Annotated in this window: 208 protein-coding genes, 2 tRNA genes, 3 pseudogenes and 1 riboswitch (1 of these 214 only partly in view); of the genes and pseudogenes, 108 read left to right on the forward strand and 105 right to left on the reverse strand. The window is 74.1% G+C overall.

From position 1 onward, the window contains the following. Positions 1 to 5268, forward strand: a pseudogene (locus ACIRBX_RS14205) (hypothetical protein); the annotation flags it as partial. 151 nt (positions 5269 to 5419) lie between these two features. After that, a complete protein-coding gene (locus ACIRBX_RS14210; protein WP_402296493.1) occupies positions 5420 to 7720 on the forward strand; it encodes a BTAD domain-containing putative transcriptional regulator in 2301 nt (766 codons plus the stop codon). Positions 7721 to 7795: 75 nt separating this feature from the next. On the opposite strand, the gene ACIRBX_RS14215 is transcribed toward ACIRBX_RS14210, so the two are convergent. The 6 genes from ACIRBX_RS14215 to ACIRBX_RS14240 all read right to left on the reverse strand — a co-directional run bounded on the left by ACIRBX_RS14215 (position 7796) and on the right by ACIRBX_RS14240 (position 13973). Next, on the reverse strand, positions 7796 to 8740 hold the full coding sequence (locus ACIRBX_RS14215; protein WP_402296495.1) for a hypothetical protein: 945 nt from the start codon (positions 8738 to 8740) through the stop codon (positions 7796 to 7798). A gap of 136 nt (positions 8741 to 8876) precedes the next feature. Next, the gene (locus tag ACIRBX_RS14220; protein ID WP_402296496.1) at positions 8877 to 9227 is read right to left on the reverse strand and encodes a peptidase inhibitor family I36 protein; all 351 of its coding nucleotides are present in this window, start codon (positions 9225 to 9227) and stop codon (positions 8877 to 8879) included. A gap of 231 nt (positions 9228 to 9458) precedes the next feature. After that, on the reverse strand, positions 9459 to 10493 hold the full coding sequence (locus ACIRBX_RS14225) for an NlpC/P60 family protein (protein ID WP_402296498.1): 1035 nt from the start codon (positions 10491 to 10493) through the stop codon (positions 9459 to 9461). A 163-nt stretch (positions 10494 to 10656) separates the two neighbouring features. Further along, positions 10657 to 11457, reverse strand: coding sequence for an alpha/beta fold hydrolase (locus ACIRBX_RS14230; RefSeq protein WP_402296500.1), 801 nt, complete (start codon positions 11455 to 11457; stop codon positions 10657 to 10659). 208 nt (positions 11458 to 11665) lie between these two features. Next, a complete protein-coding gene (locus tag ACIRBX_RS14235; RefSeq protein ID WP_402296502.1) occupies positions 11666 to 12946 on the reverse strand; it encodes a cytochrome P450 in 1281 nt (426 codons plus the stop codon). Between the two features lie 430 nt (positions 12947 to 13376). Then, a complete protein-coding gene (locus ACIRBX_RS14240) occupies positions 13377 to 13973 on the reverse strand; it encodes an O-methyltransferase (RefSeq protein ID WP_402296504.1) in 597 nt (198 codons plus the stop codon). Positions 13974 to 14493: 520 nt separating this feature from the next. Here ACIRBX_RS14240 and ACIRBX_RS14245 point away from each other — a divergent pair. Together ACIRBX_RS14245 and ACIRBX_RS14250 are read left to right on the forward strand one after the other, a co-directional pair. Further along, positions 14494 to 16119 (forward strand): phospholipase, encoded by a 1626-nt coding sequence (locus ACIRBX_RS14245; RefSeq protein WP_402296506.1) that lies wholly within the window; start codon positions 14494 to 14496, stop codon positions 16117 to 16119. 229 nt (positions 16120 to 16348) lie between these two features. Next, positions 16349 to 17095 (forward strand): alpha/beta fold hydrolase, encoded by a 747-nt coding sequence (locus ACIRBX_RS14250; protein ID WP_402296508.1) that lies wholly within the window; start codon positions 16349 to 16351, stop codon positions 17093 to 17095. 93 nt (positions 17096 to 17188) lie between these two features. Here ACIRBX_RS14250 and ACIRBX_RS14255 read toward each other — a convergent pair whose 3' ends face one another. Further along, positions 17189 to 18193, reverse strand: a complete 1005-nt coding sequence (locus ACIRBX_RS14255; RefSeq protein ID WP_402296510.1) for a LuxR C-terminal-related transcriptional regulator — start codon at positions 18191 to 18193, stop codon at positions 17189 to 17191. A 578-nt stretch (positions 18194 to 18771) separates the two neighbouring features. Here ACIRBX_RS14255 and ACIRBX_RS14260 point away from each other — a divergent pair. From ACIRBX_RS14260 to ACIRBX_RS14275, 4 genes are all read left to right on the forward strand, one after another. After that, positions 18772 to 19041, forward strand: a complete 270-nt coding sequence (locus ACIRBX_RS14260; RefSeq protein WP_402296512.1) for a hypothetical protein — start codon at positions 18772 to 18774, stop codon at positions 19039 to 19041. 406 nt (positions 19042 to 19447) lie between these two features. Then, complete coding sequence (locus ACIRBX_RS14265) at positions 19448 to 19876, forward strand: hypothetical protein (protein ID WP_402296514.1); 429 nt, start codon at positions 19448 to 19450, stop codon at positions 19874 to 19876. 356 nt (positions 19877 to 20232) lie between these two features. Next, positions 20233 to 21123 carry a peptidoglycan-binding protein gene (locus ACIRBX_RS14270; protein ID WP_402296516.1) on the forward strand — a complete coding sequence of 297 codons (891 nt, stop codon included), beginning with the start codon at positions 20233 to 20235 and terminating at the stop codon, positions 21121 to 21123. Between the two features lie 107 nt (positions 21124 to 21230). Then, positions 21231 to 22055, forward strand: a complete 825-nt coding sequence (locus ACIRBX_RS14275) for a CHAP domain-containing protein (protein ID WP_402296517.1) — start codon at positions 21231 to 21233, stop codon at positions 22053 to 22055. A 191-nt stretch (positions 22056 to 22246) separates the two neighbouring features. On the opposite strand, the gene ACIRBX_RS14280 is transcribed toward ACIRBX_RS14275, so the two are convergent. Genes ACIRBX_RS14280 through ACIRBX_RS14290 form a run of 3 tightly spaced genes read right to left on the reverse strand, consistent with a single transcriptional unit; the run spans position 22247 to position 25165 of the window. Beyond that, positions 22247 to 22834 carry a histidine phosphatase family protein gene (locus ACIRBX_RS14280; protein ID WP_402296518.1) on the reverse strand — a complete coding sequence of 196 codons (588 nt, stop codon included), beginning with the start codon at positions 22832 to 22834 and terminating at the stop codon, positions 22247 to 22249. 55 nt (positions 22835 to 22889) lie between these two features. Then, on the reverse strand, positions 22890 to 24536 hold the full coding sequence (locus ACIRBX_RS14285; RefSeq protein WP_402296520.1) for a pyruvate, phosphate dikinase: 1647 nt from the start codon (positions 24534 to 24536) through the stop codon (positions 22890 to 22892). Continuing rightward, entirely contained in the window at positions 24533 to 25165 is a 633-nt protein-coding gene (locus ACIRBX_RS14290) for a transcriptional regulator (protein WP_402296522.1), read from the reverse strand. The genes ACIRBX_RS14285 and ACIRBX_RS14290 overlap by 4 nt, the downstream gene beginning before the upstream one ends. Before the next feature lie 165 nt (positions 25166 to 25330). Here ACIRBX_RS14290 and ACIRBX_RS14295 point away from each other — a divergent pair, with 165 nt between their 5' ends. Then, the gene (locus ACIRBX_RS14295) at positions 25331 to 26473 is read left to right on the forward strand and encodes a TetR family transcriptional regulator (RefSeq protein WP_402296524.1); all 1143 of its coding nucleotides are present in this window, start codon (positions 25331 to 25333) and stop codon (positions 26471 to 26473) included. Between the two features lie 112 nt (positions 26474 to 26585). Here the strand turns inward: ACIRBX_RS14295 and ACIRBX_RS14300 are convergent, their stop codons facing one another. From ACIRBX_RS14300 to ACIRBX_RS14320, 5 genes are read right to left on the reverse strand one after another with little or no spacing between them, the layout of a single operon-like run. Beyond that, a complete protein-coding gene (locus ACIRBX_RS14300; RefSeq protein ID WP_402296525.1) occupies positions 26586 to 27503 on the reverse strand; it encodes a M56 family metallopeptidase in 918 nt (305 codons plus the stop codon). Further along, positions 27500 to 27883, reverse strand: a complete 384-nt coding sequence (locus ACIRBX_RS14305) for a BlaI/MecI/CopY family transcriptional regulator (protein ID WP_402296527.1) — start codon at positions 27881 to 27883, stop codon at positions 27500 to 27502. The genes ACIRBX_RS14300 and ACIRBX_RS14305 overlap by 4 nt, the downstream gene beginning before the upstream one ends. Continuing rightward, positions 27880 to 28845 (reverse strand): phosphatase PAP2 family protein, encoded by a 966-nt coding sequence (locus ACIRBX_RS14310; RefSeq protein WP_402296529.1) that lies wholly within the window; start codon positions 28843 to 28845, stop codon positions 27880 to 27882. The genes ACIRBX_RS14305 and ACIRBX_RS14310 overlap by 4 nt, the downstream gene beginning before the upstream one ends. Then, a complete protein-coding gene (locus ACIRBX_RS14315) occupies positions 28842 to 29453 on the reverse strand; it encodes a phosphatase PAP2 family protein (protein WP_402296530.1) in 612 nt (203 codons plus the stop codon). The genes ACIRBX_RS14310 and ACIRBX_RS14315 overlap by 4 nt, the downstream gene beginning before the upstream one ends. Continuing rightward, a complete protein-coding gene (locus tag ACIRBX_RS14320; protein WP_402296532.1) occupies positions 29450 to 30103 on the reverse strand; it encodes a DedA family protein in 654 nt (217 codons plus the stop codon). The genes ACIRBX_RS14315 and ACIRBX_RS14320 overlap by 4 nt, the downstream gene beginning before the upstream one ends. Before the next feature lie 227 nt (positions 30104 to 30330). Between ACIRBX_RS14320 and ACIRBX_RS14325 the strand changes: the two genes are divergently transcribed. From ACIRBX_RS14325 to ACIRBX_RS14335, 3 genes are all read left to right on the forward strand, one after another. Then, on the forward strand, positions 30331 to 30723 hold the full coding sequence (locus tag ACIRBX_RS14325) for a BlaI/MecI/CopY family transcriptional regulator (protein ID WP_402296533.1): 393 nt from the start codon (positions 30331 to 30333) through the stop codon (positions 30721 to 30723). Further along, entirely contained in the window at positions 30720 to 31658 is a 939-nt protein-coding gene (locus tag ACIRBX_RS14330) for a M56 family metallopeptidase (RefSeq protein ID WP_402296534.1), read from the forward strand. The genes ACIRBX_RS14325 and ACIRBX_RS14330 overlap by 4 nt, the downstream gene beginning before the upstream one ends. Positions 31659 to 31867: 209 nt before the next feature. After that, a complete protein-coding gene (locus ACIRBX_RS14335; protein ID WP_402296536.1) occupies positions 31868 to 32347 on the forward strand; it encodes a hypothetical protein in 480 nt (159 codons plus the stop codon). 129 nt (positions 32348 to 32476) lie between these two features. Here ACIRBX_RS14335 and ACIRBX_RS14340 read toward each other — a convergent pair whose 3' ends face one another. From ACIRBX_RS14340 to ACIRBX_RS14355, 4 genes are read right to left on the reverse strand one after another with little or no spacing between them, the layout of a single operon-like run. Next, a complete protein-coding gene (locus tag ACIRBX_RS14340) occupies positions 32477 to 33901 on the reverse strand; it encodes an ABC transporter ATP-binding protein (RefSeq protein WP_402296537.1) in 1425 nt (474 codons plus the stop codon). Further along, the gene (locus tag ACIRBX_RS14345; RefSeq protein ID WP_402296539.1) at positions 33898 to 34674 is read right to left on the reverse strand and encodes an ABC transporter permease; all 777 of its coding nucleotides are present in this window, start codon (positions 34672 to 34674) and stop codon (positions 33898 to 33900) included. The genes ACIRBX_RS14340 and ACIRBX_RS14345 overlap by 4 nt, the downstream gene beginning before the upstream one ends. 56 nt (positions 34675 to 34730) lie before the next feature. Then, the gene (locus tag ACIRBX_RS14350) at positions 34731 to 35732 is read right to left on the reverse strand and encodes an ABC transporter permease (RefSeq protein ID WP_402296541.1); all 1002 of its coding nucleotides are present in this window, start codon (positions 35730 to 35732) and stop codon (positions 34731 to 34733) included. Further along, positions 35729 to 37288, reverse strand: a complete 1560-nt coding sequence (locus tag ACIRBX_RS14355; RefSeq protein ID WP_402296542.1) for an ABC transporter substrate-binding protein — start codon at positions 37286 to 37288, stop codon at positions 35729 to 35731. The genes ACIRBX_RS14350 and ACIRBX_RS14355 overlap by 4 nt, the downstream gene beginning before the upstream one ends. 382 nt (positions 37289 to 37670) lie before the next feature. Between ACIRBX_RS14355 and ACIRBX_RS14360 the strand changes: the two genes are divergently transcribed. The 8 genes from ACIRBX_RS14360 to ACIRBX_RS14395 all read left to right on the forward strand — a co-directional run bounded on the left by ACIRBX_RS14360 (position 37671) and on the right by ACIRBX_RS14395 (position 45190). Beyond that, entirely contained in the window at positions 37671 to 38669 is a 999-nt protein-coding gene (locus ACIRBX_RS14360; RefSeq protein ID WP_402296543.1) for a TauD/TfdA family dioxygenase, read from the forward strand. 51 nt (positions 38670 to 38720) lie between these two features. After that, a complete protein-coding gene (locus ACIRBX_RS14365) occupies positions 38721 to 39725 on the forward strand; it encodes an ornithine cyclodeaminase family protein (protein ID WP_402296544.1) in 1005 nt (334 codons plus the stop codon). Further along, on the forward strand, positions 39716 to 41059 hold the full coding sequence (locus ACIRBX_RS14370; RefSeq protein WP_402296545.1) for a Y4yA family PLP-dependent enzyme: 1344 nt from the start codon (positions 39716 to 39718) through the stop codon (positions 41057 to 41059). The genes ACIRBX_RS14365 and ACIRBX_RS14370 overlap by 10 nt, the downstream gene beginning before the upstream one ends. Positions 41060 to 41134: 75 nt before the next feature. After that, on the forward strand, positions 41135 to 42166 hold the full coding sequence (locus ACIRBX_RS14375; protein ID WP_402296547.1) for a cysteine synthase family protein: 1032 nt from the start codon (positions 41135 to 41137) through the stop codon (positions 42164 to 42166). Positions 42167 to 42175: 9 nt separating this feature from the next. After that, positions 42176 to 43684 (forward strand): MATE family efflux transporter, encoded by a 1509-nt coding sequence (locus ACIRBX_RS14380; protein ID WP_402296549.1) that lies wholly within the window; start codon positions 42176 to 42178, stop codon positions 43682 to 43684. A gap of 82 nt (positions 43685 to 43766) precedes the next feature. After that, positions 43767 to 44141: a helix-turn-helix transcriptional regulator gene (locus tag ACIRBX_RS14385; protein WP_402296550.1), complete on the forward strand. Its 375-nt coding sequence runs from the start codon at positions 43767 to 43769 to the stop codon at positions 44139 to 44141. Between the two features lie 114 nt (positions 44142 to 44255). Next, on the forward strand, positions 44256 to 44654 hold the full coding sequence (locus ACIRBX_RS14390) for an STAS domain-containing protein (protein ID WP_402296551.1): 399 nt from the start codon (positions 44256 to 44258) through the stop codon (positions 44652 to 44654). A 308-nt stretch (positions 44655 to 44962) separates the two neighbouring features. Then, positions 44963 to 45190 carry a hypothetical protein gene (locus ACIRBX_RS14395; protein WP_402296552.1) on the forward strand — a complete coding sequence of 76 codons (228 nt, stop codon included), beginning with the start codon at positions 44963 to 44965 and terminating at the stop codon, positions 45188 to 45190. Positions 45191 to 45411: 221 nt separating this feature from the next. Here ACIRBX_RS14395 and ACIRBX_RS14400 read toward each other — a convergent pair whose 3' ends face one another. The 3 genes and pseudogenes from ACIRBX_RS14400 to ACIRBX_RS14410 form a co-directional block, all read right to left on the reverse strand. After that, positions 45412 to 45735: a plasmid stabilization protein gene (locus ACIRBX_RS14400; RefSeq protein ID WP_402296553.1), complete on the reverse strand. Its 324-nt coding sequence runs from the start codon at positions 45733 to 45735 to the stop codon at positions 45412 to 45414. Positions 45736 to 45792: 57 nt separating this feature from the next. Beyond that, positions 45793 to 46251: an SRPBCC family protein gene (locus ACIRBX_RS14405; protein ID WP_402296554.1), complete on the reverse strand. Its 459-nt coding sequence runs from the start codon at positions 46249 to 46251 to the stop codon at positions 45793 to 45795. Between the two features lie 179 nt (positions 46252 to 46430). Beyond that, positions 46431 to 47326, reverse strand: a pseudogene (locus ACIRBX_RS14410) (SDR family oxidoreductase). A 100-nt stretch (positions 47327 to 47426) separates the two neighbouring features. Between ACIRBX_RS14410 and ACIRBX_RS14415 the strand changes: the two are divergent. Further along, complete coding sequence (locus tag ACIRBX_RS14415; RefSeq protein WP_402296556.1) at positions 47427 to 47705, forward strand: hypothetical protein; 279 nt, start codon at positions 47427 to 47429, stop codon at positions 47703 to 47705. A 102-nt stretch (positions 47706 to 47807) separates the two neighbouring features. Here the strand turns inward: ACIRBX_RS14415 and ACIRBX_RS14420 are convergent, their stop codons facing one another. From ACIRBX_RS14420 to ACIRBX_RS14435, 4 genes are all read right to left on the reverse strand, one after another. Further along, positions 47808 to 47963 (reverse strand): DUF6131 family protein, encoded by a 156-nt coding sequence (locus ACIRBX_RS14420; RefSeq protein ID WP_402296558.1) that lies wholly within the window; start codon positions 47961 to 47963, stop codon positions 47808 to 47810. A 61-nt stretch (positions 47964 to 48024) separates the two neighbouring features. Beyond that, positions 48025 to 48252 carry a DUF6296 family protein gene (locus tag ACIRBX_RS14425; protein WP_402296560.1) on the reverse strand — a complete coding sequence of 76 codons (228 nt, stop codon included), beginning with the start codon at positions 48250 to 48252 and terminating at the stop codon, positions 48025 to 48027. 446 nt (positions 48253 to 48698) lie between these two features. Further along, a complete protein-coding gene (locus ACIRBX_RS14430; RefSeq protein ID WP_402296562.1) occupies positions 48699 to 49187 on the reverse strand; it encodes a DUF6328 family protein in 489 nt (162 codons plus the stop codon). Continuing rightward, on the reverse strand, positions 49162 to 49674 hold the full coding sequence (locus tag ACIRBX_RS14435; protein WP_402296564.1) for an ATP-binding protein: 513 nt from the start codon (positions 49672 to 49674) through the stop codon (positions 49162 to 49164). Before ACIRBX_RS14435 ends, ACIRBX_RS14430 begins: the two co-directional genes overlap by 26 nt. Before the next feature lie 213 nt (positions 49675 to 49887). On the opposite strand from ACIRBX_RS14435, the gene ACIRBX_RS14440 reads away from it, so the two are divergent. Continuing rightward, positions 49888 to 50751 carry a SigB/SigF/SigG family RNA polymerase sigma factor gene (locus tag ACIRBX_RS14440; protein WP_402296566.1) on the forward strand — a complete coding sequence of 288 codons (864 nt, stop codon included), beginning with the start codon at positions 49888 to 49890 and terminating at the stop codon, positions 50749 to 50751. Positions 50752 to 50898: 147 nt separating this feature from the next. Here ACIRBX_RS14440 and ACIRBX_RS14445 read toward each other — a convergent pair whose 3' ends face one another. Beyond that, positions 50899 to 51651 (reverse strand): DUF2231 domain-containing protein, encoded by a 753-nt coding sequence (locus ACIRBX_RS14445; protein ID WP_402296567.1) that lies wholly within the window; start codon positions 51649 to 51651, stop codon positions 50899 to 50901. A gap of 410 nt (positions 51652 to 52061) precedes the next feature. Here ACIRBX_RS14445 and ACIRBX_RS14450 point away from each other — a divergent pair, with 410 nt between their 5' ends. From ACIRBX_RS14450 to ACIRBX_RS14465, 4 genes are all read left to right on the forward strand, one after another. Beyond that, positions 52062 to 53240 carry a YbdK family carboxylate-amine ligase gene (locus ACIRBX_RS14450; RefSeq protein WP_402296569.1) on the forward strand — a complete coding sequence of 393 codons (1179 nt, stop codon included), beginning with the start codon at positions 52062 to 52064 and terminating at the stop codon, positions 53238 to 53240. Between the two features lie 1430 nt (positions 53241 to 54670). Further along, positions 54671 to 55189, forward strand: a complete 519-nt coding sequence (locus ACIRBX_RS14455; RefSeq protein ID WP_402296571.1) for a GNAT family N-acetyltransferase — start codon at positions 54671 to 54673, stop codon at positions 55187 to 55189. Then, entirely contained in the window at positions 55186 to 57237 is a 2052-nt protein-coding gene (locus tag ACIRBX_RS14460; RefSeq protein ID WP_402296572.1) for an ATP-binding cassette domain-containing protein, read from the forward strand. The genes ACIRBX_RS14455 and ACIRBX_RS14460 overlap by 4 nt, the downstream gene beginning before the upstream one ends. 322 nt (positions 57238 to 57559) lie before the next feature. Then, positions 57560 to 57636, forward strand: a tRNA-Met gene (locus ACIRBX_RS14465). Between the two features lie 504 nt (positions 57637 to 58140). Here the strand turns inward: ACIRBX_RS14465 and ACIRBX_RS14470 are convergent. The 7 genes from ACIRBX_RS14470 to ACIRBX_RS14500 form a co-directional block, all read right to left on the reverse strand. Next, positions 58141 to 58214, reverse strand: a tRNA-Pro gene (locus ACIRBX_RS14470). Positions 58215 to 58352: 138 nt separating this feature from the next. After that, on the reverse strand, positions 58353 to 59711 hold the full coding sequence (locus tag ACIRBX_RS14475; RefSeq protein ID WP_402297603.1) for an MFS transporter: 1359 nt from the start codon (positions 59709 to 59711) through the stop codon (positions 58353 to 58355). A gap of 169 nt (positions 59712 to 59880) precedes the next feature. Then, the gene (locus ACIRBX_RS14480; RefSeq protein ID WP_402296574.1) at positions 59881 to 60684 is read right to left on the reverse strand and encodes a DUF1684 domain-containing protein; all 804 of its coding nucleotides are present in this window, start codon (positions 60682 to 60684) and stop codon (positions 59881 to 59883) included. Between the two features lie 190 nt (positions 60685 to 60874). After that, the gene (locus ACIRBX_RS14485) at positions 60875 to 61744 is read right to left on the reverse strand and encodes an acyl-CoA thioesterase (protein WP_402296575.1); all 870 of its coding nucleotides are present in this window, start codon (positions 61742 to 61744) and stop codon (positions 60875 to 60877) included. A gap of 242 nt (positions 61745 to 61986) precedes the next feature. Continuing rightward, positions 61987 to 63336, reverse strand: coding sequence for a nitrate/sulfonate/bicarbonate ABC transporter ATP-binding protein (locus ACIRBX_RS14490; protein WP_402296577.1), 1350 nt, complete (start codon positions 63334 to 63336; stop codon positions 61987 to 61989). Positions 63337 to 63355: 19 nt separating this feature from the next. Beyond that, positions 63356 to 65077 (reverse strand): ABC transporter permease, encoded by a 1722-nt coding sequence (locus ACIRBX_RS14495; RefSeq protein ID WP_402296579.1) that lies wholly within the window; start codon positions 65075 to 65077, stop codon positions 63356 to 63358. A 400-nt stretch (positions 65078 to 65477) separates the two neighbouring features. Then, positions 65478 to 66263, reverse strand: coding sequence for an IclR family transcriptional regulator (locus ACIRBX_RS14500; protein WP_402296581.1), 786 nt, complete (start codon positions 66261 to 66263; stop codon positions 65478 to 65480). Between the two features lie 221 nt (positions 66264 to 66484). Between ACIRBX_RS14500 and ACIRBX_RS14505 the strand changes: the two genes are divergently transcribed. The 3 genes from ACIRBX_RS14505 to ACIRBX_RS14515 are packed head-to-tail and all read left to right on the forward strand — an operon-like array spanning position 66485 to position 69562. Then, positions 66485 to 67777 (forward strand): extracellular solute-binding protein, encoded by a 1293-nt coding sequence (locus ACIRBX_RS14505; RefSeq protein WP_402296583.1) that lies wholly within the window; start codon positions 66485 to 66487, stop codon positions 67775 to 67777. Beyond that, positions 67767 to 68711: a carbohydrate ABC transporter permease gene (locus ACIRBX_RS14510; protein WP_402296585.1), complete on the forward strand. Its 945-nt coding sequence runs from the start codon at positions 67767 to 67769 to the stop codon at positions 68709 to 68711. The genes ACIRBX_RS14505 and ACIRBX_RS14510 overlap by 11 nt, the downstream gene beginning before the upstream one ends. Then, positions 68708 to 69562: a carbohydrate ABC transporter permease gene (locus ACIRBX_RS14515; protein ID WP_402296587.1), complete on the forward strand. Its 855-nt coding sequence runs from the start codon at positions 68708 to 68710 to the stop codon at positions 69560 to 69562. The genes ACIRBX_RS14510 and ACIRBX_RS14515 overlap by 4 nt, the downstream gene beginning before the upstream one ends. A 7-nt stretch (positions 69563 to 69569) precedes the next feature. Here ACIRBX_RS14515 and ACIRBX_RS14520 read toward each other — a convergent pair whose 3' ends face one another. Together ACIRBX_RS14520 and ACIRBX_RS14525 are read right to left on the reverse strand one after the other, a co-directional pair. Continuing rightward, on the reverse strand, positions 69570 to 70190 hold the full coding sequence (locus tag ACIRBX_RS14520) for an alpha-ketoglutarate-dependent dioxygenase AlkB (RefSeq protein ID WP_402296588.1): 621 nt from the start codon (positions 70188 to 70190) through the stop codon (positions 69570 to 69572). Positions 70191 to 70224: 34 nt separating this feature from the next. Beyond that, positions 70225 to 72672 carry a hypothetical protein gene (locus tag ACIRBX_RS14525; protein ID WP_402296590.1) on the reverse strand — a complete coding sequence of 816 codons (2448 nt, stop codon included), beginning with the start codon at positions 72670 to 72672 and terminating at the stop codon, positions 70225 to 70227. Positions 72673 to 72826: 154 nt separating this feature from the next. Between ACIRBX_RS14525 and ACIRBX_RS14530 the strand changes: the two genes are divergently transcribed. Further along, positions 72827 to 73363: a GNAT family N-acetyltransferase gene (locus ACIRBX_RS14530; protein ID WP_402296592.1), complete on the forward strand. Its 537-nt coding sequence runs from the start codon at positions 72827 to 72829 to the stop codon at positions 73361 to 73363. Between the two features lie 444 nt (positions 73364 to 73807). Here ACIRBX_RS14530 and ACIRBX_RS14535 read toward each other — a convergent pair whose 3' ends face one another. Both ACIRBX_RS14535 and ACIRBX_RS14540 read right to left on the reverse strand, forming a co-directional pair. Then, the gene (locus tag ACIRBX_RS14535) at positions 73808 to 74188 is read right to left on the reverse strand and encodes a MerR family transcriptional regulator (protein ID WP_402297605.1); all 381 of its coding nucleotides are present in this window, start codon (positions 74186 to 74188) and stop codon (positions 73808 to 73810) included. Positions 74189 to 74226: 38 nt separating this feature from the next. Further along, positions 74227 to 75252, reverse strand: coding sequence for an MDR family NADP-dependent oxidoreductase (locus tag ACIRBX_RS14540; RefSeq protein WP_402296594.1), 1026 nt, complete (start codon positions 75250 to 75252; stop codon positions 74227 to 74229). A gap of 227 nt (positions 75253 to 75479) precedes the next feature. Between ACIRBX_RS14540 and ACIRBX_RS14545 the strand changes: the two genes are divergently transcribed. Then, on the forward strand, positions 75480 to 75782 hold the full coding sequence (locus ACIRBX_RS14545; protein WP_402296597.1) for a putative quinol monooxygenase: 303 nt from the start codon (positions 75480 to 75482) through the stop codon (positions 75780 to 75782). Positions 75783 to 75792: 10 nt separating this feature from the next. Here the strand turns inward: ACIRBX_RS14545 and ACIRBX_RS14550 are convergent, their stop codons facing one another. From ACIRBX_RS14550 to ACIRBX_RS14560, 3 genes are all read right to left on the reverse strand, one after another. Then, the gene (locus tag ACIRBX_RS14550) at positions 75793 to 76596 is read right to left on the reverse strand and encodes a TIGR03943 family putative permease subunit (protein ID WP_402296599.1); all 804 of its coding nucleotides are present in this window, start codon (positions 76594 to 76596) and stop codon (positions 75793 to 75795) included. Further along, positions 76593 to 77600, reverse strand: coding sequence for a permease (locus ACIRBX_RS14555; RefSeq protein WP_402296601.1), 1008 nt, complete (start codon positions 77598 to 77600; stop codon positions 76593 to 76595). Before ACIRBX_RS14555 ends, ACIRBX_RS14550 begins: the two co-directional genes overlap by 4 nt. A 105-nt stretch (positions 77601 to 77705) precedes the next feature. Next, positions 77706 to 78293: a GNAT family N-acetyltransferase gene (locus ACIRBX_RS14560; protein ID WP_402296602.1), complete on the reverse strand. Its 588-nt coding sequence runs from the start codon at positions 78291 to 78293 to the stop codon at positions 77706 to 77708. 146 nt (positions 78294 to 78439) lie between these two features. Between ACIRBX_RS14560 and ACIRBX_RS14565 the strand changes: the two genes are divergently transcribed. The 10 genes from ACIRBX_RS14565 (at position 78440) to ACIRBX_RS14610 (ending at position 90364) form a co-directional block, all read left to right on the forward strand. Next, positions 78440 to 79708 (forward strand): ATP-grasp domain-containing protein, encoded by a 1269-nt coding sequence (locus ACIRBX_RS14565; protein ID WP_402296603.1) that lies wholly within the window; start codon positions 78440 to 78442, stop codon positions 79706 to 79708. Positions 79709 to 80070: 362 nt separating this feature from the next. Then, positions 80071 to 80898, forward strand: a complete 828-nt coding sequence (locus ACIRBX_RS14570) for a Rossmann-like domain-containing protein (protein ID WP_402297607.1) — start codon at positions 80071 to 80073, stop codon at positions 80896 to 80898. Further along, on the forward strand, positions 80895 to 81962 hold the full coding sequence (locus ACIRBX_RS14575; RefSeq protein ID WP_402296605.1) for a pyridoxal-phosphate dependent enzyme: 1068 nt from the start codon (positions 80895 to 80897) through the stop codon (positions 81960 to 81962). Before ACIRBX_RS14570 ends, ACIRBX_RS14575 begins: the two co-directional genes overlap by 4 nt. Beyond that, positions 81959 to 83020, forward strand: coding sequence for a mandelate racemase/muconate lactonizing enzyme family protein (locus ACIRBX_RS14580; protein ID WP_402296607.1), 1062 nt, complete (start codon positions 81959 to 81961; stop codon positions 83018 to 83020). Before ACIRBX_RS14575 ends, ACIRBX_RS14580 begins: the two co-directional genes overlap by 4 nt. Beyond that, on the forward strand, positions 83017 to 84213 hold the full coding sequence (locus ACIRBX_RS14585) for an MFS transporter (protein WP_402296609.1): 1197 nt from the start codon (positions 83017 to 83019) through the stop codon (positions 84211 to 84213). Before ACIRBX_RS14580 ends, ACIRBX_RS14585 begins: the two co-directional genes overlap by 4 nt. Further along, entirely contained in the window at positions 84210 to 85100 is an 891-nt protein-coding gene (locus ACIRBX_RS14590; protein WP_402296611.1) for a class I SAM-dependent methyltransferase, read from the forward strand. The genes ACIRBX_RS14585 and ACIRBX_RS14590 overlap by 4 nt, the downstream gene beginning before the upstream one ends. Next, positions 85097 to 86653, forward strand: coding sequence for an ABC transporter substrate-binding protein (locus tag ACIRBX_RS14595; protein ID WP_402296614.1), 1557 nt, complete (start codon positions 85097 to 85099; stop codon positions 86651 to 86653). The genes ACIRBX_RS14590 and ACIRBX_RS14595 overlap by 4 nt, the downstream gene beginning before the upstream one ends. Then, positions 86641 to 87600 carry an ABC transporter permease gene (locus ACIRBX_RS14600; protein ID WP_402297609.1) on the forward strand — a complete coding sequence of 320 codons (960 nt, stop codon included), beginning with the start codon at positions 86641 to 86643 and terminating at the stop codon, positions 87598 to 87600. The genes ACIRBX_RS14595 and ACIRBX_RS14600 overlap by 13 nt, the downstream gene beginning before the upstream one ends. Positions 87601 to 88163: 563 nt before the next feature. Next, the gene (locus ACIRBX_RS14605; protein ID WP_402297610.1) at positions 88164 to 88991 is read left to right on the forward strand and encodes an ABC transporter permease; all 828 of its coding nucleotides are present in this window, start codon (positions 88164 to 88166) and stop codon (positions 88989 to 88991) included. Next, positions 88988 to 90364 carry an ABC transporter ATP-binding protein gene (locus tag ACIRBX_RS14610; RefSeq protein WP_402296615.1) on the forward strand — a complete coding sequence of 459 codons (1377 nt, stop codon included), beginning with the start codon at positions 88988 to 88990 and terminating at the stop codon, positions 90362 to 90364. The genes ACIRBX_RS14605 and ACIRBX_RS14610 overlap by 4 nt, the downstream gene beginning before the upstream one ends. Here ACIRBX_RS14610 and ACIRBX_RS14615 read toward each other — a convergent pair. Further along, positions 90350 to 91042: a leucyl/phenylalanyl-tRNA--protein transferase gene (locus tag ACIRBX_RS14615; RefSeq protein ID WP_402296617.1), complete on the reverse strand. Its 693-nt coding sequence runs from the start codon at positions 91040 to 91042 to the stop codon at positions 90350 to 90352. The genes ACIRBX_RS14610 and ACIRBX_RS14615 overlap by 15 nt on opposite strands. A 4-nt stretch (positions 91043 to 91046) precedes the next feature. Beyond that, positions 91047 to 94286 carry an amino acid adenylation domain-containing protein gene (locus tag ACIRBX_RS14620; RefSeq protein ID WP_402297611.1) on the reverse strand — a complete coding sequence of 1080 codons (3240 nt, stop codon included), beginning with the start codon at positions 94284 to 94286 and terminating at the stop codon, positions 91047 to 91049. A gap of 182 nt (positions 94287 to 94468) precedes the next feature. Between ACIRBX_RS14620 and ACIRBX_RS14625 the strand changes: the two genes are divergently transcribed. The 5 genes from ACIRBX_RS14625 (at position 94469) to ACIRBX_RS14645 (ending at position 99838) form a co-directional block, all read left to right on the forward strand. Next, positions 94469 to 97612, forward strand: coding sequence for a putative bifunctional diguanylate cyclase/phosphodiesterase (locus ACIRBX_RS14625; RefSeq protein WP_402296619.1), 3144 nt, complete (start codon positions 94469 to 94471; stop codon positions 97610 to 97612). A gap of 89 nt (positions 97613 to 97701) precedes the next feature. After that, positions 97702 to 98247 (forward strand): DUF4396 domain-containing protein, encoded by a 546-nt coding sequence (locus tag ACIRBX_RS14630; protein WP_402296621.1) that lies wholly within the window; start codon positions 97702 to 97704, stop codon positions 98245 to 98247. A gap of 58 nt (positions 98248 to 98305) precedes the next feature. Then, positions 98306 to 98680 (forward strand): DUF6153 family protein, encoded by a 375-nt coding sequence (locus tag ACIRBX_RS14635; protein WP_402296623.1) that lies wholly within the window; start codon positions 98306 to 98308, stop codon positions 98678 to 98680. A gap of 52 nt (positions 98681 to 98732) precedes the next feature. After that, positions 98733 to 99368: a DUF305 domain-containing protein gene (locus tag ACIRBX_RS14640; RefSeq protein ID WP_402296625.1), complete on the forward strand. Its 636-nt coding sequence runs from the start codon at positions 98733 to 98735 to the stop codon at positions 99366 to 99368. A gap of 257 nt (positions 99369 to 99625) precedes the next feature. Next, the gene (locus tag ACIRBX_RS14645) at positions 99626 to 99838 is read left to right on the forward strand and encodes a DUF4287 domain-containing protein (protein ID WP_402296627.1); all 213 of its coding nucleotides are present in this window, start codon (positions 99626 to 99628) and stop codon (positions 99836 to 99838) included. A 31-nt stretch (positions 99839 to 99869) separates the two neighbouring features. Here the strand turns inward: ACIRBX_RS14645 and ACIRBX_RS14650 are convergent, their stop codons facing one another. Further along, the gene (locus ACIRBX_RS14650; RefSeq protein ID WP_402296629.1) at positions 99870 to 100427 is read right to left on the reverse strand and encodes a histidine phosphatase family protein; all 558 of its coding nucleotides are present in this window, start codon (positions 100425 to 100427) and stop codon (positions 99870 to 99872) included. Positions 100428 to 100577: 150 nt separating this feature from the next. Then, positions 100578 to 100662, forward strand: a riboswitch (cobalamin riboswitch). A 60-nt stretch (positions 100663 to 100722) separates the two neighbouring features. Between ACIRBX_RS14650 and ACIRBX_RS14655 the strand changes: the two genes are divergently transcribed. Both ACIRBX_RS14655 and ACIRBX_RS14660 read left to right on the forward strand, forming a co-directional pair. Continuing rightward, positions 100723 to 100935 carry a CbtB-domain containing protein gene (locus ACIRBX_RS14655; protein ID WP_402296631.1) on the forward strand — a complete coding sequence of 71 codons (213 nt, stop codon included), beginning with the start codon at positions 100723 to 100725 and terminating at the stop codon, positions 100933 to 100935. Between the two features lie 16 nt (positions 100936 to 100951). Continuing rightward, the gene (locus tag ACIRBX_RS14660; protein ID WP_402296633.1) at positions 100952 to 101761 is read left to right on the forward strand and encodes a CbtA family protein; all 810 of its coding nucleotides are present in this window, start codon (positions 100952 to 100954) and stop codon (positions 101759 to 101761) included. A gap of 120 nt (positions 101762 to 101881) precedes the next feature. Here ACIRBX_RS14660 and cutA read toward each other — a convergent pair whose 3' ends face one another. Together cutA and ACIRBX_RS14670 are read right to left on the reverse strand one after the other, a co-directional pair. Next, the gene (cutA, locus tag ACIRBX_RS14665; RefSeq protein ID WP_402296634.1) at positions 101882 to 102196 is read right to left on the reverse strand and encodes a divalent-cation tolerance protein CutA; all 315 of its coding nucleotides are present in this window, start codon (positions 102194 to 102196) and stop codon (positions 101882 to 101884) included. 38 nt (positions 102197 to 102234) lie between these two features. Then, entirely contained in the window at positions 102235 to 103575 is a 1341-nt protein-coding gene (locus ACIRBX_RS14670) for an Ig-like domain-containing protein (protein ID WP_402296636.1), read from the reverse strand. Positions 103576 to 103866: 291 nt separating this feature from the next. On the opposite strand from ACIRBX_RS14670, the gene efeO reads away from it, so the two are divergent. The 6 genes from efeO to ACIRBX_RS14700 all read left to right on the forward strand — a co-directional run bounded on the left by efeO (position 103867) and on the right by ACIRBX_RS14700 (position 110912). Beyond that, a complete protein-coding gene (efeO, locus tag ACIRBX_RS14675; RefSeq protein ID WP_402296638.1) occupies positions 103867 to 105006 on the forward strand; it encodes an iron uptake system protein EfeO in 1140 nt (379 codons plus the stop codon). 21 nt (positions 105007 to 105027) lie between these two features. Beyond that, positions 105028 to 106305, forward strand: a complete 1278-nt coding sequence (gene efeB / locus ACIRBX_RS14680) for an iron uptake transporter deferrochelatase/peroxidase subunit (protein ID WP_402296639.1) — start codon at positions 105028 to 105030, stop codon at positions 106303 to 106305. Between the two features lie 45 nt (positions 106306 to 106350). Continuing rightward, a complete protein-coding gene (efeU, locus tag ACIRBX_RS14685; protein ID WP_402296640.1) occupies positions 106351 to 107184 on the forward strand; it encodes an iron uptake transporter permease EfeU in 834 nt (277 codons plus the stop codon). 115 nt (positions 107185 to 107299) lie between these two features. Beyond that, a complete protein-coding gene (locus ACIRBX_RS14690; protein WP_402296642.1) occupies positions 107300 to 108463 on the forward strand; it encodes a magnesium and cobalt transport protein CorA in 1164 nt (387 codons plus the stop codon). Between the two features lie 20 nt (positions 108464 to 108483). Then, the gene (locus ACIRBX_RS14695; RefSeq protein WP_402296644.1) at positions 108484 to 109236 is read left to right on the forward strand and encodes a GntR family transcriptional regulator; all 753 of its coding nucleotides are present in this window, start codon (positions 108484 to 108486) and stop codon (positions 109234 to 109236) included. A gap of 182 nt (positions 109237 to 109418) precedes the next feature. Beyond that, the gene (locus tag ACIRBX_RS14700; RefSeq protein ID WP_402296646.1) at positions 109419 to 110912 is read left to right on the forward strand and encodes an alkaline phosphatase family protein; all 1494 of its coding nucleotides are present in this window, start codon (positions 109419 to 109421) and stop codon (positions 110910 to 110912) included. On the opposite strand, the gene ACIRBX_RS14705 is transcribed toward ACIRBX_RS14700, so the two are convergent. Continuing rightward, positions 110900 to 111430, reverse strand: coding sequence for a GNAT family N-acetyltransferase (locus ACIRBX_RS14705; RefSeq protein ID WP_402296647.1), 531 nt, complete (start codon positions 111428 to 111430; stop codon positions 110900 to 110902). The genes ACIRBX_RS14700 and ACIRBX_RS14705 overlap by 13 nt on opposite strands. Before the next feature lie 251 nt (positions 111431 to 111681). On the opposite strand from ACIRBX_RS14705, the gene ACIRBX_RS14710 reads away from it, so the two are divergent. Further along, entirely contained in the window at positions 111682 to 112719 is a 1038-nt protein-coding gene (locus tag ACIRBX_RS14710) for an aminoglycoside phosphotransferase family protein (RefSeq protein ID WP_402296649.1), read from the forward strand. 149 nt (positions 112720 to 112868) lie between these two features. Here ACIRBX_RS14710 and ACIRBX_RS14715 read toward each other — a convergent pair whose 3' ends face one another. Continuing rightward, positions 112869 to 114266 (reverse strand): PLP-dependent aminotransferase family protein, encoded by a 1398-nt coding sequence (locus ACIRBX_RS14715; RefSeq protein WP_402296650.1) that lies wholly within the window; start codon positions 114264 to 114266, stop codon positions 112869 to 112871. Between the two features lie 198 nt (positions 114267 to 114464). Between ACIRBX_RS14715 and ACIRBX_RS14720 the strand changes: the two genes are divergently transcribed. Both ACIRBX_RS14720 and ACIRBX_RS14725 read left to right on the forward strand, forming a co-directional pair. Then, positions 114465 to 115244, forward strand: a complete 780-nt coding sequence (locus ACIRBX_RS14720; RefSeq protein ID WP_402296652.1) for a metallophosphoesterase — start codon at positions 114465 to 114467, stop codon at positions 115242 to 115244. Between the two features lie 218 nt (positions 115245 to 115462). Beyond that, complete coding sequence (locus ACIRBX_RS14725) at positions 115463 to 118003, forward strand: collagenase (RefSeq protein WP_402296654.1); 2541 nt, start codon at positions 115463 to 115465, stop codon at positions 118001 to 118003. A gap of 78 nt (positions 118004 to 118081) precedes the next feature. On the opposite strand, the gene ACIRBX_RS14730 is transcribed toward ACIRBX_RS14725, so the two are convergent. Further along, positions 118082 to 119272: a PLP-dependent aminotransferase family protein gene (locus ACIRBX_RS14730; RefSeq protein ID WP_402296655.1), complete on the reverse strand. Its 1191-nt coding sequence runs from the start codon at positions 119270 to 119272 to the stop codon at positions 118082 to 118084. Positions 119273 to 119496: 224 nt separating this feature from the next. After that, positions 119497 to 120531: a phosphatidylinositol-specific phospholipase C domain-containing protein gene (locus ACIRBX_RS14735; RefSeq protein WP_402296657.1), complete on the reverse strand. Its 1035-nt coding sequence runs from the start codon at positions 120529 to 120531 to the stop codon at positions 119497 to 119499. A 203-nt stretch (positions 120532 to 120734) separates the two neighbouring features. Between ACIRBX_RS14735 and ACIRBX_RS14740 the strand changes: the two genes are divergently transcribed. Continuing rightward, a complete protein-coding gene (locus ACIRBX_RS14740; protein ID WP_402296658.1) occupies positions 120735 to 122084 on the forward strand; it encodes a M14 family metallopeptidase in 1350 nt (449 codons plus the stop codon). Positions 122085 to 122150: 66 nt separating this feature from the next. Here ACIRBX_RS14740 and ACIRBX_RS14745 read toward each other — a convergent pair whose 3' ends face one another. Next, positions 122151 to 122987 (reverse strand): helix-turn-helix transcriptional regulator, encoded by an 837-nt coding sequence (locus ACIRBX_RS14745; protein ID WP_402296660.1) that lies wholly within the window; start codon positions 122985 to 122987, stop codon positions 122151 to 122153. Positions 122988 to 123143: 156 nt separating this feature from the next. Between ACIRBX_RS14745 and ACIRBX_RS14750 the strand changes: the two genes are divergently transcribed. Together ACIRBX_RS14750 and ACIRBX_RS14755 are read left to right on the forward strand one after the other, a co-directional pair. Continuing rightward, positions 123144 to 124187, forward strand: coding sequence for an NAD(P)-dependent alcohol dehydrogenase (locus ACIRBX_RS14750; protein ID WP_402296662.1), 1044 nt, complete (start codon positions 123144 to 123146; stop codon positions 124185 to 124187). A 6-nt stretch (positions 124188 to 124193) separates the two neighbouring features. Next, entirely contained in the window at positions 124194 to 124481 is a 288-nt protein-coding gene (locus ACIRBX_RS14755; RefSeq protein ID WP_402296663.1) for a putative quinol monooxygenase, read from the forward strand. Here the strand turns inward: ACIRBX_RS14755 and ACIRBX_RS14760 are convergent. Continuing rightward, the gene (locus ACIRBX_RS14760) at positions 124474 to 125346 is read right to left on the reverse strand and encodes an Fpg/Nei family DNA glycosylase (RefSeq protein WP_402296665.1); all 873 of its coding nucleotides are present in this window, start codon (positions 125344 to 125346) and stop codon (positions 124474 to 124476) included. The two genes, ACIRBX_RS14755 and ACIRBX_RS14760, sit on opposite strands and share 8 nt — an antisense overlap. A 223-nt stretch (positions 125347 to 125569) precedes the next feature. Beyond that, positions 125570 to 127009 (reverse strand): PLP-dependent aminotransferase family protein, encoded by a 1440-nt coding sequence (locus ACIRBX_RS14765; RefSeq protein ID WP_402296667.1) that lies wholly within the window; start codon positions 127007 to 127009, stop codon positions 125570 to 125572. Between ACIRBX_RS14765 and ACIRBX_RS14770 the strand changes: the two genes are divergently transcribed. Then, the gene (locus ACIRBX_RS14770) at positions 127008 to 128000 is read left to right on the forward strand and encodes a DMT family transporter (RefSeq protein ID WP_402296669.1); all 993 of its coding nucleotides are present in this window, start codon (positions 127008 to 127010) and stop codon (positions 127998 to 128000) included. The two genes, ACIRBX_RS14765 and ACIRBX_RS14770, sit on opposite strands and share 2 nt — an antisense overlap. 61 nt (positions 128001 to 128061) lie before the next feature. Continuing rightward, positions 128062 to 128247, forward strand: a complete 186-nt coding sequence (locus ACIRBX_RS14775) for a hypothetical protein (protein ID WP_402296670.1) — start codon at positions 128062 to 128064, stop codon at positions 128245 to 128247. 138 nt (positions 128248 to 128385) lie between these two features. Here ACIRBX_RS14775 and ACIRBX_RS14780 read toward each other — a convergent pair whose 3' ends face one another. The 3 genes from ACIRBX_RS14780 to ACIRBX_RS14790 all read right to left on the reverse strand — a co-directional run bounded on the left by ACIRBX_RS14780 (position 128386) and on the right by ACIRBX_RS14790 (position 131769). After that, positions 128386 to 129285 carry a virginiamycin B lyase gene (locus ACIRBX_RS14780; RefSeq protein WP_402296672.1) on the reverse strand — a complete coding sequence of 300 codons (900 nt, stop codon included), beginning with the start codon at positions 129283 to 129285 and terminating at the stop codon, positions 128386 to 128388. 212 nt (positions 129286 to 129497) lie between these two features. Next, on the reverse strand, positions 129498 to 130580 hold the full coding sequence (locus ACIRBX_RS14785; protein ID WP_402296674.1) for a sugar ABC transporter substrate-binding protein: 1083 nt from the start codon (positions 130578 to 130580) through the stop codon (positions 129498 to 129500). A 217-nt stretch (positions 130581 to 130797) separates the two neighbouring features. Further along, the gene (locus tag ACIRBX_RS14790; RefSeq protein ID WP_402296676.1) at positions 130798 to 131769 is read right to left on the reverse strand and encodes an EamA family transporter; all 972 of its coding nucleotides are present in this window, start codon (positions 131767 to 131769) and stop codon (positions 130798 to 130800) included. A gap of 349 nt (positions 131770 to 132118) precedes the next feature. Between ACIRBX_RS14790 and ACIRBX_RS14795 the strand changes: the two genes are divergently transcribed. Next, positions 132119 to 133543: a lipase maturation factor family protein gene (locus ACIRBX_RS14795; protein ID WP_402296677.1), complete on the forward strand. Its 1425-nt coding sequence runs from the start codon at positions 132119 to 132121 to the stop codon at positions 133541 to 133543. A 193-nt stretch (positions 133544 to 133736) separates the two neighbouring features. Next, a complete protein-coding gene (locus ACIRBX_RS14800) occupies positions 133737 to 135545 on the forward strand; it encodes a hypothetical protein (RefSeq protein WP_402296679.1) in 1809 nt (602 codons plus the stop codon). 58 nt (positions 135546 to 135603) lie between these two features. Here ACIRBX_RS14800 and ACIRBX_RS14805 read toward each other — a convergent pair whose 3' ends face one another. The 5 genes from ACIRBX_RS14805 to ACIRBX_RS14825 all read right to left on the reverse strand — a co-directional run bounded on the left by ACIRBX_RS14805 (position 135604) and on the right by ACIRBX_RS14825 (position 140946). After that, positions 135604 to 136092: a cupin domain-containing protein gene (locus tag ACIRBX_RS14805; protein ID WP_402296681.1), complete on the reverse strand. Its 489-nt coding sequence runs from the start codon at positions 136090 to 136092 to the stop codon at positions 135604 to 135606. Between the two features lie 143 nt (positions 136093 to 136235). Further along, positions 136236 to 136949 (reverse strand): GNAT family N-acetyltransferase, encoded by a 714-nt coding sequence (locus tag ACIRBX_RS14810; protein ID WP_402296683.1) that lies wholly within the window; start codon positions 136947 to 136949, stop codon positions 136236 to 136238. Between the two features lie 124 nt (positions 136950 to 137073). Then, positions 137074 to 139293: an NADP-dependent isocitrate dehydrogenase gene (locus ACIRBX_RS14815; protein ID WP_402296684.1), complete on the reverse strand. Its 2220-nt coding sequence runs from the start codon at positions 139291 to 139293 to the stop codon at positions 137074 to 137076. Between the two features lie 163 nt (positions 139294 to 139456). Then, positions 139457 to 140182, reverse strand: a complete 726-nt coding sequence (locus ACIRBX_RS14820; protein ID WP_402296685.1) for a maleylpyruvate isomerase family mycothiol-dependent enzyme — start codon at positions 140180 to 140182, stop codon at positions 139457 to 139459. 203 nt (positions 140183 to 140385) lie between these two features. Further along, on the reverse strand, positions 140386 to 140946 hold the full coding sequence (locus ACIRBX_RS14825) for a hypothetical protein (protein WP_402296687.1): 561 nt from the start codon (positions 140944 to 140946) through the stop codon (positions 140386 to 140388). A gap of 109 nt (positions 140947 to 141055) precedes the next feature. Here ACIRBX_RS14825 and ACIRBX_RS14830 point away from each other — a divergent pair, with 109 nt between their 5' ends. The 4 genes from ACIRBX_RS14830 (at position 141056) to ACIRBX_RS14845 (ending at position 144854) form a co-directional block, all read left to right on the forward strand. Continuing rightward, positions 141056 to 141322, forward strand: coding sequence for a Uma2 family endonuclease (locus tag ACIRBX_RS14830; RefSeq protein ID WP_402296689.1), 267 nt, complete (start codon positions 141056 to 141058; stop codon positions 141320 to 141322). Positions 141323 to 141355: 33 nt separating this feature from the next. Next, entirely contained in the window at positions 141356 to 142171 is an 816-nt protein-coding gene (locus ACIRBX_RS14835) for an EI24 domain-containing protein (protein ID WP_402296691.1), read from the forward strand. A 62-nt stretch (positions 142172 to 142233) separates the two neighbouring features. Next, positions 142234 to 143481 (forward strand): cytochrome P450, encoded by a 1248-nt coding sequence (locus ACIRBX_RS14840; protein ID WP_402296692.1) that lies wholly within the window; start codon positions 142234 to 142236, stop codon positions 143479 to 143481. 98 nt (positions 143482 to 143579) lie between these two features. Beyond that, positions 143580 to 144854 (forward strand): ATP-binding protein, encoded by a 1275-nt coding sequence (locus ACIRBX_RS14845; protein WP_402296694.1) that lies wholly within the window; start codon positions 143580 to 143582, stop codon positions 144852 to 144854. 20 nt (positions 144855 to 144874) lie between these two features. On the opposite strand, the gene ACIRBX_RS14850 is transcribed toward ACIRBX_RS14845, so the two are convergent. After that, positions 144875 to 145132, reverse strand: a complete 258-nt coding sequence (locus ACIRBX_RS14850; RefSeq protein WP_402296695.1) for a Prokaryotic metallothionein — start codon at positions 145130 to 145132, stop codon at positions 144875 to 144877. Between the two features lie 132 nt (positions 145133 to 145264). On the opposite strand from ACIRBX_RS14850, the gene ACIRBX_RS14855 reads away from it, so the two are divergent. Then, positions 145265 to 145594 (forward strand): antibiotic biosynthesis monooxygenase family protein, encoded by a 330-nt coding sequence (locus ACIRBX_RS14855; protein ID WP_402296696.1) that lies wholly within the window; start codon positions 145265 to 145267, stop codon positions 145592 to 145594. Between the two features lie 60 nt (positions 145595 to 145654). On the opposite strand, the gene ACIRBX_RS14860 is transcribed toward ACIRBX_RS14855, so the two are convergent. Then, positions 145655 to 146863 (reverse strand): MFS transporter, encoded by a 1209-nt coding sequence (locus tag ACIRBX_RS14860; RefSeq protein ID WP_402296698.1) that lies wholly within the window; start codon positions 146861 to 146863, stop codon positions 145655 to 145657. 253 nt (positions 146864 to 147116) lie between these two features. On the opposite strand from ACIRBX_RS14860, the gene ACIRBX_RS14865 reads away from it, so the two are divergent. Then, the gene (locus ACIRBX_RS14865; RefSeq protein ID WP_402296700.1) at positions 147117 to 150692 is read left to right on the forward strand and encodes an ACP S-malonyltransferase; all 3576 of its coding nucleotides are present in this window, start codon (positions 147117 to 147119) and stop codon (positions 150690 to 150692) included. A 43-nt stretch (positions 150693 to 150735) separates the two neighbouring features. Continuing rightward, positions 150736 to 152220: a hypothetical protein gene (locus tag ACIRBX_RS14870; protein WP_402296702.1), complete on the forward strand. Its 1485-nt coding sequence runs from the start codon at positions 150736 to 150738 to the stop codon at positions 152218 to 152220. Here ACIRBX_RS14870 and ACIRBX_RS14875 read toward each other — a convergent pair. Next, positions 152177 to 154054, reverse strand: a complete 1878-nt coding sequence (locus ACIRBX_RS14875) for an NAD-binding protein (RefSeq protein ID WP_402296704.1) — start codon at positions 154052 to 154054, stop codon at positions 152177 to 152179. The two genes, ACIRBX_RS14870 and ACIRBX_RS14875, sit on opposite strands and share 44 nt — an antisense overlap. A 246-nt stretch (positions 154055 to 154300) precedes the next feature. Here ACIRBX_RS14875 and ACIRBX_RS14880 point away from each other — a divergent pair, with 246 nt between their 5' ends. Then, complete coding sequence (locus ACIRBX_RS14880; protein WP_402296705.1) at positions 154301 to 154915, forward strand: HdeD family acid-resistance protein; 615 nt, start codon at positions 154301 to 154303, stop codon at positions 154913 to 154915. A gap of 22 nt (positions 154916 to 154937) precedes the next feature. Here the strand turns inward: ACIRBX_RS14880 and ACIRBX_RS14885 are convergent, their stop codons facing one another. The 9 genes and pseudogenes from ACIRBX_RS14885 to ACIRBX_RS14925 form a co-directional block, all read right to left on the reverse strand. Next, positions 154938 to 155714, reverse strand: coding sequence for an enoyl-CoA hydratase (locus tag ACIRBX_RS14885; protein WP_402296707.1), 777 nt, complete (start codon positions 155712 to 155714; stop codon positions 154938 to 154940). Between the two features lie 126 nt (positions 155715 to 155840). Beyond that, the gene (locus ACIRBX_RS14890; RefSeq protein WP_402296709.1) at positions 155841 to 156671 is read right to left on the reverse strand and encodes a hypothetical protein; all 831 of its coding nucleotides are present in this window, start codon (positions 156669 to 156671) and stop codon (positions 155841 to 155843) included. A 108-nt stretch (positions 156672 to 156779) separates the two neighbouring features. Further along, a complete protein-coding gene (locus ACIRBX_RS14895) occupies positions 156780 to 157565 on the reverse strand; it encodes a YqjF family protein (protein ID WP_402296711.1) in 786 nt (261 codons plus the stop codon). 44 nt (positions 157566 to 157609) lie between these two features. Next, positions 157610 to 158668, reverse strand: a complete 1059-nt coding sequence (locus ACIRBX_RS14900; RefSeq protein WP_402296712.1) for an enoyl-CoA hydratase/isomerase family protein — start codon at positions 158666 to 158668, stop codon at positions 157610 to 157612. 106 nt (positions 158669 to 158774) lie between these two features. Next, positions 158775 to 159986, reverse strand: a complete 1212-nt coding sequence (fahA, locus tag ACIRBX_RS14905; RefSeq protein WP_402296714.1) for a fumarylacetoacetase — start codon at positions 159984 to 159986, stop codon at positions 158775 to 158777. Continuing rightward, entirely contained in the window at positions 159983 to 160747 is a 765-nt protein-coding gene (locus ACIRBX_RS14910) for a hypothetical protein (RefSeq protein ID WP_402296716.1), read from the reverse strand. Before ACIRBX_RS14910 ends, fahA begins: the two co-directional genes overlap by 4 nt. Then, entirely contained in the window at positions 160744 to 161940 is a 1197-nt protein-coding gene (locus tag ACIRBX_RS14915; RefSeq protein WP_402296718.1) for a homogentisate 1,2-dioxygenase, read from the reverse strand. Before ACIRBX_RS14915 ends, ACIRBX_RS14910 begins: the two co-directional genes overlap by 4 nt. A 24-nt stretch (positions 161941 to 161964) precedes the next feature. Next, a complete protein-coding gene (hppD, locus tag ACIRBX_RS14920) occupies positions 161965 to 163101 on the reverse strand; it encodes a 4-hydroxyphenylpyruvate dioxygenase (protein ID WP_402297613.1) in 1137 nt (378 codons plus the stop codon). Positions 163102 to 163332: 231 nt separating this feature from the next. After that, positions 163333 to 163950 (reverse strand): annotated as a pseudogene (locus tag ACIRBX_RS14925) (phosphoribosyltransferase); the annotation flags it as partial. A 166-nt stretch (positions 163951 to 164116) separates the two neighbouring features. On the opposite strand from ACIRBX_RS14925, the gene ACIRBX_RS14930 reads away from it, so the two are divergent. From ACIRBX_RS14930 to ACIRBX_RS14975, 10 genes are all read left to right on the forward strand, one after another. Next, positions 164117 to 165289 (forward strand): sedoheptulose 7-phosphate cyclase, encoded by a 1173-nt coding sequence (locus ACIRBX_RS14930; protein WP_402296720.1) that lies wholly within the window; start codon positions 164117 to 164119, stop codon positions 165287 to 165289. Then, positions 165274 to 166038 (forward strand): cupin domain-containing protein, encoded by a 765-nt coding sequence (locus tag ACIRBX_RS14935; protein ID WP_402296722.1) that lies wholly within the window; start codon positions 165274 to 165276, stop codon positions 166036 to 166038. The genes ACIRBX_RS14930 and ACIRBX_RS14935 overlap by 16 nt, the downstream gene beginning before the upstream one ends. Beyond that, on the forward strand, positions 166035 to 166433 hold the full coding sequence (locus ACIRBX_RS14940) for a hypothetical protein (RefSeq protein WP_402296724.1): 399 nt from the start codon (positions 166035 to 166037) through the stop codon (positions 166431 to 166433). The genes ACIRBX_RS14935 and ACIRBX_RS14940 overlap by 4 nt, the downstream gene beginning before the upstream one ends. 102 nt (positions 166434 to 166535) lie before the next feature. Beyond that, positions 166536 to 166874 (forward strand): hypothetical protein, encoded by a 339-nt coding sequence (locus tag ACIRBX_RS14945; RefSeq protein ID WP_402296726.1) that lies wholly within the window; start codon positions 166536 to 166538, stop codon positions 166872 to 166874. Continuing rightward, positions 166871 to 167263 carry a hypothetical protein gene (locus tag ACIRBX_RS14950; RefSeq protein WP_402296728.1) on the forward strand — a complete coding sequence of 131 codons (393 nt, stop codon included), beginning with the start codon at positions 166871 to 166873 and terminating at the stop codon, positions 167261 to 167263. The genes ACIRBX_RS14945 and ACIRBX_RS14950 overlap by 4 nt, the downstream gene beginning before the upstream one ends. Next, a complete protein-coding gene (locus tag ACIRBX_RS14955) occupies positions 167260 to 167793 on the forward strand; it encodes a VOC family protein (RefSeq protein WP_402296730.1) in 534 nt (177 codons plus the stop codon). Before ACIRBX_RS14950 ends, ACIRBX_RS14955 begins: the two co-directional genes overlap by 4 nt. Positions 167794 to 167796: 3 nt before the next feature. Further along, positions 167797 to 168909: an NAD(P)-dependent alcohol dehydrogenase gene (locus ACIRBX_RS14960; protein ID WP_402296732.1), complete on the forward strand. Its 1113-nt coding sequence runs from the start codon at positions 167797 to 167799 to the stop codon at positions 168907 to 168909. 74 nt (positions 168910 to 168983) lie between these two features. After that, complete coding sequence (locus ACIRBX_RS14965) at positions 168984 to 169655, forward strand: response regulator (protein ID WP_402296734.1); 672 nt, start codon at positions 168984 to 168986, stop codon at positions 169653 to 169655. Between the two features lie 114 nt (positions 169656 to 169769). Next, complete coding sequence (locus ACIRBX_RS14970; protein ID WP_402296736.1) at positions 169770 to 171782, forward strand: GAF domain-containing sensor histidine kinase; 2013 nt, start codon at positions 169770 to 169772, stop codon at positions 171780 to 171782. Between the two features lie 224 nt (positions 171783 to 172006). Beyond that, positions 172007 to 172213: a hypothetical protein gene (locus tag ACIRBX_RS14975; protein WP_402296738.1), complete on the forward strand. Its 207-nt coding sequence runs from the start codon at positions 172007 to 172009 to the stop codon at positions 172211 to 172213. A 76-nt stretch (positions 172214 to 172289) separates the two neighbouring features. Here ACIRBX_RS14975 and ACIRBX_RS14980 read toward each other — a convergent pair whose 3' ends face one another. Further along, positions 172290 to 173096, reverse strand: a complete 807-nt coding sequence (locus ACIRBX_RS14980; protein WP_402296740.1) for an alpha/beta fold hydrolase — start codon at positions 173094 to 173096, stop codon at positions 172290 to 172292. 141 nt (positions 173097 to 173237) lie between these two features. Further along, positions 173238 to 175040: a multicopper oxidase domain-containing protein gene (locus ACIRBX_RS14985; RefSeq protein WP_402296742.1), complete on the reverse strand. Its 1803-nt coding sequence runs from the start codon at positions 175038 to 175040 to the stop codon at positions 173238 to 173240. A gap of 316 nt (positions 175041 to 175356) precedes the next feature. Between ACIRBX_RS14985 and ACIRBX_RS14990 the strand changes: the two genes are divergently transcribed. Then, positions 175357 to 176712, forward strand: a complete 1356-nt coding sequence (locus ACIRBX_RS14990; protein WP_402296744.1) for a M28 family metallopeptidase — start codon at positions 175357 to 175359, stop codon at positions 176710 to 176712. A 110-nt stretch (positions 176713 to 176822) separates the two neighbouring features. Here the strand turns inward: ACIRBX_RS14990 and ACIRBX_RS14995 are convergent, their stop codons facing one another. The 4 genes from ACIRBX_RS14995 to ACIRBX_RS15010 form a co-directional block, all read right to left on the reverse strand. Then, complete coding sequence (locus ACIRBX_RS14995) at positions 176823 to 178523, reverse strand: acyl-CoA dehydrogenase family protein (RefSeq protein WP_402296745.1); 1701 nt, start codon at positions 178521 to 178523, stop codon at positions 176823 to 176825. A 4-nt stretch (positions 178524 to 178527) separates the two neighbouring features. Next, positions 178528 to 179094 (reverse strand): PadR family transcriptional regulator, encoded by a 567-nt coding sequence (locus ACIRBX_RS15000; protein WP_402296747.1) that lies wholly within the window; start codon positions 179092 to 179094, stop codon positions 178528 to 178530. A gap of 354 nt (positions 179095 to 179448) precedes the next feature. Continuing rightward, positions 179449 to 180819, reverse strand: coding sequence for a cytochrome P450 (locus ACIRBX_RS15005; protein ID WP_402296749.1), 1371 nt, complete (start codon positions 180817 to 180819; stop codon positions 179449 to 179451). Positions 180820 to 180878: 59 nt separating this feature from the next. Continuing rightward, positions 180879 to 182225 (reverse strand): ALF repeat-containing protein, encoded by a 1347-nt coding sequence (locus tag ACIRBX_RS15010; RefSeq protein ID WP_402296750.1) that lies wholly within the window; start codon positions 182223 to 182225, stop codon positions 180879 to 180881. A 127-nt stretch (positions 182226 to 182352) separates the two neighbouring features. On the opposite strand from ACIRBX_RS15010, the gene ACIRBX_RS15015 reads away from it, so the two are divergent. Together ACIRBX_RS15015 and ACIRBX_RS15020 are read left to right on the forward strand one after the other, a co-directional pair. Further along, positions 182353 to 183342: a DNA glycosylase AlkZ-like family protein gene (locus ACIRBX_RS15015; RefSeq protein ID WP_402296752.1), complete on the forward strand. Its 990-nt coding sequence runs from the start codon at positions 182353 to 182355 to the stop codon at positions 183340 to 183342. An 82-nt stretch (positions 183343 to 183424) separates the two neighbouring features. Beyond that, complete coding sequence (locus ACIRBX_RS15020) at positions 183425 to 183886, forward strand: SPW repeat protein (RefSeq protein WP_402296753.1); 462 nt, start codon at positions 183425 to 183427, stop codon at positions 183884 to 183886. A gap of 63 nt (positions 183887 to 183949) precedes the next feature. Here the strand turns inward: ACIRBX_RS15020 and ACIRBX_RS15025 are convergent, their stop codons facing one another. Both ACIRBX_RS15025 and ACIRBX_RS15030 read right to left on the reverse strand, forming a co-directional pair. Then, on the reverse strand, positions 183950 to 185335 hold the full coding sequence (locus ACIRBX_RS15025) for a class II fumarate hydratase (protein ID WP_402296756.1): 1386 nt from the start codon (positions 185333 to 185335) through the stop codon (positions 183950 to 183952). A 62-nt stretch (positions 185336 to 185397) separates the two neighbouring features. Then, entirely contained in the window at positions 185398 to 185577 is a 180-nt protein-coding gene (locus tag ACIRBX_RS15030; protein WP_345279251.1) for a hypothetical protein, read from the reverse strand. Between the two features lie 121 nt (positions 185578 to 185698). Between ACIRBX_RS15030 and ACIRBX_RS15035 the strand changes: the two genes are divergently transcribed. Genes ACIRBX_RS15035 through ACIRBX_RS15045 form a run of 3 tightly spaced genes read left to right on the forward strand, consistent with a single transcriptional unit; the run spans position 185699 to position 187322 of the window. Continuing rightward, positions 185699 to 186127, forward strand: coding sequence for a hypothetical protein (locus ACIRBX_RS15035; protein WP_402296759.1), 429 nt, complete (start codon positions 185699 to 185701; stop codon positions 186125 to 186127). Then, positions 186028 to 186354 carry a helix-turn-helix transcriptional regulator gene (locus ACIRBX_RS15040; RefSeq protein WP_402297615.1) on the forward strand — a complete coding sequence of 109 codons (327 nt, stop codon included), beginning with the start codon at positions 186028 to 186030 and terminating at the stop codon, positions 186352 to 186354. The genes ACIRBX_RS15035 and ACIRBX_RS15040 overlap by 100 nt, the downstream gene beginning before the upstream one ends. Beyond that, positions 186351 to 187322 (forward strand): NAD(P)-dependent alcohol dehydrogenase, encoded by a 972-nt coding sequence (locus ACIRBX_RS15045; protein ID WP_402296761.1) that lies wholly within the window; start codon positions 186351 to 186353, stop codon positions 187320 to 187322. Before ACIRBX_RS15040 ends, ACIRBX_RS15045 begins: the two co-directional genes overlap by 4 nt. A gap of 18 nt (positions 187323 to 187340) precedes the next feature. On the opposite strand, the gene ACIRBX_RS15050 is transcribed toward ACIRBX_RS15045, so the two are convergent. Together ACIRBX_RS15050 and ACIRBX_RS15055 are read right to left on the reverse strand one after the other, a co-directional pair. Continuing rightward, a complete protein-coding gene (locus ACIRBX_RS15050; protein WP_402296762.1) occupies positions 187341 to 187727 on the reverse strand; it encodes a DUF2809 domain-containing protein in 387 nt (128 codons plus the stop codon). A gap of 80 nt (positions 187728 to 187807) precedes the next feature. After that, the gene (locus ACIRBX_RS15055; RefSeq protein ID WP_402296763.1) at positions 187808 to 188530 is read right to left on the reverse strand and encodes an SDR family NAD(P)-dependent oxidoreductase; all 723 of its coding nucleotides are present in this window, start codon (positions 188528 to 188530) and stop codon (positions 187808 to 187810) included. Between the two features lie 170 nt (positions 188531 to 188700). On the opposite strand from ACIRBX_RS15055, the gene ACIRBX_RS15060 reads away from it, so the two are divergent. Further along, entirely contained in the window at positions 188701 to 189669 is a 969-nt protein-coding gene (locus ACIRBX_RS15060; protein ID WP_402296765.1) for a helix-turn-helix transcriptional regulator, read from the forward strand. Here the strand turns inward: ACIRBX_RS15060 and ACIRBX_RS15065 are convergent. Beyond that, the gene (locus ACIRBX_RS15065; RefSeq protein ID WP_402296766.1) at positions 189588 to 190640 is read right to left on the reverse strand and encodes an AraC family transcriptional regulator; all 1053 of its coding nucleotides are present in this window, start codon (positions 190638 to 190640) and stop codon (positions 189588 to 189590) included. The genes ACIRBX_RS15060 and ACIRBX_RS15065 overlap by 82 nt on opposite strands. A 111-nt stretch (positions 190641 to 190751) precedes the next feature. Between ACIRBX_RS15065 and ACIRBX_RS15070 the strand changes: the two genes are divergently transcribed. Beyond that, entirely contained in the window at positions 190752 to 191630 is an 879-nt protein-coding gene (locus ACIRBX_RS15070) for an NAD(P)H-binding protein (protein WP_402296768.1), read from the forward strand. A gap of 7 nt (positions 191631 to 191637) precedes the next feature. On the opposite strand, the gene ACIRBX_RS15075 is transcribed toward ACIRBX_RS15070, so the two are convergent. Next, the gene (locus ACIRBX_RS15075) at positions 191638 to 192105 is read right to left on the reverse strand and encodes an iron chaperone (RefSeq protein WP_402296770.1); all 468 of its coding nucleotides are present in this window, start codon (positions 192103 to 192105) and stop codon (positions 191638 to 191640) included. A gap of 44 nt (positions 192106 to 192149) precedes the next feature. Further along, positions 192150 to 192614 carry a DUF6193 family natural product biosynthesis protein gene (locus ACIRBX_RS15080; RefSeq protein WP_402296772.1) on the reverse strand — a complete coding sequence of 155 codons (465 nt, stop codon included), beginning with the start codon at positions 192612 to 192614 and terminating at the stop codon, positions 192150 to 192152. A gap of 353 nt (positions 192615 to 192967) precedes the next feature. On the opposite strand from ACIRBX_RS15080, the gene ACIRBX_RS15085 reads away from it, so the two are divergent. Together ACIRBX_RS15085 and ACIRBX_RS15090 are read left to right on the forward strand one after the other, a co-directional pair. Then, on the forward strand, positions 192968 to 194278 hold the full coding sequence (locus ACIRBX_RS15085; RefSeq protein WP_402296774.1) for an MFS transporter: 1311 nt from the start codon (positions 192968 to 192970) through the stop codon (positions 194276 to 194278). 166 nt (positions 194279 to 194444) lie between these two features. Next, positions 194445 to 194774, forward strand: coding sequence for a hypothetical protein (locus ACIRBX_RS15090; RefSeq protein ID WP_402296776.1), 330 nt, complete (start codon positions 194445 to 194447; stop codon positions 194772 to 194774). Here ACIRBX_RS15090 and ACIRBX_RS15095 read toward each other — a convergent pair. Beyond that, positions 194693 to 195286, reverse strand: a complete 594-nt coding sequence (locus ACIRBX_RS15095) for a GNAT family N-acetyltransferase (RefSeq protein WP_402296777.1) — start codon at positions 195284 to 195286, stop codon at positions 194693 to 194695. The genes ACIRBX_RS15090 and ACIRBX_RS15095 overlap by 82 nt on opposite strands. 108 nt (positions 195287 to 195394) lie before the next feature. Between ACIRBX_RS15095 and ACIRBX_RS15100 the strand changes: the two genes are divergently transcribed. The 5 genes from ACIRBX_RS15100 (at position 195395) to ACIRBX_RS15120 (ending at position 199912) form a co-directional block, all read left to right on the forward strand. After that, the gene (locus tag ACIRBX_RS15100; protein WP_402296779.1) at positions 195395 to 196570 is read left to right on the forward strand and encodes an acyl-CoA dehydrogenase family protein; all 1176 of its coding nucleotides are present in this window, start codon (positions 195395 to 195397) and stop codon (positions 196568 to 196570) included. Positions 196571 to 196664: 94 nt separating this feature from the next. Next, positions 196665 to 197033, forward strand: a complete 369-nt coding sequence (locus ACIRBX_RS15105; RefSeq protein WP_402296782.1) for an ADP-ribosylation/crystallin J1 — start codon at positions 196665 to 196667, stop codon at positions 197031 to 197033. Positions 197034 to 197185: 152 nt separating this feature from the next. Next, positions 197186 to 197665, forward strand: coding sequence for a hypothetical protein (locus ACIRBX_RS15110; protein ID WP_402296784.1), 480 nt, complete (start codon positions 197186 to 197188; stop codon positions 197663 to 197665). Positions 197666 to 197770: 105 nt separating this feature from the next. Beyond that, positions 197771 to 199021 carry a multidrug effflux MFS transporter gene (locus ACIRBX_RS15115; protein ID WP_402296786.1) on the forward strand — a complete coding sequence of 417 codons (1251 nt, stop codon included), beginning with the start codon at positions 197771 to 197773 and terminating at the stop codon, positions 199019 to 199021. A 393-nt stretch (positions 199022 to 199414) separates the two neighbouring features. Then, positions 199415 to 199912: an SsgA family sporulation/cell division regulator gene (locus tag ACIRBX_RS15120; protein WP_402296787.1), complete on the forward strand. Its 498-nt coding sequence runs from the start codon at positions 199415 to 199417 to the stop codon at positions 199910 to 199912. 68 nt (positions 199913 to 199980) lie between these two features. On the opposite strand, the gene ACIRBX_RS15125 is transcribed toward ACIRBX_RS15120, so the two are convergent. Beyond that, positions 199981 to 201066: a hypothetical protein gene (locus tag ACIRBX_RS15125; RefSeq protein WP_402296789.1), complete on the reverse strand. Its 1086-nt coding sequence runs from the start codon at positions 201064 to 201066 to the stop codon at positions 199981 to 199983. A gap of 450 nt (positions 201067 to 201516) precedes the next feature. On the opposite strand from ACIRBX_RS15125, the gene ACIRBX_RS15130 reads away from it, so the two are divergent. After that, positions 201517 to 202107, forward strand: a complete 591-nt coding sequence (locus ACIRBX_RS15130; RefSeq protein WP_402296791.1) for a transglycosylase SLT domain-containing protein — start codon at positions 201517 to 201519, stop codon at positions 202105 to 202107. A 100-nt stretch (positions 202108 to 202207) separates the two neighbouring features. Here the strand turns inward: ACIRBX_RS15130 and ACIRBX_RS15135 are convergent, their stop codons facing one another. The 6 genes from ACIRBX_RS15135 to ACIRBX_RS15160 all read right to left on the reverse strand — a co-directional run bounded on the left by ACIRBX_RS15135 (position 202208) and on the right by ACIRBX_RS15160 (position 206869). After that, the gene (locus ACIRBX_RS15135) at positions 202208 to 203149 is read right to left on the reverse strand and encodes an ABC transporter substrate-binding protein (protein WP_402296794.1); all 942 of its coding nucleotides are present in this window, start codon (positions 203147 to 203149) and stop codon (positions 202208 to 202210) included. A gap of 83 nt (positions 203150 to 203232) precedes the next feature. Then, entirely contained in the window at positions 203233 to 203949 is a 717-nt protein-coding gene (locus ACIRBX_RS15140; RefSeq protein WP_402296796.1) for an ABC transporter permease, read from the reverse strand. Continuing rightward, positions 203946 to 204617: an ABC transporter permease gene (locus ACIRBX_RS15145; protein WP_402296798.1), complete on the reverse strand. Its 672-nt coding sequence runs from the start codon at positions 204615 to 204617 to the stop codon at positions 203946 to 203948. Before ACIRBX_RS15145 ends, ACIRBX_RS15140 begins: the two co-directional genes overlap by 4 nt. Continuing rightward, a complete protein-coding gene (locus ACIRBX_RS15150) occupies positions 204610 to 205740 on the reverse strand; it encodes an ABC transporter ATP-binding protein (protein WP_402296799.1) in 1131 nt (376 codons plus the stop codon). The genes ACIRBX_RS15145 and ACIRBX_RS15150 overlap by 8 nt, the downstream gene beginning before the upstream one ends. Before the next feature lie 167 nt (positions 205741 to 205907). Continuing rightward, a complete protein-coding gene (locus tag ACIRBX_RS15155; RefSeq protein ID WP_402296801.1) occupies positions 205908 to 206375 on the reverse strand; it encodes a rhodanese-like domain-containing protein in 468 nt (155 codons plus the stop codon). After that, on the reverse strand, positions 206372 to 206869 hold the full coding sequence (locus ACIRBX_RS15160; RefSeq protein ID WP_402296803.1) for a cysteine dioxygenase: 498 nt from the start codon (positions 206867 to 206869) through the stop codon (positions 206372 to 206374). The genes ACIRBX_RS15155 and ACIRBX_RS15160 overlap by 4 nt, the downstream gene beginning before the upstream one ends. A gap of 522 nt (positions 206870 to 207391) precedes the next feature. Here ACIRBX_RS15160 and ACIRBX_RS15165 point away from each other — a divergent pair. Further along, positions 207392 to 207658 (forward strand): GlsB/YeaQ/YmgE family stress response membrane protein, encoded by a 267-nt coding sequence (locus tag ACIRBX_RS15165; protein ID WP_402296805.1) that lies wholly within the window; start codon positions 207392 to 207394, stop codon positions 207656 to 207658. Between the two features lie 71 nt (positions 207659 to 207729). Here the strand turns inward: ACIRBX_RS15165 and ACIRBX_RS15170 are convergent, their stop codons facing one another. From ACIRBX_RS15170 to ACIRBX_RS15190, 5 genes are all read right to left on the reverse strand, one after another. After that, positions 207730 to 208695: an ADP-ribosylglycohydrolase family protein gene (locus ACIRBX_RS15170; RefSeq protein ID WP_402297616.1), complete on the reverse strand. Its 966-nt coding sequence runs from the start codon at positions 208693 to 208695 to the stop codon at positions 207730 to 207732. Positions 208696 to 208872: 177 nt separating this feature from the next. Then, positions 208873 to 209460 (reverse strand): TetR family transcriptional regulator, encoded by a 588-nt coding sequence (locus ACIRBX_RS15175; RefSeq protein ID WP_402296806.1) that lies wholly within the window; start codon positions 209458 to 209460, stop codon positions 208873 to 208875. A gap of 44 nt (positions 209461 to 209504) precedes the next feature. After that, positions 209505 to 210512 (reverse strand): aldo/keto reductase, encoded by a 1008-nt coding sequence (locus ACIRBX_RS15180; protein ID WP_402296807.1) that lies wholly within the window; start codon positions 210510 to 210512, stop codon positions 209505 to 209507. A 78-nt stretch (positions 210513 to 210590) separates the two neighbouring features. After that, positions 210591 to 210983: a (4Fe-4S)-binding protein gene (locus ACIRBX_RS15185; RefSeq protein ID WP_402296809.1), complete on the reverse strand. Its 393-nt coding sequence runs from the start codon at positions 210981 to 210983 to the stop codon at positions 210591 to 210593. After that, on the reverse strand, positions 210983 to 211291 hold the full coding sequence (locus ACIRBX_RS15190; protein WP_402296811.1) for a GNAT family N-acetyltransferase: 309 nt from the start codon (positions 211289 to 211291) through the stop codon (positions 210983 to 210985). The genes ACIRBX_RS15185 and ACIRBX_RS15190 overlap by 1 nt, the downstream gene beginning before the upstream one ends. A gap of 553 nt (positions 211292 to 211844) precedes the next feature. Between ACIRBX_RS15190 and ACIRBX_RS15195 the strand changes: the two genes are divergently transcribed. Next, positions 211845 to 213182 (forward strand): M20/M25/M40 family metallo-hydrolase, encoded by a 1338-nt coding sequence (locus tag ACIRBX_RS15195; RefSeq protein ID WP_402296813.1) that lies wholly within the window; start codon positions 211845 to 211847, stop codon positions 213180 to 213182. A gap of 51 nt (positions 213183 to 213233) precedes the next feature. Here the strand turns inward: ACIRBX_RS15195 and ACIRBX_RS15200 are convergent, their stop codons facing one another. From ACIRBX_RS15200 to ACIRBX_RS15210, 3 genes are all read right to left on the reverse strand, one after another. After that, complete coding sequence (locus tag ACIRBX_RS15200) at positions 213234 to 213854, reverse strand: DinB family protein (RefSeq protein ID WP_402296814.1); 621 nt, start codon at positions 213852 to 213854, stop codon at positions 213234 to 213236. Positions 213855 to 213914: 60 nt separating this feature from the next. Then, on the reverse strand, positions 213915 to 214487 hold the full coding sequence (locus ACIRBX_RS15205) for a DUF6461 domain-containing protein (RefSeq protein ID WP_402296816.1): 573 nt from the start codon (positions 214485 to 214487) through the stop codon (positions 213915 to 213917). Positions 214488 to 214580: 93 nt separating this feature from the next. Further along, on the reverse strand, positions 214581 to 215147 hold the full coding sequence (locus tag ACIRBX_RS15210; protein WP_402296817.1) for a YdeI family protein: 567 nt from the start codon (positions 215145 to 215147) through the stop codon (positions 214581 to 214583). A gap of 270 nt (positions 215148 to 215417) precedes the next feature. On the opposite strand from ACIRBX_RS15210, the gene paaA reads away from it, so the two are divergent. The 5 genes from paaA to paaE are packed head-to-tail and all read left to right on the forward strand — an operon-like array spanning position 215418 to position 219177. Next, positions 215418 to 216371, forward strand: coding sequence for a 1,2-phenylacetyl-CoA epoxidase subunit PaaA (gene paaA, locus ACIRBX_RS15215; RefSeq protein ID WP_402296819.1), 954 nt, complete (start codon positions 215418 to 215420; stop codon positions 216369 to 216371). Further along, positions 216368 to 216655 (forward strand): 1,2-phenylacetyl-CoA epoxidase subunit PaaB, encoded by a 288-nt coding sequence (gene paaB, locus ACIRBX_RS15220; RefSeq protein WP_396293947.1) that lies wholly within the window; start codon positions 216368 to 216370, stop codon positions 216653 to 216655. The genes paaA and paaB overlap by 4 nt, the downstream gene beginning before the upstream one ends. Before the next feature lie 12 nt (positions 216656 to 216667). Then, positions 216668 to 217573, forward strand: a complete 906-nt coding sequence (gene paaC / locus ACIRBX_RS15225) for a 1,2-phenylacetyl-CoA epoxidase subunit PaaC (RefSeq protein ID WP_402296820.1) — start codon at positions 216668 to 216670, stop codon at positions 217571 to 217573. Next, positions 217567 to 218076, forward strand: coding sequence for a 1,2-phenylacetyl-CoA epoxidase subunit PaaD (gene paaD / locus ACIRBX_RS15230; protein WP_402296821.1), 510 nt, complete (start codon positions 217567 to 217569; stop codon positions 218074 to 218076). Before paaC ends, paaD begins: the two co-directional genes overlap by 7 nt. A gap of 3 nt (positions 218077 to 218079) precedes the next feature. After that, complete coding sequence (gene paaE / locus ACIRBX_RS15235; protein ID WP_402296822.1) at positions 218080 to 219177, forward strand: 1,2-phenylacetyl-CoA epoxidase subunit PaaE; 1098 nt, start codon at positions 218080 to 218082, stop codon at positions 219175 to 219177. 73 nt (positions 219178 to 219250) lie between these two features. Here the strand turns inward: paaE and ACIRBX_RS15240 are convergent, their stop codons facing one another. Continuing rightward, positions 219251 to 219973, reverse strand: a complete 723-nt coding sequence (locus ACIRBX_RS15240) for a winged helix-turn-helix domain-containing protein (protein WP_402296824.1) — start codon at positions 219971 to 219973, stop codon at positions 219251 to 219253. Positions 219974 to 220041: 68 nt separating this feature from the next. On the opposite strand from ACIRBX_RS15240, the gene ACIRBX_RS15245 reads away from it, so the two are divergent. Then, positions 220042 to 220695, forward strand: coding sequence for a flavin reductase family protein (locus ACIRBX_RS15245; RefSeq protein ID WP_402296827.1), 654 nt, complete (start codon positions 220042 to 220044; stop codon positions 220693 to 220695). A gap of 64 nt (positions 220696 to 220759) precedes the next feature. On the opposite strand, the gene ACIRBX_RS15250 is transcribed toward ACIRBX_RS15245, so the two are convergent. Then, a complete protein-coding gene (locus ACIRBX_RS15250; protein WP_402296829.1) occupies positions 220760 to 221827 on the reverse strand; it encodes an NAD(P)-binding domain-containing protein in 1068 nt (355 codons plus the stop codon). Positions 221828 to 221931: 104 nt separating this feature from the next. After that, positions 221932 to 222303: a YbjQ family protein gene (locus ACIRBX_RS15255; protein ID WP_402296831.1), complete on the reverse strand. Its 372-nt coding sequence runs from the start codon at positions 222301 to 222303 to the stop codon at positions 221932 to 221934. A gap of 73 nt (positions 222304 to 222376) precedes the next feature. Between ACIRBX_RS15255 and ACIRBX_RS15260 the strand changes: the two genes are divergently transcribed. Continuing rightward, positions 222377 to 223306 (forward strand): hypothetical protein, encoded by a 930-nt coding sequence (locus ACIRBX_RS15260; RefSeq protein WP_402296833.1) that lies wholly within the window; start codon positions 222377 to 222379, stop codon positions 223304 to 223306. Positions 223307 to 223379: 73 nt separating this feature from the next. Further along, positions 223380 to 223442, forward strand: the 5' end (the start) of a protein-coding gene (locus ACIRBX_RS15265; protein WP_402296835.1) for an aminoacyl-tRNA hydrolase. The gene runs 660 nt beyond the window's last position; 63 of the gene's 723 nt are visible here — the first part of the coding sequence; its start codon is at positions 223380 to 223382; the stop codon falls past the right edge of the window.

Raw genomic sequence — 223442 nt, forward strand, 5'->3', positions numbered from 1 at the left:
AAGGAGGAGTCGGAGAAGGAGGGCTCGGAGAAGGAGGGCTCGGAGAAGGAGGGCTCGGAGAAGGAGGGCTCGGAGAAGGAGGGCTCGGAGAAGGAGGAGTCGGAGAAGGAGGGCTCGGAGAAGGAGGGCTCGGAGAAGGAGGAGTCGGAGAAGGAGGGCTCGGAGAAGGAGGGCTCGGAGAAGGAGGACGGGGAGAAGGACAAGCAGCAGCTGCCCGAGACGAGCAAGTCGGACAAGCCGGAGCCCAGCGACAAGTCGAAGGACCGCCCCAAGGAAGCCGACCCCCGTCGGATTGCCGGCAGTGACCTGGTGATCGGGCTCACCCGGAACGAGCAGGCCGTCCGGCAGCAGGTCATCGATGCACTGAAGACCAGCAACCCCGGTGACAGCGCCGCGATCCGGGTCTTCGGCGACACCCACTTCGGGCCGCACACCCTGCGGCCGATGGTGGCCGCGCTCTCCCAGGGCGAGACCGTGACGATCCCGCTCAACACGAACGGGTTCAGCGGGAGCATCAAGCTGAGCGGTGCGGTGACCAACTCGCAGAAGGGGGAGGGCATCGGGAAGCTCGAGTTCGAGAACGGGGCCGACCGCACGGTCTCACTCGGTGCGGGCAGCAACTCCCTCTGGCAGTTCAACCTCGGTGGCCAGACCCGGCAGACGGTCGGCGTCGCGGACCCGGCCGAGGCGGCGGGCTACCACCACAGCCAGGGGAAGGGCCGGGTCAAGGTCGACCTCGGAGGGATGGTGGCCCGGTCGAAGACCGCCGGGCAGGCGGAGACGCACAACAAGACGATGGAGCTGAAGCTCGACTTCACCGATCTGAAGCACGGGTCCGCCCCGGTGAAGCCGGGGCCTCCGGCGTCGGACCGGATCTCCACGGTGGAGATCGACGTGACCGTGGCCGTCCCGGTGGTGATCGACGACACGGGCGGCGATCCCCGCAACCCCCCGAAGCGGCTGCAGAACGGCCGGATCGGCGGCCAGGAGATCGTGCTGGACCTGACGGCCCGGGTCGAGTCGGACGGTGAGGGGCCCGTGGCGGAGGGGTCGAACGGTCAACCGCCGAAGGACGGGACGGGGGCCAGGAAGCGGCCGGTCGAGACCCTGTTGGAGAAGGTGGACGAGGAGGGCCGGAAGGAGTTCGGCGAGAACTGGCCGGCCATGCGCGACAAGGTGCTCTCGGAGGTCGACTTCGCCCGCCTGCAGCGGGACTTGAAGAGCATGACCTCCGGTGAGCCGACCACCGTGACCCTCACCGACAAGGGCGGCAGGAAGCTCGGCACGGTCGAGATCAACGCCAAGGTCGGTGAGCTCCGGCAGACCGGCTCCACCAAGGAGACCGAGTTCAACATCGGCACCACCGTCCAGCAGGTCCAGAGCACGGCGAAGACCGGCGGCAAGGCCGGCCAGCTCGGAGTCACCGGGGCGTTCAAGTCGGGGGCGGGGCTGTACGGCCTCGGTGGGGCCGGCCGGCTCGGTACGGACAAGGTCCGGATCGAGGGCACCAACCGGGTGTCCCAACTGACCGTCAAGTCCAAGGTGCCGGGCGTGCGGTACGAAGGTCCGGTGGAGTTCAGCATGTCGTTCAACGGGAAGGACACGGCGCACGTCGCGGGCACGGCGGACGTCAAGCTCCTGGTGGACAAGGCCGACACCACGAGCCCGGACTCCAAGCCGAACGGGAAGGATCCCGAGCCGAACGGGAAGGACGCCGAGCCCCCGAAGACGGATCCCGGCAACGAGGACGCCATCGAGCCGATCGACCCGCCAGGCCGCGACACCTACAGCCCGCCGGTCTCCGTCTGGCAGGAGGGCGGTGGCCTCGGCGAGACCGTCGTGGTGCGCGACGTGGCCGGTGCCGCCGAGCTGCGCAAGCTGGTGGACCGGAAGGGCCGGGAGGAGTTCGGCGACGAGTGGGACGGCATGCGGGACCAGGTGCTGCAGAGCTTCACCCAGCCGAACCTGGCGGCCAGGATGACCGGGATGACCCGGGGCGAGCCGCTGGAGATCAAGGTCCCGGGGAAGAAGAACCTGGTGATCACGGCCACCGCCAAGGTCGAGACGATGACCTTCCGCCGGAAGGACGACAAGGCCGAGCTCAACATCGTCAACGAGACCGGTGCGTTCAGCATCGACCGTCGGCAGTCGGCCGGGACCAAGGCGGTCAACGCCCATCTCGGGCTCGCCGACAAGAAGAGCGTGCCGCCGGCCGACATCCTCGCCACCGCCAACGGCCACCGGCGTGACCGGGTCGGTACCCAGGACCGCCGGGCCGACCGGGTGTACGCCAGCGGCAAGTACAAGGCGCCGCAGGCGATCTACGGGGCCGGACTGAGCATGGACGTGCGGATCGGCAAGGCCGGGGAGACCCCGGGCGGGGGCCAGGACAAGGGGAAGGGCAGGGCCGATGACAGCGTGACCCTCGACGTCGAGGTGAGCATGGACCTCGCCGACACCACCAAGACGCAGGTGGCGGCGGACCACGACGACTCCTTCGGGCGGCCGGACGATCCCGGCAAGGTGGCCGCGCCCGAGAAGCACGAGCCCGCCGAGCAGCACCTCCCGCCGGCCCGGATGTCCGGTCAGAAGCAGCTGAACGCCTCGTACGTGGTGCACACCCTGAACGGTGCGGACAAGGTGCACGCCGAGGTGACCAAGGCGATCAAGGACAAGTACGGCAAGCCGAGCGCCGAGGTGCAGCAGCAGCTCGACGAGTCCTTCGACCGGATCGCGCTGAAGACCCAGCTCTCCCAGCTCACCCGGGGCGGCAAGATCACCGAGTCGGTCTCCGGTACCACCTGGCGGGCCGACATCACCGTCACGGCCCGGGTGCAGGGGGCGCAGTACCACTCCACGGTGAACAACTACGAGTTCGAGTCGGGCTCCCGCACCTCGCGCGGCAACGGCACGGTGCAGGACCGGCGCGACCGGCTCGACGCGGGCGGTCAACTCAAGGTGGGCATCGAGCCGGTGGACGTGACGGCGGCCTACGCCCACCGGACGGACCGGACGTACTCGCACGGCACCGAGACCGTCGGCTCGACCTCGAACCGGGCCAAGCACGTCGAGACGGCCGCGTTCTTCGAAGTGGGCGTCAGCTACGACGTCAAGGTGGAGTTCAAGCGGCTCGGAGTGGACGACGGCCAGGCGAAGATCGAGCCGGTGGGCGCCACGGCCCGGGTGGCCGTCCCGATGCGTGACGTCGACCCCGTGACGGCGGACCAGTCGCCCGCCACGACGCCGGAGCCGAAGCCGCAGGGCTTCCTGGCCGGCCGGCGGTTGGACTCCTCGGCGGTGGTCACCGACGTCCATGAGCTCCCTGGCAAGGGGTCGATCCTCTCCCAGGTGGAGACGGTGGTGAAGAAGCCCGCTACGGCGTCCACGCAGGGGCAGGGGCAGGGGCAGGGGCAGGAGCAGGGGCAGGGGCAGGGGCAGAAGACGAAGACGAAGACGGACAATCCGTTCGGCTCCGACCGGGACGGCATCCGGCAGAAGCTGGAGCAGGAGCTGTCGCCGGACCGCCTGCAGGCCAGGCTCAAGGGCATGATGGCCGGTGACGAGATCGTGGTGACGAAGGGTGGCACCACGGTCCGGGTCACGGCGGTGCTCGGTGACACCATGACCCGGCTGGGGGATTCGGGCACCACCGAGTTCAACACCGGCACCGACGTGCAGCGCACCTTCGCCGACGCCACCGGCGGTCACCAGGGGCACCAGGGCTCCCTCGGAGTGTCCGGCTCCGGTCCGATCGCCGGTGGACCGGTCTCGGTGACGGGCGGGCTGACCGGCGTCGCCGGCAAGGGCCAGGACCACAACGACGTCCGGACCACCAGCACGTCGGCGGGCTCGGCGACCAAGGCCAAGGTGCCCGGCAGTGCCTACAAGGCGGAGGCGGAGCTCCAGTTCACCATCACCAGGACGTCGCTCTTCGGCTCGTCGGTCGACCGCCGCACCGCGACGGTCGGCTTCGAGACCCTGGTGGAGACCTCGGAGACCGCCCTCGGCGTCGAGGAGCGCGACCGCACGCCACGACCGCTCGCGACCGAGGCGCCCGAGCCGACCGAGCAGCGGGTCCCGCCGGACCGGATCTGGGCGAGCGGACTGCGCGACAGCGACGTGCTGCGCTTCCTCGGTGACGTGGGCGGCGTGCAGGACCTGGCGCGGATGCGGGGGCCGAAGTACTTCGGCGAGTCGGAGTGGAAGGACCTGGCGCCCATGGTCGGGGCGGCCACCTCGCACAGCCAACTGTCCGCGCTGTTCACCAGCGCGACGCAGGGTGCGGGGGTGACGGCGGCGGTGCCGACCAACCGGCTGACCCTCGGCGGAGGCAAGGGGGTCGATGTCGGGATGAAGGTCGTCTCGCTCGAGTACCAGGGCAAGGACGAGGCGGTGGAGTCGAGCCCGGCCAACTCCACCGGAGCGGGTCAGGTCCACTCCGACCAGTCGGTGCACAACGCGGGTGGGCGCCTCCAGGTGGGCGCCAAGATCACGGGGGACCCGACGCACAGTCCGGCGGCGGTCGGCGGGGTCCAACGGGTCTGGCGCGAGGGCGGCGGGCACGGGGATGCCGGACAGGTCGTCTCCAACGGCAAGTACGCGACCCCGATGGCCCGTTACTCGGGAGCGGTCCAGGTGGAGATGACGTTCTTCGACAACGGCCGCAAGCCGGTCACGGAGACCGGTGTGCTGCCCTTCACGGTGGACATCCCGCACGCCGAGACCGGCACCGTGTCGGTCCCGGCCGACCACTACGTCACCCACACCGACCGGGCCAACGGCGGTGAGTTCCGCCTCACGGCCGATCCGACGTTCGCCGGCAGCGTGGTGTCGGCGATGTCCGAGACCACGACGCCCTTCAACGAGGCGACGGCCACGCCGGAGGACCGTGACCGACTGGCGGCCACCGTCCGGGTGGCCCAGGCGGCTTACGGCTTCGAGCCGACCCCCGCCGAGATCCGGGCTGCTCACCGCCTGGTCGAGCTGGCCGGCGGCACCTCGGAGGGCGCTGCCGCGTTGATCGGTCAGTTGAAGAACCTGCCGCCCGGCACCGCGCCGACCGGAGAGCAGGTGAGCGGGGTGGTCAACTACATCAAGGCATGGACTCCGGTGGTCGGCGAGGTGAGCGCGGAGAAGCTGAACGCGGGCAGGGACAACGGCTGGCCCCTACCCGCGCCCGTGGTCGTGCCCCAGCCCCAGGGGCAGCCCGTGGTCGTGCCCCAGCCTTCCGGGTCGCAGCCCTCCGGATCGCAGGCCTCCGGTTCCTGACCGCCCGGGCGGCTCCGGTGCCCGGAGCCGCCCGGGAATGAGATCGTGCCGGGGACGGTTCGTGCAGGAGGCGTCGGTGTCCGGTGCCCGCGCAACACACCTGCACAGCACGGAGCATGACGGTCAGTCGGGCAACGGTTTCGGGGGAAACGTGGCGCTGCGCTTTGGTCTGCTGGGACGACTGCTGGTCGAGGTCGACGGGGAGGAGCGCCCGGTCACCGGACCGAAGGTGCGGCTGCTGCTGTCGGCCTTGCTGCTGGGGGCGAACCAGGCGCTCTCCACCGAGCGCCTGCTCGCCTTCCTCTGGGGCGAGGACCCGCCGCCGACGGCCAACTCCGCTCTGCACAACCACATCTCCAGGCTCCGCCGGGCCCTGGGGCCGGTCGGCGCGACGCGGCTGCACTCCTCCGAGCTGGGCTACCGCTTCGAGGTCCGGGCCGGAGAGCTGGACAGCACGGCCTTCGTCGCCGAGGTGGAGCGGGCCCGGGCCGCCCGGCTGCGGGAGGAGTGGGCGGAGGTGGCGGCGGCGGCCGACACCGGGCTGGCGCTGTGGCGGGGGGAGCCGTTCGCCGGCCTGCCCTCGCTGGCCGAGGCGCCCGAGGCGGTGAATCTGGGGGAGGCCCATCTCCAGCTGCTGGAGTGGCGGTTCGACGCCTTGCTGCACTCCGGGCGCCACCAGGGCCTGAGTACCGGGCTGGTGCCGCTGACCGTGGCGCACCCGCTGCGGGAGGGCTTCCACCGGCAGCTGATGCTGGCGCTGCACCGCACCGGCCGGACGGCCGAGGCGCTGGAGGTCTTCCACGCCCTGCGGCACGCCCTGGACGAGGAGTTGGGAGTGGAGCCGGGGGCGGCCGTGAAAGCCGCCCACCAGCAGATCCTGCTCGGTGAGCCGGACGGGGCGGAGGTCCCGCCGCGGCGGCGGCAGGGCCCGTCGCCGTTGGGCCCGAGGCCGGAGCGCTCGGGGTCAGGGCGCTCGGGGTCAGGGCGTGCGGAGTCGGGGCACTCGGAGGCGGGGCGTTCGGACGGTCCGGAGGGCCCGGAGCCGGGGGACGCGGGGGACGCGGGGGAGCGGTTGGTGCGGTTGGTGCGGCAGCAGCGGGCCACGCTCGCCCCGTATCCGGCCGGGCCGCCCAGGCCAAACCAACTGCCGCACCGGCCCAAGGACTTCACCGGCCGTCATGGCGAACTGGGCTCTCTGGAGCGCGGGTTGGGCCGTACCGAAGCTCCACGGATGACGGTGATCACCGGGATGGGCGGGATCGGCAAGACGGCCCTCGCCGTGGAGGCCGCCCACCGTGCCCGGGAGGCTTTCCCCGACGGGCAGTTGTACGTGGACCTGCACGGCTTCGGGCCGTGCACCGCGCGTGAGCCGCACGATCTGCTGGCCCGGCTGCTGCTCGACCTGGGCATCCCCGGAGCCTGCATACCCGAGCACCCGGACGACCGTGCCAACCTCTACCGCGCCACCCTGGCCGAGCGTCGGGTGCTGGTGGTGCTGGACAACGCCCGTGACAGCGCCCAGGTCCGGCCGCTGCTGCCCGGCAGCGGAGCCTCGGCCGCCCTGGTGACCAGCCGCCGTACCCTCGCGGGGCTCGGTGACGTCGACCGCCTGGCCCTGGCGCCGCTGGCCGAGGGCGGCCGGGCCCTGCTGTCCGCGATCTGCGGCGCCGAGCGGGTGTCCGCCGATCCGTCGGCGGTGGACGAGATCGTCGCCGCCTGCGGCGGACTGCCGCTGGCCCTGCGGATCGCCGGTGCCCGGCTGGCCGGCCGGCCGACCCTGCCGCTGAGCAGCTTCGCCCGGCGGATGTCCGACACCCCCGGCCGGATGCGCACGCTGGCGGTGGACGGCATCGCCGTCGAGGAGGTCTTCGCGATGAGCCTGCACGCCCTGCGGGAGAGTGCCGTCCAGGTGGAGAACGAGGCGGCCGGGGCCTTCCGGACGCTCGGGACCTGGCCCGCCCACCCGCTCTCGCTGGATGCGGTCGCCGCCCTCCTGGGCCTGTCCCCGGACCGGGCCGGCGACCTGCTCGACGTCCTGATCGACGCGCACCTGCTCCAGGAGGCGGAGGCGCAGTCCTACCGCTTCCACGACCTGCTGGGCGAGTACGCGGGTGAACTGGCCCGGCAGGGCGAGGATTTCGAGGGCGCCCGGCACGCGGCCGTGCTGCGCCTGGTCGGCTGGTACGCCGCCGCGACGGCCGCCGCCCAGCGGGTGATCGAGCCGGGAGTGCAGCCCGTTCCGTCCCCGGAGGAGCGGAGCACGTGGCAGCCGCCGGAGTTCGCGGACGAGGCCGAGGCGGTGGCCTGGTGCGTGCGCGAGGTGCCCGCGCTCAAGGAGGCGGTCAGGATCGCCGCCGGGCTCGGGCGCCACGACCTGGCCTGGCGGATCGCCGCCGGGCTCTACGGGCAGCGGCTGGACCAGTGGTGGCGGGCCGAGTGGCAGGCGGCCTGAGCCGGTGGTGGTCCCGGACGAGGGGCCCGCGATAGCGGGGCTCGGAGGGAGAGGGGCTCGGAGGGAGAGGGGCCCTCAGGGTGTCGCGACGACGGTGGCGGCCAGGGAGTTCTGCTGGTCCATCTGCTTCCTGATGGTCCGTAGCTCCTCCTGGTGCTCGGCGATCCGGGCCCGCTGGAAGGTGGCCTCGGCGGCGAACCAGATCCCGACCACGTTGTGCTCGGCCTTGCAGGCGACGTCGGCCTTCGCCGTCTCCCGCTCGTTCGGGGCCGGCTCGGCCTCGGCGAAGGCGGGGTCGTTCAGGGCGTCCATCGGCGTCGCGTAGTGGTGGCCCCGGTCGGCCATGCAGGCGGACCACTTCGCGAAGGCGGCGACCACGGCCCGGTCCTTCAGGCTCCGGTCGAAGCCCTCGGCGCTGATCTGCTTCACCAGGGCGGCCTCGCCCCGGAAGGTCGCCCCGGCGGCGAGCTTGCGGGACATCGCGCCCATGCAGCCGCCGGGCGGGACGGGCTTGCCGAGGTGGTCGGCCGGGGTGCCGTCGGTGCCGGGCGCGCCGTTGCCCTTGAGCACCAACTGGTAGCCGGGGTCGGTGTTGTCCGGCGGGTCGGGGGCGGGCCCGGTCGCGGTCCAGCCGGGGTTGGCTGCCCCGAAGTGGTACCCCGTCAGCTCGGCCTGCGCGAGGCTGGTGACGCCGTACCGCATCTGGGTCGCCGAGACCGGACCGCTCGGGGCCCGCAGGTCGTGGCTGGGGAAGGACAGCCCGAAGTCCTTCATGCAGTCCTGCAGGACGCGTTGGACGGCCTGCCGCGAGCGCAGCCTCTCGTCCGCCGTCGGGGTGTAGGCGGTCACCGGCAGCCGCAGGTCGATGGCGTCCCGGACGGCGGTCGGTACGGGCTCGGGGCGGGCCGTGGCCCGGGTCTCCGTCGTGCAGCCGGCGAGGGCGACGGCCACGGCGGTGAAGGCGGCCGGGATCAGGAACGCCCCGGCGGGGCGGCGGGAGCGGAGGTGGGACCTGGGCATGCGGACGTGCTCCTCGTCGGCCGGCGGGGCGGTGGCGGGCCATGGTCGTCGGGCCACGGTCGGTGGTGGGGTGGGTCGTCGGCGGGACGGGGCGCGGGTGGCCGGCCGCGTGGGGCGGCCGGCCACCCGCAGGCACTCAGCCCCAGAAGCGGAGCGAGGCGTTGTTGTTGTAGGTGAAGCCGAGGCGCGACCGGCCGCTGTAGGCGGCGATGTAGTCGGAGTTGCCGCCGAAGTTGGAGTTGAAGTAGATGCTCGCGTCGCCCGGGCCCCAGTTCCAGGCGGCAGCGGCGTTGTTCTTCACCGCGTGGCCGTTGCTGAAGGTCCAGCCGGCGAAGTTGGCGACGTCGCCGTACACGTCCACCGTGGCGCCCGCGTAGTTCGAGTTCTCGTACAGGGTCACGTCGTTGGCGGACGCGGTGCCCGCCAGGGCGAGGGTGGCGGCAGCGGCGGTGGCGAGGCCCAGGGCGATGGTCTGCTTGATGCGCATGTGTTCCGGTCCTTGACTCGTGGAGAGAGGAATGTGGTGGAGGAACCGCAGGCCGGACCGGGTGGGACCGGCGCCTTGGCCCGTCCCGCTCCGCCCTGCGACCACCACACTTCCGCCTCGCCCTCACACCGGTCTCACCTCTCGCTCACCCCCGCTCACGACAGGCTCACGGGCCTGTCACGGGCCGCTCAGAACCGCGTGGACGGTCCGTCGGGCCGCCGGCGGGACGGCCTAGCCGGGCCGGACGCCGCCCATGTAGTCCGGCATGTACTGGAGGTCGAGGACGGTGACGTTCTTGCCGGTGCGCGGTGCGTGGATCATCTTGTTGTTGCCGATGTAGATGCCCACGTGGTGCAGGTCGGAGTAGAAGAACACCAGGTCGCCCGGCTGGAGGTTGGCGCGGGCGATCCGGGCGCCGGCGTTCCACTGGTCCTGGGAGACCCGGGGGAGCCGGACGCCCGCCTTCTCCCAGGCCCGCAGCGTCAGGCCCGAGCAGTCGAAGCCGGCCGGACCCTCGGCGCCCCAGATGTAGGGCTTGCCGATCTGCGCCTGGGCGAACGCGAGGACGGCCGCCGCCCGGCCGGAGGCGGGGATCTGGGGCAGATCGGTGCGGTCGTTGCCCTGCCGCGAGGCGCGGCCGGCCTCGTCGACGTCGACCTGGGCGCGTTCGGCGGCGGTGAGGCGGCCGAGGACGGCCTTGGCCTCGGCCAGTTTGGTCTGCACCTTGGCCTTCTCCTCGGCCAGCGCCCGGTGGTTGGCGTCCAGGGCGGCGAGCGCGGCGGCGGCCTCGGTGCGCTGCTGGTCCAGCCGTCGCTGCTGCTGCTGGGCCTGGCGCAGCAGGCCGAGCTGGGTGTCGGCCTCCTGGTCCCGGGTGGAGGCCTGCCGCAGGTAGGAGTCCGGGTCCGAGCTCAGCATCAGCTGGAGCGAGGGATCCACCCCGCCGTTGCGGTACTGGGCGGCGGCGAGTGCGCCGAGCTGGCCCTGAACGACGTTCAGCTTCTCCTGGCCCTCGGCGAGTTGGGTCTGCAGCCGGTTCGCCTCGGCCTGGAGCTTCTTGGCCCGTTCGTCCGCGCCGTTGAACTTCTCGATGGACGCCTCGGCCTCCTCGTACAGCGCGTCCACCTGCTTCTTGACGGCGGCGAGGTCGGGCTTGGGGGCGGCGAAGCCCGGGGTCGAGGAGGCCAGCACGGCGGTGCCGGCCGCCGCGGTGGTCAGGACGGCGAGCTTGGCACGGCTCGGCGGACTCGGCTTGCGGCGCTTTCCCACGGTACGGCTCCTCGGTCAACCGGCCCGCCACCGGAGGAGGCGGCCGGACGCGTCGGCCGCTTCCCGGCCTCGGACTCCTAGGTACCTTAGTAGTTTAGGACCGGCTGGGAGTAGACCGGGGTGCGATCTCCGTGATCGCTGTGGTCAGAGCGCGCTGCGGCGGTCAGAGCGCGCCGAGGAACTCCCGGACCGCCGCGCCGAAGCCCACGGGGTCGGTGTCGTGCACGAAGTGGTCGGTGGGCAGGGTGACCAGCCGGGTGTCGGGGCGGCGTCCGGCCATCTCGGTGGCCGCGGCCTCGGGCAGGCAGGGGAAGGTGCTGCCGCGCACCAGCAGGGCGGGGCAGTGGCTGCCCAGCCAGTCGTCCCAGTGCGAACCGCGCACCGCCTCCTCGGAGTCGACGGTGTCGGCCGGGTGGAAGGGCAGTCGCCAGCCGCCCTCCGGGAGCTCCCGGAGCCGGGGGCCGACCATCGCGGTGAGCGGCCCCAGGGTGGCGAGCAGCTCCTCCCGGGTCGGCGCGGTCCACGGCATGGCGAGCACGAAGGCCAGCGGGCTCGGGCCGGCGGGCAGCTCGGCGGGCCCCTCCTCGTTCACCAGGGCGCTGACCAGCTCCGGGTGACGGGCCGCCAGTTGGTAGGCGGTGATGGCACCGCCGGAGTGCCCGATCACCGGGATCGGACCCAGGTCGAGGTGGCGCAGCAGTGCCACCGCGTCGGCCAGGTAGCCCTCGCGGCCGTACTCCGACGCGCGGTCCGAGTCGCCGTGGCCGCGCTGGTCCGGTGCGATCACCCGCCACTCGGGGGCCAGCTCGCGGGCCACCCCGGCGAAGCCCTGACCCTCCGACAGGTGCCCGTGCAGGGCGAGCAGCGGGCGGCCCGGGCCGCCGAAGTCCAGGTAGGAGAGCCGGCGGTCGGCCAGGTCCAGCTCGTGCCGAGTGGTGGTGGTGCTGGTCTGCTCGGTGGTCATGGCGTGTCCGTCCCTCGGGTCGGTGTGCGGGCTTCGATGCCTGAACTCTAGAGGGGATTGGCACAAGCGTGCAAGACGAATGTATGAGACGGGCGTACAAAAAACCCGACGGCCATGGCCGGGGCGCGCCCGTGGCGGACGATCCGCGTCGGACGTGCCCCGGGGCCATGGCCGCCGGGGAGGGGCGAAGGGCCCCTGGGGAAGGCTGCTAGCGCACCAGGACCGGGAGGCTCTCGACGCCGTACACGATGGAGAGCTTGCGGAAGGCGAGCTCCTGCGCCGGGACCGCCAGCCGGAGGTCGGGGAAGCGGCGGACCAGGGCGGGGAGCGCGGCGCGCAGCTCCATCTTGGCCAGCTCGGCGCCGATGCAGCGGTGCATGCCGTAGCCGAAGGCCAGGTGCGAGGGGGCCTGCCGGTCGCCGTCGAAGGTCTCGGGGTCGGCGCCGAAGGCGGAGTCCCGGTTGGCACCGCTGAGCGAGCAGAGCACCACGTCGCCCGCCGCGATCCGGACTCCGGCGATCTCGATGTCCTCGCGGGCGAACCGCGGGAAGGCCATCTGCACCACCGTCAGGTAGCGGAGCAGCTCGTCGACGAACGGGGCCGCCGCCGCGTCGTCGTCCCGGAGCCGCTCGAAGGCCTGCTGATCCTGCATCAGCACCAGGGCTCCGAGGGCCAGCATGCTCGCGGTGGTCTCGAAGCCGCCGGTCAGCACCCCGTCGGCGAGCCCGGCCAGCTCCTGGTCGTCGATGTCGTCGCCGTACTCCTTGATCAGCATGCCGAGCAGGCCGTCGCCCGGTTCGGCGCGCTGGCGCCGGACCACGCCCTGGAGGTAGGCCAGCGACTCGGTGATCGCGCCGAACGGGGCGCCCGCCCCGGCGAACAGGTCGAACCGGGCGGTGCCGAGGCGCTGGAAGTCCTCGCGGTCCTCGTAGGGGATGCCGAGCAGTTCACAGATGGTCAGCGAGGGGATCGGGAGGGCGAAGTGCTCCACCAGGTCCACCGGGCCCGCTCCGGCGGCGGCCATCCCGTTGAGCTGCTCGGTCACCAACTCGTCGATCCGGGGGCCCAGCCGGCTGATCCGGCGCATGGTGAACTCGGGGGTCAGCCGCTTGCGCAGCCGGGTGTGCACCGGCGGGTCGCTGAAGCCCAGCCCGCCCGGGTTCTGGCCCTCCGTCACGCCCGCATTGCCGACCAGGTTGGTGAAGTCGCTGCTGAAGCCGGTCGGCCGGCCGAGGACCTCCTTGACCTCCTCGTACCCGGTCACCAGCCAGGCGTCGAAGCCGAACGGCAGCGGCAGCTTCCGGATCGGCGTCGCCTCCCGGATCTCGGCCATGGCCGGCACCGGGTCCACTCCGTCCCGCTTCAGGGACATCAGCAGCGGTTCGGGCAGGAAAGAGGTGAGATCGGAGAGATCGAGACCGTTCCGCGCGGTACGGGCCAGGTACCGGCGCCCTATCCAACTCGTGGCGCGGGAACGGAGTTTGGTCATCAACGGGTGTGCTCCTAGATCCGGGCGGAGGCCGACAGGCCAAGGGGTCGTCGTACGGCCGGCGCGGCGGCGGGCCTCAGCGTATCGAGTGGGTGTTCGTCCGTATGACAACGGGACGGCCGCCGGGGGTTCCGCCGCGCGGGGCCGGTGGACGGGTCGGCTGGTGGGCCCGTGGTGCGTGGTGCGGGTGGGGCGGGTGCCGTCCGGCCGGGTGAGGGCAGAGGGGGGCGAGCGCCGCTGAGGTGCGGCCCCCGGGGGGCGCGGAAAAGCCCCGGGGGCGGGCGGTGATCCGTACACGGAAGGCGAATTGACGGTCCGTGGGCGGAGCTCCGGGCCCGGGATCGCCGCGCCGGGTGCGGGCCGGGGCGGACTGTGTGCCGTCCGGCCCGCGACTTCCGGACCTCGGGGCCGCCCCGGAGGGCGGCGGCGGTCAGGGGCGCCGGGTGCCGATCACCGTCGACAGGTCGGGGGCGAGCCGGACCTCGGTGGCGAGCAGTGCCGGGTGCTCCAGCCAGTCGGACCGGGCCCGGTCGGGCCGCCCCTGGTGGGTCGGGGGCCAACTGGTCAGCGGAGTGAAGTCGTCGATGACGATCGTGCCGGCCGGGGTCAGCAGGCGCTCCGGGTCGGCGGCCTCGGTCTGCTTGCCGTTGCCGCCGCCGTCGACCACCAGCAGGTCGAAGGGGCCGTACTCGTGGATCCGGGTCCAGTCGCCGTGGACGATCTCCACGTCGGGCACCTCGGCGAACAACTCCCGTACCAGCTCGACCAGTCGGAGCTCCCGCTCGACGCTGACCAGCCGCACGCCCGGCTGCCGGGCGGCGGCCATCCAGGCCAGCCCGACTCCGCAGCCGGTGCCGGTCTCGCCGATCTGCCCGCGTGCGCCGGCGGCCAGCGCGTGCAGCAGCCGGCCCTGCTCCAGGCGGCAGGACTTGGTGAATCCGGTCCGCCGCGCCAACATCACCGCCCGGGTGACCAGTTCGGGTAGCGTGCCGCCCTCGGAGTAGCTGTCGGTTCCCTGCACGGACACGGAGTCCCCCCTCGTCGTCGATGCCGTCGGGCATCGGTGGCATGTGACATCGTACGATCGCGTCCGATCGCTCCGGCGCCGTTCGGGGCCGCCGACATCGCCTTCGACCGGAGGGTGCCGGAGGACGCCGAGGCCCGCCCGCCCCGCGCATGCCGCCGCCGCGCGGCGAGCTCCCCGAGACCGGTGGGGAGGGTGAACTCGTCCACCCCGCTGCTGTCCTGCTCCTCGGAGGCGGCGCCATGGTGCTGACGGCGGCCCGACTGCGCCGACGCGGCGCGCGGTAACGCTCCGGACGACCCCCCGGGCGGGCTCGCTGACCAGACGTCAGGGAGCCCGCCCCGCCGTCGTGTTGCGGGCGGGTGGTGTGCCCCGTCGAACGGCGGGGGCCGGTGGACGGGTGTGGATCGCGCCTGATGGCTCATTGTCATGTGCAGATTAGGCGCTGATGTTACTTATCAGTAATCTCGGGGCGTCCTCCGGGTGAACCACCGTCACCCGCCGCGCTCCGAAGGAACGTCACATGTCCCGACCCGGCCCCCGCCGCCGCCTCCTGTGCACCGCCCTCGCCACCGCCGCTCTGCTCGCCGTCGCACCGGCCGCCCCCGCCATGGCCGCCCCACCCGCACCAGGTGGTACCGCCCACCTCGACGCCGTCGAGCGCGTCCTGCGAGAGGTGGCCCCCGGACTGGAGGGCACCGTCTGGCAGCGCACCGAGGGCAACAGGCTCGCCGGGACGGCCGCCGACCCGGCGGGCTGGCTGCTCCAGACGCCCGGCTGCTGGGGCGACGCCGGCTGTGCCGACCGGCCGGGCACCCGCGCGCTGCTCGCCAGGATGACCGCCGACGTCGCCGCCGCCACCCGCACCGTCGACCTCTCCACCCTCGCGCCGTTCCCCGAAGGAGGCTTCAAGGACGCCTTGGTGGCCGGGCTCAGGGCCTCGGTCGCGGCCGGCCACCGTCCGGTCGTCCGGATCCTGGTCGGTGCCGCGCCGGTCTACCACGCGAACGTGCTGCCCTCCCGCTACCGCGACGAGCTGATCGCCGCGCTCGGCCCGGCCGCCGGCGCGGTCAGCCTCAACGTCGCCTCGATGACCACCTCGCGCACCGCGTTCTCCTGGAACCACTCCAAGCTCCTGGTGGTCGACGGACGCACCGTCATCGCCGGTGGTGTGAACGGCTGGAAGAACGACTACCTGGACACGACTCACCCCGTCACCGACGTGGACCTCGCGCTGACCGGTCCGGCCGCCACCTCCGCCGCCCGCTACCTGGACACCCTCTGGGAGTGGACCTGCGGCCGGACGGGCATCCTCGACCTGGCCTGGTTCGCCTCCTCGGACGGCGGCGCCTGCCGTCCGTCGATCGAGCGCGAGCTCAACCCCACCGCGCCCGCCACCGGTGACGTCCCGGTGATCGCGGTCGGCGGCCTCGGCGTGGGCATCAAGGACCGGGACCCCTCGTCCGCCTACCGTCCCGGCCCGGTGGCCGGCGCGGCGGATGCCGCGTGCGGCCCGCTCACCCTCGCCGACCGCACCAACGCCGACCGCGACCACGAGACCGTCAACCCCGAGGAGAACGCCCTGCGCGCCCTGATCGGCAGCGCCCGGCGGCACGTCGAGATCTCCCAGCAGGACCTGAACGCCAGTTGCCCGCCGCTGGCCCGCTACGACTCCCGCCTCTACGACCTGCTGGCGGCCAAGCTGGCGGCCGGCGTCAAGGTGCGGATCGTGGTCAGCGACCCGGCCAACCGGGGTGCGGTGGGCAGCGGCGGCTACTCGCAGATCAGGTCACTCGCCGAGATCAGCGACCTGCTCAAGGCCCGGCTGGCCGTGCTGACGGGTGATCAGGGCAAGGCCGGCGCCGCCCTGTGCGGCAATCTGCAGCTCGCCACCTTCCGGGCCGCCCCCACCGCCACCTGGGCCGACGGCCGTCCCTACGCGCTGCACCACAAGCTGGTGGCGGTGGACGACGCCGCCTTCTACATCGGCTCCAAGAACCTCTACCCCGCCTGGCTCCAGGACTTCGGCTACATCGTCCAGGATCCGACGGCCGCCGCCCACCTCGACCGTGACCTGCTCACCCCCGAGTGGCAGTACTCCCGGGCCACCGCGACCATCGACTGGAGCACCGGCACCTGCCGCGCCTGACCTGCCGGCCGGCCTCCCTCCGCAGGTCCTGGGACCAACCCGGGACCGCTGCCTCACGCCGCCCACCACCGTGGACTCCTCACGTGTGAACCGGAGTTGAGCCGCCGTCCGGTGCCCCCGGCCGGTGGCCCGGCCCGACGGGCCGTCAGCGGCCCGCCCCACGAGCAACGGTGAAGCACGGAGAATCCGAGATGACCGCAGTGTCGGATCGGGCCCGGGCCTCCTGGTGGTGCCCGGCGCCTTCGCGGTCGCGGCCGATTTCGACCGGCTGGCCGGGGCCCTGGCGGATTGCTTCACGGTGCACGTCATCGAACGGCGTGGGCGCGGCGCGAGCGGCCCGCAGGGCGACGGCTACGGGGCGGCGGCCGAGTGCGCGGACATCGAGGCCGTCCGCTCGGCCACCGGGGCGCGGTTCGTGTTCGGCCACAGCTTCGGCGGCTTCCTGACCCTGGAGGCCGCGCTGGCCGGATCCGCCTTCGAGCGCATCGCCGTGTACGAACCAGGCGTGTCCGTCGAGGGATCGATCCCCGTCGACTGGGCCGACCGGTGCCGTCGCGAACTCGCCGCCGGGAAGCCGGCGGAGGCCTTCCTAGCCTTCGTCCGGGGCGTCAACCCCGAGACCAGCGGCAAGGCTCCGCGCTGGTTGCTGCGGCTGATCCTCCCGCTCGCCATCAGGAAGCCGGAGCGGTTGCAGAAGCACGCCCTGCTGCCTGCGGCGATCCTCGAACACGCCGAGATCGCCGCCCGGGACTCCACCTTCCGTGAGTACGGTCGGCTCACCCAGCCCGTCCTGCTCATGGCGGGCAAGGAGGCGGGGACCACCGGAGCGGGACGAGCGGCCCGGTACATCCACGAGATCCTGCCCGCCTCGCGGTACGAGTCCTTCCCCAAGCTGGACCACTTCGGCCCGGAGCAGCATCCCGCCGCCATCGCCCCGACCGTGGCCGAGTTCTTCCTGGGGGCACCCACCCGGTAGCGCATGCCGACGGGCCGTCAGGTCGGTGGCCCGGCCCCGGTCGGCGGTCCAGGCGCTCGTCCGGCTACCGGCCGGGGCGGCCTCCGCCCCTGGTCACAGCCAGTCCTTCCGTACGGCCTCCGCCCCGGCCTGGAAGCGGCTGTCGGCGCCCAGACGGGTCATCAGGTCCTGCATCATCCGGCGCACCGTCCGCAGGGATAGCCCCAGCTTGCGGCTGGCGGACTGGTCCGTGTGGCCGTGGCTCAGCAGTTGGAGCAGGGCGCGCTCGGACCCGGTGAGCTCCTGGTCGTCGCGCGGGGCGGGCTGACCGAAGTCGGCCCCGCTGCGCCACAGTTCGTCGAAGAGCGCGCACAGGGGCTGGACGAGGGCCTCGCCGTGCACCTCCAGGGCGCCGCGGCGGCCGTCACTGGGGTCGGTCGGTATCAGGGCGATGTTGCGGTCGACGATCACCAGCCGCATCGGCAGCAGCGGCACGGTACGGGTCAGGCCGCCCAGGTCGGCCAGCCACCGGGCGTAGCGCAGGGTGTCGGGGTCGTTGCGGAAGCTGTCCTGGAAGATGCTGCGGATCACCACGCCGCGCTCCAGGGCCAGTTGGTTCGGGTGCTTGCCGGCCTGGATGGCGTCGGGCCGGACGGCGCCTCCGCGCATCAGGGACAGGCACTCCTGGGTCGCGGTCGCCGCCAGCTCCTCCAGGCGGTCGCGGACGGCGTCCAGGGACTCCAGCCGGATGACCATCTCGTCGTCGGGCCGCCGGTCGACGTACTCGGCGGAGAGGGCCGCGATCGCGGTCCGGGTGCTCTCCAACTGCTGTTGGCGGAAGAGCAGTTGGTTCTGGTTGTGGGCGAGGAGTCTGGTCAGTCCGACCTCCGGGCTGACGGCCCGTGGAGCTTCGGAGTCGGTCGCGGGCCGCAGCAGGGTCAGTTCCAGCAGTTCGTCGAGTGCCCGTCGGGTCTCTTCTTCCGACAGGTGCAGATAGGTGGCGATCCGGTCGACTCCCCAGTCCGGCTCGGCCAGCAGGGTCCTGTAGACGTTCTCCGTCAGCGCGCTCAGTCCGAGTGCTTGCAGCACCGATCCCCCTTCGATGTCGAAGATCATCATCAGTCTCCGGGGTCGCCGACGCAATGCCTTTCCAAGGACTGGGAGGGCGTTTTGACGGGGCCTTTGCCGGGTCGGCGGCCCGGTCGGAGCGGCGGTGCGGCGAGGGCCGGAGGGGCGATGCGCCACGCAGGTTGTGTGCCAAGGGAACTGACGTCGGCTCAGGTCAGGAAGGGTGCTCCGTCCGGTGGACTGGACCAGAGGCCACCTAAACGATCTTGCACCTAGTTGCCAGGTGACTTGGTGCCAGCTCTGTAGCCGTGACATCGCACAGCGTGGGCGGCAGGATCTTCATCAACAGCAGCGAACGCCACCGAAACCGGGGCGAGAGCCGCAAAGCAATCACTGGTACGGCATTGCTTACGAAACGGGAGAGAACAGTCGTGGGTCACTCAATACGCATCGTGTGTGCCGCTCTGACCGTCGCGTTCACCGTCGGCCTCGGAGTCGCCGCAGCGACCTCGGGCGTCGCCGGAAGCGCCGTCGCGGACCACTCGGGCGTCCAGCGCATCGCCGCCGGCACCGGTTTCGACTGGGACAGCCCGCGCCCCGCCCCACCTGCGCAGAGCTGACCTGGTTCCGTGCATCTGGTCGCGGTGACTCTCATACGTCCCGATCCGACGTCGGCGCAGCTGACAGCTGAAGCGGTCACCGATCTGATCTGGGTGCACAGCCGTCCCGAGGACCGGGTGGAACACCTCCGCACCCGCCTCGAGTTCAACCGCTGCCGCATCGCCGCCGCGATCATCGCGGCCACTCCGGAGGCGGCGATCGTCAACCTGCGCCGCGTCTGCGAACGCGCCCTGCGGCACACTCCGGCCCTGAGCGGCTGGGGCCTCGCCCTCAGGTAGCAGCTCCACCGACAAGCCCACGACTCTCCTCGGCCCCGCACGTGGTCGTGCCGGGAGCCCGACCACCCCGCTGCCCGCCTCGACCACCCCCCCCGCCTGCCCCGGCCCGATCGTCCCGGACCGCCCGGCACGCGTCACCTCCGCTCCGGCGGAGCTCCGCCCGACCGCCCCGGCCCGACGGCCGGCGTCACCACGGGCCCCTCCACTTCCGTCTGCCGGCCCCGCACGTCCCGGGGCCACCGGGCCGGCCGCAGCATGCGGTCCGACCCGCACCCGAGCGCCCTTCGGTGCGGCGCCGGGTGTGCCCGGTGGCCCGCTCCGGCGGCAGACGGGCTCACTCAAGCGTCCCGGCGCCGATCGCCGGATCCTCACCAACTCACCTGCCTCGAAAGAAGGTTGTTCCGTCATGGCCATGTTGACCAAGATCGCCGCCGTCGCCGCCCTCGCCGTCCCGCTGCTCGTCGCGGTGCCCGGTACCGCCCAGGCCTCCACCCCGTCCGGCTGCTCCAGCGTCACCCAGATCGGCTCCACCGCGTACGTCACCGTCGGCGGCGAGACGATGGCCTCGGTGAAGCAGTACAAGGGCTGCGGCAAGAACTACGCCTACCTGTACGTCTGGGAGGGCTACCGCAACACCCACAGCAGCTGGGACGTCTGCACCTCCATCCTCACCGGCACCACCGTCCAGGACCCGCAGTGCGGTCACAACAGCGTGGAGATCTGGTCCTCCGGCGCCAACACCCTGACGCAGTGCACCAAGGCGCTGGGCTGGCGGGGCACCGGCCCGTTCCCGTACCCGGGGGACGCCGTCGCCAAGACCGATGAGCGCTGCTGATCCCCGGCCTTCCGCGGTACCCGTGACACCCCTGTCCTGAAAGGCCGTTGCCGACATCCCGCGGATGTCGGCAAGCCGGCCGCATCCACCGGCCCGGGCCGGCCCGCTCGGGCCGGCCCCGGAGCCCCCAGACCTCACCCGGCTCCGCCGGGCAGCGGCGGGCGCGCTCGCGCCGACGCCGCCCTTCCCCGCAGCGACCACGTCGCCGACGGCCGCACCCGCCACGGGTGTCGCCGAGCGCTGCCCTCGTTCGCGGCAGCCCCCCACCGGACCTCCCGCCCCTCCGTGCCGGCGCCAGTGCCGGCACCGGGCCGAGGTCCAGGCCGATCCTCCACCGAACCAGAAGGAACCACCCCATGGCGTCCGCCACCAAGACCCGTACCACCGCCACCCGGCTGCTCACCGCCGTCGCCGTCCTGAGCGGCCTGGTGCTGAGCGCCGCACAGGCCCACGCCGCAGCCCCGGCGTCCCCCGCCGGCGCCCCGGCGGCGGCTGCCGCCGCGCTGCCCGCGATCGACATGGAGGCCACCGTGCTGGCCGCCCAGATCGACCCCCGGCGTGCCGACAGCACGCTCACCCCCGGCGCCAAGGACTCGGTGCTGGCGGTCGAGCGGGCTCTCCAGGCCAAGGGCCTGCTCGAATCCCGTTGGGTGGACGGCTACTTCGGCACCACGACCGTCGCCGCCTACGCCGCCTTCCAGCGCTCCCTCGGCTACACCGGCCTGGACGCCAACGGGCTGCCCGGCGTCACCTCGCTCACCGCGCTCGGCAAGGACCGGTACACCGTGTCCCGCCAGATCGGCGTCGGCGCGAAGGTCAAGCGCGACGGATACACCGTCAACACCCGTACCCAGAGCATGCTCACCGAGGCGGAGCGCCTCTCCGGCGTCCACCTGAAGCTGGACCAGGGCTCCTACAACCCCGGTGGCGACCCGACCTCGGCCGGCACCCACGACGGCGGCGGCGTGGTCGACATCAACGTCGACGGCATGACCGCCGCCACCCGCACCGCCGTCGCCAAGGCGCTGCGCCAGGTCGGCTTCGCCGCCTGGGTCCGCAGCCCCAGCCAGGGCAACTGGCCGTGGCACATCCACGCTGCGGCGCTGAACGACACCGACCTGGCCACCCAGGCCCAGAACCAGACCGGCGACTACTACCTCGGCCTCAACGGCCTGGCCAACCACGGTGCCGACGACGGCCCGCGCGTCGCCATCCAGACCTGGGAGGAGTACCAGCGCACCCACTGAGCGCGCACGGTACCCCGTCCCGAGCACGACCCGAAGCACCACACCCGCAGTGCCCCGCACGACCTGACAACCGGTCGAACACCTCACGAGAACAAGAGAGTCGAGCCTTGAAGAAGAACATACGCACCACGCTGACCATCGCCGGCACCGCCCTGGCCATGGCCATCCCGCTGGTCGCCACCTCCACCCCCGCCTTCGCCGCCGCCCGCGACGGGGTCTGCGACTCCGGCGAGTTCTGCCTGTACTACAACAGCGACCAGGGCGGTTCGGTCTCCGACTTCGCCGGCTCGATCAGCGACTACGGCGCCACCCAGCCGTCCTGCTACGAGTTCAAGAGCGGCGGCAACGGCCAGAGCGTCTGCGTCAAGAACAACGCCGCCTCGGTGTGGAACCGGACCGGCCAGACCGTCCGCGTCTACTTCAACAGCGGCTACGCCGGCGCCAGCCAGGACTTCGGCTCCGGTGCGAAGGGCAACCTCAACGGCACGCTGAAGAACAACAACGCCTCGCACAAGTTCCTCAGCAGCGGCAACAACGACAACGAGAGCGCCCGCAACGACTTCGACGGCGGCACCCGCGGCTTCGCGGCCAAGAACTGCACCGCCTTCGCGGCGTACCGCATCGCCAGCCGCCTCGGCGTCCCGAACTTCACCAACTCCTACGGCGGCACCACCTGGGGCAACGCCGAGAACTGGGACGACGCCGCCCGCCGGGTCGGCATCACCGTCAACTCCACTCCCTCCGTCGGCGCCATCGCGGTGAACGACACCCACGGGGCCTACGGCCACGTCGCCTACGTCAACGCGGTCTACTCCGACGGCTCCTTCGACATCGAGGAGTACAACTGGAACACCCCGCTCGGCTACGGCACCCGCACCCACCTCAAGGTCAGCAGCGCGGAGAACTCCTTCCAGCACATGATCCACTTCTGATAGACCCCGAGCCGGACCTCGGCCCCTGCGGGCCGGGTGCGGCTCCACCCCGGGCGGACCGTCCGGGTGAGCAGGCCCCGGTGGCGTGACCGCGCCGACCGGAGCCGCAGTGGCACCCTTCGAAGCCCCGTCGGGCCGGTGACCGTCAGGTCACCGTCGCCCGACGGGGCTTCGCCGTGCCGGTGGCCAGGTCAGGGGCGGGTGCCGGCTCCGAAGCCCGTCCAGCGCAGCTCGTCCGGGAGATGGCCCATGTCGTTGTAGAGCAGCACCGTCGGTGCGTCGCCGTCCCGGTACTCGATCACGGTGAGCGCCGCGTTCCCGCAGTTCAACCCGAGCCACCGGACCGGCGGCGCACCCAGGGCGTCCCGGACCAGCCAGGCCACCTGGTAGGCGTGGGTGACCAGCACCTCGTGCGTCTCGGTCTCCGCCGGGCGGGCGAACCTGGCGGTCAGGGCCTCGGCGGCGCGGCGCGACTGCTCCGCCTCCTCGGCGCCGTAGCCGTCGAAGAACGCCGCCCAGGGCGCCGGCACGTCCTCCGGGACGTAGGGGACGTGGTCGACCAGCTCCGGCGCCTCGCGGACGGCGGCCTCCGGCAGGCAGGTCCCGACGATCCGGGCGCAGTGCGCCGCCCTGGGCAGCGGCGAGTGCCAGACCGTGTCGATCGGCAACCGGGCCAGCCGCCTGCCGACCAGCTCCGACTGCCGCTCGCCGAGCTCGGTGAGGGCGCCGAACGGGTCGGCCGCCCCGTGTCGTACGAGGTGAACGTGCCGGGTGGGCATGGCTGATCTCCTGTCAGTGGTGGGGACTGGCCGGGTGGTTCCGCGCTCCGCTGCTTCAGCCGTCCGGTGGTCCGGAGGCGGTACGGCGCAGCACTGCGTGGGCGGCGGCGAGGCGTGCGGCCTCGTCGCGGGCGGAGTGGTCGCCGGAGAACTCGTCGGCCCAGGCGAGCAGCCGGTCGAGCTGCTCGGCGGTGGCGTCGGTGACGGTGCCGGGGTGGCCGAGGACCACCTCGCCGCTGCTGCCGTCGATGGTGACCAGCGTGCCCTCCGGGAGGGTGCGTCCGCCGATCGTCACGGTGGGGGTGGTGGCCGGGTCGGTGGCGGGGGCGGCGGGGGCGGCGGGGGCGGTGGGGGTGGCGGCCGGGCCGTGGACGGTGAGGCCGGCGACGCCCACGACGGCCGGTCTCCCCATGGCCCGGGCGACGACCGCGGCGTGGCTGGCCGGCCCGCCGCGCGCGGTGACGATCCCGACGGCGGCGGCCAGGCCGTGCAGGTCGGCCGGGGAGGTCTCCGGGCGCACCAGGACGACCGGCCCGGACCGTGCCGCGCGCACCGCGCCGTCCGCCGTGGTGACGATCCGGCCGGTGGCCACGCCGGGGCAGGCGCCGATGCCCCGGGCGAGCAGGTCGGCCCCGGCGGCGGTGGCGATGCGCGGCGTGCGCACCTGCCGGAGGTGGACCGGCGAGACCCGGAGCAGCGCCTCGTCCCGTCCGACGATCCCCTGATCGACGAGCTCGGTGGCGACCCGGACCGCCGCACCGCCCGTGAACCGGCCGGGCCGTACCTGGAGAAGCCACAACTCGCCCGACTGATAGGTGAATTCGACGTAGCAGGCGTCGCGGTAGTGGCGCTCGATCCGGCGCAGCGCGTCGAGCAGCCCGGCCCACACCGCCGGCTCCCGCCCGGCGAGCTCGGCCAGCGGCCGGGTCGTCGTCCGGCCGGAGACCACCGCCTCTCCCTGACGGCCGAACAGCACCTCGCCGTACGGCCGGTTCACACCGGAGTTGGGGTCGCGGCTGAACGCGACCCCGCTGCCGCTGTGGTCGTCACGGTTGCCGAAGACCATCCGCTGGACGATCACGGCCGTGCCCGGGTCGTCCGGTATGCCGTTCAACTCGCGGTAGGTGCGGGCGCGTTGGGACTCCCAGGAGGCGAAGACCGCCTCGATCGCCCGGGTGAGCTGCCGGCCGGCCTCGTCCGGGGCGAGCTCCGTGGCCGGGGTCGTGGCTGAGGGAGCGGCCGGATGGGGGGCCGGGTCGGGAGCCGCTTCCGTGGTCGCGGCGGCGAAGCTCCTCAGGAACTCCTGCCGCGCCGCCAGGGCGAACGGCCGGTCACCGGTCTCGACGGCCAGGCCCTCGGTGGCGCCGGTGGTGAGGCCGAGGTTGAGCACCGTGCTCATCATGCCGGGCATCGACACCCCGGCCCCGGAGCGGACGGCCACCGCCAGCGGCCGGTGCGGCCCGCCGAAGGTCCGCCCGGTGGAGCATTCGAGCTCGGCCACGGCCGTCGCCAGCTCCCGGTCGAGCCCGTCGGGCAGCCGCCCGTCCCGGAGGTAGGCGCGGCAGGCCTCCGAGCGGATGACGAACCCGGCCGGCACCGGCAGGCCCAGGCGGTGCAGCTCGACCAGGCCGGCCGCCTTGCCGCCCAGCGTCGCGGCCGTCCCCTCCGTCCGGGCCGAGAGGGTGCGGATCCACCGCGTCACCACCGCTCCAGTCCGAGCGTCGCCAGCAGGTCCTCGTGCAGCTCCGCCCAGACGGCGTGGTAGGACGCGGTGTGGTCGGCCACGTACGCCAACTCACCGCCGGAGGTGGCCCGTTCGAGGGCTCCGGCGAGGCGGACCCGGTAGCGGCCGAACCGGGGGAGTGAGGCCGCCAGCTCCTCGCAGACCGCTGCGGCGCGTCGGTCGAGGTCGGCGAACCGGGCGAGCACCCGGGAGTCGTAGCCGGGATCGCCGTGGTCGTTGACGGTCATCACGCCGTCCACGGACCGGAGTTGCCAGGCCGTGCAGAGGTCGAGCAGCTCGGGGTTGAGGACCATGAACTGCCGGTACGCCGCCGCCACCCGCTCGCGGGCCCCGGCCGACTCCAGCTCCGCGCCGATCCGCCGGGCGTCCGCCGCGCGCCCGGCATCCGTGAGGCTCCAGACCGGCATCTCGGCGGACAGGCGGGTGACCAGGCCGGCCGCCCCGAGGTCGATGAGTTCGGACTCGGCGTCGGACTCGTCGAGCCCCGTGATCGCGCCGAGCCGGGCGACGCCGACGGAGCCGGCGCAGCGCAGGGCGTGCAGGACCAGCAGGGCGGTGTCCGGGGCCCGGGCTTCGGGTCGGGTCATCGTGCGCTCCTTCCGAGGGGTGCGGGGTGTCGTGTCGCGGGTCGGCCGGTCGGCCCGGGTGCCGCCGTCGCCGTCCGCGCCACTCCCATGGTCACGGCATTCGGATGTCGTCATCATCCGAATGCCGGTTGTATCATGACACGCCATGAGCCGAAAGGGGCCACCATGGCGAGACTGACCCGGGCCGAGCAGCAGCAGCGGACCCGCGCGGCGGTGCTGGTCGCGGCCCGGCAGGAGTTCGCCGAGTCCGGCTACGTCGAGGCCAAGGTCGACCGGATCGCCGAACGGGCCGAGCTGACCAGGGGGGCGGTCTACTCCAACTTCACCGGCAAGCGCGCGCTCTACCTCGCGGTGCTGGTCGACGCCGCCGAACGGGCCCGGGGCGCCGCAGAACCCCCGGCGGGCCCGCCCGCCTCCGCCGGTCAGGCGCTCGGCGCCTTCGCCCGGGTCTGGCTCGAACGGCTGCCCTTCCTCGGCGACACCCCGGGGAGCGGCCACCTGCAGCTGCGCTCGCTCTCCGGGGTGCTCGGTACCGAACCGGCACGGACCGCGCTCGCCGAACTCGCCCGGTTCGAGGCCCTGTTGCTCGGGCTGGCCCTCTCGTCAGGTCCCGTTGCGCAGGCGCCTCCCGCCCTGTCCGGGACCGTACGGCGCGCCGGGTTGGCGCTGACCCTGCTGCACGGTGCAGCCGCCGTCGCGGAGAACGCCCCCGGCGTCGGCGACCCCTTCGACCTGGCACGCGCCGCCGAGCACCTCGCCGGCACCGCCCTCGGCGAGGACCCCGAGCCCCCGCACCTGGCCTACGTCGCCCCCGCGCGTCCGGTCGAGGCCCCGTGGTCGCCGCCGGGCGGACTGCGAGACGAGATCACCGGCGGCCCGGTCGGCCTCGCCGACGACGGGGTGGTCGTCGTGCTCGGTGCGGGCCGGTTGTCGGCGGCCGGTGACGTGCTGCACGCGGCGGACCGGGCCGACCGCCTGACCGTCGTCGTGGTCACCGGTGATCCCGACGAGACCGGCCGGCTGGCCCGGCTCCGGATCGTGGACCTCGTCGGCTGCCTGCGGCGGGTCTTCCCGCCGGACCGGCTGCCCAGGCTACGCGTCGTCCTCGACGACACCGGTGCCGTCCCAGCGGCCCTCGCCCACCTTTCGCTCGGTGACGCCGACCCCGCTCCCGACGTCGACCTCACCGAGACCGCCGTCCGGGTCCGCGACGGACTGGTCACGGCCCACGCCACCGGCCGGGGCGCAGGCCATGCCGCCGCCCGTCACCGTTCCGACCGCACCGCCGACCGGAGCGAGCCGGCCTGAATCGCGTCAGTGCGTCAACTCACGAGCAGAATCGGCGAGTTGGTGAATCTGAAATGCCGTTCCGCACTGCGGCCGGGTGTGCCGCGAACGCGGCGGCGAGGGTCGCGCGGCTCTAGGGTGCCGAGGTGCTCTGGGCGGTCTCGATGTTCTCGTGCAGGTCGTGGGTGGCCTCGGCGGTCGCGGTGGTGGTGGCCAGGAGGCAGAGCAGCAGTGCCGCACCGGCCCTCCGGGCCGGTCGGGGTGCGGGGGCCGGAGGGCGGAGGAGGGCCCGCATGCGCAGGGGCACCGGGCCGGCGGTGGCGGTGAGCGCGGTGGCGGGGCGGAGGGCCGAGGGCACGGCGGCGAGGGCGGCCGTGCCGATGGCCCTGGCGGTCAGCCGACGGTCTCCGACGGTGGCTGCTGCGGTCTCGTCGGCCCACCGCTCGGTCTGGAAGGTGAGGGGTGCGCGCAGTCGGCGCAGGGCCGGGTGGAGGCAGGCCGCCAGGTCGGCGGTGAGGGTCAGCAGGTGATGCCGCCCGGCGAGGTGCGCGCGCTCGTGGGCGAGCAGGACGGCCTGCTCCTCGGCGGAGAGCGCCCGGAGCATGCCGGAAGTCACGACCACGAGCCCGGGGCGGCCGGGCAGGGCGAAGGCGTCGGCCCGGTCGCTCGGCAGGACGACCAGGTCGCCCGTGCGCCGGGCCGAGCGGAGCTCGCTGTGCAGGGGGCCAGGGGAGTGGCGGCGGAGGGTCCGTACGGCGGCGGTCCCGGCCACGGCGCAGCCCGGCAGGGCCGCCCAGCCGAGGGCGACGGTGACGGGCCCGTCCGGGAGCAGGGGCGGGGAGAAGTGGCCGAGCGCGGCGAGGAAGGGCAGGTGGAGCAGCGCGGTCGTGGCGAGCAGGCCGAGCGCGGCGGTCGACAGGGCGGCGGCGAGCGCGCCCGTGGCGGTCAGCAGCAGGGCGGCGGCGCGCGGCGCAAGGAGTGCGGCCAGGCGTTCGGCGAGTGGCGAGACGAGCCACGGCGCCAGCAGGGGGGCCCAGATCGCCCAGGTCATCGTGGCTCCTGCGGATCGGCGGAGGCGGCGAGGAGAGTGCGGACGAGGTCTTCGTCGTCGGGGCTGAGCTGGGAGATGAAGCGGGCCAGCGTGCCCGTGCGGTCCGTGCCCCGGTCGAGCTCGGTGTGCATCCGGCGGGCGGACAGCGCGGCGAGGTCCTCGACGGCGGGCCGGTAGGCGAACGCGCGGCCCTGGCGGGCGCGGTGCACGGTGCCCTTCTCGTGCAGCCGCGCGAGGATCGTGGCGACGGTGGTGCGGGCCAGCCCGGCCGGGAGGGTGCGGTGCAGTTCGGCTGGGGTCAGTGGGCGCCCGGCTGCCCACAGGGCGGCGAGGACCGCCGCTTCCAGCTCGCCCGCCGGACGTCGCGTCGCATCGTTCACCGGACTCCTCGCCTCCCTGTGACTGCTTCGGTGTGGACCACGATCGGTGTCCAGGGGCCGGCTCCCGGACAGGGTCGGGCAGGCGTCGTCGGAGTGCGCGCCCCGCCGACTCCTCGGCGGTCGCCGGTGCTCCGCGTGGACTCTCCTCCGGCTTCCGGCTGGGAGGTGCCCCCTCCACGGTGCCGAGGTGCGTGCGCTCCTTGCCCGCCGACGGGCAGGAGGGGCCCGGCGCCGCCGTTCGCCGAACCGGCCGCGCCGGGGAGGCGGTCCCCGGGCCCGACCTCCGGCGGCGTGGCCCGGGACAGGGGTGCGCCCGGGGTGAGCAGCGGGAGCAGCAGGGCGAGCCAGAGCGCGGCGAGCAGCCAGCCGCCGAGGACGTCGGCGGGCCAGTGGACCCCCAGGTAGATCCGGGTCAGGCCGACGGCGACCGCGCTCGTGCCCACCGCCGCCACGGCTGCCGCCGTCGGGAGGCCGCGGCCGGTGCGCCGGAGTGCCCACATCAGCAGCCCGGCGGCGACGGCGGAGGTGAAGGCGTGTCCGGAGGGGTAGGCGTGGCCGCTGGGGGACGCGGCGATCCAGTCCGCGACCGGTGGCCTGGGCCGGGCGAACAGGAGCATCAGGCCGTGCCGGACCGCCTGACCGAGCGCGAGGACGACCAGCGGCGCGAGGGCGGTGGCGAGCACGTCCCGGCGGCCGGCGGTGGTCGGCCGGTGGCGGGCCAGGAGCAGGCCGGCCGTCAGTGCGGCCAGGTAGGGCGGGGCGCCGGTGCCGAGGAAGGTGACGGCTGCGGCGGCGTGCACCGCCCAGGCGGGGCGGTGTCCGGTCACCCAGTGGTGGATCCGGGCCTCCCCGGCGAACGGGGCGAAGCCGTGCACGGCGAGCAGGACGGTCAGCGCGGCGAACAGCGTCGACGCGACCAGCACGGCGGCCGAGGGGCGCAGTCGGCGCGGGATGCCGCTCATGCGCTCACCAGGGGCCGTAGCCGTCCGGAGCGCAGCACGGCCACCAGCGGTGCGGCGAGCAGGGCGGCCCTGGCCATCAGCCCACCGAGGACGAGGCCCAGCAGGGCGCCGGCGAGGACGTCGTGGGGGTAGTGCACGCCGACCAGGACTCGGGAGGCTCCCATCGCCACGGCGGCCAGGGCCGCGATGGCGCCGAGTCGGCGGTCGTAGCGCCACAGGACGGCGGCGGCGGCGAAGGCGATCACCGTGTGGTTGCTGGGCATCGACCAGTCCCCGGCGGCGGGGCAGGCTTCGAGGGTCGCCCCGGCGGGCAGCACCTGGCAGGGCCGTGGTTCGCGCAGCACCGACTTCAGTGCGGTGTCGAGGGCGAAGGCGGCCACCACGATGACCGGTGCGGCGAGCGCGACGGCCATCACCGGCTCGGCGGCCCGGCGGGCCCGCCACCAGCCGGCCAGCATCAGGGCGGCGAACACCGCGAGTCCGTAGGCCGACCAGGTGGCCACGGCCTCGCCGACCGCGTACGGGGCGCGGTGCGCGAGCGCGGTGACGTCGAGGTAGAGGGGCCCGTCGATCCGCGAGCCGTCCAGGGCGAGCACGGTGCGGGTCATCGGGCACCGGCCTTCGCGGTCTTGCGCGAGCGGAGCAGCTCCAGGGCGAGCGGCGCGAGGGAGACGATCACGATGGCGGCGACGATCGGCAGGAGGTAGCGGTCGACATTGGGGACGGAGGAGCCGAGCGCGTATCCGGCCAGCACGAGTCCGACCGTCCACAGCAGTCCGCCGGCCGTCTGCCAGATCGCGAAGGTGCGGGCGGGGACGCCGAGGGCGCCGGCCAGCGGGTTGAGGACGGTGCGCACGATCGGGATGAACCGGGCCAGCACCACGGCCTTGGCGTGGCCGTAGCGGTTCAGCAGGTCCTCGGCGCGCTGCGCGCCTTCGTGCAGCCGCTTGTTGCCGGAGCGGGCCAGCAGGGCCCGGCCGCCGCGGCGGCCGATCAGGTAGCCGGTCTGCGCGCCGGCCAGGGCGCCGGCCACGGCGGCGAGCAGGACCTGCGGCAGGGACAGGTGGACGGTGGTGGTGGCGCCGGGCACGGACAGCAGGCCGGCGGTGAACAGCAGGGAGTCGCCGGGGAGGAAGAAGCCGACCAGCAGGCCGGTCTCGGCGAACAGCACCACGGCGATGCCCAGGGCGCCGAAGGCGGCCAGCAGCGAGCTCGCGTCCAGGACGTTCACGGCCAGGAAGTGGGCAGGGTCGGGCATGGGCACGCGCCTCTCCTCGGGGGCGGCGCTGCCGTCCACGGTTGTCTACATCAATGTAGACACAAATCCCGTGCGCAGGCCAACCCCTCCCGCGACCGGCGAGCCGCCCACCGCTGGGAACCGGGCACCGTTGGGCCCTCGCACCCGCTGCCCGTAAGGTTCGGACAGGCACACCCAACCGACCGCCCCGGATCACGCGGGCGACCCGAGGAGCAGGACGGAGCGGCATGGAGCACGAGAGCCCGGAGGCCAGACGCCCGCACGGCGAACTCGTCTCCGACGTGATGGCCGTCCTGTGGGCCGCCGACTCCCCGATGACGCCCCAGCAGGTCAACGCCGCACTCGAACGCGACCTGGCCCGCACCACCGTGGCCACCATCCTCATCCGCCTGCACGAGAAGGGCACTCTGACCCGGGTCCGCTCCGGCCGCGGCTACGCCTACGCGGCGGCCGACGACGCCGCCGGCCTCGTGGCCGGCCGGATGCGCCGCGAGCTCGACACCGGAGCCGACCGCGACCTCGTCCTCCAGCGCTTCGTCTCCTCTCTCTCCGAGGGTGACGAGGACGTCCTGCGCCGCCTCCTCCGGCAGGCTGAGGACCCCGGGGCGGAGGGATCGTGACCTGGGTCCTGCTGCTGGTCACCGCGGCGCTGACGTTCCCGTGGGCCGCCGCCGGCGCGGCCCGCCGACTGGCCGACCGCCTGCCGCCGAAGGAGGCCTGCGCGGCGATCGTCTCGACGGCCGTGCTGGGCGCCGGCGGCACCGGCGCGGCCCTGTTCGGCCTCGCCCACGTCCCCTTCCTGGCCGGCCTGGAACAGCTCCCGCTCGCCCAGGTCGCCACCGAGTGGCCCGCCGCCCTGCCGGTCGCCGCCCTCGCCACAGCCGTCATGGCCACCCAGCTCGTCCTGGTGGTCCGCCGCTGGTGCGAGCACCGCTCCCTGCTGGCCGCCGCCTGGGCCGAGGCCGCCGACGCCGAAGCCGACGGCGACCTGCTCGTCCTGCCAGGAGAGACCCCCGACGCCTTCGCCCTGCCCGGTCGACACCGCCGCCCCGGGGCCATCGTCGTCACCACAGCCATGCTCCGGACCCTCGGCGAGCGCGAGCGCGAGGTCCTCCTCGCCCACGAGCGCGCCCACCTGACCGGCCACCACCACCTGCTCTCCGTCACCACCTACCTGGCCGCCGCCGTCCACCCCGCCCTGCGCTCCCTGCGCCCGGCGCTCGACTTCCACCTGGAGCGCTGGGCGGACGAATCCGCCGCCCGAGAGGTCGGCAACCGCCGCCTCGCCGCAGCGGCCATCGCCCGCGCCGCCCTGGCCGCAAGCACGGCCGGACCCCGGCGCGGCCCGCTGCTCGCGGTGAACACCGGCCCGGTCCCGCAGCGCGTCGAAGCCCTCCTCGGCCCGGTGCCCGTGCGGCCCGAGGCCGCCTCCGCCCGTGCCGCCGCCCTCGGTCTCGTCCTGGGAGTGGTCACCTGCGCCGTCGCGGCGGTCGCCATCGCCTACGGCCTCCACGAGTACGTCGAACTCGCCGCCGAAGGCCTCCGGGCCCGCTGACCGGCCACGACTGACGACATCGATGTAGACCAAAGCGGCGGTGCCGGGTACGGTGAGGCTTGGTTCATTTCGCGTGCCCGTCGCCGAGCGAGCCGCCAGCGCACGGCCGTCACCGGCCGGGCCCCGAACGCACACCGCCGTGCCGCCGGTGCACGGCGTTGCGGTCCCCCGGTCGGACCGGGCGTCGCACTCGCCGGATGGGAAGCGGTGTGTACGAGAGGGGCAAGGGCTCGCAGACCTCGGAGCAGGTCGTCGACCTGCTCGCCGCCGCTGCGCAGGCCGCCGACGGCCTCCTCGCGGACCTGCTCGCCGACCACCTCGGCGACCGGACGCTCGGCGGCCCGGTGCACCGGGACATCCTCCGGGTCCTCGCGGAGCACGGACCGCACGCCCGGCCGGATCTTGCAGCGCGGACCGGCGTCACGCCGGAGGCGGCGGAAGCAGCGGTCGACGACCTGCTGGCGGAGGACCTGGTCAGCTCGATGACCGTCCACGTCGGCGGACGCCGGGAGCTGGTGCTGATCGCCCCGTCCGGACAGGCGGCGCTCGACTGCCTGGAGAGTGCACCCGGCCGCACCGAGGAGATCCTGCTCGCCTCCCTCACCCGGGGCGAGCGCGGCCAACTGGCCTACCTGCTGCGCCGGGTGTGCGCCTCGGCCCAGGCGCACCGGACCGCCGGAGCCCGGTAGGGGCGTCCAGTGCGGGCGGTCTCGGGGTGTCTGCGGTTCGGAGGCGGCCCGGTGCGACTGCACCGCTGCCCCCAGGGTCCACCGGGCCGGATCGTGCTGCCCGCCGCCGGGCGGTCCGACCGGCAGGAGTCAGGGCCCCGCCGTCGGCGTGCCGAAGTCGACGGTCAGGTCCGCGTGCGCGGCGAGGTCGAGGTCGTGGGTGACGAGGACGACCGCGAGTCCGCGCGCCGCGCGCAGCTCAGCCAGCAGGGCCATGACGCCGTCGGCCGTCGCGGTGTCGAGGGCAGAGGTGACTTCGTCGCAGAGCAGGACGGCGGGGTCGGCGGCCAACGCCCTTGCGATGGAGACCCGTTGGCGCTGTCCGCCGGAGAGCTCGTGCGGGTGGCGGCGGGCGAGGTCGGCCGACAGGCCGACCGCGCCGAGGAGTTCGGCGACCCGCGCGGGGTGCTGCTCGCGGGGGGCGGTGCGGTGGAGGGTGAGCGGGCGGGCGAGGGTGGCGGCGACGGTGCGGGCGGGGTTGAGCGCGCCGAGCGGGTTCTGCGGGACGAGTTGGAGGCGGCGCAGCTGCTCGCGGGTGCGGGTGCGGTGGGTGCCGGTGAGCGGGCTGCCGTCGAGGGTGAGGGTGCCGCCGGTGGCCGGGTGGAGGCCGGCGAGGGTGCGCAGCAGGGTGGTCTTCCCGCAGCCGGAGGGCCCGGTGATCGCGGTCAGGGCGCCGGCCCGCACATCGAGGTCGACGCCGGTGAGGACCTGGCGGCGGGAGCGGCCGGTGCCGACGTGTGCGGTGAGCGAACGGGCCGTCAGGACCGCTGTACCGAGCGGCACTTCGGCCGCCGTGGGCTCGGCCCCCCGCTGGGCCGGGACGGCCGCCGGGCGCGGTGCGGCGGGGGAGTGCAGGGTGTGGACGGTGTCGGCGCAGCGGGCGACGAAGGCGGGGTCGTGGCTGGTGAGCACGACGGTGGCGCCGTCGTCGTGGGCGAGGGTGCGCAGCAGGTCGGCGATCTCGTCACGCAGGGCGGTGTCCAGCCCGGCGGTGGGCTCGTCCAGCAGCAGGAGTTCGGGGCCGCGGGCGAGCGCGCGGGCGAGGGCGACGCGGCGCTGCTGGCCGCCGGACAGTTCGGCGGGGCGGCGACGTTCGATCCGCTGGTCGGTGGGCAGGCGCACCTGCGTCAGCAGGCGGTGGAGGGTGGCGGCGGACCGGTCGGTGGCGGTCTCGGTGATCAGGCGCCCGGCCCGCATCCGGGGGTTGAGGCCGGAGCCCGGGTCCTGGCCGAGGTAGGCGAGGCGGTGGCGGCGCAGGTGGCGCAGCGGGCCGGGGGCGAGGGCCAGCACGTCCTCGCCGAGGACGTCGAGTCGGCCGGTCGTCACGGCGCCTGCGGGGAGGGCCCCGGCGAGGGCGCGCAGCAGGGTGGTCTTGCCGGAGCCGGACGGGCCGGTGACGGCGTGCACGCGGCCGGGCTCCAGGGCGAGGGTGGTGTGGTGGAGGAGCACGGTGGTGTCGGCGAGGGCGACGGTGAATCCGCCGACCCGGACGGCGACCGTGGTGGTGGTCTTCACAGGGAGGTCTCCGGGACAGGCCGGGCGGGCGCGAGGGCGTCGGCGGCGAGGTTGACGCTGACCGCGAGCAGGCCGATGGCCAGGCACGGTGCGGCCACCGCCCAGGGGTTGAGCATGATGCCGGGGGCGTTCTCGCGGATCATCAACGCCCAGTCCGCAGCCGGGGGTTGGGGGCCGAGCTGGAGGAAGGCGGCGATCGAGACGACGTAGACGCCCTCGACGAAGCGCAGGCCGAACAGGGCGAGCAGGGTGGCGCGCAGATTGGGCAGCACCTCGCGGGCCAGCAGGTGCCACAGGTGCTCGCCGGAGGCGGCGGCCGTCTCCAGGTAGCCGGTGGCCGCGATGGGGGAGGCCGCGGCGGCGACGACGCGCACCGCGTAGGGGATGCCGAGGACGGTGGCCGCCGCGCCGACGGCCAGCCGTCCGCCGCCGGGCCAGGCCAGGGCGATGAGCATGATGCCGAGGACGGCGGGCAGCAGGATGGCGAGGTCGGCGGCGCGCTCCAGCCACCGACCCAGGCGTGGGCGCAGGGCGGCGAGGATGCCGAGCACGGTGGCGCTGCCGGTGACCAGGATGGCGATGGCCAAGGCGGTGGCGATCAGCGGGGCGCCGCCGGCGAGCAGGCGGCTGAGCACGTCGCGGCCCAGCAGGTCGCCGCCGAGGGCGGCGGAGGCGTCGGGGGTGCCGTACGGCAGGGTGACCGGGGCGTCGATCGCCTCGGGCGCGAGCCAGGGGCCGGTGACGGCGGTCAGGACGAGCAGCGGCGCGGGCACCGAGCGGGTCAAGGCCCTTGCGCGGGAAGCACGTTGACCTGTGGTGGGAGTGGTGCTCATCGGCGGGCTCCCAGGACGCGGTCGCGGATCAGGTCGGCGAGCAGCAGCAGGACGCTGATGGCGGCTCCGGCGGCGGCGACCACTCCGGCGACCAGCGGGGTGTCGCGGTCGGCGATGGCGGTGGCCAGGACGGAGCCGATGCCGGGGTAGTTGAACAGGGTCTCGACGACGACGGCTCCGCCCAGCAGCATGCCGGCCGAGGTGGCGGTGGAGACGGCGACGGCGGGCAGCGCGCCCGGCAGCATGTGGTGGGTCAGGACGCGCCGCCGGGGCAGGCCGTCGAGGATCGCGGCCTGGACGTGGGGCAGGGTGGCCTGGTCGGCGAGCGCGCCGCGCACGATCCGGGTGTTCCAGCCGATCTGAGGGATGGTCAGCGCCAGCACGGGCAGCACCAGCATGTCCCAGGAGGCGGGTGCGCCGTCGGGTCCGGTGAGGGTGACGGCGGGCAGCCAGCCGGTCCACTGGGACAGCACCAGGAGCAGGGCGACGGAGACGACGAACTCGGGCAGGGCGAACGCGGCGGTGGCGACCACCGCGATGGCGCGGTCCAGCCGTCCGCCCGGGCGGAGCGCGGCCCGACTGCCCAGCCCGAGCGCGCCGGTGACGCTCAGGACGAGGGCGAGGACGCCGAGCAGCAGGGTGTTGGGGAAGGGGCCGGCCAGGACCTCGGTGACCTTCAGGCCCCGGGCGGTGGTGCCCAGGTGACCGGTGGGCAGGCCGGTCATCCAGGCCAGGAAGCGGGTGTGCAGGGGCTGGTCGAGACCGAGGGCGGTGCGGCGGGCGGCGAGGTCGGCGGCGCTCTCCCCGCGCTCGGACACGGAGCCGGCCGCGTCCCCGGGCAGCACCTCGACCGCGGCGAACACGGCGGCGAGCAGCAGCACGAGCAGCAACAGGCGCCGGGCGGCGAGGGCCGCGGCCCGGCCCGCACCGGGGAGGATACGGGCCGGGCCGGACGGTGCCTCCGGCGTGGCGCCGTCGGCGGGAGCCGGCCGGCTCAACGGGCCAGCCAGGTCTTCTCCAGCTGCACCCGGCCGTAGCCGGGGAGCGTGGGCAGGCCCCGCACGGCCGCGCCGGCCAGGTCGATGCCGTCGGCCATGCCCCACAGCAGGTAGCCGGACCTGGCGTGCTCGATCTCCTGGAGCCGGTGCAGCGCCTTCGCCCGGGCGGCCTGGTCGGCGGCGCCGACGGCCTCGCGGTAGGCCTCGTCGAAGGCGGGGTCCTTGAACGCGGCCTCGTTCTGCCCGGCTTCGGAGAGCAGGGTCTTGGAGGCGAAGAACAGGACGGAGTCGTTGGTGCCCCAATAGGTGGTGTAGAGCGGGGCCTTGAGCCAGCTCTCGTCCCAGAAGACCTTCGAGTCCTGCTTGACGACGTTGATCCGCACCCCAGCCTCGCGGGCCTGGGTGGCGAACAGCGTGGCCGACTCCGCCAGGCCCGGGATGTCCTCGGTGGTGAGCAGGTCGTACGCCTTGGCGGTGTCGAACCCGGCCTCGGCGAGCAGTGCCTTGGCCCTGGCGAGGTCGCGCTCGCGCTGGGGCAGGTCCTTGGCGAAGGCCGGGTCGCCGGTGCCCATGACGTCGTTGGCGACGGTGCCGTAGCCGGAGAGCACCTGCTTGACCATCGCCTCGCGGTCCACCGCCAGCCGCAGCGCCTCGCGGACCCTCGGGTCGGCGAACGGGCCGTCGGCGGTGCGCATCACGATCGGCATCGACATGTCGTCGGGGCGGCGCAGGATCTGAACGTCCTTGCGGGCTTCGGCAGTTCGGGCGGCGACGGCGCCGACGTTGGAGGCCACGTCGATCTGTCCGGCGAGCAGCGCGTTGGCCATCGCCTGCGGACTCTCGAAGATCCGCACCTCGATGGCGTCCAGCGGGACCTTGCCGCCGTACCAGTCGTCGTTGCGCACCAGGCGGGCGTTGCCGTCGCGGAACCAGTCGAGCTTGAACGGACCGGTGCCGGGGGCGCCGGCGATGGCGTCGTCGCCGGTGCCCTTCTTGACGACGAAGGTGGTCAGGCGGGTCAGCAGCGGCAGATCGGCGTTGGCGTAGTCGGAGACCAGGACGACCGTCCGGGGGCCGTCGGCGGTGATGCCCTCGGGCTGGATGCCGGGCAGGCGGCTCTTGCCGGCCGGGGTGGCGCGCAGGCGCTTCAGGGAGAAGACCACGTCCTCGGCGGTGACGGGGGTGCCGTCGTGGAACTTCGCGCCCTCGGCGATGGTGAAGCGCCAGGTCTTCAGGTCCTCGGACGGCTTCCAACCCGCGGCCAGGCGCGGGGCGGTGTTGGCCGTCCGGCCCGGCACCGCGAGGGTGTCGTAGACCAGGCTGAGGATCAGGTAGTCGCTCTCGTTGGCCTGGGTGCCGTGCGGATCGCGGGCGACCGAGCCGGCCTTGCCCAGCGCGCCGACCTTCAACGTCCCACCGCTGCGCGGCTGTTCGGAGGAGGAGCCGGACGGCGCGGGGGTCTCGGGGCCGGCGGCGGTGCTGCTGCAGGCGGCGAGCGCACCGGCCGCCCCGATCCCGGCACCGGCCCACAGCAGCTGTCGTCTGGTGACGCCCACAGTCGTTCCTCGTTTCACGTCGTACGTTCGGGTCGAGCGGCTTGCTTAGGTTTACCTATCCTAAGTTTTGAGCCGTCAGCAACCCGGTCGCGGCGCTTCGGCGGGCCGGGGTCGATGCCTGATGCATCGTCAAATGGCCTGCCCACAAGGCTTGTTGACTACGCAGAGCGGCGGATGGCCGCCGAGAGTGTGACTGACGACACAAATGTAGTCAGACCCCTGAGTAAGGCTTGCCTTACCAAGAGGGGGTTGTTACGTTCCTGGCTGTCCGGACGCCGAGCCGCACCGGACCCGAAGCCCCGCGCTTCCCCCGACCTCCGCACCGGGCCGCCCCGCCGCCGCGCCCGGACTCCGCCCTGCCTCCGCCCTGGAAGGTGCCACCGTGCCCACCGCCGCCGTCCCCGCCCCGGTACGCCAGCTCGAAGCCGGCCACATCGCCGAGCTCACCGCCATCGCGGCCGAACTCCTGGATATCCACGGCTCCGCCACCAGCCCCGCGCTCCTGGCCGACCTCCCCCAGGTCCGCGCCCGCCTCAGCGCCGGCCTGCACCACGTCCTGCGCCCCGTCGACACCGCCGACGGCCTGTTCGTCGTCCGCGGCCTGACCGTCGACGACGCCGAACTCGGCGCCACCCCCGGCCACTGGTCCACCGTCGGCGACGCCGGCGCCCGGTGGGACGTCGTCCTGCTGCTGGTCTCCACCCTGATGGGCACGCCCATCGCCTGGGACGGCCAGCAGGACGGACGCTTCGTCCACAACATCGTCCCCTCCCCGGGGCACGAGACCGTGCAGACCGGCGCCTCCAGCAGCGTCCTGCTCACCCCGCACACCGAGGACGCCTTCCACCCCGGCCGCGCCCACCTGCTGCTGCTGTGCTGCATGCGCAACCACGACGCCGTCGCCACCACCGCCGCCAGCATCCGGCTGGCCGAGCTCTCCGACGACGACCTCGCCCGGCTCGGCAGGCCGGCCGCCCCGATCCTGCCCGACGACGCCTACGAGGACGCCCAGCGGTTCGGCGGCAGGCCCGACCCGGTGCCCACCCTCTTCACCGCCGCCGACGGCGGTCTGACGCTGCGTTACGACCCCGCCTACACCCCGCTGGACGGCACGGACGAGGACTGGCGCGCGGCGTACGGGCGCCTGGCGGAGGAGCTCGCCCGGGTCTCCGTCGCCGTGAGCCTCGAACCCGGCGACGTCCTGGTGGTCGACAACGACATGGTCGTCCACGGCCGGGTGCCGTTCACCGCCCGCTACGACGGCACCGACCGCTGGCTCAAGCGCGCCTCCGTCCGCGTCCCCGGCCGCCGCACCCGCCCCGACGCCGAGCAGGGCGAGCACGGCTACGGCCAGGCCGCCCTCGAAGCCTGGGCCGCCTGAACCACCCGGCACCACCCCCGCCGCGCCCAACCCCCCGAAGGGACACCCCAGATGAGCACCCAGGACACCGTGCCCCACGACGGCACCCTGCGCGTCCTGAGCACCGGCGACCTCGCCGGCATCGACATCACCCTCGCCGATGTCATCGACACCGTCGAGCAGGCCTACCGCACCCTGGCCGCCGGGCAGTCCGACAACCCGCGCAAGCTCACTGTCAAGCCCGCCGACGGCCACTCCGTCGCCTACGCCATGCTCGGCCGCGACGGTGTGCGCGAGGTCGTCGCGGTCAAGACCTCCTACAAGCACGGCCTCGACAAGGGCCGTGCGGAGCAGCACTACTACACGACCCTGAGCCTCTACGACGACGTCACCGGCCTGCCGGTCGCGATGATGGACTGCTCCCGGATCGGCTCCCTGCGCACCCCGGCGGTCTCCGCCCTGCTGGCCCGCGAGTGCGCCACCCCCGACGCCCGCACCGCCCTGGTGATCGGCACCGGCACCCAGGGCCGCCTGGCCCTGCCCTTCCTCCTCACCACCCTCCCGAAGCTGGATCGCCTGCTGCTGTCGGGCACCCACCCGGAGGGCATCGCCGCCGTCCGCGCCGAGCTGGAGCGTCACTTCCCCGGCCGCGAGGTGGAGTTGGTCACCGACCTGAGGCGTGCTGCGGGCGAGGCGGACGTCATCGTCGCCACCGCCGGGGGCCACACCCCCGCCGCCGTCGAGGCCGGCTGGCTCCGGCAGGGAGCCGTGGCGATCCTGGTCGGCCACGGCCTGGCCCCCTCCACCCTGCACCGCGCCGACCGGGTGATCGCCACCAGCGAGGCCCAGATGCGGGTCACCGGCACCGACATGACCGACGACGAGGGCGGGCTGCCCGCCGTCGACCTGGAACTGCCCGTCATCCTGGCCAGCGTCTCCAAGGCCCGCACCGCCCCCGGGCAGCGCATCTTCGCCTACAACAGCGGACTGGTCGTCACCGACATCGCCCTCGGCCACCGGTTCGCCCAACTCGCCGCCGAGCAGGGCCTGGGCACCGAGGTCGCGCTGTGGCGCTGACCCTCCCCGCCCACCCGGACCCGCTGGACGAGGAACTCGCCGCCACCGGCCTGCTGCACGACCTCGCCCACGCCTTCGGCGGCCCGTTCCACTACGTCCTCCCCGAGCGCTTCGACGCCAACCTCGCCGCCTTCCGCACCGCCCTCGACGAGGCCGCCGTCGAGGGCCGGGTCTACTTCGCGAAGAAGGCCAACAAGGCCGCCGCCTTCGTCGAACGCGCCGCCCGGGCCGGCGCCGGCGTCGACGTCGCCAGCCACGGCGAACTGCGCGAGGCCCTCGCCCACGGCGTGCGCGGCGAGGACCTGGTCGTCACCGGCCCCGCCAAGAGCACCCGACTCCTGGGCGCCGCAGCCCTCCACGGCGCCCTGATCGCGGTCGACGCCCCCGACGAGCTCGACCGCGTCCTGGCCCTGGACACCCCCAGGCCGGTACGCGTCCTGCTGCGCCGGTTCCCGCCCGCCCAGCCGAAGAGCCGCTTCGGGATGGACGACCGGCAGCTGGAGGACGCCCTCGCCCGCTGCGCGCAGGCGGGGGAGCGGGTGCGGATGGAGGGCTTCAGCTTCCACCTCTCCGGCTACGCGGTCCAGCCCCGCACCGACCTCGCCGCCGACCTCGTCGCCCTCTGCCTCAGGGCCCGCGTCCTCGGCCTCCAGGCCGACCGGATCAGCATCGGCGGCGGATTCGCCGTCGACTACGCCCCCGCGGACGCCTGGCAGACCTTCCTCGACACCCAGGGGCCGGACGACTACCACGCCCGGAAGTCGTTCGCCGCAAGCGACTTCTACCCCTACCACTCACCCGTCGCCGGGGCCGACGCCCTGCGCGCGGTCCTCGCCGCCCGGCCCCACGGCACCGGGGCGCCGCTGGCGCAGCGCCTGCGCGAGGCCGGGGTGATGCTGCTGCTGGAGCCCGGCCGCGCGCTGCTCGACGGGGCCGGCTCCTCGGTCTTCACCGTCCAGGGCGTCAAGGACCGCGCCGACTACGGCATCGTCACCGTCGACGGCACCAGCCTGAGCCTGTCCGAGCAGTGGTTCGCCAGCGAGTACCTGCCCGACCCCACGCTCCACAGCACCGCACCGCAGCCCGCTGCGGGCCCGTACCGGGCGTGCGTCGGCGGGGCCAGCTGCCTGGACTCCGACCTGCTGAGCTGGCGCAAGATCGCCTTCCCCCGCCGCCCCCGCAGCGGCGACCTGCTCGTCTACCCCAACACCGCCGGCTACCAGATGGACTCCAACGAATCCCCCTTCCACGACCTGCCGCTGCCCGCCAAGGTCGTCCTCCACCGCGAGGGCGGCCGCCTGCGCTGGCGCTTCGACCACCGCCCCGCCTGCTGACCGCGCCCCGTCCCGCCCGCCTGCTCGCCTGCCCGCCCGCCCGTCCTGCCCGTCTTCCAGGGAGCCCCCGCCACCATGACCGACGCCCTGACCCGCCCGCCGGTGGTCACCCGCATCTCCGAACTCATCGGCTGCACACCGCTGTTCGAGCTCGCCCGGGCCGACAACGGCGCCCGCCTGCTGCTCAAGCTGGAGATGTTCAACCCCACCGGCACGGCCAAGATCCGGATGGCCCGTCAGATGGTCCTCGACGCCGAGGAGCGCGGCGAGCTCCGCCCCGGCGGCCACATCATCGAGTCCACCTCCGGCAACACCGGCCTCGGGCTCGCGGTCGTCGCGGCCGAGCGGGGCTACCGCTTCACCGCGGTCGTCGACCACCACGCCGCCGCCGACAAGCTGCGCGGCATGAAGGCCATGGGCGCCGACCTGGTCTACGTCGACGAGGGCACCGGCGGCGAGGAGTTGCACACCGCAGCCCGTGAGGAGCTCGCCGAGGAGATGGCCCGGGGCAAGGACAACACCTTCTTCACCGAGCAGCACAACAACCCCAGCAACGCCGTCGGTTACCACGCGGTGGGCCGCGAGATCGCCCAGGCCCTGGACGGCCGGGTGGACGTCCTGGTCGGTGCGGTCGGCACCGGCGGCGGCCTGTGCGGCACCGCGCTGGAGCTGAGGAGGCACGTGCCCGGTGTCACGGTGATCGGCGTCGAGCCCGAGGGCTCCATCGCCTTCGGCCCGCCCGCCCACGACTACTACCAGTCCGGCACCGGCACCCCCGAGGGCGCCACCATCGGCCTGCTCGTCGACTACGACCTCATCGACGAGGGCGTCAAGGTCGGCGACGTCGAGGCGTTCGCCACCGCCCGGGTCGTCGCCCGCCGCACCGGACTGCTGATCGGCGGCTCGGCCGGCGGCGTCGTCCACGACGCGCTGACCCGCCTGACCACCCTGCCGCCGGACGCCGTGATGGTCGCCTTCGTCAACGACGGCGGCGAGAAGTACATGGACACCGTCTTCAACGACGAGTGGATGAACGCCCGCAACCTCATCGACGAGGCCGTCGAGGCCGAGGTCGACGAGAACCTCGCCAAGCTCCGCCGGAACTGAGAGTCGGTCATGCAGCAGCTCCACACCCTGATCCGGGACAGCCGGGCCCTCGCCGCCCTCGCCGTCCCGCTCGCCCTCACCCAGCTCGCCCAGGTCGCCCTCACCACCACCGACACCGTCATGATGGGCGCACTCGGCACCGAGGCCCTGGCCGCCGGCGGCCTGGCCCTGGTCATCTTCAACCAGCTGCGGACCATGGGCGTGGGGCTGACCACCTCGGTCGGGAACCAGATCGCCGCCGCCGCCGCCCGCGCCGAACTCGCCCTCGCCGCACGGCAGGAGAGGAGTGCTGGCACGGCCGCCGAGGTCATGGCCGGTGGACGCACGGCCGCCGACGGTACGGCCGCCGAGGTCATGGCCGGCGACGGTACGGCCGGCGACGAGGAGGTCCGTGGCCTGGTCCGTGCGGCCCTCGCCGTGGCCACCATCGCCGGTCTCGCGGGCGCCGTCCTGATGGTCCTCCTGGGCCAGGCGGCCACCTGGCTTGGCCAGGACGCCGTCGTCGCCGACCGCGCCCAGCAGATGCTCTACGCCCTCGCCCCCGGCCTGGTGCCCTGCCTGTGGTTCCAGGCCGTGCGCCAGTTCACCGTCGGCATGCGCCGCCCCCAGGCGCTCCTGCGGATCACCATCGCCTCCGTGGCCGTCAATGCCGCCCTCAACTGGGCCTTCATCCATGGCAGTTACGGCCTCCCCGCGCTCGGCCTCACCGGCATCGGGGTCGCCACCAGCAGCGTCCACCTGCTCTCCCTGTGCGCCCTGCTCGCCGCCGCCCGCCGCGACCCCCGGCTCGCCCCCCTGCTCAGCCTCGCCTTCTGGAAGGCCGACCCGGCCACGGTGCGCAGGCTGCTCGGCCTCGGCACCCCGATCGCCGCCACCTACGGCTCCGAGGCCGGATTCTTCTCCGTCACCGCCCTGCTCGCCGGCACCTTCGGCCCCGCCGCCCTCGCCGCGCACACCGCCGTCAACCAGCTGATCTACATCGTCTTCCAGATCGCCGTCGGCCTCTCGCACGCCGCGTCCATCAACGTCAGCCGCGAGATCACCCTCGGCGACTTCCCCGCCGCCCGGCGCATCCGCAACACCGCCCTGGCCTGCGGCGCCGCCGTGACGGCCGTCGTCGGCGCCCTCTACCTCGCCGTCCCCGACCTCGTCCTGCGCCCCTACTTCGACCCGCACTCCGCCGCCGACCGGCAGGGCCTGGCCATCGCCACCGGCCTGCTCGCCGTCGTCGCCCTCCTCCAACTCTTCGACTGCGCCCAGAACATCGGCGTCGGCCTGCTGCGCGGACTCGACGACACCAGGAGTGGCTTCCGCCTCACCCTGATCGGCTACTGGGCCGTCGGCCTGCCCGCCTCCTGGCTCCTCGCCTACCCCCTCGGCGGGCAGACCCGCGGCCTGTGGATCGGCCTGCTGATCGGCCTCGCCACCACCGCGATCCTCCTCCTCCGCCGCTACGGCAGGGCGCTCGGCGCGCGTCAGCGGAGCACGACACCGGAGCGGACCGACGCGAAGGTCTGACCCGGGGCCGCCCCCAGGGGCGGCGGTGGGTGCACCCGCACACCGGTGTTGCCATGCCGGAATGCGGGTGCACACTTGAGAGATGACGGACAGGCGTGAGCCCCGGAGCAGCTGGACGTTCCTCACCCAGCACGCGCGGGTGCTGCTGACGGTCTCTCGTGACCCGGAGGTGCGGTTGCGGGACCTGGCCGCGACGTGTGGTCTGACGGAGCGGGCGGTGCAGTCCGTGGTGACCGACCTGGAGACGGCCGGCTACCTGACCCGGGTGCGCAACGGGCGGCGCAACCACTACGACGTCATCCGGCACATGTCGTTCCGTCATCCCGCCGAGGCCCGTCACGAGATCGCCGGACTGCTGGAGCTGTTCGACGATCCCGGCCCTGACGGCCTTCCTTCTCCGGTCCGGCTCCCTCTCCCTCCCGGCGGTGATCGAGATGAGCACCACGAGCCCCTCTGACCCCACCCGGCGGATCTGCCACCCCACCCACCGCCCGCCCCCGGGCCGAGCGAACGGGCCTGCCCGGCCCGGCTGCGTCGCCGTGCCGGTGCGCCGGCCGAGGAGCGTGTGCTGATGGACGCCGCGCACATCACCCCGCACCCCGACGGCTGGACCCCACCGATCGGGCTGACGGTCACCACGGCCGGGGAGGCCGACGGCACGGTCGTCGTCCACCTCGTCGGAGAGATCGACCTGGACCAGGGGGCCGCGCTGGAGGACACCCTCACCCGGATCGTGGAGGCCCGGCCGCCCCGGCTGGTCGTCGACATGACGGAGGTCGGCTACTGCGACTCGGCCGGTCTCAACGCCCTGCTGAAGACCCGCAGGGCGGCTGCCGCCACCGGCACCCGGTTGGTGGTCGCGGGGATCGGCGAGCGCATCTCCCGGCTGTTCTGGGCCACCGGTACCACGGGCGTGTTCACGATCACCGAGACCGTCGAGGACGCTCTCGCCCGCGTCCGGGAGGAGTGAGCCTCCGCGCCCCTGGGAATCTCCGTGCCGGGTGTCCTCCTGCTCCCGGCCCTGGCCGCTACCGCAGCGCCCGCCACCACCTGCCGGACCGTCAGGTCGTCCATCCCGGCGGCACCTCGGTGTGCAGATCGGACGATCCGCCGCCGCGAGCCCCCGGCCGGTGGGGGCGGTGGTGTCAGCCCGGGGCAGCGGGGTAGACGCCGCCGACGAGCCCAGCAGGACTCGCTCCACGGCGTCCTCGGACGCCGGCGGAGCCCCGCACGCACGGTCACGGCCGGCGTCGTGACCCGAGCGATGAGGAGGAGACCATGGAGGACACCCCGCAGGGCGGTGCCGGAGGAGCGCCCGGCCGCCACCACGAGCGCCCGGACTCCGAACCGGGCCCGGCTGCCGCCACCGAGAAGGCCCATCGCGACGGCGCTCCGGAGCCACGCACCGCCAAGAGCGTACGGGCCGGAACACCCGTGGCGGAGCAGGCGGAGCAGGGCCACCCGCGCGACGCCGAGGGCAGGCGCGACGCCACGGGCCGTACGTGACACCGCCGTTCACCCCGGCCGAGCCGTCGTGAACGGCGCGGACGACCGCCGGGTCCCGGCCGGGCTCCACGAGCTGCTCCGGGCCGGGACCCGGCGGCCCCAGTGCTGTGTACCGTCCGCTCGCCGACTCCTGACGCTCCGTCAGTCCCGTGGCAGGCCGGTGGGGGCATCCTCCCGGATGCCCCCACACCGTCGTGGCCGGGTCGTCGCCCTCGGCCGACTCAGCGCCCGAGGGCGCGTTCGAGCTGCTTCTTGTTCATCTTGGAGCGGCCCTTGATGTTGCGCTGCCGGGCCTCGTTGTACAGCTGGTCGTAGGTGGGGCCCTTCGCACCGCTGTGGGAGTGCAGGCCGCCTCGGCGGGCGGAGGAGATGTCGTGGGTGGAGGAGCGGCTGGCGGTCTTGGACTCGCCGTGCCGGGCACGTTCCTTGTTGACGGTGCGTGCGGCGATCTCCTCGGCCCGGTCCTCGCTCTCCCCGCGCTCCAGGACGCTCTCCTTGATGTGCTCGTACTGCCGCTCCCGCTTCGGGCTGGATCCTCGCGGCATGACGCCTCCTCGGGTTCCGTCCGGGCCGCCGTCGTCGGTACGGCCCCGGACCGGGGGTCAGTTGGGGCTGATGCGCCCGCGCCAGGCGCCGGTGGCCCGGCCACGGTCCTCGATGAACGTCTTGAACCGGCTGAGGTCGCCCTTCACCCGGCGGTCGACCATCCCGAGCACGTCGGCGGCCCGCTCGGCCACGCCCTCGGGCTGGAAGTCCATGGCCAGGTTGACGCGGGTGTGCGTTTCGTCCAGGCGCTGGAAGGTGACGGTGCCGATCTGCTGGACCTCGCCGCCCGTCGTGCGCCAGGAGACGCGTTCGTCGGGGAGCTGGTCGACGATCTCCGCGTCGAACTCGCGCTCGACACCGGCCATGCTGGTGCGCCAGTGGGTGCGCCGGTCGTCGGTCTGGCGGACCTCGTCGACACCCTCCATGAAGTGGGGGAACTCCTCGAACTGCGTCCACTGGTCGTACGCGGTGTGCAGCGGGACGTCGACGTCGATCGACTGCTTGACCATGCTCATGGTGGCTCTGCTCCTCCCGATCGCCGGCCGAACCATCGGCAGCCCGGCCCCACGGGGCGCCTGCCCGGCCCCGGTGACCTCATGCCCGTCGCGCCGCCCGGTCCTCCGACGGCGGGCAGGTGATCCGCCCGCTTCCGACGCTCCGTCACCCGGAGGTCCTGGTGACCGCCACCCTCCGGTCAGGGCAGTGCGGCGCCGCCGGTGGCGTCCACCACGCAGCCGGTCAGGCAGCCGGCCTCGGCCGAGGCCAGGAACACGTACACCGGTGCCATCTCGGCAGGTTGGGCGGGCCGGCCCAGCGGTGACCGCTCACCGAAGGAGGCGACCTGCCCGGCCGGCAGGGTGGCGGGGAGGAGGGGCATCCGGCCGGACCGTGGGCCACCGCGTTGACCCGGACACCCCGGGGCGCGAGTTCGCGGGCCAGGCCCTGGGTGAAGGTGACGATCGCGCCCTTGCTGGCCGCGTAGTCCAGCAGGTGCGGTGTGGGCCGGTGCACCTGGACGGAGGCGGTGTTGATGATCGAGGACCCCGGGCGCAGGTGGGGGAGCGCGGCCTGGCAGAGCCAGAACATCGCGTAGACGTCGGTCTTCATCACCCGGTCGAACCGGTCGGTGCTGATCGCGGCGAGACCCTCCTCCTCGGCGGGCTGGTAGCCGGCGTTGTTCACCAGCACGTCCAGGGCGCCGAGTTCGGTGACGGTGCGCCCCACCAGCTCCGCGCAGAAGCCCTCCTCACGGACGTCGCCCGCCACTGCCACGGCCCGCCGCCCGGCCTCCTCGACCAGCCGTACCGACTCGGCCGCGTCCTCCTGCCCGTCGGCGGGGTGGCAGAACAGCACGTCCGCACCCTCTCGGGCGAAGGCCAGGACCACCGCGCGGCCGATCCCCGAGCCCCCGTCGGTGACCAGGGTGACCCGCCCGGCCAGCCGCCCGGTGTCGCGGTAGGTCCGCTCGCCGTGGTCGGGCACCGGGTCCATCCGATCGCTCGGCCCCGGGTCGGTCCGGCCCTGCGGCGTGGACTCCGGCCTCGGGTACCGCCGGGCCGGATCCTGCGGGACGCTCCGGTCGCTGCTCATGGGACTGCCTCCGCCGTGGGTGTCGGGAACCGGCCGCCGGGCGCCTGCCCGGACGGGAGCGGTTCACCCCGGGCGGCGTGCCGGACTGCCACCGGCCGCCGTGACCGACGCCCGCTCCGACCAGCTCGACACCGCCGTCCGGGCGGGCGATCGCGCACCGATGTTTCCGAGCCGCCGATCCGGAAACGCGCCGGGCATGGACATCAACGACTTGGCAGTGCAGACCCAACTCGCCGGGGCCGGCGGCAGCGCGCTGTGGCTGATCCTGGCCGGGGTGCTGATCGTCATCGTGATCCTGCTCGGGTTCGTCCTGGGCCAGCGCCGAAAGGACCGTGAACCGCCGCCCAGCGGCCTGCACAGGCGAGGAGACCGGCACTGACGGGCCGAGCTCCAGACCCTGTCCGCCCTGGTCCGCCGCCCGTACGACGGGCGGCGAACCAGGGCGGACAGGCGGGTGCCACGCCGCGGGTCGGTGCAGGGCTCACCAGTAGTGGTTGCGGCCACCGACCGCGTGGCCCAGCGCTCCGGCGATCCACAGCACCAGGCCGATGACGACGAGCACCAGGCCGATCGTCCACAGGACCGAGATGCCGGTGACGAATCCGATGACGAGCAGGAGTACCCCAAGGATGATCATGAGTGCCTTCTCCGGTCGAGGACGTGCCGTCCGTCCCCCCGTTGGTGGGTGCCGTCCGCCGTCAGGGCAGGGGAGTGGCGGGGAGGCAGGTGTGGCCGCTCGGCCCGGTTGCGGTGGCCAGCACGTGGGCGATGCCGTCCGCGATGTCGACCCGCAGGGCCCCGGCCTCGAAGACGGGCCGGCCCCACTCGCTGGTCTCGCCGGTGGCGTGGACGATCACCGCCTCCTGCGGACGGTGCGAACCCGGCAGGCCCGGCAGGGTGATCACGTAGCGCATCGGGACGTCCACGGCCGTCACCGCCTGCGCGACGGGTGACGCCCGGCGGTACCGGCGATGAGGTGGGGTGAGGGTGCGTCCCACCGCTGTCCGGCACCGGGGAGACGGGCGTGACCCCGGCACGGGAGGCGGTGCACCCGCCGGTGCTCGTGAGGGGCTCGTGCGGCGGAGCTCGCTCCGTGGGCCGGGCTCGTCGGCTTGGACATGGTCGGGACCCCCTGTCTGAGGGGAAAAGCGGTCCGCTCGCAACCTGCCCGACTTCGCCCGCTCCAATCAGACCGACAGTGGCAGGAGCCCCACGCTCCCGCTCAGTGCCCGGCGGCCCGCCTCGTCCCGACCGTGGCCGACGCGCTGCTGCGACCCGCGCCCGTCCGTGCCGCCGGCGCCGACCGCGCACCACCGGGCGCGGACGTGGTGGACCTGCTCGCCGGCGCCTTCCTCCGACGGTCCTGCCGCGCTCACCGCCGCCTGCGGCGCAGCACCGCGACCGGCAGCAGCACCCAGCACACCCCGAACCAGGCCGCCACGCCCCCGGCGATCATCCAGGCCGCCCAGCCCAGCCCGGCGACCCGCAGCAGCAGGAGCAGCGCCGCGCAGACGGTGACGGCCAGCAGCATCAAGCCGATCGCGACCAGCCGGGCGGCGGCATCGACCATCCGTGCCTTGACGTGCTCCCCGGCCAGCAGCCGGTGGTAGGAGACCGGGGCGATCAACGCCCCGACGGAGAACGCCCCCAGCGTCACCACCGTCGCGTACAGGACCCGCTCGAACCCGTCGATCGTCGCGAAACGCGGGGTGAAGGCCACCGTCAGCAAGAAGCCGAACATGATCTGGGCACCGGTCTGGGCGATCCGCACCTCCTGGAGCAGGTCGTTCCACCGGCGGTCCGCCCGTTCCTCCGCCGTCTCGTCCCGCCCGTCGTCACGGCCGCCCGGCTGCTCCGCCACCGGACTCTCCGCTCTTCCCCGGCAGGCGCCCGGCCGAGTCCACCTGCCAAGCGCCCTCGGCGGCGGTGGCCGGGATCTCGGCCCACACCGTCTTGCCACCCGGCCGGGTCCGGGTGCCCCAGCTGCGGCTGAGCAGTTGCACCACCTGGAGGCCGTGCCCGCCCGGCCGTCCCGGAGAGGGCGGTCTCCGGCGCGGGAGTCCGGGGCCGGCATCGTCCACCTCGATGCGCAGCGCCCCGTCATCCAGCACCGTCAGCCGCAGCACACCGGGCCCGCCGGCGTGCAGGGCGGCGTTGGCGACCAACTCGGCCGTCACCAGCACGGCGTCCTCGCGGACCAGTTCGGGTACCGCAGGCACGGCCAGAGCGCCGTGCACCCTGCGGCGCGCGACAGTGACCGGTTGGGAAACGCCCTTCAGGTCGACCTCCACCGGCCGCACCGAGGGCGTTCCGGTCTGTCGGGATGACGCCGTGGGATCCGAAGCCACCTGCTCTCACCTCACCCGGGCTCTCGCTGCTGCCGCGCTCGGCTGCCGCGCTCGCGCTTCGTCCGTGCTCACTGCATGCCGTGCGCCTGCCCAGCCGAGCCCGGTCCATCCCCGGAGCGGCCACCGGGTAGGCACATCATCCGGCCCGGAGTGGTTCCCCGCAGCCCAACCGGGCAGGAGGAAGGGGTGGGGGGCCTGTGGAAGGAAGACCTGATGGCAGCCGACACCGTCCCGAACCCGGCCCCCGCGAACCCCGCCCCCGCGAACCCCGCCCGCGCGAACCCGGCCCTCGCCGACCCGCGCACGGCCAGCACCGGTGACGCCCGCGAGCTGTCCAGGGAGCTGTTCCGGCGCCTGGCGGAGGCCGAGCCGGGCAGCGAGACGTACTCCTACGTCCGCGGCACCCTGATCGAGCTCAACATGTCGCTGGTGCGCTTCGCCGCGCGCCGCTTCCGCAGCAGCCACGAGCCGATGGAGGACATCCTCCAGACCGGCATGGTCGGACTGATCAAGGCCATCGACCGCTTCGACCCGGACCGCAACGTCGAGTTCACCACCTTCGCCCTGCCGACCATCCTCGGCGAGATGCGCCGCTTCTTCCGCGACACCACCTGGGCCGTCCACGTCCCGCGCAGCCTGCAGGAGGCCCGGCTCGCGGTCGCCCAGGCCACCGACGAACTCGAGCAGACCCTCGGCCGTCCGCCCGACACCGCCGAACTGGCCGAACGCACCGGCCTCACCGAGGAGGGCGTCGCCGACGGCATCGCGGTGGCCGTCGCCCGCACCGCCGGCTCGCTCGACGCGCACGCGCCCGGTGAGGAGGAGGACGAGCATCCCGGAGCGGTCGACCGGCGCCTGGGCGAGGTGGACCCGTCCTTCGTCACGGTCGACGACGTCCTGTCGCTCAAACCGCTGATCGCCGCCCTGCCGGAGCGCGAACGGGCCGTTCTCGCCCTGCGCTTCACCGGCGACCTCACCCAGGCCGAGATCGGCCGACGCCTCGGACTGTCCCAGATGCACGTCTCCCGTCTCCTCAGCCGCACCCTCACCGACCTGCGCGCCGCGCTCACCGGCTGAGGCCGCCCGCCCGGCCCGGCGGCCCGGTTGTCCAGGGCGGCTCGTCACCCTTCCTACGGAGAGAGGCCCGCTCATGCCGGCACGTTCGGGAGTCGCCTTCCGAGCGAGCCGGGCGGCGGGCCGCCGCAGGTCGGCGTCGGGCGGGGGTCAGGCACTTCCGCCGTGACGGTGGCCGCTCCCCGACGTGTGACGGCCCGGGTCGGTGATGGCGTACTCGGGTCCGTCACTCTCGGTCTTGAGCTCCTCGTGGGCCGGCGGCGGAGCGCCCTCTGCGGTCATCCGCGCTTCGGGAGTCTCGGACGGTCCGCCGTCGCCGGCCGGGGCTCCCACCGTGGCGGGCCGCTCTGCCGTCGCGCGGGCGTCTGCCATCGGCTGGGCGTCGGCCGAGCGGTGGGCGAGGTGCCCACCGAGCGCGCCGGCCAGGGCCACCACGCCGTTGCCCGCCAGGCCGTAGCCGATGCCGGTCAGGTGCTCGCCACGGCGTCGGGCGCGCAGGGACCGGAGCTGGAGCACGGCGGCGGTCAGGGCGGATGCGGCGTGCACCAGGCCGGTGCGGCGTTGCTCGCGGTCGAGCCCGGCCCAGTCCAGCCAGCCGGCCCACAGTGCCGGGGGCACCCCGGCCAGACCGAGCGCGGTGAGGCGCCGGGCGGCCACCGGCGAGCCCCCGGTGAGGTCCAGCACGCTCGCGGAGAGCCAGCAGCCGAGCGGGAGTTGGACCAGTGCGGGGTGGAGCGGGTGACCCAGCCAGGAGCCGCGCAGCAGGCCGCGCGCCCGGCCCGGCGGCAGGCCGTCCACGAGGTGCTTGACGCGGTCGGCGATCGGATCCAGAACGGGCCAACGCGCGGGCGCGTCCAGCCAGCCGGGCAACGGCGAGACGGGGGTGGTGCGAACGGTGTCCATACCCCTGCGTCTGGCCTGCTCCACGCGTACGAAACGAGACCGGGCGAGCCGGGGCACCGTGCTGTGGACCGCCGACGTTTGCAGGGCCGGCGGCAACGCGCGGGAGGTGGCACCGAGGACGGTGCCTCCGTCCCCGCAGGCGCTCCTCCCGACAGCAGTGAGCGACGGCAGCCGGCGGTGGCCGCCGTGCCCCGCCCCTCACGTGCACTTCGGTCGGGCACCCGGCCGGGCGCCGGCCACGGGCTGCTGCTCGTGCTTCGGACGTGATCCCCGCAGCGCGGCCATCGCCTCCTCCGGTTCGCCGCTCCTCTGCGCCTTGCCCGCCCGAGTGCGCCCGGACGCCGGCCGGGGCCGTTTCCGCCGGCCGCCGGCGGGCAGGCGCATCACCCGACGACAGTTCGGAGTTTCCCATGCACGGGACGAGCGCGTCGCGGGTCACGAGGACCCGCGGAGGCCTGCGGTTCGGCGTCGAGGAGGAGTTCCTGCTCGTCGACCCGGTGAGCCGCCGTACGGTGCCGGCCGCCCCGGAGGTGCTGCCGTCGGCCGCGCGGCGGCTGGGTTCCCGCGCGCAGGCGGAGTTCCTGGCCACCCAGGTGGAGGCCTGCACCAGACCGGTGCTGACGGCCGGTGACCTGAGTGCCGAACTCGCCGCCACCCGTGCCGCGTTGACAGCCGCGGCCGGTGCCGCAGGCTGCCGCCTCGCAGCCCTGCCGCTACCGGTCCTGCCGAGCCACCACCCCCTGCCCGTCACCGAGGCCCCGCGCTACCGTCAACTCGCCGCGCACGTGGGCGGAGTGGCCGACCAGGTCGGCGGCGAACTGTGCGGCTGCCACGTGCACATCGGTGACCTCACCCGCGCCGAGGCCCTCGCGGTGAGCGCCGCCGCGCGGCCGTGGCTGCCCGTCCTCCAGGCACTGAGCGTCAACTCGCCCTACTGCGAAGGAGATGACGTCGGCGCCGCGTCGACCCGGGACCTGCGCTACGCGGCCTGGCCGACCCACGGGCCCGCCCCGGTCCTCGACGAGGAGGGCTACGAGCGGACCGCACGGCGGCTGGTCGAGGACCGGGTGGTCCTCGACCGCAAGATGATCTACTGGTACGCCCGGCCGAGCGAGCACCTGCCCACCCTGGAGTTCCGCTTCGCCGACACCAACCCCGACACCGGGGCCGTCCTGCTCCTCGCGTGCCTCCTGCGCGCCCTCGTGTACGTCCTGCTCGGCGACGACGGCCCCTCGGCCGCCGGGTCGGCGACCTGGCAGCCGTCCCCGGCCGACTTGCGCGCGGCCCACCGCGAGGTGGCCCTGCACGGCCCGGCCGCCCGGTGCCCGCACCCGTTCGACGGCACCCCGCGTCCGGTCACGGAGCTCCTGGAGGACCTGCTCGTGTTCGCCGGACCGGGGCTGCGGTTCCACGGCGACCACGCGCTCGCCCACGGGCTGCTGCGGCGACTCCGCACGGACGGCACGGGTGCCTCGCGCCAGCGCGCGGTGTACGCCCGCCGCGGGTCACTGGCGGACGTCGTCGACGAGGTGGTGGCGGCGACCGCCGCCGGAGCACGGGGTGTCCCCGCTCCGGTGCGCTCCGGATGACGTCTGCGCTCCTACCACCCACCGTGCTGCGGGGGCGGGAGGTCAGCGGGGGAGCGGTCCCTCCCGGAGACGGTGGTCGACCGAGGGTCAGACCCACCGGCTGGGACCCGAACCCGTGCCGCCCGCCGCGTCTGCGGGCCCCAGCGCAGGGCGCTCGCCGACTGGTGGACGAGCCACCAACTGGTCGGCGTGAAAGCCCGGTTGGTCATGATCGGCGCGGCGCTGCGCGCGCTCACCGTCGGGTGCTGCCCGCTCCCGCTCCCTCCTACTGCCGCACCTGGCGCTGGACAGCGCCGTCGCGGACGAGCTCTCCACGGTGCACCCGGTCCTCGCGGAGGCGTTCGGTGGCGGTGACCGCCGATGAGTGCCGGCGGCACACACCCGGGTGACGGCGGGGCGGACCAAGCGGCCCTCCTGCTGACGACCAGTGAAGTGGCGAGCAACGCCTGCCCGCACGCGTAGGCCCGTACGGACCGCTGCTGTGGCCGGAGCGGCTCGGTGCTGCGGGTCGGAGTGGTCGATGCCGGCGTGTGGCCTCCCGCGCTGCGCGCTGGCTCGCTGTCCCGGCTGGGCGGGTACGCTCTGCGGGCGGTGGATCAGTTTGCGTGCAACGAGGGGGTCACCCGGGTCGCCCGTGAGGTCGGGGCCCATCGCCCTGCTCGCTGAACTCGACCACGGGACTCGGACGTTCGCCCTGGATGCCCTGCCCACCGTCCGTCCGATGCCTGCCGTCCGCCATCGCACCGTGCGTCGTGGCGGCCTGCGGCCCGGGCCGCCCTCCCGCTACTGCCGTTCCCGGTCTGACCCGGCCAGAAGCCGGGCAGCGATCCGGTGGCCCCGGTGCCGGGGTGGACACCTCGCCCCGTAACGCCCACGAAGGAGCCGGCCTGCACCCTTCACCTGCCCCGCCCATCCCCTCATCGGATCGGCGCGAGCCCCTACGTCCTCCCCAGGCCGAAGGTCGTTGTCACAGCCCTCTGAAACAATCCGGAAGGGCCATCAACAGGCCGGTAAGGCAAGCAAGTTGACGGTTTCACCGGATCGTGTGGCATGTGCGGCGACACGCCGACCACGCCCTGCCTGAGCCCCTACGGTGAGGACCTCCAGCGAGGCGGACCCCACCCGGCGTGCACCCGGGGAGCGGTCCGCCGCGCCCGCAGCCGTCCCACTCCACTGCCGACCTCCGCTCATGAGGAGACCTGCGTGCCGCCGTCCTCCGACACCATCGCCACCCGTGAACGGGCCGTCCGTCTGCCCGAAGCGGCCCTCCGCCGGATCGACGCCGACCGCACCCGGGCGGGCTGCGCACCTGCGGACTCGACCGCACCGCTCTCCGGTCGCCTCCCCGCTGTGCCCGCTCCTGCGCCCTGACCACCACCGCCACCACACGCCGCCTCCCGCACCCGGCAGCCGTCTGGAAGGACGACCCCGTGACCGACACCCCCTCTCCCGGCACCCCTTCTCCCGGCACCTTCGACTCCGCCCTGGTCCGTCCGGCCCGGCCCGAGGACGCCGAGGAACTGCTGCGCCTGCGCGCCGAGCTCCACTCCGGCCTCGCCACCCCCGAGCCCTGGCACGCCGCCTTCCCCGCCGCGATGCGCGAGCGCCTGGGCACCGACCCCGGCCTGCACGCCTTCGTCTCCGACACGGGTGAGGGACGGCTCGCCGCGTGCGCGATCGGCCTGGTCTACCGCGCCTACGAGGGCCCCCTCTACACCGGCGGTCTGTGGGGCCGGGTCCACTCCGTGATCACCGACCCGGCCCACCGCCGCCGAGGCCACGCCGAAGCCGTCACCCGCGCCCTCGTCACCGCCCTCCAAGGGGCCGGCTGCGCCTCGGTGGAGCTGAACGCCACCGACGACGGCCTGCCGCTGTACGAGAAGCTCGGCTTCACCCCCGCCGCCCACTACCTGACGCTGCGCCGGCCCCTGGACGGAGGTGCCGCGTGAAGGAGACCCGCGCCGAGGGGACCGACGCCCCCGACGAGCCCTCGCCCAGCGAGCAACTGCTGTTCGGCGGCCGGATGCGCTACGACCAGGGCTGGGCCCGCCACGAAGCCGCCGGGGTCCGGAGCGGCATCCTCGCGGTCGCCCGGCAGGTCCCCGGGATGCTGCGCCTGTCCTGGCGGCTCGCCGCCCGCGCGGACCGTCCCGCACTCGCCGTGGTGGTCGCCTCCGAGGTCGGCCGCGCGGTCGCCGCCGGTGTTGCGCTGATCGCCGTCAGCGCCGCCCTGGCGACCCTGTTCGGCGCCACCGGCGACACCGGGCAGACCCTGCGCGCCGTGCTGCCCGCCCTGCTGGCGGCCGGGGCCGCCACCGGCACCGGAGCCGTGCTGGCCGCCCTCTCCGCCTGGGCGGAGGAGCGGATGACCCCGCGGATCGAACGCACCGTCACCCTCACCCTGCTGGAGCGCGCCTCCCGGGTGGAGCTGGCCGCGCTGGAGGACGCCGACTTCAACCGCCTGCTGGAGAGCGCCCGCTTCGGGATCAACTCGGTGGGCCGGATGATCAGCGAGTCAGTGCGGATCCTCAGCACCGCCCTCTCGATGGTCGCCACCGGCGGCGTCCTGCTCACCCTCTCACCGCTGCTGCTGCCCCTGCTGGTGCTGATCGCAGCCCCCAGGGCCTGGGGTTCCGTCATCACCGCCCGTCGGCGCCGTCGCTCCGTCATGGCCTGGCTGCAGCACCTGCGTGCCTCCGCGCTGATCGCCCAGCTCCTCACCCAGACGCACACCGCCGCCGAGATCCGCGTCCACGCCGTCGGCGACTTCCTGCTGCGGCACTTCCGCCAGATGGCGCTGGCCTCCGAGGCCGAGCAGGCCCGCCTCGCCGCCGCCTCCGTCCGCACCGGCCTCGCCGCCGCCAGCGCCACCGGGCTCGCCTCGGTCGCTACCTTCGCCGCCCTCGGCTGGATGGTGGCCACCCACCACCTGACCCTCGCGGCGGCCGGCACCGTCGTAGTCGCGGTGCGGACCGGCGCCGCCAACATCGGCACCCTGCTCGGCAGCGTCAACAGCCTGTTCGAGGAAGCCCTGTACGTCGGCGACCTGCAGACCCTCGACACCGAGGCCGCCGCCCTCGCCATCCCGACGGGCGGCCACCGCCTACCCGAGCGCCCCGCCGCGATCCACGTCGAGGACGTCACCTTCACCTACGCCGGTCGCACCACCCCGTCGCTCGACAAGGCCACCCTGACCATCCCGGTGGGCAAGATCGTCGCGTTCGTCGGCGAGAACGGCGCGGGCAAGACCACCCTGGCCAAGCTGTTGGCCGGCCTCTACCTGCCCGACAGCGGCACCATCCGCTGGGACGACGTCGACACCGGCCCGGGCGCCGACCGGGACCAGCAGTTCGCCTCCACCGTCCTGCTGCCGCAGGACTTCTTCCGCTGGCCGCTCACCCTGCGGGCCATCGTCACCACCAGCCGCCCCGAACACCACGACGACGACCAAGTCCTGTCCGCCGCAGCCGAGTTCTCCGGACTCCAGAAGCTGATCGACCGCCAGCAGAAGGGCTGGGACACCCTCGCCGGCAAGGGCTTCGAGGGCGGCGTGGACTTCTCCGGCGGGCAGTGGCAGGGCATCGGCACCGCCCGGACCCACCTGCGCGCCACCACCGTCGGCCCCGACGGCCGGCCCCCCTTCCTGGTGATCGCGGACGAGCCGACCTCCGCCCTCGACCCGGCCGCCGAGGTACGGGCCTTCGACAACCTGCGCGAACTCGCCGATCTCGGCCAGACCGTGATCCTGGTGACCCACCGGCTCGCGGCGACGGCCACCGCCGACCTGATCTACGTCCTCCACGAGGGCCGGGTCGTCGAACACGGCAGCCACGCCGACCTGATGGCCGCCGAGCCGCCCACCCGCTACCGGACGAACTACCTGCTCCAGGCCTCCCAGTACGACCACGCTCCGATCCCCGACCAACGCGCCGCCGCCGACGCCCGAGCCGCCGACGGCATCCCGGGCAGCACGGTGAAGGGAGGCAGTCCGGTGTGACCTGCGCACCTCCGTCGGGGCCATGAGGCACCGGCGGTGCAGCCGGGATGCCCGGGTGGCGGAGCGAGGGCGGCCCGGACCGGCCGGACGCCCTTGCGCTTCGAGGCCCTGAGCCTTCTCGTGCTCACCTCATCTCCCCTCACCACCAAGCGAGTTGGGTGAACCCCCGATGACGGTTCGTCACCGGCGCGGTCGGCGGCTGCACCTGGCCCTCGCGGGTGCCCGCCGTTCATACGGACCGGTGGAGGCGGTGCTGCATCCGGCCCACCAGGCAATTCGATTTCCGATGCGCCGCCCGGTGCCGTACTGTTGGGTTCACCGACGCGGGGTGGAGCAGCTCGGTAGCTCGCTGGGCTCATAACCCAGAGGTCGCAGGTTCAAATCCTGTCCCCGCTACCACGACCGGGGCCGGCACACATCGTGTGCCGGCCCCGGTGTCATTCGGGCCCGGCCGAGTGCGGAACCGGTTGCCGCTGACACTGCATCCCAGCAGCGCTGCCCTCGGCGCAGCGGCCTACCCCGTCCTTCCCCACGATCACGCCACCCAGCTCTCCACCGCCGGCCGCGACGGCACCGTTCGCGCCTCCGGAAATCCGCCCCCGACCTTCGAGTTCACCGGTATCTCGGTGGGCATTCCGCGAAAGATCACCGGGCACAGTTCGCTGACGACCACTCAGCCATATCGGCACCCGGACCGCCGCTCGATCGAGCTCCCGGGTCAGCAGGCACGCAGTTCCCACTTCGCGGCCGACCGTACCGGGGCCGGATCGGTCGTTGGTCCCTAGCTGGTCCCCACGGAGCCTGGAGTACGCCGCCTACACATCGTCAGGTGATCAGCCGTCACGACACGAAGAAGCCCGCTGACCTGGATCTCTCCAGTTCAGCGGGCTTCCGACATCGCTGTCGGGACGACAGGATTTGAACCTGCGACCCCTTGACCCCCAGTCAAGTGCGCTACCAAGCTGCGCCACGTCCCGTGGTCCGAATGCCCCTGCCTCGCGACTTCGGCTCTCCGACCTCGTCCCCGGTCTCCCGGCGACGTGGAAAACAATACAGCACCGGGAGGGGTGCTCGCTGCCAGGTTTCCGGGGACGCCGGTGGTGGTGCCGCGCAGGTCAGGGGGTGGGGTGGCGGGCGTCGTAGCGGAGGAAGGCGGGGCGGCGGGCGGCGAGGAGGAGGACGGCGGCGATGCAGGCGAGGCCGCCGATGAGGAGGGCGGTGGTGGTGGAGGTGAGGGAGGCGGTGGTGCCGGCGAAGAAGTCCCCGAGGCGGGGGCCGCCGGCCACCACGACGATGAAGACGCCCTGGAGGCGGCCTCGCATGTCGTCGGGGGCGCCGACCTGGAGGATGGTGTTGCGGAAGATCATGCTGACCGAGTCGGCGCAGCCGGCCACGGCGAGTGCGATCAGGCCGAGCCAGAGGTGGGTGGTGAGGCCGAAGGCGGCGATGGCGAGGCCCCAGGCGGTGACGCCGGCCACGATGGCGGTGCCGTGGTGGTGGACCCGGGAGATCCAGCCGGAGAACAGGGCTCCGGCCAGGGCGCCGACGGCGGGGGCGGCGACCAGCAGGCCGACCGTGCCGGGCCCGCCGGCGTAGACCGAGACGGCGATGGCCGGGAAGAGGGCCCGGGGCGAGGCGAAGATCATCGCTATCAGGTCGGCGACGAAGCTGGTGCGCAGGTTGGGGCGGCTGCGCAGGAAGCGGAGGCCGTCGAGCACCGAGGCGCGCTTCCTGGCGGCTGACGCGCCGTCACCGGGCAGCATCGCGGGCAGCCGCCACATCGCGTAGAGGATGGCGCTGAAGGCGACGGTGTCGACCAGGTACGCGGACTGCACCCCGAAGGTGCTGATCAGCAGGCCGCCGATCATCGGGCCGACGGTGGTGCCGAGGTTCATGCTCATGCTGCCGAGGGCATTGGCGGCCGGGAGCTGGTGGGCCGGCACCAGGCGGGGGATCATCGCCGAGCGGGCGGGGGAGCTGAGCGCGAAGAAGCCGGCCTGCACCGCGACCATCGCGTAGAGCAGCGGGACGGAGCGCAGGTCGAGCAGGGCCTGGACGGCGAGCACGGCGGAGGTGAGGGCGAGGCCGGTCGAGCCGAGCAGGCCGAGCAGGCGGCGGTCCACGGTGTCGGCGATGGCCCCGCCGAAGAGCCCGAGGACGATCAGCGGGACGAGCGAGAAGAGGCCGACCAGCCCGGTCGCGAAGGTGGAGTGGGTGAGCTGGAACACCTGGACCGCGACCGCGACCGCCGTCATCTGCTGGCCGACGGCGGAGACCACCTGGCCGGTCCACACCCGCCGGTAGTCGGGGTGTTCGCGCAGCGGGCTGAGGTCGGCGAAGGCGAGCTTCCGCAGCCGCTGCCACCGTCCGCTCGGGGAAGGACTCGGGGGAGGAGCGGAGACCGACGGCGAGGCGGGCGAGGGAGCGCCCGGCGGATCGGAGGGTTCGTCAGGGGGCGGCGGCGCAGTCCGCAGCGCGGGCTGGGCAGGCTGCGGGGGCGGCGGAGCAGGCTGCGAGGCAGGGGAGGTGGGATGCGTGGTCACGCGCTTCATCCTCACCCACCCCGCAGCCCGTGAACGAACGGATTTCGCCGGTGTGACGAGGTCCGCCGCCGAGGCGGTCGGACTCGCCGCTACCTCGCCGTCACTTCGTCAGGACCTGCTTCTCGCCCGCCTCGACCACCAGCGGCAGCCGGTTCCCGGGCGGCGGGAACGGGCAGATGAAGTGGTCGGCGAAGGCGCACGGCGGCAGGTAGGCGCGGTTCAGGTCGAGCACGGTGCGGCCGTCCGCATCCGGTGCGGGCAGGGTGATGAAGCGGAAGCGGTAGCTCTCCCGGCCGCTGCCCGCGTCCGCGATCACGCCGCTGAGCTGGTCGCCGGCCCGGCTCACGGTGAGGGTGTGCTCCTCGCCGGCCAGCTGGAAGGCGATCTTCCCGGTGGTGGCGAGCGGGCGCTCCCGGCCGTCGGCGTTCTCCACCAGCACGGCCTCGTCCTGCTCGAACGGGGTGAAGACGGCCGGTACCGCCCAGTCCGGCGAGTACGGGAAGGCGGAGATCCCGGCGAACGAGCTGCGCCCCTTCGACTCCGGGTCGAAGACCCGAAGCGCCAGCTCGCCCTCGCGCTCGATCGGCACCAGCAGCACCTCGCCGAGCGTCAGCAGGTGGGCGCCGGGGGAGGTGTCGGGGGTCAGCCGCCGGGTGCCGTCCACCGGGCCGGCCCCGCTGTCCGCCGCCGAGCCCTGGACGACCAGGCCGTCGGCGGCCGACGCCTCGACGTGCACCGCCCCGTCCGCCGCCCACCAGCGGCCGGGCAGGCCGGGCAGCTCGGCCGGCTCGGGTTCCAGCCAGTGCGTGGCGGTCAGGGCGAGCGTGCCGTGCGGGGCACTGGCGGCGGCGGCGCGGCGCTCCGTCCAGGTCTGCCACTCCTCGGCGGCGGTGTCGGTCGTCATGTCGGCGTCCTCCTCGGGTCGCCGGTGCCCCGCCCGGTGTACGGGTGGGGCACCGGAGGTCTGTGCCGGTTCCGGGGGTGGCCGGAGTCCGGAGCTACGGTGTGTGTGCCCCCGGTCGAACGCGGCCCATGCCCGGCCTCTTCCACCTGTACACACTCGACACACAGCCGTCACAGAACGGCGGCCCCGGTCAGCCCTTGCGGCTGCTCAACGGGCGGAACAGGCCCTCCTGCATCACCGAGACCACCAACTGCCCGTTCCGGTCGAAGATCTGACCCCGTGCCAGCCCACGAGCACCGTGCGCGATCGGGGACTCCTGCTGGTAGAGCAGCCACTCGTCGGCGCGGAACGGCCGGTGGAACCACATCGCGTGGTCCAGCGAGGCCATGTCGAAGTTCCGCACGCCCCAGAGCGGCTCGACCGGTGCCCGGACGGCGTCCAGCAGGGTCATGTCGCTGGCGTAGGTGAGCGCGCAGACGTGGATCAGCGGGTCGTCCGGCAGCGCACCGTTGGTCTTCAGCCAGACGCCGCTGCGCGGCTCGACCCCGACGAGCTCCTCCTTGCTCCAGCGCAGCCGGTCCACGTAGCGGATGTCGAAGGGCTGGCGGCGGCTGATGAACGGCGGCAGCTCGCCGAGCTTCTGCCCGACCTCGTCCAGCGCGCTCGGCACCTCCTCCGGGCCGGGCACGACCGGCATCGCCTCCTGGTGCTCGATCCCGCCCTCCTCCGGGACGTGGAAGTCGGCGGTCAGGGCGAAGATGCTGCGGCCCTGCTGGATGCCGAGCACCCGGCGGGTGGTGAACGAGCGGCCGTCCCGGATCCGGTCCACCTGGTAGACGATCGGCACGCCGGGCACCCCGGGGCGCAGGAAGTAGGCGTGCAGCGAGTGCACGGGGCGGTCGCCGTCCACCGTGCGCCCCGCCGCCACCAAGGCCTGGCCCGCCACCTGGCCGCCGAAGGTCCGCTGCAGGGCCTCCTCCGGGCTGCGCCCCCGGAATATGTTGAGCTCGATCTGCTCCAGGTCGAGCAGGTCCACCAGCTGGTCGACGGGGGTGCCCATGGGTCACCAGTCCTCTCTCGCCCGGCCCGCTCGGTAGGAACGCCGGACCGGTGCTCCGTTCGTTCTACCGAGAAGTCTGCACACCGACCCGGCATTCCCGCCCTCCCGGTGTCGGACGGCGCCCGGGGAGCGGGCACCGCCCCCGGACGGCGGTCGGGTCACCGGCGCACGACCGTCGCCCGCACGGGTGGTCCCGGCCCGGTCGGACGGCGGCTGAGCGGGAGACGGGGCGTGGGCGGGGCTCAGGCGTCCAGGCGGCGGTACTCCTCCCGGTCCGCCGAGTAGGTGAAGAGCTCGGCGTACCGGCCCCAGTCGGTGGCGGTGGTCAGCTGACGGTCGGTCTGCTCGCCCGTGTAGTGGTGGGCGAGCAGGTCGCGGAAGAAGCCGGCCCGCAGGGTGCCGTCCGCGGACTGGCACAGACTCGCGCTGATGAGCCGGATCAGCGGGACGGTCCGGGCGGCGGTGGCGAAGAGCAGCTTGGAGTCCTGGACGGAGGCGGCCGCGAAGTCGCGGCCGTGTTCGGTGAGGCGCAGCTCGTCGCCGTCGAGCGCCGCGAAGCCGAGCAGCTCCAGGGCGTCGACCAGCGGCAGCAGGTCGTCCGCCTCCAGGCCGAGGTCGTCGGCGAGGTCGGCCAGGTCGCGTCGGCCGCCCGCGTGGGCGATCAGTTCGGCGAGGCCGGAGAGGCCGTCCACCCCGGCGGCCGGGAGGGGGGTGTTGGCGGTGGTGCGCGGGGCCGGCACCGCGGGGGCCGGGGCGGCGTCCCGGCCGGTCAGGGTCCGGTAGACCTGGTCGACCAGGGACTGGAAGGCGGCACCGGAGCGGTCGCGCGAGCGGCCGGGGCCGAGCAGCTCGCCGGGTGCGAAGACGGCGCGGACGGTGCCGTAGGGGCGGGAGCCGAGCACCACGATCCGGTCGGCCATCAGGACGGCCTCCTCGATGTTGTGGGTGACCAGCACCATCGCCCGGGTCGGGAAGGTGCCGGAGGCCCAGAGCTCCATCAGCTCGCCGCGCAGGTTCTCGGCGGTCAGCACGTCCAGCGCGGAGAACGGCTCGTCCATCATCAGCACGTCCGGCTCGACCACCAACGCCCGTGCGAAGCCGACGCGTTGGCGCATGCCGCCGGACAGCTCCTTGGGGTAGGCGGACTCGAAGCCGTCCAGGCCGACCAGGTCGATCGCCCGCCGGGCCGCCTCGGTCCGCTCGGCGGGGGCCACGCCCCGCGCCTCCAGGCCGAGTTCGACGTTCTGCCGCACCGTCAGCCAGGGCAGCAGGGCGAAGGTCTGGAACACCATCGCCGTCCCGGGGTTGGCACCATTCAGCGGGGTGCCCCGGTAGTGGACGCTGCCGGAGCTGGGGGCGGTCAGGCCGGCCAGGCAGCGCAGCAGGGTGGACTTGCCGGACCCGGAGCGGCCCAGCAGGGCGACCACCTCACCGGCCCGGATCTCCAGGTCGATGCCGCCGAGCACCGGCAGCTCGCCGTCGGTGCCGGGGTAGGTCTTGGTCAACTCGACGGTCTCCAGCAGGAGTTCACCGTCGATGGCGGGAGCGGTCGGGGTGGTGGGGCGGCGCGGGCGCAGCAGGTTCAGGTTCACGGGAAGCTCCAGGGGAGGATCAGAGGGCGTAGCGGGTCCGGGCCAGCCGCTGGAGCGGCTGCCAGACCACGCGGTTGAGCACGATCACGTACAGGCTCATCACGGCGACGCCGGCCAGCAGGCGCGGGAAGTCCCCGGCCGAGGTGGCCTGGGCGATGTACGCGCCGAGGCCGGTGGCGGTGAGGGTGGTGGCGCCGAAGGTGACCACCTCGGAGACGATCGAGGCGTTCCAGGCGCCCCCGGAGGCGGTGATGCCGCCGGTGACGTAGGACGGGAAGACGGCCGGGAGGATCAACCGCCGCCAGCGGCGCGGCCCGTGGACACCGAGGTCGTCCATCGCCTCGCGCAGGTCGGCGGGCAGCGCCATCGCCCCGGCGATGGTGTTGAACAGGATGTACCACTGCGCGCCGAGGGCCATCAGCAGCACGCCGCCGAGGTCCAGTGACAGGCCGGTCCGCAGGAAGAACCAGACCGCCAGCGGGAAGAGGAAGTTGGCGGGGAACGAGGCCAGGACCTGGACCACCGGCTGGGCGATCCGGGTGAGCTTCGGCGAGCTGCCGATCCACACGCCGACCGGCACCCAGACCACGGTGGCGGCCAGCACCAGCACCACCACCCGGACCAGGGTGGCCAGTCCGAGCAGCAGCGGCTCGCCGAGCGCGCCCAGGCCGATGCCGGTGTGCAGGTAGCGGCCGAGGTCGTACAGGCCCCAGACGATCAGGGCGCCGGTCACCACCGCGAAGGCCGCGTCCCCGGCCCGGCGGCGTCCGGGGGCCACCCGCAGCGGCCGGTCGTCGATGCCGAAGACCCGCCCGGCCCGGGATGCGGACTGGGCCACGGGGCGCAGCCAACGGGCCAGCAGGCCAGGCCAGTTGGAGCGTCGCAGCAGCTCCAGCACGGCCGAGCGCTGGGGCTCCCCGGCGCCGGACTGCTCGTACTTGAAGCGCTCCGCCCACGCGGTGAGCGGGCGCCAGAAGAGGAAGTTGACCCCGATCACCATCACGGCCATCGCCAGCACCGCCCAGCCGACCTTGCCCAGGTCGCCGTCGGCGATGGCCTGCCCGGCGTAGGAGCCGACGCCGGGCAGGGCGTACTCCTGGCCGCCGATGGCGATCATCTCGGAGGCGACCAGGAAGAACCACCCGCCACCGAAGCTCATCATGCCGTTCCAGACCAGGTCGATCGTCCCGGACGGCAGCTCCACCTTCCAGAACCGCATCCACCGGGTGAAGCCGAACGACCTTGACAGCTCGTCGAGTTCACGGGGCAGCGAGGTCAGCGAGCGGTGGAAGGCGAAGGTCATGTTCCACGCCTGCGAGGTGAAGACGGCGAACACGGCCGCGCACTCCGGCCCGAGCATCGAGCCGGGGAAGAGCGCCAGGAAGCCCGTCACGGCCACGGTCAGGAAGCCGAGCACCGGCACCGACTGGAGGATGTCCAGGGCCGGGATCAGCACCTTGCCGAGCCGGCGGCTGCGCGCGGCGGCGTAGGCGAAGACGAAGGTGAAGAGCACGGCGGCGGCCAGCGCGGCGAACATCCGCAGCAGGCTGCGCGCCGCGTAGTAGGGCAGCTGCGACGGATCGGTGTCGATGCCGAGCTGCTCGCCCGGGGTGAACGAGACGGTGGTGCCGTGGCCCACGCGCAGGGCGGCGTAGAACAGCAGCAGCACACCGGCGGCCACCGTGACGTCGGTCAGGGAGAAGCGGCGGCGGGCAGGCGGATTCGGGGTGCGGAACGACATGGCGGTACGACCTCCACCCGTACCGGGGCACGCGTCGGCGGGCACCCGGAAGGAGGCCCGGGTGCGGGCGGAGTGCGCTGGTGCGGGGAGCTACGGGGAACGATCAGCTGGCAGCGGGGAGGAAGCCGGGACTGGGCGGTTCGGTACGCATGGCTTGCCTCCCCTCGGGATCGTTCGTGTGCACGGCACGGCGTGGAGCCCGTGCCGGAGGTCCCTTCGAGTCTGCCCCGAGGGCGGGCGAATGGGCAAATGGCTTGTCCGCCCGGGCGCGCCGCCTCCGTCCGGGCGCGCCGCCTCCGCCCGGGCGTGCCGCCTCCATCCGGGCGTGCCGCCGCCGTCCGGGCGTGGCGCCTCGGCCCGGGCGTGCCGCCGCCGGCACCCGTAGGAGGGGGCAGTGGCGTCAGTGCTGCCGGGTGGAGCCGAGCGCCCGGGAGACCCGCAGGGCGGCGGCGGCCACCGCCGGGCCGAGCACCCGGACCCGGGCGGCGGTCACCCGGGAGGTGAGGCCGGAGACCGAGAGTGCCCCGGCCACGGTGTCGGTGTGGTCGAAGACCGGGGCGGCCACGCAGCGCACCTCGGGCTCGTTCTCCCGGTCGTCCACCGCGTAGCCCCGGGCCCGGATACGGGCCAACTCGGCCCGCAGCGTGGCGGGTTCGGTCAGGGTGCGGGTGGTGCTGGGCGGCAGGCCGGCCGCCACCACGGCGGCGAAGGCGTCCTCCGGCAGCCAGGCGAGCATGGCCTTGCCGACGGCGGTGCGGTACATCGGGGCCCGGCTGCCGATCCGGGAGGCCATCCGGACGGCGGTCTCGTTCTCCACCTTGTCGATGTAGACCACGTGCGGCGGGTCCGGCACGCACAGGTGCACGGTGCCGCCGACCTCGTGCATCAGCCGGTGCGCCTGCTCGGCCGCCACCGTCCGCAGGTCCAGCCCGGAGAGGTAGGACTGGCCCAGCATCAGGGCGCCCGGTCCGAGCCGGAAGTGGCCGGACTCCCGCTCCCGGCTGAGGAGTTGGGAGTCCAGCAGCGGCTCGGCCAGCCGCAGCACGGTGCTCTTGGAGAGGCCGAGCGCCTCCGCCACCGCGGTCAGGGAGAGTCCGGTGGAGCCGCCCGCGTGGTCCCGGACGTACTCCAGCACCGCGAGTGCCCGGCGCAGCGAGGCGGACTGGTTCCGCTGCGTGACCTCCACCGGCCCTCCTCAGGTGCCCCAAGAAATCCCCATGAACGGCCCATGAACGGACCGTCGGATTCAACGGACCGTACGCCAAGGACCCCGGGCGTACCAGTTACGCGGCACACAGTTTTGCACTGCACAACATTCGCCGGGGCGTCTTGCTGTCGCCCCGGGCGGCTTCCTACCGTCACCGCTCACTGCCCTACCACCGCTCTACCACCTCCCGAGGGGGTTCCGTGAAGCTGTCCCGTCTCGTCCTGTTCGCCGCTGCCGGTGCCGTGTTGGCCGCCTGCGCTCCGGGCACCGCCTCCAGCACCAAGTCGGCCGACCAGCAGACCGGCACCCTCAAGGTCTGGCTCTACGACGAGGCCAACCGGGCCCCGAAGGAGAAGGTGGTCGCCGCCGCCGTGGCCGACTTCAAGGCCGCCCACCCCGGGTCGGACGTGGAGGTGTCCTACATCCCGACCGACGCCGGACCGCGCGCCGAGAAGATGAAGGGCGCCTTCAACGACCCGGCCAGCGCGCCGGACGTGGTCGAGTTCGGCAACACCGACCTGTTCGGCTACGTGGCGGCGGGCGGCCTGGCCGACCTGACCTCCGAGCTGGCCGGCTGGTCCGAGGGCGGCGACCTCCCCGCCGACCTGCGCGACACCGCCGTGGTGGACGGCAAGACCTACGGCCTGCCCTGGTGGCTCGGCGTCCGTGCGCTCTACTACCGCACCGACGTGTTCACCGAGCTGGGCCTGAAGGCTCCCACCAGCTACGCCGAACTCGTCGACGCCGCCACGAAGGTGAGGGCCGCCAAGCCTGATCTGCTGGGCATCGCGGTCGGCGGCAAGTACACCTTCGGCGCCCTGCCGTTCGTCTGGGCGGGCGGCGGTGACCTGGCCGCCAAGCAGGGGGCCAAGTACGCGGCCGCGGTGAACTCCGACGCCTCGAAGGCCGGGGTGAAGGCGTACACCGACCTGTTCACCGACGCCATCTGTCCGGCCCAGCGCTGCGCCGACCTGACCGGCGGCAAGACGGTGGAGGCGTTCGCCTCCGGCACCGCCGGCATGGCGATCCTGCCCAACTCCTCGCGCAGCGCGGTGGACGCGGGTGCGGCCAAGGGCAAGTACGCGGTGGTCCCGCTGCCCGGCCAGGCGGCCGGCTCGATCGCCCCGGCGTTCTCCGGCGGCAACGACCTCGGGGTGCTGAAGTCCACTCAGCACCGCACCCTGGCGGCCGACTTCCTGAAGACCCTGGGCGGCAAGAAGCACCAGCTCGCGCTGTTCGACGCGATGGGCACGCTGCCGACCCTGACCACCGCGCGGGCCGAGGTGGTGGCCAAGGAGCCGTGGCTCAAGCCGTTCACCGACACCATCACCGCGGGCACCAAGTTCGTGCCCAAGGACCAGGCGTGGGCGAAGATCGACGCCCAGGCGGTGGTGCCGAACCTGCTGCAGAAGGTGATCACCGGCAAGGCGGACGTGAACGCCGCCACCGCCGAGGCCGCCGTCGCGATGAACGCCGCCTTCGATGGCAAGTGACACCCTGACCGTCGCGCAGCCGGCCGAGGCACCGGCGCCGGCGCCGACTCCGGCCAGGCGCAAGCGGGTTCTGACCCCGATCTGGCTGCTGCTGCCCGCCGCCGTGGTGCTGGTGCCGCTGTTCGGGTACCCGCTCTACCAGCTCGGCCTGCTCTCGGTGCTGGACTTCGGCCAGCCGCAGGCCAGCGGCGGAGTGCCGGCCGCGTTCGTCGGGCTGGCCAACTACACGGAGCTGCTGGGCAAGTCGCAGTTCTGGGAGGTGCTGGCACAGACCCTGGTGTTCGCGGGCGGCTGCGTGGTGGCCACCCTGGCGGTCGGCGGTGCGCTGGCCGTGCTGCTGACCAGGGTCGGCCGGCGCTCCAAGCTGTTCCTGATGTTCGCCGCGCTCGGCGCCTGGGCCGCCCCGGCGATGACCGGCTCGACCGTCTGGCTCTTCCTGCTGGACACCAACTCCGGTCTGGTGAACGACATCCTGGGGATGGCCGGGCACAACTGGATGTACGACAAGTGGCCCGCCTTCGCGGTGGTCGGCGCCGTCGTGGTCTGGCACTCGTTCCCGTTCGTGATGATCACCCTGTACGCGGGCATCCAGGCCATCCCGGATTCGGTGCTGGAGGCGGCCCGGCTGGACGGTGCCTCCACCTTCACCACCGCCCGGCTGGTGATGCTGCCGATGCTCCGGCCGCTGCTGGTGATCGTGGTGATCCAGTCGGTGATCTGGGACTTCAAGGTCTTCACCCAGATCTACGTGATGACCAGCGGCGGCGGCATCGCCGGCCAGAACCTGGTGCTGAACGTCTACGCCTACCAGGAGGCCTTCGCGGCCTCCGACTACAGCCTGGGTGCGGCGATCGGCGTCCTGATGACGCTGATCCTGCTGGCGATCACCGCGCTCTACATCCGCGCCCTGCGGCGCTCCGGGGAGGAACTGTGACCACGCGGGCCACGCGGAAGGGCAACCGCCGGATCGCCAACTCCCTTGCGGTGCTGGCCGGTCTGGTCACCGTCTTCCCGCTGTACTGGATGGTGCTGTCCGCCCTCAAGCCGGACGGCGAGCTGACCTCGGCGCACCCCCGGCCGTGGACCTGGGCGCCGACCTTGGACAACTTCCGGGACGCGCTCGGGGTGAGCGGCTTCGGCCGGTACTTCCTGAACAGCCTGCTGGTGGCCGTGGTCGTGGTGGTGCTGTCGGCCGGGGTGGCCTTCCTGGCGGCGGTGGCGCTGAGCCGGTTCAAGTTCCGGTTCCGCACCACCGTGCTGGTGATGTTCCTGGTGGCGCAGATGGTGCCGATCGAGGCGCTGACCATCCCGCTGTTCTTCCTGATCCGTGATCTCGGCACGGTGGCACCGGGGTTGGGCCTGTCCACGCTCGGCTCGCTGATGCTGGTGAACCTGGCCTTCTCGCTGCCGTTCGCGGTCTGGATGCTGCGCGGCTTCGTGGCGGCGGTGCCGGAGTCGCTGGAGGAGGCCGCCCGGCTGGACGGCGCGAGCCGGTTCACCATCCTGTGGCGGATCCTCTTCCCGCTGGTGGCACCGGGGTTGGCGGCCACCTCGGTGTTCTCCTTCATCATGGCCTGGAACGACTTCGTGTTCGCCCGGACGCTGATCCTGGACACCGACCACCAGACCCTGCCGGCCGCGCTGATGGTGTTCTTCAAGCCGGACGAGAACGACTGGGGCGGCATCATGGCGGCCTCCACCCTGATGACCCTGCCGGTGCTGGCCTTCTTCGTGCTGGTGCAGCGCCACCTGGTCTCCGGGCTCGGAGGTGCGGTCAAGGACTGAGCCGCCGTCAGCTCACCCCGCGCGGGCGGTACTGGATCGAGATCCGGGGTCCGACCGGCCGGGCGGTCTTGGGCACCGCGTGGTCCCAGGTCCGCTGGCAGGAGCCGCCCATCACCAGCAGGTCCCCGTGGCCCAGCAGGTGCCGCACCGTCGGCCCGCCGCCCCCGGCGGGCCGCAGCAGCAGGGCGCGCGGCTCGCCGACCGAGACGATGGCCACCATCGTGTCGGCGAGCCGCCCGCGCCCGATCCGGTCGCCGTGCCAGGCGACGCTGTCCTCGCCGCTCCGGTAGAGGCAGAGCCCGGCCGAGACGAACTCCTCGCCGAGCTCCTCCCGGTAGTGCGCGTTCAGCCCGTCCCGCATCTGCTCCAGGGCCGGAACGGGCAGTGCCTCCCCGGCGCCGTAGTGCGCCAGCAGCCGGGGCACCGCGACCACCCGTTCGTACATCTCGCGCCGCTCGGCCCGCCAGGGCACCTCGGCCGCCAGCCGTTCGAACACCGCGTCCGCCCCGCGCAGCCAGCCCGGCAGCACGTCCACCCAGGCGCCGTGCGCCAGCTCGGTGCGGCGGAGGCCGTCGAGCGGGCCGGGTGACGGGGGCTCGGTGCCCAGCAGGGACGCTTGGAAGTGCATGCGCCCAGCGTACGCCCTGATTCGAAAAGCTGTTCTATTCCGTACGGCCCCGGCGCGAGACCACGGCAAGCAGGACCCCGGCGGCCAGCAGCGGCACCGCGACGATGGCCGCCAGCAGCATCGGCTCGGACAGTCCGGTCCACGGCAGCCCGCCCCCGGCGGACGGCCCGGGCGGCGGGACGGGAGCCGGTGTGCCGCTCGGCGCGGGGTCGGAGGAGGGGGCGGCCGACGGGCCGGGCGAGGTGTCGGGCGACGGAGTGGGTGACGGAGTGGGCGGGCTGCTCGGCGACGGGCTGGGCGAGGCGCCCGGCGCGGTCAGCTCGTTGCCGACGGCGAGCGTCGCGGCCTGACCGTCCGTCAGCTCGAACGGAGTCCCCAGGGCCACGGCCCGGTCCGCCGCGCCCGTCACCTTGAGCACCGCCGAGGCCGTCACCCCGATCCCGCTCGCCGCGCCGCTCTCCGGCTCGGTCACCGTGCACCGGGTGGCGGCGGTGAAGGTGTGCCGGGGCAGCGCGCCCGTCGTCTCGCCGGGGGCCACGGTCAGCTCGTCGGCGGTGCCGTCCTCGCAGCTCAGCGCCAGCCGGGCGGCGGACGGCCGGAGCGCGGTGTCCCCGGTGGTGGTCTTGCTGACGTCCAGCGTGGCGTACGGCACGAAGCGGTTGGTGAAGCGGCAGACCGGGGTTGGGGCCGCCGTGGTCAGCGCAAGCTCCACGGTGCCGGCGGCCAGGTCGACGGCGCTCGCGCCCGCACCGCAGTCGGCCCCGGCCAGCACCCAGCGGCCGGTGGCGCTCGGAGCGGGCAGCAGCTCCTGCACGGTGTAGGAGTGCGTCGGGCCGACCCGCAGGGCGGTGGCCACCGGGCCGGTGGTGCTGCCGGTCGGGTGGGCGGCAGCGGGCTCGCCGGGGGCGGTGGTGGTCGCCTCGGCGGTCACCGTGCGGTCGCCGGGCCCGGCCTGACGGTCGCTCGGGTGCGGCGTGACGGCGAAGGCGAAGGTGCCGGTGCCGCCCTCGGAGACCTTCTCGATCGCGATCGCGCCGCCGGGCCGGAAGTGGTTGGTGAGCAGGCAGCTGGTGCCACCGGGCGAGGCGATGTCGCGTTCGGCGGTCCAGGTCCCGTTCGGCGCGTCGGGGGTCGGCGGCAGCGTGGTGACGGGCAGTGCGGTGCCGTCGCAGGCGGCGTCCGGGGTCTGCCAGCTGCCGGTGGCGTCGGGCGCCGGGATCCGCTCGCGCAGGGTGTAGCGGCCGGGTGCGGCACCGGCGGCGGAGGCCACCTCGACCGGTACGTCCTCCTGAGCGGTCGTCACCGGGGGGATGGCGATCGGCGGTGAGCCGGGCGGGGTGTCGAGCCGGATGTCGAAGGTGCCGGTGCTGCCGGTGCTCTGCTTCTGGAGCAGGGCCTGCCCGGCGTCCCGGGTGTTGGTGTAGGTGCAGGTGACGTTGTCCCCGGCGGTCAGCCGGATGCTGGTGGTGGCGGCCGAGTCGACCGTCACCCGGCTGGTGCCCTGGCCGCCCTGGGCGTCGCGGATGGTGCAGGACGGCGGGCCGGGCGGCTGCCAGCCGGGGGTGACGCGTTCCTGGAAGGTCCACGGGGCGTCGCCGTCCCGGGTCTCGCCCCGGACGAAGGTGACCGAGCCGGGCTTGCCGGTGTCGGCGGTGAGCGGGAAGTCGTTGACGCCGTCGCCGTTCGAGTCGGCGTAGGAGACGTTCCCCTCGAACCGGAAGCTGCCGGGCCCGTTGGAGCCGGGGGCGAGCTGCTTGACCACGGTGATGGTCCCGGCGCCGGGCGGCGGGGTGACGGCGTAGTAGTAGCAGAACACGTGCCGGGCCCCGGCCGGGAAGGTGACGTACTCGACGTTGTCGCCGTTGATCGCGTCCTGCGAGCAGCGCAGCGCGGCGAAGCCGTACTGGTCCTGCAGCCCGTTCAGCGGCCGGGACGGTGAGCCGCCCTGGACGATCAGGCGGTTCTGCACGGCGGCGGCGGTCTCGGCCTGGTTCAGCTGGACGGTGACGGCGCCGGCCAGGGTGCGGCCGGTCGGGCGGCCCTGGGAGTCCAGCTCGGGGGTCTCGTCCTGGGTGTCGAGGCCGTCCCGGATGAAGCCCCGGACGGTGCTCAACTGGAGGGTGGCGGCGGTCTTCCCGGTGAAGCCGGTGCCGGTGGAGAAGCCCCAGCCGGGCAGTGGCCGGCAGGGCGGCAGCGGGGTGCCGCCGGCCTCCTTCGCGGCCGAGACCGCCTCGGTGCGCGCGTAGTCGGAGTCCGGGCCGAGGTCGCGCAGCGACTCCTGCACGTTGTTCCGGGCCTTGTTGGCCATCACCTGGTCGTAGCGGTCGCAGGCCCGCGCGGCGAACGTGACCGAGAGCGGGGCCGGCGCGCCCGCCCGCACCGCCCCGCTCCCGGTCGCCGCACCCGTGCCCGCCCCCGGCAGCACGGCCCACAGGGCGAGGAACCCTGCTGCCGCCGTGCGGGTAACCGTCTGACCTGCCACCCGCACGAGACCTCCCGAGGACGTACCGGGCGTGAGCCAATCACGCCCGGGGAAGGAAGACGGGGCGGCGCACCGTAAACGGACGAATCAGGACGAAAAGGGTGATGGGTGCACGGGTCTGATGCTCCGTCCGAGGGCGGACTAGTGTGACGGGATGAGCCAGAAGAGCGTGGAGTTGCGGCCGGTGCGGGAGAGCGACCTGCCGGTGCTGGAGCGGTTCTCGACCGAGCCCGAGACGGTCGGCGAGTACCAGTGGCAGGGCTGGGAGGACCCCGGCCGCTGGCGCCGCCAGTGGCAGGAGAACGGCATGCTCGGCCCGAAGAGCGGCCTGCTGATGATCCAGGGCGACGGCGAGCCGGCCGGCTTCGTCTCCTGGCGCGAGGTGGTCTGCTGGCGCGGCTCGTTCTGCTGGAACACCGGGATCTCGCTGATCCCCGAGACCCGGGGCCGGGGCTACGGGGCCCCGGCCATGCGGCAGTTGGTCCGCTACCTGTTCGCCAACACCCAGATGGTGCGGATCGAGGCCGCCACCGAGGTGGCCAACGTCCCCGCACAGCGGGTGCTGGAGCGGGCCGGCTTCAGCCGGGAAGGCGTGCTGCGCAGCGTCGCCTTCCGCAGCGGTCAGTGGTGGGACGGCATCGGGTACAGCGTGCTGCGCGGTGACGAGGGCTGGCAGTCCGACACCTACTGACCCGTCGGACGCCCGACGGCCACCGGACGGCGGGCCGGCCGGTGCGCGGGCTCGGCCGGGCACGGGGCCTTCCACTCCGCAGGTTCGCCACCGGCCGGGGCCGGGCGGCGCCGGGCTCGTCGGTGTACCGGGCCCGCCCGGCTGGAGGATCGCCGGGCCGGGCGGCGGATTCGGCTGCGGCGCGAGGTGCCTGCGCAGGCACGGGCCGTGGGCCGGGCGGGCCTCCGGGCTCGGCAAGGCTCCGGGCTCGTCGAGCTGCGGGCTCGGCGGAGTCGCCGACCGGGCCGGACGGCGGACGGCGGTCCCGGCAGCGCTGGTCTCCCGATGGGCGGTACCGAACCGGGCGGGCTCGGCGGCCGGAGGCCACCGCCGCTCCGCCGCCGGGTACGCGCCCGCCGCCCCGGACCGTGGCGCCGCGTCCCGCCGCTCATGCCGGGCCTCCCCTCAGGGCCGTGGCGGCGGATCCGAGCTGAGCCGGGTGGCCAGCGCGTCCCGGAGGGCGGTGAGCCGGGCGATCTCGGCGTCCAGCAGGGCGAGCCGCCGGTCGACCACGGTGGCGGCGGGGGAGGCGGGCCGGGCCCGGCTGCAACGGACCGGCTGCTCCACCGCGAGCAGGTGCAGCTTGTCCGCGCAGGCCCGGACGTCCGCCACCGTCAGGCCGAGCGCGAGCAGTTCGCGGATCGCCCGGATGCGCGCCAACTCCTCCGCTCCGTACTCCCGTTGGCCGGACGCGCTGCGCTGCGGGGTCAACAGCCCGCGCTGCTCGTAGAAGCGCAGCGCGCGCGGCGTGGTCCCGCCGACCGCCGCCGCGTCGCCGATCCGCATCCGGTCCGCCGTCCGACCGGCCATCCGTACCCCCTCGGTCAGATCCCCACCAGGACGGCCCCCAGGTGGTGACCGTCGATCAACTCCCGCAACGCTCCGGGGGCCCGTTCGATGCCCGGCAGCACCACGTGCGGGAAGGTGATCTCCCCGGCGCGCAGCCAGCCGCCGAACCGCTCGGTCCACTCGGCCGCCACCTCGGGGTGGTCGAGGCCCCGGTAGCCACGGACCGAGACGCCCTGCACCACCAGCCGGAAGCTGTCCAGCGTCACCGGCGCGCTGCCGCCGGCCCGGTCCGCCGCCAGCTGCCCGGACACCGCGCCGACCAGGGCGAACCGTGCCCCCGGACGGGCCAGCCGCACCGCCGCCGCGAGTTGCTCGCCCCCGACGGTGTCGAGCAGGACGTCGATCCCGTCCGGCGCCGCCTTCGCCAACCGCTCGGCGAAGTCCTCGCCACCTCGCAACAGCACGGTGTCATAGCCGAGTTCGGCGGTCAGCCGGTCCGCCTTGGCGGCCGTGGAGGTGGTGCCGATCACCCGGCCGGCGCCGAGCAGCCGGGCGATCCGGCCGGCCAGCGAGCCGACCCCGCCGGCCGCCCCGGTCACCAGGACGGTGTCCCCGGGCCGGACCTCGGCCAGCCTGGTGAGTGCGCCGTAGGCGGACTCACCGGAGGAGAGCTGGGCCACCGGCTCCGGCAGGGCCGGGTCGAGCGGTGCGCAGTCGGCCGCGTCCAGCACGGCGTGCTCACGCCAGCCGGCCAGGTGCGAGACCAGATCCCCGGGCCGCAGCGGGCCGCCCTCCGGGGCGGCCAGCACCTCCCCGACGGCCGGGCCGTACAGCGCGTCCCCGGGGGTCAGCCGGGGGAGCGGGACGCCCGCCGTCTCGCCGCCGATCAGCGTCCGCAGCCCGGGGAAGACCAGGAAGTACCGGTTCCGGAGCAGGACTTGACCGGGGCCGGGCGCGGGGAGCGCCGTCTCGGCGACGGCGAAGTGCCGGGCCTCGGGCAGCCCCTCGGGCGTGCTCAGCAGGCGGACCTCACGGGTGACGGTGGGCAGGACGGGGCTCATCGGCGCGCTCCAGGAGTTCGGGAGCCGCGACGGTAAACCCTGACGCGTGGGTCAGAGGCAAGGCACCCCGCCTTCGCCCCTGCCCCCACGCCCCGTCCGCGCCCCACGCCGCGCCCCCGGCGTCCGCCCTGGCCCCCGGCGTCCGCCCCGCGCCCCGGAGTCCCCGGAGCCGTCTGGCATCCGGACGCCCGGGGCGCGCACCGGCCACCGGGGTTACGCTGCGCCGCATGTCACAGCCCGTCAGACTCCAGATCCGCATCACCACCCGCCCCGGCCACGCCGCCGAGCAGATCGCCGCGTTCGAGCGCCTGGCCCCCGTGGTCCGCGCCGAGCAGGGGTGCCTCCAGTACGACCTGCACGCGGTCGAGGGCGACCCGGACCGCTTCGTCCTGCTGGAGCTCTGGGCCTCCGAGCAGGCGCTGGCCGCCCACGACGTGACACCCCACATGCTGGCGGCCGACGCCGAGAGCCCGGCCTTCCGGGCCGGCCCGGCCGAGGTGCTCCGGCTGTCCGCCGCGCCGCTGGCCTGAACGACCGTCCTCAGGAGCCGAGTTCGGGTGCCCGGTCGGCGTACGGGTTCTTCGGCGCCGGCACCGCCGTCACGCTCAGCACCTCCAGGTGCGGCACGGGCGAGCGGGCGTCCACCGCACCGGCCCGCAGCCGCCCGGTGACCTGCACCCAGCTGTCGGCGGCGGGCGCGTCACCGCTCGCGTGCACCGCCACCCGGAGCGGACGGGCGTCCGCCGCGCAGCAGTTGACGGTCAGCCGGTTCAGGTGCCAGTCCGCCCCGCCACCGCCCCGGCTGACGAACCCGGTGAGCACCACCTGCCGCCCCGCCAGCCCGGTGGCGTCGTGCATGCTGCGCCCGATGAACTCCCGCATCGACAGCGGGGTCAACTCCCTGCCCCGCAGCGTCCGGTAGTCGGCCTGCTCGACCACCACGGCCGCCCCGTCCCGGGAGGCGGTGTACGAGCCGAGCGCGGGCGGCGCGAAGAACAGCAGGGCCAGTGCGGGCGCCCCGAGCAGGAAGGCCACCCGTGGCCCGGCGCCGGGCCCGTGCCCGTGGCCGTCGTCGTCAGGGGAGTGCGCGTGCAGCGCGTGCGGCTCCACCCGGTACGAACCGTCCGCCGCCCGGCGGTGGTTGAGCACCGGCTGCCGCAGCCAGGCCCGTCCCTCCCGGACCAGCCCGACGGCGCCGAGCAGTACCAGTACGGCTCCGGTGACGATCACCATCGGACGCAGCCCCTCCTTCACGTACCGGAGGTAGACCTCGCTGCCGACGGTGATCCGCAGCAGGGCCCCGCCGAGCAGCACGAGCAGCGCGGGGTGCAGGAGCTTCTTCACAGCAGCACGGCTCCGATCAGGATGCTCACCAGCACGGCCACCACGAAGGTGGTGCTCGCGAAGCGGACGGCGAAGGCCCGGCCGAAGGAGCCGGACTGCAGGGCGATCAGCTTGAGGTCCACCATCGGTCCGACCACCATGAAGGCCAGCCGGGCGGTGGGGGAGAAGCCGGTCAGCGAGGCGGCCACGAAGGCGTCCGCCTCCGAGCAGACCGAGAGCAGCACGGCGAGCAGCGCCAGCAGCACCACGCCCAGCCACGGCGAGTCGGCGAAGACCTCCAACACCCCTGGCGGCACGGCCACGTTGAAGGTCGCGGCGGCCATCGCCCCGACCACCAGGAAGCCGCCCGCGTGCAGGAAGTCGTGCTGCATCCCGCGCCGGAACTCCTCCCAGCGCGAGCCGCCGTGGGAGTGCCCGCCCGGCAGCTTCGGCAGCCGCAGCAGGTCCTCCCGGCCGAACCGGACCCAGAGCCAGCCCATGGTCATCGCGGTGGCCAGCGAGGCGGCCAGCCGGGCCGCCACCATGGCGGGCTGCCCGGGGAAGGCGATCGCGGTGGAGACCAGCACCACCGGATTCACGGCGGGTGCCGCGAGCAGGAAGGTCAGCGCCGCCGCCGGGGTGACACCGCGTCGGATCAGGCTGCCGGCCACCGGCACCGACGCGCACTCGCACCCGGGCAGCACCACCCCCGCCACCCCGGCCACCGGCACTGCCAGCGCCGGTCGCTTCGGCAGTGCCCTGGCGAACAGCGAGGGCGGCACGAAGGCCCCGATCGCGGCCGAGACCACGGTCCCGAGCAGCAGGAAGGGCATGCCCTGGACCACGATCGAGACCAGCAGCGTCCGCCACGCCTCCACCACCTCGGCCCGGGCCAGCCCGAGCACCCCGGTGGCGGCCAGCACCACGGCGGCCAGGCCGAGCAGCGGCAGGGCGGTGCGCGGTGGTCGGTCCTCGGTGAGCGGTTCGGCGGGTCGCCGCGCCCTGGTCTGCTGTCCGGTCGTCAATGTCCGCCCCTGCCGTGGAAGCTGCTCGTGGCAGCACGAGGGCCGCCCGGTCGTGGTCCGACCGGTCGGTGGCCGCTCACACTAGGGGATGACAACCATCTTCATCTAGACCTTCGCCCCTGCCAGTCGCTCGGCCCGTCCGGCGTCGTGGTGCAGCGGGATCTCGAAGTGCACGGTGGCCAGGCCGGGCCCGTGCTCGCCGGTGGTGCGGGCGTCGCAGACCTCCACCGCCAGGCTGCGCCAGAACGCCTCGGCGCCCGGAACGTCCACGTTGGTGTGCAGGTAGAGGTGCTGGTAGCCGCCGTCGGCCGCCGCGAACCCGGCTGCCAGGGCGACCAGTCGGCGGGCCAGCCCGTGCCGGCGGTGCCCGGCCCGGACGTACACCCGGAGCAGCTGGGCGGTGAGCCCGGACGGGTAGCGCTCGGCCAGCCAGGCCGGGTGCGGCGGGTGGGCCGGGCCGCGCGAGTGCAGGGCGGTGGTGCCGACCACCTCGCCGTCCTCGGCGACGGCGACGAAGAGCGCGTGCCGGGGGTGTTCCAGGTAGGTCGGGCCGAGGTCGATCACGTCCTGGTGCCAGGCGGGCACGTAGCCGTACCCGAACTCCTGGTAGAAGGTGTCGAGGATCAGCGCGCGGGCTCCGGGCAGGTCCTCGGGGCGTGCGGGGCGTACCTCGTAGGGGTGTTGACGGGTCATCGGATGCTCCTCGGCGGGCTCCACGGGTGGGCGGGATCACAGCGTACATGGAAATGGTTTCCATGTAGCTGTATTGAAAATGAAAACGCGTGTCGAGTACGTTGCTGCCTCACACCGTTCTGCCGGGTGGAAGACGAGGGAGTCCCGTGGCGCATCTGTTGGTGATCGAGAGCTGGGTCGGATCGATGAGCAGGCTGCTGCCCAGGGCCATCGGGGAGGGCGGTCACCGGTTCACCTTCCTGACCAGGGACCTGCACCACTACCTCCGGGCCGCCCCCGGCGACACCGCCCACCCGCTGCTGGCGGCGGCCAACGTGCTGACCGCCGACACCAACGACCCGGCCGTCCTGCTGCCGTACGTCGAACGGCTGCACGGCGTGCTCGGCTTCGACGGGGTGGTCTCCTCCTGTGACTACTACCTGCCGACGGTGGCGCTGGTCGCCGGGCGGCTCGGCCTGCCCGGGCCGTCGGCGGAGGCGGTCGAGGCGGCCTGCCGCAAGGACCTGACCCGGCGGCGGTTGGCCGCCGCCGGGGTGGCCGGCCCCTGGTACGCGCTCTGCCGGGACCGCGCGGAGGCGGTCGCGGTCGCGGCGGAGGCGGGGTACCCGTTGGTGGTCAAGCCGGTGGACCTGTGTGCCGGGATGCTGGTTCGGAAGGTCGCCGACGAGGCCGAACTGCTAGCCGCCTACCGTGAGTTGGACGAGTTCCCGGTGAACGCGCGCGGGCAGCGGCGGGAGCCGGTCGTCCTGCTGGAGGAGCTGCTCACCGGGCCCGAGGTGAGCGTCGAGACGGTCTCCTGGGGCGGTCGGACGGAGGTGGTCGGCGTCACCAGCAAGAGCCTGGGCGGGGCGCCCGCCTTCATCGAGACCGGGCACCAGTTCCCGGCCGCCCTCGATCCGGCGGACGCCGCAGCCGCCGCCTCGACGGCCGTCGCGGCACTGGCCGCGCTCGGCCTGGACCAGGTGGTGGCGCACACCGAGATCAAGCTCACCCCGGCCGGCCCCCGGGTGGTCGAGGTCAATCCGCGACCGGCCGGGAACCGGATCACCGAGCTGGTCCGCCGGGTGGCCGGCCTCGACCTGGCGGCAGCGGCGGTCGACGTCGCCCTCGGCCGGGAGCCGGATCTGACGGTCCGTCCGACCGGGGTGGCCAGCGCCGCCGTGAGCTTCCTGCTCCCGGCGCGGGACGGCCTGTTGGCGGGCGTGGACGGCGCCGAGCAGGTCTCCCGCGACCCCGCCGTGGTCGAGCTGACCGTCGCCGACCCCGGCCGCCGGGTCCGCCGCGCGGTCAGCAACAACGAGTACCTGGGCCACCTGATGACCACCGACACCGAGGGCCCCGGCGCCCTCGACACCGCCGAGCGCCTGCTCGCCCGCCTGACCCCGTGTTACGCCGAAGAGGCGGCCCGGGTATGACCGCGCACCGCACTCCCGCCCTGCCGCCCACGGGCCGGCGCATCCGAGCCGGTGCGCCGCCGGTTGACGGGTCGTCGGTCCCCGGGGCGGGGCACGTCGCGCCGGGCAGCCGCGCGCAGGCGGCGCCGACGGACCGGACGCCGACGAGCACGGCGCCGATGCACGTGGCGCTGGTGGACGCGGTGCCGGTGGACGCGCCGTCGAGCGACGGGCCTGCGGCCCCCGGGGCCGGGCGCGTTGCCGCGCAGCCCCGGTGCGCGGCGGGCGCGTACCCGGCGGTGCAGCGGCTTCGGCCCGCAACCCCCGAGGTCACCCGGCTCGCCGCCGACCCGGAGCCCCCCGCCGCCGACCCGGGGCCCGCCGTGGGCGGGGCTGCCGGGGCCGCCAGGGCTGCCGGGACCGCCGTCGGGCGCCTGACCGCCCGGGTGCTGGCCGGCGGGTACGGGCTCGACCCGGCCGAGCAGCGCGTCGCGGTGGCCTTCGCCACCAGCCAGGCCGTCCGCCACGACGGCCGCTCCGGCGGCTACCGCAACGAGGTGCTCAGCCTCCGGGTCGGCCGGGCCGTCGGCTCCTGCGCGGTCGAGCCGGGGGAGCTACCGCCGCTGGAGGAGTACGTCGGGGCGACCGTCGCCGAGCTCCTCGCGCACCCGCTCGCGCCCGTCCGGATCGCCGCGCTGGACGCCTTCCTGGCGCTGGCCCGTCCGCACACGCCTGCCAACGGTGCCCGCAATGTCGCGATCCCGCAGGGGAGTTCGATCGAGCGCTCGCGCGCCCGGGCCGCCGCCGTGGTCGGCCTGGTCCCGGCCGCCGCCCGCCGGGTCCTGGTGGTCGGCGTGGTCAACTCCCTGCTGGAGTGCCTGCGCGGGCGCGGCACCGGCTACCTCCCCTGCGACCTCAAGGGCGGCCGGACCGAGTGGGGCGAGGAGATCCACCAGGACGCCGGGGCGGTGCTCGCGGACTGTGACGCGATGCTGGTCTCCGGCATGACGCTCGGCAACGGCAGCTTCGAGCTGTTCGCCGCGCACGCCCGCCGGACCGCCACCCCCCTGGTGATGTTCGCCCAGACCGGCAGTGCCGTGCTGCCGCAGCTGCGCGACGAGGGCGTGACGGCGGTCAGCGCCGAGCCGTTCCCGTTCTTCTGGCTGGACGGCAACCCGGGCACCATCCACCTGTACGGAGGCACCCGTTGAGCGTCGTCACCGCCGAGGCCACCACCGCCAGGCCCGAACTGCTCGCGCTGCTCGGCCACACCCCGCTGGCCCGGATCACCGCCCCGCTCCCGTACGAACAGCCGGGATTCCACGCCAAGTTGGAGCACCTGGCGGCCGGCGGCATGAAGGCCCGCTCGGCCGTCGCGATGCTGCGCGGCGCCCATGCCCGGGGCGAACTGCGCTGCGGGGCACCGGTGGTGGAGTCCACCTCAGGCACCCTCGGCCTCGGGCTGGCCTTCGCCGGCCAAGCGCTCGGTCATCCGGTCATCCTGGTCGGCGACACCGAGCTGGAGCCCTCGATGCGGCGGCTGCTGCGCTCGCACGGCGCGGCCCTGGAGCTGGTGGACCGCCCGGCCGAGCAGGGCGGCTGGCAGGCCGCCCGGCTGGCCCGGCTGCGCGAGGTGCTGGCGGCCAACCCCGGCGCGTACTGGCCGGACCAGTACAACAACCCGGACAACGCGGCCGGCTACCTCTCGATGGCCCGTGAGCTGACCGACCAACTCGACCACCTGGACGTGCTGGTGTGCAGCGTCGGCACCGGCGGACACAGCGCCGGGCTGGTGGAGCCGCTGCGCCGCCGCTGGCCCCGGCTGCGGGTGCTGGGGGTGGACTCGGTGGGCTCGGCGATCTTCGGCCAGCCGGCCCGGCCCCGGCTGATGCGCGGGCTGGGCAGCAGCATCCACCCGCGCAACGTCGCCTACCGGCACTTCGACGAGGTGCACTGGGTCGGCCCGGCCGAGGCGGTGGACGCCTGCCGGCGGCTGGCCCGGCACAGCTTCGTCAGCGGCGGCTGGTCGACCGGTGCGGTCGCCCTGGTGGCCGCCTGGGCGGCCCGGGTCCAGCCCGGTGCGGTGGTCGCCACCGTCTTCCCGGACGGCCCGCACCGCTACCTGGGCACCGTCTACGACGACGACTGGTGTCGAGCCCGCGACCTGCCGGCCCCGGTCACCCGTCCGGTGGAGATCCCGCACCCGGGCGCGGTCGAGGTCTCCGGCTGGGCCCGCTGCCGTACCGTCATCGACCCGTTGGAGGGGCAGAAGTGAAGCTCGACATACGGGTGGTGCAGCTCACCCTGACCGAACCGCTGCGGATCTCCCGCTCGGTGATGGCCGCCCGCGAGGCGGTCGAACTCGCCGTCCGGCACGGCGGGTTGAGCGGCTACGGGGAGGTGGTGGCCAGCGTCTACCTCCAGCTGCCGACCGAGCGGATCCGCCGTGAGGTGCAGGAGCTCAGCCTCGCCCGCTACCCCGATCCGGAGACCGCCCTGGTCGAACTCCAGCGCGGCGACGTGCCGTTCAAGGAGCTGGCGCCCGGTGTGCTGGCCGGGGTGGAGTCCGCCCTGCTGGACCTGGTCGGCAAGCGGGCCGGGGCGCCGGTCCACCAGCTGCTGGGCACGCTCCGCCCGCCGATCGCCGCCACGGCCCGGACCATCGGCATCACCGACCCGGTCCGGGCCGCCGCCGAGGCGGCCAGGCTGGCGGTGGCGGGATTCCGGGTGATCAAGGTGAAGGCGGGCTCGCCGGACCCGGCCGAGGACCTCGCCCGGGTGGCCGCCGTCCGGATCGGCGCCCCTGAGGCCGAGGTGCTGCTGGACCCCAACGGTGCCTGGACGGTGGAGACTTCGCTGCACCTCATCCCGCGCTTCGCCGAGCTGGGCGTGACCGCCGTCGAGCAGCCCACCGCACCGGGGAATCCCGAGTGGCTGGCCGAGGTGGCCGCCGCCTCCCCGCTGCCGGTGATCGCCGACGAGGACGCCGCCACCGAGGAGGAGGCCGAGCGGCTGGCCGGCCGGGTGCAGGGGGTGAACGTCAAGCTGGCCAAGTGCGGCGGGGTCTCGGCCGCCCTGCGGATCTGCGCCGCGCTGCACGGCACCGGCACCGAGGTCATGCTCGGCTGTCTGACGGCCAGTTCGCTCGGCATCGCCCCGGCCGTGCACCTGGTGGACCGGGCCCGCTGGGTGGACCTGGACGGGCACCTGCTGCTGCGGCACGACCCCTGGCGCGGGATCGGCGGCACTGACGGGGTGGTCCGGGCCGCCGACCGGGCCGGCCTCGGCGTCCACCCGGTCGCACCGGGGCCGCACGGCGAGAGCGCCTCGTGAGGACCCTGCGCTCCGTCCGCTCCTTCCCGCTCGCGGTCCGGCTGCTGCTGGTGAACCAACTGGGCGTCAACACCGGCTTCTACCTGCTGGTCCCCTACCTCGCCGCCCACCTCGGCGGTGACCTCGGGATGTCGGCGGTGGCGGTCGGCGTGGTGCTCGGCGTGCGCAACCTCAGCCAGCAGGGCCTGTTCATCCTGGGCGGCTCGGCGGCCGACCGGCTCGGCGCCCGGGGCGTGATCATCGCGGGCTGCGGCCTGCGCACCCTCGGGTTCGGCCTGTTCGCCCTCGGCGACGGGATGGCGGTGCTGCTCGCCGCCTCGCTGCTCAGCGGACTGGCCGGGGCGCTGTTCAACCCGGCCGTCCGGGCCTACCTGGCGCAGGAGGCGGGGGAGCGCCGGGCCGAGGCCTTCGCGCTGTTCAGCGTCTTCGCCAACACCGGCGCCCTGCTGGGCCCGGTGCTCGGCACCGTGCTGCTGCTGGTGGACTTCCGGGCCGCCGCCCTCAGCGCGGCCGGGATCTTCGCGGTGCTGACGGTGGCCCAGGCCGCGGTGCTGCCGGCACACACGGTGGAGCGGACCGCCACCCCGGTGCTGGGCGACTGGCGCGAGGTGCTCACCGACCGCCGATTCCTCGCCTTCTCACTGGCCCTGGTCGGCCTCTACGCGCTGGAGAGCCAGCTCTACCTGCTGCTGCCGGAGGCGGCCCGGGAGGCCACCGGCTGGGAGGGCGCCGTCGGCCTGGTCTTCCTGGTCAGCACGGTGGTCAACCTCGCGCTCCAGCTCCGCATCACCACCAGGCTCCAGCAACTCGGCGGCCGTGGGCGCTGGTTGGCCTGCGGCATGCTGGTCGCAGGGCTCGGCTTCCTGCCCCCGCTGCTGGCCCCCGGCCCGGTGCCCGTCCTGCTGGCCGTGGTGCTGCTGCGGATCGGCGTGATGATCGCCCAGCCCTTCGTGCTGGAGCTGATACCCGCCTTCGGCCGCGACCGGCTCACCGGCACCTACTACGGCGTCTTCTACCTGGTCTCCGGCCTGGCCGCCGCCCTCGGCAACGCGGCGGTCGGTTGGGCGATGGACACCTCCTCCTGGGCGCCCTGGGCGCTCTGCGCCGCCCTCGGCCTGGCCTGCGCGGCAGCCGTGGCGCACCAGCGCCGCACCCTCCCCGAACCCGACTCCGCCCTCGGAGCAGCGACATGAGCACCGGAACCACCCACACCGCAACCACCCACACCGAAACCACCCACCCCACCGACGGCAACCTGCTGACCGACACCCCCGAGCTGTACGAGCTCCGCTTCCCCGACCCCGGACACCTGGCCGCCCGCTGGGCCGAATCCGTGCTCCGCGCGCACGGCGCCGGGCCGCGGGTCCTGGACCTCGGCTGCGGCACCGGCCGGGACGCCGCCTGGCTGCACCACCGGGCGGGCCGCCGGGTGACCGGCCTGGACAGCTCGCCGGCCATGGTCGAGCACGCCCGCACCCGCCACCCCGGCCCCGAGTACCTGCTCGGCGACATGCGCGAACTCGACCTCGGGGAGCGGTCGTTCGACGCCGTGCTGTGCCTGGACAGCGCCCTGCTGTACTGCCACACCAACGACGACCTGGACGCCCTGCTGTCGCGCTGCCGCCGCCACCTGGCCCCCGGCGGCCTGCTGGTGGCCGAGATGCGCAACGGCGCCTACTTCCTCGGCCGCACCGACCTGCTGGACGGCGTCCGCACCGACACCGTCGAGCACGAGGGTGTCCGGTACACCTCCCGCACCACCCTGCGGATCGACCACGCCGCCCAACTCCTGCGCCGCACCCGGGCCTGGAGCACCGACACCGGCCCGGTCACCGTCCAGCACTCCGCCTGGCGGCTGCTCTTCCCGCAGGAGCTGCGGTACCTGCTGGCCGCGCACGGCTTCGAGGTGCTCGGCCTGTACGACCGGCCCGGCCCGCGCACCGAGCCCGCCTGGACCGAGGACGCCGCACCGGCCGAGAGCGCCGACTCCGACCGCCTCCACCTGATCGCCCGCCTCGCCGCCGCCCCGGGCGAGATCACCACCGCCACTGTCAACACCCATGAGAGAAGCCGACCTTGACGCACCCCCGGATAGCCCGCCGCGCCCTCCTGCTGGCCTCCGCCCTCACCCTCGGCGCGGTCGGCTGCTCCCGCCCGGCCACGCCGGCCGCCGCCGACCGGGCCGCCGCCTCCGCCACCCCGCGGGGCGGCGGGCAGCTGCGCGCGGTCTTCGCCGGCGGCGGCACCAACGAGACCCTGGACCCGCACCTGGCCAACCTCTTCGTGGACGCGGCCCGGGCCAAGGCGCTCTTCGACAAGCTGGCCGACTCCGGCTCCGACCTGGCCGCCGTGCCCCGGCTGGCGGCCGGTTGGGAGCCGAACGCCACCCTCGACCTCTGGACGGTGCGGCTGCGCAAGGCCGCCTTCCACGACGGCCGGCCGGTCACCGCCGCCGACGTGCTCTACAGCTACCGCCGGATCGCCGACCCGAAGAAGGCGTACCGGGCCCGGGCCTCGCTGGAGCCGATCGACCTGGCCGCCAGCCGGGCCGTGGACCCGGCCACCGTCGAGTTCAGGCTCAAGCGCCCGTACGCCGAATTCCCCAACGTGCTGGCCGCGTTCGGCGCGTACATCGTCCCCGAGGGTGCCCAGGAGTTCGGCTCGCCGGTCGGCTCGGGCCCGTTCCGCTTCGTCTCCTTCGAGCCCGGCCGCTCGCTGTTGGTGCGGCGCAATCCCGAGTACTGGGACGGCGCCCCGCACCTGGACGAGCTGGAGGTGCTGGTGGCGAACGAGGAGTCCGCCCGGATCGGCGCCCTGCTCGGCGGCCAGGCCGACTACGCCCACGAGCTGCACCCCGCCACTGCCCGCGCGCAGGAGGGCCGGGGCCGGGTCGAGGTGATCCGGCTGCGCAACTCCACCATGCAGGGCTTCGTGCTCAAGACCGACCGGCCGCCGTTCGACGACCCCCGGGTCCGGCAGGCGTTCTTCCTGATCGCCGACCGCAAGGAGCTGGTGGACGGCGCGCTCTCCGGCGCGGGGGAGATCGGCAACGACCTGTTCGGCAAGGGGGCCCAGTACTACGCGGCCGAACTCCCGCAGCGCACCCAGGACTTGGCGCGGGCCAGGGCGCTGCTCAAGGAGGCCGGGCAGGAGGGCCTGAAGGTCACCCTGGACACCTCCCCGGTGGCGGCCGGCTTCGTCGAGGCGGCCGGAATCTTCAAGGACCAGGCGGCGAAGGCCGGAGTCACCGTCGAGGTGAAGGTCGGCAACAAGGACACCTACTGGAAGGACGTGCTGGACGGCGGCGTGTTCGCCTCCTACCGCTCCGGCGCGATGCCGATCGAGTCCCACCTCTCCCAGCGCCTGCTCTCCGACTCCACCACCAACGCCACCCACTGGCGCCACCCGGACTTCGACGAGCTCTACCGGCAGGCCCAGGCCACCCGCGAGGACGCCGCCCGCGCCGCCCTCTACGGCCGGATGCAGCGCCGCCTGTACGAGGAGGGCGGCTTCCTGATCTGGGGCTTCGCCGACTGGATCGTGGCCACCGCCCCGAAGGTCCGGGGCGTCTCGACGGAGGCACCCGCCAACACCCTGGACTGGGCCCGGTTCGACCGGGTCTGGCTGGCGTGAGCAGCGGCGCCACCGGGGCCTGGGTGGGCCGCCGGCTGCTGCTCGGCGCGGCGCAGTCGGCGGCCGTCCTGGTGCTGGTCCTGCTGCTCACCGAGGCGCTCCCCGGCGACGCCGCCGTCGCCCTCGCCGGAGACAGCCCCGACCCCGAGCGGATCGCCCGGCTGCGCGAGGCGATGGGCCTGGACCGCCCGCTCCCGGAACGGCTCGCCGACCGCCTCGGAGCCCTGCTGCACGGCGACCTCGGCCGCTCCCTGGTCACCGGACGCTCCGTCGCTGACTACCTGGCCCACGGCTTCGGCACCACCCTGCTGCTGGCCGCCCTGGTCCTGCTCCCGCTGGTGCCGCTCGCCGTCTGGCTCGGCATTCGGGCCGCCCGCCACGAGGGCGGCCCGCTCGACCGCCTGATCGGCTCCACCACCCTCGCGGTCTACGCCGCACCGGAGTTCGCCTTCGGCGTGCTCCTGGTCACGGTCTTCGCCCTGCGCCTCGGCTGGCTCCCGCCGACCGCCCTCGGCGGCATCGCCGACGACCCGGCGGTCCTGGTGCTCCCGGCCCTCGTCCTGCTGGCCCGCCCGGTCTGCTCGATCAGCCGCCTGGTCCGGGCCGGCATGCTCGACGCCCTGGCCCGCCCGTACGTCCGCCAGGCCCGCCGCTACGGAGTCCCCGAACGGCGGGTGCTCTGGCGGCACGCCCTGCCCAACTCCCTCGCCCCGGCCGCCCAGCAGCTCGCCCGCACCTGCGACTGGCTGCTGTGCGGCGTGGTCGTGGTCGAGTCCCTCTTCGCTCTGCCCGGCCTCGGCAGCGTCCTGCTCGACGCCGTCGCGGCCCGGGACGTCCCGGTCGTCCAAGGCCTCGCCGTGGTCTTCGCCCTCCTCGCTGTCGTCCTCAACCTGGCCGCCGACCTGACAGCCCGCCGCTTCGCGCCCCGCTCGGAGGTGACCGCATGACCCACCCACCCAGGTCCACGCCCCCGCAGCCGTCTGCGGCGGGCTCGGAGCAGGGCGCGGGGGAGCGGGCTTGCGATGCCCCCGCTCCGGCGCAGCCGTCTGCGGCGGATGCTGTGCGGCAGATTGGTGAATGCTCGCTTGGCATGCAGCCGTCTGCGGCGGGCTCGGAGCTGGATGAGAGGGAGCGGGCGTGCGATGTCCCCGTCCCGGTGCAGCCGTCTGCCGCAACTGCCGTGCGGCAGATTGGTGACCGCACCCTGGGCGCGCAGCAGCTGCCTGCGGCGGGCTCGGACGGGGGCGCGGGGGAGCGGGCTTGCGATGCCCCCGCGTCGGTGCTGCCGTCTGCGGCGGGTGCTGTGCGGCAGGGCGGTGAATGCTTCCTTGGCATGCAGCCGTCAGCGGCGGGCTCGGAGCAGGGCACGAGGGGGCCGGACCGCGATGCCCTCGCCCCGGCGCAGCCGCCTGCGGCGGGTGCGGCGCAGCACGCCGAGGACCGCGCCGCCCGCGTGCCGCAGTCGCCCGACACGCGGCACGGCGAGCGGGCCGACTCCGTTACGGCCCCGGTGCCCTGGCCCGCTGCGCGTCGCGCCCGCCGCAGGCGGCTGCGTCGGTACCTGCTGGGTGCCGCCCTGGTCGCGGTGCCGCTGCTGCTCGCGGTGGCCGGCCCCTGGGCTGCGGGGGAGGCCGGTCCGCGCGGGGTGTCGTACGCGGCGCCCGGGCCGGGGCACTGGCTGGGCACCGACTTCACCGGGCGCGACGTCTGGCGTCAACTCCTGCTCGGGGGACGGTCGGTGGTGCTCGTCGCGGTCGCCGCCACCGCGCTGGTCTACGCCGTCGCGCTGCCCGTCGGCCTGGCGGCGGCACTCACCGGGCGGCGCTGGCTGGAGGAGCTGCTGATGCGACCGCTGGACGTGCTGCTGGCGGTGCCCTCGCTGATCCTGCTGCTCCTGGTGGCGACCGCCTTCGAACCCGGGCTGCCCGGCCTCGCCCTGCTGGTCGCCCTGGTCGTGGTGCCGGACGCCGCCCGGGTGGTGCAGGCGGGCGCGCTGGAGGTGGCGGCCCGTCCGGTGGTGGAGGCGATGCGGCTGCACCGGGAGTCCTGGCTGCGGATCGCTTTCGGCCTCACCGTCCGCGAACTCCGCCGCACCCTGGCGGCCGATGCCGGCACCCGCCTGGTCGGCGCGCTCTACCTGGTGAGCACCGCCGCCTTCCTCGGTGTCGGCGTGGCCCCGGACGCCGCCGACTGGGCGGTGATGGTGGACCGCAACCGGCCCGGCATCGACCTCCAGCCCTGGGCGGTGGCCCTGCCCGCAGCCCTGATCGCCGCGCTCGCGATGGGCACCAACCTGCTGCTCGACGCAGCCCTGCACGGACGGGACGGCCGACGGTGACCGCACTCCACGAGCCACTCCTCACCCTGGACGGCCTGCGGATCGAGCTGGCTGGCCGGGTCCTGGTGGACGGCATCGGCCTGACGGTCCGTCCGGGCCGGGTGACCGCTCTGCTCGGCGCGTCCGGCAGCGGCAAGACCACCACCGGGCTCGCCGTGCTCGGCGAACTCCCGCCCGGCGCAAGGCGGTCCGGCACCATCCGGACCGCACCCGGCCCGGTCGGGTACGTCCCGCAGCACCCGGCCACCGTGCTCAACCCGGCCCGCCGGATCGGCTCGCAGCTGCGCGAGCTGGGCACGGCCGAGGAGGTCCGCGCCGCCCTCGACCGGGCCCGGGTGGAGCGTCCGGCGGAGCTGCTGCGGCGCTTCCCGCACCAACTCTCCGGCGGCCAGCAGCAGCGGGTGGTGATCGGCCAGGCGCTGCTCTCCGGCGCCCGTCTGCTGGTCGCGGACGAGCCGACCACGGGGCAGGACCCGGCCACCCGAGCCCGCCTGGTGGGGGAGCTGGCCGCGCTGGTCCGAGGCGGCCTCGGTCTGCTCCTGCTCAGTCACGACCTGCCCACGGTACGGGAGTTGGCGGACCACGTGGTGGTGCTCCGGGACGGCCGGGTGATCGAGTCGGGCCCCGCCGCCGCGCTCCTGGCCGACCCGTCCCACCCCTGGACCCGCCACCTGCTGTCCACCTCCCCGCCCTCACCTCCGACGCCGCCCCCGACCAGCACCCCCCTCCTCTCCGCCGAGTCCCTCACCGCGCACCACCCGGGCGGCGCCCTAGTCCTGACCGAGGTCTCGTTCACCCTCGGCGCCGGTGAGTTGCTTGCCCTGACCGGCCGGTCCGGCAGCGGCAAGACCACCCTCGGCCGCTGCCTGGCCGGCCTGCACCCCGTCCGGCAGGGCACCGTCCGGCTGGACGGCCACCCCCTCCCGCCCCGTCTCCGCTCCCGCAGCACCGCCCAGACGGCGGCCGTCCAGTACGTCTTCCAGGACGCCCGCGCCGCCTTCGACGACCACCGCCCGGTGCTGCACCAGGTGGCCAGGGCGGCCGTCCGGCTGCACGGCCGCAGCACCCGGGCGGCCCGTACCGAGGCCGCCGAGGTCCTCGCCGCCCTCGGCGTCCCGCTCGACGGCCGGGCCTCCACCCTCTCGGGGGGTGAACTCCAGCGCGCCGCCCTGGCCCGCGCCCTGCTGGCCCGCCCCCGGGTGCTGGTCTGCGACGAGATCACCTCCGGCCTGGACGCCCCGAGCCGCGCCCGGATCCTGGCCCACCTCGCCGAGCTGCGCCGCCGCACCGCCCTCGCGGTGGTCCTGATCACCCACGACCGGGAGCTCGCCGCCACCGCCGACCGGGAGTTCGTCCTCTCAGCCGGGCTCTAGCGCCCGGACCTCCGGCTCCCGCAGCCACGCCAGGTACGCACCGCGCGGGACCGGCTCCGCCCCCAGCAGTCGGACGTGCGGGGTGTCCCACTGCGCGTCCAGCACCCGTCCCCCCGCCGCCGCGAACCGCGCGCCCAGCCCGGCCACCGCCGCCCGGCCCGCCCCAGGGCTCCGGTGGAACATCGAGTCCAGGCTCAGCACCGGCCCGACCCGCACCCCGTACACCCCGCCCACCAGCTCCCCGTCCGCCGCCCACACCTCGGCGCTCACCGCTCGCCCTGCCCCGTGCAGTGCGATCAGCGAGGCCGCCAACTCATCCGTCAGCCAAGCAGGTTCACGCCCCGTCCGGCACTCCTCCAGCACCCGTTCGAAGGCCCGGTCCACCGTCAGCTCCCAACCGGCCCGCAGCCGGGGCCGCAGCCGCCCGGCGGCCAGCACCGGCCGGGGGTCGGGCGACCACCAGGCCAGTGCGTACGGGTCCTCGGCCCCGACCAGCGCGGCGCCGCCGTCCTCCCATCGCACCTCGTTGAAGGCCGCCGCCGCCGGGTCGGCGGCCGGGAAAGGGAACAGCCCGGCCCGGTAGGCGCCCAGCAGGGTAGCCGGGTCCAGGCCGCCGCCGAACGCCACCGGGCCGTCCGCCGGAGCGCCGGTCAGCTCCAACTCCTCCCACCAGGGCACTGGTTCACCTCACGCCGGCGCCGGGCGTGGCGCTCGCCGGGGCCAGGTAGCCGATGCCGATCAGGTGCTTGAGGTAGCGGTCCAGCAGGGCCCCGTCCACCGGGGGGAAGACGATCCCGCTGCCGGTCAGTCCGGCCACCAGCTGCTCGCGTCCGAAGCGCGGGAAGGTCCGCCGGAAGTACATCTCGCTGACCGTCAGCTCCGGGCGGGCCGCGCAGCGGTCCACGAACAGCGGCAGGAACGGGGTGGCGGGGTGGGTCGGATGCCCGGCCGCGTACTCGGCGAAGCGGCTCACCCAGTCCCGGTACGGGAGTTCGGCCACGGGGTAGCCGAAGGTCCGCAGCCGGGCGACCAGGGCGCCGAGCAGCGGGTGCCCGGGGTCGGTGGTCAGGTGGTAGGCCTGGCCAGCCGCCTCCTGGTGGGTGGCCAGGTGCACCAGGGCCCGGGCGAAGCAGTCGGCGGGCAGGAAGTCCAGCGGCAGGTCCACGTCGGGCGCGCACCCGGCGTCGGCGAACAGCCGGATCAGCGCGCACATCTCGGTGCCGGGGTTCATCACCCCGGTGTCCTGGGCGCCGGTCACGTCGTTCAACCGGTGCACGGTGACCGGGAGTCCGGCCTCGGCGGCCTGCCGGAGCAGCTCCTCGGCCACCCACTTGGTCTCGGCGTAGCCGACCGAGAGGTGCTCCGGGTGGCCGAGCGGGGTCCGTTCGGTCACCTGCCGCACCCCGGCCGTCCCGTACCCGGCCAGCACCGACATGCTGGAGACCTGGTGCAGCGGGATGCCGCGCGACCACCCGGCGAGCCGGACCAGCTCGCGCACCCCGGCCACGTTGGCCGCGCTCAACTCGCCGTACGGGTAGACGAAGTTGACCCGGGCGCCGGAGTTCAGCACCAGGTCCAGGGTGTCGCCCAGCTCGGCGAACTGCCGCTCCGGCAGCCCGAGCAGCGGCCAGCCGAGGTCCCCGAGCACCGGGACCACCCGCGCGCCGCGCGGTCCGGCCAGCGGATCGCGCAGCAGGTGCCGCAGGCCCGCCGCCCGCAGCCGGGCCAGCGCGGCCTCCGGGTCGTCCCCGCGCAGCAGGCAGTGCACCCGGGCGTCGGTGGTGGTCAGCAGCTCGTCCAGCAGGTGGATGCCGCAGAAGCCGGTGGCCCCGGTGAGCAGCACCTCGCGCGGGTGCCGCCAGTCGGGCGGCGGCCCGCCGTCCAGCCGGATCGGGACACCGAGCACCGACTCCGCGGCGAAGTCGGTCGGCCGGTCGCCGGAGGCCAGCGTGCCGGCCCGGGCGGCCTGGGTGTGCCGGGTGAACGCGGCCAGCGTCGGCTCCTGGAGCAGCGCCCTGGTGAGGGACCGGAGTTGGCTGACCCCGATGCCGAACATGATCCGGGCCCGGGCCAGCATCTCGGTGGCCAGCAGCGAGTTGCCGCCGATCACGAAGAAGTCGTCCTCCGGCCGGACCTGCTCCAACTGGAGGATCCTGCACCAGAGTTCGGCCACTCCGCTGCCCGTCTCCGCGCTCCGGCCGGACTGCTCGGGGTCCGGCTGCGGGCCGGTGGCCCGTGGAGTGGCGAGCAGCAGGGCCCGGCGGTCGAGCTTCCCGTTGTGGTCCACCGGGAGCTCGGCCAGCTCGGTGAGCCGGGCCGGCAGCAGGTAGCTGGGGAGCCGTTCGGCCAGGAAGGCCCGCAGCTCCGCCTCGGCGACCGCGGCGCGGGCGGTGTGGAACGCGGCCAGCGCGCCGTCCTCGGGCACCGCCACCGCCTGGCCGACCGCCGGGTGGGCGGTCAGCGCCGCCTCCAGCTCGGCCGGGTCCGCCCGGTAGCCCCGGATCTTCAGCTGCCGGTCCAGCCGCCCGAGGTACTCCAGCTCACCGTCCAGCCGGCGCCGCGCGAGGTCACCGGTCCGGTACATCCGGGCACCCGGGGTGTCGGCGAAGGGGTCGGGCAGGAAGAGCTCGGCGGTCCGGCCGGGCTCGTGCCAGAAGCCGAGCGCCACCCCGGGGCCGCCGACGTACAGCTCCCCGGTCTCCCCGTCCGGCACCGGCCGCAGCCGCTCGTCCAGCAGGTGCACGGTGGCTCCGCCCACCGGGTGCCCGATCGGGGCCGGTGCGTCCTGCGGCCCGGTCAGCAGCGACGGGGTGAGTTCGCAGAGCAGCGAGGTGATGGTGGTCTCGGTCAGGCCGTAGGCGTTCATCAGCCGCACCCCGGGGTGCAGGTCGAACCAGCGGCGGCAGTCCTCGGTCGGCACCGCCTCGCCGCCGACGATCATCAGCCGCAGGGCGGGCGGCACGGAGTGGTCCCGCTCCACCGCGTTCTGGTACTGGTGCCAGTACGCGGGCGTCAGGTCGGCCACCGTGACCCGGTGCGCGGCCAGCCGCCCGCCCAGCTCGCTCGGCGCGCAGCCGCGCCGGTCCGCCAGCACCACGGTGGCCCCGGCGGTGAGCGGGGCGAACACCTGCTCCAGCGAGGTGTCGAAGCCGAGCGCGGCCAGCTGGAACACCCGGTCCTCGGGCCGCAGCCCGTACGCCGCGACCAGCCCGGCGAGCGTGGAGGCCAGCGAGCGGTGACTGACCATCACGCCCTTGGGGGCGCCGCCGGAGCCGGAGGTGTAGATCAGGTACGCCGGGTCGTCCGGGGCGGGTGGCAGCAGGGGCGGATCGGTGCTGTCCGGCTCCTCCTCCGGTTCGGGCGCGTCCACCGCCATCGTGTGCTCGGCCAGCCGGGTGTGCGCCGCGTCGGTGAGCACCAGCTCGGAGCCCGAGTCGGCGATCAGCCGGGCCAGCCGTCTGCCGGGCAGCCCCGGATCGAGCGGCAGGAAGGCGGCCCCGGCCCGCATCACCGCCAGCAGCGCCACCACCATCCCGGGGCTCCGGTCATGACAGACCGTCACCAGGCGCTGCGCCCCGGCCCGCCGGCCCTCGGCGGTCTCGCCGACGCCGGGCCGGCGCAGCCGCGCGGCCAGCCGGTCGGCGGCGCGGTCCAACTCCCCGTAATCGAGCGATCCGTGTTCCGAAATCACCGCCGGGTGGTCCGGCATTTCCCGCGCGCGGTCCGCGACGAGTTCCGGTACCGTTCGCACCGCCGGGCCGTCCGGGGAATTCGGCCGGATATCCGTCCAGGCCGCGTCGACCCGGGCTGCACACTCGCTCAACGGCCCTGCCGGGCCGACCTGTTGCCATCCCTGAGGTATCTCCGAGGAGAGCGGCCAGAGGGCGTGACGCCCCTGTCCGTCGACCACTGTCACCCGCATTTCACGGTCTGCCACCTTGGCCCTCCCGGTGTGCTCCGGAGCCCCCGGCGATCTGTTTCCGAATATACGCGTGATATACGCCGTCAGGTATCCTGGTCGGGAATTCCATTCGCTCTCCGTGCCCAGAGGCCGCGATGACAAGCTGGCGTTGGCCGTACCCGGGTCTGGTTCTGCTCGCGTGGATGGTCCTGCTGACGTCGATGTACTACGCGCACCCGGACCAGCGGATCGTCTGGTGGACCGGCATCGGTCTGAGCGGTGTGGTGGCGATCGTGCTCGGCACGCTCCGCAACCGGCCCGCCCACCCGCTCCCGTGGTACCTGCTGGCAGCCGCCAACCTCTCCTTCACGGCCGGCGAGGTCGCCGAGGTGGTGCAGACCGAACTGCTGCACCTGGTCAACCCGTTCCCCTCCATCGCGGACGGGTTCTACCTGCTCACCTACCCGCTGTACGCGACCGGGCTGCTGCTCTTCGTCCGCCGCCGGAGCGCCGGCCGGGACCGCGGCAGCCTGATCGACGCGCTCACCATCACCGCCGGGCTGGGCCTGCTGCTCTGGATCTACCAGGTGCTGCCCTCCGCGCAGAACTCCGAACTGACGTGGATTCAGAAGGCCTTCTCGATCGCCTACCCGCTCGGCGACATCCTGGTGCTGGCCATGCTGCTGCGCCTGCTGGTGCCGCACGGCCCGCGCAGCTGGTCGCTGCGGCTGCTGACCGTCGGCACCCTCGGGATGCTGGTCTCGGACATCGCCTTCGGCCTGATCCAGCTGCACGGCACCTGGAGGATCGGCACACCGGTGGACCTCGGCTGGGCGGCCTTCTACACCGCCTGGGGCGCCGCCGCGCTGCACCCCTCGATGGTCGGCATGACCAGGCCGGTGCCGCGCCCGCGCACCCCGGAGGTGGCCCGGGGCCGGATCGTGCTGCTCACCTCCGCCGCCCTGGTGGCCCCGGCGATCCTGCTGGTGGACACCTTCGTCGGGGACATCAGCAACGTCGGCGTGGTGGCCGCCTTCTCCGCCTTGCTCTACCTCCTGGTGCTGGCCCGGCTGGCCCTGGTGGTCTCCACCCACCGGGAGGCGGTGGCCCGGGAGCGGCTGCTGCGGGTGGCGGTCAGCTCGCTGGCCGCCGCCACCCGGGTGGAGGAGGTGACGGTGGCGCTGCGGGCCGCCGGGGCCTCCCTGCCGCCGGCCGATCCGGGCCGCCGGGTGCTGCTCGGGCTGAGCGACCACGGCCGGGTCCGCTTCCAGCTCTCCCGCGGCCGGGAGCGCGACTGGCCGCTGCTCCGGGTGCCGCACGCCGTCCACCTGCTGGCCGCCACCAAACGCACCCACCAGTGCCGGACGGCCGAGCTCGGTGCGGAGCTGGCCGAGGAGCTGAGCGGTGCCTCGCAGGCACTGGTCTGCCCGCTGGCCCTCCAGGACCGGCCCACCGGCGACCCGCTGATCGGCGTGCTGATCGTCGGCGGCGCGGAGAGCGAGCTGACCGCCCTGACCGACACCCTGGACGCGCTCACCTCGCAGGCCGCCCTGGCCCTGGAGCGGATCACCCTGAGCCAGGAGGTGAACCGCCGCAACAGCGAGGCGTACTTCCGCAGCCTGGTGCAGAACGCCTCCGACGTGATCCTGATCCTCGACGAGGACGACCGGGTCCGGTACGCCTCCACCTCGGCCGACCGGGTGCTCGGCCACCCGGGGCTGGTCGGCGCCCCGATCGTCTCCCTGGTGCCCTCGGAGGAGGCGCTGGCGGTGGTCGCGGCACTGGACGCGATGCGCGGTGCGGGGGCGGGCGCGGGCGCGGGCCTGCGGGAGCGGCAGGAGCACTGGCGGATGCTGCGCCACGACGGCGTGCTGATCGAGGTGGAGGTCCGGCACAGCGACCTGCGCGCGGACCCGACGGTGGCGGGCCTGGTGCTGACCCTGCGGGACGTCACCGAGCAGCGCGAGCTGGAGCGGGAGCTGAGCCACCGGGCCTTCCACGACTCGCTCACCGGTCTGGCCAACCGGGTGCTGTTCCACGACCGGGTCACCCAGGCGTTCCGGCGCGGCGAGCGGGACGGCCGGTCGGCGGCGGTGCTGCTGATCGACATCGACGACTTCAAGGTGGTCAACGACACCATGGGCCACGGCGTCGGCGACGAACTCCTGGTCGCCGTCTCGCTCCGGCTCGCCACCATGGCCCGGGCCTCCGACACCGCCGCCCGGCTCGGCGGCGACGAGTTCGCCGTCCTGCTGGAGGACGCCCGCAGCCCCGCCGACGCGGAGGGTTTCGCCGAGCACGTGATCCGTGCCTTCGACGAGCCGTTCCGGCTCACCGGCGGTCCGGTGAACGTCTCGATCAGCCTGGGCGTGGCCACCACCGAGGACAGTGGCGACTCGGCCGAGCTGCTCACCCACGCCGACCTGGCGATGTACGCGGCCAAGGGGGCCGGCAAGCAGCAGTGGCGGCGCTTCCAGCCGCTCCTCCAGGAGGGCATGATCGAGCGTCACGAGCTCCAGGAGAGCCTGCACAGCGCGGTCGCCGAATCGGCCTTCAACGTGCTCTACCAGCCGATCGTGGCGCTGGACAGCGGAGTCCTGGAGGGCTTCGAGGCGCTGGTGCGCTGGCCGCACGACAAGCGCGGGCTGGTGCCGCCGGAGCAGTTCATCTCGCTGGCCGAGGAGAGCGGCCAGATCGTCCCGCTGGGCGCCTGGGTGCTCGGCCGGGCCGCCGCCGAGGCGGTCGGCTGGCAGCGGACCGCGCAGGCGGGCGCGTCCGGACCGGGCGGAGCGTCCGGACCGCCCGCCGAGCGGTACGTCAGCGTCAACGTCTCGGCCCGTCAGTTCCGCGACCCGGGCTTCGTGGACGTGGTCCGGGCCACCCTCGATCAGGTCGGCATGGCCCCGAGCTCGCTGGTGCTGGAGCTGACCGAGAGCGTGCTGATGCGGCGCGACGACCGGGTCCGGGACGACCTCGCGGCGCTCAGCGAGCTCGGCATCCGGCTCGCCATCGACGACTTCGGCACCGGCTACTCCTCGCTGAGCTACCTGCGGGAGTTCCCGATCACCATCCTGAAGATCGACAAGTCCTTCATCGACGGCCTGGACGGCTCCCCGCAGCAGTACGCCCTGGTGGAGGGCATCACCCGGATCGCCGAGACGCTGGGCGTGCGGGTGATCGCCGAGGGCATCGAGACGGTCCGCCAGCGGGAGCTGCTGGTCAAGATGGGCTGCCCGCTCGGCCAGGGCTACCTGTTCGCCCGGCCGATGGAGCCCGAGCGGGTGGCAGGCATGCTGCGCAGCGGCAGCGACTACCGCGCGCTGACGGTGCCCGGCCCCGCCGCCTGAGGCGCTTGCAAGGTACCCCCGGGGGGTATATGTTCGGTGGCGTCCGGAGGACCGGACGGAACGGACGCGACGGAGCACGGGGAGATCCGATGGCCCATCAGCACGCGCACGCAGACGCGCACCAGGAGCACGCCCACCACGGTCACGGGCCGCACGGGCACGAGCCGGCCGCCCGGGCCGGGAGTTGGCGGACCGCCGCCCAGGCGACCCTGCACTGCCTCACCGGCTGCGCCATCGGCGAGGTGCTCGGCATGGTCCTCGGCACCGCCTTCGGGCTGCACAACGGGGCCACCGTGGTGCTCTCGGTCGCCCTGGCCTTCGTCTTCGGCTACGCGCTCACCATGCGGGGCGTCCTGAAGGCCGGGCTCGACCTGCCCAGCGCGCTCAAGGTCGCCCTGGCCGCCGACACCGTCTCGATCGTCGTGATGGAGATCGTGGACAACGCCGTGATGGTCGGGGTGCCGGGGGCGATGGACGCCGGGCTGGGCAGCGCGCTGTTCTGGCTCGCGCTGGCGTTCTCGCTGGTGGTGGCCTTCGTGCTCACCGTCCCGGTGAACCGCTGGCTGATCGCCCGGGGCAAGGGCCACGCGGTGGTGCACGCGTACCACGGCGGCCACCAGGACCACGGGCACTGAACCCGGCCGGAGCAGGGCGAGAACCAAGACCAGGACCACCGGCAGAAGGACGGCTTCCGTGCACCCCGAGTACCGCCACCGACCAGCCCCGCAAAGGGTGTTGGCCGTCCTGGTGGTGCTGCTCGGGGTGCTCGGCATGCACGGCCTCGGCGCGGTGCCGGCGCCGGCGCAGCCGGCTGCGGTGGTGGCGGCTGCGATGACGGGGGAGCACCAAGGGCACGGCGAGGACGGTGGCGGCGGGCACGACCTGCACGCCGGGCCGATGTGCCTCGCGGGGGCGGTGGCCGCGCCGTACCTGCCCGGGGCGCCCGGGCCGGCACCGCTCGGGTGGCCCGGCCGACCGGAGCGCGCGGCGGGCGAGTCGGCGCCGGAGTGGCCGGAGGGCGGGCGGGCGCCACCGGATCCGGCGGAGCTCCAGGTCCTGCGCAGATAGGCGGGCCGTGTACCAGGAGCCCCCGTCCGTCTTCGGAGGAGAACCAACACCCATGAACAGCAAGCTGATCCGTCGTACCCCGCTCGTCACCGCCGCGCTCCTCGCGGGCGGTCTGCTGCTGACCGCCTGCGGCAGCGGCGGGGCCGGGCACCCGGCCGGGCACTCCGGTGCCGCGCCCTCGGCCACCGCGTCGGCGGTGGCGTCCGCCAAGCCGTACAACGCGACCGACCTGGCCTTCGCGCAGGGGATGATCCCGCACCACCGGCAGGCGCTGGAGATGGCCGATCTGGCCGCCTCCCGGGCCGGGTCGGCGGAGGTGAAGCAGCTCGCCGGGCAGATCCGCGCCGCGCAGGACCCGGAGATCGCCACCCTTTCGGGCTGGCTCACCGCCTGGGGCGAGCAGGTGCCGCCGGCCGGTGGCACCGGTGGGCACGCGGCCCACGGCGGGGGCGCGGCGGGCGGGATGATGACCGAGGCGGAGATGGCCTCGCTGAAGGGCGCCACCGGGGCGGCCTTCGACCGGGCCTTCCTGGAGCTGATGGTGGCTCACCACACCGGGGCGGTGAAGATGGCCGAGGAGGAGCGGGCCAACGGCGCCTACGGGCCGGCCAGGGAGCTGGCCGGGGCGGTGATCAGCGGTCAGAGCGCCGAGATCGCCACCATGAACGGCCTGCTCGGCAAGGGCTGACCGCAGCGCCGGGGGGGGGGGGCCCCCCCCCCCCGGGGGGGGGGCCCCCCCGGCCCCCGGCCCCCCGGGGGGGGGGGGGGGGCCCCCGCCCCCCCCCCCCCCCCCCCCCCCCCCCCCCCCGGGCGCCGCCCCCCCCCCCCCCCCCCCCCCCCCCCCCCGCGGCGGGGGCCCCCCCCCCCGGGGGGGGGGGCCCCCCCCCCCGGGGGGGGCGGGCCCCCTCCCGTCCGCTGTCACCGGGAGGTGGCAGGATCGCCCGCATGACCGAGAACACCGCGCCCAAGGGCCCCGCCAGCTACTTCCCCTCGATCGAGAAGAAGTACGGCCGTCCGATCGCCGAGTGGCAGGAGCTGATCCGCAGCTCGCCGCTGACCAAGCACATGGAGCTGGTCGGCTGGCTGAAGACCGAGCACGGCCTCGGGCACGGTCACGCCAACGCGCTGGTGGCCGCCACCCTGGCCGAGGGCAAGTAGGCGAGTAGCGCGGGCGCGCTCCGGCGCGGCGTCAGAGCGGCCGGCCCGCCCGGAGGTTCCACCGGCCGCTGCGGCCGGTGAGGTCGGTGGCGGTGAGCGGGGGGACGTCGATCCGCCAGAAGGCGGCGGGCGGGGCGCCGAGTGCGTGCAGGGCGGCGGCGCGGACGAGCTCGGGCTCGGCCACCGCCAGCACCCGGCCGTCCGGGAGGGCGTCCAGCCAGGCGGCGGTCCGGGCGCACAGGGCGGTGAGCGGCTCGCCGCCGTGCGGGGCGGCCTCCGGGTCGGACAGCCAGGCGGCGAGCCCGGCCGGGTCGGTGGCGGTCAGCTCCTCCAGCGTCCGGCCCCGCCAGCTGCCCATCGACCAGGCCGCCAGGGCGGTTTCGGGCACGGCGGCGAGTCCGAGCGCCGCCGCGGTCTCCCGGCAGCGGGTGGTGGGGGAGCTGACGGAGCGGCCGTCGCTCCGCAGCCGGGCTCCCGCCTCCTCCGCCCGGGCCCGGCCGGAGGAGTCCAGGCCCGCTCCGTCCTCGAAGGCCGCGGCCCGCAGCTCCGCGCCGACGGCCGGTGAGATGAACGTCACCCGCGTGGTCACCCGTCACTCCCGTTCTGTCCAACTTCCGTTCCCCGGTGCCGGATCGGCCCCGGAGCAGCGCACTCCGCCGAGGTCCGCGCCCTGCCGCGCTCCCTTGGCTGCCTCCCCCGAATGGCGGTACGGTTCGCTCCGACATGACGACGGCAGGACGGAAGCCGGTGGGAACCCGGCACGGTCGCGCCACTGTATGCCGACAGCGCCCCGCCTCGGTGCGGGAGTTGCCGGTGAGTCAGACCCGATGGCCGTCGTTCGAGCTCCAACAACTGGGACGCGAGTTCCCCAAGGAGGTCCTGCCATGGCACAGGCCATCGTCTCCCCCGCCGCCGAGGCGGCCGGGAGCCTTCCCGTCCGGGCGATCCTGCCCTGGGCGGCGTTCGTCGGCACCCTGCTGCTCGTCGCGCTCTACTTCGTGGGCGCCGAGCAGGGCGCCACCTCCGTCTTCTCCGGTGCCGGTGTGCACGAGTGGGTGCACGACGCCCGCCACCTGCTCGGTTTCCCCTGCCACTGACGGAGCGTCACGTACCATGCCTGCCTCAACTGTCAGAAACCTCCTGGTCCGCGGCATGCTCGCGGGCCTGGTCGCCGGGGTGATCGCCTTCGCCTTCGCCTTCTTCGTCGGTGAAGGACCGGTCGACCAGTCGATCGCGTTGGAGAGCACCGCCGCGGCCCCGCAGCACGTGCACGGCGGCGACACCGCCGCCGCCCCGGCCGCTCCGGCGGCCGAGGAGGAAGAGGAACTGGTCAGCCGGTCGCTGCAGTCGACCGCCGGACTGGCCACCGGTGTCCTGGTCTACGGCGTCGCGCTCGGCGGCATCGCCGCCCTGGTGTACAGCTTCGCGCTCGGCCGGATCGGTCGCTTCTCGCCCCGGGCGTCCGCCGCCCTGGTCGCGGCGGCGGCCTTCACCACCGTGTACCTGGTGCCGTTCCTCAAGTACCCGGCGACGCCGCCCGCGGTCGGCAACCCGGACACCATCGGGAAGCGCACCACGCTGTTCTTCCTGATGGTCCTGCTCAGCGTGCTGATCGGAGTCGCGGCCCTGATCCTGGGCCGGCGCCTGGCGCCGAGGCTGGGCAACTGGAACGCCTCCGTGGTGGCCGGCCTCGCCTTCGCGGTGGCCGTCACCCTGGCGTTCGTCTTCCTGCCGGGCAACGGCGACGCGGTCCGGGAGTCCTTCCCGGCCGCGCTGCTGTGGAAGTTCCGGGTGGCCACCCTGGGCATCCAGGCCGTGCTGTGGACCGCCTTCGCGCTGGTCTTCGGCCTGCTGGCGGAGCGCCTGCTGGCGCCCCGTCAGGCTCCGGCCGCTCCGGCCGCCGCACCCGTCCCGGCCGCCTGACCTGCCCCTGCTCCACCCCGCTCCACCCCGCTCCACTCCTCGGGGCCCGCCGCACGCGCGACCGTCGGCGGGCCCCGAGGCGTTCCCGGCCGGGCACCGACCGCACGTCGGCCGGTCCGGTCAGCGGGTCTCGGCGGCCAACCACGCCAGGTACGCCGGACTGCCGTCCACCACCGGGACCGCGATCAGCTCGGGGGTGTCGTACGCGTGCCGGGCCGCGACGAACTCCCGCAGCTCGCGGGCCAGTCCGCTCCTGGTCTTGAGGTCGACCCGCCACTCCTCGGCGTCCTGCACCTCGCCCTCCCACCAGTACACCGACCGCACCGGGTACACCTGCGCGCAGGCCGCCAGCCGCTCGCGCACCACCGCCCCGGCCAGCTCCCGCGCCTGCTGCTCGCTCTCGTGGGTGGTGGTCACCACCAGGTAGTCCGTCATGCCCGGCAGCCTACGAGCCGCCGGCAGCCTACGAGCCGTCAGACGGCTCGGCGGCGCAGCCGGCCGGAGAGCCACCGGGCCGCAGCGCCGAGCACCAGGCAGCCCGCCGAGGCGGCGAGCAGCGGGCCGGTCGGGCGGCCGGACTCGGCGAGCTTGGGGCGGGCGGTGACGGAGAGGCGTTCGGTGCCGGTGACCGGGAGACCGGCGGTGGTGTGCCCGCTGTAGGAGAACGCGTCCGGACCGGTGTAGTCCGGCTCCGGGGTGTACCGGACCCGGCAGTTGTCCACGATCCGCGCCGTGCCGTGCTGCGGCGGGCGGGTGATGGTCAGGTGGGTACCGCCGCACAGCTCGGCCGGGAGCTCCACCAGCACGGGCTGCTCCTCGCCGGTGCGGGCCGGGGCCTTGCGGGGCGGCAACTGCACGGGGCGGCAGGTGAGGGCGAAGTCCACGCCGGTGGCGTCGGCCCCGGCGGGCGTGTCCCGGGTCGCGGTCCGGGCGGTGTAGCCGGGCGGCGGCTCCACCCGGACCCGGTGCGCCCCGGCGGCCAGGCCGGTGAAGGCGTAACTCCCGTCCGGGGCCGTGGTGGTGGTGACCGGGCGGCCGTCCGGCCCGGTCACCGGGGTGCCGTCGGCGGCGAGCAGGGCGAGCGTGGTGCGGTCGGGGGCGGCGCAGCCGGTGGCGCCGACCCGGCCGGCCACGGCCGTGGTGTCGGCGGCCACCCAGAGCTGGTAGAGCGGGATGCCGGTCTGCACCGTGAAGGTCAGGGTCAGGCTCCGGACGGCCTTGGCCGGGCGGAACCAGCCGGCCGCCCCCGAGGTGTCCGCTCCGCTCCCGACCAGGGTGGCGGTGGCCGCGTCCCAGCGGGGCAGGTCGGTCTGCGGGCCGCCGCAGCCGGAGGGGAGCGGGGAGCCGGTGCAGTAGGTGAAGGCGCCCCGGAAGCCCAGGTCGGCGGCGGTCAATGCGCTGCCGTCGGCGGCGGTGCCGGAGACGGTCACGGTGTCGGCGTCCACGTCCCCCAGGGCGAAGCCCCAACTCCCGGCCGGCGGCGCGGTCTCGAAGGCCAGGGTGGTGGTCGAGGGGGAGTTCCCGGACGCGGCCCGCAGGCTGAGGTAGGGGAGGCCCTGCGAGCTGCCGAAGGCGGCGCCGAACGGGGTGGCCCGGTTGAGGAAGGACGAACTGCCGCTCGGGGTGGTCGGGTTGGTGCTGTCGGTGGTGACGGAGGCAGCCGGGAAGCCGGCCGCCGGCACGGTCAGCCGACGGCCCGGCAGGTCCCAGGCGCCGTACTCCGTGCCGGAGGCGGCGGCCGGTGCGGCGGCGGCCAGCAGGGTGACGGCGGCCAGCGCGGTGACGGTGGCGGCGGGGCGGACGGGCAGGGGCATGCGGGGTCGTCCCGTTCGATCGGAGGCCGGGAGCCCCGACTCTGCCGGGCGGTCCGGCCGGTCCCCGGCGACACGCGGCGCCGGTCACCCGGACGGCCCGCCCCCGGGCGGGAGCCGCGTCCCCGGGCGCTCCGGGGCAGCTGACGGAGTGTCCGGCCGGAGGGTTTTGCCCATCCGTTACCGCCGTGAGGTGTGCACGAGCTGAGGTATGCCTTACTTTACTTGTGGGTGAGGGTGGCCTAAGTGCCCCTCACCCTCCCTCATGCCCTTCCCCGCCCGTGGAGTCCTCAGATGCCCGTCCGCCGTCCGTACCTCGCCGCGCTGCTCACCGTCGCCGTGGCCGGCGTCGGGCTGACCGCCTGCACCGAGCAGAAGAAGGACGCCGCGTCCTCGGACGGTGCGGTGCAGATCAACGCCTCCGACTCCGCCTGCGAGCTGTCGAAGACCACCTTCGCGGCCGGCCCGGTCAACTTCACCGTGAGCAACAAGGGCTCGAAGACCACCGAGGTCTACGTCTACGCCGCCGAGGACAAGATCGTCACCGAGCGGGAGAACATCGGCCCCGGCACCAAGGCCACCATCACCGCCGAGATCAAGGCCGGTGAGTACGAAGTCGCCTGCAAGCCGGGCATGGTGGGCGACGGCATCCGCCAGAAGATCACCGTCACCGGCGACGCCGCGCAGGCCAAGACCGACCCGCGCCTGACCGCCGCCGTCGCCGCGTACCGCACCTACGTGCAGGAGCAGGCCGACGCCACCATCCCGTTGGTGCGGAAGTTCGCCGACGCGGTGAAGGCCGGCGACCTGGAGGCCGCCAAGGCCGCCTTCGCGCCGTCGCGCACCGGCTGGGAGCGCACCGAGCCGGTGGCCGAGAGCTTCGGCGACATCGACCCGAAGACCGACACCCGTGAGGACGGCCTGGAGCCGGGCCAGGAGTGGACCGGCTGGCACAAGCTGGAGAAGTCGCTCTGGGCCGACGGCGCGATCACCGACGCCGACAAGAAGCTCGCCGACCAGCTGGTCGCCGACCTGACGGACTGGCAGAAGGTGGTCGGCAGCGCCGAGATCACCGCCACCTCGATGGCCAACGGCGCCAAGGAGCTGCTGGACGAGGTCGCCACCGGCAAGGTCACCGGCGAGGAGGACCGCTACAGCCACACCGACCTGCCGGACTTCAACGCCAACGTCGAGGGCGCGCTCAAGGCCTACCAGCTGCTCAAGCCGGTGGTCGCGGAGCAGGACGCCGAGCTGGCCAAGACCCTGGACCAGGAGTTCGCCGCGATCCAGGCCCTGCTCGCCAAGTACAACCAGGGCGGCACCTGGACCTCCTACGACAAGGTCGGCGAGAGCGAGCGCAAGGCGTTCTCGGACGCGGTCAACGCGCTGGCCGAGCCGCTCTCCAAGCTCGCCGCCGCGACCGTCGTCAAGTAAGTCCCGGGGGAGGCGGCACAGATGACCGAGCAGCAGCAGGACCAGACCGGGGCCACCCGGGAGGGCGGCGTCAGCCGCCGGGCGGTGATCGGCTGGGCCGGCGCCGGGGTGGCGCTCGGCGCCGCCGCCGTCGGCACGGTGGCGGCGGCCACCCGTGACTCGGGGGAGCAGCACGAGGCCGCCCTCAAGGCGGTGCCCGAGGTCCCCTTCTACGGTGAGCACCAGGCGGGCATCGCCACCCCGGTCCAGGACCGGCTGCACTTCGCCGCCTTCGACGTCTCCACCACCAGCCGGGACGCGCTGGTGCGGGTGCTGAAGGAGTGGACCAAGGCGGCCGCCGTGATGACCGGCGGCCGCGAGGTCGGGTCCGGGGCCACCGGCCTGGCGGAGGCCCCGCCGGACGACACCGGCGAGGCGCTCGGCCTGCCGCCGTCCCGGCTGACCCTGACCATCGGCTTCGGGCCGACCCTGTTCGAGAAGGACGGGGTCGACCGCTTCGGCCTCAAGGCCAAGCGGCCGGCGGGCCTGATCGACCTGCCGCCCTTCCCGCACGACAGCCTGGATCCGGCCCGCAGCGGCGGCGACCTCTGCGTGCAGGCCTGCGCGGACGACCCGCAGGTCGCGGTGCACGCGATCCGCAACCTGGCCCGGATCGGCATGGGCGTGGTCAACGTCCGCTGGTCCCAGCTCGGCTTCGGCAAGACCTCCTCCACCACCCCGGACGCACAGACCCCGCGCAACCTGATGGGCTTCAAGGACGGCACCCGCAACATCGCGGGCACCGACGACAGGACCCTCGGCGAGCACGTCTGGGCCGCGCCCGGCGACGGCCCGGAGTGGATGACCGGCGGCTCCTACCTGGTGGCCCGGCGGATCCGGATGCACATCGAGACCTGGGACCGCACCCCGCTCAAGGAGCAGGAGGACATCTTCGGGCGGAACAAGCGCGAGGGTGCCCCGTTCGGGAAGCAGAAGGAGCACGACGCGCCCGACCTGGCGGCCATGCCGAAGGACGCGCACGTGCGCCTCGCCCACCCGGACAGCAACGGCGGGGCCCAACTGCTGCGCCGGGGCTTCTCCTTCACCGACGGCACCGACGGCCTGGGCCGGCTGGAGGCGGGCCTGTTCTTCCTGGCCTACCAGCGCGACACCCGCAAGGGCTTCGTCACCGTCCAGCGCCGGCTGGCGGCCAACGACGCGCTCAACGAGTACATCCAGCACGTCGGTTCGGCGCACTTCGCCTGCCCGCCCGGCGTCCGCAAGCCCGGCGAGTGGTGGGGTCAGTCGCTCTTCGGCTGACCAGCCGCCCCCCGTCGACCCAGCACAGAAACGGAGGACACGCGCGTGTTCGGCAACTACCTGATCGGCCTGCGCGAGGGTCTGGAAGCCAGCCTGGTGGTCTGCATCCTGATCGCCTACCTGGTCAAGACCGAGCGCCGCGAGGCGCTGCCTCCGGTCTGGACCGGGATCGGCGTCGCGGTCGGCCTCAGCATGGCCTTCGGCGCCCTGCTCACCTACGGCTCCAGCCAGCTGACCTTCCAGGCCCAGGAGGCGCTGGGCGGCTCGCTGTCGATCATCGCGGTCGGGCTGGTCACCTGGATGGTGTTCTGGATGCGCCGGACGGCCCGTCACCTCAAGGCCGAGCTGCACGGCCGGCTGGACGCGGCGGTGGCGACCGGCACCCTGGCGCTGGTGCTGACCGCCTTCCTGGCGGTCGGCCGGGAGGGCCTGGAGACCGCGCTCTTCATCTGGGCCGCCGTCCAGGCGACCAGCGACGGCATCCGTCCGTTGGTCGGCGCCGGGCTCGGTCTGCTCACCGCCGTGGTGCTGGGCTGGCTGTTCTACCGGGGCGCGCTGAAGATCAACCTGGCCAAGTTCTTCACCTGGACGGGCGCCATGCTGGTGGTGGTCGCGGCCGGGGTGCTCGCCTACGGCGTGCACGACCTCCAGGAGGCGGCGATCCTGCCGGGCATCAACGCCAAGCGGGCCTTCGACATCTCCTCGACCATCCCGCAGGACAGCTGGTACGGCACCCTGCTCAAGGGCGTCTTCAACTTCCAGCCCGACCCGACGAAGCTTCAGGTCTGGGTCTGGGCGCTCTACCTGGTGCCGACCCTGTACCTGTTCCTGCGTCAGCAGAAGACCCCGCCGAGGCCCGCCCCGGTGCCGGCCGCCTGACCGCGCGCCGCCGCCCGCCCCGCCCCGCCGCACCCCTGCCCGCCGTACCCCGACCCGCCGCGCCACCGTGCGCGGCGGGTCGTCGCGTCCCAGACTGGGCGGCGGAGGTCTTCCCATGTCCGACTGGCGTTCCCGCGCGGCCCGAGCCGGACTGCGACCCTTCTCCCGCCCCGACGGCCGCCCGGCCGACCGGGCCCCCGAGCACTCGATGGACCCGCGCTCCGAGCGCGGCCAGGACGCGCCCCGGGTCTCCCTGGAGCGCTCCGTGGTGGACGCGGCGGTCTACCGGGACGGCCACCGGATCACCGGGGCCGACACCCTGCCCGAGGTCTACCGCCGGCTGCCCGGCGAGCCCGGCACGATGGCCTGGATCGGCCTCTACCGCCCGGCCGAGGCCCAGGTGCTGGAGGCCGCCGAACGCTTCGGCCTGCACGCACTCGCCGTCGAGGACGCCATCGTGGCCCACCAGCGCCCCAAGCTGGAGCGCTACGGCGACACCCTCTTCGTGGTGCTGCGGGCGGCCCGCTACCTGGACGAGACCGAGCAGGTGGACTTCGGCGAGCTGCACCTCTTCGTCGGCCCGCAGTTCGTCCTGACGGTGCGCCACTCGCAGTCCCCGGACCTCTCGGTGGTGCGCCGCCGGCTGGAGGGCGACCCCCGGCTGCTGGCGCTCGGCCCCGAGGCGGTGCTCTACGCCGTGCTGGACGCGGTGGTGGACGGCTACGCCCCGGTGATCGCCGGACTCCAGCACGACATCGACGAGATCGAGACCGAGGTGTTCGGCGGCGACCCCGGAGTCTCCCGCCGGATCTACGAGCTCTCCCGCGAGGTGGTCGAGTTCCAGCGCGCCACCCGCCCGCTGCTGGACATCATGGGCAGCCTGGAGGCCGGCTTCGCCAAGTACGGCACCGACCAGGAGCTCCAGCGCTACCTGCGGGACGTGGCCGACCACGCCACCACCGCGGCCGAACGGGTCGACGGCTTCCGCCAGTTGCTGCAGAACATCCTGCTGCTGAACGCCACCCTGGTCTCGCAGGCCCAGAACGAGGAGATGCGCCAGCTGGCCGAGGCCGGCCACGCCCAGAACAACGAGATCAAGAAGATCTCCTCCTGGGCCGCCATCCTGTTCGCCCCGACCCTGATCGGCACCGTCTACGGGATGAACTTCGCCCACATGCCGGAGCTGGCCTGGGTCTTCGGCTACCCCTTCGCGATCGGGCTGATGGCCCTGGTCTGCGGCGGCCTCTACCTGGTCTTCAAACGGCGGGACTGGCTCTGACGGCGTGACAGCATGGCGGGGTGAACCACGCCGCCGACCTGCCGAACCGTTCCGGGGTGCCCGAGCACGGACGGGTGCCCAAGTACTACGCCGTGAAGGCCGAGCTGGAAGCCCTGCTGGAGGAGCTGGGGGAGGGCGGCGCGCTGCCCACCGAGCGGGAGCTGGCGGCCCGGTACGAGGTGTCCCGGGAGACGCTGCGGCAGGCCCTGCGGGACCTGCTGATCCAGGGGCGGGTGCGGCGGAAGGGCCGGCAGACGGTGGCGGCCGGGCCGAAGCTGGAGCAGCCGCTCTCGCTGGCCAGCTACACCGAGGGCGTCCGGCGGCAGGGACGGGTGCCGGGACGCACCCTGATCGAGCTGGAACGGCTGGGCGCCGAGCGGCAGTTGGCCGCGCAGCTGGGGCTGGCCGAGGGGGCGCCGGTCTGGCACCTGGAGCGGGTGCTGCTGGCCGACGGCGAGCGGGTCGGCCTGGAGAGCACCTACCTGTCGGTGGCCCGACTGCCCACGCTGGCCGAGGAGTTCGACCCGTCGTCCTCGCTGTACGCCTTCCTGACCGAGAAGCTCGGCATCGGCTTCGGCAGCGCCGAGGAGCGGATCGAGACGGTGCTGGCCACCCCGCGCGAGGCGCTGCTGATCGGTACCCCGCCCGCGCTGCCGATGCTGCTGCTGCACCGCCTGACCCGGGACACCGAGGGCACCCCGCTGGAGCGCGTCCGCTCGCTGTACCGGGGTGACCGGTTCAGCTTCACCACCCGGCTGGGGCCGGGCGCCTGACCCGCCGGCAGGCCGCCCGACGGGCCTCCGTGGTCACGGGAGGATAACGGGTCTGGACCGAAGTTCGAGCGGAGTTCACGCGTGGTACCGCGATTGGGAGAGCCCGCGCCACCGGCCGGCCGGACATTGGTCGCCGCCCCGCTCCACCCTTCCGCTCCCTGACGCTTCCTCAGGAGGACGCCGTGACCGCAGGACTTCCCCGCCGCAGCGTGCTGCTCGGCACCGCCGTCGCCGCCCTGACGGCCGGCCCGCTGGCCCGGACCGCGCTGGCCGCCGCCGCCCCCACCCCCAAGGTGCTGGTGATCGGCCTGGACGGCACCATGCTCAACCGGATCAAGGACGCCGACGCCCCGAACCTGGACGCCCTGATGGCCGGCGGCCTGACCGCCGCCAGCAGCCTCTACACCAAGCCGATGGCCGAGACCTCCTCCGGCCCGGGCTGGTCCACCATCGCCACCGGCGTCTGGCCGGACAAGCACAACGTGGTGGACAACAACTTCACCGCACCGAACTTCGCCGCCTACCCGGACTGGCTGACCCGGGCCGAGACCGCCCGCCCGGGCCTGGCCACCTACGTGGTGGCCTCCTGGGCCTCGATCCCGAACACCATCTACTCCGCCAAGGTGGACACCCGGGTCGCCACCCCGAGCGCCGAGTACGACACCGGCACCACCTCGCGGGCGGTGGCCCGGCTGCGGGACGCCAACCCGGACGCGGTCTTCGTCCAGCTGGACAACGTCGACCACGCGGGCCACGCCTCCGGCTCCGCCAGCCAGGCGTACCTGGACGCCATCAAGGGCGTGGACGCCCAGGTCGGCCAGATCGTGGCCGCCGTCCGGGGCCGCGCCACCTACGCCCAGGAGAACTGGCTGATCATGGTCACCGCCGACCACGGCCACACCCCGACCGGCGGCCACGGCGGCTCGACCTGGGAGGAGCGGCAGACCTTCGTGATCGCCAACGGCGGTGGCCTGGCCGCCGGTTCGGTCCGGTACGACGTGAAGATGGTGGACATCGCGCCCACCGCGCTGGCCCACCTCGGCATCGCCATCGACCCGGCCTGGGGCCTGGACGGTGCCCCGATCGCCACCCTCACCCCCGACGCCTTCGACGCGCTGCGCCCGCAGCTCACCGGCCGGGTGGACGAGACCGGCATCCCGGCCGGGGTGCTCGGCTTCACCCACACCGCCCCGAGCGGCTGGTCGGTCGACAACTCGGCGATGGGCACCGGCGGGGTCACCGAGTGGCGCGGCTGGGCCTTCACCACCGACGAGTTCTGGACCAAGGCCCAGCGCGACCAGTACCGCGAGCTCAACGTCCGCTCCCGGAACGTCTTCGCGGTCGCCGACTCCGACGAGTGGGCCGACAAGTCCTTCACCGGGAACTACGACACCACCCTGGTCAGCCCCGCCTACCCGGTCTCCGGCCTGGCCACCGTCAAGGTCGAGTACACCTGCTACTACCAGCAGGAGGGCTCGCAGACCGCCCGGGTGCTGGCCTCCTGGAGCGGCGGCACCCCCGTCCAGATCGCCTCCTACGGCGCCCTGGTGAACGGCCGTCAGACCCTCACCCTGACCGTCCCGGCCGGGGCCACCGACCTGCGCCTGCGGTTCCGCTACACCGGCAGCAACAACTGGTACTGGGCGCTCGACAACGTCCGGGTCTACGGCGCCTGATCCCCCGGGCGCCGACCGGCGGCGGCCTCCAGGTCCAGACGGAACGTCAGGGTCGGGAGGTCGCCGTCCGGCGCGGCCTCGCCGGTGGGGACGAAGCCGGCCCGGGCCAGCACGGCCCGGGAGGCGGCGTTGCCGACCGTGGTGCGGGCCCGCAGTGCGGTCAGCCCGTACTTGGCGGCGGCCAGCCGGCAGAGCCCCTGCACGGTGGCGGTGGCCAGCCCCCGGCCGGCCACCGCCTCCGCCACCCGGTAGCCGAGCTCGGCCTCGCCCTCCGCCACGTCCACCAGGTTGAAGCGGCCCACCACCGCGCCGTCGGGGCCGAGCAGGACGTGGAAGTAGCAGATCCCGGCCTCCTGGTCGGCCAGCAGGCCGTGGTGCCGGGCGTCGAAGTGGGCGAAGTAGGCGTCGCCCCGGTCGGGTACCGAGGCGGCGAAGTACGCGCGGTTCGCGCGTTCGAACGCGAGGACGGCGGGCGCGTGGTCGGCCTTGAGCAACCGGAGCCGGTAGGTGTCGAGCATGAGAGGACGGTACGTCAGCCGTCCGCCCGGCGGCGGGGTTTCCGTCGTACACGGCTCATTCCGCTCCGGGGTCGTCCGATCCGCGAGGTCGTGCCGGACCACCGACGCCGCCGGGCCCCGCCGGACGACCCTCCCGGCGGGGTGACGGTGCGGCGGGCGCTGCTGGTCGGGGCGTCGGTCAGGCGCTCCTCGGACAGGTGGTTCGGAAAAACTGCCGGGTGGTCGGTTCGTGCCCGTGTGAGGATGGCCCGATGTGGTCACGAGTGCCGTTCGGGGATGAGCTGCGGGCCGAGCTGGGCGTGCCGAGGGAGGCCAAACGGCTGACCAGCAGCCCGCGTTCGAGGGTGTGGCGGGTCGAGCTGGGCGGTCGGCCGGCGGTGGTGAAGCAGGCCGTGGAGGGTGCCGACGCCGAGGAGCGGTACGCCCGGGAGCTGGCCGGGCTGCGGATCGCCGGCCGGGCCGGGGTCGGCGGGGTGCCGGTGGTGCCGGCCGTACTGGGGGTCGATCCGGCGGCCCGGGTGCTGGTGCTGGAGCACCTGGAGCACCAACGACCCTCCGGGGACTGGATCGTGGCCTACGCGCGGGCGCTGGCCCGGATGCACGCCACGGCCGGGCCGCAGGACGCAGGTGCGCTGCCCCGCTGGCGCGGCCCCGACCGGGCGGACGTGGACTCCTTCCTCGCCCTCGCCGAGACCCTCGGGGTGTCCGCACCGGCCACGCTGGCCGAGGCCCTCGGCGCACTGGTCGACCGGCTCGCCGCAGCTCCCGGCCACGCCCTGCTGCACGGCGACCCGTGCCCCGGGAACGACCTGCACACCCCGGACGGTGTCCGGTTCATCGACTTCGAACAGGCCTCGCTCGGCAGCGGCCTGGTCGAACTCGCCTACCTGCGGATCGGGTTCCCGACCTGCTGGTGCGTCACCGCCGCCCCCGACCCACTGCTGCACCGGGCCGAGGCCGCCTACCGGGACACCTGGCACGAGCTCACCGGCCACGCCCTCGGCCAGGACCTGACCGACGCCTGCACCGGCTGGCTGCTCCGGGGCGGTGCACTCGTGCCGCGCGCCGAGCGCGACGGCACCGACCACCTGGCCCGACTCCCGGCCGAGGACTGGACCTGGGGGACCACCACCGCCCGCCGCCGGCTGGTCCACCGCCTCGGAGTGGTCGGACAGTTGGCCGCGAGCCGGTCGGACCTCGGGGAGCTGGCGGCCCTCTGTGCGGCCTTTTGGGAGGCCGCACTCACCCGCTGGCCGAGGCTCCCTCCGGTCCTGGCGGAGCGGCCGTAGCGGTCGCGGGGACGCCGTCTTCCGTGGCTGCGGGGTGAGTTGGCAGCCTGCGGAGGCGGCGTGAACGAGCAGGTGGACCGGGGGTGCGGCCGTGCGCGCGGCGCTGAGGCGCCGATCGGGCGGTCGGCTGCCCGTCGGCCGGTCCGCGGTCAGCCGGGGAGGGCTTCGTCCAGCGCCCGGAGGGCTCGGGCGAAGCCGTGGTCGGTGGTGGCGCCGAAGCCGATCAGGAGGCCGCCCGGACGGTCCTGGGCGGGAGTGTGGTGGAGCTCGGTGAGGCCGCGCAGGGCGATGCCGTGGGCCGCGCAGCGGGCCAGCAGCGCGGGCTCGGGGTGCGGGGTGGTGACCAGGGTGTGCAGGCCGGCCGGGACACCGTGCGGGGTGAAGTCCGGGTGAGTGGACAGCAGTTGGTGGAGAAGGGTGCGCCGGCGGCGGTAGCGCAGGCGGGCGGCGCGGACGTGGCGGTCGTAGGCGTGGGTGGTGATCAGCTCGGCGAGGGTGAGTTGGCCGAGGGTCTCGGTGTAGAAGTCGGCGCGCTCCTTGGCCTCGGTGACGGGGCGGACCAGATCGGGCGGGACGGCGAGCCAGCCGAGGCGCAGGGCGGGGCCGAGGGTCTTGGAGGTGCTGCCGCAGTAGACGGTGCGGTCGGGTGCGAGGGCTTGGAAGGCGCCGACCGGGCGGCGGTCGTGGCGGAACTCGCCGTCGTAGTCGTCCTCGATCACCAGGCCGCCGGTGCGGTGGGCCCAACTCGCCAGCTCGCGGCGGCGGTCGGGGTGCAGCGGGACGCCGGTCGGGTACTGGTGCGAGGGAGTGAGCAGGACGGCGGGGGCGGTGATGGAGTCCACTCGAGCGCCGTGCTCGTCGACCGGGACGGGCACCACCCGCAGGCCGGCTCGGGTGACCACCTCGCGGTAGGTGCGGTGGCCCGGGTCCTCGGTCGCCAGCTCGGCGGCGCCGCGGGCGCGCAGCACCGAGGCGAGCAGGCCGATCGACTGGTAGAAGCCCGAGGTGATCACGATCTGCCCGGGTGAGGTCAACACCCCCCGGGTGCGCCCGAGTTGTCCGGCCAGGGCGGCGCGCAGCTCGTAGCGTCCCTGCGGGTCGCCGTGGCCGAAGTCCTCGGGGCGGGCCCGGGCGAGCACCCGGCGGGTGGCGGCCAGCCAGGCGCGGGCGGGGAAGGCGCTGCCGTCGGGGATGCCGGGGCGGAGGTCGTGCCGGACGGGCGGAGCGGTGTCGGTGGCGGGGGTGACCGGGGTGGCGGCGGACGGGAGGCGGGCGACGGTGGTGGCCGCGCCGGGGCGGGTGAGCAGCAGGCCCTCGGCCGCCAGCTGGTCGTAAGCGGCGGTCACCGTGCCCCGGGCCAGGCCGAGTTGACGGGCCAGTGCGCGGGTGGAGGGCAGCCGGGCGTCGGCACCGAGCCGTCCGTCGCGGACGGCGGTGCGCAGGGCGTCCTCCAGGCCGGCCTGGCGTGGCCCGGGGCCGAGCTCCAGGTGCAGGTCGAGGCCCTGCGGGAGGCGGATGGCGGGCGGACCGGACCAGTCTTCAGACACGCAACCGGACCTTACCGCTGGTCCGGCTGCTACCTAGCGTAGGTCCCGGCCGCCCGGCTCCGACCGGCTGGTCCCGGCCGCCTGGCTGCCCGGTTCTGCCCGGCCCCGACCGGCTGCCCGGCTCCGGCCGCCCGGCCCCGGGTGTCCGGCCCCGACCGGCCGGTCAGGGCCGCCCGCCCCCGATGCAGGAGAGACACCGTGATCGTCATCGCCCACCTCAGCGACACCCACCTCGACGGTTCGCCGCGCGCCGCTGCCCGCACCCGCGCGGTGATGGCGTACCTGAACGGACTGCCGTACGACCTGGACGCGGTCCTGGTCAGCGGTGACGTCGCGGATCACGGCAGCGCCCAGGAGTACCGCGAGGCACGGGAGTTGCTGAGCACCCGGCACCCGCTGCTGGTGCTGCCGGGGAACCACGACGAGCGGGCGGCGTTCCGGAGCGACCTGCTGGGGGAGGAGCCGGGCGACGGCGGTCCGGTGAACCGGCTGTACGTGGCGGAGCGGTTCGCCGTCGCGCTCTGCGACTCGACCCGGCCGGGGCGGGACGACGGGCTGTTGGACGACGGGACCCTGGCCTGGCTGGACGGGGTGCTGGGGGAGGTGCGGGTGCCGGTGTTCGTCGCGTTCCACCACCAACCGGTGGTGCTGGGCGTGCCGTTCATCGACCGGCTGCGCCAGTTCGGGGCCGAGCGGCTGGCGGCCGTGACGGCCCGTCATCCGCACGTGGTGGCCTTCCTCTGCGGGCATGCGCACCTGGCGACGGCCACCACCTTCGCGGGCCGGCCGTTGGTGGTGGCGCCCGGGGTGGTGTCCACGCTGCGGCTGCCGTGGGAGGGGCGGCCGGCCCCGGACGCGCACGTGCACCACGAGCTGCCGCCCTCGGTGGCGTTCCACGTGCTGGACGGGGAGGGACGGTTCACCACCCACCTCCGGGTCTGCGGATGGCGGAGTGGACACGAACGGGCCAAGGGGTGAATAGGAGAGGGCAACTGATGCCGGGTCAGGCTCTCAGTAAACCTTCACCAACCCCTTTCTAAGCCATGTGATGTGTGCCATGGTACATGGCACACTCCCCACCGTGTTCACGTCAGCTCCGGGAGAAGACCCCAGTACCACTCCCGGCGCCCTTCACGGTCCGCACCCTCAGACGCCGTGCCCCAACACGGCCCGCAGACCGGCCCGGAGGCCACTCCATGCGAAGTACCCCCACGACGAAGGACATCGTGCGGCTCCTGATAGCCGCCCTGATCTGTTGTCTGGGCCTCAGCCTGCTCACTCCCATGACCAGGGCCGTGGCCAACGGCACCGAGGGTCCGCAGTCCGTCCCTGCGCCCCGCACCGGTGCCGCCCCGCAGCCCGCCATCTCCTCGATCGCCAAGGACGTCCGCGCCGAGGACGCCCACTCCACGGTGGACGTCTCGCAGCGCGCGCCGTTCCAGACCGTCGAGACCCCGGCGAAGAGCGAGCAGATCCGCTCCAAGCTCTCCGCCGGAGCCGCCGCGGCCGCCGCCGCCGCGTGCACCGTCTCCGACTTCACCTCCAAGACGGGCGCCGCGCTGGTCCAGCAGGTCAAGTCCGCCGAGCCCGGCTGCGTCAACACCCTCTTCAACCTGAAGGGTGCCGACGCCCAGGCCGCCTTCCGCGAGGCGCAGATGGTCACCATCGCCGACGCGCTGCGCGCCAACGTCGCCACCTACCCCGGCGACAACAGCACGTCCACCCTCCAGCTGGTGCTCTTCCTGCGCGCCGGCTACTTCGTCCAGTGGTACGACACCGCCGTCGGCGACTACGGCCCGGCGCTGAAGAGCTCCATCGAGGGCGCCCTGGACGCCTACTTCGCGGCCCCGCGTTCGGCGGACGTGAACGACGCCAACGGCAACATCCTGGCCGAGACCGTCACCCTGATCGACAGCTCGCAGCGCAACGCCCGCTACCTCCCGGTGCTCAAGCGCCTGCTGACCGCCTACCAGAACTCCTGGAACGGCTCCTGGTACATGGTCTCCGCGACCAACAGCGTGTACAACGTGCTGTTCCGCGGCCACCAGATGGACGACTTCCTGCCCGCCGTGCAGGCCGACCCGGCACTGCTCACCGTGCTGCGGGACTTCGCCGTCGCCCACGACGACCTGCTCGGCACCGACCAGTGGTACCTGGCCGCCAACGCCGGCCGCGAGCTCGGCCGCTTCCTGCGCCACGACGCGCTGAAGCCGACCGTCCGCCCGCTGGTCAAGGAGCTGCTGGGCCGCAGTCAGATCACCGGCCGCACCGGCTCGCTCTGGATCGGCCTGGCCGAGATGACCGACTCGTACGACCAGGCCAACTGCGCCTACTACGACACCTGTGACCTGGCCGCGAAGATCAAGGCCGCGATCCTGCCGGTGAAGTACACCTGCAGCCCGAGCATCAGGATCATCGCGCAGGAGATGACCGACGCCAACCTGGCGGCGGCCTGCACCAGCCTGACCAACCAGGACGCGTTCTTCCACAAGGTGGCGAAGGACAGCGGCCCGGTGAAGGACGACCTGAACTCCTCGATCGAGGTCGTCGTCTTCAACTCCAGCAACGACTACAAGAGTTACGCCGGCACCATCTTCGGCATCGACACCGACAACGGCGGCATGTACCTGGAGGGCAAGCCGGCCGAGGCGGGCAACCAGCCGCGCTTCATCGCCTACGAGGCGGAGTGGCTCCGGCCGGACTTCCAGATCTGGAACCTCAACCACGAGTACACCCACTACCTCGACGGCCGTTTCGACATGTACGGCGACTTCAAGGCCGGGCAGCAGATCCCGACCGTGATGTGGGTCGAGGGCTTCGCGGAGTACGTCTCCTACACCTACCGCAACGAGACCTACGACCGGGCGATCACCGAGGCCGGCAAGAACACCTACAAGCTCAGCACGCTGTTCGACAGCACCTACGACAACTCCGACTCCACCAAGGTCTACCAGTGGGGTTACCTGGCGGTGCGCTACCTGCTCCAGTCGCACCGCGCCGACGTGGACACCTTGCTCGGCCACTACCGGACGGGCAACTGGGCGGCGGCCCGCACCCTGCTGGCCACCACCATCGGCACCCGCTACGACGCCGACTTCGCCGCCTGGCTGGCGAAGTGCGCCAAGGGCGACTGCGGCACCCCCGCGCCGGAGAACCAGGCCCCCTCGGCCGGCTTCACCGCGCTGGCCAACGGCCTGTCGGTCAACTTGACCGACGTCTCCACCGACGTGGACGGCACCATCGCCTCCCGCGCCTGGGACTTCGGTGACGGCACCAACACCACCACGGCCAACCCGACCAAGGTCTACGCGGCGGCCGGCACCTACACCGTCAAGCTGACCGTGACGGACGACAAGGGCGCCACCGCCAGCACCAGCAAGCCGGTCACCGTGGTGGCCCCGCCCAAGGGCGAGTGCACCTCGGCCCGCCTGGACGAGCTGGGCAAGAACTGCCAGCGCTCGAACGTCTCGGCCACCGCCGGGAACCACAGCGCCTTCTTCGTCTACCTCCCGGCCAAGGTCAACTCGCTGAAGATCACCGTCTCCGGTGGCACCGGTGAGGCCGACCTCTACTACAACCCCACCGGCTGGGCCACCACCTCGGACTGGACCGCCCGCTCGGTCAAGAACGGCAACGCCGAGACCCTGACCATCAAGAAGCCGCCGGCCGGCTACGTCTACATCAGCCTGTTCGCGGCCAAGGGCTTCGAGGGCGTCAGCATCAAGACCGAGTTCTGAGAGGGTCGTTGACCCACCCCTGAACCGAACGGCCCCGCCCACCGCGATCCGGCGGGCGGGGCCACCCGCGTGCCGGGCTCAGTGCGCGGCGAGCGCGGCGGCCAGGCGGCGCAGGCCCTCCTCGATCTCGGCGGGGGAGTGCGTGGTGAAGGACATCCGGAGCGTCCGGGGGTCCGGGGTGACGGCGTGGAACGGCGCACCCGGGACGTAGGCCACGTCGTGCCGGACGGCGGTGGCCAGCAGGGCGGTGGCGTCGTACCCCTCGGGGAGCCGGACCCAGAGGAACATGCCGCCCTCCGGTGCGTTCCAACTGCTGCCCTCGGGAAGGGTCTTGGGCAGTCCGGCGAGCAGTGCGTCGCGGCGCTCCCGGTAGGCCGCCTTGATCCTGGCGAGGTGGGCGTCCAGATCGGCGTCCCGCAGGTACCGGGCGGCGGCGGCCTGGTCGATGGTGGAGGTGTGCAGGTCGGCCGACTGCTTCACCACCACGCAGGCCCGGCGCAGCGCGGCCGGGGCGCGCAGGTGGCCGAGCCGGAGGCCGGGTGCCAGCACCTTGGAGAAGGAGCCCAGCAGTGCGGTCCGGTCCTCGGCCCCGGGCAGCGAGGCGATCCACGGCTGCGGCTCGCCGTCGTAGCGCAGCTCGCCGTACGGGTCGTCCTCGGCGATCCAGAAGCCGTGCCGGCCGGCCAGCTCCGCGATCGCGCGGCGGCGCTCGGCGGGGAGCGTCCTCCCGGTCGGGTTCTGGAAGTTGGGCACCAGGTAGAGCAGCTTGGGCCGCTCGGTGGCCACCAGTTCCGCCAGCGCGTCCGGCAGCAGGCCGTCCCCGTCGGTCGGCACCGGCACCACCCGGGCGCCCGCGAAGGCGAACGCCTGGAGCGCGGCCAGGTAGCACGGGTCCTCCACCAGCACCACGTCACCCGGCTCCAGCAGGGCGGCGATCAGCAGCGTCAGCCCCTGCTGCGACCCGGTGGTGACCACCAGGTCGTCCGCGTCGGTGGCCAGCCCACGGGCCGTCAGCCGCGCGGCCACCGCCCCGCGCAGCGCCGGGTCCCCCTCGGTGGTCGAGTACTGCAGCGCCTGGTCCGGCGCCTCGGCCAGCACCCCGTCGTACGCCGCCCGCAGCCCGGCCACGTCGAACAGCTCGGGCGCCGGCAGCCCGCCCGCGAACGACACCACCTCCGGCCGCGCGGTCAGGGCGAGGATCTCGCGTACGGCGGACGGCGCCACGGAGGCGGCGCGGGCGGCGAAGGGCGGCAGCTCGGCTCGGGTCATCCCCCGAGCGTACGAGCCGGGCCCGGCCTGCCAGAAGCCCTTTCCACGTGCTGATACGCGTGGTGGGCGTGGGGCGGAAGGGCACGGGGCGGACGGCCGGTCAGGGGTGGTCCGGGAGGTGCCTCGGAGGTCCCGCAACGGCCCGCGCGGACGAGGGCTCGCCCGCCTCCCCGGTCGCCCGGGGAGGCGGGCGGCGCCCACGGGCGCGCTCCGCTGGCGCCGGCTCAGCCCCGGGGGAGGACCAGGGACTGGATGTCGGGGAGGGTCCGCCAGTCGCTGGTGGTGATCGAGGCGTGGGCGGCGGCGAGTTGGGTGACCCGGGCGCGGGCCTGGTCGGGGGTGGGGGTGGTGCCGGAGATGGCCGGGGCGACGTTGTGGGCGTCGGTGAGGACCAGCAGGTAGTGGTTGCGGTCGTACCAGGAGAGGTCGGCGCCGTTGGTGAGGTAGGCGGCGGCGTCGCCGTCGAAGACCGCGAACCACGGGCGGATGGTGGTGTCGGCGTACTTGGTGCGCGGGTCGCCGGTGGCGGCGCCGTGCACGGCGGGGAAGACCTGGGCCTGGCCGATCCGGCCGGCGGCGGCCAGGTCGCGCAGGTGGCGGGCGTACTCAACGTCGGTGTGCAGGGTGTCGAAGGGGTTCTGCTCCTCGACGGTGCCGGGGATGACGTCGATCAGCACCCGCCCGGTCAGCGCGGCCCGGGACGGCCAGGCGCCGGCCTTGGCGGCGGCGTCCAGGGTGGGGTGGCTGCCCAGCAGGTCGGCCGGGCGGAAGACGGCCGGGCCGAGGTGGGCGGCGATCAGCGCGTCGAGCTCGGCCGGCCCCATGCCGCGGTTGGCGGCGAAGCCGCCCTTGAGCTCCAACTTGACCACCAGCGGCCCGGACTGGGGGTGGGCGCCGAGCCAGATCCGGATGTCGTCCAGGCAGTGTTCGAGGTTCTTGTTGCCCCCGCCGCCGTAGAGCTGCGAGGCGTCGGTGGCGGCCACGCAGTTGTTGGCGTTCCCCAGCGGGTTGGAGTGGCTGACCTTCCACTCCTTGGTGACGGTGTTGGTCCAGGCGTCCAGCTCGATCAGCGAGGTGCCGGTGTCCAGTGCCTTGGCCAGGAAGGGGAAGGCGGCCGGGTCGTAGGTGTTGTGCAGGCCGACGGTGGTGGCGCCGGTGAACGGCAGCGGCCCGGCCGGCGCGGCGGCGGCCGGGGCGTGCGGCAGCAGCGCGAGGGTGGTGGCGGTGAGCAGGGCGGCGGCGGTCCGACGAAGGGTCAAGGCGGGCTCCAGACACGAGGATTGGCGGCAGCTCAGGCTGGACCATGAGAGTGGACGTGCGGTGACATGACAAGGAAGTTGGCAGGAAGCGTGCGCCACGTACGCCCTTGACCCCGTCATGACACTGGCCCCACCATCGTGCTGGCGCGCGCCGCAGCTCCTCCCTCCCTTCCGTCCTACCCGACCCCCACAGGAGGACAGTCATGCGACTGCCCCGTCGCGGAAAGCCCGCCGTGGCTGCTGCCGCGCTGCTCGCGCTCACCCTGGCCGTGCCGCTCGGCACCGAGGCCAGCGCCAAACCCGCCGTACCGAAGGACAGTTCGGCGGTGGCGGAGGAGACCATCCTCCAGTACGCCGTGGACGGCCCGAGCACGGTGGCCGAACGCACCGCGATCGCCGCCACCGGAGTGTCGATCGACGAGGTGGACGCCCACTCGGTGGTGGTCTCCGCCACCCGGGCCGAGGCGGCCCGACTGCGCACCATGGGGTGGCAGTTGGCCGTCCTGCCGGGCCAGGAGAGCCTGCAGGCGCCGAGCTCGAAGGACGCCACGCTCTACGACTTCCCGAGCAAGGACTCGATGTACCACAACTACGCCGAGGCGACGGCGGAGATCAACACCCTGGTGGCCAAGTACCCGGCCATCATGAGCAAGCGGGTGATCGGCAAGTCCTACGAGGGCCGCGACCTGTTCGCCATCAAGATCAGCGACAACGTGGGCACCGACGAGGCCGAGCCGGAGGTGTTGTTCACCGCGCACCAGCACGCCCGCGAGCACCTGACCGTGGAGATGGCGCTCTACCTGCTGAAGGAGTTCGGCGACAAGTACGCCACCGACAGCCGGATCGCGAACGTGGTGAACAGCCGCGAGATCTGGATCGTGCCGGACGTCAACCCGGACGGCGGCGAGTACGACATCGCCACCGGCAGCTACCGCAGCTGGCGCAAGAACCGGCAGCCCAACTCCGGCTCCAGCAGCGTCGGCACCGACCAGAACCGCAACTGGGACTACAAGTGGGGCTGCTGCGGCGGCAGTTCGAGCTCCACCTCCAGCGAGACCTACCGGGGCAGCGCGCCGGAGTCCGCCAAGGAGGTGAAGGTGGTCGCCGACTTCGTGCGCAGCCGGGTGGTCGGCGGCAAGCAGCAGATCACCGCCGCCATCGACTTCCACACCTACAGCGAGCTGGTGCTCTGGCCGTTCGGCTGGACCTACAACGACACCGCACCGGGCATGACCACCGACGAGCGGAACACCTTCGCCACCCTCGGCAAGTCGATGGCCGCCACCAACGGCTACACCCCCGAGCAGTCCAGTGACCTCTACATCACCGACGGCACCATCGACGACTGGCTGTGGGGCGCGCAGCGGATCTTCGCCTACACCTTCGAGATGTACCCCACCGGCAGCGGGGGCGGCGGCTTCTACCCGCCCGACGAGGTGATCAGCCGGGAGACCGCCCGGAACCGGACGGCCGTGCTGATGCTGCTGGAGACGGCGGACTGCATGTACCGGGTGATCGGCAAGCAGCAGCAGTACTGCGGCATCGCCTCCTGACCGGTGCCCCTCGCACCTCCGTTGGCCGGGTTCGCCCGGGGTCGCCCGGGCCCGGCCGACGGAGCGTCAGGACGCCGTGCCGACCCGGGAGTCGATCAGCCGCAGGGCCGCCTCGGAGGGCGATCCCGGCTCGGCGGTGTACACCACCAGCGACTGGTCCTGGTCGTCCGGGAGCAGCAGGCACTCGTAGGACAGCGTGAACTCCCCGGCCGCCGGGTGGCGCAGGTGGTAGAGGCCGTGGCTCTTCTCCCGCACCTCCTGGGCCTCCCAGTGCCGGCGGAAGTCGGCGCTCTCGGCCGACATCCGGGACAGGAAGTCCTGGAACTCCGGGTCGCACTGGTGCCGCCCGAGCTCCATCCGCAGCTGGGCGACCAGGTCGGCGGCCTTGTGCTCCCAGTTGACGTACCGTCCGCGGACCACCGGGTGGCAGAAGGCCAGCCAGATCTTGTTCCGCCGCTCCGGCGGGAGGGCGTCCAGATCGACGGTGAGCAGCGCGGCGAACAGGTCGTTCCAGGCCAGCAGGTCGGTGCGGCGGCCGACCACGAAGGCGGGCGTGCCGCTCACCGAGTCGAGCAGTCGGCGCAGCCCGGGGCGGACCTGCTGGGCCGGGCGGGCACCGGTGTGGTCGGGGCGGACCAGGTGCAGCAGGTGCCGGCGCTCGAACTGGTCGAGGCGGAGCGCGGTGGCGACCGCGTCGATCACCGTGTCGGAGACGTTCTCGGCCCGGCCCTGCTCGAAGCGGACGTAGTAGTCGACCGAGACCCCGGCCAGCTGCGCCAGCTCCTCCCGGCGCAGGCCGGGCACCCGCCGCCGCTCGCCGTACTGGCGCAGGCCGGCCTCCTCGGGCTTGAGGCGGGCCCGGCGGGAGCGCAGGAAGGTGCCCAGTTCTGCTCGGTTCCCCATGCCGACGATCCTACGGTGGCGGGGTGCCGGCGCCGAAGGTGGTCCTGGCAGACCTGGGTTCGGCGGTTCCCAGGTGGGGCGGGGGACTGGGTAGCGGCTCGCGGGGCGAGCAGCATGGCCGGTGACAGCAAGCACGGCCATGGAGGTCCCAGCCCGATGAGCATCACCACCGTCCCCGCGTACGCCGCCCCCGCCCCGAAGGCGCCGCTGGAGCGGACCACCGTGCCGCGCCGGCCGGTCGGCGAGCACGACGTCCTGATCGAGATCAAGTACGCCGGCATCTGCCACTCCGACATCCACCAGGTGAACGAGGACTGGGGCACCGCGCCCTTCCCGATGGTCCCCGGCCACGAGATCGCCGGGATCGTCGCCGAGGTCGGCCCGGGCGTGACCCGGTACGCGGTCGGCGACCGGGTCGGCGTCGGCTGCTTCGTCGACTCCTGCCGGACGTGCGACAACTGCCGGGCCGGGCTGCAGCAGTACTGCGCCGTGGGGATGAGCGCCACCTACCCCGTCGGCTCGGACGGGCAGCCCGCCTACGGCGGCTACAGCAGCCACCTCGTGGTGGACGAGAACTACGCGCTGCGCATCCCGGAGGGCATCGGCCTGGCCGAGGCCGCGCCGCTGCTCTGCGCCGGCATCACCCTCTACTCCCCGCTGAAGCACTGGCAGGCGGGCCCGGGCAAGAAGGTCGCGATCGTCGGCCTCGGCGGGCTGGGCCACATGGGCGTCAAGATCGCGGCTGCGCTCGGCGCCGAGGTCACCGTGCTCAGCCAGAGCCTGCGCAAGAAGGAGGACAGCCTGCGGCTCGGCGCCGCCGACCACCGGGCCACCTCCGACTCGGCCACCTTCGCCGAACTGGCGGGCAGCTTCGACCTGGTGGTCAGCACCGTCTCGGCCGTGCTCCCGTTCGACGACTACCTGGGCCTGCTGAAGACCGACGGCACCCTGGTGAACGTCGGTGCTCCGGCCGACCCGATCTCGCTCAACCTGTTCTCGGTGATCGGCGGGCGCCGCTCGCTGGCCGGCTCGATGATCGGCGGCATCCCGGAGACCCAGGAGATGCTGGACTTCTGCGCCGAGCACGGTCTCGGCGCGGAGGTCGAGGTGATCCCGGCCGAGCGGATCAACGAGGCCTTCGCCCGGGTGCTGGCCGGTGACGTGCGGTACCGCTTCGTCATCGACGCCGGCACCATCTGATCCTCCGTGCTGCTCACCGCGCTGGTCCGCTACCAGGCCCGGACGGGTCAGCAGGACCGGCTGCGCACCGAGTTGGAGGCCCTGCTGGAGCCGGCGGCGGAGTGGCCCGGCTGTCTGGCGTACGAGCTCTACGTGGACCCCAACCGTCCCGAGCGGATGGCGGTCTTCGAGGAGTGGAGCTGCCTGGACGGCTGGCGGCTCCACCGGCACCGGGCGGCCGGAAGGACGGCCGCCCTGCTGGCCCGTCCGGTCGCCGTCCGGCTGTACTACGCGGGGTGCGAGGGCGTCACTTGAGCAGCCGGGACAGCCGGCGGTCGGCCAGCGTCCGGCCGCCGGTCTGGCAGGTGGGGCAGTACTGGAGCGAGGAGTCCGCGAAGTTGACGGACCGTACGGTGTCGCCGCAGCGCGGGCAGCGCTCGCCGGCCCGGCCGTGCACCGCCATCGCGGCCCGCTTCTCCGCCTTGAGGTCGGTGACGGCGCTCTCGTGGGCCCGGGCCACCGCCGTGCCGAGGGTCTGCCGGATCGCGCCGTACAGGGCGGTCAGCTGCTCGGGAGTGAGGGCGGAGGCGAGGGCGTAGGGGGAGAGCCGGGCCTCGTGCAGGATCTCGTCCGAGTAGGCGTTGCCGATGCCGGCCAGCACGGTCTGGTCGGTGAGCAGGGTCTTCAGCCGGTGCCGCTGCCCGGCGGTCAGCTCGGCGAGCCGCTGCTCGGTGAAGGCGGGCCCGAGCGGGTCGGCGCCGAGGCGGGCCACTCCGGGCACCAGCTGAGGGTCCGTCACCACGTAGGCGGCCAGCCGCTTGGTGGTGCCCTGCTCGGTGACGTCGAAGCCGGAGCCGTCGTCCAGCACGATCCGCAGCGCGAGCGGCCCGCGGCCCGGCCGGGCCCCACCGGGCTTGGGCGGCGGGTAGGCCGCGCGGTGCCGGATCCAGCCGGCCCGGGCCAGGTGCAGCACCAGGTGCGGCCCGTCCCCGGCCAGCAGGTCGAGGAACTTCCCGTGCCGGGTCACCGAGCTGACGGGCAGTCCGTGCAGCGCCGTGACCGGCGGGTCGAAGGTCTTCAGCACCTGCACCGAGAGCACCTCCACCCGCGCGATGGTGCGCCCCTCGGAGAGCTCCGCGATCCGCTCGGCCAGCGCCTGCACTTCCGGCAATTCGGGCATACCGCCCAGCCTAGTGGAGGTGACGGGTGCCCGGCTCGGGGGCGATGCCCGGCTGACGGCACGGAGCCGGATGCACGGTCCTGCTGCGGGCCGATCGCCGGGCGTCGGCGCGACCGGCCGGGCCGCTCCGGTCCGGAGGGCTCGTTCGACTCCCGCACCCGGGGTGAGGGTGGCGACGGGAAGGGCGGCGCCCGTCGACGGACCTGTCGACCATGATCCGCCGTCAGGCGCCCGATAGGGCACGGGCCAGCCGGGCCACCGCCTCGGTGAGGTCGGCGGGGTGCGGGGCCGCGCCGTAGGAGAGGCGCAGGTGCGGGGCTGGTGGTTCGGCGGGGAAGTAGGGGCGGCCGGGGGTGAGGGCGACGCCCTCGCGGCGGGCGGCGGCGGCGAGTTCGCGGTCGTCGGTGCCGTCGGGCAGGCGGAGCCAGAGGTGGTAGCCACCCTGCGGGAGCGGGTCGGGGAGCAGGGCGGGCAGGTGGCGGGCCAGCGCGGCGGCGGTGGTCTGCCGGCGGTCGGCCAGGGCGGCGGAGACGGTGCGCTGGTGGCGGGCCCAGGCGGGGGCGCCGACCAGTTCCAGGGCGGTCTCCTGGAGCGGGCGGGGGACGAAGAAGGAGTCCACCGCCTGGACCGCGCGCAGCCGTTCGAAGGCCGGGCCGCGTGCGGTGAGGGCACCGACCCGCAGGCTGGCCGAGGCGATCTTGGTGAGCGAGCGGACGTGCACCACCACGCCGTCCGGGTCATCGGCCGCCAGCGGCGGCAGGGGTGACGGTGCGTCGGCGTGCACCAGCATCCGGGCGAAGTCGTCCTCCACCACGAAGGCGCCGGCGGCCCGGGCGATCCGCAGCACCTCGGCCCGCCGGTCGGCGGCCAGGACCGCGCCGGTCGGGTTGTGGAACAGCGGCTGGCAGACGAACGCCCGGGCCCCGCTGGCCGCGAACGCCTCGGCCAGCAGCTCCGGCCGCACCCCGTCCCGGTCCACCGGTACCGGCACCGGCCGGAGCCCGGCGGCCCGGGCCACCGCCAGGGTGCCCGGGTAGCCGGGGGACTCGATCAGCACCGGGGCGCCGGGTGCGACCAGCGAGCGCAGCGCGGTGCTCAGCGCACCCTGGCCGCCGGCCGTCACCAGCACGTCCGAGGCGTGCAACGTACCGTCCGGGCCGCCGATCTCCCGGGCGAACCACTCGCGCAGCTCGGTCAGCCCCTCCACCGGCGGGCGGCTCCAGGCGCCGGGGCGGCGGCCGGCCCGGGCCAGCGCGGCGGCGAGCGCCCGCTCGGGCTGGAGGGAGGGGTGCAGGTAGCCGCTGTTGAGGTCGATCACCCCGGGTGGCTGGACGGCCAGCGAGGTGAGCACCCCGGTGGCGTCCACCCGGCGGTCCGGGCCGACGGCGGGCTCGGCGGAGAGGGTGACCTCCTGCCAGGAGACGTCCCGGCGTTCGGCGGTGGCGGCGGTGCGGGCGGCTGCCCGGAAGACCCCGGCGCCCGGCCGGCTGACCACCAGACCCTCGGCGGCGAGCGCGGCGATCACCCGGGAGACGGTCACCGGGCTCACCTGGTGACGGTCGATCAGGGCCCGACTGGAGGGCAGCTTCTCACCCGGAGAGTAGCGGTCCAGCTCCCGGCGGAGGATGGCGGCCAGTTCGGTGACACTGCTACGCTCGTGCATGAGAGTACACGATAGCGCTATCCGGTCCAGCACGATAGCGGTCGGCGCCGGGAGCACCGCCGCCACCGCCACCGCCACTACCGCCACCGCCGCCGCGAGCGTCGGGACCACCGGGGGCGCCGGGAACGACGAGCGGGTCGGCGGCACCGTCCGGGCGGCGCTCGCCGTGGTCTGCTTCTCGCTCAGCTTCCCCGCCACCGTCTGGGCCCTGGACGGCTTCGGCCCGTGGAGCTCCACCGGTCTGCGCGGCCTGCTGGCCGCCGCCCTGGCCGCCGTCTGCCTCCGGGCCAGCCGGGCCCCGCTGCCCGCGCGCCGACACTGGCCCGGACTCGCGGCGGTGGCGGTCGGCTGCGTGCTCGGCTTCCCGCTGCTCACCACGCTGGCGCTCCAGCAGTCCTCCACCGCGCACACCGCCGTGGTGGTCGGCCTGCTGCCGCTGGCCACCGCCGCCGCCTCGGCGCTGCGCTCGCGCACCAGGCTCTCCCGCACCTTCTGGAGTGCGGCGCTGGGCGGGGCGGCGGTGGTGCTGGCCTTCACGCTCCAGCAGAGCGGCGGTGCCTTCAGCCTGGCGGACCTCTACCTCTTCGGGGCACTGCTGGTCTGCGCGGTCGGCTACGCCGAGGGCGGCCGGCTGGCCAAGGAGCTGCCGGGCTGGCAGGTGATCGCCTGGGCGGCGCTGGCCGCCGCACCGCTGACGGCCGTGGTGGCGGCCCTCGCGCTGCCGGCCGAGCCGGTCCAGCTGACGGTCCGTTCGCTGACCGGGCTGGCCTACATCGCGGCGGTCTCGCAGTTCGGCGGCTTCGTGCTCTGGTACCGGGGCATGGCCCAGATCGGCGTCCCGCGCGCCAGTCAACTCCAGCTCGCCCAGCCCTTGCTGACCCTCGGCTGGGCGGTGCTGCTGCTCTCCGAGACGCCGTCCCCGGCGGCGCCGCTGACCGCGCTGGGCGTGCTGGCCTGCATCGCGGTCACCCAGCGGGCCGGCCGGCGGTGAGCGGAGGGCCGCCGGGAGGACCCCTCGCCACCACCACCGGTGGCCGGGGTAGCCTCCAGGGATGATCCGTACCGGCCGCTACCGATGGCGCACCGCGCTGCGCAGGCTGCTGCCCTGGCGGCTGATCGGCCTGGCCCCCAAGGGAGCCCGGGACTGCGGCGCGCACGAGTGGTACCGCCACGACGCCCGGTCGGCCCGCTGCTACCACTGCGCGGTCGGCGAGCGCCCGTGGACCGAGGTCCACTGACGGAGGGTCAGCGGCCGGTCCGGGCCGTCCTTCGAGCGGGACGTCGGTCCGGCGGGGTGGTGCCGCGCCGTGCGGACCGGATCGCGTGGCGGTGGACGGCGCCGGTGCACGTGGTCGCTCCGGCCGGGAGGCCTGGGCTCAGCACGGGCTGAGCCGGGCCACCGTTCCGATCTCCTGGGCCGTCCAGATCGCACCGTCCGGCCCCAGGGCGATGCCGTGCGGTTCGGAGGACGGGGTGGGGAGGTCGTGTCCGTCGATCCGGCCGTCGCTGGTGATCCGGCCGATGCGGTTGGCTCCCCATTCGGTGAACCAGCAGTTTCCGTCGGCGTCGGCGGCAATGGCGTGCGGGCGTGACGCGGGGTCGGGCAGGGCGAACTCGTCGATCCTTCCGTCCCGTGCGATACGCCCGATCCGGCCCGCACCGATCTCGGTGAACCACATGGCTCCGTCGGCACCGGCGGTGATGCCGACCGGGGCGGCGGCCGGTGTGGGCAGGGGGTGGACCGCGACCCGGCCGTCGAGTCCGATGGCACCGATCGCGTTCGCCTGGTTCATGGTGAACCACAGCCGGCCGTCCGGGCCGGTGGCGATGGCCGACGGGAAGGCTCCCGAGAGGGGGAGGGGGAATTCGGTGACCCGGCCGTCGGTGGTGATGCGGCCGATGCGGTCGACGCTCGTCCCGGTGAACCACAGGGCGTCGTCGGGGCCGGCGGTGATGCCGAAGGGTCCGGCGTCCGGTGTCGGCAGCGGGAACGAGGTGATGGTCCCGGTCGTGGTGATGCGGCCGATCCGGTGGCTGCGGAACTCGGTGAACCACAGGGCGTCGTCGGGCCCCGCGGTGATGGTCGACGGTCCACCGGAAGCGGATTCGAGCTGGTGGGTGGTGACGTCGCCGTCGGGGGTGACCCGGCCGATCCGTCCGTGGTGGACCAAGGTGAACCACAGTGCGCCGTCGGGGCCGCAGGTGATTCCGTAGGGGCCCGCGTCCCGGCCGGACACGGGGAACTCGGTGATCGGAGACCTCGGACGGCTCGGCATGGGGCGGGTTCCTCCATCGGCTGACGGGTCGAGCACGGCGACTGCGGATGCTATCCGGTGTGCCTCTCGACCGCCTCCGGTTAAGGACCGCCGCGCACGGCAGCCGGCACCCGGGTGCAGCCTGCGGGCCGCTGGGGCGGGGCTTCCGGCAGGGGCCGGGCCGGCCGACGCCCCCTCGGGACGGGCCGTCCTGAGGGGGCGTCAGGCGTCCGTCAGTTGATGCCGGCGGCGGCGCACGCCTGGGCGTGGTCCTGGTCGCAGATGTCCTCGCGCTTGTAGAGGCCACCGGCGATCACGGTCTCGGCGACCTTCGCCTTGGTGACCACGATCGGGGTGAGCAGCATCGAGGGGATCTGCTCGCCGCCGCTCTCGGTCACCGAGCTGGCCACGCCGGTGATGTCGATGCCGTTGAGCAGGTAGACCGCGATGGAGGCGGCGGTGTCGGCCTCCGGCTTGTACGGCTTGTAGATGGTGTAGCTCTGCTCGCCGGTCAGCAGGCGGCGGATCGCCTCGACCGAGGCGTCCTGGCCGCCGACCGGGACGTTCTTCACGCCGGAGGCCTTCAGCTGGCCGATGATGGCGGTGGCCATGCCGTCGTTGGCGGAGTAGACGGCCTGGATGTTGTCCTTGCCGAGCGAGTTGACCGCCTCGGCGGTCTTCTGGGCGGCCACCTCCGGCTTCCACTCGCCGGACTGCTCGTAGCCGATCTTCTTGACCTTGCCGTCGAGCACCTTGTGGGCGCCGGCCTTGAACATGGCGGCGTTCGGGTCGGAGTCGGCCCCGTTGATCATCACCACCGTGGACTGCGCGGCCTTCGGGCCGAGCGCGTCCAGCAGGGCCTGGCCCTGGAGCTCGCCGGTGCGCTGGTTGTCGAAGGACACGTAGGCGGCGACGCTGCCGGCCGCCAGTCGGTCGTACGCGACCACCTTGACGCCGCGCCGGTTGGCCTCGGCCACCCACGGGGCGGTGCCCTGGGCGTTCACCGGGTCGAGCAGGACCACCTTGACGCCCTTGGCCAGCAGCGCGTCGAACTGCTGCTTCTGCACCGTCTCGTCGCCGTCCGCGTTGGCGTAGTCCACCACGCACTTGGTGCAGAGACCGTTGATGGCCGACTCGATCAGCGGTTTGTCGAAGGCCTCGTAGCGGGTCGAGGAGGAGCGCTCGGGCAGCAGCAGGCCGATGGTCTTGCTGCCGGCCGACGAAGCCTGCTTGCCGTCCTGGCCGCAGGCGGCCAGCGTCAGCGCCGTCGACAGCGCGAGCGTGCCGACGAGGGTGCGACGCAGTGGTGCGTTCATGGTGGGTGGTGCCTCCCTGACTGCCTGCCGCAGCGTCGCGGCAGTGCGGAGGGAGTCAAGCCTCTGATCCGACTTGTCGTCAATAATTAAACCCTACGAAACGGTGTGCTGAGTCAATCGTTATGGACCCGAAGGCAGTCGCCCGATTGGTTGGTATATGCCAAGGGCCCGCCTTCACCTTAAGTAGGCGGGGCGGGCCTGACGGCCTGACGGAACGTCAGCCCTCGGTGCGGATCACCAGCACCACGGCGGCCACCACGATCGCGCCGCCGAGCACCACCGGCAGGGTGAGCGGCTCTGAGAGGATCAGCCAGCCGAGCAGCACGGCCACCACCGGGTTTACGTACGCGTAGGTGGCGACCAGCGGGAGCGGGGCGGCCTGGAGCAGCCAGGCGTAGGCGGTGAACGCCACCACCGAGCCGAACACCACCAGGAAGGCCAGCCCGATCCACGAGGCGGTGGAGACCTCGGCCGGCTGGAAGCGCTGCGGCTCGCCCTTGAGCACGGCGACCAGCAGGCAGCCGAGGCCGCCGGCGATCATCTCGTAGGCGCTGGTCGCGAACACGTTGGCGGGCATCCGGAGCCGCTTGGTGAGGAACGAGCCGCCCGCCCAGGACAGGGTGGCGAGCAGGATCAGTGCGACGCCGAGCGGCTTCACGTCCCCGCTCAGCCCGGAGCTGGAGAGCACCCCGAGGCCGACCAGGCCGAGCAGGACGCCGACCGCCGTGGTCCAGGCCGGACGGTGCCCGGTGACCCAGCGGGCCAGCACCAGCCAGAGCGGCACCACGGCGATGATCAGCGCGGTCAGGCCGGACGGCACGTCGCGCTCGGCCAGCACCACCATGCCGTTGCCACCGAGCAGCAGCATCAGGCCGACCAGGGCGGCGGAGCCGAGCTGACGGGGGGTCACCCGGAGCGCGGCCGGGCCGCTCCTGGCCGCCACCAGTGCGAGCAGCAGCAGGCCGGCCGGTATGAAGCGGAGCGTCGCGGAGAGGAACGGCGGCATGGTCTCCACCACCACCCGGATCGCCAGGTAGGTGGAGCCCCAGACCACGTAGACCACCGCGAGGGCGGCCCAGACGGCGGGGGTGACGGAGCGGAGGGGGGAGACGGTGCCGGGGAGGGCGTAGGTGGGGGAGGAGGTGGGGAGGGTGGGGGTGTCCGCGGATGGCCGGGGCGCGGCGGTCATGAGTCTCTCCTGAATTTGGTGCTGTCGGCAGACATGGCACCACAGTCGCTCCGGCCCGCGCCAGCGCCCGGGCTGCCAAGGTCGGACGAGTTGCTGCCAGCTGACCAGCGCCGATCGGGCTCGCGGGCGGAGCGCGTGGTGGCCGAGCCGTCTGACGTCCCGTCGTCTCGTCTCGCCGACCGTCCCTACCCGTCGCGTCGCCGCCGTTCCGCCGTCCGACCCCCGGGCGTGCGGTCCCGCCCGGTGGACGCTCTCCGGTGCGCCGAGTGGCTGATGCTCTCGGTCGAGTTGGGCCGGGGCGCGCGGCCCGAGTGGTAGTCATGGGACCGGTCCGGCGGGAGGAGGCGGCGTGGAGTGGGTCGCGGCACCCGAGTACTGGCTCGGGCGGGTGCTCTTCCAGCGGCTGGTCGCCCTTGTCTACCTGCTCGGATTCCTGGCCGCCGCACGGCAGTTCCGCGCGCTGATCGGCGAGCACGGGATGCTCCCGGTGCCGCGCTTCACCGCCCGGACGGGGTGGCGCCAGGCCCCCAGCCTGTTCCGGTTCCACTACTCGGACCGGGTGTTCGCGTGCACGGCGTGGTCCGGGGCCGCCCTGGCCGCCGCCGTGCTGGCCGGCGCGGCGGACCAGCTCCCGTTGGCCGCCGCCCTGTTGCTCTGGGCGGTGCTCTGGCTGCTCTACCTCTCGATCGTCAACGTCGGGCAGCTCTGGTACTCGTTCGGGTGGGAGTCGCTGCTGCTGGAGGCCGGTCTGCTGGCCGCCGCACTCGGCAACGACCGGGTCGCGCCCCCGCTCCCGGTGCTGCTGCTGGCCCGCTGGCTGCTGTTCCGGGTCGAGTTCGGCGCCGGGATGATCAAGCTGCGCGGGGACCGCTGCTGGCGCGAGCTCAGCTGCCTCCGCTACCACCACGAGACCCAGCCGATGCCGGGCCCGCTCAGCTGGTGGTTCCACCACCTGCCCGCCCCGCTGCACCGGGTCGAGGCCGCCGCCAACCACGGGGTGCAACTCGCCGTCCCGGTCGGCCTGTTCCTGCCCCAGCCGGTGGCCGGGGTGTGCGCCGGCCTGATCATCGTCACCCAGCTCTGGCTGGTGCTCTCGGGCAACTTCGCCTGGCTGAACTGGCTCACCGTCGCACTCGCCTGCACCGCCGTCCCGGCCGCGCCCCGGGACCGTCCGGTCGGCCCGGCCTGGTACCTCGGCCTGGTCGGGGCGTACACCCTGCTGGTGGTGGTGCTGAGTCACCACCCCGTGCGCAACCTGCTCTCGCACCGGCAGGTGATGAACCGTTCGTTCGACCGCCTCCACCTGGTGAACGCCTACGGGGCCTTCGGCTCCGTCAACCGGCTCCGCCTGGAGGTGGTGGTGGAGGGCACCGACGAGCCCCGCCCCGGCCCGGACACCCGCTGGCGGGAGTACGGCTTCCGCGGCAAGCCGGGGGACCCGTACCGGATGCCCCGTCAGTTCGCCCCCTACCACCTGCGGCTGGACTGGCAGATGTGGTTCGCCGGGATCTCACCGGCGTACGCCCGGCCCTGGTTCACCCCCTTCGTCCGGCGCCTGCTGGCCGGGGACCGGGACACCCTGCGGCTGCTGCGGCACGACCCGTTCGCGGGCGCGCCGCCGACGTACGTCCGTGCCCGGCTGTACCGTTACCGCTTCACCGATCTGCGGACCCTGCGCAGCACCGGAGCCTGGTGGGAGCGCACCCTGGTGCGCGAGTACCTGCCCCCGGTCGCCCTCGCCGACTTCCCGCAGGTGCGCGGTGATCCGCACTGAACCCGCACAACTCCGCCGCTCGCCCGGCACGTCACCCGCCCCGCCGCTCCCGCAGGGGCCGGGTTGCGTGCAGGGCTCGAACGCCCACCCGTATCCTGGCGTCCGCACCGGGCGCCCGCATCCTCGCCCCGTGCCGGCGGAATCCGCCCGCCGCCACCGCCCTGTCCGCCCAGCCACGAACCGGACTTCACACATGACCGTGAACTACCTGAACGACGCCGACCGCCCGGCGGTGGACACCTCACCCTCCGCGAGCGCCACGCCCTCCGGCGAGGCCCGCGAGGACCTCGGCCGCTACGCCGAGCTCGGTGGCCTCTCCCTCGCCGCCGACGCCAACCCCTGGGTCAACGCCGCCGGGACGGTCCTCACCCCCGAGGACGCCCGCGCCGCCTCCACCGCGCTGGCCGAGCTGCGCAGTCACGACCTGCTCGCCACCCGGGACGCGCTGGCCGACCTGCTCGGCTCCGCCGCCACCCCCGCCAACCTGGCGGAGCTGGCCCGGCTCACCGCCATCCTCCAGGGCGCACACGGCACTTCGGCCTCCCTGCGCCCCGAGGTCTACGACACCGACCTGGACGCGCTCACCGCCGCCCTGGTCCCGTGGCGGGAGCGCCGCGACCAGGCCGTCAAGCTCGGCTGGGGCCGCCGCCGCGCACTCCGCGCCCAGGCCAAGCAGCTCGCCGTGGACACCCGGGCCCGCCGCGCCGACCTGCTCGACGCCGTCCGTGCCGCCGCCACCACCCAGGGCGACTGGGCCGCGGCCGGCGCCATCGGCCGCCCGGCCGTGGTCGCCGACCCCGCCTCGCTGACCGCCCTCGCCCAGACCGTCGAGGAGATCGGCCAGGCCGCCCGGACGCTCGGCTCGCTGCTCCCCGAGTACTCCCTGGACGCCCTTCCGCTCGCTGAACTCGCCGACCTGGTCGACCGGTTGGCCGCCGACGAGGGCACCCTCTACCGGCTGCCCGCGCTCCGTGCCCTGCGCTCCGCGCTGCTCACGGCGGAGCCGGAGCTGGACGGGCTGCTGGAGGACCTGGCGGAGCGTCAGGCCGACCGGGACGCGGCGCTCGCCGCGTACGACCGGCTGCACGGCACCGCGACGGAGGCGGAGGCCATCCAGGCCCTGGCCGCCGGGCCCCGGGAGGCGGAGCCGGTCGCTGCGGTGGAGACCGTGATCGAGGTCGAGGCCGACACCGTGGCCGACGTTGAGGCCGAGGCCGTGCCTGAGGCCGATGTCGAGGTCGAGGCGAAGGTCGACACGGCACCCGAGGTCGAGGCCGTGCCTGAGGTCGAGGCAGTGGTCGAGGCTGAGCCCGTCGCGGTGCCTGAGGTCGAGGTCGAGGCGAAGGTCGACACGGCACCCGAGGTCGAGGCCGTGCCTGAGGCTGAGCCGGTGGCCGTGCCTGAGGTCGAGGCAGTGGTCGAGGCTGAGCCCGTCGCGGTGCCTGAGGTCGAGGTCGAGGCGAAGGTCGACACGGTGCCCGAGGTCGAGGCCGTGCCTGAGGCTGAGCCGGTGGCCGAGCCGGTCGTGCCCGAGGTGGTGGAGGCCGAGGTGCGGGCCGAGGTCGAGGTGGCGACGTCGGTCGAACCGGAGCCGGTGGCCGAGGAGTTGGCGGAGCCCGAGGCCCAGGCCGAGCCGGTGGTCTCGGCCGAGCCGGTCGCCGAGGTGCTCGTCGAGGCCGAGCCGGAGCCCGTCGTTCAGCCGGTTGCCGTGGCTGCTGTCGAGGAGCCGGAGCCCGTCGCCGTGGAGGCCGCCGAGGCCGCGGCCGCTGCGTCGGCGAAGAAGGCGCGGCGTCCGAAGAAGCCCGCCATCACCGCCGGCCGGGCCGTCACCGCGTACGAGCCCGCCGAACTGACCGCCCTGGTCCGGTGGTTGGACAGCGACGGCACCGAGCGCAGCGACGACGAGCTGCTCCGTGCCGCCGTCAAGGAGCTCGGCTTCTCCCGGGTCGGTCCCCGCCTCAAGGAGGCGCTGGCCCCGGCCGTGGCCGAGGCCCGTTCCTGATCCGAGGCCGTCCGTACGGAACCCCCTTGGCCGCGAAGGCCCAGGGGGTTCCGTACGTTCAGCGGCCGGTCCGGGCCTGCCAGGTCGGGCTCTCGACGTAGTGGTTGTCGTAGTGCTCGCCGGACTCGCGGATCTCCTGCCAGTCGGCCTCGCCCTTGTTGACCCGGTCCAGCAGGCGGTAGTAGTCGAAGCGGTCCATGCCGGGGGTGAAGAAGACCAGCGCGTCGGCGGTGGAGCCGTCGGCGGGGGCGAAGGCGTGCCGGGTGCCGGGCGGGACGGCGAGGAAGTCGCCCTGGCGGAGCGTCTCGATCCGGTCGTCGATCAGGACGTCCAACTCGCCGGCCAGCCCGAAGAAGAACTCGGTGGCCCGGGTGTGCAAGTGCGGCGGTGCGCCGGTCGCGCCCTTCTCGAAGGTGGCCCGGTTGCTGGTCACCTTGCCACCGGTGGTGGCCGAGTCGGCGAACAGGGTGATCAGGCTGCCGGGCGCGTCGGTCAGCACCTCGGCGGCGGCGGCGCGGATCAGGACGACGTCGTGGTTCTCGGACATGCGGTTCCCCCTCGTGCGGCGGAGCGTATCTCGCTCGCCTCGGTGATCAGCTTATGGGGGAATCGGCCCAGCCTTCTGGTCCATTCGATCATCGATCTCCTTGGGCCAATTCGACCGGTTGACCAGGTGTCAGGAGCAAGACCTCAGGCGTCAGGAGCCGCCCCGCCCGGGGCCAGCGCGCCCAGGAAGGTGATGGTGCGGCTCTGGGTGAAGCCGAGGGCCTTGTAGAGCCGGATCGCGTTGACGTTGTCGTCGGCGGCGTGCAGGAACGGGACCTCGCCGCGCTCGCGGACGCCGGCCGCCACGGCGCGGACCAGCCGGGCGGCCAGGCCCTGCCCCCGGTGGGACGGGGCGGTGCAGACGGCGCTGATCTCGGTGTGGCCGACGGGGTGCATCCGCTCGCCCGCCATCGCGACCAGGACGCCGTCCTGACGCAGGCCCAGGTACCGGCCCAGGGCGATGGTGCGGGCCTCGAACGGGCCGGGGCGGGTGGCCGCCACCAGGGCCAGCATCTCCGGCACGTCCTCGGGCCCGAGCTCGACCGCCTCGGGGTCGGCGGCGTGCGCCAGCCGGTCGCCGACCAGTTGGACGCCGCCGAGCTCGAAGGTCACCTGCCAGCCGGGCGGCGGGGCGATCCCGTTCCCGGCCAGCAGGGCGAAGCCGCCGGGGCCGGTGAGCGCGGCCAGGTCGGCCCAGTCGGCCTCGGTGGGGTCGTCCGGCAGGGCGTGGAAGGGCGACACGTCGGCGGGGTAGCGGGCGGCTCGGCCACGCCGCTCGGCCAGTGCGGCGTGCGGGCCGAACAGGGCCGAGTGGGCCGGGTTGGCGAGCGGGTCCGGCTGCGGTGCGGGGTGCGACATCGCTGTTCCGTTCGGTCGGGGGTCTGCAGCAGGGATCGGAGCGGTGCGGGGCGGGCGGAAAAGGGGGAGGGGCCCCACGGCACACAGCCGCGGGGCCCCTCTGTCACGCGTTCCTGACGGTGCGTCAGCCCAGCTGGGCCAGCGCCTCGTTGAGGGTGGCGGACGGACGCATCACGGCGGCGGCCAGCTCAGGCGACGGCTGGTAGTAGCCGCCGATCTCGACCGGCGAGCCCTGCACCGCGATCAGCTCGGCCACGATGGTCTCCTCCTGCTCCGCCAGGGTCTTGGCGAGGCCGGTGAAGGCGGCGGCGAGCTCGGCGTCGGCGGTCTGCTGGGCCAGCTCCTGGGCCCAGTAGAGGCCGAGGTAGAAGTGGCTGCCGCGGTTGTCGATGCCACCGAGGCGGCGGCTCGGCGACTTGTCCTCGTTGAGGAAGGTGCCGGTGGCGCGGTCCAGGGTGTCCGCGAGGACCTGGGCGCGGGCGTTGCCGGTGGTCTGGGCCAGGTGCTCGAAGCTGGCGGCCAGCGCGAAGAACTCGCCCAGGCTGTCCCAGCGCAGGTAGTTCTCCTTGACCAGCTGCTGGACGTGCTTCGGGGCGGAGCCGCCGGCGCCGGTCTCGAACAGGCCGCCGCCGTTCATCAGCGGGACGACCGAGAGCATCTTGGCGCTGGTGCCCAGCTCCAGGATCGGGAACAGGTCGGTCAGGTAGTCACGCAGCACGTTGCCGGTCACCGAGATGGTGTCCTCGCCGCGGCGGATGCGCTCCAGCGAGTAGGCGGTGGCCTTGACCGGGGAGAGGATCTCGATGGTCAGGCCCTCGGTGTCGTGCTGCGGCAGGTACTCGTTGACCTTGCCGATCAGCACCGCGTCGTGGGCGCGGGTCTCGTCCAGCCAGAAGACGGCCGGGGAGCCGGTGGCGCGGGCGCGGTTGACGGCCAGCTTGACCCAGTCCTGGATCGGGGCGTCCTTGGTCTGGCAGGCGCGGAAGATGTCGCCGGCCTCGACGGCCTGCTCCAGCACCACGTCGCCCGAGGCGTCGACCAGGCGGACGGTGCCGGCGGTGGCGATCTCGAAGGTCTTGTCGTGGCTGCCGTACTCCTCGGCGGCCTGGGCCATCAGGCCGACGTTCGGCACCGAGCCCATGGTGGCCGGGTCGAAGGCGCCGTGGGCGCGGCAGTCGTCGATGACGACCTGGTAGACACCGGCGTAGGAGCTGTCCGGCAGCACCGCGAGGGTGTCGGCCTCCTGGCCGTCCGGGCCCCACATGTGGCCGGAGGTGCGGATCATGGCCGGCATCGAGGCGTCGACGATGACGTCGGACGGCACGTGCAGGTTGGTGATGCCCTTGTCCGAGTCGACCATGGCCAGGGCCGGGCCGTCGGCCAGCTCAGCCTCGAAGGAGGCCTTGATCTCGGCGCCGTTGGCGGTCTTGTCCAGACCGTCGAGGATGCCGCCGAGGCCGTTGTTCGGGTTCAGGCCCGCTGCGGTCAGCTCGGCACCGTACTTGGCGAAGGTCTGCGGGAAGAAGGCGCGGACCACGTGGCCGAAGACGATCGGGTCGGAGACCTTCATCATGGTGGCCTTGAGGTGCACCGAGAACAGCACGCCCTGCGCCTTGGCCTCGGCGACCTGGGCGGCCAGGAACTCGCGGAGCGCGGCGACCCGCATGACCGAGGCGTCGACGACCTCGCCGGCCTGGACCGGGACGGACTCGCGCAGCACGGTGGTGGTGCCGTCGGCGGCGACCAGCTCGATCTTGAGCGCGCCGGCCTCGGTGATCACGGTCGACTTCTCGGTGGAGCGGAAGTCGTTGACGCCCATGGTGGCGACGTTGGTCTTGGACTCCGGGGTCCAGGCGCCCATGCGGTGCGGGTGGGCCTTGGCGTAGTTCTTCACCGAGGCGGGGGCGCGGCGGTCGGAGTTGCCCTCGCGCAGGACCGGGTTGACGGCCGAGCCCTTGATCTTGTCGTAGCGGGCGCGGACGTCGCGCTCCTCGTCGGTCTGCGGCTCGTCCGGGTAGGCGGGGAGCGCGTAGCCCTGGGCCTGGAGCTCGGCGATCGCGGCCTTGAGCTGCGGGATCGAGGCCGAGACGTTCGGCAGCTTGATGATGTTGGCCTGCGGGGTCTTGGCCAGCTCGCCCAGCTCGGCGAGGGCGTCGCCGATGCGCTGGGTCTCTTCGAGACGCTCCGGGAAGGCGGCGATGATGCGGCCGGCCAGGGAGATGTCACGGGTCTCCACCCGCACGCCCGCGGTCGAGGCGTAGGCCTGGACGATCGGGAGGAACGAGTACGTCGCCAGGGCCGGCGCCTCGTCGGTGTGGGTGTAGATGATGGTCGAGTCAGTCATCGGTACTCCGCTTCACGGCTACAACGTCTCGACATCAAGATATCCCGTGACAGCTCCATTGTGACAACCAACCCCGCCCAGACTTCTTCCAGTCGTGGGTGGGGCGGGTCGGTCGGCAGGAGGGCGGGTGTCGTGGGAGGGGAGCGCCGTGCGTGCGCCCGTCTCAGTTGCGGCGGAAGGCGGTGAGGGTGGCGGCCAGGTCCTCCGGGGTGCCGAACACCTCCAGCTGCTCGGGGGCGCGGCGCTGCCAGAGGAAGAGCAGCAGCTCGGAGGCGGCGCCCCGGACCGCGACGGCGCCCTTGGCGTGCTCGGTGAGCAGCCGCCAGCCACCGTCCTCGCCGACCCGCAGGGTCCACTCGCCGGGGCCGTCGGTGGCGTGCAGGTGCAGGCCGGCAGCGGGGTAGCCGGCCGGCGGGGTCTCGTGACGGCAGATCGAGAGGAACTCCTCGATGCCGTCCGCCGCGAGCTCGCGCTCGATCGGCTCGTCCCGGCCCAGGGTGCTCAGGGCGTCCCAGGCGTGCACGGCCGTCTCGTGCGCGATCCGGCGCTGGATGAAGCCGGCGTCCTTCCGGGTGGCCCAGGACCAGCGCGGCTCTTCGGGGTCGAGCACCTCCAGCGCGGCGGCGGCCCGCTCGGCGCCGTCGGCCAGCCAGCCGGGCAGCTCGGCGTCGGCCGGGCGGTCGACGCCGGTCCAGGCGTCCGGGTCGGTCAGGGTGCCGTCGGCGATCCCGGTCCAGAACCGGTGCACGGTCCCGGTGTGGTCCAGCAGGTCACCGAAGGTCCAGCCGGGACAGCCGGGTACGGGGAGGGTGAGGTCGGCGCCGGTCGCGGCCTCGGCCATCAGCGTGGCGTGGCGGCGGAGGGCGGACGCGTAGTCGGATCGGTTCACCTCCGGACCGTAGCCGGGGCGGCCGACAGCGGGCGATCGGATTTCCGAACTGCCCCTTGCCGCCAGTGGGTTGGCGCCGGTGCAGTCGGGTGGACCGGTTGACGGCGACGGCGACGGGTGCGGTCGGTCACGGGCCGGGCGTACGCCGCCGGCCCCCGCACGTGGTGGGTGCGGGGGCCGGCGGCGGAGGGGGTGACGGGTGGTCAGGCGAGCCAGCGGAAGCGGCGGACCAGCGGGGTGGCCTTCCAGCGGCGGCCGAGGCCGAGGTGGTCGCCGGCGGCGGTGGTGGCCAGCACGATGGCGGCGCCGGCGATCATCCAGTGGTCGTCGGTGACCGGGTTGGTGGCGGGCTGGAGGGTGACCAGCCACATGAAGGCCATCATCAGGGTGGCCGAGGCGGCGGCGATCCGGGTGCCGATGCCCAGCAGGAAGGCCAGGCCGATGCCGAGCAGGCCGGTCATGAACAGCGCGTCCAGCACCGGCGATCCGGCCACCGAGTCGAAGACGTGGGCGAACGGGCCCTGCGTCCCGTGCAGCAGGAAGCCCTCGGTCGGCGAACCGCCGTTGACCACCGCCGAGGCCGACTTCGTCGCGAATCCGAGGCCGAACATCTTGTCCAGGAACGGCCAGAGGAAGGTCCATCCCACCAGTACCCGCAGCCCGGCCAGCGCGTACCGCGCCGCCCGCGAACGGACCACCGGACCGTCCTGACGGTCGCTCAGGAGGGCTTCGGCACGGACGGGACGGTCGAGCAGGGTGGCCATCGTGATGCACCTCTTCGGTAGGGCTCTCGCATCGCTTGTGAATGCATTCACAACCTATCCCTCCCTCGGCCGCCCCCGACGGGTAGCAGGTCCCGGATCGGACGGGCCCTTGGTCACCGAGCTCGCGCTGATCGCCGTCGAGATCGTCTCCCCGTCCAGTCCGGAGAACGACTGGGTGGGCAAGCTCCGCGACTACCCCCTGATGGGGATTCCGCTCTACCTGCTGGTCGACGCCACCCGGAAGACCGTCACGCTCTTCCGGGAGCCCGAGGCCGGGCGCTACCGGATGCGGGAGGACGCCGACTTCGGGGAGGCGGTGCACGTCCCCGCCCCCTTCGGTTTCGTGCTGGACACCTCGGTGCTGCTGCCCTACTGAAGGCCCGTCACGGCAGGCCCGTAGGCTGCGGGCATGCGTGATTTCGTGGCGGGGATGGGGTACCTGGTCAAGGGCCAGAAGTGGGTGGCGCGGCACGGGCGGTGGTGGGGGTTCGGGATGATCCCGGCGCTGATCGCCCTGGTGGGGTACGTGGCGGCGCTGGGCGTGCTGGGGGTGTACGCGGACGATGTCGCGCAGTGGGCCACGCCGTTCGCCGACGACTGGGGCTCGCCGTGGCAGGGGCTGGTGCGCGGGGCCGTGCAGGTGGCGGTGCTCGGGGTGGGCTTCGGGCTGTCGGTGGTGACGTTCACGGCGGTGACGCTGCTGATCGGGCAGCCGTTCTACGAGTCGCTGTGCGAGAAGGTGGACGAGACCGAGGGCGGGGCGCCGGCCAAGCCAGAGGTGCCGCTCTGGCGGGAGTTGGTGGTCTCGGCCCGGGACAGCCTGTACGTGCTGGTGCGGGTGCTGGCGTTCGGGGTGGTGCTGTTCCTGGCCGGGTTCGTTCCGGTGGTGGGGCAGACGGTGGTGCCGGTGCTGGGCATCTGCGTCTCGGGGTACTTCATGGCGGCCGAGCTGTCGGCGGTGGCGCTGCAGCGGCGCGGGATCGCCCAGCCGGAGCGGCTGCGGCTGCTGCGCGGCCGGCTCGGCCTGGCGCTGGGCTTCGGTGCGCCGCTGATGGTGCTGTTCCTGGTGCCGTTCGTGACGGTGCTGGCGATGCCCGGCGCGGTGGCGGGGGCGACCCTGCTGGCCCGGGACCTGGCGCCGGTCGAGACCGCGGACGAGGCCGAAGAGGCCGAGGAGGAGGGCGAGGACGAGGCGATCTGGCCGGTGCAGGGGTGGCAGAAGTAAGCAAATAGGACAAAGCCAGCGGAACTTGACATTCCGCCAAATGATGCACCATAACTGCCCGGATGAAGGCAACGGCGGACCTCGCCCGGCGGCGGCACACTCCCGACGGGATCGACCTCGCGGACCCGGAGTTCTGGCGGCTCCCGCTCCCGGAGCGGGCGGCGGCGTTCGCCCGGCTCCGGGCGTTGGACGGGCCGCTGTACTTCACCGACCTGCGCACCGGCCGGGGCTTCCACGCCCTGGTCCGGCACGCCGACGTGGTGGCGGCCAGCCGTGACTCCAAGGTCTTCCTGAGCGGCCCCGGCGTCACCACGCCCGAGCCGGCCCGCTGGGTGCGGACCGTCTTCGGCGACTCGATGGTGAACCTGGACGACCCGCGCCACGCGGACCTGCGGCGGATCGTCTCGCGGGCCTTCACGCCCCGGCTGATCTCCCGGGTGGAGGAGGACATCCGCGTGGTGGCGCGGGAGTTGGTCGACCGGGTGGCGGCCGACCGGCCCGCCGACTTCGTCCCGTCGGTGGCCGCCCAGCTCCCCTATCGGGTGATCTGCGACATGATGGGGGTGCCGGAGCAGCAGCGCCGGCGGATCCTCGCCCTGGTCAACGACGCCTCCGAGCACACCGGCGTCGCCCGCAGCCGGCTGCGCGTCCCGGGCCGGGGGCTGATGGCACTGGCCCGGATGCAGCAGATCATCGCCGCGCTCGGCCGGGAGCGCCGCCGTCGGCCGACCGACGACCTGATCTCCGCCCTGGTGACCGCCGACGTGGACGGCCGCCGCCTCAACTCCCGTGAGCTGGGCGCCTTCTTCTCCCTGCTGCTGGTCGCCGGGGTGGAGACCACCCGCAACGCGCTGGCGCACGGACTGCACCTGCTCTCCACCCACCCCGAGCAGCGCGAGCTGCTGACGGCCGACCTGGACGGGCGGCTCGGCGGCGCGGTGGAGGAGATGGTCCGGCACGCCACCCCGATCATCCAGTTCCGCCGCACGGTGGCCGTCGACCACGAGCTGAACGGCACTCGGCTGGCCGCCGGGGAGAAGGTGGTGCTGTTCTTCGGCTCGGCCAACCGGGACGAGGCGGTCTTCACCGACCCGGACGCCTTCGACATCACCCGCTCGCCCAATCCCCACCTGGGCTTCGGCGGCGGCGGTCCGCACTTCTGCCTCGGCGCGTACCTGGCCCGGCAGGAGATGAGGGTGCTGTTCCGCGAGCTGCTGACCCGGCTGCCCCGGATCCGCTCGGTGGGCGAGCCGGCCCTGGTGCACTCCAGCTTCGACAACCGGGTCAAGGCGCTGCGGCTGGCGTACTGAGCCGGGCCGGGCAAGCGGCAGGACGTACGGTTCGCCCCGTTCGGTTGTCCGTTCCGGCGGGCTGTCCGGGCCGGGCCGGGGCCCTAGCGTTCCGGGCCATGGACGAGTGGCTGATACACGACTACCGCGAGGACGACCTGGCCGCCGTGGTGCACCTGATCGACAGCACGGCCGCGCTGGGCCAGGAGTCGGTCTTCTCGCTGGCCGAGTGCATCGGGGCGCTGACCGACCGTCAGCCCGCCGTGGTGGCGGTCCGGCGGGGCGAGCCGATCGGGGCCGCGCTGGCCCACCTGGCGGGGGACCGGGCCTGGGTGATGCGGATCGCCATCGCCCCCGGCTGGCGCGGCCGGGGGCTGGCCAGCGCGCTGCTGCGCGAGCTGGAGCGGCGGCTGCTGGAGCGCAGGGTGCGCCGGATCGCCTACGTGCTCCCCGAGGAGGAACTGCTCGGCGAGGGCCTGCGCAAGGCCGGGTACGCCCGCCGTCCGGCGGTGGCGTACTTCGAGAAGGCCGAGCCGCAGGCCGGACCGGGCGGCGGGCTGCTGGACGAGCTGGGCGGACGGCTGCTGCCGGACGACCTCTGGGAGCGGGTGGCCGGGATGGGCACCGAGAAGGAACTGATCGAGCGTCGGGTGGTCCGGCCGCTGGCCGAGCCGGAGCGGGCGGCCCGGCACGGGGTGCGGCCACCGCGCGCGATCGCGCTGTTCGGCCCGCCCGGCACCGGCAAGACCACCTTCGCCCGGGCGGTCGCCTCCCGGCTGGGCTGGCCGTTCGTCGAGCTGCTGCCCTCCCGGCTGGCCGACGAGGGCAATCTGGCCGCCGCGCTGCGCACCGCCTTCGGCCGGATCGCCGAGCTGGAGCGGGTGCTGGTCTTCATCGACGAGGTCGAGGAGATCGCGCCGGTCCGGGGCGACGCGGCCCACGCCGGCCTGCACGGGGTGACCAACGAGCTGCTCAAGCTGATCCCCGGCTTCCGGGAGGGCGGCGAGCGGCTGCTGGTCTGCGCCACCAACTCGATCCGCTCGATCGACCCGGCCTTCCTGCGCCACGGCCGGTTCGACTACCTGATCCCGATCGGCACCCCGGACCCGGTGGCCCGCCGGGCCATCTGGGCCCGCTACACCGAGGGCCGGGCGGGCGTCGACCTCGGCCTGCTGGTCGAGCGCAGCGCCCTGTTCACCCCGGCCGACATCGAGCACGCCGCCCGCGCGGCGGCCCAGGCCGCGTTCGAGCGGGACACCGGTGCGGACCCGGCGGCGACGGCCGGCGCCACCACCGCCGACTACCTGGCCGCGATCGCCGACTGCCGCCCGACCGTCACGCCGGAGCTGGTGGCCGACTTCGAGGCCGACATCACCACCCACGCCCGGCTGTAGGCCCGGTGGGCCCGGTGGGCCTATGCCGGGTGGGTGCCGACCGCGTCGCGGATCTGCTCGCCGAGGCCGCCGTCGCGGCGGGCGCAGTTGGCGCAGCAGAAGAACTTGCCGGAGACCTCGACGCCGTGGCCGACGATCCGCACCTGGCAGTACTCGCAGCGCGGCGCGAGCTTCTCCATCGCGCACTCGAAGCTGTCGAAGGTGTAGCTGTCGCCGGTGATCGTCCTGATCTCGAAGGCCAGCCAGTAGTCGTTGCCGCAGACCACGCAGACCGCCATGGGGATGCTCCGTCTCGATCCGGGAAGGCGCCCGGCCGGGGCCGGCCGCGCGCTTCCACTCTCGAACCGGCCCCGGGGCGGGGCAACCGCGTGCGGCCGAACGGACAATGGAGGGGACCGGAGGTGGTGGCGATGATCGTCCGGATCTGGGAGGCCCAGGTGGTCCCCGCTCGCAGGGAGGAGTTCTGTGCCCGGCTGGCCGACGAGGTGATCCCGGCCCTGGACGGGACCGACGGCTACCAGGGGGCGGAGCTGCTGCGGTCGGTCTCCGCCCTGGACCACCGGGTGCTGGTGGTGACCCGCTGGCGGGACGAGGCGGCGCTGCGGGCCTACGCGGGCACCATGTGGCGGATCCGGCCGGTCTGGGCGGAGGGCGAGTTCGGCTTCCTGGAGCACCCGCCCTCGGTGGCGCACTTCGAGCACCTGCCGCCGGCCGCCGAGCCGGCGGCACCCCGGCCGTGAACGCGGCGCCGCCCGCACCGGTGGTGATCGGTGCGGGCGGCGCCGGTGCCTGACGGAGGGTCACTTCGCGGCGGGCACCGGGCTGTCCAGGGTGGCGGCGTTGGCGTGGTCGCCGACCGGGCCGAGCTGGCCCTGGGTGCGGAGCGAGCCGAAGGTGACGACCAGCAGGCCGGCCACCGTGATGGCGGCGCCCGCCCAGAGCGGGGAGACGAAGCCGTAGCCGGCCGCCAGGGCCAGGCCGCCGATCCAGGCGCCGAGCGCGTTGCCGACGTTGAAGGCGGCGATGTTGGCGCCGGAGGCCATGATGGGGGCGTCCTGGGCGTACTTCATGGTGCGCAGTTGCAGGCCGGGCGCGGTGGCCAGGCCGACGGTGCCCATCAGCAGCAGGGAGATGACGGTCATCACCTTGTTGCCGGCGGTGAGGGCGAAGACCCCGAGCACCACGGCGAGCACCGCCATGATCAGGATCAGCGAGCCGTTCAGCGCGCGGTCGGCCGCCTTGCCGCCGACGAAGTTGCCGATGAAGGTGCCGACGCCGAACAGCACCAGCAGCCACGGCACCGCGCCGGTGGAGAAGCCGCTGACCTCGGTGAGGGTGAAGGCGATGTAGGTGTAGGCGCCGATGACACCGCCGAAGGCGAGCACGCTCAGGGTCAGCGAGACCCAGACCTGGCCGCGCCGGAAGGCACCCAACTCGCTCCGCAGGCCAGAGTGTTGGGGCTTGGCGGTCTGCGGGACGAGCAGCTTGATGCCGGCCAGGGCGACCACGCCGATGATGGTGATGGCCCAGAAGGTGGAGCGCCAGCCGAGCTGCTGGCCGAGGAAGGTGCCGAGCGGGACGCCCAGCACGTTGGCGGCGGTGAGACCGCCGAACATCAGCGAGATGGCACCGGCCCGCTTGTTCTCGGCGACCATGTCGGCCGCGACCACCGCGCCGACGCCGAAGAAGGCGCCGTGGCAGAGCGCGGCGACGATCCGGCCGACCATCAGGATGCCGTAGGTCGGGGCGACGGCCGAGATCAGGTTGCCGATGATGAACAGCACCATCAGCGAGAGCAGGACCTTCTTGCGGTCGAAGCGCGCGATCGCGGCGGTCAGCAGGACGGCGCCGATGGCGACGCTGAGCGCGTACCCCGAGATCAGGTAGCCGGCCACCGACTCGGTGACCTGGTAGTCCGCCGCCACCTCGGGCAGCAGACCCACGATCCCGAACTCGGTGAGGCCGATGCCGAAGCCTCCCAGGGCTAAGGCGATGAGCCCGATGGGCATGGTGGGACCTCCGTAGTCGTGCATGGGCAGGGGTGTGTGCGGATGGGCGTGAGGGTCTTCATGGAAAGTAGCTCTTCATAACTTCGGCGGGCCAGTTTCGTCTGCGTACCGATCGAGACTTCGTCAGGTCCAGTTTCCGTTCCGGCATCGGTGTGATCGTCATACCCCATCGGCATCCGTGATGTCCGGAGGGTTGGTACGCCTCCTAAAGTTGTTCGCACAGACATCCTTCCCCCTCGGAACGGAGATCGTCGTGAACAATGGGATTCACGCCGTGGGATTCTTCCCCGGTCTCGGGAGCCGTGCCGCTTATCGCGAGCTCGGCAGCTCCCTGCTCGATTCCGGGAATCCGGAGATATCCGCGATCTACCGCGACGGCGCGGCGGCGATCGGATTCCCCGGCGAGCCCGGCCGCATCCTGCTGGCCGCGGAGAACCTGCCGGCCGTCCGGTCCGAGCAGCAGGGATTCGTCGGCGCCGCCTTCCTGGTGCACGGGCTGGCGCTGGAGGCCCTGCTGCGGGCCGAGGCGGCCCGCCGCGGCGTCCGGCTGGAGTTCGCCGCCTACACGGGGGAGAGCTTCGGGGTGCTGGCGGCGGCGGTGGCGGCCGGCTCGCTCTCGGTGCTGGACGGGGTCCGGATCGCCCGGGCCTTCACTCCGCTGATGCTGCTGGCGGCCGAGGGAGCGGCGCCCGACGGTCCGTACGCCCGGGAGCTCGTCGACTGCCTGTCGCCGGAGGTGCGGGAGCGCCCGCTGGTGCGGGAGGCGGCCCATGTGGTCGCCCTGCGGGGGGAGCCGGACGAGCTGGCCGCCGCGCTGGACGGGCTGGCCCGGCACTTCCCGGCCGAAGCCGTCGAGGTGCACAAACTCTACTCACCGCGGCAGACCAACGTGTACGTCGCCGCCGGGAGCCGGTCGGAATTCGCCGACCTCCTCACGGCATTCCCCGGGGTGCGGGCCGAGGAACTGAAATCGCCCACCACCTTCCTGGCGCACTCGGCCCGCCTCCGCGAGGCCCGGAACGCCTTCGAGAAGTACATCGACCGTCAGGGGGTGGAATTCCGCACCCCGCACACTCCGGTGATCTCCAACAACGGCACCGGAATGCTCGCCACGGCCGCCGGGATACGGGACGGAGTCCTGGCGATGGCCGACGAGATCATGGCCTCCAGGACCACCGTGGAAATCCTGGACGGCCTCCGCATCGACATGACCCTGGAGCTCGGTATGGGAAACAAGTCCGTTCAGCTGCTGACCGACAACAATGCCGTGGCGCCCGCGCTGGCGTACGCCGGAGCGCCCGAGGAGACCGAGCTACTGCTGGGTGCGGTGAGCGCGGCCGAGGAGCTGGAGGCCACCCTCGAACGCTTAGCCGACGCCGCCGGAGCGCCCGCCGCCCCGGAGCTCGCCACCCTGCGCGACGTGCTCCGGCGGGCCGCCCGCAGCCCCTTCGCCGAGCAGTACCTGGGCCGCACGCTGGCCCGCACCGACCGGCCCGAGCCGCCGGCCGGCTCCACCGCCCGGCGGCTGCTGGAGACCGCCCGGCTGAGCCACCGTCACCGTGCCCTGCTGGACGCCGAGTCCGGCGAGCTGGTGCTGCGGGCCCGGCTGCGCAAGCGGATCGAGGGGGCGCCCGAGGAGCTCGGCCTGGCCTACACCGAGCTGCGGGTGCTGCGCGCCGACGGCCGCACCGAGACCCGCACGGCGCCGGGCGGGCCCGAGGTGCTGGTGGTGCACCTCGGCGGCGGGCGGGAGGCGGCGGGGGAGGTCGGACGGCGGTACGCGCTGCACGGCCTGCTCGCCGAGAGCCGCCCGGTGCTGTTCGAGCAGAGTGACCACTACCTGGCCGGCTCCGACCGGGCCGGCTGGCTGGCCGCGCTGGCCGTCGCCGGAGCGCTCCCGGTGGAGCGGGCGGAGGCGCTGCTGGCCACCGCCCGGTACGGATCGCGGGAGGAACTCGCCGAGGAGCTGGCCGAGGTGACGATCGGTGCGGTCACCGTGCCGGTGATCTCGCCGGACGGCATCCCGCTGGAGACCGCCAAGGACCTCACCGCCGCCACCCGCGCGGTACTGCTGGACGGTGCCCTGGCCCGTGACGCCCGGCCGGTCCACCTGGGGGGCAGCTGCCTGGTGCTGGCGCTCGGGGCGGCACCGCTGCGGGTGGACGCCGGCCCGTTCCCGGTCGAGCTGGTCCCGGTGCCCGGCGCCGAGGGCATCCGGCAGCGCGGGGCCTACCGGGAGCTGGACGAGGCGGAGGACCGGGCCGCGCTGGCCCGGACCGAGGAGGACGCCAAGCTGCTGCGCTACGCCCGGGGCCGCCGGCTGCTGGCCGGCACCGTCCGGGCCTACCTGCACGCCGACGAGGAGGTGGTCGGCTTCGGGCAGGGCGGCAGCGAGTCGATGACCTTCTTCCTGCGCCGGGAGGGCGAGAGCCGGATCACCGTGCGCAAGATCCTCAGCGAGGCGCTCACCACCGCCCGCTGGGACCAGGACGGCGAGGGCGTGATGCTGCCGCCGTTCGCCAAGGCCCGCAAGCAGGCCGAGTACCTGCAGGCGCTGCCGGAGTCGGTGAAGGCCAACTTCCCCGAGGTCTTCGACGTGCTGGAGCGGGTGCTGCCGGTCCCCGCACACCTGGCCGGGGACGTCCGGGAGGGCCACCAGGAGGTCATCTACGAGATGAGCTACGTGGAGGGCGAGGAGGTCAGCCGCTTCGTGGAGAAGCACTCGCCGCCGCCGGCCGTGCTGGCCCGGCTGTACGAGCAGCTCTTCCGGGTGCTGAACGAGCAGGTGCACGCGGTCGGCCGGGTGCCCGCGCCCGGTGAGACGCTGGACGTCTCCTACTTCCGCAAGATCGAGGACCGCCTCGCGCTCAGCCGCCGGACCGCCCCGCTGACCTTCTCGCCGGAGCTGTTGGACACCGAGCGGATCACCATCAACGGCGTCTCCTACCTCAACTCCGGTGCGCTGCTCCGCCAGTTCCGCGAGCACCCGGAGTACCTGGAGGTGCTGGAGCCGCGCTTCCACTCGCTGGTGATGGGCGACACCAACACCGAGAACGTCAAGCTGGCCACCCCCGAACCGCTGCTGCGGGCCCAGGAGTTGATCGAGGCGGGCGCTCCGCAGTCGGAGATCGAGGAGGCGCTGGCGGCGATCACCGCCGAGTCGCTGGGCATCAAGTTCCTCGACCCGCGCTCGATCGGCTTCAAGACCGACGGCGCCGAGACCCGTGACGACCCGATGTACGACAACAAGCCCTGGCACAACTCGGTGGGCCACTACGACGAGATCCACTTCGAGCGCTTCAAGCTCACCGTGGAGACCGGCCCGGGCCACCACCCCAGCGTGGAGGTCGAGTTCGAGGAGGGCAACCCCTACCAGCGGGCCTACCGGGTGCGTGACGTGACGGCGGCCGGCGAGCAGGTGCGCGGGGCCGGCGAGCGGCTCGGCATGGAGGACTGGTTCGCCCCGGTGATGACCGCCGCCTACGACCTGGACGACCCGGACTCCGCCTACCTGCGGGAGGACCCGTACTGGCTGATCCGCTTCGTCTTCCTGATGGGCACCCACTTCACCGCGATGCCGCCGTTCCACTTCCAGGCGGAGCTGGACGGCACCCTGACGGATGGCTACCAGACCCAGCGCCGCCCGGTCGCGATCTACTGCGAGGGCGTCAAGTGGCTGAACTGGGCGCTGGAGATGCTGGAGGGCCGCCGCAAGGACTTCCTCGGCCTGGCCGTGCCGCCGCTGCCGTGGTTCGCCCGCCGCTTCTCGGTCATCCAGGGCACCGGCGGCCGGCAGCTGCCGCCGGGCACCGACCGCCTGGCTGCCTGATCCCCCTCCGTACGCCGCCCGATCCGAGAGGAGCACCACCGTCATGACCACTTCCCTGAACCGGCCGCCCGTCACCGGCCTCGGCGAACTCTCCAACGAATCCCGGGTGCTGGCCACCCCGTGGAGCCGGATGGTGCGGGGCATCGGCCTCGGCCAGTACCCCGTGGCCTACGACCCGGAGGTGGCCGCCGCGATCCGGGCGACCTTCGGCCGACTGGCCGGGAGGGTGCCGGCCGGCAACTCCTACACCCTGTTCTCCCGGCTGCTGGCGGAGCTGGTGCTCAAGGTCACCGACCCGGAGCGGGAGTACGGCCGGGCGTCGGTGGCCCGGGACCTGGGCCCGGTGGTGGACGCCTTCCGGGCCGAGCCGAACCCGTACCACCGGCTGAGCCTGGGCTGCATCCTGCTGGACGCCTTCGCCAAGCTGGAGCTGGACCGGGGGCTGCTGGTGAACGGCGAACTCGACGTCCCGGCCGAGGTGTTGGCCACCGTGGACGCGATCCGCCCGGACCAGATCAAGGACGAGAACGCGGGGGGCCACGGCGACTACGAGCGGCTCTCCGGCTACTCGGCGGTCTTCCTCGCCTTCGGCCAACTCGGCCTGGGGGAGCGGCTGGTGACGGCCGAGCGGGATCACATCGGGGAGGCACTCGGGCTGCTGGAGCGGATACCCTCGCCGTTCTTCCGGGGCCGGGGCGGCTCGGTGCTGCTCTCCGCGATCAGTCTGCTCGGCCACGGGGACCGGATCTTCGACGGCGAACGGGACTTCATGAAGGAGGTGCTGGACCACCTGGACCGGGGCGAGGAGCTCGGCCCGGCCTCCTTCCCGCAGCCGATGACCCCGGCGTTCTCCCAGGTCTATCCGCTGGTCACGATGCTGAACGCGATCGCGGTGGCCGGCCGCCCCGAGTACCTGACCTACCGCCGGGACCGGCTGGCCGAGATGCGCGGGCTGTGGGAGCGGATCGCCCCGGCCGAGCGCACCCACATGGGCCTCTACTACCTGGTCGCGCTGCTCAACCTCGGTCGGCTGGAGGACCAACTCCCGGACCTGGAAGGCTTCGTGACGGAGCTGGTCGGCCAGTGGGAGGGGATCGACCCGGGGGCCAACTTCTTCCTCAACGGGATCGCCTACGCCTACCTGATCGAGACCGCCATGGTCACCGGCCGGACCGAGCTGGTGACGGACGGGCTGCTGGAGCGGGTGGTGGACTCCTACCCGGACCTGGACGTCACCGACCTGGACCGGGTGAACCGGCCCTACCCGTTCAGCTACGTGCTCAACATGCTGGGCGAGATCGGCGAGTGGCGGCGGCTGTTCGCCCCCCGGGCCCGGTACGGCGGGCTGTCCGCCACCGAGTGGGTGGTGGACCACCTCTCGCCGGACGGGGTGGAGGAAGGGGCCCGGCTCTACCTGCTGGACCACGCGCTGGTCAGCTGGGCGCTGCGGATGCGGGGCACCGGTCGCGGCGAGACGGAGTACTTCAGCCGGCTCCACCCGATCGCGGCTCCGGCACCGGTCCGCTGACCGGCCCGGCGGGCGGCGGGCCGACCGGTCCGGAGGCCGGCGCGGGCTGGGGTCCTGAGGCCGGCGCGGGCTGCGGTCCGGGCGCCGGTGGCGGCTCGGCGGGCGCCGGGCCGAGGCGGGCCAGACCGATCCGGGTGGCGGCGAGCAGCACCCGGTCACCGGCCCGGAGGCGGTAGCCCCGGTCGGCGAAGTTCCACAGCACGTCCCCCGGGCGGCGGGCCAGCCGGACCCCGACCACCCGGACCCCACCGGGCTCCTCCAGCCCCCAGACGGTCCGTCCGATCAGACCGGACCCGTCCTCGGCGGTCAGCTCGGCGAGCAGCAGCACGTGCCGGAAGACCGAGAGGGTGCCCAGCACCTCACGCCCCATCAGGGCGGCGGCGAAGCCGGGGGCGGACAGGTAGGAGACCGAGCGGGAGACCACGTTCCCCAGGGTCGCGTAGACGTGATGGGCGAAGTCGTCGTCGAACAGCCGGCAGACGATGCGGATCTCCGGGTGGATCGCCCGGGCCTCCAGGGCCGCCTCCAGATTGGCCGCGTCGTCCCTGGTCACCGAGACCACCGCGCGGGCGTGCTGGACCCGGGCCCGGCGCAGCTGGCCGGCCAACGGGGCGTCACCGACCAGCACCGGCACGCCGAGCGCCCGCATCGCGGCGATGCCCCGGGACTGAGGATCGCGCTCCACGCAGACCACCGGTACCCCGGTCTCGCGGAGCATCCCGGCCACCCGGGTGCCCAGGTTGTTCAGCCCGACCACCACCACGTGGTCGCGCAGCCCGGCCCCGGGCCCCCGGGGCAGGCCGCGCCGGCCGGTGGCCAGGGCTTCCACCGCGATCGCGGTGGCGACCGGGGCGAAGGTGATGCCGCAGAAGGTGACCACCACCTGGGCGGCCCGGGCCCAGGGCCCGCTGCCGTCGCCGGGGGAGTCGCCGGGCCGGTCGGGGTCGGCCGCCCCCGCCACGTCCAGCAGGGTGTAGTAGAGCGCCCAGCCCAGGTGGCCGGTGGACCACCAGATCACCGCCCCGCCCAGCAGCACCGCCACCAGCGCCACCGTGAGCAGCAGCCGCAGCCGGGCGCTGGTGAAGAACCGCAGCGCGTCCAGCACCCGCCAGCGCAGCCTGGTCCACCAGGGGATGCGCAGCGGGGGGCGCTCGGTGAGCGCCTGGAGCGCGGCCAGTCCGCCGGGCTCGTGCCCGGGCGGCGGCGGGGGCGGCGGCCCGCCCTGGCCCTCGTCGCCGAAGCGGCGGGCCAGCGCGATGAACTCGGCGGCCCGCCCGGCGGTGTCCGGGAGCAGCCGGAGCCGGCCGAGGTCCTGCGGGTCGATGCCGTCGGCGACCACGCAGAGCTGGTTGTCCCGGATCTCCTCGTCGTAGGCGACGTACAGGTAACGGCCGCCCGCGTGCACCGAGTTGGGCCGCTCCAGGGCGCCGTTGGCGAAGGCCGGGGCGGCGGTGGCGGAGCCGGAGAGCGAGGTGCAGTTGGGGAGCAGCCGCTCGATGTGCTGGCCGAGCCGCTGGTTGTACATCCGCAGCACGATCCGGATGCCGGGGTTGAGGCCCTCGGCGGCCATCGCGGCGTGGATGTTCCCCTGGTCGGTGCCGTCCACCAAGGCGATCCCGTTGGCCTCCTCGATGCCGCAGGCGCGCAGCGTCTCGGCGGAGATGGCGGGGTACTCGTGCACCGCCGCCAGCCCGGGGATCTGGCTGATCCTGGGCCCGTGATCCTGCGTCAGGTCCGGGACCAGCGCGACCACCGGGACGTCGTAGTGTTCGATCAGCTCACGGATCAGACGGTGGGCGAGCGCATTGCCGCCGCACACCAGGTAGTGGCTCAACCGGTCCCCCGACCTCGCACCGCTCCGGCCCCGTGGTGCGGCCCCCACCTCCGATCATAGCCAGCCGGGTGTCCGGCGGATGGCGCTCCGGTGGCCGGTTCGGAAAGCCGCCGATCGTCCGCGAAGCGCCCCGGTCGTCCGCGAGGCTCCCCGGCCGTCCCTCCTTCGGCGGTACCAGTCGGCGGGGCCACCGCGCGGGCGGCAGAGTGGGAACGATCGACCCCACTGCCCGTCAGGAGCCGCGCCGTGAACGAGGTCTACCGCCCCACCCCGATCCCCGACGACGACCACCCCGGCTTCGAGGGGCCGATCCAGCGGCTGGCCAAGATGGCCTGGCAGGTGCTGCTCGGCGCGGGGGTGGTCTCGCTGGTGCTGGGCGTGATCGTCTTCGTCTGGCCGAAGCAGACCCTCTGGGTGGTCGGCGTGCTGTTCGGCCTCTACCTGGTGGTGATCGGCGTGGTGCAGCTGGTCGCCGCGTTCGGCACCCACGCCAGTACGGCGCTGCGGGTGCTGGCCTTCATCAGCGGGGCGCTCTGCCTGCTGCTCGGGCTGCTCTGCTTCCGCAGCGCGGTGCAGTCGCTGGCCCTGCTGGGGATCTGGATCGGGATCGGCTGGCTGTTCCGCGGCATCACCCAGATCGCGGCGGCCTCCTCGGACCCGCGGATGCCGGCCCGGGGCTGGCAGGTCTTCGGCGGGGTGCTCAACACCCTGGCGGGCGTGCTGCTGATGGTCTGGCCGGTCGGCTCGATCGCGGCGCTCACGGTGCTGGCCGGGGTGTGGCTGCTGGTGCTCGGGGTGATCGAGATCGTCACCGCGCTCCAGGTCCGCCGCCGCTCCAAGGAGATCCCGGCCGGGGTCTGAACGCCCCGGCCGGGTCCGGGGGTCAGCGGTTCTCGAAGGACGGCTTGCGCTTCTCGGCGAAGGCGGCCATCCCCTCCTTCTGGTCCGCGGTGGCGAACAGGGCGTGGAACAGCCGCCGTTCGAACCGGACGCCCTCGGCGAGGGTGGTCTCGAAGACCCGGTTCACGCTCTCCTTCATCATCACCGAGGCGGTCGCGGACATCCCCGCGACCGTCTCGGCGGTGGCCAGCGCCACCGTGAGCAGCTCGGCGGCGGGCACGATCCGGGCCACCAACCCGGCCCGCTCGGCCTCCTCGGCGTCCATCATCCGGCCGGTCAGGCAGAGGTCCATCGCCTTGGCCTTGCCGATCGCCCGGGTCAGCCGCTGCGAGCCGCCGATGCCCGGGATCACGCCGAGCTTGATCTCCGGCTGGCCGAACTTCGCGGTGTCGGCCGCGATCAGGATGTCGCAGAGCATCGCCAACTCGCAGCCCCCGCCCAGCGCGTAGCCCGCCACGGCGGCGATCACCGGCTTGCGCAGCCGGCCCAGCTCGTCCCAGGGCCCGAGCCAGTCCTCCAGGTAGACCCCGGGGAACTCGTTGCCCTGCATCTCCTTGATGTCGGCCCCGGCGGCGAACGCCTTCTCCGAGCCGGTGATCACGGTACAGCCGACCTCGGGGTCCCGGTCGAAGGCGGTGGCGGCGGCCACCACCTCCCGCATCAGCTCGTTGTTCAGCGCGTTCAGCGCCTCCGGGCGGTTGAGCGTGATCAGCCCGACCCGCCCCTTCTGCTCCACCAGGATCGTCCGGTACTCGGTCATCCTCGTTGACTCCCTCGGTACGCTGCGGGTCATTCCGGGGGACAGCCTTCCCGACGGAGGGCGCCGCGCACCAGTCTCGCGATCCGAGACGATGATCACGTGTCGGGGGCGACGGCCGGGTGCGGATCAGCGCAGCAGGGTGGCCAGCGGACGGGCCGTCACCTGCGCGGCCGGCCGGGAGACGTACAGCACCGCGTGGTACCAGCCCTCCGCCTCCAGCCCGGCCGGGTCCAGCCCCGCCGCCACCGCCGCCCGCACCGCGCCGTCCCGCTCCTGGGGCCCGGTGAAGCGGCGCTGCGGGAAGGTCCCGTCGGCCCGCTCGGTCACCAGCCCGTACTCCGCCAGCACTCCGGCCACCGGCCCGTACGGGACCGCCCGCAGGGCGAAGGCGGCCACCCAGGGCGGTGCGGGGCAGCCGGCCAGCAGGTGGTCGAAGCTCCGCTCGGAGACGTAGCCGATGCCGCCGGTGACGGTCACCAGGCCGACGTCCGGCAGCAGCGCGCGCAGGGCGGCGGAGGGCGCGGCCCGCTCCAGGTTCTCCGCGAAGCCGGCCGCCAGCAGCCCGGCCCGCCGGGCGTACTCCACCGGGGCGGCGGCCACGTCCAGGCCGACCACCGGGACCGCGTCGGGGCGGCGCCGGGCCGCGTAGAACTGCCGGTCCCGGAGGGTGAGTTCGGCGCCGGGGAAGCCGTCCAGGGCCGGGTCGGTGTAGCGGTGGTAGAGGTCGGTGAGGGTGAGCTGGTGGTTCAGCAGCGCCGCGTTCACCCCGTAGGAGCAGCACAGGTCCAGCACCGCCCGCGGGGCCCGGGCGGCGGTCAGCAGCCGGAACACCCGCTGGGCGTGGTGCGGCGTGAGGTACTCGTACGGGCCGAGCGTCCGGAAGTACCCGCGCGGGTCCGGCCCGGCGTACGCGGCGGCGAAGTCGGCCTTGCCCGGCATCGCGTGGCCCGAGCTCATGCTGCCTCCCAGGCTGGACGGGACGTGTGCGCACGTCCAGTCAAGACCGCCGGGGGCCGGGAGGCAACGCGCCACGGCGGCGCCGGGCCGGCCGTGGGCGGTGCGGGCTCAGCGGGCCGGGCTGCCGAACCGGGCCGGGGCGCCGTACCGGGTCGGGGCGCCGTACCGGGCCGGGCGGCCGAAGCGGACCGGGACGCCCGGGGAGTAGAGCACGCTGTCCGGCTCGCCGCCGACGCCGGGCAGGCCGGCCGCGCTCAGCAGGTCCTCGTCCAGGTCCAGCAGCCGGGCCCGGTGCAGCGGCCAGCGGGGGTGGATGTTGGGCAGGTAGCGCAGTCGGCCGCCGACGGTGTTGTGCAGGCCCCAACGGGCCGTCAGGAAGTGCTCCAGCGCGGTCGGCTCGGTGATCCGCCCGCCGATCTCGGCCCGCAGCCGGCAGCGCGCCCCGACCGGGCCGGGCCAGCGGCGCCGGCTGGTGTAGCGGATGGTCCCGCGCGCGTGCTCCACCGTCATCCTGGCCCAGACGTACGGCAGCTTGAACCCCAGCCGGGCGGCCAGCACCGGGGCCAGCCGGGTGGCCTCCAGCGAGCGGAAGACCACGCCCCGGCGGCCCTCGGCGTCCACCGAGTACAGCCGGACGTTGGTCTCCGGGAAGGAGCCGAAGTACGGCACCCCGGGCAGGTTGAGCCAGCCGACCCGGTCCATCCGGAAGGCCACCAGCCCGACGTAGGTCTTCCCCTCGAACTCGTCCGGCCGGGTCCCGGCGGGTAGCAGCGGCGCCACCAGCGCCGGCTCCACGGCCCAGTGCACGAAGGTCAGGTCCAGCCAGGACTGGGTGAGCAGGGTCGGCCCCACGGTCCGGGGCGGGTGCGGCGTGACGGGCTCCAGGACGGCCATGCCACGACGCTAGCGGGCCTTACGCCGCCGCCCCGGCCGGGGTGTCAGCTCCCGCCGAGGCCGAGGCCGAGGCCGAGCTCGTCGCCGGGGCGCGGGGCGAAGAAGGCGGCGACCTGAGCGTCCGTCACCCCGGCCAGGTCGGCGGGGTGCCACCGCGGGTTGCGGTCCTTGTCGACCACCTGGGCGCGGATGCCCTCGACCAGGTCGGGGGTGGTGAGGGCGGTGCAGGAGATCCGGTACTCCTGGTCGAGGGTCTCGGCCAGCGCGTGGTGGGTGCGGGCCCGGCGCAGGGCGGCCAGGGTGACCTTGAGCATGGTGGGCGACTTGGCCCGGATCTGCTCGGCCGCCTCCTTGGCCTCGGGGGTGCCCTCGGCGTCCAGGCGGTCGAGGACCTCCTCCACCGTGTCGGCGGCGTAGCAGCGGTCGATCCACTCCCGGTGTGCGGCCAGGCCGGCCGCCGGGGCCTCGGTGGCGTGGGCGGCCAGCGCCTCGGCCGGGGTGGCGGTGGAGAGCGCGGCGGTGAAGGCGGCCAGCGCCGTGCCCGGTACGAAGTGGTCGGCGAAGCCGCAGAGCAGGGCGTCGCCCGGGCCCATCGAGGCGGCGGTGAGGGCGAGGTGGGTGCCCAGCTCGCCGGGGGCGCGGGCCAGCAGCAGGCTGCCGCCGACGTCCGGCACCAGGCCGATCCTGGTCTCCGGCATCGCCACCGTGGTCCGCTCGCTGACCACCCGGACGCTGCCGTGCACCGAGAGCCCGACCCCGCCGCCCATGGTGATGCCGTCCATCACGGCCACGTAGGGCTTGGGGTAGCGGGAGATCAGGTGGTTGGTCAGGTACTCGTCCCGGAAGAAGGCCCGGGCCCCGGCGCCGCCGAGCTTGGCGTCGTCGTGCAGCGCCCGGATGTCCGCGCCCGCGCACAGGCCGCGCTCGCCCGTCCCGGTCAGCACCACCGTCGCGATCCCGTCGTCCTCGGCCCAGGCGGTCAGCCGGTCGCGGACCGCGAGCAGCATCCCGTGGGTGAGCGCGTTGAGCGCCCGGGGCCGGTTCAGCATGATCCGCCCGGCCCGGCCGTCCCGGGCCATCAGCACATCCGTCGTCGTCGCCATGTGGAGCGCACTCTCCGTTCGTCGTCGTTCCGGTCGCCCCAGGGATCATCGCAGGCGGACGCGCCGGTGCCCCGCCCGAGTGGGCGGGGCACCGGCGGTGCGGGTGCTACGGGACGATCCGGCCGGTGACCTCGCCGAAGGAGACCACGGTGCCGTCGGGGCCCGGGGCGGTGCCGGAGATGGTGACGGTGTCGCCGTCCTCCAGGAAGGTCCGGGTGGTGCCGTCGGCCAGCTTGACCGGCTCCTGGCCGTTCCAGGTGAGCTCGATCAGGGCGCCCCGGGTCTCCCGCTCCTCGCCGGAGACGGTGCCGGAGGCGAACAGGTCGCCGGGGCGCAGCGAGGCGCCGTTGACGGTCATGTGGGCCAGCTGCTGGGCGGCGGTCCAGTACATCCCGGCGAACGGCGGGCGGGAGATCACCTGCCCGTTCAGACGGACCGTCAGCGCGATGTCCAGGCCCCAGGGCTCGCCCTCGACGTCGGCCAGGTAGGGGAGCAGCTCGAAGTCCCGGGCGGGCGGGGCGACCCGGGCCGCCTCCAGGGCGTCCAGCGGGACCACCCAGGGGGAGAGCGAGGTGGCGAAGGACTTGCCGAGGAACGGGCCGAGCGGCACGTACTCCCAGGCCTGGATGTCCCGGGAGGACCAGTCGTTGAGCAGGCAGACGCCGAACACGTGCTCGCGGAAGTCGGCCTGGGAGACCGGTGTGCCGAGCTCGGAGCCGGCGCCGACCACGAAGGCGACCTCGGCCTCGATGTCCAGGCGGCGGCTCGGGCCGAAGGACGGCAGCTCGTCGGCGGGGGCCTTGCGCTGGCCGTGCGGGCGGGCCACGTCGGTGCCGGAGACCACGATCGAGCCGGAGCGGCCGTGGTAACCGATCGGCAGGTGCTTCCAGTTGGGGGTGAGCGGCTCGGTGCCGGGGCGGAAGATCCGGCCCAGGTTGGTGGCGTGGTGCTCGGAGGCGTAGAAGTCGACGTAGTCGGCCACCTCGAACGGCAGGTGCAGGGTCACCGCGTCGGCCGGGTGCAGGTGCGGGGTGAGCGCCTCCCGGTGGGACTCGTCGGTCAGCCAGCGGGTGAGCGAGGCGCGGGTCGCGGTCCAGGCCGGACGCCCGGCCGCCAGCAGCGGGTTGAGGTTCGCCGCCTCCAGCAGCTCGGACGGCTCCCCGGCCGCCGAGGCGGCGGCCCCGGCGTCCAGGACCGCGTCGCCGACCCGGACGCCGATCCGGCGGCGGCCGGGCTCCTCGGCGGTCGAGAAGACGCCGTAGGGCAGGTTGTGCAGGCCGAACGGCGAATCCTGCGCGGAGGCGAGCCAGCTGGTCAAGACTTCTCCCGGGTGAGCAGGCCGAGCTCGGCCAGGTCGGCGAGCGGCTCGGCGATGGAGCAGGTGCCGAAGGCGGTGAACGATCGGCGGGCGGTGGCGATCTGCCGATCGGTCAACTGCCGTGCGGCGTCGGCGAGGCGGCCCCCCGACCGCTCGGCGAGGTAGTCGGCGGCGCGGTCCGGATCGGCGGCGGCGAGCAGCACGTTGAGGAAGCCGTGGTGCTCGAAGCCGGTCGTCGGGTCGGTGTGCCGGACGGCGTGGTGCAGCCCGGCGGTGAGCTTGTACGGGATGCCCCGCTCGGCGCAGCCGGCCAGGAAGGCGGCCAGCTCGGGCTCGGTCGGGAAGGCCTCCGCAGCCAGCCCGCCGGTGCGGAACTTGGCCCGGTGCCGGGTGCCCGCCAGCTGGTCGAGCTGCTTGAACAGCAGCTCGCCCGGCGGGAGTTCGAGCGCGGCGACCAGACCGGACGGGAGGCCGGCCGGCAGCTCGGCGGCGGCCACCTCGACCCCGGTGACGTCCAGCCCGGCCACCGGTCGGTACTCCGCCGTGCCCGGCGCCAGCACCAGGGCGACGGGGAACTCCGGCCGCAGCGCGGAGAGTTCACCGGCCCGGCCGGCCCCGACCAGGAACGGGCCGACGGCGGGTGCGTACCAGGCGGAGCGGTGCCCGTGGTGGGCGGGCACCGCCTCGCCCAGCGGCAGGTCCCCCGGCGGGAAGACCGAGGCGTCGTCGAAGAGCCCCAGGAACAGCGCGGGCAGGGTCACTTGCGGCCCCCCGACCAGGTCCAGGCGTACGCCCCGTCGTCGGTCGCGGTGCCGCCCTCGCCGAGCTCCAGCGGGCGGAAGGTGTCCACCATGACCGCCAGCTCGTCGAAGAACTCCGCGCCGATCGAGCGCTCGTAGGCGCCCGGCTGCGGCCCGTGGGTGTGGCCGCCGGGGTGCAGCGAGATCGAGCCCTGGCCGATCCCCGAGCCCTTGCGGGCCTCGTAGTTCCCGCCGCAGTAGAACATCACCTCGTCGCTGTCGACGTTGGCGTGGTAGTACGGCACCGGGATGGAGAGCGGGTGGTAGTCCACCTTGCGCGGCACGAAGTTGCAGATCACGAAGTTGTGGCCCTCGAAGACCTGGTGGGCCGGCGGCGGCTGGTGGATCCGGCCGGTGATCGGCTCGTAGTCCTTGATGTTCAGCGCGTACGGGTAGAGGCAGCCGTCCCAGCCGACCACGTCGAACGGGTGGTGCGGCACGGTGTAGCGGGTGCCCACCACGCCCTGCGGGCCCCGGTGCTTGACCAGCACGTCCACCGGGCCGTCCTGCTCGGCCAGCAGCGGGCCGACCGGGCCGCGCAGGTCGCGCTCGCAGTACGGAGCGTGCTCCAGCAGCTGGCCGAAGCGGGACAGGTAGCGCTTGGGCGGGGTGATGTGGCTGTTCGCCTCGATGCAGTAGGCACGCAGCGGGGCGTCCCCGGTGGGGACCCAGCGGTGCGTGGTGGCGCGGGGGATGATGACGTAGTCCCCCTCGCCGACCTCCAGCGAGCCGAAGACCGTCTCCAGCACGCCGGTGCCGGACTCCACGTAGACGCACTCGTCGCCGAGCCCGTTGCGGTACAGCTCGCTGGGTGCGCCGGCCGCCACGTAGGAGATCCGCACGTCGCCGTTGCCGAGCACCAGACGGCGCCCGGCGACGGCGTCGACGTCCTTCCACTCCTCGCCCGGGAACAGCGCGTGGAGCTTCAGGTGGCGGGGCAGCAGGGGCAGGTTGGCCGTGGTGGACTGGTCCGGCAGCTCCCACGGGGCGGCGTCCGTGATCGCGGACGGGATGCCCTTGTGGTAGAGCAGCGAGGAGTCCGAGGAGAACCCCTCCTCACCCATCAACTCCTCGTAGTACAGCGCCCCTTCGGGCGTGCGGTGCTGGGTGTGCCGCTTCGGCGGGATGCTGCCGAGCTGCCGGTAGTGCGCCATCGTCCTGCTCCTCCTGGGCCGGTCTCAGAGGTTCCCGCGGATGTCCTGCTCGCGCTCCAGGGACTCGAAGAGCGCCTTGAAGTTGCCCTTCCCGAAGCCCAGCGAACCGTGCCGCTCGATGAACTCGAAGAACACCGTCGGCCGGTCGCCCTGCGGCTTGGTGAAGATCTGCAGCAGGTAGCCGTCCTCGTCGCGGTCCACCAGGATGCCGCGCTTCTTCAGCTCCTCGACCGGGACGCGGACCTTGCCGATCCGCTCGCGCAGCTCCGGGTCGTCGTAGTACGAGTCCGGGGTGGAGAGGAACTCCACGCCGTTGGAGCGCAGGATGTCGACGGTGGTCAGGATGTCGTTGGTGGCCAGCGCCAGGTGCTGGCAGCCCGGGCCGCCGTAGAACTCCAGGTACTCGTCGATCTGCGACTTCTTCTTGGCGATGGCCGGCTCGTTCAGCGGGAACTTCACCCGGTGGTTGCCGCTGGCGACCACCTTGCTCATCAGCGCCGAGTACTCGGTGGCGATGTCGTCGCCGACGAACTCGGCCATGTTCTCGAAGCCCATGACCCGGTTGTAGAACGCCACCCACTCGTCCATCTTGCCGAGTTCGACGTTGCCCACCGCGTGGTCCAGGGCCTGGAACAGGCGCTTGGGGTGGCCCTCCGGGCGCTGCACCCGGGTCTGCGCGGCGACGAAGCCGGGCAGGTACGGGCCCTGGTAGCGGGAGCGGTCGATCAGGGTGTGCCGGGTCTCGCCGTAGGTGGCGATGGCGGCGCGGCGCACGGTGCCGTTCTCGTCCGAGACGTCGTTCGGCTCCTCCAGCACGGTGGCGCCCTGGGCCCGGGCGTGCGCGATGCACTTGTCCACGTCCGGCACCTCGAGGGCGAGGTCGACCACGCCGTCCCCGTGGCGGCGGTGGTGGTCCAGCAGCGGGCTGTCCGGGGAGACGCCGCCCTTGATGACGAACCGGCAGGAGCCGGAGCGCAGCACGAACGCCTTGCGGTCGCGGCGGCCGGTCTCCGGGCCGGAGTACGCGACCAGCTCCATGCCGAACACGGCCTGGTAGAACTGCGCCGTCTGGGTGGCGTTGCCCACCACGAAGATGACCGCGTCCTGCGCGGTCACCGGGAAGGGGTCACCGGCGGCGTCGTGCTCGACCAGACCGACCAGGCGGCGGAGCTGCTCCGCGTCGAGGCCGGCCTCCAGCTCCTCGGGGGTCAGTTCAACGGCGTTGGTGGTCATGGGTGGTTTCCTCCACGTCGAGGCATGCGGTGCGCTGAGCTTGCTCCCGTCCGGTCGGTTGGGCAACAGGTCGCTTCCGGCCTGCTCAATGTGTACAAGATGGGCAGCGGTCCACCCGTGGTGCTGGACAGATTGCCCAGCAGCTGAAGGTTAGGGTCCCCTGGTCAGGATCTCCAGGACCTCGCGGTCCGCCGTCTGGCCGAAGTCGGCGTAGAACGCGCCGACCGCGCCGAAGTCGGCCGGCTCGTGCACGCAGACCAGCTCGTCCGCCTCCCCGGCCAGCTCGGCCCGCCAGCCGGCCGGGGCCACCGGGACGGCCAACACCAGCCCGGCCGCCCCGCGCTGACGGAGCGTCCGGCAGGCGGCCCGGGCGGTCGAGCCGGTGGCCAGGCCGTCGTCCACCACGATCACGGTGCGCCCGGCCGGCGGCAGCGGCGGGCGCCCGCCCCGGTACCGGGCGGTCCGCCGGGCCAGCTCGGCGCGCTCGGCCCGGACCACGGCGGCGAGTTGAGCCTCCGTCACCCCGCCGGCCGCGATCACCCGCCGGTCCAGCACCAGGGCGCCGTCCTCGCCGATCGCGCCCATCGCCAGCTCCGGCTGCCAGGGCACCCCCAGCTTGCGCACCACGCAGACGTCCAGCGGAGCCCCGAGCGCGGCGGCCACCTCGGCCGCCACCGGCACCCCGCCGCGCGGCAGCCCGGCCACCAGCACCCCCGGGCGCGGCCCGAGCCGGGCGGCCAGCCGCCGCCCGGCGTCCCCGCGGTCGGTGAAGTGCACGTGTCCCGCCTCCCGTCCCCACCGTACGTCCGCAGGTCCCGGGCCGGGGCCGGGACGCGGCCCGGCCGCGACCGGGACCGGATGGTGGCGCAGCACCCGTGCGCCCGGGACGGCAGGCCGGGGACCTTGGAGCTCCGAATCGAGAACGGAACGAGGGAGGCCACCCGTGGCCGCCAAGACCAACACCCCCGCGCACGGCCTGTTCACCACCGGCGAGCCGGTCAACGCCTGGACCGTCACCACCGCCCTGCCGGTCACCTACCGGGTGGCCTTCACCCCGCAGATCCTCGGCCCGGCCAACCCCGCGCTGGCCCGTGCCGGAGCCACCCCCGGGCGCCGCCTGGTGGTGGTCGAGGAGACCGTGCACTGGCTGTACGGGGACCGCGTCCGGGCCTACTTCGACGCCCGTGGGCTGGAGGCGGCGCTCTGCGTGCTGCCGGCCCACGAGGAGGTGAAGACCATGGAGTCGGTCTTCCGGGTGGCCGAGCGGATGGACCGCTTCGGCGTCTCCCGGCGGCACGAGCCGGTGATCGCGATGGGCGGCGGCGTGCTGATGGACGTGGTCGGGCTGGCCTGCAGCCTGTACCGGCGCTCCACCCCCTTCGTCCGGGTGCCGACCACGCTGATCGGCCTGGTCGACGCGGGCGTCGGGGCGAAGACCGGGGTCAACTTCGGCCCGCACAAGAACCGGCTCGGCACCTACCACCCGGCGGTGGCCACCCTGCTGGACCCGGCCTTCCTGGCCACCCTGGACGGCCGCCACCTCAGCAACGGGCTGGCCGAGATCCTCAAGGTCGCCCTGATCAAGGACCGGCGGCTGTTCGAACTCCTGGACTCCACCGGCGAGGCGCTGATCGAGCAGCGCTTCCAGGGCCCGACCCCGGGCGGCGAGGTGCTGACCAGGGCGGTGCACGGGATGCTCCAGGAGCTCCAGCCCAACCTCTGGGAGCACCGCCTGGAGCGCGCGATGGACTACGGGCACTCGTTCAGCCCGACGGTGGAGATGCGCGCGCTGCCCGAGCTCCTGCACGGCGAGGCGGTCTGCCTCGACATGGCGCTCACCACCGTGCTCGCCCGGCGGAGGGGACTGGTCGAGCCGGCCCAGCAGGACCGGGTGCTGGGCGTCATGCGCAAGCTCCGACTGCCGCTCTGGCACCCGCTGTTGGACGAGGCGACGCTGGCCGACGCGCTGGCCGACACCGTCCGGCACCGGGACGGGCGGCAGCGCTTCCCGCTCCCGGTCGGCATCGGCGCCGGTTGCTTCGCCGACGACGTCACGGCCGCCGAGATCGCCTCGGCCGCCGCCGAACTGGAGGAACTGGCATGCGCAGCGCGGTGATCGTGGCCGACACCCGGGGGCCGGCCGACGTGCACGGTGTGCACGGCACCCACGGGCTCACCCACTGGACCTGCCTGGCCCGGCGGGCCGGACTGCACGGCGGCTGGGAGGCCGTCGAGTGGGCCAGACTGCCGCCCGGCGGGGTCAGCGGTGAGCACCTGCACACCAGGACCGAGGAGGTCTACGTCCTCCTCACCGGCCGCGGCGAGATCACGCTCGACGGCCACCCCCACCCCGTCGAGGCCGGAGACGTCGTCCTCACCGGTCTCGGCACCACGCACGGCCTGCGGAACACCGGGGCCGAAGCGCTGGACTGGCTGGTGATCGAGATGCCCGCCCGACCCCACTCCCACGACCACCAGGACGCGCGCCCCGTCGGGCCGCCCGCCCCCTTCCCGCGCCCCCGCGTGCCGATCATGCGGCACGCGGTGGTCACCAACCTCCGCCGGGTCGGCCCGATCGACCCCGGCGTGGTGCTCACCGGGCCGCTGATCCGCCTGGAGGCGGTCCGGCTGGCGCCGGGCGCCCGGGTCGAACTGGCGGCCGACGGCGTCGAGCACACCGTCTTCGTGACGGCCGGCCGGGGCCGGGCCGCCGCCGGGGAGGTCCGGGTCCCGATGGAGCCCGGACGGTCCGTCACCCTCCCGCTCGGCACCTCGGCGGCCTTCACGGCCGGCCATGACGGGCTGGAGTACGTCCACGCGGTGCTCGCCGTGGCACCGCCCTCCGGAGGAGGCGCAGCCGAATGATCGTCAGCGACACCACCCACGCCGCCGTGCACCTGGGCCCCGGCACCCAGCGGGTCCGCACCCGCTGCCTGGCCCGCCGGGGCATGCTGCACAGCGAGACCGAGGCGGTCGAGCACGTCCGGCTCAGCCCCGGCGCCTGCTACGACCTCACCGGCCGGGCCGCCACCGAGGCCGCCTGGTACGTGCTGCGCGGTCCGGTCGCCCTGCTGGACTGCCCCGAGCAGCCGCTGCGCACCCTCACCGAGGGCGATCTGCTGCTCGCCCCCGAGGGCGGCCGGGTGCACCTGCACGGCGGGCCGCTCGGTGCCGAGCTGCTCTGCCTGACCGTCACCCCGGCCACCGTCAGCGGCGAACTCCCCTCCCGCAGGCCCGACTTGCTGGTGCGGAAGGGGTGAACCCGGGACCGGCCCGGGCCGGAACGGGACTCCGCGCCCTACCGCCCGGGACGGCGGGCGGGCCATCGTCGAAGCATCAGGAACGAACGAGGAGCGTCCGAGATGACCAGCACCGCGATCACCGCCCTCCACCGGGGCCGCGCCGTCGACCCCGGCCGGGTGCTCACCGGACCGCTGCGCGGTGTCGGGCTCTCCTGGCTCGACCCGGGCGACGCGATCCGGCTCACCTCGGACGGCGTCGAGCACACCCTCTACATCACCGCCGGCTCCGGCACGGCGGCCACCCCGGACACCGAGGTGCCGCTGGCCGAGGGCACCGCCGTCACCCTGCCGCTCGGCGGCGAACTCACCCTGGCGGCGGGCGACTCCGGTCTGGAGTACTTCCACGCCGTGCTGTCCGTCCCGCCCGTCCCCTCCGATCCGGGAGGCGAACCCCGATGATCGTCACCACTGCCTCCGCCGCCGCGATGACCGTGGTCGGCCCCGGCAGCGCACGCACCCGGGTCTCCTGCCTGGCCCGCCGCGACCTGGTCCGGGCCGACTGCGAGTCCTTCGAGCACCTGCGGCTCAGCCCCGGCGCCACCCACCGCCGCCCGGGCCGCCGGGAGACCGAGGGCGCCTGGTACGTGCTGCGCGGCCCGGTCCTCGCCGACCAGCACCCCGGTGGTGCCCGCCACCTGGCCGACGCCGGTGACCTGCTGCTGGTCCCGGCCGGCCAGGACCTCGCCCTGCGGGCCGGGCCGCTCGGGGCCGAGCTGCTCTGCCTCACGCTGGGCACCCCGGCCCGGCCGAAGCGCCGCCCGCGCCTGCGGAAGGCCGTCCGGCCGTGAGCGGCATCCCCGGTGCCCGGGCCGTCCACCACCTCGCCCTCACCGTCCCCGACCTGGAGCAGGCGGTCGCCTTCTTCACCGAGGTGCTGGGCGCCGAGCCGGTCTACCGCACCGGCCCGGTCCAGGACCCGGACGGCGGCTGGATGGAGCGTCAACTCGGCGTCCACCCGAGGGCGGTGGCGTGGATCGCGATGCTGCGGTTCGGGCCGGTCACCAACCTCGAACTCTTCGAGTACCGGGCCCCGGACCAGCGCCGCGCGCAGCCCCGCAACAGCGACTGGGGCGGCCACCACCTGGCCATCGCGGTGGCCGACGTGGACGCCGCCGCCGCCTACCTGCGCTCGCGCGGGGTGGAGGTGATGGGCGAGCCCGAGACGGTCGCCGACGGCGGTCCGATCGACGGCGACCGCTGGGTCTACTTCCGCGCCCCCTGGGGCCTCCAGCTGGAGCTGATCGACCTGCCGCCCGGTCTGCCGTACGAACGGGAGACCGAGGCCCGGCTCTACTGCCCGACCGGTGAATGGAGTTGACCGATGATCAGCGCCACCGCTGCCGTCGTCCGCGGTCCCGGTGCACCCTTCCGGCTGGAGCCGGTGCTGCTGGACGAGCCCCGGCCGGAGGAGGTGCTGGTGCGGATCACCGCCGCCGGCATCTGCCACACCGACCTGAGCGCCCGGGCCGGGCACACCCCCGTGCCGCTGCCGGCCGTGCTGGGCCACGAGGGCACCGGCGTGGTCGAGCGGATCGGCCGCTCGGTGACCGGGCTGCGGCCGGGGCAGCCGGTGGTGCTCACCTTCACCTCCTGCGGCAGGTGCCCGAACTGCCGTACCGCGCAGCCGATCCGCTGCGAGCACTGGCCCCGGCTCAACCTGTTCGGCGGAGCCCGGGCGGACGGCAGCCCGACCCTGCGGGCGGCCGACGGCTCCCCGCTGCACGGGCACTTCTTCGGCCAGTCCTGCTTCGCCACCCACGCCCTGGTCACCGCGCGGAACGCGATCCCGGTGCCCGACGGGGTGCCGCCCGAGCGGCTCGCGCCGTTCGGCTGCGGGGTGCAGACGGGCGCCGGGGCGGTCCTCAACGTGCTGCGCCCGAAGCCGGGTTGGACCCTGGTGGTGTACGGCGCCGGGGCGGTCGGCCTGGCGGCGCTGCTGGCGGCGCGGCTCAGCCCGGCCACCGGGCTGATCGCGGTGGACGTCCGGCCGGAGCGGCTGGCGCTGGCCCGAGAGCTCGGCGCCACGGCGGTGGTGGACGCCGGCGCGGGCGATCCGGCCGAGGCCGTCCGGGAGTTGACCGCCGGGCGGGGCGCCGAGTGCGTGCTGGAGACCAGCGGGAGCCTGGCCGCGCTCGCCGCCGCCGTCCGCTCGCTGGCCGTCGGCGGCACCTGCGCGGTGGTCGGCGCCCCGCCCCGGGGCAGCGAGCTCGGCCTGGACGTCTCGGCCCTGCTGGACCGCACCCCGGTGATCGTCGGCGTCAACCAGGGGGCGAGCCTGCCCGGGCGATTCCTGCCCGCACTGGTGGACCTGCACCTGGCCGGCCGGCTGCCGGTGGACCGGCTGGTGCGGACCTACCCGTTCGCCGAGGTGGAGCGGGCGGCGGCGGCCGGGCAGGCGGGCGGGGCGGTCAAGCCGGTGCTGGTGATGGACTGACCCGCCGTCAACCCCGGCACCGGCGCCCGCATGTCACGCTAAGTCATACATTCGCCACTGGTAGTGTCGGCCGGGTGGATGAGCAGCAGAGGGACGCCGGTGCGGTGCGTGTACTGATCGTCGATGACCACCCCCTCTTCCGGGAGGGGTTGAGGGCCGCGCTGCAGAGCGCCGAGGGCATCGAGGTGGTCGGCGAGGCCGAGACGGTGGCCGCCGTCCCCGGCGCGGTCGCCGACTGCCTGCCCGACGTGGTGGTGCTGGACCTCTCGCTGCCGGACGGCTCCGGTCTGGAGGCGGCCCGGCAACTGGCCACCTCGACGCCGACCGCCCCCGTGCTGATGCTGACCATGGCCGACGACGACGGCAGCCTGCTGGCCGCCCTCCAGGCCGGGGCCCGGGGCTACCTGGTGAAGGGCTCCGGGCGGGACGAGGTGCTGCACGCCGTCCGCACGGTGGCGGCCGGCGGGGCGGTCTTCGGCTCGGACATCGCGGCCCGGATCACCGCGCTGCTGGCCGGCACCAAGCTGCGCGAGGCCGGGCAGCTCTTCCCGACCCTGACCGCCCGGGAGGCCGAGGTGCTCAACCTGGTGGCCAAGGGGCTGGACAACCGGCGGATCGCCCGCGAGCTGGTGGTGGCGGAGAAGACGGTGCGCAACCACGTGACGCACATCTTCGAGAAGCTGCACGTCGCCACCCGGGCCGAGGCGGTGGCCCGGGCCCGGGACATGGGCCTGGGCGACGACTGACGGGGGCTCGGGACCGGCGGGTCGGGGCCAGGACGGGACCGGCGTCCCGTGCGGTCGGGACAACGGCCGGGGGAGCATGGGCATCCCACTCGGCCAGGGCGAGGAGCACAGCCGATGAGCCAACCGGAGACCACCCGTACCGCCCGGGCCCTCGCCGGGTCCGGGCTCGCCCTGCTGGCGGCCCTGCTGTGGGCCGCGCTGGCGATCGCCAACCCCGGGCGGGGCTTCACCGAGGAGTACCTCTACGACGCCGGCTGGGTCGCCTTCGGGCTCACCTTCGCGCTCTCCGGGCTGGCCCTGGTGCTGAACCGCACCGCCTCCGGCCTCGGCGCCCTGCTGCTCGCCACCGGCCTGCTGATCCCGGTCGGGACGGCGGCCAAGCTGCTGGCCGGGCTGGCCGGGGCCGGGCCGTCCGCGATGTGGCTGGTGACAGCCGTGGTGTACGCCTCGGAGGTCTGCTTCGTCGCCGTGCTGATCGCCCTGCCGCTCTGGCTGCCCGACCTCCGGCTGCCCCCCGCCGCGCGCTGGGCACTGCCGGTGGTGGTCCTGCTCGCCCTGCCGCTCGGCATGGTCAACACCTGCCTGAGCGACGAGTTCTACGGCCGCCCCAACCCGCTGGCCGGCAGCGCGCTGAACGCCTGGCTGGACGGGTGGTTCGGCCTGGCCGTCTCGTACCACGTGCTGGCCGCCGCCACCGGTCTGGCCCTGCTGGTCGCGGCGGTCCGCTGGGCCCGCTCGCCCGGGCCGCGCCCGTACCAGCGCGAGCTGGTCGCCGCCTACCTGATCTGGAACCTGCTGGTCACCGTCCCGTACTACCTGGACTACCGGGCCGACTGGCTGGTGTACGCCACCTTCGCGGTCGGCGTGGTGACCTGGGCCCTGGTGCCGGCCGCCGCCCTGCGGCGGGACCACTCGCTCGGCCTGGACCGGGCCACCCGCCGCTACCTGGCCGGGTACGCCTTCGGCACGCTGCTGTTCGTGGCGGTGACGGCCGCCGCCGCGCTGGCCCAACTGCTGCTCCCCGGCGGCTCGCCCGCCGCCCGCTGGGCCCTGCTGCTCAGCGTCGGCGCCCTCGGCGCGCTGCTGCACCCGGCGGCCCACTTCGTCACCCGGCTGGTCGACCAGTACTACTACGGCGAACGGGCCCAGCCGTACCAGCTGGTGCGCAGTCTGGCCGAGCGGATGAGCCACACCGTCAGCCCGGCCGAGGCCCCGCCGCTGCTCTGCCGGACGGTGGTGGAGGCGCTTGGCCTGCCCGGAGCCCGGGTGCAGGTGGAGACCAGGGCGGGCGCCCGGGAGCTGGCCGGGCTGGGCGAGCTCGGGCCGGCTGCCGAAAGCTTTCCGCTGAGCTACGAGGGCGCGGTGATCGGGCACCTGACGGTCCCTCCGCGCTCGGGGCAGCGCGAGCTGGACCGGCAGGACCGCGAGCTGCTCCGGCTGCTGGCCGACCAGGCCTCGCCCGCCATCGCCTCGGTCGGCCTGTACGAGGACCTCCAGGACAGCCGCAAGCGGATCGTGCTGGCCCGGGAGGAGGAGCGCCGGCGGCTGCGGCACGACCTGCACGACGGTCTCGGTCCGGCCCTCTCCGGCCTGCGGCTCCAGGTGGACGCGGCGCAGACCGGTCTGGAGCCCGGCTCGGCCGCCGCGGGGTCGCTCACCGCCGCCTCGGCCGGGATCGGCTCCGCGATCACCGAACTGCGCCGGATCACCGACGGGTTGGCACCCGCCGCGCTGGACGGCGAGGGTCTGGCCGGGGCACTGCGCGGGCTGGCCGAGGGCCTGGGCCACCGGGCGCTGCGGGTCACCCTGGAGCTGGACCCGGACCCACTGCCGCCGCTGCCCGCCGCCGTCGAGGTGGCGGTCTACCGGATCAGCGGCGAGGCGCTGAACAACGTGGTGCGGCACGCCGGGGCCACCTCGGCCCGGCTCAGCCTGCGGGTCGGTCCGGAGGAGGTCACCGTCGAGGCGGTGGACGACGGGGCCGGCTTCCCCGGCCACCGCTCCACCGCCGGGGTCGGCCTGCGCTCGATGGCCGAGCGGGCCGAGGAGCTGGGCGGCAGCTTCACCGCCGTGAACGACTCCGGCGGCGCCCGGGTGCGGGCGGTCTTCCCGCGCTCGCACGGCTGAGCCGCCGCCGTCCGGCCGGGCCGCTGCGGTCCGGGATGCTGCCATCCGGCCGGGCCGCTGCTGTTCGGGACGCTGCCGTCCGGCCGGGCCGCTGGGCCGCCGGGCCGGGTGCGAGGGTCCCGGGACCGGGCGGGGACCAGGGGCTCATGCGGACGGGACCGGCCCGGTCGGAGAGTGGTGGCAGAGCCCGCACCCCGGCGGGCCGTCACACCGGAGGCGATCCCATGACCACAGTCGCGCGTACCCGGCCGAAGGTGCCCGGGCAGCGGCCCGCACCGACCACCGGTCCGGCCACGTACCGGCCGCTGCGGATCACCTGCTTCCCCGGCAAGCCCCGCAAGCCGAGGAAGAACGGATCCGAGGAGGAGCCGGAGCCGGCCCCGGAGCCGGACGAGGAACCGGCCCTGACCGGCACCTCCCGTTCGCTCTGAGACCCCGTCAGCACCGAGCCCGGCCGGGCAGCCCCCGGCCGGGCCTTCCGCTGTCCGGGCCTTCCGCCGTCCGGGCTCAGCGCGGGCCCAGCACCAGTGCGGCGAACCGGTCCGGCCGGGAGAAGTCGAGGAAGTGGTCGCCGCCCGGCACGGTGACCAGCTCGGCGCCGGGGACCCCCGCCGCGATCCGGGCCGCGCAGCGCCGGGCGAAGGGGATGTCGTGCTCCCCGACCACGGCGAGGGTCGGAGCGGTCACCTCGGCCGGCCGGGCGATGCCGGGGCGGGCCGGGGAGAGCGGTTCGGCCGGGGTGCCGAGCAGGAAGTCGGGGGAGTCCGCGTAGAGCTCGGCCGGCCGGGCCCGGGCGGCCGGGTCGGCGCGAGGGGCCCGGACGTCGAGGTCGATCAGGGCGGCGGCGGCCAGGTCGCCCCGCTCGACGGCCTCGGTGCGCGGCAGCAGGGCCGCCAGCACGGCGTCCAGGTCGGCCCGTTCGGCCGGGGTGGGGTCGGGCAGCTCGGTCGCGGTGCCGACCAGCACCAGGCGCTCGACCCGCTCGGGGTGGGCCACCGCGAAGTCCAGCGCCTTCCGGCCGCCGTCGGAGGCACCGACCAGGGTGGCCCGCCCGATCCCGTGGGTGTCCAGCACGGCCGGCAGGTCCCCGGTGAACGACCAGTGCGTGGTGGCCCGGGAGGAGCGGCGGCCGACCGGGCGGTCGTCGTACCTAGTCACCCGGTGGTGCGGGGTGAGCGTGGGGAGGTTCCCCTCCCACATCCGCAGGTCCACCGAGCCGGCGTCGAGCAGCACCAGGTCCGGGCCGGCCCCGGTCCGGGTGCTGAACAGCTCGCCGCCGGGGACGGGCACCAGGAGGTTCTGATCGGTCGTCATGTCCTGCTCCGATCGGGATCGTTCGGAAGATCGGCCGGGCAAGCTGAGCAGAACCACGGCCGCGACGGCCGGCGAATTCCGGGCACGCCCGTACCCCGGCCCCCGGGGGGATCCCGGGGCCGAGGTGCGGGCGGGTGCGGATCAGTGGCCGTGGCCGGGCATCGGGCCCATGCTCGGGTCGAGCGCCATCACGGCCATCGGGGAGACGGTGAAGGGCCGCATCATGCCGTCGTCCTCGTGGTCCAGGATGTGGCAGTGGTACATGTACTTGCCGGTGGCGCCGGTGAACTGTCCGGCCACCCGGACGAGTTCGCCGGGGGCGACGGTCACGGTGTCCTTCCAGCCCTGCTCGGCGGCGGCGATCACCGCAGGGGTGTCCCAGGTCACCGGGCGCCCGACCGGCGTGCCGCCAGCCGTCCGGTCCATGGCCGAGGTGTCGCAGGCGGCCCGGGTGAGGATCTGGAACCGGATCAGGTGGATGTGCACCGGGTGCAGCGCCAGCGGTGCCAGGTTGACGATGGTCCACTGCTCCCAGGCGTCCTCCATCACCCGCCAGTTGAGCCGGTCGTTGAACTCCCGGGCCACCCGCCGGTAGGTGGCGGTCGGCCGGCCCGCCTGCCGGAGCTGCACCAGCCCGTCCCGCAGGGTGCCGGCCGGCGGCACCTCGGCCTCCGGCACCTGCTCCATCTCCCAGAACTCGAACATGGTCTCCGGGGTCTGGTGGATCATCAGCATCCGGTGCCCGTGGTCGTGCGGGATGTCGTCGTGGCTGAGCCGCCGGAAGCTCGGCGAGACCACGGCGGGCAGCGCGAACGGTTCGGCGCAGTCGGCCGGTGGGGCCACCCGGAACTCCATCACCTCCGGGTCCGGCAGCCGGTGCGCCGGGTCCGGCACGCCGACCGGGTCGGTCTCGCCGATCGGCGTGCCCTCGGCGGGGGCCGGGGCGGAGTTGACCAGCCGCAGGGTGCGCCCGGCCAGGGCGGTGAAGTCGACCAGCAGGTCGGCCCGTTCGGCCGGGGCCAGGCTCAGCCCGGTGCCGCCGACCGGCACGGGGGTGCCGAACAGCCCCGCGTCGCTGCCGATCTGCCAGACCACCCCGGGCACCCGCTGGTTCGCCTCGTCCACCAGGTGCAGCCGGTAGGGGCGGGAGTTGGCCGCGTTCAGCACCCGGAAGCGGTACCAGCGCGGCTGCACCGGGTGGTGCGGCCAGATCACGCCGTTCACCAGGGTGTAGCGCCCGCAGTACGGCAGCGGGCCGACGGTCTTGTGCAGCAGCTGCCCGGTCGGGGCGCCGTCGGGGGTGGTGGCGAGGTTGCGGTCGCAGAGCACCAGCGGCACCTCGAACTCGCCCGAGGGGAGCCGCAGTCGGTCCTCCTCCTCGTCCCGCACCAGGTACATCCCGGCCAGGCCGGCCAGCACGTTGAGCCGGGTCACGCCCATCGCGTGGTCGTGGTACCAGAGCGTCATCGCGGGCTGGTCGTTCGGGTACTCGGAGAGCTGGGAGCGGCCGGCGTGCACCGCGTTGTCCGTCCAGCCGTCGTGGCCGCCGTCGGTGACCGCGCCGTGCAGGTGCACCACCAGCCAGGGCGGCAGCTTCGGGCCGTCGGGGTTGAGCAGCGCCGGATCGATGCCCGGCACGTTCTCGGCCGGCGGCGCGGTGATCTGCGGGACGTGGCCCACCAGGGCCGGGTACGGGGTGGAGACCCGGTTCTGCCAGTCCACCCGGAGGCGCTGCCCGCGCCGCACCTCGATGGTCGGGCCGGGGAAGGTGCCCTCGTAGGTCCACATCGGGGTGGGCGGCAGCTGGGAGTGCAGCCGGACCTCGGCCGACACCTGGCGGACGGTCAACTCCCCGTCCGGGCCCGGGCGCAGCACCGCGGGGATGCGCAGCGGGTCGAGGAACTTGGTCAGGTCGGCGGTCGGGGGCGGGGTGGATGCGGGCACGGTCGGCCTCCGGGGTGGTCGGTGTGCCCCCACCGTCGCGTCCCCGTGGTCCCGGCCGCATGAGGCAGCCGTCCCGGTGCGGTCCCGGTGGCCTCCCGTGTCACCGGTGTTGCCGCCCCGTGTCATCTTGCCTGCTCCGTGCGCGGACGGTCCGCGAACCGTCAGGGGCCTTGCCAGGCACGGATGTTGAACCCCTTGACGCGCTCTTGCCCTTCACCCAATCATCATGGGCACGTCAGCACACCCTCGCCGGGCCGACACGGTCCCGGCTGCCCACGTACGTTCCGTTCTGCCCCACCAGAATCTGGAGCTCCCCTTGTCCCAGCATGCCGAGCAGCGTGCCCCGCGGCGATCCCGCCTGCACCGCTCCGCCCTTGCGACCGTCGCCGCCGTCACCCTGACCGCCGGCTTCCTGGTGCCCGCCGCACTCGCCCAGGCCGCCCCGGCACCCGCGCCGGTCGCGGTGCCCCTGGCGGCCCCGGACATCCCGGTGGCGAACGTGAAGGCGCACATCGCCCAGCTCCAGTCCATCGCCACCGCCAACGGCGGCAACCGCGCCCACGGCCGGCCCGGCTTCAAGGCCTCGCTCGACTACGTCAAGGGCAAGCTGGACGCGGCCGGCTTCACCACCACCGTGCAGACCTTCACCAGCAGCGGCGCCACCGGCTACAACCTGATCGCCGACTGGCCGGGCGGTGACACCAACCACGTGGTGTTCACCGGCGCCCACCTGGACTCGGTGACGGCCGGCCCGGGCATCAACGACAACGGCTCCGGCACGGCCGGTGTCCTGGAGGCCGCGCTGGCCGTCTCCCGGGCGGGCCTCCAGCCCACCAAGCACCTGCGGTTCGGCTGGTGGGGGGCGGAGGAGCTGGGCATGATCGGCTCCAAGTACTACGTCAACAACCTGCCCACCGCCGAGCGGGCGAAGATCGACGCCTACATGAACTTCGACATGATCGGGTCGCCGAACCCGGGCTACTTCGTCTACGACGACGACTCCAAGCTCGAAGGCGTGCTGAAGAGCTACTTCGCCAGTGTCAACGTGCCGACCGAGATCGAGACCAACGGCGACGGCCGCTCCGACCACGCGCCGTTCAAGAACGTCGGCATCAAGGTCGGCGGTCTGTACACCGGCGGCGACGAGACCAAGACGGCCGCCCAGGCCGCCAAGTGGGGCGGCACCTCGGGCCGGGCCTTCGACGCCTGCTACCACGCCTCCTGCGACACCAGCGCGAACATCAACGACACCGCGCTGGACCGGGGCAGCGACTCCATCGCCTACGCCGTCTGGGCGCTGGGCACCGAGGCCCCGCCGCAGCCCGGCACGGTCTTCGAGAACACCGCCGACGTGCAGATCCCCGACAACGGCGCGGCCGTGACCTCCTCGGTCACCGTCAGCGGCGTCACCGGCAACGCCCCCGCCGCCCTCAAGGTCAGCGTCGACATCCGGCACACCTACCGGGGCGACCTGGTGATCGACCTGGTGGCCCCCGACGGCTCCGCCTACCGGTTGAAGAACTCCAGCACCAACGACTCGGCCGACAACGTGATCGCGGACTACACGGTGAACGCCTCCAGCGAGGTCGCCAACGGCGTCTGGAAGCTCAAGGTCCAGGACATCGCCGCGCAGGACACCGGCTACATCAACAGCTGGAAGCTGACCTTCTGACCTGACCTGACCTGCTGAGCTTCCCGAACGGCTCCTGAGGCCGTGGAGGACAGGTGAGAGGTGCGGGCCCCGGGGCGTGAAAGCCGGGGCCCGCACCCGCTGTTGGGGCCCTACGGCCGCATCTCGTACGCGCCGGAGAGCGCCTCGACCCGGGCCCAGACGGCGGCGTCGCGCTCGGCGTCCGCCACCGGGCGGCGCACCTGGGTGAGCGCCCAGGCGGCCTGTGCCTCGCTGGTCGAGGTCTTGCCGTGCAGCTCGGTGGCGTGCGCGGAGAAGTCCCGGACCAGGACGTCGAAGATCCCGTCCAGCACGTCGGCCTCGGTACCGGTCAACTCGGCCTGCTCCAGCACCAGGTGACCGTAGACCACCAGCGCGAACAGCTGGCCGATCTCCAGCAGGAAGTCCAGGTCCTGGGCCTGCTCGGCGGTCGGCGCGTGCTCCAGCAGCAGCGCGCACAGGCCGTCGGCCTGCTCGCGGAAGCGCGCCACGTTCGGCAGGTGGGCGTGCGCGTCGTAGGCGGTCCGCCAGTCGTGGAAGCGGATCGCGCCCAGGCCGCGGGCCGGGCCCTGACGGAACAGGAACGCGTCGTCGGCGGCGTCCGGCCGGCTCGGCACCGGAGCGTACTCGGCGGGAGCGAACAGGTAGTTGGCCATGAACTTGAGGATCAGCGCCAGGTTGACGTGGACGGTGCCCTCCAGCTTCGGCAGGCCCCGGATGTCCTTGGCGGCCTTGTCGAAGTAGGTGTCCGCCTCGAAGCCCTTGGCCGCGATGACGTCCCACATCAGGTCGATGACCTTCTCGCCCTCCGTGGTGACCTTCATCTTGGTCATCGGGTTGAAGAGCAGGTAGCGGCGGTCCTCGGCGGAGGCGGTGCGGAAGTAGTCCACCGCCCGCGAGCTGAACAGCTTCATCGCGTTGAGCCGGAGGAAGGCGTCCGCCAACTCCCGCCGCACGTGCGGGAAGTCGGTCACCTTGCGGCCGTAGAGCACCCGGTTGTGGGCGTGCGTGACGGCCTCGTACATCGCGTGCTCGCAGATGCCGACCGAGGCGGTGCAGAGGTTGAACTTGCCGACGTTCACCGTGTTCAGCGCGGCGTCGAAGGCGGCCTTGCCGGTGTGCAGCACGTCCTCGGCCCGGACGGGGTAGTCCTCCAGCCGGAACTCGGAGACGTACATCTGCGCGTTCACCACGTTCTTGACGAGGTGGTAGGCGGGGTGGCGGGAGTCGGCGGCGAAGAAGACGTACCCCTCCGGGCCCTCGACGTCCGAGCGGCGGCCGAAGACCGAGACCAGGCCGGCCACGTTGCCGTTGCCGATGTAGTACTTCGACCCGGTGGCGGTGAAGCCGCCGTCGGCGGTCGGGGTGAGGATCATGTCGGTGGAGTAGATGTCCGCGCCGTGGCTGCGCTCGGACAGCCCGAAGGCCATCACGTGACCCTCCGTCAGCAGCTTCGCGGCGCGGGCCCGGACGGCCTCGTTCTCGCTCTGCCAGACCGGACCGAGCCCGAGGATGGTGACCTGCCAGGTGTACCAGTAGCCGAGGCCGTAGAAGCCCAGGATCTCGTTCAGCTCGGCGATCCGGGCGGTGTCCCAGCGCTTCTCCGGGTCGGCGGAGGACGGGGTCAGGAACTCCGCGAAGAGGCCCTCCTTCGCGGCGAACTCAAGGAAGTCCCCGTACCAGGCGCGGTCGACGTAGGTGTCGATCAGCGCCTTCTTGCCGCGCGACTCGAACCAGTCCACGGTCGCGCGCAGCAGCCGGCGGGTGGTGTCGTCGAACTGCTTCGGGTCGTACGTGCTCGGGTTGAACAGCATGTCGTCAGGTCCTGTGGGGTGAGGGTCGGTCGGAGAGTCGGTGCAGGGTGGCCAGGACGTCGTCCAGCCAGGCGAGGGTCATCCGCTCGTACTCGATGCCGCCGCGCAGCACCACGTGCTGGAGCTGCTGCTGCGGACTCTGGTCCGCCGGGTCGCTCGGGAAGTCGCGCTGCTCGCCGGTCAGGTAGCGCTCCAGCAGGGCGGCGTGCGCGGCGCGGTGCCGCTCGACCTCGGAGACCAGCGCCGCCGGGTCGTCGAAGGCCGCCGCCCGGATCTTCACCGCCAGCTCGTGCCGCACCGTCTCCGGCTCGACCGGCTCGCGCAGCCAGTCCCCGAGCACGGACCGCCCGTCGGCGGCGACGGCGTAGACCTTCTTGTCCGGCCGTCCGTCCTGCGGCACCTCCTGCGCGGTGATCCACCCGTCCGCCTCCATCCGGCGGAGCACCCGGTAGATCTGCTGGTGCGTCGCGGTCCAGAACCGCCCGATCGAACGGTCGAACCGGCGGGCCAGCTCGTACCCGGAGCCGGGCTGCTCCAGCAGAGAGACGAGGATCGCGTGCTCCAGTGCCATGACCGCATCCTGCTATGCAACGAGTTGCATAGGCAACGCCGCCGCGCCGTGGTGAGACGCGGATCACGCCTGCGGCGGGCTCGCAGGCGTGGGTCGAGGCGCTTGCGGTGACCGAGGGCGGACCGGGCGGGGCGGGAAGCAGGTGAGGGGTGCCCGTGGGGGGACGAGAGCGGTCCGGCAGGGGACGGGGTGGGCTGCGCCCCGGCTGCGCCGTGGTGGGTGGTCCGGTCGGTGCACGCCGCTCCGCGCGCGGGGCGGGGCTGCCGCCGCAGGCGGGCGCCCGGCAGCGGTGCGCCCGGCACCGTGGCGGGCCTGCGGCCTGCCCGGTCGGTGGCTCGGTGTTCTGGTGGTCCGTCAGGTGCCGGGTCGGTGCGGGGCCGGGTCTCGGCGGCGCAGGAAGGCCGTCACCGGAGATGCCGGGTGGGCGACCAGGCCCGGGAGCGGGGGTGGGATCCCGCCCCGGACGTCGAGGTGGAAGTGCTGGGCCACGGCGGCCAGCAGCAGGACCAGTTCGACCTGGGCGAAGCGTGCGCCCAGGCAGGCGCGGCGGCCGGCGCCGAACGGGAAGTGGGCCCGCGCGTCCGCGTCCGGAGTGCCCCAGCGTTCGGGCCGGAAGGCGAGCGGGTCGGGGAACCACCGGGCGTCCCGCTGGGTCACCCAGGGGCTGCACCAGATCGCCGTCCCGACCGGTACCGCCCGCCCGCCGACCGTGGTGCCCGGTACCGCCACCCGGGGCGGCACCAGCCAGACCGGCGGATGCAGCCGCAGCGTCTCCTCGACCACCCGCCGGGTCCACGGGAGCCGGTCGTGGTCGGCGTGTTCGGGCGCCCGGCCGCCCAGCACCTCGTCCACCTCCCGGTGGAGCGCGTCCCGTGCGTCGGGCGAGCGGGCCAGCAGGCACCAGGCCCAGGTCAGCGCGGTCGCCGTCGTCTCGTGGCCGCCGGCCCAGAGCGTCACCGCCTCGTCCCGCACCTCACGGGGCGTCAGGGCCCTGCCCTCCGTGTCCCGGGCCGCCAGCAGCCTCCCGACCAGGTCGTCGGCGCTCCCCTCCCGTGCGCGCTCCCGGACCAGCTCGCCCAGCTCGGTGTCGATCACCCCGACCGCCCGCCGTATCCGCCGCCGCGCGGGCGTCGGCACCCACCCGGGCAGCAGCACCCCGGGTCCGCGCAGCTCCACCCCGATCTCGTGCGCCGCCTCCGCCATCGCCCCGGCCAGTGCCGCCGCCCGGGCACCCGGCTCCGCGCCGAACAGCGTCCGCACCGCGATCCGCTGGGTGAGCAGGGTCATCTCCCGCAGGACGTCCACCCGTTGACCGTCCGTCCAGCCGTCCAGGTGCTCGGCCGCGCACTCCGCCATGGCCGGGGCGAACCCCCGCACCCGGTTCGGCCGCACGGCCGGCTGCACCAGCGCCCGGCGCCGCCGCCAGGCGGCCCCTTCGCTGCGGATCACGCTGTCGCCGACCAACTGGCGGAACATCCACCCGATGTCCAGCACCCCGTGGTCCAGCGGTGATCCCAGGACCTCGGCGATCCGCTCGGGATCGGCCAGCGACAGGATGCGCAGGGGGCCGAGCCGCCAGACCACCGCGTCCCCGTGGTCCCGGTGCAGCCGCGCCAGGAAGCCCAGCGGATCCCGCCCGAACGCGGGCAGGCACCCGACCAACGGCCACCCGCGCGGCCCGGCTACGAACGGAGAGGCACCCACACCCCGTCCAACGAGCGGCACCGGAACGCGGCACGGCCCGGCCCCCTGGGCGGGGAGCCGGGCCGGACGGTGAGGGTGGGTCAGTCCTGGGTGGCGGTGCGGCGGCGGGTGGCGAGGAGGGCGCCGGCGCCGAGGGCGACGGCTGCGCCGCCGAGGGCGCCGAGCTGGCCGAGGGGGGCGTCGGTGCCGGTGTAGGCGAGGCGTCCGCCGCCCACGGGCTGGTCCTCGGTCACGGCGGGGGTGCCGCCGGTGCCGGTGCCGGTGCCGGTGGCCGGGGGAGCGGTGGTGTCGGTGACCGGGGTGACGGTGCTGCCGGTCTGCCCGGCACCGCCGTCGTTGCCCTGGGCGGCCTTCTCGGCGGCGGCCTTCTCCGCAGCCGCCTTCTCGGCGGCGGCCTTGGCGTTGGCCTCGTCCTTGGCGCGGGCGACGTACAGCCCCTCCTTCAGGAAGGCCGCGATGTCCTCGTTGGAGCCGTCGAAGGCGATCCTGGCGGCCTTCTGCACCTCGGGGCCGCCCCCGTGGATGAGCCGGCTGACCTTGACCCGGTTGTCGGTGGCGGTGAGCTTGGGCAGCTCGGTCTTGAGGAAGTTCGCCACCTCCTCGGCGGTCCCGGCCAGCGCCTTCGCGGCACCCGCCCGGACACCGGGGCCGGTGGCCGGGTCCTCCATGAGGCGCTTGAGTTCGGCGCGGCCCTCGTCCTCGGCCCGGGCCACGAACTGACCGACCTTCAGGAACTGCCGGACGTCCTCGATGCTGCCGAGCATGGCCTTGCCGGCCGCCGCCTTCACCGCCGGGCCGCCCTGGGACATGATCTGGGTGAGCAGGAGCCGGTCGTTGCCCTCCAACAGCCGGGCGAGGTCCGTCGTGAGGAACGTCTCGACGTCCGCGGCGGTGCCCGCGAGTGCCTTCCCGGCGGCTTCGCGGACGTTGTCCGGGGTCGTGGGGTCGTCGAGGAGCTTCTGCAGCTTCGCGCGGTTCTCGTCCTCGGTCCGGGCGGTGTACTGGCCGGAGTCGAGGAAGCGCCGGACGTCTTCGATGGTCCCGCTCATGGCCGTGCCGGCGGCGGCGCGGACCGCCGGGCCGCCGACGGACATGATCTGGGTGAGCTTCACCCGGGCGTCGCTCTCGCGGATGCCGGCGACCTCCTGGGCCAGGAAGCGCGCCCGGTCCTCCGGGGTGCCTGCCAGCACCCCGGCCACGCGGTCTCGCAGGTACTGGCTCGGGGCGGTGTAGAGGTAGTCGTTCGGGTAGACGAGCAGCGCCTTGATGGTGGCGATGTTCTCTTCGTCGGCCACCTTGGCACCGGCCTCGTCGATCTTCTCCAGCCCGGCGGGGGTGCTCTCGGCGAACGCCGGGGCGGCGGTCGCCAGCGGGGCGGCGGCCGTGGCCAGCAGAACGGCGGTGGCGAGCGAACGACGGATGTTCAAGTGGTCCCCCGGATGTGCAAAGGCAAGGTCAAACGAGACCGCTTGATCGTACTGGCACCAACCGCTCCGTACGAACACGTTTTCGCCACACTCCGCCAGGGGGTGGCCGGGCCCGCAGAATGGGTCCGTGATCGATGACGGCGAGCTGCTCCGGTGGCGGATGCACAGTCAGTTCGGCGGTGGGGGCACGGTGGCCGCCATTTCCGCTCGCGCCCCGGGTGTCCAGGCCCAGGACGCGGCCGCCGCCCGGCTCGGGCTGCGGGCGCGCGGCCTGGCGGAGGCGGCGGCGGTGGAGCGGGCCTATGCGGCGGGGGAGGTGGTGGCGAGCTGGTTGATGCGGGGCACCCTGCACCTGGTGCCGAGGGATCAACTGCTGTCCCTGATTCAGCTGTTCGGGGAGCGGAACATCGCCGCCGGGGCCCGGCGCCGCCGTGAGCTGGGGCTGACGGAAGAGGTGCTGGCCCGGGCCGTCGCAGCGCTGCCCGAGGTGCTGACCGGGCCGTTGAGCCGGGCCGGGCTGGTCGCGGGGTTGAACCGGTGCGGCGTCGGCGTCGATCCCGCCGGGCAGGCGCCCGCGCACCTGACCGCCTACCTGGCCGGACGCGGGCTGCTCTGCCGGGGTGCCGAGGTGGCCCCGCGCGAGCCGGGGTACGTCCCGCTGGTGCCCGAGGCGGCGGATCCGGAGCGGGCGGCGGCCGAGCTCGCGGCGCGGTACGTCGCGGCCTTCGGACCGGTCTCGGTGGCGGACTTCGCGGCCTGGTCGGGACTGCCGCAGGCGGTCGGTCGGCGGGCCTTCGCCGGGCTGCCGGAGGTGGGCGACGGGCTGTACGCGACGGGGGAGCCGCCGGAGGCCGGGGCGCCGCTGGTGCGGCTGCTCGGGGCGTACGACAACTTCCTGATGGGATACCGGGACCGCTCGCTGATGCTGGATCAGCGCTTCGCCAAGCGGGTGAACGCGGGCGGCGGGGTGGTGAAGCCGGCCCTGGTGGTGGACGGCCGGGTGCTCGGGGTCTGGTCGAAGGGGAAGGGCGGGCAGCCGGTGGTGGAGGCGTTCGAGCCGCTGCCGGAGGCGGTCTGGGCGGCCGAGGCCGAGGCGGTCACGGACTTTCTCGGGTGAATGTCGGACAAACCGTTATTTCTGTCGCAAAACGGGTAGTGAGCAGGCGCCTGTCAAGTCGCGAGCCAAGGAGGTGGTCCCGGTGTCGACCCAGCTTCCGATGAGCATGGAGCACCACCCCGACATCCTGGAGATGCGTGACCAGTACGAGCGGATCGTCTCCACGCCCCGTGCCCAGGCCGTCGAGGCCCTGGCCGTGGCGGCCGGTCTGTTCCTGGCGATCTCCCCGTGGGTGGTCGGTTTCTCCGGTTTCTCCGGTCTGACGGTCAGCAACCTGGTGCTCGGGTTGGCGTTCGCCGCCCTGATGGCGGGCTACGGCTCCGGGTACGAGCGCACCCACGCCCGTGCGTGGGCCGCGACCATGATCGGTGCCTGGACGGTCATCGCCCCGTGGGCGGCGGCCGGCACCGACGCCGTCCGGCGCACCGTCCTGACCAACGTCATCACCGGCGGCCTGATGGTCTGCCTGGGCATGGCGGCGGTCTCGATGGCGGCGGGGCTGATGAGGCCCGGTCGGCCGGGCGGGATGGCGAGCGGAGGCTGATCAGCCGTATCCCGCCCGTGGCGCGGCCGGTCACCGGCCGCGCCACGGGAGCGTCCGCCGCCGCTACGGGCGGGTCATCCGCAGGACGTCGAGGGCCTCGTCGAGCTGGGCCTCGGTGAGCTTCCCGCCCTCCAGGTAGCCGCGCTCCAGCACCACCTGACGGATCGTCTTCCGCTCGGCCACCGCCTGCTTGGCCACCTTGGCGGCCTCCTCGTAGCCGATGTAGCGGTTGAGCGGGGTGACCACGGAGGGGGAGGACTCGGCGTACTCGCGGGCCCGCTCGACGTTGGCGGTGAGGCCGTCCACGGTGCGGTCGGCGAGCAGGCGGGCGCTGTTGGCGAGCAGGCGGACGGACTCCAGCACGTTGCGCGCGATCACCGGGAGCATCACGTTCAGCTCGAAGTTCCCGCTCGCGCCGGCCACCGTGACGGTGGTGTCGTTGCCGATCACCTGGGCGGCCACCATCAGCACGACCTCGGGCAGGACCGGGTTCACCTTGCCCGGCATGATGGACGAACCCGGCTGGAGGTCCGGCAGGTTGAGCTCGCCGAGGCCGGTGCGCGGGCCTGAGCCCATCCAGCGCAGGTCATTGGCGATCTTGGTGAAGCCGACCGCGACGGTGCGCAGCTGGCCGCTCAGCTCGACCAGGCCGTCCCGGGCGCCCTGCGCCTCGAAGTGGTCCCGGGCCTCGGTCAGCGGCAGTCCGGTGGCCCGGGCCACCTCGGCGATCACGGCGGCGGAGAAGCCGGGCGGGGTGTTGATGCCGGTGCCCACCGCCGTGCCGCCGAGCGGGAGTTCGGCCACCCGGGGGAGGGCGGCGCGCAGCCGCTCGACCCCGTACCGGACCTGGGCCGCGTAGCCGCCGAACTCCTGGCCCAGGGTGACGGGCGTGGCGTCCATCAGGTGGGTGCGGCCGGACTTCACCACTTCGGCGAAGCCGTCCGCCTTGCGGGCGAGGGCGGCCTCCAGGTGCTCCAGGGCCGGGATCAGCTCGCCGGTGACGGCGGCGGTGGCGGCGATGTGGATGGAGGACGGGAAGACGTCGTTGGAGGACTGGCTCGCGTTGACGTGGTCGTTCGGGTGCACCGGGCGGCCGAGGCGCTCGGTGGCCAGGGTGGCGATCACCTCGTTGGCGTTCATGTTGGACGAGGTACCCGAGCCGGTCTGGAAGACGTCCACCGGGAACTCGCCGTCCCACGTCCCCTCGGCCACCTCCTCGGCCGCCGCCGCGATCGCGGCGGCCGTCTCCGGCTCCAGGACGCCCAGCTCGCCGTTCACCTTCGCGGCGGCGGCCTTGATCCGGGCCAGCGCGGCGATGTGCGCGCGCTCCAGCCGCTGCCCCGACACCGGGAAGTTCTCCACCGCGCGCTGGGTCTGCGCCTGCCACTTGGCGGACGCGGGCACCCGCACCTCGCCCATCGAGTCGTGCTCGATCCGGTACTCCTGCATGGCTCCATGCACCTCCTGTACCTGCCAGCCCCGAAGGCGTCCCGGGTATTTCCGGTCGGCCGCTACTGCCCGAGCAGGGTGGCGAAGTCGTAGCCGACGTCGGCCAGGGTGAGCACGCTGCCCAGGTCGCTGATCGCGCCGACCGGGATGCTGTGGCCGTCGGCGGACGGCACCGCCGAGGCGGGGGCGGCGATGGCGAGCAGGGTGGCGAGGGCGGTGATGAGCCGGGTCACGGTACGCATGCCCGGACAACCGGCCGGCCGGTCCCCGGGTCACGGGTGGTGTCAAAGATTCTTGACGCGGTGTCCGGTCTGCTTTACCTTCCATCGTGTCAGCTTTTCTTGACATCGGAGGTGGGCGGGGATGGCACTGGAAGAACGACGGGCCTGGATCGCGGGGGTGGTCGCGCTGCTCGGCTACGGCGGCTACCTGGTCGCCCTGCTGGTGGGGGGTGACGGCCGGTCGCTGGCCGAACGGCCTTACGCCGCAGCACTGTTGTGGAGCATCGGGGCGGCGGTCGTGGTCACCGTGCTGCTCAGCGTCGCGGCAGCGGCGATCCGCCCGGAGGAGGGCGCGGCCAAGGACCTGAGGGACCGGCAGATCCACCGCTTCGGCGAGCACGTCGGCCAGTCCTTCGTGGTGATCGGCGCGGTTGCGGCCCTGCTGCTGGCGCTGGCCGAGGCGGCGCCGTTCTGGATCGCCAACGCCGTCTACCTGGCCTTCGTGCTCTCCGCCGTGCTCGGCGCGATGGCGAAGGTCGCCGCCTACCGCCGGGGGCTGCCCCAGTGGTGAAGCCCACCCGGGTGGAGAACGCCATCCGCGCCCTGCGCTTCGCCCACGGCGAGATGACCCAGGCCGAGCTGGCCCGGCGGATCGGGGTGACCCGGCAGACCGTGATCGCCATCGAACAGGGCCGCTACTCGCCCTCGTTGGAGCTCGCCTTCCAGATCGCCGAGGTGTTCGGCACCCCACTGACCGAGGTCTTCCAGTACCCGTCCGCAGCCGAGGAGTCCCCGTGAGAGCCATCGTCCGGCACCGCTACGGCACCACCGAGGTCTTCGAACTCCGCGAGCTGGAGCGGCCCGTGCCCCGCTCCGGCGAGGTCCTGGTCAAGGTCGAGGCGGCCGGACTGGACCGCGGCGTCTGGCACCTGATGGCCGGACTCCCGTACCTGGTACGGCTGTTCACCGGCATACCGCGCCCCCGGAAGGCGGTGCTCGGCCTGGAGTGCGCCGGGGTGGTGGAGCAGGTCGGCCCCGACGTGGTCGGACTGCGGGTCGGTGACGAGGTGTTCGGCGAGTGCGCCGGAGCCTTCGCCGAGTACGCCCGGGCCCGCGCCGACCGGCTCACCCTCCGCCCGCCGGGGCTGACGCCCGCCGAGGCGGCGGCGGTGCCGATCTCCGCCGTCACGGCGCTCCAGGGCCTGCGGGACGTCGGGCGGATCGCGGCCGGCCAGCGGGTGCTGGTGATCGGTGCCTCGGGCGGCGTCGGCTGCTACGCCGTCCAACTCGCCAAGCTGGCCGGGGCGGAGGTCACCGCCGTCTGCGGCCCGGCCAAGGCCGGGCTGGTCCGCGAGCTCGGCGCCGACACCGTGCTCGACCACACCCGCGAGGACTGCACCGACGGCCCGGCCGGTGCCTACGACCTGATCCTCGACCTGGCCGGTGACCACCCGCTGCCCCGGCTGCGCCGGGTGCTCGCCCCGCGCGGCACCCTGGTGCTGGCCGGTGGCGAGGGTGGCGGGCGCGTGTTCGGCGGTGTGGCGAAGCAGCTGCGGGCGGCCGTGCTCGCCCCGTTCGCCCGGCAGCGGCTGCGCAGCCTGCTGGCCCGGACGAAGCAGGACGACCTGGTGCACCTGCGCGAGCTGCTCGCCGACGGGCGGCTGCGGGTGGTGCTGGACCGCACCTTCCCGCTGGCCGAAGTGCCGGACGCGGTGCGGTACCTGGAGGAGGGGAAGGTACGGGGGAAGGTCGCGGTGCTGCTCTGAACGGGCGGGTCTCCGGGGCTACTCGGAGGCCGTGGTCGGGGCTCCGGGACGGGACGCGGGGCCGGGGCGGGCCGCGTGGTGGAGCGCGGCGCAGGCCGCAGCGCCGAGGGCGTACCAGAGCAGGTCCTGCGCGGTGAAGCCGGTGCCCAGCAGCAGGCGCCACTGCGGGTGGGCGGCCGGGATCCCAGTCAGTTGGAACAGCTCCACCGCCCAGCTCAGCCCGGCCGCCGTGGCCGCCGCGACGGCCGGGCGGGTGCGGGGCGCGGCCAGCAGCAGGGCCAGGTACCAGGCGACGGTGTAGAGCGCGTCGCGCAGCGCGTTCCCCACCTCCCCGGGCACGGCGAGCGTCACGGCCAGCCCGGCCGTGACGGTCAGTCCGATCAGCCCCAGCACCTTCAGTCGCACCGTCCGCCGCCCCCTCGTCCCCGTTCTCCGCCGTCCCCGATCAGGACTCCGCAGGCGGCGCAGCGGTTGCCGATCGGCGCTCAGCCGTCCCGGAGCAGGCGGCGGGCCAGCGGCGGGCAGACCCTCAGCAGCACCAGCAGCGCCCGGGAGGCCCCCACCGGGACCACCGCCGACCCCCGGGCCACGCCCCGGACCACCGCCCGGGCCGCCGCCTCCGGGCTCAGCTTGCGCACCGGCCCGGACCGGCCCGCCGTCATCGGGGTGTCCACCAGCGGCAGCACCACCTCCTGCACCCGCACCTGCGGGGTGTCCGCCCACGCCTGGTAGCGCAGCGCCTCGCAGAGCACGTGCACCCCCGCCTTGGTCGCGCAGTACACCGGCGCACTCCGCTTGGGTGCGTACGCCAGCCCCGAGGTGACGGCGACGAACGCGGCCTCCGGGTTGGTGGCCAGCCACGGCCAGGCGGCGGCCGCGAGCTCGGCCACCGAGCGGAGGTTGACCGACACCTCCTGCTCCAGCCTCGGTAGCAGACCCGGGGTGATCCCCGCCGTCAGCCGGTCGTGGTGCTGCACCGCCGCGTTGGCCACCACCAGGTCCAGCCCGCCCAGCCGCTCCGCCGCCACCCGCACCAGCCGCTCCGCCTCCCCCGGCACGGCCAGGTCCACCGCCACCTGGCCGTCGCCCGCCGCGCTGCGCCCGCAGACCACCACCCGCGCCCCACGCGCCGTCAACTCCGCCGCCAGCGCCCGCCCGACCCCCGAGGTGCCGCCGGTGACCAGTACCCGCCTGCCCTTGATCTCCATGCCGCCATGCTGGTCCGCCGGCCGGGTCGGCACTTGTACGGATGCGCCACGGCCGGGACGCTGCCGGACGGCGGCCCGGGCGAGCGGTGGGGACAGCCACGCAGTGAACCGCCGCCCACGGGGCGGAGCCCGGCGGCGTCCCGGGTGGGCCTGGCCTACCATCGGTGCCCATGTCCCCTCCGGCCCGTAACGTCCACCCCGTGCTGGCCCGGGCCGCCGTCCGGGCGCTGCGCCGCTCGCCGGGGATGGGAGCGGGGGCGGGGGTCGGCGCGGCCGTCGGCCGGGCGGAGGAGCTGCTCGCGGTGGGTGCTCCGGTGCCCGAACTGCTGCACGCCGAGCTGCTGGTGGCGCTGCGGCGACGGGGCTGGCCGGCGGTCCGGGCGGCGGCCGGGCACCTGCTCGACCGGCCGCGCGATCCGCTGGTGGCCACCCTGGCGGCGAGCAGCGGCCCGGCCGAGTTCCTGGCGCGGTCGCGGCTGCTGGAGCGCTGGTTCCACGTCGGACACACCACGGCCGCCACGTACGACCGCGACGGTCTCGGCCTGACCGTCCGTCACCTGCCGCACCTCGGCGGGCCACCGTCGCCGGCCGAGACGCTCTTCGTGGCGGCGGCGTACCAGGTGGCGACCGGGCTGGTCGCCGGACGGGAGCCGGTCTTGGTCCTGCTGGCCGCCTCGGGCGAGCTGACGCCCTCGGCGGCCTGCTCGAACTCCACTGCCACTCTGGACGGTTGGCGCCTGCGCTGGGCCGAGGCGGGGCCACCGGCCGGGACCCTGCCGCAGCTGCGGGCCCGGATCGCGCTCGACCCGGCCCGGGCCTGGCGGCTGCCGCAGGCGGCAGCGGCCCTCGGGCTGTCCTCCCGCACGCTGCAACGGCTGCTGGCCGCCGGGGGCACCACCTTCCGGGCCGAACTGCTGGCGGTCCGGCTGGAGTCGGCGGCCCAGCTGATCCGGCGCAGCGCCCTGCCGCTGGCCGACATCGCGGCGGCGGCCGGCTTCACCGACCACCCGCACCTGACCCGGCGGTTCGGCGAGCGGTACGGCTGCTCGCCGCAGGCCTACCGGCGGGCGGCCCCGGAAACGGCCGCGAGCCCCGGCCCCGGTGTTGGCCCCGGTGTCGGCTCCGGTGCGGCGGAGTGAGCGCTGACGGCCCGCCGCGGGCGCTCCGGCGCGCGGTGGGCGGCGCCCGCGCGGTGGTCGCTGGGGCGGGTGCCGTAGACCCGGTGGAAGGCGGCACTGAGCGCGAACGCGCTGCGGTAGCCGACCCGGTGGGCGATCGACTCCACGGTGGCGTCGGTGCGGGCCAGCAGGTCGGCGGCCAGCGAGAGGCGCCAGTCGGTCAGGTACGTCATCGGCGGGCGGCCGACCAGCTCGGTGAAGCGGCGGGCGAAGGTGGCCCTGGAGACCCCGGCTGCCCGGGCCAGCTCGGTCACCGTCCAGGGGTGGTCGGGCCGTTCGTGCAGCAGCCGCAGCGCGGGGCCGGTGACCTGGTCGCCGAGCGCCAGGTACCAGCCGGGCGGATCGGCCTCCGGCCGGGCGAACCACTCCCGCAGGGTGGAGAGCAGCAGCAGGTCCAACAGGCGGTCCAGCACGGCCTGTTGGCCGGGGTCGTCGCGGCCGATCTCCGCCGCCGCCAGCTCCAGCAGCGGCCCGGGCCCCTGCTGCCGGACCACCAGGGCGCGCGGCAGCGCACCGAGCAGCCGCGCGGAGACCCGGCCGTCCACCCGGTACCCGCCGGTGAGCAGCACGGTCGCGCCGTCGGGCCCCGTCCCGCAGGTCCGCAGCCCGAAGTACACCTCCGCCGGGACCTCGCCGCCGTCCGCCGTCGTGCAGCGGTCCGGGTGCACCACATACAGCGGGTCCCCCCACCCCTCGGCCCGGTCGGCCGCCGTGAACCCGGCCGCCCCGGTCAGCAGCACCACGTCACCCTCCCCGACCGCCACCGGCGCGGCCCCGTCCGGCACCACCCAGGCCGTCCCGCGCTCCACCGCGACCAGGGTCAGCGGAGCCTCGTCGGCGAACCGGACCGACCACGGAGGGTCCATCAGATTGCGGCTGAACAACGCCCCGTCGGAGCGCACGTCCTGGAGGAGACTCGTGAGTGGGTGCACCCGCCGACCCTACGTCCCGCCGCCCGGTCGGCCGCCGGGTGAGACGCCCGGACATCGGGGTGAGCGTCCGGACCATTCCGGCGGGCCGGGGACCGCCGGTGTACTGAGGGCATGACGACGACGCGGAACGACACCGGGCACCTGACCACCCCTCACCTCGCCCACCACCCCTTCCTGGTACTCGGCGGCACCGGCAAGACCGGCCGCCGGGTGGTCTCCCGGCTGCGGGAGCGCGGGTACGCGGTCCGGGCCGCCTCGCGGAACGGGACCACCCGCTTCGACTGGGCGGACCGGTCGACCTGGGAGCCGGCCCTGGAGGGGGTGTGGGCGGCGTACCTGGTGGACTCGCTGACGGCGGATGCCGGGGAGCTGATGACGGACTTCGCCAAGCTGGCGGCGCAGAGCGGGGTGGAACGGCTGGTGCTGCTCTCCCACCGGGACTGGGTACCGGCGCAGGGCGAGGAGAAGCTGCCGTGCGAGCGGGCGGTGCGGGAGTCCGGGGCGGAGTGGACGCTGCTGAAGCCGGCCTGGTTCGCGCAGAACTTCGACGAGGAGGCGTTCTGGCTGGAGCAGGTGTTGGACGGCGCGCTGGTGATGTCCACCGGGGACGGGGTGGAGCCGTTCGTGGACGCGGAGGACATCGCGGACGTCGCGGTGGCGGCGCTCACCGAGGACGGGCATGCGGGGGAGTCCTACGAGCTGACCGGGCCCCGGCTGTTGAGCCTGGCGCAGGTGGCGGAGGAGATCGCCCGGGCCACCGGCCGTCCGCTGGTCCACCGGGCGGTGCCGGCCGGGGAGTTCACCGACTACGCGCTCGGGCAGGGCCTGCCGGCCGACTTCGTCGGACTGCTGGAGATGCTCTTCGGCTGGATCGCCGAGAACCGCTTCGCCACCCTCGCCGACGGCGTGCAGCGGGCCCTGGGCCGGGAGCCGCGCGACTTCGCGGCGTACGCCCGGGCCACCGCCGACAGCGGGATCTGGGAGGGCTGACCCTGCGTCAGACCCCGGCGGCGCGGCGGACCAGCTCGACCAGGCGGGCCTCGGTGGCGGCGGAGAGCGAGGTCAGCGCGAAGGCGACCGGCCACAGCTCGCCGTCGTCCAGGCCGGCCTGGTCGCTGAACCCGATCGTGGCGTAGCGGGTCTTGAACTTCTGGGCGCTCTGGAAGTGGCAGACCACCTTGCCGTCCCGGGCGTAGGCGGGCATCCCGTACCAGGTCTTGGGCGCCAGCTCCGGGGCGTTGGCCGTGATGATCGCGTGCACCTTCTCGGCCAGCACCCGGTCCGCCTCCGGCAGTTCGGCGATCTTCGCCAGCACGTCGGCCTCACCGTCCGCCTTGGTGGCCTTGCCGCCTCGCCGGGCGGTGGTCTTGAGGTCCTTGGCGTGCTCGCGCATCGCGTCCCGCTCCTCCTCGGAGAAGCCGTCGAAGGACTTGGCGGCGGTGGTCCTGCGGGCGGTGGTGGCCATGGTGTGCTCCTCGTGGTCGTGGCCCGATCGGGCTGAGCACCACTCTAGGAAGCCGACCCGTCCCCGTGCTTCTCCGAAACTGACCGGTCCTCGGCACGGAGCACCGAGGCCACGACCACCGCGATCGCCTCCGCCGGGTCGGTGGTCGGCGCCGGGTCCGGAAGCTCCAGTCCCCGCACCTGGTAGCTGCCGTCGGGCAGCGGATCGACGCCTCCGCCGACCAGTCGGGAGTGCTCCTCGTCGGCTGCGCGGAACCGGAGCATCCGGTGGCTGGTGGACGGGACCAGGCAGCGCAGCTCGGGCCGGGCGTGGGCGGCCTCCCACAGGGCGAGTTCGTGCGGGAAGGTCCGCCGGACCGGGCGGCGGCGGAGGTCGAGCCCGTGCTGCCAGGCCAGTTCGACCGGGTCGAGCGGCTCGCGCTCGTGGACCAGTGCCCACGGGCTGTAGCGGATGAACGGTGCGGCGATCTCGGTCTCCGCCAGGCCCGCGCCGCCGAGCCAGCCCGCCACCACCCGGACGGCGGCAGCCGGATCGCCGGTCCAGCCGTCGGCGAGGGAGGCGCCGGCGGTCCGCAGGCGGACGTTCAGCTCCGACTGGTCGCGCCCGTGGTGGACGGTGGCCTGCCGCGTCCCGTCCGGGCACCGGTAGGTCGCGGTGCGCTCGTGCCCACCCGGTGCGCAGCGGAGGCGAGTTCGGTGGTGAGCAGCGGGATCGGCGCGCGGGGGTGGTCGGTGGTCACGGCGGCATTCTGCCCGGGGTACGGCGTCCGCGCGAGAGGTATGTCGATATCAAGTATCTTGACGTCGAGATTAATCTGGTCCAGGCTGCTTCCCGTACCGACGAACGACACGGGGGCAGGACCATGCACGACGAGAAGCGGAGCGGCGGGCTGCTGGCGCAGCTGCGCCGGCCACCGGGCGGGCGGGACGGGCGGATCATGCTGCTGGTCCAGTTCCTGGACCGGCTGGGGACGGGGGTGTGGGCGGCGGCCTCGGTGCTGTACTTCACCTTCGTCTCCCACCTGGACGCCGGGCAGGTCGGCCTGCTGCTCGGGGTCGCGGCGGTGGCCGGCATCGCGGGCTCGCCGATCGCCGGGCAGTTGGCGGAGCGGTACTCGGCCCGCACCCTGCTGATGTGGTGTCACCTGCTCCGGCTCGGCACCATGCTCCTGCTGCTGGTCTCCCGCGACTTCGCCGCGCTGCTCGCGGTGATGGCCGTGACCTGCCTGGCCGAGCGCGGTGCCAAGACGCTGGAGATGCTGTTCGCCACCCGGGCCACCGACGGGCAGCGCACCACCTACCGGGCGCTGGCCCGCACCGCGATGAACGCCGGCTACGCCGTCGGCGCAGGCCTGGCCGCGATCGGCCTGGCCATCGGGACGACGGCCGCCTACCAGGCCCTGGTGCTGGCCAACGCGCTGTCCTTCGCGGTGACGGCGGCCCTGGTCGCCCGCACCGGCGAGCAGCGGCCGGACCCGGCCCCGGCGGCCAGCGAGCCGTCGGTCGGACGCGAAGCCTCCGGCTCGAGCCCGTGGCGGGACCGGGGCTACCTGCGCTTCGTGCTGCTCGACGTCCCGATGAGCCTGGACGATTCGGTGCTCGGCGTCGGCCTCCCGCTCTGGCTGATCACCAGCACGGACGCGCCGCATGCCCTGGCCCCCGCCTTCCTGGTGCTCAACACGGTGCTCGTGGTGGTGCTCCAACTCCGCATCTCCGGCTGGGCCGAGGGCCCGCGCCGGGCCACCGCCGCCGTCACCCTGAACGGCCTGGCGATGCTGGCCGGCTGCGCCCTGCTGGCGTTCGGCACCGGCGGCGGGGCCTGGAGTGCCTCGATCGTGCTGCTGTGCTCCGCGCTGCTGGTCTCGGGCGCCGAGCTGATGCGGTCGGTCAGCTCCTGGGAGCTGGCCGTCTCGCTCGCGCCCGAGCGCTCCCGGGCCTCCTACCTGGGGGTGGCGGGCATGGCCCAGTCGGCGCAGAAGGCGCTGGGCCCGCTGCTGATCACCGGGGCGGTGATCACCGCCGGGCCGCTCGGCTGGCTCGCCCTGGGCGGTGGCATCGCGGGGCTCTCGGTGCTTCAACGCCGGGGCTGTGAGCGGCGGTTGGCGCGGATGCCGGACCTGGCGGCAGGGTCGCCCGCCGCGACGGAGGGCGCGGCGGCCGGAGCCCGGAGCTGACGGGGAATCACCGGACCGCCGGCTCGCCCCGGCCGGTGCGGGAAGGCCCCCGAGTGCTGGCCAGAAGGTGACGGACCGCTTGCTGCCAGCTGCCGGACCTTCCGGTGGAGCCGTCGACCCGGCAGGCTCGGAGCCACGCTGCCACCGGCACCCCGGGAGAACCCACATGCGCATGGTCACGGCCCTCCTGCTCCACCGGAGCCGAGGAGAGGCGACCGAAGGCGAGGCCCACCTGGTGGGCGAGTTGCTCCGCTCCTGCGCGGTGCCCGCGTACGGCGTGGAGCGCCTGCGGGTGCGCTCGGCCCCGGGCGGGGTCGAGCTGGTCGCCCACGTCCGGGCCGAGGGCGAGCCGCAGGCGCTGGTGCTGGCCCGGGCGCTGCTGGCCGCCGCGCAGGTGCCGCTGCTGGCCTTCGGCTACACGGTGGGGGAGGTCGCACCACTGACCATGGCCGAGGCCACCGCCGAACTCCCTTCTCCGGCGAGCGTCTTGAAGTAGAAGGTGGTCGGCCGGAGCTGCCCGCCCGGGTCGGTGGCGTGGCCCGGGACGGTGCCGAGCTCGGTCCAGCCGGCCGAGCGGTAGAGGTGCTCGGCCGGGCTGCCGGTCTCGGTGTCCAGCAGGAGCAGGGTCAGACCGCGCGCGGCGGCCTCCGCCTCGGCGTGGGCCAGCAGCCGCCGACCGAGCCCCCGGCCCCGGGCGGCGCCGTGCACCAGCAGCTTGGCCAGCTCGGCCCGGTGCCGGCCGTTGGGGTAGGAGGTCAGCCGGAGCTGGACGGTGCCGAGCAGCCTCCCTCCGCGCTCGGTCGGGTGGTCCTCGAAGGCGGCCCAGAGCAGCAGCTGACCCTCCGCCAGCGGACCGGCCAGCCCGCGCCACCACCCGGCCGCCTCGTCCGGGGTGAGTCCGGCGGAGAAGCCGACCGAGGCGCCGCCCGCGACGGCGTCGGCGAGCAGCTCGCCCAGCGCCCCGGTGTGGTCGGCGAGATCGGCACTGGTCAGGGCGGTGAGGTGCATGGTGCGGCCTTCCGGGTGTGGTCAGTGTCTCGCACCCTGCCAGCTCCCTGTTGCGCCGGTGTTACGCGATACTGCGTGCGCACCCTGACGCGTACGCGAGGAGACACCATGGCAGGCACCCCCCTCGACCCGGCCGACCTGCTCGCGGTCGGCGACCTGCTCACCGACGAGGAGCGGCTGATCCGGGACACCGTACGGAAGTTCGCGGATGACCGGATCCGGCCGCACGTCGGTCAGTGGTACGACCAAGGGGTCTTCCCGGTCCGGGAGTTGGCGCCGGAGCTGGGGAAGCTCGGGGTGCTCGGGATGCACCTGGAGGGCTACGGCTGCACCGGCTCCACGGCGGTCGAGTACGGCGTGGCCTGCATGGAGCTGGAGGCGGCCGACTCGGGGCTGCGCAGCTTCGTCTCGGTCCAGGGCTCGCTGGCCATGCGCTCGATCCACGCCTACGGCTCGGAGGAGCAGAAGCAGCGCTGGCTGCCGGAGCTGGCGGCCGGCCGGGCGGTCGGCTGCTTCGGCCTGACCGAGCCGGACTTCGGCTCCGACCCGGCCAACATGCGCACCCGGGCCCGCCGCAAGGGCACCGACTGGGTGCTCAACGGCAGCAAGATGTGGATCACCAACGGCTCCGTCTCGGACGTCGCGGTGGTGTGGGCGCAGACCGAGGAGGGCGTGCGCGGCTTCCTGGTCGAGCGCGGCACCCCGGGCTTCACCGCCACCGACGTGCACGGCAAGCTCTCGCTGCGCGCCTCCGTCACCAGCGAGCTGGCGTTCGACGAGGTGGTGCTCCCGGCCGACGCGGTGCTGCCCGGGGTGACCGGCCTGCGCGGCCCGCTCGCCTCGCTCGGCGAGGCCCGGTACGGCATCCTCTGGGGCACCGTCGGTGCGGCCCGGGACTGCTACACCACCGCGCTGGAGTACGCGAAGACCCGCATCCAGTTCGACCGGCCGATCGCGGCCTTCCAGCTGACCCAGCAGAAGCTGGTCGAGATGATGCTGGAGGTGGAGAAGTCCTACCTGGTGGCCCACCGGATCGGGCGGCTCAAGGACGCCGGGCAGTGCCGGCCCGCGCACATCAGCTTCGGCAAGCTGAACAACGTCCGCACCGCGATCGAGGTGGCCCGCTCGGCCCGCACCGTCCTGGCGGCCAACGGCATCACGGTGGAGTACCCGGTGCTCCGGCACGCCAACAACCTGGAGTCGGTGCTCACCTACGAGGGCACCTCGGAGATCCACACCCTGGTGCTCGGCGAGACCATCACCGGTGAGGCCGCCTACCGCTGACGCCGGGTCGGAAACCGCTGGCCACCGCCCCGACCGGCCCCTAGGATCCTGGAGTCGCCACGACGGACGACCGGAGCAGGAGAGGAGCGGAACGATGACCGGGACCACCACACTGTGGCGCCCCACCGGGCCCGAGGAGCTGGCGCTCGTCGAGGCGTCCGGGTGGCGCGCCTGGCCGCCCCGGCTGCCGGACCAGCCGATCTTCTACCCGGTGATGAACGAGGACTACGCCGTCCGGATCGCCCGGGACTGGAACGTGCCCGCCTCCGGCGTCGGCTACGTCACCCGCTTCGAGGTGGAGACGGACTTCCTGGCCCGCTACCCCGTCCGGCAGGCCGGCGGGCGGACCATCCTGGAGCTCTGGGTGCCGGCCGAGGAACTGGCCGAGTTCAACCGGCACCTGGTCGGCCGGATCGAGGTGACCCGGGAGTTCCGTCCCGGGGGCGAGGTCCCGCCCGCCTGACGGACCGTCGTACCCCGGGCCCCTCCGTGACCCCGCCGACCCCTGAGGCCGGCGGGGTCACGTACGCCCGGAGGTGGAGACCGGTCCGGTACCTGGTGCTGACCGTCCGCAGCTCCCGGCCGGACAGGATGGAGGAGTCGGAGGACGGACGAGTGCGAGGGAGCAGTGGCATGGGCGTGGCGGGCAAGGTGGCGGTCTCGGTGGTGGCGGCCGGTGCGGTGGTGACCGCCGGCGTGGTGGCCGGGGTGCCGATCGCCCGGGGCTGGGCCGAGGGTCGGCACCAGCAGCAGGCCGCGTACGACAGCGGCGCCGCCGCCAAGCAGGACCGCACCTCGGTGCCGCGCTGGCTGCCGGACGGGGCGACCGGGGTCTCCTACCTGATGTCCACCACCGGCGGAGACCGGCTGATCCGGGCCACCCTGCCCGGTGGGTCGGCCCCGGCGGAGTGCCGGAAGGGGCAGCCCGAGGGGCCGGTGAACCTGAGCGCCTCGTGGTTCCCGGACGAGGCGGTGGCCCGGGCCGACCTGCGCTGCGGGCTGTACAACGTCGCGCTGATCGGCGACCAGCTCTACGGCTGGCAGGACGACGACGTGGTGATCGCCGCGCGGAAGGCCGGCACCACCGCCGAGTGACCGGGGCCAGGCCGCCCACCCGGTGGAGTGGGCGGGGGCGGGTACCGGACGGGGGTTCGAGTGCGATATGACGGGTGACACCCGATCACCTCGCGAGGAGCCCCATTGACCACCGGCACCGGTTCCCTACCCGGGACCAAGACCGACGGCGCCATACCCTCGGCGTCACCCGGCAAGGCCACCATCATCGTGCTCGGCGGCCTGACCGCGCTCGGCCCGATCACCACCGACCTCTACCTCCCCGCCCTCCCGTCGCTCCGGGAGGACCTGGGCTCCACCTTCCCGGCCGTCCAGCTCACCATGACCGCCTCGCTGCTCGGTCTGGCGATCGGTCAGCTGCTGTTCGGCCCGCTGAGCGACCGGCTCGGCCGCCGCCGCCCGCTGCTGGCCGGGATGGTGCTCTACACGGTGGCCACCGTGGTCTGCGCGCTGGCGCCCTCGATCACCGTGCTGGTGGCGGGGCGCTTCCTCCAGGGGATGGCCGGCGCGGCCGGGCTGGTGATCTCCCGCGCGATCGCCCGGGACCGCTACGAGGGCGTGGCGATGGTCCGCTTCATGGCCTCGCTCGGGGTGATCAGCGGGCTGGCCCCGATCTGCGCCCCGGCCCTGGGCGCCCTGTTGCTGTGGCTCACCGACTGGCGGGGCACCTTCGGCGCCCTGATGGTCTACGGGACGCTCGCCAGCTTCGGGGTGCTGTTCCGGCTGACCGAGTCGCTGCCGCCCGAGCGTCGGCACCGGGACGGACTGGGCAGCACCTTCCGGGCGATCGGCGGCCTGCTCGGCAACGCGCGCTTCGTGGGCTACGTGCTCACCAGCACCTTCAGCTTCGGCGCGCTGTTCGCCTACGTCGGTGCCTCCTCGGTGGTGATCCAGGACGTGTACCAGGTCTCCCCGCAGACCTACAGCCTGATCTTCGCGGTCAACTCGCTCGCGGTGGTGGGCTTCAGCCAGCTCAACGGACGGGTGCTGGTGCAGCACCTCAAGCTGGACGTCCTGCTGCTGATCGGGATGGGCACGGCCGCGCTGGCGGGCACCGCGCTGATCCTCTTCACCTCGGTCTGGCACCTCGGCCTGTCGGCGGTCTGGCCCGCGCTCTTCGTCCTGATGGCCGGGATGGGCATCGCGCTCCCGAACTCCTCCGTGCAGGCGCTCACCATGGCGCCGCACGCGGCGGGTTCGGCCTCGGCGCTGCTCGGGGTCGGCACCTTCAGCTGCGGTGCGCTGGTGGCGCCGCTCAGCAGCCTGGGGGACCGGCCGTCGATGGGCCTGCTGGGAGTGGTGGTGCTCGGCTGCGCGCTGGCGGGCCTGTCGGCCTTCGCCCTGCTGTGCCGGCGGCCCGGACCGCAGGCTGTGTGACAGTCCGTCAGGAAGCCACGATCGAGTGAGTGTCCTGGCGGAGGCGGAGATCGTTGTTCCGGTTGTGAGTGTTGACCGGGGCGTGGGCGCCAGCATTGAAGAAACGATTCTGCTCCTGGAGTGCCCGATCTTCGCCGACCTGGTGGGTCGGTGGCGGCGGGCGGGCCGGGCGGTGCCCGGCGAACCGGACCGCGAGTGGCTGTCCCTGACGGCCCCTCCGGTCGTCCGGCAGCGTCCGCCGGCGGAGCCGGGGTGGTCCGCCGCGGCCCCCGAGGCACCGGGGCTGCCCGGCCCGTCCGCCGCGCCCGCCCCGTCCGGGGCGCCGCGCGCGCTCCCGGCCGGGCCGGGAGCGCCGGCCGGCCCGGGTGGTCCCGGCTACGCGGGGGCCCGGCGATGACCCACCGCAGCGCCCCTCGTGTCCCCGCCCAGCGCACCAGCGCCGGAGGCTGCGTCATGCCGCTCGGCCTCGCCCTGGTCGCCGGGCCGGGCGTCCGGGTCCCCGTCACCGCCTGCCTGCGGTACTCCTCGGCCGACCCGTACGCGGTCCACCTGGACTTCCACCTCGGGCAGGGCATGCCCGTCCGCTGGACCTTCGCCCGGGAGCTGCTGGCCACCGGCCTGCACGGCTGGGCCGGTACCGGCGACGTCTCGGTCTTCCCGGGCACCGACCAGGACCGGCAGAGCACCTGCCTCTCCCTGGACGGGGACACCGGCACCGTCCTGCTGCTCGCCCCGACCACGGCCGTGCGCACCTTCCTCGGGTACGCGGACCGGCTCGTGCCGCCCGGGACCGAGCAGCGGTACGTCGACCTGGAGGGCCTGCTCGCCCGGCTGCTCGACGGACCGGAGCCCGGCCTCGGGTGGCGGGAGGGGCTCGGCGAACCTGACTGACCGTCGGCCGGGGACCGGCCGGCGTCCGGTTGGGGTCCGGCCGGGTTCCGGTCGGGGTCCGGCCTGGGTCAGCGGGCGCCCCGGGCGAGCAGCCGGGCGCGGGCGTGCGCGGCGAAGTCCGGGCCGGCCGCGGTGGCGGCGGGGTCGGCGGCGGTGCCGCCGGGCTTGGTGGTGCCGGAGACCGTGTAGTAGGTGTAACGGCCCACAGCGGCATGGGTGTTGGCGCAGCCGGCCGAGGTGCAGTAGGAGATGCTGCCGGCCGGGACGAGCCCCTGCACCTGGCCGGTGTGCGCGGCGGTGACGGCGTCGGCGTTGGCACGCTGCGGGAAGACCGCGACGCCGATGGTGACGGCGCTGGTGCCGGAGGTGTAGGTGGCGCGCAGCAGGGTCTGGCAGCCCTGCGGGGTGAGCACGTTGCCGAGGCCGCCCGTGGTGGCGTTCCAGCAGGTGCCGGTGGCGGCGGTGGTGAGGCGGGTCCAGGTCTTGCCGCCGAAGCTGAGGGTGGCGGACGGGAAGAGCGCGTTCGGATCGAGCGGCGCGGTGTCGGTGGCGGCCGAGGAGATGACCGTCAGCGGGTCGAGCGGGGCGGCACTGCTCGGCGGGGCCGGCGGCTGCGGTGCCGGGGCCACCGGGCTCTGCGGGGCCGAGGACGGCGACGCGGAGGGGGCGGGGGCGGTGGGGGAGCCCTTGGCGGACGGGCTGCCGGAGGGCTTGCCGGTGGCGGAGGGCGAGCCCGAGGGGGAGGGCGAGCCGGTGGGGCTCGGGCCCGAGGTCGGCGTGGGAACGGTGGAGGCCCCGGGCGGATCGCTGGGAGCATCGGCCGGGGCCGAGGCGGAGACGGTCCCGGCGGCCAGGGCTGACGGGGCGTCGGAGGTCGCGGGAGAGGTGCCCCGGCCGATCAGCAGGGCCGTGGTGGTGATGCCGCCGACCAGCAGCACGGCGCCGGCCACGGCGCCGCCGTTGCGCAGCCGCCGGCGGCGCAGCTGCTGCGCCTCGTGCCGGCGGGCCAGCTCGGACCAGTCCGGCTCGGTGGCGTCGGGGCGGGTCCACCCTCCGTCGGCGGGGACGGCGGGCGGTGGTGGCCCGAAGGCGGGGAAGGCGCCCTCCTGCCCCGGTGTCCGCTGCTGCTGCCGTCCTGTGCCCCCGTCGCTCATGAGCCGTGATCCTAGGGCATTCGAACGGCGGTGCGCGTACCGGTCCGGGTACGGAGCGTGGTGGGGGAGGTGAGCCGGGACACAGAGGAATCGAAGGCAGCGGGGGAGGTGGAAGGCGGGTTCGGCGGGCCGGGGAGCGGCCGACGATCGAAGGTACGGGCCGGGCTACGATGCTGCGTCGTAGCTCGCGCGATTGAAGGCAGGTAGGGAGCGCGTTAAGACTGGTGGAGTCGCAAGGCGCTCCCGCCGTCCGCACCGGCCACCCGCTCCCGGGTCCCGGCCGGTCCCGGGGAGCGCGCCGCCCGGCGCCCGGCACCGATCGGGGCGCTCACGGCCGGTGGTGCGGCTGCCCGTCGGAACGGCCCCCGGCCGCCCGGGCAGCGAGGCACCCCCGGGCCGGTCCACACGATTGAGGTCGTCCGCCCCATGCGTAGTTCCCTCCTTGCCGTCATGCGCCGTCGCAGCACCCTGGTGCTGGCCTCCGCCGGACTGGCGACCGCCTGCGCCGCCTCCGTGGTGGCCGTGGCGCTCCCGGAGGAGAAGGCCTCCGCCGTGACGGTGGAGGTCACCCAGGCGCCGACGGCCGGGCAGCAGGCGGCCCCGGCCGAGCAGACCCCGCAGACCGAGCAGACCCCGCAGACCGAGCAGGAGCAGGCGCAGCAGTCGGAGCGGAAGGCCGAGGAGCAGCACGAGGCCGCCGCCTCCCGCTCCGAGCAGCGGTCCGACCTGTCGGTGGCCACCCGGGCCACCTCGCCGAGCGCGGTCAAGGAGCTGGCCCGGAGCCTGGTGCCGGCCGGTCAGTTCGCCGCGTTCAGCAGCATCATCAGCCACGAGAGCGGCTGGAACGTCAAGGCCACCAACGCCTCCTCCGGTGCGTACGGCCTGGCCCAGGCCCTGCCGGGCTCGAAGATGGCCTCGGCGGGCGCCGACTGGAAGACCAACCCGGCCACCCAGATCAAGTGGGCGCTCGCGTACATGAACGACCGGTACGGCAGCCCGAACGCCGCCTGGGCGTTCTGGCAGAACCACCACTGGTACTGAGCCGCACCGGTACCGGGCCGTACCGGTAGCGGGCGGCCGAAGGCCCCGCCCCGGACGTCCGGGGCGGGGCCTTCGGCATGCGCGGGGCGCTGACGCGGGGTCAGACCAGGCCGTTGGTCTTCAGCCAGTCCTTGGCCACCGCCGACGGGTCGTCCTTGTCGACCGCGACGCGCTTCATCAGGGCGGTCAGGCCCGGGGTGTCCAGCTTGGCGGAGACCGCGTTCAGGGCGGCCGTCGCGGTGGCGTCCACCCCGGCCTTGTTGACCAGCGGAAGGACGTTCTGGGTGGAGAAGACGGACTTCGGGTCGGTGAGCGAGACCAGCTTCAGGGTGACCACCTTGGGGTCGGTGGTGAAGACGTTGCCGACCTGGATGCTGCCGTCCTTGATGGCGTTCGCGGTGGTCTCGCCGGTCGGCTTCCACTCCTTGAAGGTCAGCCCGTAGGCGTCCTTGAGCTGCTGCTCGCGGCGGCTCTTGAACTCCGGCGGGCCGCCGATGACGAAGTCGGCGGACTTGCCGGCCAGGTCGGCGATGGACTTCAGGCCGAGCTTGTCGGCGGTCTCCTGGGTGACCGTCAGGGAGTCGTTGTCCTGGGCGGCGGCGGAGTCGAGCACGGTCAGCTCGGCCGGCAGGGTGGTCAGCAGGGCCGCGTTGACCGCCTCGGTGCCGCCGGACAGCGCCGGGCTCTTGGCGTCCAGGTAGCCGAGCAGGGCGCCGTTGTACTCGGGGAGCACGGTCAGGCCGCCGCTCTTCAGCTGGCCGTAGAGCACCTCGCGGCTGCCGATGTTGAACTTCTCCTCGACCTTGACGCCCTTGGCCTTGAGGGCCTGCGAGTAGATCGAGGCGAGCAGCACGTTCTCCGGGAAGTTCGCCGAGCCGACCACGACGGTCTTGCCGGAGCCGGAGGCCGCGCCGGAGGCGGAGGCGGAGGAGCCCGAGGAGGGGGAGGCCAGCGGGTCGCTGCCGCCGGAGGAGCCGCAGGCCGCCGTGCCCAGCAGGAGGGCGGCGGTGACCGTGGCGGTGCGGAGCAGACGGGGGGTCATGGGAGGTTTCCTTCGCGGCAGGTGACGTTCGGTGGGATCGGGTGCGGTGGTCGTGCCCGTGCGGGCGCGGTGGTCGTGGTGGGTCAGCCGGTGCTCCGGCGGAGCCGGACGGCGCCCTTGCGGACGGTGCCCCGGCGCACCGGGCGGCTGCCGGGCGGCAGCGCGTACCGGATGAGCAGGGCGAAGAAGAGCTGGGCGGCCAGCGCGAGGGCCACCACCAGCACCGCGCCGCCGGCCACCACGTAGTACTTGCGCAGCGCCAGGCCGTCGATCACGTAGCGGCCGAGGCCGCCCATCCCGACGTAGGCCGCGACCGTGGCGGTGGCGATCACCTGGATAGTGGCGGTGCGCAGCCCGGCCAGCAGGCTGGGCAGGGCGGCCGGGAAGCAGACCTGGCGGAGCACCTGGGGGTGGGTCAGGCCGATGCCCCGGGCGGCGTCCCGGAGTTGGGGATCGGTGCCCCGGACGCCCTCGACCGCGCCGACCAGCAGCGGCGGGATCGCCAGCACCACCAGCGGGATCACGGTGGACGCCTTGCCGACGCCGGCCAGCAGGACCACCAGGGTCACCAGGCCGAGCGTGGGCAGGGCCCGGGCGGTGCCGGTCAGCACCGTCGCCAGGACGGCGCCCCGGCCGAGGTAGCCGAGCAGCAGACCGAGCGGGACGGCCAGCAGGGTGGCCCAGGCCAGGGACTCGACGGTGTAGGCGAGGTGCTCGGCGATCCGGTGGGGGATCGCGTCGGGGCCGCTCTGCAGGGCAGGGTCGGTGAAGAAGGCGTGCAGCCAGTCGATCCAGTTCACCGGAGCCCGCCTTCCGGCGCCGTGGCCCAGGGGGCGAGCAGCCGCCCGGCCAGCACCAGCAGCAGGTCGACGGTGAGCGCGAGCGCGACCACCAGCACGATCCCGGCCAGGATCGGAGTGGTGAAGGTCCGCTGGAAGCCGTCGATGAAGAGGTAACCCAGGGCGCCCCGGCCCACCAGCGCGCCGATCGCCGCCATCGAGATGGAGGAGACCGCGGCGACCCGCAGACCGGCCGTCACGTACGGCACGGCGGCCGGGAGTTCGACGGCGGCCAGCCGCCGCCACGGGCCGTAGCCCATCGCGGTGGCGGCCTGCCGGACCGGATCGGGGGTCGTCCGCAGGCCCTCCACCGTGGTGGGCAGCAGCAGGGCGACCGCGTAGGCGGTGAGCGGGACGCTCACCAGCGGGTAGCTGGCCGGTGCGAAGTACGGCAGCAGGATGGCGAAGACCGCGAGGGCCGGCAGCGCGTAGGCCGCGTTCAGCACCACGGCGACGGGTTGGTAGACCTTCGGGTAGCGGGCGCAGAACAGGCCGAGCGGGACGGCCAGCAGCAGGCCGACGAAGACCGGCGGGAGCGCCAGCACGGCGTGGTCCCAGGTGAGTTGGGCCAGGTAGCCGAGGTGGTCGCCGAGCCAGCCCCAGCGGATCAGTGGCTCGTCCTCAGGCACGGTCGGCTCCCGGTTCGGCGGGGGCCGGCTCCGCGGCGGGCGGTGTCGGCGCGGCCGGTGTCGTCACGGTGGATATCGGTGCGGCGGGTATCGGTGTGGTGGCCGGGCCGAGCGCGGCCAGTACGGCGGCCCGGTCGGCGGTGCCGGTGGCCTTCCCGTCGGAGTCCAGCACCACGGCCAGCCCGGCGGGGGAGAGCACGGCGGCGTCCAGCGCGGTCCGCAGGGTGTCGGTGCCGGGGTGGTAGCCGAGCGCGGGGTGGGCGGCGTGGCCCTCCTGCCGCCACTCCGACGGGGCTCCGGCCGGATCCAGCCGGAGCAGCCAGCCGTCGGCGCCGGCCCGCTCGGCGAGCGGCACGGTGGCGATGGTGTCGGCCGGGCGCAGGCCCAGACCGCGCAGCCCCCGGTCCCGGCCCAGGAAGGAGGCCACCCCCTGGTCCGCCGGAGCGGTCAACAGGGTGTGCGGGTCGGCGAGTTGGGCGATCCGGCCGTGCTCGCGGAGCACCACCACCTGATCGCCGAGCCGGACGGCCTCCTCGATGTCGTGCGTGACGAACAGCACCGTCTTGTGCAACTCGCCCTGGAGGCGCAGCAGTTCCTCCTGGAGCCCGGCGCGCACCACCGGATCGACGGCGCTGAACGGCTCGTCCATCAGCAGCACCGGCGGATCGGCGGCCAGCGCCCGGGCCACCCCGACCCGCTGCTGCTGGCCGCCGGAGAGCTGGTGCGGGTAGCGCTTCGCGCTCTCCGGCGGCAGGCCGACCAGCTCCAGCAGCTCGGCCGCCCGGGCCCGGGCTCGCTTCTTGTCCCAGCCGAGCAGGTACGGCACGGTGGCCACGTTGTCGATCACCCGGCGGTGCGGGAACAGCCCCGCCTGCTGGATCACGTAGCCGATGCCCCGGCGCAGCTTCGCGGCGTCCAGCCCGGCCACGTCGGCGCCGTCCAGCAGCACCCGGCCACCGGTCGGCTCGACCATCCGGTTCACCATCCGCAGGATGGTGGTCTTGCCGCAGCCGGACGGGCCGACCAGCACGGTGATCCGGCCGGCGGGCACCTCCAGGTCCAGGCCCTCGACGGCCAGGGTGCCGTCGGAGTGGCGCTTGGCGGCGCCGTCGAATCTGATCACGGGGAAGTTCCTAGTCGTGGCGCGCTGCGCCATGGTGATTGCCGATCATGAGGACACTTGCGCCTGCCCGGCCCGGCCGGAGGGTAAACCTGCGGTCGGACCGAGCATGGCCGCTGCGGCGGCCTCCGTCAGGTCGGACGGGGCCGGTCGGGTGAGGCTCCGTCAGGTCAGGGGGCGCCCTCCTGCGGTGCCCCGGACTCCTCCGCGAGCCGGGCCTCGTCGTACGACGGGGTCCCGCCCGGGGCGGTGGGCAGACCGGCCGCGGCCCAGGCCTGGAAGCCGCCGTCCAGGTCGGTCGCCTTCGGCAGCCCGATCTCGCGCAGCGCCGCCGCGGCCAGGCTGGAGGCGTAGCCGGCCGAGCAGAGCACGATCACCTCCAGGCCGGGTCCGGTGGCCTCGGGGATGCGGTGGCTGCCGGCCGGGTCGAGCCGCCACTCCAGCACGTTCCGCTCGATCAGCAGGGCGCCGGGGATCTCGCCCTCCCGGGCCCGCTGGGCCTGCGGGCGGATGTCCACCAGCAGCGCGCCGCGCCCGGCCGCCGCCCGTGCCTCGCCCGGGCCCGGGCGGTGCACGCCCTCCCGGCTGCGCTCCAGCAGGGCCTCGATGCCGCCGAGCGGCCGGTCGTCGGTGCTCACGCCCACTCCTCCGCGCGCTCGTACGCCGTCTGCACCAGGCCGCCGGCCCGCAGCTCGTACCGGGCCATCTCGCTCAGCGGCGGGGAGTAGGCGTGGATGGTGACCGCCGGGCCGGTGCCGGTGTTGCGCACGTCGTGCAGGAAGTCCGGGCCGAAGGAGCGGACCGTCCCGGCCCCCAGGGCCTTCACCTGGAGGTCGTGCTCGGGCCCGCCCAGGGTGAGCTCGGCCAGCTCGCCGAGCGCGACGGTGAACGCCCCGCGCGAGCTGCCGTGGCCGTGGAAGCCGGTGGACTGGCCGGGCAGCCAGCTGATCAGCCAGACCTCGTGGTCCTCGGTGAGCGCGATCCGCTCGTACCAGCGCTCGTCGGCGGAGAGCCGCACCCGGTGCAGCCAGCCGGCCGGGCGTTCGGCCAACTCGCGGACGATGGTGCGCAGTTCGGTGAGGGAGAGCGGCTTGGCGGTGCCACTGGGGGCGTGGTCGAGTTCGACGGTCATGACGGTCCTCGGGTAGCCGAAAGCGATCGGCCCATGCGGAGGCCGACCGTTGAAGCCGGAGCGGGGTGCGGGGCAGGGGCCCTCGGAGGGAGGGTCAGGCCCGGGGGTACGCGGCCCTGGCGGAGGTCACAGGGCGGGAAGGGGCGACGCGCCGGAGGCGGAACGCGTCAGCAGGCACACATGTCGCTCGCCTGGCGTCGCAGATCGACGTGCAGGCGGCAGACCAGGGTGGCGCCGGTATCCATGGGAGTGATCCTGACGGCGGGCGGCGGCGGAGTCAAGCACGTCCCGCCTGATGAGAGCGGCGGCGGACGGCCCGGACGCTGTCAGGTCGCCCGGCCGAGGTGGTGGACCGGCAGTGGACCGGCAGTGGTGGATCGGCGGTGCCGGACGGTCGGCGGCTCCGGAGTCCAGGGCGGGCTGACGCCCGCTCAGGACCGGGAACCCGCCGGGCATCCGGCGCGTCCTTCCCCACGGGACCGCCGGTGCTTGGGCGGGGACGGGGAAGGGCAGGAGCACACCATGGGTTTCATCAGTTGGATCATCCTCGGCCTGGTGGCCGGGGCCATCGCCAAGTTCATCCTCCCGGGGCGCGACCCGGGAGGCATCGTCGTCACCACGCTGATCGGCATCGCCGGCTCCTTCGTCGGCGGCTGGCTCTCCAGCACCGTGCTGGACCGGCCGGTGACCACCAGCTTCTACGACCCGGCGACCTGGATCGCCGCGATAGCCGGCGCGTTCGTGCTGCTGGTCGCCTACCGCATCCTGTTCGGCAACTCCCGGGACTGACCGGACGTCAGCCGGACGCCGCACCCCGCCCCGGGAGCTCCGGGGGCGGGGTGCGGCGTCGTGAGGGGGCGTCACTTCCGGTACGGTCCCAGGTCGTAGAGGAAGGGGTCGATCTCCGCGAACACCGGCGGCGCGTACCGGTGCAGCGGCGGCAACTGCTCACGGGCCAGCCACCAGCCCACCGGGACGCCGCGCAGGCCGGTCCGGGCGGCCACCACCCCGGCGGCGATCGCACAGGTGGTGTCCATGTCGCCCCAGCCCTCCAGGGTCCGCCAGATCGCCTCCGGCAGGGAGTCGAGCGAGCCGGCCGCGGCCCAGAGGGCGAACGGCACGGTGTCCGGCCCGGACATCAGCAGCCCCGAGCCCAGCACCACCGAGGCGTGCCGCACCGAGGTCCCGGCCGGGAGGCGGGCGGCGGTCCGTAGGCCGGAGCGCACGTCGCTCTCGGGCAGGTGGTCCGCGACCTCGGCGAGGAAGGCCGACCGCTCCGGCGCCGGCCCGCCCCGGCCGCGCGCGGCCAGGGCCGCCGCCACCGCGACGGCGATCGCCCCGGCCACCGCCTCCGGGTGGAAGTGGGTCACCAGCGCGGAGAGCCGGGCCTGCTCCACCACCTCCGCCAGGTCGGCGGCGAACCAGGCGCCCAGCGGCGCGACCCGCATCGCGGCGCCGTTGCCCCAGGACCCCTGGCCCTCGAACATCCCCGAGGTGACGGACCGCCAGTCCTCGCCGTCCTGGATCCGCCGGAGCACCTGGTGCATGGAGGCGCCGTACTTCCGCCCGGGGTGGGCGGTGTACTCGGCGGCGAAGTCGGCCGCCAGGACGTCGGGCACCACCTCGTCGTGGCGGGCGAGGTGCTGGTACAGCACGTACGCCATCGCGGTGTCGTCGGTCCAGTGCCACGGGCCCGGCCTCGGCCGACGGGCCGTCAGCTCGACGGGGGCCTCGTCGGTCGAGACCTGGAACCAGCGGTCGCCGAAGGCGTCGCCGAGAGCCAGTCCGTGCAGGCTCTCGAGACTCTGCGGCGGGGTGACGACGATGGGCACGGCTCGGCTCTCCTCGGCTCGGATCGGGCTCGTTCGGAGCCTCCATCCTTCCGGCCGGCGTACCTGCCGGGCCACCGGTTATCCCCCCGACGACCCGTCAGGTGGGAGGGCGCCGCCCCGCTGGCTTGCTGCGCTCGCGTGCGGTTGTGCCGCTGGCTTGCTGCCGACCCGTCAGGCCGCCAGGCCGGAGAGCACCAGCGCCCAGACCGCCTCGAAGTCGGCCTCGCAGCGCGGGTCGGACCACTCGGCCGCGTGCGCCGGGTCGTGGAAGTGGGCGGTGGCCTGGAAGACCGCGCGGGCGGTGGCGTCGGTGTCCATCGGGCGGAACTCGCCGGTCCGGACGCCGTCCGCCAGGATCACCGCGATCTGCGCGGCCAGCGTGCCGACGTGCTCGTCCACCGTGCTGGAGAGCTCGCCGACCAGCGTGAGGTAGGTGGCGAACAGCTCCGGGTCGTCGGTCGCCTTGCGCCGCTTGGCGGCGAACAGCGTGGCCAGCCAGCGGTGCAGCCGCTCGGCGGCCGGGCCCGGATCGGCGGTGATCGCCGCCAGCTCGTGGTGGGCCTGGTCCAGCCAGCGCTGGGTGACCGCCTCGCGCAGCGCGGCCTTGCTCGGGAAGTGCCGGTAGACGCTGCCGTGGCTCACCCCGAGGGCGCGGGCGATGTCCACCACCGTGGCCTTGGCGGGCCCGTACCGCCGCAGCACGTCCTCGGCGGCGCGGAGGATCTGCTCGGAGGTCAGGGCGGCGCTGTCGCTGGTCACGGTCTTCCTCTGCTCGGGTGACGCCGGCTCGGCCGGGCAGCGGGTCAGTGCTCGCTGTCCAGGTGGGCCATCTGTGCCGCAGCGTACCTGTCCCCGGCGGCCGACCCGGCCGGGACGGCCGCCTCGATGGCGGCCAGGTCGGCTTCGGTCAGCTCCACCTGCCGGGCGCCGAGCGCCTCGGCCAGCCGGTCACGGCGACGGGCGCCGATCAGCGGGACGACGTCCGCGCCCCGGGAGGCCACCCAGGCGATCGCGACCTGGGCCACGGTGGCGCCCTTGGCCTCGGCGATGGCGCGCAGCTGCTCGACCAGGCCGAGGTTGTGGGTGAGGTTCTCGCCCTGGAAGCGCGGGCTGAAGCCGCGGAAGTCGGTGGCGGCGACCGCCCGGTCGCCCCTCCAGTGGCCGCTGAGCAGGCCGCGCGACAGCACGCCGTAGGCGGTCACGCCGATGCCCAACTCGCGGGCGGCGGGCAGGATTTCGGGCTCGATGCCGCGGGAGAGCAGCGAGTACTCGATCTGCAGGTCGCTGATCGGGTGCACGGCGGCGGCCCGGCGCAGGTTCTCGGCGCCGACCTCGGAGAGGCCGATGTGCCGGACGTACCCGGCCTTCACCAGCTCGGCGATGGCGCCGACGGTCTCCTCGATCGGCACGGCCGGGTCCAGTCGGGCCGGGCGGTAGACGTCGACGTGGTCGGTGCGCAGGCGGCGCAGCGTGTAGGCGAGCGCGGTCTTGGTGGCGGCCGGGTCGGCGGCGTAGCCGAGCCAGCTGCCGTCCGGGCCGCGCTGGGCGCCGAACTTGACGCTGATCTGGACGGACTCGCGGTCCCGGCCGCGCAGGGCCTCGTGCAGCAGCAGCTCGTTGTGGCCCATGCCGTAGAAGTCGCCGGTGTCCATCAGGGTCACGCCGGCGTCCAGCGCGGCGTGCACGGTGGCGATCGACTCGGCCTCGTCGGCCGGGCCGTAGAGGTCGGACATGCCCATCAGGCCGAGGCCGAGGGCGGAGGTCTCGGGGCCGGTGGCGCCGAGGCGGGTGCGGGGGGTGGTGCTGGTCATCAGGGGCTCCGGGGGTGGCAGGGGCAACTGACGTCAACTATGGCATGAGGGATGACAGATTTCAATATCTGTCATCCACTACTCGTCCCCACAGCTCCCGGCCCGGTCGCAGTACGGTGGCCCGGCGGTCCGGCCGCAGCCGCAGAGCATGGCCCGGGTCGCCGTCCGGCCGTCGATCCGGAGGTCGCCGCGCAGTAGCAGGCGGCCGTCCCCGGCGGCGGTCACGGTGGTCGGGCGGTCCGGGGCCTCCGGGCCGCCGGGGGTGAGCAGGTAGGTCAGTGCGCCGGTCGGGCAGCGACGGACCACCTCGGCGACCGTCTCCGGAGCGGCCTCGCCCGGGGAGATCCACGGCCGTCGGCCGGTGTCGAAGACCTCGGGGAGTCCGCGCACGCACTCGGCGGCGTGCCGACAGAGTGCCGGGTCGAAGCTGACGGAGACGCCGTCGGCGCGGTACTCCTTCGCGGGGGCCATCAGTCGCTCACCCGGCTGCGGTTCTCGTAGGCCAGGTCGGCGTACTCCGGGTGCGCGATCATCCAGGCCTTGATGAACGGGCAGGTGGCCAGGATCGGCAGCCCGCGCCGGCGCGCGTCGTCCAGGGCGGTCCGGGCCAGCAGTCCGCCGATGCCCTGCCCCTCGTGGCCCTGGTCCACCACGGTGTGCGGGTAGACCACCAGGCGGTCGTTGCGGATGTACTCGGCGAAGCCGACCGGCTGTCCGGCCAGGGTGGCCTCGAACCGGCCGTTCATCTCCACGTCATGTACCTGGACTGCTTCTGACATTGTCGATCCCTTGGTCGGGCCCGGGTGACGGGTGGTCAAATCGGGACGAAACCCACCCTAGGTGCCCGGTGGCCCCAGGGGGCCGCACTGGTACCAGTGGCTGACCCTCCGTCACCCGTCAGGCGTGGATCGGCCCCTGGAAGGCGCGGTTCGCGGCGCGTCCGACGGGTTCCGGGTCCATGGTGGAGGGGAGCGCGGCCCCGGCCGATCCGGGCCGGGAGCGCCCCGGAAGACGGCTGGCTCCGGCCTGCCGCCGGTGCGGGGAGCGCCGGGCCACTCGCAGGGAAACGAACGAATCTTCTAGGCTCGCCTCGCGACTTCCCCCGTGCCGGTGCCCGTTCGCACCCGCACGCGGGAGCCGCCGTCCACGGGCCCCGGGCCGAGCCGGGGTCACCGGACCGAGCGAGGAGGACGCAGTGTTGCCCAGCCCGAGGCCGCTCCACCTGCCCTGCCCCGAAGGCGCCGTGCGCGCCGGGGCCGCCCACCCGCCACGCCGGCTGCACCCGACGCCGGGTCAGGCGTCGAGTACCGGCGGCGGTCGGGGAGGCGAACGATGACCACCCAGTCCGCCCCCGGCCAACTGCCCGATCTGGACCTCGACCTGGTCCTCGACCGCCCGACCGGAGACCGCCCGACCGGAGACCGCCCGACCGGGGAGCGCCCGACCGACCTCCGCCCCGCCGAGGCCGACCCCGCCGAGGGCCGCCCGGCCGAGGGGGCCGACACCGGGGCGCTGCCCGGCCTGCCGGCCGCCCTCCGCTCCCGGGCCGGCACGCTGGCCGGTCCGGTCCGGCGCCGGATCGCCGAGCTGGCCCGGATGGAGTCGCCGACCGGCGACACCGTCCGACTCAACCAACTGGCCGAGGAGTTGGCCGCCGGGTACGCCGCCACCGGGGCCACCGTGCGCCGGGTGCCGAACGAGGCCGGGGACCACCTGGTGCTGGACTGGCCCGGGCGGCGCGAGGACCTCGCCCCGGTGCTGGTGGTCGGCCACCACGACACCGTCTGGCCGGCCGGCACGCTGGCCGACTGGCCGGTCGAGGAGGAGGACGGGGTGCTGACCGGCCCCGGCGTGCTCGACATGAAGGGCGGGCTCGCCCTGGTCGAGGGCGCGTTGGCGCTGCTGGCCGACCTCGGCCAGCGCCCGCACCGCCCGGTGCGGCTGGTGGTGGTCTCCGACGAGGAGCTCGGCAGCCCGGACGGCCGCCGCCTGGTCGAGCGTCAGCTCAGCGGTGCCGCCGCCGTACTGGGCCTGGAGCCGCCGCACCCCGACGGCCGGCTGAAGACCGCCCGCCGGGGCAGCAGCCGGGTCCGGCTGACCGTCACCGGCAAGGAGTCGCACGCGGGCAACGACGCCGCCCTCGGCGTCTCGGCCGTGGACGAGCTGGTGGACCAGCTGGTCGCCGTCCGCGGCCTGATCTGCCACCCCGACGCCGAGCTCAACGCGGGCCGCATCCTCGGCGGCACCCGGGCCAACGTGGTGGCCGGCCGGGCCGAGGCCGAGCTCGGCCTGCGGTTCGCCACCGCCGAGGCGCAGAGCCGCACCCTGGACACCCTGGCCCGGCTCACCCCGCTGCGGCCCGGCGCCAAGGTCCGGGCCGAGGTGGTCTCCAGCCGCCCGACCTGGCCGGTGCGCAGCGGGGACCCGCTGCTGCGGCACGTCCGCTCGCTGGCCGCCGCCCTCGGGCAGCAGCTGGACGGCGCCCCGGCCGGCGGCGCGGGCGACACCAACGCGGCCGGCGCCCGGGGCCTGCCCACCCTGGACGGCCTCGGCGCGGTCGGCGCCGGACCGCACGCCCGGCACGAGCACATCCGCACCGACCTGCTGGCCCCCAGGATCGCCCTGCTGGCCGCCCTGCTGGCCGTCCCGCTGCCCCGGCTGCGCGGCTGACCGTCCCTCAGGGCCCGCCGGGTACCGTCCCGGTGGGCCCTGAGGGGTGCGTCAGTGCCGCGCCCGGTAGAGGTCGCGGAGCAGGGCGATCTCGGCGCCGTGGTGCAGCAGCTCCTGGTTCACCCACCAGACGATCTCGACGAACGGCTCCTCGGCGTCCCCGCCGTACGGGAAGGTGCAGTACCCGACGGTGTCCAGTGCGGCCTCGCCGCCCGCGAGCACGGTCTTCCGCCAGGCCGTCGCGGCCGCCTCGAAGTCGGCCACCGCCTCCGCCGCCGTGCCCGGCACCGGCAGGTCGTCGCGGTCCAGCGCGCGGGTGCCGTCGGTGTGGTCGGAGCGCAGCCACAGCATCTCGGTCAGGTGGCACAGCCGCCAGGCCAGGGTGGTGAACGGCGCCGGCTCCGGATGCGGCCAGGGCGCCGAATCCCGCCCCCACTCGCCCCGGTGCCCGACCAGGAAGCCGGCCGCCTCGCCCGGCCCGTCCGCCCACCGCCGCACCGACCAGCAGCCCGGCACCGGCTCCCAGCGGTACTCCTCGTCGGTCATGGTGACCACCGCGACGTCCAGCCCGTTCCCGCTGTTCACCGTCGGCCCGGCCATCCGGTCGGTGAGCCGCCGGCGGGCGAAGTCGTACTGGGCGAGCAGGGGCGCGAGGCGCTGAGGGATCGTCATGCGGCGCACCCTGGCACGGCAGGTGCTCCGTCCGCGACCGGATTTCCCGGCCCGGCCGGCTCAGGGCCGCAGCCGCGCGCTCCAGCCCTCCCACACGGGAGGGCCGTCCGGCGGCAGGTCGATGCCGAGGCCCTCGGCGAGCCGTACCGCCAGGCTCAGGCCGCTGACCGGTCCGTCCTCCGGCCGGTCAGGGTCGACGCCCAGGGCGAGCAGCTCGGTCCGGAAGTGGTCGAGGTCGGTGCCCGCGTCGAGGTCGAGATTGTCCGCGCAGGCCAGCCGCCGGCCGTCCTCGGCGTACCGGAAGGTCCGGTGGGCCTTGGCGTTCGAGGTCAGGACCAGGGCGGCGGTGCCCACCGACACCGCGGCGAGCGCCTCCTCGTTCCCCCAGCGGCGCGGGCCGTAGTGCTCCCACGCCCAGGCCCACTCGCCGTACCGCCCGGCGGTCACCACGTGGCCGTCGGGGTCGTGGAGCTCCTCCTCGAAGTCCTCGAAGAAGGTCTCCTCGTCGCGGAGGGCGAGCGTGCCGGAGTAAGCGCCCATCCGGGAGAGCAGCTGAGGTGCCGTCAGCCCGTGGCCGAACACCAGGCTGAACCCCGACAGGTCACTCTCCACCAGCCACCGCAGACCGCTCATGCGCACCGCCCCCTCGTCCGTCGCCCACCGGAGAGCCGAGCATGACAGGCCGGTCCGACAGCCCGCCCCGGTCGGTCCCCGGTCGGCCTCTGGTCAGCCCCCGCCCAGCTGCCGCAGGGCCCGCTCCAGCCGGGACTGCCTGCTCTTCGGCGTGAGCGCCTGGAGCAGCGGCAGCATCAGCTGGTACCGCGCCGTCCGGTCCAGTGCCTCGAACGCGGCCGACGCCACCGGGTCGGCGGCCAGTGCCGCCGCCAGCTCCGGCGGCACGGCGGCCGTACTGGCCGGGGCGTACGCGCCCGCCCAGCGGCCGTCCTGCTGCGCCCGCCGCACCTCCGCCAGGCCCGGCTCGCGCATCCGGCCGGCGGCGGTCAGCTCGGCGACCTTGTCCACGTTCACCTGCGACCAGAGGCTGCGCGGGCGCCGGGGCACGTACCGCTGGAGGTACCACTGCCCGTCCAGCGACCGCCGCTGCCCGGACACCCACCCCCAGCACAGCCCGCCGTCGACCAGTTCGTCCTCGGTCACCGAAGGGACCCCGGCTCCCTTCTTCGCCACCTTCACCCACACCCCGGCCGCGCGCCCGTGGTGCTCCGCCAGCCACCCCTCGTACGCCGCCCCGTCCGCGAACGCGATGACCTCGACCCCGTCCAGCTGCTCCATCCCCCCAGGCTAGCGGCGAGGGCTGACGCTCCGTCGGAGCAGAGGTGCGGGGGGTGGGTCGCGGTGAAGACGGAGTCCGAGCCGAAGCCGGGACTGCCCCCACCCCCCGTCGCCGCGAGCCCCGAGGGCGCTCCGTCCGGCCGGTGCCCGGCACCCTAGCGGGCGGCACCGACAGCGGGGCGTGCGGCTGCGGCATGCCGCCCTTGTCAGGGGAGGCGTCCGGGCTGCACACTGGTACCGACCGAACGGTCAGTCGGGAGGTGGGTTGCGGTGACGGTGGCCGATACGGGCGAGGCGTTGGCGGCGCGGTTCGAGGCCGTGGTGGCGGCGGACCAGCGGGTGGAGCCCCGGGACTGGATGCCGGAGGCGTACCGGGCGACGCTGGTGCGGCAGATCGCGCAGCACGCGCACTCCGAGATCATCGGCATGCAGCCCGAGGGGAACTGGCTGACCAGGGCCCCCTCGCTGCGCCGGAAGGCGATCCTGCTGGCCAAGGCGCAGGACGAGGCCGGGCACGGGCTGTACCTGTACGCGGCGGCCGAGACCCTCGGGGTGGACCGGGCCGAGCTGACCGAGAAGCTGATCAGCGGGCGGCAGAAGTACAGCTCGATCTTCAACTACCCGACGCTGACCTTCGCCGACGTGGGCGTGATCGGCTGGCTGGTGGACGGCGCGGCGATCTGCAACCAGGTGCCGCTCTGCCGGTGCAGCTACGGGCCGTACGCCCGGGCGATGGTGCGGGTCTGCAAGGAGGAGTCGTTCCACCAGCGGCAGGGCTACGAGCTGCTGATGACGCTGATGCGCGGCACCGAGGGCCAGCGGGCGATGGTGCAGGACGCGGTGGACCGCTGGTGGTGGCCGTCGCTGATGATGTTCGGCCCGCCGGACGGCGATTCGCCGAACACCGCGCAGTCCATGGCCTGGCGGATCAAGCGGCACACCAACGACGAACTCCGCCAGCGCTTCGTCGACATGACGGTGCCCCAGGCGCAGCACCTCGGCGTCACCCTCCCGGACCCGGCGCTGGCCTGGAACGAGGAGCGCGGCGGCTGGGACTTCGGCGAGCCGGACTGGTCCGAGCTCCAGCAGGTGATCAAGGGTCAGGGCCCGTGCAACGCGCAGCGCGTCGAGCGCCGTCGGGCCGCCCACGAGGACGGGGCCTGGGTCCGCGAGGCCGCCCTGGCCCACGCGGCCAAGCAGAGGCAGAAGGAGAACGAGGCATGAGCAAGGCCGACTGGCCGCTGTACGAGGTGTTCGTCCGCCCCCGGCGGGGGCTGAACCACGTGCACGTCGGCTCTCTGCACGCCGCCGACGACCGGATGGCGCTGCTCGCCGCCCGCGACCTCTACACCCGGCGGAACGAAGGCGTCAGCCTCTGGGTGGTGCCGTCCGGTGCGATCACCGCCTCCACCCCGGACGAGCAGGACCCGTTCTTCGCCCCCAGCGGGGACAAGGTCTACCGCCACCCGACCTTCTACGACATCCCCGAGGATGTCCCGCACATCTGACGGGGGAACAGCATGAGCGACGACCACGACCACCACGACGTCCACGACCACGTGTACATGAGCCTCGCCGAGGCCGGGGCCGGCCCGGAGGGCGAGGCCCGCTGGGCGTACGGCACCGGCTTCGCCGACCCGCTGCTCGGGGTGGACCGGGCCGTCCCGGCCGGGGTGGACCCGGCCGCGCTGGCCGCGTACTGCCTGATGCTCGGGGACGACGCGCTGGTGCTGGCCCAGCGGCTGATCGAGTGGTGCACCCGGGCCCCCGAGCTGGAGGAGGAGGTGGCGCTGGCCAACCTCGGCCTCGACCTGCTCGGCCAGGCCCGGCAGCTGCTCACCCGGGCCGGCCAGGTGGACGGCACCGGGCGGACCGAGGACGACCTGGCGTACTGGCGCGAGGACCACGAGTTCCGCAACGTCCGCCTGGTCGAGGTGCCCAACGGCGACTTCGCGCACACCGTCGCCCGGCTGCTGCTGTTCTCCACCGCCCGCCACGCGCTGTACGAGCGGCTGGCCGGCCACGCCGACCCGGTGCTGTCCGCGGTCGCCGCCCGGGGCGTCAAGGAGCTGGCCTACCACCGCGAGTACGCCGCCTCCTGGACGCTGCGGCTCGGCGACGGCACCGCGTACTCGGCCGAGCGGATGCGGGCCGGGCTGGCGGCGGTCTGGCCGCTGCTGGACGAGCTGTTCACGCCCCATCAGGTCGAGCTGAGCCTCGGGGTGGACGTGGCCGGGCTGCGCGAGCCGGTGCTCGCCACCCTGGCCGAGGTGCTGGCCGAGGCCGGGCTGGAGCTGCCGGAGGCCGCGCCGATGGCCCGGGTCGGTGGCCGGGCCGGGCGGGACGGGGTGCACACCGAGGCGCTCGGGTTGCTGCTGGCCGAGCTCCAGGTGGTGGCCCGGGCCCACCCGGGGGCGACGTGGTGACCGCCGCCCCGCGCGCCGCGCTGCGCCCGGCGCTGGAGGTGGCCGCCGAGGTGCCCGACCCGGAGCTGCCGATGCTCACCCTGGCCGATCTCGGCGTCCTCGCCGCCGTCGAGCAGCAGGGCGACGCCGTCACCGCCTGGCTCACCCCGACCTACTCCGGCTGCCCGGCGGTGGCCGAGATGGCCGCCGACCTGGCGGGCCGGCTGCGGGCCGCCGGGTACCGCGAGGTGGACGTCCGGCTGCGGCTGGACCCGCCGTGGTCCACCGACCTGATCACCGAGGCCGGCCGGGCCAAGCTGGCCGCCGCCGGGATCGCCCCGCCGCACGCCGCCGCCTCGTCCCCCGGGCTGCTCACCCTCGGCCGGACCAGGCTCGCGGTGGTCTGCCCGCAGTGCGGCTCCCGGGAGACGGAGGAGCTGTCCCGCTTCGGCTCCACCTCCTGCAAGGCGCTCTGGCGCTGCCGGGAGTGCCGGGAGCCCTTCGAACGGATCAAGGAGATCTGACCCGTGACCACCACCGCCCCGTCGCCCTCCGCCTCCGCCCCGCGCCGGCTCGCCTTCCACCCGCTGCGGATCGCCGAGCTGGAGCCGCTCTGCGAGGACGCCGTCGCGGTCACCTTCGAGGTGCCGCCGGAGCTCGCCGAGGAGTACGCCTTCCGTCCCGGCCAGACCCTGACGCTGCGTCGGATCGTGGACGGGGTGGACGAGCGGCGCTCGTACTCGATCTGTGCCCCGGCCGGGGGCCGGCTGCGGATCGCGGTCCGCGAGGTGCCGGGCGGGCTGTTCTCCCGCTGGCTGGTCCGGGAGGCGGTGGCCGGCACCGAGGTGGAGGTGCTGCCGCCGGTCGGCCTCTTCACCCCTGACCTGTCGGTGCCCGGCACCCACCTGCTGCTGGCGGCCGGCTCCGGCATCACCCCGATGCTCTCGATCGCCGCCTCGGTGCTGGCCGACGGCGTCTCGAAGGTGGTGCTGGTGTACGGGAACCGGCGCAGCGACACGGTGATGTTCGCCGACGAGCTGGCCGACCTGAAGGACCGTCACCTCGGCCGCTTCCAGCTGCTGCACGTGCTCTCCCGGGAGAGCCGGGACGCCGAGCTGCTCAGCGGCCGGCTCGACCCGGAGCGGGTGCGGGCGCTGCTGGCGGCGCTGGTGGACGCGCCCGAGGTGGACCACTGGTGGCTCTGCGGCCCGTACGGCATGGTGCTCGGCGCGAAGGAGCTGCTGCACGAGCTGGGCGTGCCGGCGGAGCGGGTGCACCAGGAGCTGTTCCACGCCGAGGACGAGGAGCCCGTCGAGCACGAGCGGGCCGAGGAGCCCGTCGACACCGACGCCGCCGAGGTCACGGTGATCCTGGACGGCCGCTCCGGCACCCTCGCCCTCCCGCGCGACCGCTCCATCCTGGACGGCGCCCAGCGCGCCCGCCCCGACCTGCCGTTCGCCTGCAAGGGCGGTGTCTGCGGCACCTGCCGCGCCCTGGTCACCGAGGGCGAGACCACCATGCGGCGCAACTTCGCCCTGGAGGAGAAGGAGCTGGCGGCCGGCTACGTGCTGACCTGCCAGGCCCGCCCGGTCTCCGACAAGGTCACGGTCGACTTCGACCGCTAGGAGCGTGTCCCGGTGACGCAGGAGGGTGCGGCGACAGGGTGTGCGGCGCGGGCCGACCGGGCGGGAGCGGTGTTCAGCCGACCGGAGTGCCGGTCCCGTCGGACAGGCCGAGGTGGTCCTGAAGCGCACGCCGGCCGATCTCGGTGAGGGCGACGGCGCGGCCGGTGCCGATCCGAGTGATCCAGCCGGCGTCGAAGGCGTGGCGGCACAGGGCGGCACCGACGGCACCGGCCAGGTGGGGGCGGCGTTCGGTCCAGTCCAGGCACGCGCGGACGGGCGGACGCCGGGTGGTGGGCGGTAGCGCGATGCCGAGACCGGCCAGCCAGGCGACGCCGTCGCCGGTGAGTGTCAGCCCCTGCTCCCGGTCCAGCAGCCCCCGGTCGGCCATCGCCTCGGTGATCGCGACCCCGAGGGCGCCCGCGAGGTGGTCGTAGCAGGTACGGGCGCGGGCCAGTGCGCGGCTCCGGTTGACGGCGGGCAGCGAACGGGGCCGATCGGCGCGACGGGGCGCCATCGAGGCGAGGGTCTCGATCAGTCGGGCCGTCTCGGGACCGGCGAGGCGCACGTAGCGGTGGCGTCCCTGACGCTCCTGGACGAGCAGTCCTCCGCCGACCAGGAGGTTCAGGTGCTCGGTGGCCGTCGAGGCGGCCACCCCGGCATGGCGTGCCAGCTCGGTCGCGGTCCACGCCCGGCCGTCCAGGAGGGCCAGACAGAAGCTCGCGCGGGTGCCGTCCGCCAGGAGCCCGGCCAGCGCGGCGAGGTCCGGGCCCTCCGGGTGCGCGTCATGGTTTCTCATCGCCGTCCATCATCCACCGGCGATCCTTCGGTGCTGGCCGAAGCGTCCCCACCCTACGGTCGACCCCCATGAACACCGCCACACGCAGCACCACGCCCGGCACCACGTCGGCCGCCCACGTGACCATCGAGCCGAGCATCCTGTACTTCGGCACGCCGGTCGTCCTGCTCTCGACGGAGAACGAGGACGGCTCCTTCAACCTCGCGCCGATGTCCTCGGCCTGGGCACTCGGTCACGTCATCGTCCTCGGTCTGGGCCCCGGGGGACAGACCGCGCACAATCTCCGCACCCGACCCGATCTCGTGATCAACCTCCCCGGGCCCGCCCAGTGGCCGGCGGTGGAGCGGCTGGCGCCGCTGACCGGACGCACCCCGGTCCCCGAGGACAAGCGCGACACCTTCCGTTTCGAACCGGACAAGTTCGCCGCGGCCGGCCTGCGACCCGAACCCTCCGAGCTGGTCCGGCCGCCCAGGGCCGCCGAATGTCCCCTCCAGCTGGAGGCCCGCGCAGCCCGGGTCCGACCCGACGCCTCCGGGGAGTTCCTCATCGTCGAAGCGCACGTGCTCAAGGTCCACGCCGATCCGCGCATCGTCGTCCCCGGCTCCCAGCACGTCGACCCGGCCACGTGGAGCCCGCTGATCTACAACTTCCGTCACTACTACGGACTGGGCCCTGAGCTCGGCCACAGCTTCCGCTCCCGGACACCCCGGCAGACCCACTGACCGAACTCGAAGCCGGTGGACGTACGGGCCGAGGGGCGGCCGAAGTAGGGCCGCGACCGGCCGGTCAGCGGGCGGTCGGGGCGGTGGCCCCGGCAGGCATGCCGAGCAGGGTGGCGATCTCGTTGGCGGCGGCGCGGCCGGCCCGGTTGGCGCCGACGGTGGAGGCGGACGGGCCGTAGCCGACCAGGTGGATCCGGGGGTCGTCGGTGGCGCGGGTGCCGGTGAGGCGGATGCCGCCGGCCGGGGTGCGCAGGTGCAGCGGGGCGAGGTGGGCGGTCTCCGGGCGGAAGCCGGTGGCCCAGACGATCGCGTCGAAGGGCTCCTCGTGCCCGTCCCAGGCCACCCCGTGCTCGGTCAGCCGGTCGAACATCGGACGGCGGTGCAGGGCGCCCAGCTCCTCGGCCCGCCGGTAGGCGACCGAAGGGCCGAGGCCGGTCACGCTCACCACGCTGCGCACCGGCAGGCCCTCCCGGACCCGCTGCTCGACCAGCGCCACGGCGGCCCGGCCCGACTCGGGGGTGAACGGCCCGTCCCGGTACTCCGGCTCACGCCGCGTCACCCAGACCGTCTCGCCGACGGCCGCGACCTCCGAGAGCACCTGGATCGCCGACGCGCCGCCGCCGACCACCAGCACCCGCCGGCCCGTGAACTCCTCGGGCCCCCGGTAGTCCGCGTAGTGCAGCTGACGGCCCGTGAAGTGCCCGGGGTAGAAGGGCAGGAAGGGCCTGGTCCAGGTGCCGGTCGCGTTCACCAGCGCCCGGGCCCGCCACTGCCCGGTGTCGGCGCTGACCAGCAGCCGCCCGTCCGGCAGCGACTCCACCGAGGAGACCCGGACCGGCCGGACCACCGGCAGCGCGTGCCGCGCCTCGTACGCGGCGAAGTACCCGGGCACGACCTCGCGGGCCGGGGCCTCGGGGTCCGGCTCCGGCAGCTCGAAGTCGGGCAGGTCGTGGAAGCCGTGCACGGTGGCCATCCGCAGCGAGGGGGCCCGGTGCGCCCAGGCGCCGCCCGGGGCCGCATCCGCGTCCAGCACCACGAAGCCGGTGTACGGGGCGAAGCCGCGTCGGCGCAGGTGGTAGGCGACGGACAGGCCCGCCTGCCCGGCGCCCACCACCACGACGTCGACGTCCACCGTTGTTGCACCGTAAACAGTCACGGTCGTGAAACATCGGGGACGTGGACCGTGTTCCCGGCTCGTGCCTTCCTGGCCCGTGCGCTCCCGGCTCCCGCGTTCGGCTACTGCGCCGGCGAGATCACCACGGCCGTCCCGTACGCGCAGATCTCGGTGCCGAGGTCGGCCGCCTCGGTGACGTCGAAGCGCATCATCAGCACCGCGTTCCCGCCGCGTGCCCTGGTCTGCTCGACCAGCCGCTCCATCGCCTGGTTCCGGGACTCCACCAGGGTCTTGGTCAGACCCTTCAACTCCCCGCCCAGCATGGACTTGAAGGAGGCGCCGATCTGGGTGCCGATGTGACGGCTGCGCACGGTGAGGCCGAAGACCTCGCCGATCACCCGCTCCACCCGGAAGCCCGGCACGTCGTTGGTCGTGACCACCAGTACGTCGGCGCCCGGGCCCTGCCCGCCGCCGAACTCTTCGAGGTTGCTCATGGTTGCCATCCTGCAACTCCGGGACCCGCCAAGCAGGTGGACTCGCTCGACCACAGCCTGTAAACCTGGACCCATGGGCGAGCGAAGCGATCATCCACAGGGGCCGGGCGCGGCGGCTGACTCCGGCGCGCAGGAGATCGAGGCGACGGTGGTGCTCGGCATCCGGATCACCGACGGTGAGGCGCTGCGCCGAGCCGCGCGGGCCGCGGTCGAGCAGTTGGAGTTCACCGGGATCGATCCGGAGGGCCAGCGCCGGGCGCTGCTGGCGGAGGTCTCCGAGGACGCCAACGCGGCGCTCGGCGCCCTGCTCCACCCGGACCGGCTGGTGGCCGCGATCCCCGGGATCGAGGCGATCGGCGGCACCCTGGAGATCGCCCTCACCGACGACTTCGCTCCGGACTTCGCCGAGCTCTTCCCGCTCGACCTGGACGAGGAGGAGGGCGGCGGCACCGGCGACTGGACCCTCACCCCGCGCACCGCCTGCCTGATCCACACCCAGCTCATCACGCTGGCCGACGCCGCCTACGACGACCTGGACGAGCACGAGGACGACCCGGTCACCGAGGAGGAGGAGGCCGACTGGGCGGTGCTGGCCCGCCTCCCGCAGCGCACCTGGCAGCTGCACCGCAGCTGGCGCCGGGCCTTCGCCCGCGCCTTCGACGACCTCGCCGACGACCTGGCCCTCGGCGAGTGGCCGCTGCCGCGCGGCCTGGCCGAGGAGCTGGCCCTCCGGCTGGCCCTGGTGGACGCCCGCGAACTGCTCGGCGCCCAGCCGCAGGCGGTGGCCGACATGATGGGCGAGCTCCCCGTCGATCTCTACGACTACGACTGGGACGGCTGCGCGGACGAGCTGTTCGGCGTCTTCGGCCCCGACGACGGCGACCCCGAGCTGGACGCCACCGAGCGCACCGACGCCCTGCTCGCCGCCACCCACCCCGAGGGCTGGTTCCTCACCTACGAGGACGCCGAGGAACGCGACCCGACCCGGGGCTACCGCCGCTGACGTCCCCTCGGCCGACCGGCCGGGGAGGTCGGCGGGTGAGCGGGCCGCCGTCCGGCCCGTCTAAGCTCGACCGGTGACCAGCTCTCCCTTCACCGCGCCCAGCACGCCCGCCGCCGAGGACCCCCGGGACGCCCAG

It is taken from the genome of Kitasatospora sp. NPDC096147 (assembly GCF_044763225.1).
GTDB lineage: Bacteria > Actinomycetota > Actinomycetes > Streptomycetales > Streptomycetaceae > Kitasatospora.

What these genes read in the sequence shown, in the direction of transcription:
- ACIRBX_RS14215 (WP_402296495.1), bottom strand. Translation starts at nt 8,740, where the DNA reads ATGCCCAGGTCCCACCTCCGCTCCCGCCGCCCCGCCGGGGCGTTCCTG.
- ACIRBX_RS14220 (WP_402296496.1), bottom strand. Translation starts at nt 9,227, where the DNA reads ATGCGCATCAAGCAGACCATCGCCCTGGGCCTCGCCACCGCCGCTGCC.
- ACIRBX_RS14230 (WP_402296500.1), bottom strand. Translation starts at nt 11,457, where the DNA reads ATGACCACCGAGCAGACCAGCACCACCACCACTCGGCACGAGCTGGAC.
- ACIRBX_RS14235 (WP_402296502.1), bottom strand. Translation starts at nt 12,946, where the DNA reads ATGACCAAACTCCGTTCCCGCGCCACGAGTTGGATAGGGCGCCGGTAC.
- ACIRBX_RS14245 (WP_402296506.1), top strand. Translation starts at nt 14,494, where the DNA reads ATGTCCCGACCCGGCCCCCGCCGCCGCCTCCTGTGCACCGCCCTCGCC.
- ACIRBX_RS14255 (WP_402296510.1), bottom strand. Translation starts at nt 18,193, where the DNA reads ATGATGATCTTCGACATCGAAGGGGGATCGGTGCTGCAAGCACTCGGA.
- ACIRBX_RS14265 (WP_402296514.1), top strand. Translation starts at nt 19,448, where the DNA reads ATGGCCATGTTGACCAAGATCGCCGCCGTCGCCGCCCTCGCCGTCCCG.
- ACIRBX_RS14270 (WP_402296516.1), top strand. Translation starts at nt 20,233, where the DNA reads ATGGCGTCCGCCACCAAGACCCGTACCACCGCCACCCGGCTGCTCACC.
- ACIRBX_RS14280 (WP_402296518.1), bottom strand. Translation starts at nt 22,834, where the DNA reads ATGCCCACCCGGCACGTTCACCTCGTACGACACGGGGCGGCCGACCCG.
- ACIRBX_RS14290 (WP_402296522.1), bottom strand. Translation starts at nt 25,165, where the DNA reads ATGACCCGACCCGAAGCCCGGGCCCCGGACACCGCCCTGCTGGTCCTG.
- ACIRBX_RS14295 (WP_402296524.1), top strand. Translation starts at nt 25,331, where the DNA reads ATGGCGAGACTGACCCGGGCCGAGCAGCAGCAGCGGACCCGCGCGGCG.
- ACIRBX_RS14300 (WP_402296525.1), bottom strand. Translation starts at nt 27,503, where the DNA reads ATGACCTGGGCGATCTGGGCCCCCCTGCTGGCGCCGTGGCTCGTCTCG.
- ACIRBX_RS14310 (WP_402296529.1), bottom strand. Translation starts at nt 28,845, where the DNA reads ATGAGCGGCATCCCGCGCCGACTGCGCCCCTCGGCCGCCGTGCTGGTC.
- ACIRBX_RS14315 (WP_402296530.1), bottom strand. Translation starts at nt 29,453, where the DNA reads ATGACCCGCACCGTGCTCGCCCTGGACGGCTCGCGGATCGACGGGCCC.
- ACIRBX_RS14320 (WP_402296532.1), bottom strand. Translation starts at nt 30,103, where the DNA reads ATGCCCGACCCTGCCCACTTCCTGGCCGTGAACGTCCTGGACGCGAGC.
- ACIRBX_RS14325 (WP_402296533.1), top strand. Translation starts at nt 30,331, where the DNA reads ATGGAGCACGAGAGCCCGGAGGCCAGACGCCCGCACGGCGAACTCGTC.
- ACIRBX_RS14365 (WP_402296544.1), top strand. Translation starts at nt 38,721, where the DNA reads ATGAGCACCCAGGACACCGTGCCCCACGACGGCACCCTGCGCGTCCTG.
- ACIRBX_RS14375 (WP_402296547.1), top strand. Translation starts at nt 41,135, where the DNA reads ATGACCGACGCCCTGACCCGCCCGCCGGTGGTCACCCGCATCTCCGAA.
- ACIRBX_RS14380 (WP_402296549.1), top strand. Translation starts at nt 42,176, where the DNA reads ATGCAGCAGCTCCACACCCTGATCCGGGACAGCCGGGCCCTCGCCGCC.
- ACIRBX_RS14385 (WP_402296550.1), top strand. Translation starts at nt 43,767, where the DNA reads ATGACGGACAGGCGTGAGCCCCGGAGCAGCTGGACGTTCCTCACCCAG.
- ACIRBX_RS14390 (WP_402296551.1), top strand. Translation starts at nt 44,256, where the DNA reads ATGGACGCCGCGCACATCACCCCGCACCCCGACGGCTGGACCCCACCG.
- ACIRBX_RS14395 (WP_402296552.1), top strand. Translation starts at nt 44,963, where the DNA reads ATGGAGGACACCCCGCAGGGCGGTGCCGGAGGAGCGCCCGGCCGCCAC.
- ACIRBX_RS14400 (WP_402296553.1), bottom strand. Translation starts at nt 45,735, where the DNA reads ATGCCGCGAGGATCCAGCCCGAAGCGGGAGCGGCAGTACGAGCACATC.
- ACIRBX_RS14405 (WP_402296554.1), bottom strand. Translation starts at nt 46,251, where the DNA reads ATGAGCATGGTCAAGCAGTCGATCGACGTCGACGTCCCGCTGCACACC.
- ACIRBX_RS14420 (WP_402296558.1), bottom strand. Translation starts at nt 47,963, where the DNA reads ATGATCATCCTTGGGGTACTCCTGCTCGTCATCGGATTCGTCACCGGC.
- ACIRBX_RS14440 (WP_402296566.1), top strand. Translation starts at nt 49,888, where the DNA reads ATGGCAGCCGACACCGTCCCGAACCCGGCCCCCGCGAACCCCGCCCCC.
- ACIRBX_RS14445 (WP_402296567.1), bottom strand. Translation starts at nt 51,651, where the DNA reads ATGGACACCGTTCGCACCACCCCCGTCTCGCCGTTGCCCGGCTGGCTG.
- ACIRBX_RS14450 (WP_402296569.1), top strand. Translation starts at nt 52,062, where the DNA reads ATGCACGGGACGAGCGCGTCGCGGGTCACGAGGACCCGCGGAGGCCTG.
- ACIRBX_RS14480 (WP_402296574.1), bottom strand. Translation starts at nt 60,684, where the DNA reads ATGACGACCGACACCGCCGCCGAGGAGTGGCAGACCTGGACGGAGCGC.
- ACIRBX_RS14485 (WP_402296575.1), bottom strand. Translation starts at nt 61,744, where the DNA reads ATGGGCACCCCCGTCGACCAGCTGGTGGACCTGCTCGACCTGGAGCAG.
- ACIRBX_RS14495 (WP_402296579.1), bottom strand. Translation starts at nt 65,077, where the DNA reads ATGTCGTTCCGCACCCCGAATCCGCCTGCCCGCCGCCGCTTCTCCCTG.
- ACIRBX_RS14510 (WP_402296585.1), top strand. Translation starts at nt 67,767, where the DNA reads ATGGCAAGTGACACCCTGACCGTCGCGCAGCCGGCCGAGGCACCGGCG.
- ACIRBX_RS14520 (WP_402296588.1), bottom strand. Translation starts at nt 70,190, where the DNA reads ATGCACTTCCAAGCGTCCCTGCTGGGCACCGAGCCCCCGTCACCCGGC.
- ACIRBX_RS14530 (WP_402296592.1), top strand. Translation starts at nt 72,827, where the DNA reads ATGAGCCAGAAGAGCGTGGAGTTGCGGCCGGTGCGGGAGAGCGACCTG.
- ACIRBX_RS14535 (WP_402297605.1), bottom strand. Translation starts at nt 74,188, where the DNA reads ATGCGGATCGGCGACGCGGCGGCGGTCGGCGGGACCACGCCGCGCGCG.
- ACIRBX_RS14540 (WP_402296594.1), bottom strand. Translation starts at nt 75,252, where the DNA reads ATGAGCCCCGTCCTGCCCACCGTCACCCGTGAGGTCCGCCTGCTGAGC.
- ACIRBX_RS14545 (WP_402296597.1), top strand. Translation starts at nt 75,480, where the DNA reads ATGTCACAGCCCGTCAGACTCCAGATCCGCATCACCACCCGCCCCGGC.
- ACIRBX_RS14560 (WP_402296602.1), bottom strand. Translation starts at nt 78,293, where the DNA reads ATGACCCGTCAACACCCCTACGAGGTACGCCCCGCACGCCCCGAGGAC.
- ACIRBX_RS14590 (WP_402296611.1), top strand. Translation starts at nt 84,210, where the DNA reads ATGAGCACCGGAACCACCCACACCGCAACCACCCACACCGAAACCACC.
- ACIRBX_RS14620 (WP_402297611.1), bottom strand. Translation starts at nt 94,286, where the DNA reads ATGCGGGTGACAGTGGTCGACGGACAGGGGCGTCACGCCCTCTGGCCG.
- ACIRBX_RS14625 (WP_402296619.1), top strand. Translation starts at nt 94,469, where the DNA reads ATGGTCCTGCTGACGTCGATGTACTACGCGCACCCGGACCAGCGGATC.
- ACIRBX_RS14630 (WP_402296621.1), top strand. Translation starts at nt 97,702, where the DNA reads ATGGCCCATCAGCACGCGCACGCAGACGCGCACCAGGAGCACGCCCAC.
- ACIRBX_RS14640 (WP_402296625.1), top strand. Translation starts at nt 98,733, where the DNA reads ATGAACAGCAAGCTGATCCGTCGTACCCCGCTCGTCACCGCCGCGCTC.
- ACIRBX_RS14645 (WP_402296627.1), top strand. Translation starts at nt 99,626, where the DNA reads ATGACCGAGAACACCGCGCCCAAGGGCCCCGCCAGCTACTTCCCCTCG.
- ACIRBX_RS14655 (WP_402296631.1), top strand. Translation starts at nt 100,723, where the DNA reads ATGGCACAGGCCATCGTCTCCCCCGCCGCCGAGGCGGCCGGGAGCCTT.
- ACIRBX_RS14660 (WP_402296633.1), top strand. Translation starts at nt 100,952, where the DNA reads ATGCCTGCCTCAACTGTCAGAAACCTCCTGGTCCGCGGCATGCTCGCG.
- cutA (WP_402296634.1), bottom strand. Translation starts at nt 102,196, where the DNA reads ATGACGGACTACCTGGTGGTGACCACCACCCACGAGAGCGAGCAGCAG.
- ACIRBX_RS14670 (WP_402296636.1), bottom strand. Translation starts at nt 103,575, where the DNA reads ATGCCCCTGCCCGTCCGCCCCGCCGCCACCGTCACCGCGCTGGCCGCC.
- efeO (WP_402296638.1), top strand. Translation starts at nt 103,867, where the DNA reads ATGCCCGTCCGCCGTCCGTACCTCGCCGCGCTGCTCACCGTCGCCGTG.
- efeB (WP_402296639.1), top strand. Translation starts at nt 105,028, where the DNA reads ATGACCGAGCAGCAGCAGGACCAGACCGGGGCCACCCGGGAGGGCGGC.
- ACIRBX_RS14690 (WP_402296642.1), top strand. Translation starts at nt 107,300, where the DNA reads ATGTCCGACTGGCGTTCCCGCGCGGCCCGAGCCGGACTGCGACCCTTC.
- ACIRBX_RS14705 (WP_402296647.1), bottom strand. Translation starts at nt 111,430, where the DNA reads ATGCTCGACACCTACCGGCTCCGGTTGCTCAAGGCCGACCACGCGCCC.
- ACIRBX_RS14710 (WP_402296649.1), top strand. Translation starts at nt 111,682, where the DNA reads ATGTGGTCACGAGTGCCGTTCGGGGATGAGCTGCGGGCCGAGCTGGGC.
- ACIRBX_RS14725 (WP_402296654.1), top strand. Translation starts at nt 115,463, where the DNA reads ATGCGAAGTACCCCCACGACGAAGGACATCGTGCGGCTCCTGATAGCC.
- ACIRBX_RS14730 (WP_402296655.1), bottom strand. Translation starts at nt 119,272, where the DNA reads ATGACCCGAGCCGAGCTGCCGCCCTTCGCCGCCCGCGCCGCCTCCGTG.
- ACIRBX_RS14740 (WP_402296658.1), top strand. Translation starts at nt 120,735, where the DNA reads ATGCGACTGCCCCGTCGCGGAAAGCCCGCCGTGGCTGCTGCCGCGCTG.
- ACIRBX_RS14745 (WP_402296660.1), bottom strand. Translation starts at nt 122,987, where the DNA reads ATGGGGAACCGAGCAGAACTGGGCACCTTCCTGCGCTCCCGCCGGGCC.
- ACIRBX_RS14750 (WP_402296662.1), top strand. Translation starts at nt 123,144, where the DNA reads ATGAGCATCACCACCGTCCCCGCGTACGCCGCCCCCGCCCCGAAGGCG.
- ACIRBX_RS14760 (WP_402296665.1), bottom strand. Translation starts at nt 125,346, where the DNA reads ATGCCCGAATTGCCGGAAGTGCAGGCGCTGGCCGAGCGGATCGCGGAG.
- ACIRBX_RS14770 (WP_402296669.1), top strand. Translation starts at nt 127,008, where the DNA reads ATGAGAGTACACGATAGCGCTATCCGGTCCAGCACGATAGCGGTCGGC.
- ACIRBX_RS14765 (WP_402296667.1), bottom strand. Translation starts at nt 127,009, where the DNA reads ATGCACGAGCGTAGCAGTGTCACCGAACTGGCCGCCATCCTCCGCCGG.
- ACIRBX_RS14775 (WP_402296670.1), top strand. Translation starts at nt 128,062, where the DNA reads ATGATCCGTACCGGCCGCTACCGATGGCGCACCGCGCTGCGCAGGCTG.
- ACIRBX_RS14780 (WP_402296672.1), bottom strand. Translation starts at nt 129,285, where the DNA reads ATGCCGAGCCGTCCGAGGTCTCCGATCACCGAGTTCCCCGTGTCCGGC.
- ACIRBX_RS14785 (WP_402296674.1), bottom strand. Translation starts at nt 130,580, where the DNA reads ATGAACGCACCACTGCGTCGCACCCTCGTCGGCACGCTCGCGCTGTCG.
- ACIRBX_RS14790 (WP_402296676.1), bottom strand. Translation starts at nt 131,769, where the DNA reads ATGACCGCCGCGCCCCGGCCATCCGCGGACACCCCCACCCTCCCCACC.
- ACIRBX_RS14800 (WP_402296679.1), top strand. Translation starts at nt 133,737, where the DNA reads ATGACCGTGAACTACCTGAACGACGCCGACCGCCCGGCGGTGGACACC.
- ACIRBX_RS14805 (WP_402296681.1), bottom strand. Translation starts at nt 136,092, where the DNA reads ATGTCCGAGAACCACGACGTCGTCCTGATCCGCGCCGCCGCCGCCGAG.
- ACIRBX_RS14810 (WP_402296683.1), bottom strand. Translation starts at nt 136,949, where the DNA reads ATGTCGCACCCCGCACCGCAGCCGGACCCGCTCGCCAACCCGGCCCAC.
- ACIRBX_RS14815 (WP_402296684.1), bottom strand. Translation starts at nt 139,293, where the DNA reads ATGACTGACTCGACCATCATCTACACCCACACCGACGAGGCGCCGGCC.
- ACIRBX_RS14825 (WP_402296687.1), bottom strand. Translation starts at nt 140,946, where the DNA reads ATGGCCACCCTGCTCGACCGTCCCGTCCGTGCCGAAGCCCTCCTGAGC.
- ACIRBX_RS14835 (WP_402296691.1), top strand. Translation starts at nt 141,356, where the DNA reads ATGCGTGATTTCGTGGCGGGGATGGGGTACCTGGTCAAGGGCCAGAAG.
- ACIRBX_RS14840 (WP_402296692.1), top strand. Translation starts at nt 142,234, where the DNA reads ATGAAGGCAACGGCGGACCTCGCCCGGCGGCGGCACACTCCCGACGGG.
- ACIRBX_RS14845 (WP_402296694.1), top strand. Translation starts at nt 143,580, where the DNA reads ATGGACGAGTGGCTGATACACGACTACCGCGAGGACGACCTGGCCGCC.
- ACIRBX_RS14850 (WP_402296695.1), bottom strand. Translation starts at nt 145,132, where the DNA reads ATGGCGGTCTGCGTGGTCTGCGGCAACGACTACTGGCTGGCCTTCGAG.
- ACIRBX_RS14855 (WP_402296696.1), top strand. Translation starts at nt 145,265, where the DNA reads ATGATCGTCCGGATCTGGGAGGCCCAGGTGGTCCCCGCTCGCAGGGAG.
- ACIRBX_RS14860 (WP_402296698.1), bottom strand. Translation starts at nt 146,863, where the DNA reads ATGCCCATCGGGCTCATCGCCTTAGCCCTGGGAGGCTTCGGCATCGGC.
- ACIRBX_RS14870 (WP_402296702.1), top strand. Translation starts at nt 150,736, where the DNA reads ATGACCACTTCCCTGAACCGGCCGCCCGTCACCGGCCTCGGCGAACTC.
- ACIRBX_RS14885 (WP_402296707.1), bottom strand. Translation starts at nt 155,714, where the DNA reads ATGACCGAGTACCGGACGATCCTGGTGGAGCAGAAGGGGCGGGTCGGG.
- ACIRBX_RS14890 (WP_402296709.1), bottom strand. Translation starts at nt 156,671, where the DNA reads ATGAGCTCGGGCCACGCGATGCCGGGCAAGGCCGACTTCGCCGCCGCG.
- ACIRBX_RS14895 (WP_402296711.1), bottom strand. Translation starts at nt 157,565, where the DNA reads ATGGCCGTCCTGGAGCCCGTCACGCCGCACCCGCCCCGGACCGTGGGG.
- ACIRBX_RS14900 (WP_402296712.1), bottom strand. Translation starts at nt 158,668, where the DNA reads ATGGCGACGACGACGGATGTGCTGATGGCCCGGGACGGCCGGGCCGGG.
- ACIRBX_RS14915 (WP_402296718.1), bottom strand. Translation starts at nt 161,940, where the DNA reads ATGGCGCACTACCGGCAGCTCGGCAGCATCCCGCCGAAGCGGCACACC.
- ACIRBX_RS14935 (WP_402296722.1), top strand. Translation starts at nt 165,274, where the DNA reads ATGCGCAGCGCGGTGATCGTGGCCGACACCCGGGGGCCGGCCGACGTG.
- ACIRBX_RS14940 (WP_402296724.1), top strand. Translation starts at nt 166,035, where the DNA reads ATGATCGTCAGCGACACCACCCACGCCGCCGTGCACCTGGGCCCCGGC.
- ACIRBX_RS14945 (WP_402296726.1), top strand. Translation starts at nt 166,536, where the DNA reads ATGACCAGCACCGCGATCACCGCCCTCCACCGGGGCCGCGCCGTCGAC.
- ACIRBX_RS14950 (WP_402296728.1), top strand. Translation starts at nt 166,871, where the DNA reads ATGATCGTCACCACTGCCTCCGCCGCCGCGATGACCGTGGTCGGCCCC.
- ACIRBX_RS14960 (WP_402296732.1), top strand. Translation starts at nt 167,797, where the DNA reads ATGATCAGCGCCACCGCTGCCGTCGTCCGCGGTCCCGGTGCACCCTTC.
- ACIRBX_RS14970 (WP_402296736.1), top strand. Translation starts at nt 169,770, where the DNA reads ATGAGCCAACCGGAGACCACCCGTACCGCCCGGGCCCTCGCCGGGTCC.
- ACIRBX_RS14975 (WP_402296738.1), top strand. Translation starts at nt 172,007, where the DNA reads ATGACCACAGTCGCGCGTACCCGGCCGAAGGTGCCCGGGCAGCGGCCC.
- ACIRBX_RS14980 (WP_402296740.1), bottom strand. Translation starts at nt 173,096, where the DNA reads ATGACGACCGATCAGAACCTCCTGGTGCCCGTCCCCGGCGGCGAGCTG.
- ACIRBX_RS14995 (WP_402296745.1), bottom strand. Translation starts at nt 178,523, where the DNA reads ATGCTGTTCAACCCGAGCACGTACGACCCGAAGCAGTTCGACGACACC.
- ACIRBX_RS15000 (WP_402296747.1), bottom strand. Translation starts at nt 179,094, where the DNA reads ATGGCACTGGAGCACGCGATCCTCGTCTCTCTGCTGGAGCAGCCCGGC.
- ACIRBX_RS15025 (WP_402296756.1), bottom strand. Translation starts at nt 185,335, where the DNA reads ATGCAGGAGTACCGGATCGAGCACGACTCGATGGGCGAGGTGCGGGTG.
- ACIRBX_RS15030 (WP_345279251.1), bottom strand. Translation starts at nt 185,577, where the DNA reads ATGCGTACCGTGACCCGGCTCATCACCGCCCTCGCCACCCTGCTCGCC.
- ACIRBX_RS15035 (WP_402296759.1), top strand. Translation starts at nt 185,699, where the DNA reads ATGGCACTGGAAGAACGACGGGCCTGGATCGCGGGGGTGGTCGCGCTG.
- ACIRBX_RS15055 (WP_402296763.1), bottom strand. Translation starts at nt 188,530, where the DNA reads ATGGAGATCAAGGGCAGGCGGGTACTGGTCACCGGCGGCACCTCGGGG.
- ACIRBX_RS15060 (WP_402296765.1), top strand. Translation starts at nt 188,701, where the DNA reads ATGTCCCCTCCGGCCCGTAACGTCCACCCCGTGCTGGCCCGGGCCGCC.
- ACIRBX_RS15070 (WP_402296768.1), top strand. Translation starts at nt 190,752, where the DNA reads ATGACGACGACGCGGAACGACACCGGGCACCTGACCACCCCTCACCTC.
- ACIRBX_RS15075 (WP_402296770.1), bottom strand. Translation starts at nt 192,105, where the DNA reads ATGGCCACCACCGCCCGCAGGACCACCGCCGCCAAGTCCTTCGACGGC.
- ACIRBX_RS15085 (WP_402296774.1), top strand. Translation starts at nt 192,968, where the DNA reads ATGCACGACGAGAAGCGGAGCGGCGGGCTGCTGGCGCAGCTGCGCCGG.
- ACIRBX_RS15090 (WP_402296776.1), top strand. Translation starts at nt 194,445, where the DNA reads ATGCGCATGGTCACGGCCCTCCTGCTCCACCGGAGCCGAGGAGAGGCG.
- ACIRBX_RS15095 (WP_402296777.1), bottom strand. Translation starts at nt 195,286, where the DNA reads ATGCACCTCACCGCCCTGACCAGTGCCGATCTCGCCGACCACACCGGG.
- ACIRBX_RS15100 (WP_402296779.1), top strand. Translation starts at nt 195,395, where the DNA reads ATGGCAGGCACCCCCCTCGACCCGGCCGACCTGCTCGCGGTCGGCGAC.
- ACIRBX_RS15105 (WP_402296782.1), top strand. Translation starts at nt 196,665, where the DNA reads ATGACCGGGACCACCACACTGTGGCGCCCCACCGGGCCCGAGGAGCTG.
- ACIRBX_RS15120 (WP_402296787.1), top strand. Translation starts at nt 199,415, where the DNA reads ATGACCCACCGCAGCGCCCCTCGTGTCCCCGCCCAGCGCACCAGCGCC.
- ACIRBX_RS15125 (WP_402296789.1), bottom strand. Translation starts at nt 201,066, where the DNA reads ATGAGCGACGGGGGCACAGGACGGCAGCAGCAGCGGACACCGGGGCAG.
- ACIRBX_RS15130 (WP_402296791.1), top strand. Translation starts at nt 201,517, where the DNA reads ATGCGCCGTCGCAGCACCCTGGTGCTGGCCTCCGCCGGACTGGCGACC.
- ACIRBX_RS15135 (WP_402296794.1), bottom strand. Translation starts at nt 203,149, where the DNA reads ATGACCCCCCGTCTGCTCCGCACCGCCACGGTCACCGCCGCCCTCCTG.
- ACIRBX_RS15160 (WP_402296803.1), bottom strand. Translation starts at nt 206,869, where the DNA reads ATGACCGTCGAACTCGACCACGCCCCCAGTGGCACCGCCAAGCCGCTC.
- ACIRBX_RS15165 (WP_402296805.1), top strand. Translation starts at nt 207,392, where the DNA reads ATGGGTTTCATCAGTTGGATCATCCTCGGCCTGGTGGCCGGGGCCATC.
- ACIRBX_RS15180 (WP_402296807.1), bottom strand. Translation starts at nt 210,512, where the DNA reads ATGACCAGCACCACCCCCCGCACCCGCCTCGGCGCCACCGGCCCCGAG.
- ACIRBX_RS15185 (WP_402296809.1), bottom strand. Translation starts at nt 210,983, where the DNA reads ATGGCCCCCGCGAAGGAGTACCGCGCCGACGGCGTCTCCGTCAGCTTC.
- ACIRBX_RS15190 (WP_402296811.1), bottom strand. Translation starts at nt 211,291, where the DNA reads ATGTCAGAAGCAGTCCAGGTACATGACGTGGAGATGAACGGCCGGTTC.
- ACIRBX_RS15195 (WP_402296813.1), top strand. Translation starts at nt 211,845, where the DNA reads ATGACCACCCAGTCCGCCCCCGGCCAACTGCCCGATCTGGACCTCGAC.
- ACIRBX_RS15200 (WP_402296814.1), bottom strand. Translation starts at nt 213,854, where the DNA reads ATGACGATCCCTCAGCGCCTCGCGCCCCTGCTCGCCCAGTACGACTTC.
- ACIRBX_RS15205 (WP_402296816.1), bottom strand. Translation starts at nt 214,487, where the DNA reads ATGAGCGGTCTGCGGTGGCTGGTGGAGAGTGACCTGTCGGGGTTCAGC.
- ACIRBX_RS15210 (WP_402296817.1), bottom strand. Translation starts at nt 215,147, where the DNA reads ATGGAGCAGCTGGACGGGGTCGAGGTCATCGCGTTCGCGGACGGGGCG.
- paaB (WP_396293947.1), top strand. Translation starts at nt 216,368, where the DNA reads ATGAGCAAGGCCGACTGGCCGCTGTACGAGGTGTTCGTCCGCCCCCGG.
- paaC (WP_402296820.1), top strand. Translation starts at nt 216,668, where the DNA reads ATGAGCGACGACCACGACCACCACGACGTCCACGACCACGTGTACATG.
- ACIRBX_RS15240 (WP_402296824.1), bottom strand. Translation starts at nt 219,973, where the DNA reads ATGAGAAACCATGACGCGCACCCGGAGGGCCCGGACCTCGCCGCGCTG.
- ACIRBX_RS15245 (WP_402296827.1), top strand. Translation starts at nt 220,042, where the DNA reads ATGAACACCGCCACACGCAGCACCACGCCCGGCACCACGTCGGCCGCC.
- ACIRBX_RS15255 (WP_402296831.1), bottom strand. Translation starts at nt 222,303, where the DNA reads ATGAGCAACCTCGAAGAGTTCGGCGGCGGGCAGGGCCCGGGCGCCGAC.
- ACIRBX_RS15260 (WP_402296833.1), top strand. Translation starts at nt 222,377, where the DNA reads ATGGGCGAGCGAAGCGATCATCCACAGGGGCCGGGCGCGGCGGCTGAC.